At 61.4% G+C, this 230,686-nt stretch carries 195 protein-coding genes, 1 tRNA gene, 1 rRNA gene, 3 pseudogenes and 1 riboswitch (1 of these 201 cut by a window edge); of the genes and pseudogenes, 102 read left to right on the top strand and 98 right to left on the bottom strand.

Annotated elements, in window-relative coordinates:
- The 6 genes from ACYAS9_RS04010 to ACYAS9_RS03985 all read right to left on the bottom strand — a co-directional run.
- Window positions 1-859 carry the beginning of an RHS repeat-associated core domain-containing protein gene (locus tag ACYAS9_RS04010; protein ID WP_463567021.1) on the bottom strand. The gene continues 3,833 nt to the left of window position 1, outside the view, so the window shows 859 of its 4,692 coding nt (coding positions 1-859); the start codon lies at window positions 857-859; its stop codon lies off the left edge, out of view.
- A gap of 84 nt (window positions 860-943) precedes the next feature.
- The gene (locus tag ACYAS9_RS04005) at window positions 944-3,805 is read right to left on the bottom strand and encodes a hypothetical protein (RefSeq protein ID WP_463567020.1); all 2,862 of its coding nucleotides are present in this window, start codon (window positions 3,803-3,805) and stop codon (window positions 944-946) included.
- A gap of 33 nt (window positions 3,806-3,838) precedes the next feature.
- A complete protein-coding gene (locus ACYAS9_RS04000) occupies window positions 3,839-6,175 on the bottom strand; it encodes a hypothetical protein (RefSeq protein ID WP_463567019.1) in 2,337 nt (778 codons plus the stop codon).
- 61 nt (window positions 6,176-6,236) lie between these two features.
- Window positions 6,237-8,573 carry a hypothetical protein gene (locus ACYAS9_RS03995; RefSeq protein ID WP_463567018.1) on the bottom strand — a complete coding sequence of 779 codons (2,337 nt, stop codon included), beginning with the start codon at window positions 8,571-8,573 and terminating at the stop codon, window positions 6,237-6,239.
- Window positions 8,574-8,609: 36 nt separating this feature from the next.
- Window positions 8,610-10,973 carry a hypothetical protein gene (locus ACYAS9_RS03990; RefSeq protein ID WP_463567017.1) on the bottom strand — a complete coding sequence of 788 codons (2,364 nt, stop codon included), beginning with the start codon at window positions 10,971-10,973 and terminating at the stop codon, window positions 8,610-8,612.
- Window positions 10,974-11,005: 32 nt separating this feature from the next.
- Entirely contained in the window at window positions 11,006-12,385 is a 1,380-nt protein-coding gene (locus tag ACYAS9_RS03985) for a hypothetical protein (protein WP_463567015.1), read from the bottom strand.
- A 210-nt stretch (window positions 12,386-12,595) separates the two neighbouring features.
- Between ACYAS9_RS03985 and ACYAS9_RS03980 the strand changes: the two genes are divergently transcribed.
- The 7 genes from ACYAS9_RS03980 (at window position 12,596) to ACYAS9_RS03950 (ending at window position 24,278) form a co-directional block, all read left to right on the top strand.
- Complete coding sequence (locus ACYAS9_RS03980; protein WP_463567014.1) at window positions 12,596-13,141, top strand: hypothetical protein; 546 nt, start codon at window positions 12,596-12,598, stop codon at window positions 13,139-13,141.
- Window positions 13,138-13,689: a hypothetical protein gene (locus ACYAS9_RS03975; protein WP_463567013.1), complete on the top strand. Its 552-nt coding sequence runs from the start codon at window positions 13,138-13,140 to the stop codon at window positions 13,687-13,689. The genes ACYAS9_RS03980 and ACYAS9_RS03975 overlap by 4 nt, the downstream gene beginning before the upstream one ends.
- 34 nt (window positions 13,690-13,723) lie before the next feature.
- Complete coding sequence (locus ACYAS9_RS03970; protein ID WP_463567012.1) at window positions 13,724-18,706, top strand: RHS repeat domain-containing protein; 4,983 nt, start codon at window positions 13,724-13,726, stop codon at window positions 18,704-18,706.
- Window positions 18,707-19,197: 491 nt separating this feature from the next.
- Window positions 19,198-19,749: a fimbrial protein gene (locus ACYAS9_RS03965; protein ID WP_463567011.1), complete on the top strand. Its 552-nt coding sequence runs from the start codon at window positions 19,198-19,200 to the stop codon at window positions 19,747-19,749.
- A gap of 100 nt (window positions 19,750-19,849) precedes the next feature.
- A complete protein-coding gene (locus ACYAS9_RS03960) occupies window positions 19,850-20,605 on the top strand; it encodes a fimbrial biogenesis chaperone (protein ID WP_463567010.1) in 756 nt (251 codons plus the stop codon).
- Between the two features lie 33 nt (window positions 20,606-20,638).
- Window positions 20,639-23,146 carry a fimbria/pilus outer membrane usher protein gene (locus tag ACYAS9_RS03955; protein WP_463567009.1) on the top strand — a complete coding sequence of 836 codons (2,508 nt, stop codon included), beginning with the start codon at window positions 20,639-20,641 and terminating at the stop codon, window positions 23,144-23,146.
- A gap of 169 nt (window positions 23,147-23,315) precedes the next feature.
- Window positions 23,316-24,278, top strand: coding sequence for a fimbrial protein (locus tag ACYAS9_RS03950; protein ID WP_463567008.1), 963 nt, complete (start codon window positions 23,316-23,318; stop codon window positions 24,276-24,278).
- A gap of 1 nt (window position 24,279) precedes the next feature.
- Here ACYAS9_RS03950 and ACYAS9_RS03945 read toward each other — a convergent pair whose 3' ends face one another.
- The 3 genes from ACYAS9_RS03945 to ACYAS9_RS03935 all read right to left on the bottom strand — a co-directional run bounded on the left by ACYAS9_RS03945 (window position 24,280) and on the right by ACYAS9_RS03935 (window position 30,263).
- Window positions 24,280-25,734, bottom strand: a complete 1,455-nt coding sequence (locus ACYAS9_RS03945; protein WP_463567007.1) for a hypothetical protein — start codon at window positions 25,732-25,734, stop codon at window positions 24,280-24,282.
- 167 nt (window positions 25,735-25,901) lie between these two features.
- Window positions 25,902-28,082 carry an autotransporter outer membrane beta-barrel domain-containing protein gene (locus tag ACYAS9_RS03940; protein WP_463567006.1) on the bottom strand — a complete coding sequence of 727 codons (2,181 nt, stop codon included), beginning with the start codon at window positions 28,080-28,082 and terminating at the stop codon, window positions 25,902-25,904.
- A 189-nt stretch (window positions 28,083-28,271) separates the two neighbouring features.
- Entirely contained in the window at window positions 28,272-30,263 is a 1,992-nt protein-coding gene (locus ACYAS9_RS03935; RefSeq protein ID WP_463567005.1) for a hypothetical protein, read from the bottom strand.
- A 345-nt stretch (window positions 30,264-30,608) separates the two neighbouring features.
- Between ACYAS9_RS03935 and ACYAS9_RS03930 the strand changes: the two genes are divergently transcribed.
- From ACYAS9_RS03930 to xopAW, 3 genes are all read left to right on the top strand, one after another.
- A complete protein-coding gene (locus ACYAS9_RS03930; protein ID WP_463567004.1) occupies window positions 30,609-31,358 on the top strand; it encodes a response regulator in 750 nt (249 codons plus the stop codon).
- Window positions 31,355-32,386, top strand: coding sequence for a sensor histidine kinase (locus ACYAS9_RS03925; RefSeq protein ID WP_463567003.1), 1,032 nt, complete (start codon window positions 31,355-31,357; stop codon window positions 32,384-32,386). The genes ACYAS9_RS03930 and ACYAS9_RS03925 overlap by 4 nt, the downstream gene beginning before the upstream one ends.
- Window positions 32,387-32,503: 117 nt before the next feature.
- The gene (gene xopAW / locus ACYAS9_RS03920; RefSeq protein ID WP_463567002.1) at window positions 32,504-33,262 is read left to right on the top strand and encodes a XopAW family type III secretion system calcium-binding effector; all 759 of its coding nucleotides are present in this window, start codon (window positions 32,504-32,506) and stop codon (window positions 33,260-33,262) included.
- Window positions 33,263-33,299: 37 nt separating this feature from the next.
- Here the strand turns inward: xopAW and ACYAS9_RS03915 are convergent, their stop codons facing one another.
- The 8 genes from ACYAS9_RS03915 to ACYAS9_RS03880 form a co-directional block, all read right to left on the bottom strand.
- Window positions 33,300-34,370: an AI-2E family transporter gene (locus ACYAS9_RS03915; protein ID WP_463567001.1), complete on the bottom strand. Its 1,071-nt coding sequence runs from the start codon at window positions 34,368-34,370 to the stop codon at window positions 33,300-33,302.
- A gap of 85 nt (window positions 34,371-34,455) precedes the next feature.
- Window positions 34,456-35,271, bottom strand: coding sequence for a DUF4892 domain-containing protein (locus ACYAS9_RS03910; protein WP_463567000.1), 816 nt, complete (start codon window positions 35,269-35,271; stop codon window positions 34,456-34,458).
- Between the two features lie 49 nt (window positions 35,272-35,320).
- On the bottom strand, window positions 35,321-36,175 hold the full coding sequence (locus ACYAS9_RS03905; RefSeq protein ID WP_463566999.1) for an alpha/beta hydrolase: 855 nt from the start codon (window positions 36,173-36,175) through the stop codon (window positions 35,321-35,323).
- A complete protein-coding gene (locus ACYAS9_RS03900; RefSeq protein WP_463566998.1) occupies window positions 36,172-36,981 on the bottom strand; it encodes an alpha/beta fold hydrolase in 810 nt (269 codons plus the stop codon). Before ACYAS9_RS03900 ends, ACYAS9_RS03905 begins: the two co-directional genes overlap by 4 nt.
- Window positions 36,982-37,099: 118 nt before the next feature.
- Window positions 37,100-37,543 (bottom strand): hotdog fold thioesterase, encoded by a 444-nt coding sequence (locus tag ACYAS9_RS03895; RefSeq protein ID WP_463566997.1) that lies wholly within the window; start codon window positions 37,541-37,543, stop codon window positions 37,100-37,102.
- A 32-nt stretch (window positions 37,544-37,575) separates the two neighbouring features.
- Window positions 37,576-38,031: a phosphohistidine phosphatase SixA gene (gene sixA, locus ACYAS9_RS03890; protein WP_463566996.1), complete on the bottom strand. Its 456-nt coding sequence runs from the start codon at window positions 38,029-38,031 to the stop codon at window positions 37,576-37,578.
- Window positions 38,028-38,372, bottom strand: coding sequence for a DUF4389 domain-containing protein (locus tag ACYAS9_RS03885; protein ID WP_463566995.1), 345 nt, complete (start codon window positions 38,370-38,372; stop codon window positions 38,028-38,030). Before ACYAS9_RS03885 ends, sixA begins: the two co-directional genes overlap by 4 nt.
- A gap of 33 nt (window positions 38,373-38,405) precedes the next feature.
- Window positions 38,406-39,431, bottom strand: coding sequence for an NAD(P)H-dependent glycerol-3-phosphate dehydrogenase (locus tag ACYAS9_RS03880; RefSeq protein ID WP_463566994.1), 1,026 nt, complete (start codon window positions 39,429-39,431; stop codon window positions 38,406-38,408).
- A gap of 258 nt (window positions 39,432-39,689) precedes the next feature.
- Here ACYAS9_RS03880 and ACYAS9_RS03875 point away from each other — a divergent pair, with 258 nt between their 5' ends.
- The 3 genes from ACYAS9_RS03875 to fabB all read left to right on the top strand — a co-directional run bounded on the left by ACYAS9_RS03875 (window position 39,690) and on the right by fabB (window position 43,571).
- A complete protein-coding gene (locus ACYAS9_RS03875) occupies window positions 39,690-41,606 on the top strand; it encodes a response regulator (RefSeq protein WP_463566993.1) in 1,917 nt (638 codons plus the stop codon).
- Between the two features lie 218 nt (window positions 41,607-41,824).
- Entirely contained in the window at window positions 41,825-42,340 is a 516-nt protein-coding gene (gene fabA / locus ACYAS9_RS03870; RefSeq protein WP_463566992.1) for a 3-hydroxyacyl-[acyl-carrier-protein] dehydratase FabA, read from the top strand.
- Between the two features lie 10 nt (window positions 42,341-42,350).
- Window positions 42,351-43,571 carry a beta-ketoacyl-ACP synthase I gene (gene fabB, locus ACYAS9_RS03865; RefSeq protein WP_459744747.1) on the top strand — a complete coding sequence of 407 codons (1,221 nt, stop codon included), beginning with the start codon at window positions 42,351-42,353 and terminating at the stop codon, window positions 43,569-43,571.
- 67 nt (window positions 43,572-43,638) lie between these two features.
- On the opposite strand, the gene ACYAS9_RS03860 is transcribed toward fabB, so the two are convergent.
- Complete coding sequence (locus ACYAS9_RS03860; RefSeq protein WP_463566991.1) at window positions 43,639-44,703, bottom strand: GlxA family transcriptional regulator; 1,065 nt, start codon at window positions 44,701-44,703, stop codon at window positions 43,639-43,641.
- 276 nt (window positions 44,704-44,979) lie between these two features.
- On the opposite strand from ACYAS9_RS03860, the gene ACYAS9_RS03855 reads away from it, so the two are divergent.
- The 3 genes from ACYAS9_RS03855 to ACYAS9_RS03845 all read left to right on the top strand — a co-directional run bounded on the left by ACYAS9_RS03855 (window position 44,980) and on the right by ACYAS9_RS03845 (window position 48,734).
- Window positions 44,980-47,091: a TonB-dependent siderophore receptor gene (locus ACYAS9_RS03855; protein WP_463566990.1), complete on the top strand. Its 2,112-nt coding sequence runs from the start codon at window positions 44,980-44,982 to the stop codon at window positions 47,089-47,091.
- 23 nt (window positions 47,092-47,114) lie between these two features.
- Window positions 47,115-47,846: a DUF4198 domain-containing protein gene (locus tag ACYAS9_RS03850; protein WP_463566989.1), complete on the top strand. Its 732-nt coding sequence runs from the start codon at window positions 47,115-47,117 to the stop codon at window positions 47,844-47,846.
- 156 nt (window positions 47,847-48,002) lie between these two features.
- Window positions 48,003-48,734 (top strand): DUF4198 domain-containing protein, encoded by a 732-nt coding sequence (locus ACYAS9_RS03845; protein WP_463566988.1) that lies wholly within the window; start codon window positions 48,003-48,005, stop codon window positions 48,732-48,734.
- On the opposite strand, the gene ACYAS9_RS03840 is transcribed toward ACYAS9_RS03845, so the two are convergent.
- Genes ACYAS9_RS03840 through ACYAS9_RS03830 form a run of 3 tightly spaced genes read right to left on the bottom strand, consistent with a single transcriptional unit; the run spans window position 48,694 to window position 50,912 of the window.
- Window positions 48,694-49,179, bottom strand: a complete 486-nt coding sequence (locus ACYAS9_RS03840) for a thiol-disulfide oxidoreductase DCC family protein (RefSeq protein ID WP_463566987.1) — start codon at window positions 49,177-49,179, stop codon at window positions 48,694-48,696. The two genes, ACYAS9_RS03845 and ACYAS9_RS03840, sit on opposite strands and share 41 nt — an antisense overlap.
- A 33-nt stretch (window positions 49,180-49,212) precedes the next feature.
- Window positions 49,213-49,995 carry a hypothetical protein gene (locus ACYAS9_RS03835; protein ID WP_463566986.1) on the bottom strand — a complete coding sequence of 261 codons (783 nt, stop codon included), beginning with the start codon at window positions 49,993-49,995 and terminating at the stop codon, window positions 49,213-49,215.
- Between the two features lie 29 nt (window positions 49,996-50,024).
- A complete protein-coding gene (locus ACYAS9_RS03830) occupies window positions 50,025-50,912 on the bottom strand; it encodes a serine hydrolase domain-containing protein (protein ID WP_463566985.1) in 888 nt (295 codons plus the stop codon).
- A 78-nt stretch (window positions 50,913-50,990) separates the two neighbouring features.
- On the opposite strand from ACYAS9_RS03830, the gene ACYAS9_RS03825 reads away from it, so the two are divergent.
- On the top strand, window positions 50,991-51,545 hold the full coding sequence (locus ACYAS9_RS03825; RefSeq protein ID WP_463566984.1) for a hypothetical protein: 555 nt from the start codon (window positions 50,991-50,993) through the stop codon (window positions 51,543-51,545).
- Here ACYAS9_RS03825 and ACYAS9_RS03820 read toward each other — a convergent pair.
- The 8 genes from ACYAS9_RS03820 to ACYAS9_RS03785 all read right to left on the bottom strand — a co-directional run bounded on the left by ACYAS9_RS03820 (window position 51,501) and on the right by ACYAS9_RS03785 (window position 60,984).
- Window positions 51,501-51,785, bottom strand: coding sequence for a hypothetical protein (locus tag ACYAS9_RS03820; RefSeq protein WP_463566983.1), 285 nt, complete (start codon window positions 51,783-51,785; stop codon window positions 51,501-51,503). The genes ACYAS9_RS03825 and ACYAS9_RS03820 overlap by 45 nt on opposite strands.
- Window positions 51,786-51,822: 37 nt before the next feature.
- Window positions 51,823-54,882, bottom strand: a complete 3,060-nt coding sequence (locus ACYAS9_RS03815) for an efflux RND transporter permease subunit (RefSeq protein WP_463566982.1) — start codon at window positions 54,880-54,882, stop codon at window positions 51,823-51,825.
- On the bottom strand, window positions 54,879-55,979 hold the full coding sequence (locus ACYAS9_RS03810; RefSeq protein ID WP_463566981.1) for an efflux RND transporter periplasmic adaptor subunit: 1,101 nt from the start codon (window positions 55,977-55,979) through the stop codon (window positions 54,879-54,881). Before ACYAS9_RS03810 ends, ACYAS9_RS03815 begins: the two co-directional genes overlap by 4 nt.
- A gap of 81 nt (window positions 55,980-56,060) precedes the next feature.
- Entirely contained in the window at window positions 56,061-56,678 is a 618-nt protein-coding gene (locus tag ACYAS9_RS03805; protein ID WP_463566980.1) for a TetR/AcrR family transcriptional regulator, read from the bottom strand.
- 147 nt (window positions 56,679-56,825) lie between these two features.
- Complete coding sequence (locus ACYAS9_RS03800) at window positions 56,826-58,169, bottom strand: MFS transporter (protein WP_463566979.1); 1,344 nt, start codon at window positions 58,167-58,169, stop codon at window positions 56,826-56,828.
- Between the two features lie 80 nt (window positions 58,170-58,249).
- Window positions 58,250-59,098 carry an NAD(P)-dependent oxidoreductase gene (locus tag ACYAS9_RS03795; RefSeq protein WP_463566978.1) on the bottom strand — a complete coding sequence of 283 codons (849 nt, stop codon included), beginning with the start codon at window positions 59,096-59,098 and terminating at the stop codon, window positions 58,250-58,252.
- A 10-nt stretch (window positions 59,099-59,108) separates the two neighbouring features.
- Window positions 59,109-60,110 (bottom strand): transketolase family protein, encoded by a 1,002-nt coding sequence (locus ACYAS9_RS03790; RefSeq protein ID WP_463566977.1) that lies wholly within the window; start codon window positions 60,108-60,110, stop codon window positions 59,109-59,111.
- 1 nt (window position 60,111) lies between these two features.
- On the bottom strand, window positions 60,112-60,984 hold the full coding sequence (locus ACYAS9_RS03785; protein ID WP_463566976.1) for a transketolase: 873 nt from the start codon (window positions 60,982-60,984) through the stop codon (window positions 60,112-60,114).
- Window positions 60,985-61,117: 133 nt separating this feature from the next.
- Here ACYAS9_RS03785 and ACYAS9_RS03780 point away from each other — a divergent pair, with 133 nt between their 5' ends.
- From ACYAS9_RS03780 to ACYAS9_RS03770, 3 genes are all read left to right on the top strand, one after another.
- Window positions 61,118-62,023, top strand: coding sequence for a LysR substrate-binding domain-containing protein (locus tag ACYAS9_RS03780; RefSeq protein WP_463566975.1), 906 nt, complete (start codon window positions 61,118-61,120; stop codon window positions 62,021-62,023).
- Window positions 62,024-62,107: 84 nt separating this feature from the next.
- Window positions 62,108-62,905 carry a hypothetical protein gene (locus tag ACYAS9_RS03775; protein WP_463566974.1) on the top strand — a complete coding sequence of 266 codons (798 nt, stop codon included), beginning with the start codon at window positions 62,108-62,110 and terminating at the stop codon, window positions 62,903-62,905.
- 570 nt (window positions 62,906-63,475) lie between these two features.
- Window positions 63,476-64,702, top strand: a complete 1,227-nt coding sequence (locus tag ACYAS9_RS03770; protein ID WP_463566973.1) for an aminotransferase class V-fold PLP-dependent enzyme — start codon at window positions 63,476-63,478, stop codon at window positions 64,700-64,702.
- Window positions 64,703-64,728: 26 nt separating this feature from the next.
- On the opposite strand, the gene ACYAS9_RS03765 is transcribed toward ACYAS9_RS03770, so the two are convergent.
- Window positions 64,729-65,160 (bottom strand): Lrp/AsnC family transcriptional regulator, encoded by a 432-nt coding sequence (locus ACYAS9_RS03765; protein ID WP_463567033.1) that lies wholly within the window; start codon window positions 65,158-65,160, stop codon window positions 64,729-64,731.
- A 20-nt stretch (window positions 65,161-65,180) separates the two neighbouring features.
- Window positions 65,181-65,885, bottom strand: coding sequence for a CerR family C-terminal domain-containing protein (locus ACYAS9_RS03760; protein ID WP_463566972.1), 705 nt, complete (start codon window positions 65,883-65,885; stop codon window positions 65,181-65,183).
- 102 nt (window positions 65,886-65,987) lie between these two features.
- Here ACYAS9_RS03760 and ACYAS9_RS03755 point away from each other — a divergent pair, with 102 nt between their 5' ends.
- The 5 genes from ACYAS9_RS03755 (at window position 65,988) to ACYAS9_RS03735 (ending at window position 71,926) form a co-directional block, all read left to right on the top strand.
- Window positions 65,988-67,094, top strand: coding sequence for an HlyD family secretion protein (locus tag ACYAS9_RS03755; protein ID WP_463566971.1), 1,107 nt, complete (start codon window positions 65,988-65,990; stop codon window positions 67,092-67,094).
- Entirely contained in the window at window positions 67,087-68,643 is a 1,557-nt protein-coding gene (locus tag ACYAS9_RS03750; protein WP_463566970.1) for an MDR family MFS transporter, read from the top strand. The genes ACYAS9_RS03755 and ACYAS9_RS03750 overlap by 8 nt, the downstream gene beginning before the upstream one ends.
- Entirely contained in the window at window positions 68,640-70,076 is a 1,437-nt protein-coding gene (locus tag ACYAS9_RS03745) for an efflux transporter outer membrane subunit (RefSeq protein ID WP_463566969.1), read from the top strand. The genes ACYAS9_RS03750 and ACYAS9_RS03745 overlap by 4 nt, the downstream gene beginning before the upstream one ends.
- 135 nt (window positions 70,077-70,211) lie before the next feature.
- Window positions 70,212-70,640, top strand: coding sequence for a DUF2231 domain-containing protein (locus ACYAS9_RS03740; protein ID WP_463566968.1), 429 nt, complete (start codon window positions 70,212-70,214; stop codon window positions 70,638-70,640).
- Complete coding sequence (locus ACYAS9_RS03735) at window positions 70,637-71,926, top strand: PQQ-dependent sugar dehydrogenase (RefSeq protein WP_463566967.1); 1,290 nt, start codon at window positions 70,637-70,639, stop codon at window positions 71,924-71,926. The genes ACYAS9_RS03740 and ACYAS9_RS03735 overlap by 4 nt, the downstream gene beginning before the upstream one ends.
- A gap of 6 nt (window positions 71,927-71,932) precedes the next feature.
- Here the strand turns inward: ACYAS9_RS03735 and ACYAS9_RS03730 are convergent, their stop codons facing one another.
- The gene (locus ACYAS9_RS03730; RefSeq protein ID WP_463566966.1) at window positions 71,933-72,349 is read right to left on the bottom strand and encodes a hypothetical protein; all 417 of its coding nucleotides are present in this window, start codon (window positions 72,347-72,349) and stop codon (window positions 71,933-71,935) included.
- 221 nt (window positions 72,350-72,570) lie between these two features.
- Between ACYAS9_RS03730 and ACYAS9_RS03725 the strand changes: the two genes are divergently transcribed.
- Window positions 72,571-73,392 carry a hypothetical protein gene (locus ACYAS9_RS03725; protein WP_463566965.1) on the top strand — a complete coding sequence of 274 codons (822 nt, stop codon included), beginning with the start codon at window positions 72,571-72,573 and terminating at the stop codon, window positions 73,390-73,392.
- A gap of 46 nt (window positions 73,393-73,438) precedes the next feature.
- On the opposite strand, the gene ACYAS9_RS03720 is transcribed toward ACYAS9_RS03725, so the two are convergent.
- The 3 genes from ACYAS9_RS03720 to folE2 all read right to left on the bottom strand — a co-directional run bounded on the left by ACYAS9_RS03720 (window position 73,439) and on the right by folE2 (window position 76,494).
- The gene (locus tag ACYAS9_RS03720) at window positions 73,439-73,729 is read right to left on the bottom strand and encodes a hypothetical protein (RefSeq protein ID WP_463566964.1); all 291 of its coding nucleotides are present in this window, start codon (window positions 73,727-73,729) and stop codon (window positions 73,439-73,441) included.
- Window positions 73,730-74,376: 647 nt separating this feature from the next.
- Window positions 74,377-75,537, bottom strand: coding sequence for an acetyltransferase domain-containing protein (locus tag ACYAS9_RS03715; protein WP_463566963.1), 1,161 nt, complete (start codon window positions 75,535-75,537; stop codon window positions 74,377-74,379).
- A gap of 51 nt (window positions 75,538-75,588) precedes the next feature.
- A complete protein-coding gene (gene folE2 / locus ACYAS9_RS03710) occupies window positions 75,589-76,494 on the bottom strand; it encodes a GTP cyclohydrolase FolE2 (protein WP_463566962.1) in 906 nt (301 codons plus the stop codon).
- Between the two features lie 172 nt (window positions 76,495-76,666).
- On the opposite strand from folE2, the gene ACYAS9_RS03705 reads away from it, so the two are divergent.
- Window positions 76,667-77,566: an AEC family transporter gene (locus tag ACYAS9_RS03705; protein ID WP_463566961.1), complete on the top strand. Its 900-nt coding sequence runs from the start codon at window positions 76,667-76,669 to the stop codon at window positions 77,564-77,566.
- 14 nt (window positions 77,567-77,580) lie between these two features.
- Here ACYAS9_RS03705 and phnN read toward each other — a convergent pair whose 3' ends face one another.
- From phnN to ACYAS9_RS03685, 4 genes and pseudogenes are all read right to left on the bottom strand, one after another.
- The gene (phnN, locus tag ACYAS9_RS03700) at window positions 77,581-78,135 is read right to left on the bottom strand and encodes a phosphonate metabolism protein/1,5-bisphosphokinase (PRPP-forming) PhnN (RefSeq protein WP_463566960.1); all 555 of its coding nucleotides are present in this window, start codon (window positions 78,133-78,135) and stop codon (window positions 77,581-77,583) included.
- 42 nt (window positions 78,136-78,177) lie between these two features.
- Window positions 78,178-79,167 carry a phosphonate ABC transporter substrate-binding protein gene (phnD, locus tag ACYAS9_RS03695; protein WP_463566959.1) on the bottom strand — a complete coding sequence of 330 codons (990 nt, stop codon included), beginning with the start codon at window positions 79,165-79,167 and terminating at the stop codon, window positions 78,178-78,180.
- Between the two features lie 133 nt (window positions 79,168-79,300).
- Window positions 79,301-80,065, bottom strand: a complete 765-nt coding sequence (locus ACYAS9_RS03690; protein WP_463567032.1) for a methyl-accepting chemotaxis protein — start codon at window positions 80,063-80,065, stop codon at window positions 79,301-79,303.
- 93 nt (window positions 80,066-80,158) lie between these two features.
- Window positions 80,159-81,190, bottom strand: a pseudogene (locus ACYAS9_RS03685) (HAMP domain-containing protein); the annotation flags it as partial.
- 234 nt (window positions 81,191-81,424) lie between these two features.
- Here ACYAS9_RS03685 and ACYAS9_RS03680 point away from each other — a divergent pair.
- Genes ACYAS9_RS03680 through ACYAS9_RS03670 form a run of 3 tightly spaced genes read left to right on the top strand, consistent with a single transcriptional unit; the run spans window position 81,425 to window position 84,521 of the window.
- Window positions 81,425-82,249, top strand: coding sequence for an HDOD domain-containing protein (locus ACYAS9_RS03680; protein WP_463566958.1), 825 nt, complete (start codon window positions 81,425-81,427; stop codon window positions 82,247-82,249).
- Window positions 82,250-82,261: 12 nt separating this feature from the next.
- Window positions 82,262-83,194: an aldo/keto reductase gene (locus tag ACYAS9_RS03675; RefSeq protein WP_463566957.1), complete on the top strand. Its 933-nt coding sequence runs from the start codon at window positions 82,262-82,264 to the stop codon at window positions 83,192-83,194.
- A gap of 16 nt (window positions 83,195-83,210) precedes the next feature.
- Window positions 83,211-84,521 (top strand): NTP/NDP exchange transporter, encoded by a 1,311-nt coding sequence (locus ACYAS9_RS03670; protein WP_463566956.1) that lies wholly within the window; start codon window positions 83,211-83,213, stop codon window positions 84,519-84,521.
- On the opposite strand, the gene ACYAS9_RS03665 is transcribed toward ACYAS9_RS03670, so the two are convergent.
- The gene (locus ACYAS9_RS03665) at window positions 84,472-85,626 is read right to left on the bottom strand and encodes an HPP family protein (RefSeq protein ID WP_463566955.1); all 1,155 of its coding nucleotides are present in this window, start codon (window positions 85,624-85,626) and stop codon (window positions 84,472-84,474) included. The genes ACYAS9_RS03670 and ACYAS9_RS03665 overlap by 50 nt on opposite strands.
- A gap of 122 nt (window positions 85,627-85,748) precedes the next feature.
- Window positions 85,749-86,750: an alpha/beta fold hydrolase gene (locus tag ACYAS9_RS03660; RefSeq protein WP_463566954.1), complete on the bottom strand. Its 1,002-nt coding sequence runs from the start codon at window positions 86,748-86,750 to the stop codon at window positions 85,749-85,751.
- 161 nt (window positions 86,751-86,911) lie between these two features.
- On the opposite strand from ACYAS9_RS03660, the gene ACYAS9_RS03655 reads away from it, so the two are divergent.
- Complete coding sequence (locus tag ACYAS9_RS03655) at window positions 86,912-87,820, top strand: LysR substrate-binding domain-containing protein (protein ID WP_463566953.1); 909 nt, start codon at window positions 86,912-86,914, stop codon at window positions 87,818-87,820.
- Between the two features lie 143 nt (window positions 87,821-87,963).
- Here ACYAS9_RS03655 and pstB read toward each other — a convergent pair whose 3' ends face one another.
- From pstB to pstS, 4 genes are all read right to left on the bottom strand, one after another.
- Window positions 87,964-88,743, bottom strand: a complete 780-nt coding sequence (pstB, locus tag ACYAS9_RS03650) for a phosphate ABC transporter ATP-binding protein PstB (protein ID WP_459744835.1) — start codon at window positions 88,741-88,743, stop codon at window positions 87,964-87,966.
- Window positions 88,743-89,636 carry a phosphate ABC transporter permease PstA gene (pstA, locus tag ACYAS9_RS03645; protein WP_463566952.1) on the bottom strand — a complete coding sequence of 298 codons (894 nt, stop codon included), beginning with the start codon at window positions 89,634-89,636 and terminating at the stop codon, window positions 88,743-88,745. The genes pstB and pstA overlap by 1 nt, the downstream gene beginning before the upstream one ends.
- A complete protein-coding gene (pstC, locus tag ACYAS9_RS03640) occupies window positions 89,633-90,628 on the bottom strand; it encodes a phosphate ABC transporter permease subunit PstC (RefSeq protein WP_463566951.1) in 996 nt (331 codons plus the stop codon). The genes pstA and pstC overlap by 4 nt, the downstream gene beginning before the upstream one ends.
- Before the next feature lie 86 nt (window positions 90,629-90,714).
- A complete protein-coding gene (gene pstS / locus ACYAS9_RS03635) occupies window positions 90,715-91,734 on the bottom strand; it encodes a phosphate ABC transporter substrate-binding protein PstS (RefSeq protein ID WP_463566950.1) in 1,020 nt (339 codons plus the stop codon).
- Window positions 91,735-92,195: 461 nt separating this feature from the next.
- Between pstS and ACYAS9_RS03630 the strand changes: the two genes are divergently transcribed.
- Entirely contained in the window at window positions 92,196-92,507 is a 312-nt protein-coding gene (locus ACYAS9_RS03630) for a hypothetical protein (protein ID WP_463566948.1), read from the top strand.
- A 69-nt stretch (window positions 92,508-92,576) separates the two neighbouring features.
- Here ACYAS9_RS03630 and ACYAS9_RS03625 read toward each other — a convergent pair whose 3' ends face one another.
- Window positions 92,577-94,247 carry a VRR-NUC domain-containing protein gene (locus tag ACYAS9_RS03625; RefSeq protein WP_463566947.1) on the bottom strand — a complete coding sequence of 557 codons (1,671 nt, stop codon included), beginning with the start codon at window positions 94,245-94,247 and terminating at the stop codon, window positions 92,577-92,579.
- 144 nt (window positions 94,248-94,391) lie between these two features.
- On the opposite strand from ACYAS9_RS03625, the gene ACYAS9_RS03620 reads away from it, so the two are divergent.
- Window positions 94,392-94,904 (top strand): nucleoside 2-deoxyribosyltransferase, encoded by a 513-nt coding sequence (locus ACYAS9_RS03620; RefSeq protein WP_463566946.1) that lies wholly within the window; start codon window positions 94,392-94,394, stop codon window positions 94,902-94,904.
- A 5-nt stretch (window positions 94,905-94,909) separates the two neighbouring features.
- On the opposite strand, the gene ACYAS9_RS03615 is transcribed toward ACYAS9_RS03620, so the two are convergent.
- Window positions 94,910-95,140, bottom strand: a complete 231-nt coding sequence (locus ACYAS9_RS03615) for a hypothetical protein (RefSeq protein ID WP_463566945.1) — start codon at window positions 95,138-95,140, stop codon at window positions 94,910-94,912.
- A gap of 69 nt (window positions 95,141-95,209) precedes the next feature.
- Complete coding sequence (locus ACYAS9_RS03610) at window positions 95,210-96,112, bottom strand: LysR family transcriptional regulator (protein ID WP_463566944.1); 903 nt, start codon at window positions 96,110-96,112, stop codon at window positions 95,210-95,212.
- Between the two features lie 120 nt (window positions 96,113-96,232).
- On the opposite strand from ACYAS9_RS03610, the gene ACYAS9_RS03605 reads away from it, so the two are divergent.
- Entirely contained in the window at window positions 96,233-97,327 is a 1,095-nt protein-coding gene (locus ACYAS9_RS03605) for an AbrB family transcriptional regulator (RefSeq protein WP_463566943.1), read from the top strand.
- Here the strand turns inward: ACYAS9_RS03605 and ACYAS9_RS03600 are convergent.
- The 6 genes and pseudogenes from ACYAS9_RS03600 to ACYAS9_RS03575 form a co-directional block, all read right to left on the bottom strand.
- Complete coding sequence (locus ACYAS9_RS03600) at window positions 97,316-97,936, bottom strand: LbetaH domain-containing protein (RefSeq protein ID WP_463566942.1); 621 nt, start codon at window positions 97,934-97,936, stop codon at window positions 97,316-97,318. The two genes, ACYAS9_RS03605 and ACYAS9_RS03600, sit on opposite strands and share 12 nt — an antisense overlap.
- 165 nt (window positions 97,937-98,101) lie before the next feature.
- On the bottom strand, window positions 98,102-99,367 hold the full coding sequence (locus ACYAS9_RS03595) for a D-mannose isomerase (RefSeq protein ID WP_463566941.1): 1,266 nt from the start codon (window positions 99,365-99,367) through the stop codon (window positions 98,102-98,104).
- A 108-nt stretch (window positions 99,368-99,475) separates the two neighbouring features.
- On the bottom strand, window positions 99,476-100,315 hold the full coding sequence (locus ACYAS9_RS03590) for a methyl-accepting chemotaxis protein (protein WP_463567031.1): 840 nt from the start codon (window positions 100,313-100,315) through the stop codon (window positions 99,476-99,478).
- Between the two features lie 15 nt (window positions 100,316-100,330).
- Window positions 100,331-101,101 (bottom strand): annotated as a pseudogene (locus tag ACYAS9_RS03585) (MCP four helix bundle domain-containing protein); the annotation flags it as partial.
- Window positions 101,102-101,220: 119 nt separating this feature from the next.
- Entirely contained in the window at window positions 101,221-102,363 is a 1,143-nt protein-coding gene (locus ACYAS9_RS03580; protein ID WP_463566940.1) for a glycerate kinase, read from the bottom strand.
- 91 nt (window positions 102,364-102,454) lie between these two features.
- Window positions 102,455-103,576: a sugar diacid recognition domain-containing protein gene (locus tag ACYAS9_RS03575; protein ID WP_463566939.1), complete on the bottom strand. Its 1,122-nt coding sequence runs from the start codon at window positions 103,574-103,576 to the stop codon at window positions 102,455-102,457.
- Between the two features lie 138 nt (window positions 103,577-103,714).
- Here ACYAS9_RS03575 and ACYAS9_RS03570 point away from each other — a divergent pair, with 138 nt between their 5' ends.
- Window positions 103,715-104,860 carry an alpha/beta hydrolase gene (locus tag ACYAS9_RS03570; RefSeq protein ID WP_463567030.1) on the top strand — a complete coding sequence of 382 codons (1,146 nt, stop codon included), beginning with the start codon at window positions 103,715-103,717 and terminating at the stop codon, window positions 104,858-104,860.
- Here ACYAS9_RS03570 and ACYAS9_RS03565 read toward each other — a convergent pair whose 3' ends face one another.
- The gene (locus tag ACYAS9_RS03565; protein WP_463566938.1) at window positions 104,861-105,574 is read right to left on the bottom strand and encodes a FadR/GntR family transcriptional regulator; all 714 of its coding nucleotides are present in this window, start codon (window positions 105,572-105,574) and stop codon (window positions 104,861-104,863) included.
- A gap of 415 nt (window positions 105,575-105,989) precedes the next feature.
- Here ACYAS9_RS03565 and ACYAS9_RS03560 point away from each other — a divergent pair, with 415 nt between their 5' ends.
- The 4 genes from ACYAS9_RS03560 (at window position 105,990) to ACYAS9_RS03545 (ending at window position 111,126) form a co-directional block, all read left to right on the top strand.
- On the top strand, window positions 105,990-107,336 hold the full coding sequence (locus ACYAS9_RS03560; protein ID WP_463566937.1) for an MFS transporter: 1,347 nt from the start codon (window positions 105,990-105,992) through the stop codon (window positions 107,334-107,336).
- A 60-nt stretch (window positions 107,337-107,396) separates the two neighbouring features.
- Window positions 107,397-108,749 carry a glucarate dehydratase gene (gene gudD / locus ACYAS9_RS03555; protein ID WP_463566936.1) on the top strand — a complete coding sequence of 451 codons (1,353 nt, stop codon included), beginning with the start codon at window positions 107,397-107,399 and terminating at the stop codon, window positions 108,747-108,749.
- Window positions 108,750-108,884: 135 nt separating this feature from the next.
- Entirely contained in the window at window positions 108,885-110,561 is a 1,677-nt protein-coding gene (locus ACYAS9_RS03550; protein WP_463566935.1) for a hypothetical protein, read from the top strand.
- A 22-nt stretch (window positions 110,562-110,583) separates the two neighbouring features.
- The gene (locus tag ACYAS9_RS03545) at window positions 110,584-111,126 is read left to right on the top strand and encodes a hypothetical protein (RefSeq protein ID WP_463566934.1); all 543 of its coding nucleotides are present in this window, start codon (window positions 110,584-110,586) and stop codon (window positions 111,124-111,126) included.
- Between the two features lie 399 nt (window positions 111,127-111,525).
- Here ACYAS9_RS03545 and tenA read toward each other — a convergent pair whose 3' ends face one another.
- Both tenA and ACYAS9_RS03535 read right to left on the bottom strand, forming a co-directional pair.
- Complete coding sequence (gene tenA / locus ACYAS9_RS03540; protein ID WP_463566933.1) at window positions 111,526-112,185, bottom strand: thiaminase II; 660 nt, start codon at window positions 112,183-112,185, stop codon at window positions 111,526-111,528.
- A gap of 3 nt (window positions 112,186-112,188) precedes the next feature.
- Window positions 112,189-112,836, bottom strand: coding sequence for a TenA family protein (locus ACYAS9_RS03535; protein ID WP_463566932.1), 648 nt, complete (start codon window positions 112,834-112,836; stop codon window positions 112,189-112,191).
- A gap of 44 nt (window positions 112,837-112,880) precedes the next feature.
- Window positions 112,881-112,986: riboswitch (TPP riboswitch) on the bottom strand.
- Window positions 112,987-113,115: 129 nt separating this feature from the next.
- Here ACYAS9_RS03535 and ACYAS9_RS03530 point away from each other — a divergent pair.
- Window positions 113,116-113,967 carry an urea carboxylase-associated family protein gene (locus ACYAS9_RS03530; protein WP_463566931.1) on the top strand — a complete coding sequence of 284 codons (852 nt, stop codon included), beginning with the start codon at window positions 113,116-113,118 and terminating at the stop codon, window positions 113,965-113,967.
- Window positions 113,968-113,972: 5 nt separating this feature from the next.
- Here ACYAS9_RS03530 and ACYAS9_RS03525 read toward each other — a convergent pair whose 3' ends face one another.
- On the bottom strand, window positions 113,973-115,277 hold the full coding sequence (locus ACYAS9_RS03525; RefSeq protein WP_463566930.1) for a CitMHS family transporter: 1,305 nt from the start codon (window positions 115,275-115,277) through the stop codon (window positions 113,973-113,975).
- A 115-nt stretch (window positions 115,278-115,392) separates the two neighbouring features.
- On the opposite strand from ACYAS9_RS03525, the gene ACYAS9_RS03520 reads away from it, so the two are divergent.
- Both ACYAS9_RS03520 and ACYAS9_RS03515 read left to right on the top strand, forming a co-directional pair.
- Window positions 115,393-116,046, top strand: a complete 654-nt coding sequence (locus ACYAS9_RS03520) for a DUF1345 domain-containing protein (protein WP_463566929.1) — start codon at window positions 115,393-115,395, stop codon at window positions 116,044-116,046.
- 14 nt (window positions 116,047-116,060) lie between these two features.
- A complete protein-coding gene (locus ACYAS9_RS03515) occupies window positions 116,061-117,017 on the top strand; it encodes a D-2-hydroxyacid dehydrogenase family protein (protein ID WP_463566928.1) in 957 nt (318 codons plus the stop codon).
- 3 nt (window positions 117,018-117,020) lie between these two features.
- On the opposite strand, the gene ACYAS9_RS03510 is transcribed toward ACYAS9_RS03515, so the two are convergent.
- Complete coding sequence (locus ACYAS9_RS03510) at window positions 117,021-119,150, bottom strand: TonB-dependent siderophore receptor (protein WP_463566927.1); 2,130 nt, start codon at window positions 119,148-119,150, stop codon at window positions 117,021-117,023.
- A 200-nt stretch (window positions 119,151-119,350) separates the two neighbouring features.
- Between ACYAS9_RS03510 and pncA the strand changes: the two genes are divergently transcribed.
- The 6 genes from pncA (at window position 119,351) to ACYAS9_RS03480 (ending at window position 125,502) form a co-directional block, all read left to right on the top strand.
- Entirely contained in the window at window positions 119,351-119,992 is a 642-nt protein-coding gene (pncA, locus tag ACYAS9_RS03505; RefSeq protein ID WP_463566926.1) for a bifunctional nicotinamidase/pyrazinamidase, read from the top strand.
- A 115-nt stretch (window positions 119,993-120,107) separates the two neighbouring features.
- A complete protein-coding gene (locus ACYAS9_RS03500) occupies window positions 120,108-121,004 on the top strand; it encodes a formate/nitrite transporter family protein (RefSeq protein WP_463566925.1) in 897 nt (298 codons plus the stop codon).
- Between the two features lie 76 nt (window positions 121,005-121,080).
- A complete protein-coding gene (locus tag ACYAS9_RS03495) occupies window positions 121,081-121,926 on the top strand; it encodes an alpha/beta hydrolase (RefSeq protein ID WP_463566924.1) in 846 nt (281 codons plus the stop codon).
- 190 nt (window positions 121,927-122,116) lie between these two features.
- Window positions 122,117-122,800, top strand: coding sequence for a response regulator transcription factor (locus tag ACYAS9_RS03490; protein WP_463566923.1), 684 nt, complete (start codon window positions 122,117-122,119; stop codon window positions 122,798-122,800).
- Complete coding sequence (locus tag ACYAS9_RS03485; protein WP_463566922.1) at window positions 122,778-124,163, top strand: sensor histidine kinase; 1,386 nt, start codon at window positions 122,778-122,780, stop codon at window positions 124,161-124,163. The genes ACYAS9_RS03490 and ACYAS9_RS03485 overlap by 23 nt, the downstream gene beginning before the upstream one ends.
- Window positions 124,164-124,293: 130 nt before the next feature.
- Window positions 124,294-125,502 (top strand): MFS transporter, encoded by a 1,209-nt coding sequence (locus ACYAS9_RS03480; protein ID WP_463566921.1) that lies wholly within the window; start codon window positions 124,294-124,296, stop codon window positions 125,500-125,502.
- Window positions 125,503-125,512: 10 nt separating this feature from the next.
- Here ACYAS9_RS03480 and ACYAS9_RS03475 read toward each other — a convergent pair whose 3' ends face one another.
- Entirely contained in the window at window positions 125,513-126,205 is a 693-nt protein-coding gene (locus ACYAS9_RS03475; protein WP_463566920.1) for a glycine-rich domain-containing protein, read from the bottom strand.
- 291 nt (window positions 126,206-126,496) lie between these two features.
- Here ACYAS9_RS03475 and ACYAS9_RS03470 point away from each other — a divergent pair, with 291 nt between their 5' ends.
- Window positions 126,497-128,080 carry an aldehyde dehydrogenase (NADP(+)) gene (locus ACYAS9_RS03470; protein ID WP_463566919.1) on the top strand — a complete coding sequence of 528 codons (1,584 nt, stop codon included), beginning with the start codon at window positions 126,497-126,499 and terminating at the stop codon, window positions 128,078-128,080.
- 80 nt (window positions 128,081-128,160) lie between these two features.
- Here the strand turns inward: ACYAS9_RS03470 and ACYAS9_RS03465 are convergent, their stop codons facing one another.
- From ACYAS9_RS03465 to ACYAS9_RS03430, 8 genes are all read right to left on the bottom strand, one after another.
- On the bottom strand, window positions 128,161-128,469 hold the full coding sequence (locus ACYAS9_RS03465) for a DUF971 domain-containing protein (protein WP_463566918.1): 309 nt from the start codon (window positions 128,467-128,469) through the stop codon (window positions 128,161-128,163).
- Complete coding sequence (locus ACYAS9_RS03460; protein WP_463566917.1) at window positions 128,466-129,458, bottom strand: HEAT repeat domain-containing protein; 993 nt, start codon at window positions 129,456-129,458, stop codon at window positions 128,466-128,468. The genes ACYAS9_RS03465 and ACYAS9_RS03460 overlap by 4 nt, the downstream gene beginning before the upstream one ends.
- Window positions 129,455-130,303: an ABC transporter ATP-binding protein gene (locus tag ACYAS9_RS03455; protein WP_463566916.1), complete on the bottom strand. Its 849-nt coding sequence runs from the start codon at window positions 130,301-130,303 to the stop codon at window positions 129,455-129,457. Before ACYAS9_RS03455 ends, ACYAS9_RS03460 begins: the two co-directional genes overlap by 4 nt.
- Complete coding sequence (locus ACYAS9_RS03450) at window positions 130,300-131,085, bottom strand: ABC transporter permease (protein ID WP_463566915.1); 786 nt, start codon at window positions 131,083-131,085, stop codon at window positions 130,300-130,302. Before ACYAS9_RS03450 ends, ACYAS9_RS03455 begins: the two co-directional genes overlap by 4 nt.
- 18 nt (window positions 131,086-131,103) lie before the next feature.
- Window positions 131,104-132,510, bottom strand: a complete 1,407-nt coding sequence (locus ACYAS9_RS03445; RefSeq protein WP_463566914.1) for an ABC transporter substrate-binding protein — start codon at window positions 132,508-132,510, stop codon at window positions 131,104-131,106.
- A 114-nt stretch (window positions 132,511-132,624) separates the two neighbouring features.
- Window positions 132,625-132,870 (bottom strand): 4Fe-4S dicluster domain-containing protein, encoded by a 246-nt coding sequence (locus ACYAS9_RS03440; RefSeq protein WP_003180418.1) that lies wholly within the window; start codon window positions 132,868-132,870, stop codon window positions 132,625-132,627.
- Window positions 132,871-132,915: 45 nt separating this feature from the next.
- Window positions 132,916-134,640 (bottom strand): fumarate reductase/succinate dehydrogenase flavoprotein subunit, encoded by a 1,725-nt coding sequence (locus ACYAS9_RS03435; RefSeq protein WP_463566913.1) that lies wholly within the window; start codon window positions 134,638-134,640, stop codon window positions 132,916-132,918.
- Window positions 134,637-135,395, bottom strand: coding sequence for a GntR family transcriptional regulator (locus ACYAS9_RS03430; protein ID WP_463567029.1), 759 nt, complete (start codon window positions 135,393-135,395; stop codon window positions 134,637-134,639). Before ACYAS9_RS03430 ends, ACYAS9_RS03435 begins: the two co-directional genes overlap by 4 nt.
- 459 nt (window positions 135,396-135,854) lie before the next feature.
- Between ACYAS9_RS03430 and solA the strand changes: the two genes are divergently transcribed.
- Window positions 135,855-137,024, top strand: a complete 1,170-nt coding sequence (gene solA / locus ACYAS9_RS03425) for an N-methyl-L-tryptophan oxidase (protein WP_463566912.1) — start codon at window positions 135,855-135,857, stop codon at window positions 137,022-137,024.
- A gap of 62 nt (window positions 137,025-137,086) precedes the next feature.
- Here the strand turns inward: solA and ACYAS9_RS03420 are convergent, their stop codons facing one another.
- Entirely contained in the window at window positions 137,087-137,761 is a 675-nt protein-coding gene (locus ACYAS9_RS03420) for a Bax inhibitor-1/YccA family protein (RefSeq protein ID WP_463566911.1), read from the bottom strand.
- Between the two features lie 151 nt (window positions 137,762-137,912).
- Here ACYAS9_RS03420 and ACYAS9_RS03415 point away from each other — a divergent pair.
- The 6 genes from ACYAS9_RS03415 to ACYAS9_RS03390 all read left to right on the top strand — a co-directional run bounded on the left by ACYAS9_RS03415 (window position 137,913) and on the right by ACYAS9_RS03390 (window position 145,948).
- Window positions 137,913-138,000, top strand: a tRNA-Ser gene (locus ACYAS9_RS03415).
- Window positions 138,001-138,284: 284 nt separating this feature from the next.
- Complete coding sequence (locus ACYAS9_RS03410; protein ID WP_463566910.1) at window positions 138,285-140,684, top strand: tellurite resistance TerB family protein; 2,400 nt, start codon at window positions 138,285-138,287, stop codon at window positions 140,682-140,684.
- Entirely contained in the window at window positions 140,681-141,976 is a 1,296-nt protein-coding gene (locus ACYAS9_RS03405; RefSeq protein WP_463566909.1) for an ATP-binding protein, read from the top strand. The genes ACYAS9_RS03410 and ACYAS9_RS03405 overlap by 4 nt, the downstream gene beginning before the upstream one ends.
- A complete protein-coding gene (locus ACYAS9_RS03400; protein ID WP_463566908.1) occupies window positions 141,951-144,197 on the top strand; it encodes a DEAD/DEAH box helicase in 2,247 nt (748 codons plus the stop codon). The genes ACYAS9_RS03405 and ACYAS9_RS03400 overlap by 26 nt, the downstream gene beginning before the upstream one ends.
- A 153-nt stretch (window positions 144,198-144,350) precedes the next feature.
- On the top strand, window positions 144,351-144,683 hold the full coding sequence (locus ACYAS9_RS03395) for a helix-turn-helix transcriptional regulator (RefSeq protein ID WP_463566907.1): 333 nt from the start codon (window positions 144,351-144,353) through the stop codon (window positions 144,681-144,683).
- Window positions 144,683-145,948 carry a type II toxin-antitoxin system HipA family toxin gene (locus ACYAS9_RS03390; RefSeq protein ID WP_463566906.1) on the top strand — a complete coding sequence of 422 codons (1,266 nt, stop codon included), beginning with the start codon at window positions 144,683-144,685 and terminating at the stop codon, window positions 145,946-145,948. Before ACYAS9_RS03395 ends, ACYAS9_RS03390 begins: the two co-directional genes overlap by 1 nt.
- Before the next feature lie 45 nt (window positions 145,949-145,993).
- Here the strand turns inward: ACYAS9_RS03390 and ACYAS9_RS03385 are convergent, their stop codons facing one another.
- From ACYAS9_RS03385 to ACYAS9_RS03375, 3 genes are all read right to left on the bottom strand, one after another.
- On the bottom strand, window positions 145,994-147,349 hold the full coding sequence (locus ACYAS9_RS03385) for an MFS transporter (protein ID WP_463566905.1): 1,356 nt from the start codon (window positions 147,347-147,349) through the stop codon (window positions 145,994-145,996).
- An 80-nt stretch (window positions 147,350-147,429) separates the two neighbouring features.
- Entirely contained in the window at window positions 147,430-147,897 is a 468-nt protein-coding gene (locus ACYAS9_RS03380; protein ID WP_463566904.1) for an RraA family protein, read from the bottom strand.
- Window positions 147,894-149,855, bottom strand: coding sequence for an aconitase family protein (locus tag ACYAS9_RS03375; protein WP_463566903.1), 1,962 nt, complete (start codon window positions 149,853-149,855; stop codon window positions 147,894-147,896). The genes ACYAS9_RS03380 and ACYAS9_RS03375 overlap by 4 nt, the downstream gene beginning before the upstream one ends.
- A 103-nt stretch (window positions 149,856-149,958) precedes the next feature.
- On the opposite strand from ACYAS9_RS03375, the gene ACYAS9_RS03370 reads away from it, so the two are divergent.
- Complete coding sequence (locus tag ACYAS9_RS03370) at window positions 149,959-150,876, top strand: LysR substrate-binding domain-containing protein (protein WP_463566902.1); 918 nt, start codon at window positions 149,959-149,961, stop codon at window positions 150,874-150,876.
- Here ACYAS9_RS03370 and ACYAS9_RS03365 read toward each other — a convergent pair whose 3' ends face one another.
- From ACYAS9_RS03365 to ACYAS9_RS03340, 6 genes are all read right to left on the bottom strand, one after another.
- A complete protein-coding gene (locus ACYAS9_RS03365; protein ID WP_463566901.1) occupies window positions 150,877-151,791 on the bottom strand; it encodes a hydroxymethylglutaryl-CoA lyase in 915 nt (304 codons plus the stop codon).
- Window positions 151,788-153,692, bottom strand: coding sequence for an acetyl/propionyl/methylcrotonyl-CoA carboxylase subunit alpha (locus tag ACYAS9_RS03360; protein ID WP_463566900.1), 1,905 nt, complete (start codon window positions 153,690-153,692; stop codon window positions 151,788-151,790). The genes ACYAS9_RS03365 and ACYAS9_RS03360 overlap by 4 nt, the downstream gene beginning before the upstream one ends.
- A gap of 34 nt (window positions 153,693-153,726) precedes the next feature.
- Entirely contained in the window at window positions 153,727-154,515 is a 789-nt protein-coding gene (locus ACYAS9_RS03355; RefSeq protein ID WP_463566899.1) for a gamma-carboxygeranoyl-CoA hydratase, read from the bottom strand.
- 143 nt (window positions 154,516-154,658) lie between these two features.
- Entirely contained in the window at window positions 154,659-156,266 is a 1,608-nt protein-coding gene (locus ACYAS9_RS03350) for a carboxyl transferase domain-containing protein (RefSeq protein ID WP_463566898.1), read from the bottom strand.
- A 30-nt stretch (window positions 156,267-156,296) separates the two neighbouring features.
- Window positions 156,297-157,478, bottom strand: coding sequence for an isovaleryl-CoA dehydrogenase (locus ACYAS9_RS03345; RefSeq protein ID WP_463566897.1), 1,182 nt, complete (start codon window positions 157,476-157,478; stop codon window positions 156,297-156,299).
- Window positions 157,479-157,538: 60 nt separating this feature from the next.
- The gene (locus tag ACYAS9_RS03340; protein ID WP_463566896.1) at window positions 157,539-161,111 is read right to left on the bottom strand and encodes an indolepyruvate ferredoxin oxidoreductase family protein; all 3,573 of its coding nucleotides are present in this window, start codon (window positions 161,109-161,111) and stop codon (window positions 157,539-157,541) included.
- Window positions 161,112-161,223: 112 nt separating this feature from the next.
- Between ACYAS9_RS03340 and ACYAS9_RS03335 the strand changes: the two genes are divergently transcribed.
- Both ACYAS9_RS03335 and ACYAS9_RS03330 read left to right on the top strand, forming a co-directional pair.
- Window positions 161,224-162,129: a LysR family transcriptional regulator gene (locus ACYAS9_RS03335; protein WP_463566895.1), complete on the top strand. Its 906-nt coding sequence runs from the start codon at window positions 161,224-161,226 to the stop codon at window positions 162,127-162,129.
- A gap of 270 nt (window positions 162,130-162,399) precedes the next feature.
- Window positions 162,400-163,581 carry an acetyl-CoA C-acetyltransferase gene (locus ACYAS9_RS03330; protein WP_463566894.1) on the top strand — a complete coding sequence of 394 codons (1,182 nt, stop codon included), beginning with the start codon at window positions 162,400-162,402 and terminating at the stop codon, window positions 163,579-163,581.
- A gap of 89 nt (window positions 163,582-163,670) precedes the next feature.
- On the opposite strand, the gene ACYAS9_RS03325 is transcribed toward ACYAS9_RS03330, so the two are convergent.
- Window positions 163,671-164,780: an NADH:flavin oxidoreductase gene (locus ACYAS9_RS03325; RefSeq protein WP_463566893.1), complete on the bottom strand. Its 1,110-nt coding sequence runs from the start codon at window positions 164,778-164,780 to the stop codon at window positions 163,671-163,673.
- Window positions 164,781-164,921: 141 nt separating this feature from the next.
- On the opposite strand from ACYAS9_RS03325, the gene ACYAS9_RS03320 reads away from it, so the two are divergent.
- Complete coding sequence (locus ACYAS9_RS03320; RefSeq protein WP_463566892.1) at window positions 164,922-165,461, top strand: TetR/AcrR family transcriptional regulator; 540 nt, start codon at window positions 164,922-164,924, stop codon at window positions 165,459-165,461.
- A 212-nt stretch (window positions 165,462-165,673) separates the two neighbouring features.
- Complete coding sequence (locus ACYAS9_RS03315) at window positions 165,674-167,326, top strand: ABC transporter substrate-binding protein (protein WP_463566891.1); 1,653 nt, start codon at window positions 165,674-165,676, stop codon at window positions 167,324-167,326.
- Between the two features lie 16 nt (window positions 167,327-167,342).
- Here ACYAS9_RS03315 and ACYAS9_RS03310 read toward each other — a convergent pair whose 3' ends face one another.
- Entirely contained in the window at window positions 167,343-169,136 is a 1,794-nt protein-coding gene (locus ACYAS9_RS03310; RefSeq protein ID WP_463566890.1) for an NAD(P)/FAD-dependent oxidoreductase, read from the bottom strand.
- A gap of 247 nt (window positions 169,137-169,383) precedes the next feature.
- On the opposite strand from ACYAS9_RS03310, the gene ACYAS9_RS03305 reads away from it, so the two are divergent.
- The 7 genes from ACYAS9_RS03305 to ACYAS9_RS03275 all read left to right on the top strand — a co-directional run bounded on the left by ACYAS9_RS03305 (window position 169,384) and on the right by ACYAS9_RS03275 (window position 178,012).
- The gene (locus ACYAS9_RS03305; RefSeq protein ID WP_463566889.1) at window positions 169,384-171,276 is read left to right on the top strand and encodes a sigma-54-dependent Fis family transcriptional regulator; all 1,893 of its coding nucleotides are present in this window, start codon (window positions 169,384-169,386) and stop codon (window positions 171,274-171,276) included.
- A gap of 83 nt (window positions 171,277-171,359) precedes the next feature.
- Window positions 171,360-172,076 (top strand): response regulator transcription factor, encoded by a 717-nt coding sequence (locus ACYAS9_RS03300; RefSeq protein WP_463566888.1) that lies wholly within the window; start codon window positions 171,360-171,362, stop codon window positions 172,074-172,076.
- Window positions 172,073-173,410: a HAMP domain-containing sensor histidine kinase gene (locus tag ACYAS9_RS03295; protein ID WP_463566887.1), complete on the top strand. Its 1,338-nt coding sequence runs from the start codon at window positions 172,073-172,075 to the stop codon at window positions 173,408-173,410. The genes ACYAS9_RS03300 and ACYAS9_RS03295 overlap by 4 nt, the downstream gene beginning before the upstream one ends.
- Before the next feature lie 143 nt (window positions 173,411-173,553).
- On the top strand, window positions 173,554-175,779 hold the full coding sequence (locus tag ACYAS9_RS03290; RefSeq protein WP_463566886.1) for a TonB-dependent siderophore receptor: 2,226 nt from the start codon (window positions 173,554-173,556) through the stop codon (window positions 175,777-175,779).
- A gap of 73 nt (window positions 175,780-175,852) precedes the next feature.
- Window positions 175,853-176,140, top strand: a complete 288-nt coding sequence (locus tag ACYAS9_RS03285) for an iron transporter (RefSeq protein ID WP_463566885.1) — start codon at window positions 175,853-175,855, stop codon at window positions 176,138-176,140.
- Window positions 176,137-177,678, top strand: a complete 1,542-nt coding sequence (locus ACYAS9_RS03280) for a PepSY-associated TM helix domain-containing protein (protein ID WP_463566884.1) — start codon at window positions 176,137-176,139, stop codon at window positions 177,676-177,678. The genes ACYAS9_RS03285 and ACYAS9_RS03280 overlap by 4 nt, the downstream gene beginning before the upstream one ends.
- 1 nt (window position 177,679) lies before the next feature.
- On the top strand, window positions 177,680-178,012 hold the full coding sequence (locus tag ACYAS9_RS03275; protein WP_463566883.1) for a DUF3325 domain-containing protein: 333 nt from the start codon (window positions 177,680-177,682) through the stop codon (window positions 178,010-178,012).
- Here the strand turns inward: ACYAS9_RS03275 and ACYAS9_RS03270 are convergent.
- The gene (locus tag ACYAS9_RS03270) at window positions 177,940-179,181 is read right to left on the bottom strand and encodes an MFS transporter (protein ID WP_463566882.1); all 1,242 of its coding nucleotides are present in this window, start codon (window positions 179,179-179,181) and stop codon (window positions 177,940-177,942) included. The genes ACYAS9_RS03275 and ACYAS9_RS03270 overlap by 73 nt on opposite strands.
- 134 nt (window positions 179,182-179,315) lie before the next feature.
- Here ACYAS9_RS03270 and ACYAS9_RS03265 point away from each other — a divergent pair, with 134 nt between their 5' ends.
- From ACYAS9_RS03265 to ACYAS9_RS03235, 7 genes are all read left to right on the top strand, one after another.
- Entirely contained in the window at window positions 179,316-179,936 is a 621-nt protein-coding gene (locus tag ACYAS9_RS03265; RefSeq protein ID WP_463566881.1) for a TetR/AcrR family transcriptional regulator, read from the top strand.
- A 40-nt stretch (window positions 179,937-179,976) separates the two neighbouring features.
- The gene (tusD, locus tag ACYAS9_RS03260) at window positions 179,977-180,369 is read left to right on the top strand and encodes a sulfurtransferase complex subunit TusD (protein ID WP_463566880.1); all 393 of its coding nucleotides are present in this window, start codon (window positions 179,977-179,979) and stop codon (window positions 180,367-180,369) included.
- Between the two features lies 1 nt (window position 180,370).
- A complete protein-coding gene (gene tusC, locus ACYAS9_RS03255) occupies window positions 180,371-180,733 on the top strand; it encodes a sulfurtransferase complex subunit TusC (protein ID WP_463566879.1) in 363 nt (120 codons plus the stop codon).
- On the top strand, window positions 180,733-181,017 hold the full coding sequence (gene tusB / locus ACYAS9_RS03250; RefSeq protein WP_463566878.1) for a sulfurtransferase complex subunit TusB: 285 nt from the start codon (window positions 180,733-180,735) through the stop codon (window positions 181,015-181,017). The genes tusC and tusB overlap by 1 nt, the downstream gene beginning before the upstream one ends.
- Window positions 181,014-181,349, top strand: a complete 336-nt coding sequence (locus tag ACYAS9_RS03245; RefSeq protein ID WP_463566877.1) for a TusE/DsrC/DsvC family sulfur relay protein — start codon at window positions 181,014-181,016, stop codon at window positions 181,347-181,349. Before tusB ends, ACYAS9_RS03245 begins: the two co-directional genes overlap by 4 nt.
- A complete protein-coding gene (locus ACYAS9_RS03240) occupies window positions 181,346-182,347 on the top strand; it encodes a glycosyl transferase family protein (protein WP_463566876.1) in 1,002 nt (333 codons plus the stop codon). The genes ACYAS9_RS03245 and ACYAS9_RS03240 overlap by 4 nt, the downstream gene beginning before the upstream one ends.
- A 105-nt stretch (window positions 182,348-182,452) precedes the next feature.
- Complete coding sequence (locus tag ACYAS9_RS03235; protein WP_463566875.1) at window positions 182,453-183,454, top strand: glutathione S-transferase family protein; 1,002 nt, start codon at window positions 182,453-182,455, stop codon at window positions 183,452-183,454.
- Between the two features lie 157 nt (window positions 183,455-183,611).
- Here the strand turns inward: ACYAS9_RS03235 and cysG are convergent, their stop codons facing one another.
- From cysG to ACYAS9_RS03205, 6 genes are all read right to left on the bottom strand, one after another.
- Window positions 183,612-185,006 (bottom strand): siroheme synthase CysG, encoded by a 1,395-nt coding sequence (cysG, locus tag ACYAS9_RS03230; RefSeq protein WP_463566874.1) that lies wholly within the window; start codon window positions 185,004-185,006, stop codon window positions 183,612-183,614.
- Window positions 185,007-186,287 (bottom strand): serine--tRNA ligase, encoded by a 1,281-nt coding sequence (gene serS, locus ACYAS9_RS03225; protein ID WP_463566873.1) that lies wholly within the window; start codon window positions 186,285-186,287, stop codon window positions 185,007-185,009.
- Between the two features lie 16 nt (window positions 186,288-186,303).
- Window positions 186,304-186,678: a fluoride efflux transporter CrcB gene (crcB, locus tag ACYAS9_RS03220; RefSeq protein WP_459744914.1), complete on the bottom strand. Its 375-nt coding sequence runs from the start codon at window positions 186,676-186,678 to the stop codon at window positions 186,304-186,306.
- Complete coding sequence (locus tag ACYAS9_RS03215) at window positions 186,675-188,000, bottom strand: replication-associated recombination protein A (RefSeq protein ID WP_463566872.1); 1,326 nt, start codon at window positions 187,998-188,000, stop codon at window positions 186,675-186,677. Before ACYAS9_RS03215 ends, crcB begins: the two co-directional genes overlap by 4 nt.
- Window positions 188,001-188,019: 19 nt before the next feature.
- Window positions 188,020-188,643, bottom strand: a complete 624-nt coding sequence (gene lolA / locus ACYAS9_RS03210) for an outer membrane lipoprotein periplasmic chaperone LolA (protein ID WP_463566871.1) — start codon at window positions 188,641-188,643, stop codon at window positions 188,020-188,022.
- Window positions 188,644-188,717: 74 nt separating this feature from the next.
- Window positions 188,718-191,237 carry a DNA translocase FtsK gene (locus tag ACYAS9_RS03205; RefSeq protein ID WP_463566870.1) on the bottom strand — a complete coding sequence of 840 codons (2,520 nt, stop codon included), beginning with the start codon at window positions 191,235-191,237 and terminating at the stop codon, window positions 188,718-188,720.
- A 288-nt stretch (window positions 191,238-191,525) separates the two neighbouring features.
- Here ACYAS9_RS03205 and aat point away from each other — a divergent pair, with 288 nt between their 5' ends.
- The 3 genes from aat (at window position 191,526) to infA (ending at window position 193,290) form a co-directional block, all read left to right on the top strand.
- Entirely contained in the window at window positions 191,526-192,215 is a 690-nt protein-coding gene (gene aat, locus ACYAS9_RS03200) for a leucyl/phenylalanyl-tRNA--protein transferase (RefSeq protein WP_463566869.1), read from the top strand.
- A 47-nt stretch (window positions 192,216-192,262) separates the two neighbouring features.
- Window positions 192,263-192,970, top strand: coding sequence for an arginyltransferase (locus ACYAS9_RS03195; RefSeq protein ID WP_463566868.1), 708 nt, complete (start codon window positions 192,263-192,265; stop codon window positions 192,968-192,970).
- Window positions 192,971-193,071: 101 nt separating this feature from the next.
- A complete protein-coding gene (gene infA / locus ACYAS9_RS03190) occupies window positions 193,072-193,290 on the top strand; it encodes a translation initiation factor IF-1 (RefSeq protein WP_002553999.1) in 219 nt (72 codons plus the stop codon).
- Window positions 193,291-193,399: 109 nt separating this feature from the next.
- On the opposite strand, the gene clpA is transcribed toward infA, so the two are convergent.
- Together clpA and clpS are read right to left on the bottom strand one after the other, a co-directional pair.
- The gene (gene clpA, locus ACYAS9_RS03185; RefSeq protein ID WP_463566867.1) at window positions 193,400-195,673 is read right to left on the bottom strand and encodes an ATP-dependent Clp protease ATP-binding subunit ClpA; all 2,274 of its coding nucleotides are present in this window, start codon (window positions 195,671-195,673) and stop codon (window positions 193,400-193,402) included.
- Window positions 195,674-195,703: 30 nt separating this feature from the next.
- Complete coding sequence (gene clpS, locus ACYAS9_RS03180) at window positions 195,704-196,078, bottom strand: ATP-dependent Clp protease adapter ClpS (protein ID WP_463566866.1); 375 nt, start codon at window positions 196,076-196,078, stop codon at window positions 195,704-195,706.
- A 238-nt stretch (window positions 196,079-196,316) separates the two neighbouring features.
- On the opposite strand from clpS, the gene cspD reads away from it, so the two are divergent.
- On the top strand, window positions 196,317-196,586 hold the full coding sequence (cspD, locus tag ACYAS9_RS03175; protein ID WP_463566865.1) for a cold shock domain-containing protein CspD: 270 nt from the start codon (window positions 196,317-196,319) through the stop codon (window positions 196,584-196,586).
- 107 nt (window positions 196,587-196,693) lie between these two features.
- Here the strand turns inward: cspD and icd are convergent, their stop codons facing one another.
- The gene (icd, locus tag ACYAS9_RS03170) at window positions 196,694-197,950 is read right to left on the bottom strand and encodes an NADP-dependent isocitrate dehydrogenase (protein WP_463566864.1); all 1,257 of its coding nucleotides are present in this window, start codon (window positions 197,948-197,950) and stop codon (window positions 196,694-196,696) included.
- A gap of 461 nt (window positions 197,951-198,411) precedes the next feature.
- Between icd and ACYAS9_RS03165 the strand changes: the two genes are divergently transcribed.
- The 22 genes from ACYAS9_RS03165 to nuoN all read left to right on the top strand — a co-directional run bounded on the left by ACYAS9_RS03165 (window position 198,412) and on the right by nuoN (window position 224,281).
- Window positions 198,412-200,637, top strand: a complete 2,226-nt coding sequence (locus ACYAS9_RS03165; RefSeq protein ID WP_463566863.1) for an NADP-dependent isocitrate dehydrogenase — start codon at window positions 198,412-198,414, stop codon at window positions 200,635-200,637.
- Between the two features lie 92 nt (window positions 200,638-200,729).
- The gene (locus ACYAS9_RS03160) at window positions 200,730-201,176 is read left to right on the top strand and encodes an NUDIX hydrolase (RefSeq protein WP_463566862.1); all 447 of its coding nucleotides are present in this window, start codon (window positions 200,730-200,732) and stop codon (window positions 201,174-201,176) included.
- Between the two features lie 59 nt (window positions 201,177-201,235).
- Complete coding sequence (gene mnmA, locus ACYAS9_RS03155) at window positions 201,236-202,366, top strand: tRNA 2-thiouridine(34) synthase MnmA (RefSeq protein ID WP_463566861.1); 1,131 nt, start codon at window positions 201,236-201,238, stop codon at window positions 202,364-202,366.
- Window positions 202,366-202,986: a high frequency lysogenization protein HflD gene (gene hflD / locus ACYAS9_RS03150; protein ID WP_463566860.1), complete on the top strand. Its 621-nt coding sequence runs from the start codon at window positions 202,366-202,368 to the stop codon at window positions 202,984-202,986. The genes mnmA and hflD overlap by 1 nt, the downstream gene beginning before the upstream one ends.
- Before the next feature lie 127 nt (window positions 202,987-203,113).
- Window positions 203,114-204,484, top strand: a complete 1,371-nt coding sequence (gene purB, locus ACYAS9_RS03145) for an adenylosuccinate lyase (RefSeq protein WP_463566859.1) — start codon at window positions 203,114-203,116, stop codon at window positions 204,482-204,484.
- 61 nt (window positions 204,485-204,545) lie between these two features.
- Window positions 204,546-205,712: a ribosomal protein uL16 3-hydroxylase gene (locus ACYAS9_RS03140; protein WP_463566858.1), complete on the top strand. Its 1,167-nt coding sequence runs from the start codon at window positions 204,546-204,548 to the stop codon at window positions 205,710-205,712.
- Entirely contained in the window at window positions 205,705-206,136 is a 432-nt protein-coding gene (locus tag ACYAS9_RS03135) for a GNAT family N-acetyltransferase (RefSeq protein ID WP_463566857.1), read from the top strand. Before ACYAS9_RS03140 ends, ACYAS9_RS03135 begins: the two co-directional genes overlap by 8 nt.
- 125 nt (window positions 206,137-206,261) lie before the next feature.
- Window positions 206,262-207,002 carry a secretin N-terminal domain-containing protein gene (locus tag ACYAS9_RS03130; RefSeq protein WP_463566856.1) on the top strand — a complete coding sequence of 247 codons (741 nt, stop codon included), beginning with the start codon at window positions 206,262-206,264 and terminating at the stop codon, window positions 207,000-207,002.
- Window positions 207,003-207,528: 526 nt separating this feature from the next.
- Complete coding sequence (gene aceA / locus ACYAS9_RS03125) at window positions 207,529-208,854, top strand: isocitrate lyase (protein WP_463566855.1); 1,326 nt, start codon at window positions 207,529-207,531, stop codon at window positions 208,852-208,854.
- Between the two features lie 461 nt (window positions 208,855-209,315).
- Window positions 209,316-209,729, top strand: coding sequence for an NADH-quinone oxidoreductase subunit A (locus ACYAS9_RS03120; RefSeq protein WP_056837004.1), 414 nt, complete (start codon window positions 209,316-209,318; stop codon window positions 209,727-209,729).
- 10 nt (window positions 209,730-209,739) lie between these two features.
- On the top strand, window positions 209,740-210,414 hold the full coding sequence (locus ACYAS9_RS03115; RefSeq protein WP_056837002.1) for a NuoB/complex I 20 kDa subunit family protein: 675 nt from the start codon (window positions 209,740-209,742) through the stop codon (window positions 210,412-210,414).
- A gap of 72 nt (window positions 210,415-210,486) precedes the next feature.
- On the top strand, window positions 210,487-212,268 hold the full coding sequence (gene nuoC, locus ACYAS9_RS03110; protein ID WP_463566854.1) for an NADH-quinone oxidoreductase subunit C/D: 1,782 nt from the start codon (window positions 210,487-210,489) through the stop codon (window positions 212,266-212,268).
- Between the two features lie 2 nt (window positions 212,269-212,270).
- Window positions 212,271-212,768 carry an NADH-quinone oxidoreductase subunit NuoE gene (nuoE, locus tag ACYAS9_RS03105; RefSeq protein WP_463566853.1) on the top strand — a complete coding sequence of 166 codons (498 nt, stop codon included), beginning with the start codon at window positions 212,271-212,273 and terminating at the stop codon, window positions 212,766-212,768.
- Window positions 212,765-214,123, top strand: a complete 1,359-nt coding sequence (gene nuoF, locus ACYAS9_RS03100) for an NADH-quinone oxidoreductase subunit NuoF (protein ID WP_463566852.1) — start codon at window positions 212,765-212,767, stop codon at window positions 214,121-214,123. The genes nuoE and nuoF overlap by 4 nt, the downstream gene beginning before the upstream one ends.
- 140 nt (window positions 214,124-214,263) lie before the next feature.
- Window positions 214,264-216,990 carry an NADH-quinone oxidoreductase subunit NuoG gene (gene nuoG, locus ACYAS9_RS03095; protein WP_463566851.1) on the top strand — a complete coding sequence of 909 codons (2,727 nt, stop codon included), beginning with the start codon at window positions 214,264-214,266 and terminating at the stop codon, window positions 216,988-216,990.
- Window positions 216,987-217,994, top strand: coding sequence for an NADH-quinone oxidoreductase subunit NuoH (gene nuoH, locus ACYAS9_RS03090; protein ID WP_459744937.1), 1,008 nt, complete (start codon window positions 216,987-216,989; stop codon window positions 217,992-217,994). Before nuoG ends, nuoH begins: the two co-directional genes overlap by 4 nt.
- An 11-nt stretch (window positions 217,995-218,005) precedes the next feature.
- Window positions 218,006-218,554: an NADH-quinone oxidoreductase subunit NuoI gene (nuoI, locus tag ACYAS9_RS03085; protein WP_459744938.1), complete on the top strand. Its 549-nt coding sequence runs from the start codon at window positions 218,006-218,008 to the stop codon at window positions 218,552-218,554.
- Window positions 218,555-218,564: 10 nt separating this feature from the next.
- Window positions 218,565-219,080 carry an NADH-quinone oxidoreductase subunit J gene (gene nuoJ, locus ACYAS9_RS03080; protein ID WP_463566850.1) on the top strand — a complete coding sequence of 172 codons (516 nt, stop codon included), beginning with the start codon at window positions 218,565-218,567 and terminating at the stop codon, window positions 219,078-219,080.
- Entirely contained in the window at window positions 219,077-219,385 is a 309-nt protein-coding gene (gene nuoK / locus ACYAS9_RS03075; protein WP_003317980.1) for an NADH-quinone oxidoreductase subunit NuoK, read from the top strand. The genes nuoJ and nuoK overlap by 4 nt, the downstream gene beginning before the upstream one ends.
- Window positions 219,382-221,232, top strand: a complete 1,851-nt coding sequence (gene nuoL, locus ACYAS9_RS03070) for an NADH-quinone oxidoreductase subunit L (protein WP_463566849.1) — start codon at window positions 219,382-219,384, stop codon at window positions 221,230-221,232. The genes nuoK and nuoL overlap by 4 nt, the downstream gene beginning before the upstream one ends.
- A gap of 39 nt (window positions 221,233-221,271) precedes the next feature.
- Window positions 221,272-222,804, top strand: coding sequence for an NADH-quinone oxidoreductase subunit M (gene nuoM / locus ACYAS9_RS03065; protein ID WP_463566848.1), 1,533 nt, complete (start codon window positions 221,272-221,274; stop codon window positions 222,802-222,804).
- A 7-nt stretch (window positions 222,805-222,811) separates the two neighbouring features.
- Window positions 222,812-224,281, top strand: coding sequence for an NADH-quinone oxidoreductase subunit NuoN (gene nuoN / locus ACYAS9_RS03060; protein ID WP_463566847.1), 1,470 nt, complete (start codon window positions 222,812-222,814; stop codon window positions 224,279-224,281).
- A 63-nt stretch (window positions 224,282-224,344) separates the two neighbouring features.
- On the opposite strand, the gene ACYAS9_RS03055 is transcribed toward nuoN, so the two are convergent.
- From ACYAS9_RS03055 to ACYAS9_RS03025, 7 genes and pseudogenes are all read right to left on the bottom strand, one after another.
- Window positions 224,345-225,409 (bottom strand): AI-2E family transporter, encoded by a 1,065-nt coding sequence (locus tag ACYAS9_RS03055; protein ID WP_463566846.1) that lies wholly within the window; start codon window positions 225,407-225,409, stop codon window positions 224,345-224,347.
- A gap of 142 nt (window positions 225,410-225,551) precedes the next feature.
- A complete protein-coding gene (locus tag ACYAS9_RS03050; RefSeq protein WP_463567028.1) occupies window positions 225,552-226,307 on the bottom strand; it encodes a methyl-accepting chemotaxis protein in 756 nt (251 codons plus the stop codon).
- A gap of 102 nt (window positions 226,308-226,409) precedes the next feature.
- Window positions 226,410-227,231 (bottom strand): annotated as a pseudogene (locus ACYAS9_RS03045) (cache domain-containing protein); the annotation flags it as partial.
- Window positions 227,232-227,298: 67 nt separating this feature from the next.
- The gene (locus tag ACYAS9_RS03040; RefSeq protein WP_463566845.1) at window positions 227,299-228,621 is read right to left on the bottom strand and encodes a sensor histidine kinase; all 1,323 of its coding nucleotides are present in this window, start codon (window positions 228,619-228,621) and stop codon (window positions 227,299-227,301) included.
- Window positions 228,618-229,286, bottom strand: a complete 669-nt coding sequence (locus tag ACYAS9_RS03035; RefSeq protein ID WP_463566844.1) for a response regulator transcription factor — start codon at window positions 229,284-229,286, stop codon at window positions 228,618-228,620. The genes ACYAS9_RS03040 and ACYAS9_RS03035 overlap by 4 nt, the downstream gene beginning before the upstream one ends.
- A complete protein-coding gene (locus ACYAS9_RS03030) occupies window positions 229,286-229,594 on the bottom strand; it encodes a PepSY domain-containing protein (protein WP_463566843.1) in 309 nt (102 codons plus the stop codon). The genes ACYAS9_RS03035 and ACYAS9_RS03030 overlap by 1 nt, the downstream gene beginning before the upstream one ends.
- Window positions 229,594-229,899 (bottom strand): PepSY domain-containing protein, encoded by a 306-nt coding sequence (locus ACYAS9_RS03025; RefSeq protein WP_463566842.1) that lies wholly within the window; start codon window positions 229,897-229,899, stop codon window positions 229,594-229,596. Before ACYAS9_RS03025 ends, ACYAS9_RS03030 begins: the two co-directional genes overlap by 1 nt.
- A 186-nt stretch (window positions 229,900-230,085) precedes the next feature.
- Between ACYAS9_RS03025 and queD the strand changes: the two genes are divergently transcribed.
- Window positions 230,086-230,442 (top strand): 6-carboxytetrahydropterin synthase QueD, encoded by a 357-nt coding sequence (queD, locus tag ACYAS9_RS03020; protein WP_122468044.1) that lies wholly within the window; start codon window positions 230,086-230,088, stop codon window positions 230,440-230,442.
- Between the two features lie 138 nt (window positions 230,443-230,580).
- Here queD and rrf read toward each other — a convergent pair.
- Window positions 230,581-230,686: ribosomal RNA gene (gene rrf / locus ACYAS9_RS03015) — 5S ribosomal RNA — on the bottom strand; the annotation flags it as partial.

Genomic DNA, 230,686 nt, shown 5'->3' with positions numbered 1-230,686 from the left:
CATGGTAAGGCGCAGGGTCGGTGACATGCGCGGTGACCCGGCGCAGGTTAGGACGCTGGGCCGAAAGCGGAAAGGCATGGCCGGGGTCGTCGTAGAGAACTGTTTCGTGGGCGCCGGTGGGCGTCCAGACCTCGGTGATGCACAGCAGGCCGCCGAGTTGTTCGTAGTTGAGGCGCCAGCCGGCCTGTTCATCGGTGGGCAACGTGATGCGTGAAACCCGGTTGTCGGCACCGTCCAGGGTCATGACGAAAGGCGCCGCGACCTGGTCGGGATGCAGCACCACCTCGACGCTACTGGACGCCCGCACCAGAGTCAGCAGCCGGCGCTGGGCGTCGCGCACTTCGGTGAGCAGCGGATGGCCCAGGTAATAGTCGCCATAGGTCAGGGTGGCGGTTCGACCGTCGGCCGAATGGATTTCGACCGGCAGGGCCACGGCCTGATCGACGGCCCCTTGCAGCTCAAGAATTTCCACCAGCCCGGACTTGTGAACGATGCGGTAGCGGTCGTTGCCCAGGTCATGGGCGTGAAAGCTGTCGAGCTTTTTCTCCTTCATGAGCATCTGCCCGTCGGCAGCGGTTTCGGTGACCTTGAAGGTCTCGCCGGTGCTGAGCGACAGAATGCGCGAGTCGGGAGAATACTGGGTCAGTTGCAGGTTCCAGCCCAGGCCGTAGCCGGTGTCCTGGGTGTTGAGCGGGCTGAAAGCCAGGGCGAGTGCGACAACGGGACCGGCCAGGTCATCGGTCTTCAGTTCAGGCAAGGCGATCGACACGGTGTACAGGCCGGTGCGCGGGTCGACGCCGCCGTTGATGAAACTCATGAAATTGAAGGCGTTGGAGTGCAGGTGGGTGGAGGCAGCCATGGAGTGAACCTCAAAATAAACGCGCGCGTACGCGCAGAGGGTGCGGCCCGCACTGCCTGGGCCGCACCCTGCCGGAGAATGATTTCAGATAACGCTTAGCAGCAGAGTGTTGCGGCTATCGACAATGTCCATGGCCGGAAAGGTAATGGAAAGACGATGGGGGTTACCGTTCTTGTCCAGCAGGAAGATTTTCAAAGCCCTCTCCAATAGCCGGGCCGACTCCGCTGCGATGTATTTCACATTGTCGACACGCAACAGGCTGATCATCAGTTGCCCCTCACCGACACTTTCGCCGGTCACAATTTCAGGCTTGAGGCTGAGACCGGGCATGACACCGGGCAGGCGTGGGTCGTAGTGCATCACCGTCGGATCGTCTTTGGCGCCTTCTTCATTGAAGATATACCCGGTGTAACTGAACATCGTTTCATTGGCACGCCGGCTTTCCCACTGGATGACCGACTGATTGTCCTCGAACTCGCAGCGTACGAACCGTACGGTTTTACCGTCGGGCGGGGTGAACTCCAGGTGCCAGTAATCGGTGGTGTTCAGGAAGTAATCGTAATCCTCCTGCAACGGTGGATTGTTGCCTCCGCCGGCCACCCGCTTCGGCGCAAAGGTGTAATTACGCGCTTCAAATTGCGGCACTGTCACCGGTATCAACTCAAGGGTTTTGGGCGCCGCCTGACTCGTTTCGTTGGAGTTGTGTTCGGTATTGAAAGTGTCCCAGAAGCGTGCATGAAAAGTGGCCGGATCGCGCGCCAGGGTATGCAAGTACACGGTGGCCCGGGTAATGCTTCCTTCGACATCGGCGCGGGGCTGATACGGTTCATCGGGCGCACTGTCCGCAGGCGCGGCACTGCTCAGGCGGTTGAAGACATTTTCGCGATTTTGAACCGCCCAATTGAGGTTTTCGTCACCGGTGAGACCTTGCTGTGTCGCCGGCAAGTATTCCAGCGCCTGACCGCTGTCACGATCCACGATCACCAGGCTGCTGATCTCCTCCAGCGTAACGGGGCTAGGCTCACCGCCAACCGGATCGGTTTCTGTCAACACGTCCACGACAATCTGCTGGTAGCCGTTGCGCAGTGCCGCGTTTTGCGCGCTACGGGCCGTCAGCTGGAAGTTCTTCAGCTTGTTCCAGGCAAGCTCCTGAATAAAATCGCTGAGCTGGATAACGCTGTAACCGCTGGACACCACGATGTCCGAGAACACCAGTTCGCAGCTCACGACGCAGGTGCCGGAGTCCAGCTGCAACGGCGCAGTGAACAGGCCGGTGTTGCTCACCCGTCCTGTGCCACTGATGACGCTCCAGCGTAGATTCTCCGGCGGATAACCGTTGGTAATAGCCAGTTGCACCTCGCCCGAACGACCCAGGCCAGGCACATGGGCCGGGACGATGCTCAATCCTTGATTGACCGCCAGCAACAGCACCGAGGCCTCGGCCTTGAAACCGCTGCGTGAGTCCTGCACTTGAATACGCTGCACGGCCACCGCCTGATCTTCGGGCAATTGTGCCGGCGGGGTGTAAGTCGCCTGCGCACCGTTGCTCTCCAGACTGCCCAGTACCGGTGCCAGCGCTGTCCACAGCAGGTCCCCATCACCGAGGGTCACAGCGAACAACTCTACCGCTTGCGACGCACTGCCCACGTAATGGATGCTGGCCTGCGGTGCAACGGTGATCGCTTCAAAGGTGACGGCCAATAGAGCGCTGGCCCGGCGTTCATCGCCACTGGCCGAGTCGGTGTAGCGGGCGGTGACCAGATTGCGCACCGTCTGCTTGCCCAGTTGCTGCGCGCCGACGCTGGTATACAAGCCTGATGCTGAAATACTGCCAGCAGCCTTGCGGGAATTGAGGGTGCGTACACTCCATTGCACGACTTCTGCCTTCAGCGCCCTGCCCGCCTGGCGCACCGTGAACTGCAAGGTACTGCCGGCATGGATGACCTTGAACAGTGGGTCCAGCGTAATGCTGGTCAGGGTCGGGTCGATGTTGCCGAATACAATCAGGTCCTTGGGGATGTGCCGCGAGCTTTCGACAAAAATGTTCTCCCCGGGAAACAGCAGGCTGTTGAGCAGATCAAGCCGGTCCTGCTCCACGTGCTCGAGCATGTCATGCGACAGCACCAGCGCGGCCGAGTACAGCTCGCGGCCCTGGCTGTCCTGGTCGTCGGGAATCAAGTACGGAAAGCCACTGCCTTCGCCCGGCAGATAACCCGGCGAAGGCTTGCCGCGCAAGGCGATGAAAATCAGCACCCCGCCAGCACCATAATTGGCCGACCGGGCATCCTTCGCCTCCGGAGCGGCCTGGGTCAGAATGCGAAAGCTGGTCGGCGCCAGCGGGTTGTAACCCTTCAGTTCAAGGGTACCGAGTTCAAAGACCCGCTTGTGACGGGGCAAGCCTTTGAGAAAGCCCTCAAAGGCCTCGCCAATCTGGTTCTGGGCGTGCAGTTGCTCGGCCAGATTGCACTTGAAGCTCAGGCTGTTTTTCAGGTCCAGGGTGACCCGCCCACGAGCATCGACCTCGCCGACCACCATGCTCAGGTTGACCGTCATCACCAGCGTATAGCCTTGCTGTTCGGACACCTTGAAGCTGGACACCAGCGTGGCCGGTTTGCCCGGCGGTTTGGTGAATACCGTGACCGTGCCGGACATGATGCCCAGCGTCAGGGTCGCCTGAGAGTTATCCAGCGAGGCATTTTCGAACGACAGCAGCGGCGTGCTCAGAATCAGCGATTCCAGGCTTATCCATACAGTTTCATCGGGGGTGAGATAGATTTTTTCCATGCTGAACGCCGGCAGAAAACTCAGCTCGTCGAAACCTTCGACAAACTGCTGTTCAAGCAGACGGTTAAGCCGGGCACGGCCAAAGATCGAAATGGCGCCCCAGTCTTGCGTGATTGCACGCCCCTCCATGGAGGCCAGCAGTTGAACCTTTGAGTTACTCATCTTTTATTTCTCCGATCCTTGGAATAGAGCGTTTCAGACCGTCATGAAATTCAAGCCGGGGGTTGGGTTTGCCGGGTAATCGAACAGCGGCAAGGGCAGCAGCAGATAGCCCTGGAACATCAGATCAGGCAGCATTTCAGGATTAGGAGGCCAACTGGCCAGCAACAACACAAACCGCTCCTGCAGCGTGGCAGGCTGGGTATAAATGCCATTGACCACAGTCCCAACGCCGGCCAGCGTCTCCCATTTCACTTGATCCGCAGGGATTACTGACGTGCTCGCCTTGACGATGAGTTTGGTCTGACCGGCCGGTAACGTAACTGACTTATCGCGGATGATGCTGAGCGTCATATCGACCAGCGATGCCATGACCCAGGCCGATTTGGTCTTGTTGGTCAGTTGGTTTTTGATCACGATTTCTTCAAGTACAAAGGCCTTTTTGCCCAGTTCCAGCGGGGCGGTATAGACCCACTTGCCTTTTTCACTTTCGACCAGCTTGCCGCCATTGGCGGGTGTCTTCAGTGAGGCTGTCAGTGCGCCCGTACCTTTGGTGCCGGCCGATACCGTGCGGGTGTGGCCGCCATCGCAGAGCTGAATCAGCGGGCTGACGGTGATGTCGTTGACCACCACCGAGACCAGCGCCGAACTGCTGTAGCCACCGCCCGAGGCGGTGACCTTGACCCGCAAAAACGCACCTTTGATGCTATCCGGTGCCTTGTATAGCCCGGTGCCGGCATTGATGCTGCCGTAGTCGCCGGTGTTGCCCAGGATGTTTTCCGCCTTCCAGACCAGGCCCGTCTGACCGGCAGGCAGGGTCTTGAACTGCAGGGTCTGGCCGGTACCGATCAAGGGTTGCAGCGGGTCCAGAGTGAACCGGGTCAGGGACGGACCGACCCGACCGAACAGGGCCATGTCGCCAGGCAGGGCCATATCGTCGAGCACGACGTTATTGTTTTTGAATAACAAGGAATGTAATGCGAATGTATCGATCGGCGGGAGGTACATCAGCATGTTCTCAAAGCTTTCATGCAGCAAATGCAATTTTGTAGGGCTATATACTGAATCTGCATCAGCAAACCCTCGTAATGCAAACCAATGACTATCATAGCCTACTCCTGCGCCTGCCAAGAATGACAGATCGTCTATTATTATTTTACCAGGCCGTATTGTCTGAGAAACAGTATCGAGCGCATAGGGTCTCACCACATGGGCTGAAATATAGGAACAAAGACCTGCATAATGTTTTTCTGAACCTTCCTCCCAACACTCGGAAATATGGTTCCATTGGTCAGTCTGTCGAGAATAATTGACGTCCAGCGCATCATTTTTAATGGTGAAATGCACGTCATCCCCACCACCTTGACCCCAGGTGAAAGGCGAACTAATAACACCAAACCAACTATGATCCGGCCCAAATTTGAACGAAAATTCTTCATCAATCAGATGACCTACCGCCGGGTTCATCTCCCAGAAATTTGATGCCTGCTGCTTGGTCGTCCATGCCTCGAAATTAATAAAAGGACGCCCTAGTAGTTCATTCGCCAGAGTTTCCAACAGACACCTGTTACCGAGCAAAATAGTGGCGCTGTAATTCTTGCCACTGTCATTAGGTATCAGGTACTTGAAGTTCGAGTCTGGATTGCCACCATTGCTTTCACCCTCCATGGCCACAAAGACCACGACAGCGCCATCGCCGTAGTTATCGGTACTGCGCACTTTGGCACCGGGCGCGGCCTGGGTACGGATCTTGAGTTTGGCAGGTTTGATTGAACTGTCGGACTTTTTGATTTCACTGATCACCATAACCCGCTGGGCATCATCCAGTTCCTCAAACAATTGCTGGAAGAATTCGCCACCCAGCCGCCGTTCGCGTTCGAAGTCGGAATAACTCAGGCTGAAATCGCTGCTGCGGCTCAGGTCCATCACCACTTTGCCAGCGCTGGTAATAGTGGCCGGGGCATCGACCAGATGTACTTTCAAGGTCAGAGCCGGGCCATTCAAAGGGTCGACCACTTCGATGCGCGTCGCTTCGCGACCGCCGGGGATATCGGCAAAGGTCACTTGCGTACCGCCCACCACTTGCATGGTCAAGCGGGCATCGGGAATGTCATTTTCGACATCGGCTATTTCAAATGACAACCGGGGGTAATCCATCACGTAATCGCTGATGTATTGCCCGACGGTGCTGCTATCGCCGATATAACCCTGCACCGGCGGCAGGAAGTGGCCGGTACTGAAGCGGTCGATGTACTCTTGCAACAGCACGGTGTTGGTGTCGGTGCGGTTGAACGCCAGTATTGCGCCCCAGTTCAGGGTTCTGGGTTCCTGACGCATCCAGGTGATCAGTTCGTTTCTAGAAAAGCCAGCCATGGCTTTATCCTCATCATGAGTGTGGGTTGTACTGAATCGTTGGCAGGCGTTATTGCCTGCCTCAGACCGTAATGAAACTCAAGCCGGGAGTTGGATTTTCCGGGTAATCGAACAGCGGCAAGGGCAGAAGGATGGAGTCGTTGAATATCAGATCAGGCAGTACATCCGGATTGGGGCGCCAACTGGCCAGTAGCAACACAAAACGATGCTCCAGCGTGGGTGGCTGGGTATAAATGCTATTGACCACGTACCCGGAGCCGACCAGCGTATCCCAGCGCACTTGATCCCCGGGAATCACGTACGTGCCCGATTTGACAATGAGTTTTGTCTGACCGGCCGGTAACGTAACCGAGGTATCGCGAGTGATGCGGAGCGCCATATCGACCAGCTTCGCCAGAATCCAGGCCGATTGGGTCTTGTTGGTCAGTTGGTTCCTGATCACGATTTCTTCAAGTACAAAGGCCTTTTTGCCCAGTTCCAGCGGGGCGGTATAGACCCACTTGCCTTTTTCACTTTCGACCAGCTTGCCGTCATTGGCGGGTGTTTTCAGTGAGGCTGTCAGTGCGCCCGTACCTTTGGTGCCGGCCGATACCGTGCGGGTGTGGCCGCCATCGCAGAGCTGAATCAGCGGGCTGACGGTGATGTCGTTGACCACCACCGAGACCAGCGCCGAACTGCTGTAGCCACTGCCCGAGGCGGTGACCTTGACCCGCAAAAACGCGCCTTTGATGCTATCCGGTGCCTTGTAGAGCCCGGTGCTGGCATTGATGCTGCCGTAGTCGCCGGTATTACCCAGAATATTTTCCGCCTTCCATGTCAGGCCCGTCTGGCCGGCAGGCAAGGTATTGAACTGCAGGGTCTGGCCGGCACCTATCAAGGCTTGCAGCGGGTCCAGGGTGAACCGGGTCGAGGGCGGGCCGACCCGCCCGAAGATAGCCATGTCGCCGGGCAGGGCCATGTCGTCGAGCACGACGTTATTGTTCTTGAACAACAAGGAATGCAACACGAATGTATTGACCGGAGGAAGGAATGTCAGCAGGCGCGGAAACCCTCTGTACAACTCATCCAGTTTTGCAAGGTCATAAGCTTGCCTTTTCGAAGAATACCCTTGCAATGCAATAGCATTATTATCAAACCCCTGTCCGGGGACCGAAGTAAACATTGCCTCGTCCACTCTGGTCAGGCCAGGCTCTATGACTTGAGAAATGACATTGAGCGTATAGGGCCTTGCCACACGCGCTGAAATATAGGCGCCAAGACCCGCATCATACGGGCCGTTATTTCCATCCCAACATCGGATAATGTTGCACCATTGGCCATGATGCCGCACATAACTGACATCCACTGCATCATCCTTGATAGTGAAGTGCACGTACTCTCCACCTTGCCGATCCCAAGTGAAGGGCGACTCAATAAAACCTGTGTGCGTTTGATTCGGTCCGAAGATAACAAGGAAGCGATCGTTAAGCAGGTGGCCTCCCGCCGGGTTCATCTCCCAGAACTTTGACGCCATCTGCCGGGTTGTCCATGTATCAAAATTGACATAATCACGCCCCAGTAATTCATGCGCCAAGGTCTCCAGTAAAAACCTGTTACCTAGCAAAATAGTGGCGCTGTAGTCTTTGCCACTGTCATTGGGTATCAGGTACTTGAAGTCCGGTCCTGGATTACCGCCATTGCTTTCACCCTCCATGGCCACAAACAACACGACAGCACCATCGCCATAGTTATCGGCATTGCGTACCTTGGCACCGGGCGCGGCCTGGGTACGGATCTTGAGTTTGGCAGGCTTGATTGAACTGTCGGACTTTGTGATTTCACTGATCACCATAACCCGCTGGGCATCATCCAGTTCCTTGAACAATTGCTGGAAGAATTCGCCGCCCAGCCGCTGTTCGCGCTCGAAGTCCGAATAACTCAGGCTGAAATCGCTGCTGCGGCTCAGGTCCATCACCACTTTGCCGGCGCTGGTGACAGTGGCCGGGGCATCGATCAGATGTACTTTCAAGGTCAGAGCCGGGCCATTCAAGGGATCGACCACTTCAATGCGCGTCGCTTCGCGACCACCGGGGATATCGGCAAAGGTCACTTGCGTGCCACCCACCACTTGCATGGTCAAGCGGGCATCGGGAATGTCATTTTCGACATCGGCTATTTCAAACGACAACCTTGGGTAGTCCATCACGTAGTCGCTGATGTATTGCCCGACGGAGCTGCTGTCGCCGACATAGCCCTGCACCGGCGGCAGGAAGTGGCCGGTACTGAAGCGGTCGATGTACTCCTTCAACAACACGATGTTGGTGTCGGTGCGGTTGAACGCCATTACCGCGCCCCAGTTCAGGGTCCTGGGTTCCTGGCGCATCCAGGTGATCAGTTCGTCTCTAGAAAAGCCTGCCATGGCCGTATCCTCACCGTGCGTGTGGGTTGGGTTTGATCATTGACCGGCGCTTGCCGTATCAGAGGTCATGAAACTCAAGCCGGGAGTTGGATTTTCCGGGTAATCGAACAGCGGCAAGGGCAGCAGCAGATAGCCCTGGAATACCAGGTCCGGCAGCACTTCCGGACTGGGAGGCCAACTGGCCAGCAACAAGACAAAGCGCTCCACGAGCGTGGCTGGCTGGGTGTAGATGCCGTTGACCACAGTCCCTGCACCGGCCAGCGTCTCCCATCTCACTTGGTCTCCAGGGATCACTTCCGTGCTCGCCTTGACGATGAGTTTGGTCTGACCGGCCGGTAACGTAACTGACTTATCGCGGATGATGCTGAGCGTCATATCGACCAGCGATGCCATGACCCATGCCGATTTGGTCTTGGTGGTCAGTTCGTTCCTGATCACGATTTCTTCGAGTACGAAGGCCTTTTTGCCCAGTTCCAGCGGGGCGGTATAGACCCATTTGCCCTTTTCACTTTCGACCAGCTTGCCGCCATTGGCAGGTGTTTTCAGTGAGGCTGTCAGTGCGCCCGTACCTTTGGTGCCGGCCGACACTGTGCGGGTGTGGCCACCACCGCAGAGCTGAATCAGCGGGCTGACGGTGATGTCGTTGATCACCACCGAGAGCAGTGCCGAACTGCTGTAGCCACCGCCCGAGGCGGTGATCTTGACCCGCAAAAACGCGCCTTTGATGCTATCCGGCGCCTTGTATAGCCCGGTGCTGGCATTGATGCTGCCGTAGTCGCCGGTATTGCCCAGGATATTTTCCGCCTTCCAGGTCAGGCCCGTCTGTCCGGCAGGCAAGGTATTGAACTGCAGGGTCTGGCCGGCACCGATCAAGGGTTGCATCGGGTCCAGGATAAACCGGGTCAGGGCCGGCCCTACTCGACCGAAAAGGGCCATGTCGCCGGGCAGAGCCATATCGTCGAGCACGACGTTATTGTTCTTGAACAACAAGGAATGCAACACGAATGTATTGACCGGAGGAAGGAATGTTAGGAGTTCCGAAAAGTGTTCGTTCAACACCGCTCGCTTGGCGGTGTCATACCGTTGCCGAGTTGAAGAATAACCTTCCAGTGCGAAAGGGTCATTAATGACTCCCTCTCCAGGACCTGAGCTGAATGTCGCCCCCCCCACAACAGTATTGCCAGGCTCTATTACTTGAGAGGCAACATTGAGCACATAGCTTCTTGCCACATGGGCTGAAATCGTTGCATAAAGGCCTGCATTGTGAACAATGTAATCATGATCCACGCACACTACACGGTTGCACCACTGAGTACTGTTTCGCACATAACTGGCATCCACCGCATCATCCTTAATAGTGAAATGCATATACTCTGCGTTCGACTGCACATCCCATTTAAAGGGCGAATCGATAAACCCTGAGTATTCTGAATCACCCGGCCCAAAGATGAAATTATAGGAGCCGTTACTGAGAGTGCCTCCCGCCGGATTCATTTCCCAGAACTTTGATGCTTTTTGTACCGTCGACCATGCGCCCCAGCCAATATAATGGCGGCCCAGCAATTCATGCCCCAGGGTTTCAAGCAGAAATTTGTTACCGAGCAAAATAGTAGCGCTGTAGTCTTTGCCACTGTCATTGGGTATCAGGTATTTGAAGTCCGGGCCTGGATTACCCCCATTGCTTTCACCCGCCATGGCCACAAACACCACGACTGCGCCATCGCCATAGTTATCGGCACTGCGCACTTTGGCGCCGGGTGCGGCCTGGGTACGGATCTTGAGTTTGGCAGGCTTGATTGTAGTGTCGGGCTTCTTGATTTCGCTGATCACCATAACCCGCTGGGCATCATCCAGTTCATCGAACAGTTGCTGGAAAAATTCCCCGCCCAGCCGCCGCTCGCGCTCGAAGTCGGAATAACTCAGGCTGAAATCGCTGCTGCGGCTCAGGTCCATCACTACTTTGCCGGCGCTGGTGACAGTGGCCGGGGCATCGACAAGATGCACTTTCAAGGTGAGTGCCGGGCCATTCAAGGGGTCGACCACTTCAATGCGCGTCGCCTCGCGGCCACCGGGGATATCGACAAAGGTCACTTGCGTGCCACCCACCACTTGCATCGTCAAGCGGGCATCGGGAATGTCATTTTCGATGTCGGCTATTTCAAAGGACAGCCGGGGATAGTCCATCACGTAATCGCTGATGTATTGACCGACGATACTGCTGTCACCTACATAACCCTGCACCGGCGGCAGAAAGTGGCCGGTACTGAAGCGGTCGATGTACTCCTGCAACAATATGGTGTTGGTGTCGGTGCGGTTGAACGCCAGTATCGCGCCCCAGTTCAGGGTTCTGGGTTCCTGACGCATCCAGGTGATCAGTTCGTTTCTAGAAAAGCCAGCCATGGCCTTATCCTCATCGTGAGTAGGGGTGATAGTCAGGTCGCCATGAACAAGCGCAGGTCGGGGAATTGAATACGCGAGTGACCGTCATCGAAGCTGACCCACACGTTGAAGGTCAATCGGTCGCCCACAGCCAGACTCTGCAGATACGCTCGCTTTACGTAGGTGGTGAGCTGACGGGCCGTCACGTGCTGTGCCGTGACCGGAAAATCTTCAAGCACATTTTCGTCACTGGTGCTGTCGGCGGTGATAGTGACCCGTTGACCTGGCGCCATGAAGGTCCAGATTTTGAGGGTCAACAGGGCTCCGGCCGCCGGCACCAGGCTCAGCCGCAACTGATCACCATCCACATGGGCACACTGTACGGTCGTGAAGCTGGTGCGAGGCAGCGGCACCACACGCAGGTCGTAAGGCTTCGAGGTGGCCTGCGCCTCGCCGGGGCGGGTGATGGCGTAGAACACATCCAGGCGTTTGCCCATATTGGCCGGCACCGCCGCCGCAGGGATAGAAAACTGCTGCGGGTTACCCGGATCGGCTTGTTCAGCCATGTACTGGCCCGTGGTGCCGAATCCCTGCCAGTGCACCTGGACCTTATCGTTGGCGCCCAACTCGATCGGAATCTGCACCACGGCTCCGCCGCGAAGTGCCATTGCCGCGATGTAACCCTGGTTTGGCGCTGCACCCTCATCGTCCTCCGGCAATGCGCCGACGATGACCGGTGCGACCGGCCGCCAGGCCGCGAGGACTTGCAATGACAGGCTCAGCGAAGAGCCGGCCGCGCCGGGACGGGCGTATTGCCAGTCAAACGTGATGGTTTCATTGAGCTGACGTTGCAGCCATGCAGGCTCCAGGATGAACACCAGTTTGCCAGCGTCGAGCGCAGGCTGATCGACACGCAGGGCCTTGACCATGTTCTGGCCCGGCAGTGTGCTGGCGGCATACAACAGCACATCGTCGTCCAGTGCAATGCCGGGCCAGGCCGGGATTTCAAGCGCCAGCCCCTCAGGAAAGTCTTCCGGGTCGAGGCTGTCGCCGCTGTGATCGGCAACCCCGATCGCCGGCAACCGGGTGGCCGGCGGCGGCACGATGTCCAGACGCTGCACCGGGGACTCGACGCCGGCCACCCGATAGCTGACCTGGGCAAAGCCGCCGTCGATAAACCCGACATAGCCTGCGTCTAGCGCGTAGAGCAAGACCTGCCCCGAGGTTTGCACGGTCTGGACCGATTCCCAGGGGTCATCCGGTGCGTTTTCGTCGAACCAGCCTTGCCAGGTCAATGTGACCTGAGTGCCGATGGCAATGCCCGGATGCGGCGCAACGGCCAAGGTAAACGAGCCACCGGCCGGGTCTTGATTGGGGTCGAGTTTGAGCGCATGGGATTCTTTTGCCTGCACGACCGGTAATGAGCTGTCCATGCCTGTTAGGCCTCGTTGATCGCTAAGTGACATGCCAGACAATGATCGGCTATTGCCACTAATCATTTGCCGGGTTCGGCCTGAGTTATAACCCTGCGCGCCAGCTGCGCCTACCTCTCAGATCTACTAGGTTCACACAGCGCTTAAAAGGATTAGAGTTCAGCGAACGTATTAAGCCGACCACCGATACAGCGCGTGCGAGAAATCAACATGACAAATAAATCCAGAAAATCCCTGTCGACCATGATGTGTCTTTTATTATTCAGCGCCATTGCGGGCGCGCAACAGCCGGCGCCTCAACAAGCGCCGACAGGCGTGATAAGTCTTTACTTTGCGAATGGGACGCCACAGTGCACATTCCCGGTTGTGAGTGGTTATTTTCGTTTTACAGAGAAGTCTCAGTCTGGCGAAAGTCATTGCAAACCATTGGACGGAGGAGGTTACATCCAACTACGGGATGTCCCTTCTGCCACTATTGTGGCAGTGGTCAATGGCAGGCCCAAACGAGATCAATCACCCGTTACCCCGAAACTATGTGGGTTTAATGACACAGATGCTTTTAACTGGGCAAGGTTGAAAACCATAAAGCAACCCACCACTACACCTGAAAAACTTCGCATTCAGGACTTCGAAACACTTCAGGTTGGAGATGTTATTGTGCCCGGCGTGCGCTTGGACGAGCGCCAGAGATATGGTCATCTAAACCCAAGTGACCCTAATACAATTAACTGCCTGATTATCGAGGTTTCACCATGAGCAGGTATTTACCCACACACAATGCGCGCGAACGCCGAAAGTTTATCAAACCCTCAACCATGAAGAGTTTATTGTATGCACTGCCTTTGCTGATTGTGCTCATCATGCTATGCGCCGGTGAAGGCAGCCTGTTACAGGCACAGACCAATCCTCCCATGTTGACCCTTGAGGGTGCCAATGGCGCAAACCATTGCACGCTGAATTTCAAGACGGGCAAGTATGATTTCAAGGGTAATGATCATTGCGATAACGATGAAGCCGTCGGCATTGAACTGGAACATGTGCCTTCGGCGTCCAATATTCTGCTGTTCGACGACTACAGCTGCGACCGCAATGATGATGGCAATTACTTCTGGATCTATCTGCGTACCGTTAAAGAAGACGTAACAGTCCCGCCTATCGATCTGGAACAGATCATGACCATGCCCAAAGGCGCGGTCGTCGCTCCGGGTGTGCGGGTCATGGACTATTACCAGAAGTCTGGGGAAACCCCCAAAAAACGTACGTCCTGCGTGCAGATTGAAGTCGATGCCCCGCCGTTGAACTGAATGATTCCGTGACTCCATACCCGAGGTTCACCCCATGGCTGCCTCCACCCGTCTGCACTCCAACGCCTTCAACTTCATGAGTTTCATCAACGGCGGCGTCGACGCGCGCACCGGCTTGTACAACGTGTCGATCGCCTTGCCTGAACTGAAGACCGATGACCTGGCCGGTCCCGTTGTCGCACTCGCTCTGGCTTTCAGCCCGCTCAATACCCAGGACACCGGCTACGGCCTGGGCTGGAACCTGCAACTGACCCAGTACTCTCCCGACTCGCGCATTCTGTCGCTCAGCACCGGCGAGACCTTCAAGGTCACCGAAACCGCTGCCGACGGGCAGATGCTCATGAAGGAGAAAAAGCTCGACAGCTTTCACGCCCATGACCTGGGCAACGACCGCTACCGCATCGTTCACAAGTCCGGGCTGGTGGAAATCCTTGAGCTGCAAGGGGCCGTCGATCAGGCAGTGGCCCTGCCGGTCGAAATCCATTCGGCCGACGGTCGAACCGCTACCCTGACCTATGGCGACTATTACCTGGGCCATCCGCTGCTCACCGAAGTGCGCGACGCCCAGCGCCGGCTGCTGACCCTGGCGCGCACCAGCAGCCGCGTCGAGGTGGTGCTGCACCCTGACCAGGTCGCGGTGCCTTTCGTCATGACCCTGGACGGCGCCGACAACCGGGTCTCGCGTATCACCCTGCCCACCGACGAACAGGCCGGCTGGCGCCTCAACTACGAACAACTCGGCGGCCTGCTGTGCATCACCGAGGTCTGGACGCCCACCGGCGCCCACGAAACAGTTCTCTACGACGACCCCGGCCATGCCTTTCCGCTTTCGGCCCAGCGCCCCAACCTGCGCCGGGTTACCGAGCATGTCACCGACCCTGCGCCTTACCATGGCTTCAACCCGAATCCAGGCCCCGACCCCGAGCCACGCCAGCCGTCCATTGAAGTTCGCTACAGCTACGGCGCCACCGGCGTCAGCAACACCCACAACTTTCTCGGCCATGACGCCTCGGGGCTGATCTGGGAAGACGACGGCCTGGACAATCTGTACCGTATCGTCGGCAGCTACCTGTACGCCACCACCGAAATCCTGCACGTGGCCGGCCAGACAGTGCGCAGCACCGAACGCACCTTCAACCGCTTTCACCTGCTGACCGAGCAACGGGTCACCCAGCACGGTAACGTGAAGAAGACCGTCACCGTCTACCATGGCCCCGATGGCACGGACTTCGACGATCAACTGCCCAACTTCCAGTTGCCCGCTACCGTCACCGACACCTGGTACTCGCTGGATAACCCCAACCTGGTGCGCCACGAAACCGTACGCAGTGAATACGATCGCTGGGGCAACCTGACCGAACAGGTCCAGGCCAACGGCGTGGCCGAAACCAGCACCTGGTACCCGGCCGCCGGCGAACTCGACGGCGCCGTCGTTCTCTGCCCACCCGACCCGCACGGCTTTGTGCGGCAGATCAAGAGCCGCACCGTGACCCCGGTTGCACGCGAACCGCAAGACCCGCTGAACCCCGACGACCTCGCGCCGGTACTGCTGACCCGCTACCGATACCAGGCGCTGACGCCGGTGGGCGGCAGTGGCACGCCGTGGCTGGTACTCAACGACGAACGCCTGTTGCAACGCAATGGCGCGACTGAAACCCTGTTGCAACAGACCGCCCAGCACTACTTCATCGCCCCCCTCGACGCCCTGCGTCACGGCCGCCCGCGCCAGCAACAAGTGAGCCTTAACGGTCACGATACGCTGACCACCTACACCTACGAAAAAACCACAGGCCGTGCCGGTGAAACCGTGCTGGTCACCACCCAGACTCTTAGCAGCAGCCTGGACGCTGAAATAAAGGTCATTACGCTTGAGCACTCGCTGCTCACTGGCGAATCGTTGCTGACCCGCGACGACACCGATGTCGAGATCCGTTATGTATACGACGCGCTGGGCCGGGTGCTGAGCGAAACGGTGGCGCCGGGCACCGACTATGTCGCCACGCGCAATTACGCTTACCGGCTGGTGGCCAACAATGGCGAGCAGGCCTGGCAGGAAGCCACCGACGTCAAGGGCGTGACCGTGCGCAGCCATCTGGACGGATTGAGCCGGGTGGTCAGCGAACAGCGTCAGGACACCGAGGCCGCCGGCAAACCACTGCGTCACACCTACCGCGCGCAGTACGACGCGCGCGGCCAACTGACCAGCGAAACCGAGTACGACTGGCTTCCGGGCAAGCCCGATCTGGTGCTGACCCGCCACTTCGGCTATGACGACTGGGGTCAGCCGGTGAGCGAAACCGGACCTGACGGCGTGGTGACCTACACGGTAACCGACCCGTTCGGCTGGACCACCGGGCAAGGCTTGCGCATGCCGACGACAAGCAGTTGGCAGCAAATCCGGCATGGCGCCAGCGAGCCTCGTCACGGGCTGACGGTCACGCGCCTGAATACCTTGCAGAAACCCGATGAGGTCGAGCGTTTCACCCTGAGCGGGGAAAGCCTGGGTCGCCAGTTTTATCGCTACGACGGGCTGGGGCGCACCCTTGAAACCATTGACACACAAGGTAATGTCACCGTCTATCGCTATGACCCGTTCGACCGCCTGGTGCGCAGCATCTTGCCCAATGGCGATCAGGTGTTGCGCAGCTTCGCAGCGCACAGCAGCGCCGAATGGGTCAGCCAGTTGCAGGTGCAGCCGGCCGCCACGCCAACGGTCAAAATCAACGCCGGCGAGCAGGCATTCGATGGCATGGGCCGCCTGATCCAGCTCAAGGTCGGGCTACGGACAGAAAAGTACCTCTACGACCCAGGACAGATCAGGGCCCGGGAGCACATCACAGCCAGCGGCACGTCCATTCACTATCGTTATGCGCCTGGTCTGACCCAAGAGCCGATCAGCACCGAAACGCTCGGCGAGCAGGTCAGCTTCGACTACGACGTGAAAAGCGCGTACCTGAAGCGTTCGACCAACAACCTGGGGTCGCGCCACTACGAGTACGACACTGCCGGCCACCTCAAGAGCAGCACCTGGGACATGGATGGGGACACCTGGACCAGCACATGGTCCAGTTCGCTACAAGGACGCCCACTGCAGCGCAGCGCAGTCGGCAATGTCGCGGTGGTCTATACCCATGATGCTATCGGAAGAGTGAAACAGGTGACGCAAGGCAATCTGCAAGCCACCTTCACTTATGACGCGCTGGGCCGCACAGCGCAGACCCTGACCACTGACCTGGGTTCAGGCGCCAACCTGCAGACCTTGCTGCAATACGACGCGCATTCGCGAGAAATCCTGCGGACCCAGAACCTGAGTGGCCACGCACAACGCACCCTCAGCCAGGTGTGGAGAAACGACGATCAATTGCTCAGTCGGCATTTGCAGGAGGCCGGCACCAGCCTGTTGCTGGAAGAGTTTTCCTATGACAATCGCGGCCGGCTGCGGCAACACAAATGCAGTGGCACCGATTTGCCATGCGATGCCCAGGGCAAGCCGATTGTCGACCAGCAGTTTCGCTTCGATGCACTGGATAACGTCACCACAGCCCTGAGCCGGTTTGCCGACGGCACCAGCGACCTGGCCGTGTACACCTATGATCCAGCCGACCGCTGCCAACTGCTTGAGGTCAGCCATAACCATTCGGAGCCCGGCAGCATTGCCTTTACCTACGACGACAACGGCAATCAGTTGGTCGACGAGCGCACGCAACAGTTGCGCTATGACCCTCAGGGCCGGTTGCAGGGTGTATATGCCCAGACCGGCGCGGTGCTCAGCCAGTACGGCTATGACGGTCATGACCATCTGGTGTCGGTGACGCAAGGCAGCGACGCGCCCACCCTGCGGTTTCACGACGATGACCGGCTGGCGACGACGGTGCAAGGCCAGACCACTACGCACTACCTTTACAACGGCGACACCCCGCTGGGGCAGCAGCAAGTCGATGACCCTGCACAAACGCTGTTGCTGGCCAGCAATGCCAGTAACAGCGTGGTGGCTGAAATGCAGCAGGAGCAGTTGCGCACGACGGTTTACAGCGCCTATGGCGAACGCAGCAGCGTCAGTGGCGAGCCTTTGCTTAGCTTGCCGGGGTTCAACGGCGAAGTACGTGACCCGGTCAGCGGCTGGTACCTGCTGGGCCGTGGCTACCGCGCCTACAACCCTGCGCTGATGCGTTTTCACAGCCCTGATAACCTCAGCCCGTTCGGTGCTGGCGGCCTTAACCCGTATGCCTATTGTGTCGGTAACCCGATTGCCTTCCAGGACCCTACCGGGCACAGCGTGGGTGTACTTGAATACCGTAACTTCCAGGTCAACAAAACGGCCCTGGTGGTCAATCTGCTGATGACAGTGGGCTTTACAGCGCTCGCGGTGGGGACGCTGGGAAGCGCCAGCCCATTCATCATATCGCTGACGCTTGTCGGTGCCGGCAGTGGCGCGATTGGCACCGGTTATACGACGGCAGCCATGCTTGAACGTGATCCTGAAAAGGCTCAGAGACTGCTTGAAATCGGCAATACGTTTCGTCGAGCGGAGATGCTGGTCGGGATTGGCATGTTTGCCGGTGCGATGGGCAAATCGGCGTTGAAAGGTGTAGCAAAATCAGCGAGCAACGCTGCCCCTCCAGGTTACCCATCATTTGCAACCCGGCGCTATAGACATAATCAGTCATGGGACAATCGCAAATATAGAAACGATATGGCATGGGAAAACCGTGTGTATCGATTCAAGGATTCACCCGTCGATAATGCGTCCCCCTCTCCAGAATTGTCACGTGCCGCTACACCTACATCCATATCAAGCTTTGACAGCAACTGGACGGCTACCACACCAACGGAACTTCCAGTAGCCCCCGCACCCACCCGTCTCGCACCAAAGCTTGCAGAAAAACCGGTGATAAAAGCGGCTCAGTGGGCTCCCGTACAAACAAGTTCCGGTCTTAAGCGAGCGACTAGCATCCCGACACCTGGCAATGCCACTTGGCAATTTAATACAACAATTACCACCCGAACGATCCATTAACTCTAATGGCATATGCCAAAGGCACTCACTAACAACAGACAATTCTACTTTAGAACACTTCAAAAATAACCAGGCACTTTATCAGAAGGACGCTCCTGCCAAGGTACTTAAATCAGACACTGGATTTAAAACGTATTATTGACAGGAGCACACCTTCGGCGCTTCAACTATAGAGACAGGCGCATAGGGACTCAGAGAAAGCAGCCGTAATGCACACGTGACAGATTTGATATAAGAACGAAAAGAAAAATCCTACAAAACAGCCAGAAAACATCCTACCAGAACACAGACTCTTCCTATTTATATATTTACTACACGCCGCTAATCTTTGCGCCGCCTGTAGGAAATGACTTACAAACATTTAGCAACAAACCTACAGGCCACCCTGCGTCGTTTCAAGAAGGCGCAACCGGTATCCGGTCATTTGAATGCACTCAAGGCTAAATCCTTGAGCGTTTTTCTGCCGGAAATTTTCATTAAAGGAATATTGAATGAAACCTGCATTACTTGCCCTGCCCTTGAGCCTGCTGATCGGTATGACGGCAACTTCGGCCATGGCCAATACTGGCACTATCAACTTTACCGGTAATATCACTTCGACCACTTGCCAGATTGATGTCATTGACCCGATCACCGGCAACCCGGGCACTGGCCTGGTCAATATGGGCACCATCTCGGCCAAACGCTTCACGGCTGCCGATCAGGAAGTGGGCGGTCGTGAATTCGGCTTGCGCCTGACCCCTGGCACCGGTTGCGTCATCGCTCCCGGCACGGCTGCCAAAGTGACGTTCACGGGTACCCCGGACGCAACAGGCAATTACTTCCGCTTCAAACCACTGGGCGGCTCGGCAGGCAATGTCGTGGCAGCGCTGAAAGACGATATTGGTGGCCCCGTCAACAATGGCACGGCCTCCAAGGATTACACCCTGAATGAAACCACCCCGACCGACATGCTGTTCTATGTGACATACCGCTCTACCGCCGCCGCTGTGACGGCCGGTGCGACTGAAGCGGATGTGCGCTTCTCCGTCGACATTCCTTAACACCCGGACTGCTTGCGGCCCTGTTCATCTACGCATGAGCCGGGCCGCAAGCGCGCGATGAGAGACAGCGCTTATTCGTCCATCGGTCACAGGTAATTTCATGCCGCTCAAGATCACTCCGGGCCGTCCCGGCCTCCTTCGTTTCGTCTGCCTGAGCGCCCTGTTGTTGCTGGGTCCTGCTTCCCACAGTCAGGCCGCCCTGGTAATCAGCACCACCCGCGTGGTGTTCGACAGCGATAAACGCAGCGTGTCGCTGATTGTCTCCAACCCCAGCGACCGCACCTATGCCGTCCAGACCTGGGTCAATACCGCCGCCGATGACACCACCACCGCGGTGCCATTCATCCCTTCCCCGCCGCTGTTCCGACTGGCTCCGGGCAATGAACAACAGCTGAAAATAAACGGTTTGCCCAATGACTTGCCCGATGACCGGGAGTCGTTGTTCTACTTCAATGTGCAGGAAATTCCTCAGGTGCAGAACGATGGCCAGGGCAATGTGCTGAACATCGCCCTGCGCACCCGGCTCAAGCTGTTCTATCGCCCTGTACAACTGAAGGACAATCCGGTCGAACGCCTGAAAGACCTGCAATGGTCGATCCGCCAGGTTGATGGCAAAGCCGTGTTGCACGTCGATAACCCAACCCCCTTCCATGTGTCGTTCACCCGTATGGACATCGCCGGCAACGGCCAGCAGCTCAGGCTCAACAGCCCGAACATGGCCGGGCCACTGACCCGCCAGTCTTACCCGCTCGAGGGTATAAAAGCGGCCGCCGGACTGCGCGTAACCTTTGCCGCCCTCAATGACTACGGCGGTGTAACCCCGGACCTGAGCGCAGCCCTTGCGCTGACACCCTGATTTTTCTTCAGCCGCACTGCCAGGAATACTCCCATGCTTTTTCCTCTCGGACCGTTGAGTCTGAACGGCCGCCTGCGCCTGTCTGTTCTGTTGATTGCCACCGGTGGTGGTCTATCGATGCCGTTTTGCATGACCCAGGCCAGCGAGTTCCAGTCCGGCTTCATGCAGCATGCCGGTGCAGAAGGCGCCGCCGCAGCCGAACTGGCCCTGGCCCATCTGGGCAACGAGCACAGCCTGGGACCTGGCCGTTATCTGGTGTCCATTCTGGTCAACCGCAGCCGTTTCGATGAGCGCGAACTGGAATTTCATCTCGATACTGCCCGGCAAGCGCTAAGCGCCTGCCTGTCGCCGGACCTGCTGACAGAGGCCGGCGTACGCCTGGACAGCCTGGCCGAACCACTGGCGATCAACGCTGACTGTGTTGATTTACCGGGGTTGTTTGCAGGGGCAACAGTCGAGTTCGACAGCCGCCAGTTGATCCTGTCAGTGTCGGTGCCGCAGATTGCAATGCGCCGCGATATACAGGGCTACATCGATCCGGTGCGCTGGGACGCCGGCATCAATGCTGCGTTCATCAACTATCAGGCTTCCGCGCAACAAGGCACAAGTAGACACAATGGTCGCGAGAGCCATGACGATCTGTATCTCAACGGTGGATTCAATCTCGCCGGCTGGCGCTTTCGCAGCAGCCAGGCGCTGCGCCAGACGCCGCAAGGCGGGCGCGAATGGACGCGGGCTTATACCTATGTGCAGCACGACCTGCCCGGCACCCACGCCAACCTGACCCTGGGCGAAACATTCACCTCCGGTGAGGTGTTCAGAAGCCTGCCGATCAGAGGCCTGGTGATTGCCACCGACCTGGCAATGTTGCCGGACGCGCTGCAAGGGTACGCGCCGATTGTTCGCGGCGTGGCCAACAGCCGCGCCAAACTGGAAATTCTGCAAAACGGCTACCCGGTCTATTCGACCTATGTCAGCCCTGGCCCCTATCAGATTGATGACTTGAGCATCGCAGGCGGCAGCGGCGAGCTGGAGGTGGTGCTGACCGAGGATGACGGACAGGTCAGGCGCTTTACCCAGCCCTACGCCACCCTCGGCAATCTGATGCGCGAGGGTGTATGGCGCTACAGCGGCTCTGTGGGGCGGTATAACGCGGCCAGTAATCTGGGCACCCCGCTGCTGATGCAAGGCACCCTGGCACTCGGCACGGCCTGGGACTTCACTCTGTACGGCGGCCTGCAGGCCGGCAGTTTTTATCGTGCAGGCAATCTGGGCGTGGCGCGCAACCTGGGCGCGCTGGGCGCACTGGCTGTGGATGTGACCCGTTCCGATGCCGACCTTGATACATCCTCCATTGATCGGGCCAGCGGCATGAGTTACGCCATCAAGTACGGCAAGGCCTTCAACACCGACACTACCTTGCGCTTCGCCGGTTATCGCTACTCGACCGAAGGCTATCGGGATTTCGACGAAGCGGTGCGTGAGCGCAGCCGTGACCGGAGCTTTCGCGGCAGCCGGCGCAGCCGTCTGGAGGCTGCCGTGTTCCAGAATTTCAGCACTGCAAGTTCGCTCAGCCTGACGCTGTCGCAAGAAGACTTCTGGAACACCACCTATCAGCAACGCCAGTTTCAGTTCAACTTCACCCAGCAGCACCGCGGGGTGAGCTACAACCTGTTCGCCTCGCAATCATTGAGCGACGAGCGCAGCGACCACGACCGCCAGTTCGGTATCAGCATCTCGTTGCCGCTGGACCTGGGGCACTCCAACTCTGCCACCTTGAACTACCTCAACAGCGGCGGCCGGCTCAGCCAGAATGCGCGCCTGACCGGCAGCCTCGATCAGAACCGCCTCAGCTACAGCGCAGGGCTTAGCAACGATCAACAACGTCGTCAGGCGGCGACGTTATCGGCGGCTTACCAGGCACCCTTTGCCAGCCTGGGAGCGGGTATTTCCCAAGGCAGCGATTATCGCAGCGTGTCCTTGAACGCCAGTGGCGCGGTGCTGCTGCATGCCGGCGGCGTTGAACTGGGTTCTTACCTGAGCGAAACCTCGGCACTGATTCATGTGCCAGACATTGCAGGCGTAGGTCTGAGTAATGCCGCCGGCGCCAAAACCAACGCACGCGGCTATGCCCTGATGCCACACCTGAGGCCCTACCGGGTCAATCACATGGCGCTGAAAACCGATGATCTTGGCCCCGATGTCGAGATCGACAACGGCGCAGCCCAGGTCGTGCCCCGCCGCGGGGCTATCGTCAAGACCACGTTCGAAGCGCGCAAGGTCACCCGCATTGTGCTCAGCGTCACCACCGCACAGGGTCAGCCGGTGCCGTTTGGTGCCCAGGTCAGTGACGCTCAGGGCACGGTGCTTGGTATCGCAGGCCAGGGCGGGCAAATCCTGCTGGCCACCGAAGACAAGCCGCAGACGCTTGAAGTGCGCTGGGGCGAACAATCGGCCCAACGCTGCCAACTCGATCTGGACCCGGACAGCATGGAGCGCAAGCAGGGTTATCGCCTGCATTCGCTGACCTGCCGACCTTGACCTCTCCTTTCTGCACGCCGGGGCCAGCCTCGGCGCTCCACAGGACACTTGCATGAAACGTTTACTTCCCTTGTGCGGCCTCTGTGTTGCAGCAGCGAGCGCATTGCAGTCGCAGGCAGTTCTTGCTGCCGACCCCCATTGCTGGGTCAGGCCTGACAATGTTCCCACCATGACCTACCCGCTCAACCTCGGCACGGTCTATGTGCCCAGCGGCGCCAAGGCCGGCAGCGTGATCGGCATGTTTGACCAGCCGTTCAGCATGACCTCCAGCGAAGGTCGTTATGTGCAGTGTGAAAACAACGGCTCTTCAACCCTGGGTTTCAATGCCCTGGCCGTGGCGCCGATCTTTACCGGCACTCTCCCGCCCGTGCAGGGCGAAGACGTCACTGGCAAGGTGTTCCAGACCGGCATTGCCGGTGTGGGTGCAATCATCAAACTGGGCCACCCTTTCGATGGCCAGGCCGCCGACTCCTTCATCCCGCTGACCCCACCTGTAGTGCCCTTCAATGCACTGTTGCACGCCACCATTGCCCCCGTGCAGGCCAGGCCACTGCAAGGCCAGATTACGCTGGTCAAGACCGGCACCATTGCGCCTGGCCCGCAATCGATCGACACCGCTCTGTTTTACGGCAGGTTCACTCTGGTGCCACGGACCATGGACTTTCAGCTCAGGGCTACCGTGGTGCAGGCGCAATGCACTTCATCGACGGTCAGCAATGATCCGGTGGTGCTGGGTGACTGGCGTGCCGCAGATTTTGTTCGCCAGGGCTACGGCACAACACCGGTTGCCTTCACGATCAGCCTCGGCAACTGCGAGTCCGACCCGGACGATATCAATGTCGCCTGGGCCACCCTTCGACTCGATGGGGTCAGTGGCAGCACGCCGATTGCCGGGGTCGATGGCGCCTTTTCCCTGTCCACCGGCTCCACTGCTTCCGGCGTGGCCATACAGATCATGCGCGGCGACGGGCTGACGCCGGTCAAGCTGGGTCAGGAGGTCCCAATCGTCGAGATCTCGCCCGGTAATACGGTGATGGACCTGAGCGCACGCTACTACCAGACCGGCGTCACCAAGGATATTCGCCCTGGTCTGGCCAAGGGCTCACTGAACTTCACCGTCAGCTACCAGTAAGTCAGCTCGTGAGTGTCAGTGACAACGTCGGGAACGGCACGTGTGTTTTTCCGCCATCGAAACTGACCTTGACCGTGACTGGCATCCCGCCCAGAGGCAGTGATTCCAGCACGCTTTTGGGCACATCGACACTGACGCCTTTTACTACATCGATATCGGTCTGAGTCACCGGGTACTGGTTCAGCACTACCGTGGCCGAAGCACCGGAACCCAGCGTGACGGTAACGCGCTGGTCGATGGCGATGAAGGTCCACTGGATCAGGTAGAAGGTGGCATACGAGACAACGCTGGCAAGGCTCAGCTTGCCTAAATCAACACGCGGGCGCGCGCACTGGATCGTCGTCCAGCCGCTGGTCTTTTTCGGAACGGTCAGCGTATGGCGCTCCGACTCGGGCTGCGGGGTCATGTTGGCCACCCGGTAATACACCTCGATGTTTGTGCCCATATGCTGAGCGATGTATTGCGCTGGCACCGCATAGCGTTTGCCCGTGGCATCGGGCACAGTCGCCACATAGGCTCCGTAGCTGCCCGGCGTCGCCCATTGCACTTCCAGGACATCGCCGGGTTGCAGCTCGGCTTCAAGCGGAATCACCACAGTGGCGCCGCCACGGGCACTGTTCAAATCCAGGGTGCTGCTGGTGGCGCTACCGCTGGCCTCGGCCACCGTGGGGCTGGGCATTTCGCGCTCGACCGGCTGGACTTCTACCGCCAGCTCCACCGGTGCCGAATACGCCGAAGTATTGCCAGCCCGGTCCTTGAGCCGGTAACGGGCAAAGCGCTGGCCATCGAGCCGGTCACGAATCGTGTCGCCGGGGTACACCAGAGTAAGCGGCTGGCTTGTACCGCGTGGCAGGGTCAGGCTGCCGACTTCATCGGCAGCGACAGGATCCGTCGGCACGCTGCTCCAGTACCAGGTGATCACATCGCCGGGCTTGAACACCGTATAAGAAGGCACCTGGGCAAGGACCTGATCGCCGTTATCGACCAGGTATTGCTCATCAATAGTGTCGGTATCAAAGATCAGGCGGCCGCTGTTGGCGCCCAGAGACGGCGGGGTCAGATCGACGCTGACGATTGCCCGGTCTGAGTCATAGAGCATGCCAAACGTGTCGATCAGGTGATACCAGACTTCATGGATACCCTCAACAAGTCGAATGACAGGCACCTCGAATTGCCGCTGATCCAGGGGTAATTCACCCTCCGGATAATCGCTGCTGTCCCACTCGCGGTAGCCCACCTGATGAGTAGAGCCACCGGTGATCCAGTGCAACGTCAGGTAAGTTTTACGACCTGCTATCGAATAGCGCTGCCACGCCGGTACTTCAACGCTCAAGGTGGTGAGCGGGTTGCTTGCCCGCATCAACCCCGTCTCGTCCCATTGCGGGTCATCGGGCAACACATCGGCAACGGGCTGGGGCAACGTGTCTTGGGGTTGGGAATTCTTGCTGGTTGTCATCCTGGACGCTCCACAAGTAAAGGCTTTTGGCAAAAAGGCCGTAACGATTCGTGGGGACCATTTAACGCCTCTTGTGACTCTCGCAATACTGGTAGATCTGACAGGTTTTCAGGCGCCAAAAGGAAAAAGGCCCTGACGGCCTTTTCCCTGCTATTCACATGCTGCGCTTACCAGCTGTAACGAACCCCTACGTTAGCGCCCCAAGGCTGTTCGATGCGCTGACCATTGCTGTAGTCGAAGTCGGCATGCACCTGCCACTTTTCGGTCAGTGACATGGCCACACCGACGCCCAACTCGCCGCGCGAGCCCGACAGGTCGTTATTGAACACGTTGTCGTTGACCCGTACTTCGTTGTCGTCGGCGAACTCATGCACCAGCGCCGCCCTTACATAAGGCTGCACCACACGTCCGTCACCGACATCGAAGTTGCGTCCGGCGGTGGCGCCGAGTTTGGCCAGTACCGAATGAGTGGCGTCGCCTTCGGCGCGCATGCCGTTGGACAACTCGTAATCCTTGGCGTCGAAGACCATGCCGGCCAGTTGGCCAAACGGCTCGATAAAGTAGCCATCGCTCAGCGCGATGTGCCGGCCGAATTCAAGCGAGGCGCCCACGCCGTTGTTGTCATAACGGCCTTTGACCTCTTGCCCGTCGCTCATGGCGACGTCAGCCTTGTTACGCAGGTGGTTGAATTTCAATACGCCGTCGAAGTAGTAGCCGCTCTGCTCATCGAGCCAGGTGGTGTAGGCACCGGCGTAGTAACTGTCGACCTCCCCCGTAGTGCCGCGATTCAGGTCCAGGTCGGACTGGCTGTAACCGGCCATCAGGCCCACCAGCCATTGCCCGTCACCGACCGGCAGCGGTGCATCGGCACCTAGACTCAAGCCTTTCATCGACTGGCGGTAACCAATACCGGCACTTTGTTCAACGTCAAAGCGGCTGCCATAGGCGCGCATCCAGCCACCGGCATTGCCACGGTCCATACGCAACTCGCCCATGCGCGTACGCAAGGTGGTCAACTCGCCATACCAGACGGTGGGTGCGGTATTGAACAGCGCCAGCACTGAAGCCGTGCCGGGACTGATGGTTTTGGTCGAGGTGTCCAGGAACCAGTCATTACCCTGGCGCATCAGGTCGTAGGACCAGGTGCCGAGGTCAACCGGGCCACCGAGCAGGCTGAACTGCGCGTCGCCAGCGGCAATGTGCACCATGTGCAGGCTGGTGTCGGCCAACGGATCGGCACCGCTGGCAGTCACAGCCAGTTGATGACTGCCGCTGGCAGTGCCAGTCACTTCAAGAAAGTCGCGCTGGCCATCGGCAAAGCTGGCTTCCATGGCAAAGGTGCCATTGCCTGCCAGCGTGCCCAGCGACAGGGTCTGAAACTGGCCGGGCTGGCCAAAGCGCACCGTGCCGCCGTCCATCGCCAGGCTGGCAAGTTGGTTGTCGCCGGCCATGATCCATTGCGCATTGCTGTTGACGGCAAGGCTGGCGACGTTGTGCAAATTGCCGGTCAGCGTGGCGGCATTTTGCAGGATCAGATTGGCGGTGGAGCCTTGTTCGACCGTGACATCGCCGGTCAGGCGGCTGTTGTCCACAGTCATATTGGCGGTTGCGCCGGTGGTCACTTCAAGCAGCACGCCGTTGGCGCCTTGCAAGGTAGAGCCTTTGTTGACGTAAATCTCAGCCGCAGTGGAAGGCAGACCGAAATCGCCGACCAGAATGGCCGAGCCGGTGGTGCCCTGCACGGTTGCACCGTCAAGCACCAGTTTATTGGACTGCGACAGGTTGCTGCCTGGGTTGATGAACACACCATTGCCGCCGCTGATCGAGCCACCCTGAATCGTAACCTGACCGTTGGACAAATGCAGACCACGGAAAGTACCGCTGATCTGGGTATTGATCGCGGTGAGCGATCCCGGCGAGGTCACCGAGACACCGGTCAGGCCACCAGTGATGACACTGTCTTGCACCGTAGCACTAGCGCCGAGCGGATCATTGCCTTGCCGACCCAGTGATAGCCCGGTGCTTGCTCCATTGAGGGTACTGCCAACAATACGGGCGGTGGCGCTGTAGAGCTGCACCCCGTGAGAGGTACCGTTTACGTTTGCACCATTGAGCACCAGGGCCGAACCGGTTTCGACCTGGATGCCCAACGTACTGGCACCATTGGCGGTAAGGGTAGCGCCACTGATCACCCGGTAGTCGGTTGTCGGTGTGTTGGCGTTAATAGTTTTGTTGTCACGTACAAGCTCGGCACTGGCTTGCGGTCCAATCAGCAGCAGTGGCGCAAAGGCTAAACATTTCAAAGTCAAACACAGGGGCGAATACCCGCTGGGGGGATAAGAGCTCATCCAGGGCGTCTCCAGACTATAGATCGCGGGTTCGTCGGATGACGAACCCGCTACGAACGAAAGGGGCGCCATGGTAATCAGACGCTCCTCCACTATCTGTAAGATCAATCCCTGATTCGCGTAGGAATCCTCCTATAACTAATCAGTTGTATAAACGCCCTCTGGTCGACTTCCGATAGTCGGCAGCCCTTATGGGAACTCCGGAATACTGGTCAGGTTGCAAGAACTGCCCGTGCTGGTGTCATAGATACCGACAATCTCATGTTCAAACTTCGAGTCGATTTCTTTACCGCCAATTGTCAAGGTATAAATAACTTCTGCAAAGGCCATGTGACTGGGCTCGTTATACGCCAATTCAATATGGGGATCATAAGGCGTTATAAACCACTCCATTCCATTGACATCGGCATCGACTGGAATAGTCACTGCCAATGCCTCTAGCTCGGTGGTGGCAATCGCGGTAGTACCGTCGATCTTCCTGAGCACCCAGCGCAGATCAATGGTTTGTCCCGCCACAAGATGCCCGGAAGCAGGAATGCTTACCCGGTAACCAATATCGTTAGTGCCCCGGCGCTTGCGCAGTGAGTTGCAATTGAGAATAGGCACCGGACCTCCATTGTTGACCCTGTCAGGAAAAGTGACCTTTTCAAGCACAACAGGGATGGCATCGACCAGCACAGTGATGTCTTCGGAGTTCTGGTCGTTTTCGACCAATGGATTGTTCAGCGTGTAATAAACTGGCACATCGCCGGAGGGTCCGGCAGCAATTTCGAGCCAGGTGATGTCAATAGTGACTTCATCGTCCTCAACTTCAGTAGCCAAAGTCACAGTGTCGGCTATGGCCACATCGTTCCAGTACAGCGTGATGAGATCACCGGCTGTCGGCGATTTGACGATGATGGTGGCCGTCGCAGGCTCGCCATTGTCGGCCTCTGTCAGATGGTTATCGATATTGGAGGCGCCCCTGACGACGACATCACCCAGAGCCGGATTCACCGGGTCGGGTTCATTGGGGTTCTCAGGCCCTGTGTAGCTGAAGTTGACATCGACGTTAATAGCATCTGCCGGAGTCAGAGGAAAATCGGTGGTTCCGCGCACAACCTTGTAGCTGACGGGGGTGGCCTGGGTATCGGGATCGATGGTGTATTCAGCCTTGAGATGCGCCCAACTGATCGGTACCTCGACCGGGAAGGGATTCGCGCCAGCACCCACCCGCACGCTGGAAACCTCCTTGAGCCCCCATGCGACAACAACCTCGTCGGCATGATGATGGTTGTCAAAAACGGGAATCTCGACGAAAACGCCGGTATGGGCATCTTCCAGGTCGATCAGGGTGTCACCTGCCCCCGGAGCCAGTGGCACAAACGGCGGCAACAGATTGTCAGGCAAGTCCCCCAACGCCACCTTGATCGTCTGCACGCGCGCCGGCCGGCTGCGGTTACCAGCCTTGTCGAACAGCTCGTAGGACACGTAGTGGTCGCCGGATGGCAAGGCCTCGATGATGTCGCGATCGACTTTCACTTTGCGATCGGCCGGCAGGGTTATGACAAAGTCCGGGATGATCGGTCGATCGGCAGGGGGTGGAGTGAAAGCCCAGACAACCGCTATTTTCACAAACGCTTTCTTGTCTTCGACAAAGTCCGGGATGGTCAATATGACCCCATCATCGCGATTCAATACAACGTCATTGACAGGCCCCGGATTTTCGACAGCCGGCGGATCCTGTTGGTCGTAAATGGGCGTGCGGTCAATCGTGATCGGCTGATCCGTAGAGTAACCGACATCCTCTTCAGACCAGCTCTTGGCCCCGTATCTGAAGCTGAAACGACCTTCACGACCGGTGAAATATTGTGTTGGGATCTCTCGCGCAATTGGAAACGTTTCGCTGACTGGCGTGGTGAAATCATCCGTCGATAGCCGGGTATAGTCCTGCTCTGTCTCTAGCTTCCATTCAAGAACGAGCCTTTCAGGCCAACCAGGTAACGGTGTTGTGCCCCAGTCGGGAATCAAGAGTTTGATATTGCTACCCAAGACGCTAACAGGCAGTAATCCGTCCGCGTCACCCGGAATGACATCGACGACTTCAACTGGCCTCAAGGCCTCTTGCTCGAGCCTCTGCGCCCGTTGTTTCAGGTATTCATCACGCACTTGTTTCGCTTTGAGTTTCTGCTCTTTATCCATGATCAGCGCTTCCCTGGTTGCTTGAACCGGCAGTGGATACATCGCTTGAGAAAACAGTCCTGCCGGGAAAATCGATCAACTCTGCCGTCAGGTCTTTCAGTTAACCGCAGGCACTGGCAGCGCAGTACTCTCAGATCTACTAGTTTGACAAACACCCAAACGCTGCTTGCCGCTTCGGGCATTCAGTCGGTCATGGCAATATGTGTCAGCTCTGATACATTGGCGACATTCGCTCGACACCGCATCTCGGCATGCTTGCGCACCGCTTTGCCGGCCATAGGCTGGCAGGTAGCTCGTTCATTACTTGCGGCCAGTGATGGCGGCATCCTCAGGCAGCAAACGCATATGCAAGCACTCACTGACAGCCCCGCCGACGACTCGACTGCCGAACAACGCTGGACCACACGGGCGCTGATCGTCGATGACGATGTCGCGATCCGCGAACTGCTGTGCGACTACCTGGCGCGGTTCAATATCCAGGCCCGCGGCGTTACCGATGGCGTGCAGATGCGCCAGGCGCTGGCCGAGGACACCTTCGATGTGGTGGTGCTCGACCTGATGCTGCCCGGCGAAGACGGTCTGTCGCTGTGCCGCTGGTTGCGCAGCACCTCGGACATTCCGATTCTGATGCTCACCGCCCGCTGCGAACCCACCGACCGCATCATTGGTCTGGAACTGGGCGCCGACGATTACATGGCCAAGCCATTCGAGCCGCGCGAGCTGGTGGCGCGTATTCAGACTGTGTTGCGCCGGGTGCGCGATGAGCGTAACGACCAGCGCACCACCATCCGTTTCGATGCCTGGCGCCTGAACAGCGTGCTGCGCCAGCTCATCGCCCCCGATGGCCTGGTGGTGCCGTTGTCCAACGCCGAATTTCGCCTGCTGCGGGTGTTTCTCGAACGTCCGCACCGGGTACTGAGCCGTGAACAATTGCTTGATGCCGCGCGCGGGCGCTCTATCGAGGCGTTTGATCGCAGCATCGACCTGCTGGTCTCGCGCCTGCGTCAGAAGCTCGGTGAAGACCCCAAGAACCCGCAACTGATCAAGACCGTGCGCGGTGAAGGTTATCTGTTCGATGCACGGGAGCTGGCTTGATCCGCTCTGCCGATACCCTGTTTGCCCGGCTGTTCGGTGGCGCGCTGGCCGCGATTCTGCTCGCGCACCTGCTGGCGTTTGCCTGGTTCACCCACTACGGCCCGCCGCCACCGCCCAGGCCTGAACCGCCTGCGGCGCAGCAAGGTGCCGATGCTCAGCCACAGCGACCCAAGCCACCGCTGATTGGCGGGCCGATCGTGCCGCTGGTTTTTCAATTGATTACGTTGGTGATTGCGGCCTGGTATGGCGCCAAGGCCCTGAGTCGTCCGGTGCGAAACCTGAGCGAAGCCGCCGAGCGCTTGTCGGAAAACCTCGACAGCCCGCCGCTGGCCATCACCGGCCCGCGTGAAGCGCGCAAGGCCGCGCAGACCTTCAACCTGATGCAAGAGCGCATCCGCAAGCAGTTGCAGCAACGCGGGCGCATGCTCGCGGCGGTGTCGCATGACCTGCGCACACCGCTGTCGCGCCTGAAACTGCGCATCGAACAGATTGAAGACGAGCGCCTGCACGATCAGATGAGCCAGGATCTGAACGACATGATCGGCATGATCGACGCCACCCTCAGCTACTTCAATCAGAACCGCCAGAACGAAGCCGTGCAGCAGTTCGACATTCAGGCGCTGATCGAGTCGCTGGCCGAGAATGCCCAGGAAAATGGCGACGATGTGACCTATCAAGGTATTTGCAGGCCGCTGAAGACCCAGCCGATGGCCATGCGTTCGTGCCTGCACAACCTGATCGACAATGCCCTGCGCTATGCCGGCAGCGCGCATGTCGACATCCTCGACGAACCGGACCGGGTGCGCATCGCGGTCATCGATAACGGCCCGGGCATTGCGCCGGAGTTTCACGAGACGGTATTCGAGCCCTTCTACCGGCTGGAAGGCTCGCGCAATCGCAATTCCGGCGGCGTCGGCATGGGCATGACCATTGCCCGTGAAGCGGCGTGGCGAATGGGCGGCGACCTGAAACTGAGCGAAACCCCAGGCGGCGGCCTGACCGCCCTGCTCAGCCTGCCCCGGGCGTGATTGCACAGGTGTAACACCAGCGATACACAACCCACATCCCCAGGACAAATCGCCCCCTGAGGCTGCACAAGCCGATGCACCGTCATCGGCATCCAGCCAACCCAGGGAGTTCGTCCGATGATCAGTGGAATCGGCAGTAGCAGTTATTCGAGCTATACCAGCACCAGCAGCACCTCCAGTACCCAGAGCCAGCGCTTTCAGGAAGCCTTGCTGAGCAAACTGGATACTGATGAAGACGGCAGCATCAGCAAGGAGGAACTCGGTTCGGCCTTGAACAGCGACAGCAAGGACGGCATCACGGTCAGCCTCAGCCAGGCATTCAGTAGCCTGGACAGCGACGAAGACGACAGCCTCGATGCCGAGGAACTGGCCGCCCTCACGCCACCTCCACCGCCGCCGCAACCATCGGTCAACGACCTGGCCGATGAGTTGCTGTCGTCACTGGACAGCGACGGTGACGGCAGTATCAGCAGCGATGAACTGAGCGTGGGCCTGACCGGTGCCGGTAGCAGCGCCGACAGCAGCCAGGTGTTCAGTGCGCTGGACACCAACGAAGACGGCACCGTCAGCCTTGAAGAGCTGACCGCAAGCCTGCAACCGCAGCAACCGCCTGCCGGCCCGCCGCCTGCGCAAACCGCCAGCGTCAGCGAGACCGACAGCGCCGCCCTGTTCAGCGCGCTGGACACCGACAGTGACAGCAGCATCAGTGCCAGCGAGTTGTCGGCGGCGTTGAGCCAGAGCGACAGCAACAGCGAGCAGACCAACAGCAACCAGATCGCCGCCCAGGCGTTGAGCAAGATGATTGCAGCGCTGGGCGAGCGTTATGACACCGAAGGCAGCCGCCCGGTGGGCAGGCACCTCAATACCGCCGCATGACCTGACCCGCAGGATCGGCTTCAGCAGCGAAGGGCCTTTACACCGTATCCCGCCTTTCCCGACGAGGGTCGGTCCTACGGCCTTCCTGTACCCAATCGGTCAGCAGGCTGTAAGCCACTGCCAGCAGGGTCGGGCCAATGAACAGGCCGATGAAACCAAACGCCAGCAACCCGCCGAATACGCCCAGCAGCACGATCACCAGCGGCAGGTTGCCGCCGCGGCTGATCAGGTAGGGTTTGAGTACGTTGTCGACGCCACTGATGATAAAGGTGCCCCACACGCCGAGGAATATTGCCATGCCGTACTCGCCCTGCCAGACCAGCCAGGCCGTGGCGGGAATCCACACCAGTGGCGGGCCCATGGGGATCAGGCTGAACAGGAAGGTCAGAATGCCCAGCACCAGCGCACCGGGAATGCCGGCGATCATGAAACCGATCAGCGCCAGGATGGCCTGGGCGGCAGCGGTACCGATCACGCCATTGACCACCCGTTGCACGGTGCCCGCCACCAGGTCCAGGTAATACTGGGCACGATCGCCGATCAGCCGCTCCAGCAGGCTGAGCACAAAGGCCGCCAGACGCGGACCGTCGCGGTAGAAAAAGAACGCGAAGACGATGCTCAGGGTCAGTTCAAGGATGCCGCCGCCGATCTGCGCACTGCGCGCCAGCAGCCAGTTGCCGACCTGGCCCAGGTACGGCTTGATCGCCGCCATCATCGCAGCGCCTTGTTCGTCGATGGTGTTCCAGAACGCCACCAGCCGCTCGCCGACCACCGGGATGCCGGCCAGCCAGTCGGGCGGGTCCGGCAGGCCATCGACCTGTATATCCCGAATCAGATTGGTGGCATCGCGCACGTGATCGGCCAGGTTGAAGCCCAGCCATACCAGCGGTGCCGCGACCAGCAGCAGCCAGCACAAGCACATCACCGAGGCGGCAATGGTCTCGTGGCCCTTGAACAGATGCGTCAACAGGCGCATCAGCGGCCAGCTGGCAAAGGCCAGCACCGCGCCCCACACCAGCGCCGACCAGAACGGCGCCATGACCCAGAAACAGGCACCCAGCAGCGCCAGAAGCAGAATCTGCACGAGCATACGGTCGTTATTGAACATCGTTTCACTTACCAGAAAGGTTCAGACAAGGTGCAGCATAGCGGGCGGACAAGACAGTCCGCCTGCTGCTTCTACAGATAACGGTTCAGCGAATGACCTCAATGGCCAGGCCCGGCTTGTCTGAAGTGCCAGCCTCCAGGCGCGCTGCACGTACGCCTTTGGCGACCAGCGCGTCACGCCAGGCCTCAGCCTGCGCGCCGGAAACGGTGACCCGCAGGCTGCTGTCCAGATTCAGGCCACGCGCCAGCGCCGTGACCCAAAGGTCTTGCGGCTCGCCCTTGAGTCGGGCCAAAACCAGCTTGCCGCTGGTCTTGAGCTGGCGCAGCAAAGTGGCAGAGGTCGGCAGGATGTCGCCCAGCGGCGCAGAGGCGGCCAGTTGTTCGACATGCAGATAAGCGCGGCGGTTACCGCGGGTAATGCTGTACAACGCCACCAGCGTGTCCTGTTCTGGCTCGGCCAGGCGTAACAGCAGATACGCCTGGCGCTCGTCGGCGCCGTACAACCGCGCATTGCCGAATACCTGATTGGCCCACAGGCTGCTTTCGCCACAATCGCGGGCCTGGCACCAGAACAACAACTCGGCGCCTTTGCCCTGCAAGGCTTCGCGGGCGGCGGTGAAGGCGTCGTCGGCACTGTGGCCGAGCGGCAATTGATAGGTGACCGACTGCACCGGGCCACGCGCGGCCACTTGCCCGTCGTAGCGCAGCTGGCCGCTGATCTTGCGCAACGCGCCCAGCGGGTAGATGCGCTCCTGCTCGGCCTGGGGGCGATAGTCGACGATTTCGGTGTCGAGCGGACGCGGCAGGATCTCCAGGTCACGGCTGCCGGACACATCGTCGGCCCATGCACCGGCTGGCAATGCCAGACACAACGCTAGAAGTGGAATGTTGAATGAATGCATATTGACTCCTGTCTCAAGTCGCCCAGCCTCGGCAGTTGCCCGCTGCAAGTCAAGAAATGGCGAAGAAGCGATTGAAACAGTCTGCAACAGAGGTTGCACCCGCCTCGTCATCCAGGTGCAGATGATGCCCGCCGGGCAGGTTCTGCACCTGAATCGGCAGGCCGCTCAGCAGCTCTGTGCGCGGGGCCAGAAGACCGCTTTCAGCCACGATCAACAGGCCCGGACACGCCAGCCGGCGCACGAATGCCATGGCCTGTTGCGGGGTGAAGCGTACCGCCGTCGGCACTGTAAGGCGGCTGTCGCTGCGCCAGGTGTACCCGCCGGGCACCGGCATCAAGCCACGCTGGGCGAGCAGTTCTGCCGCCTCGCGGCTGACCGCCAGGCGACCGCTCATACGCGCCAGCACCGCCCGTTGCGGGTCGCTGTACACCGGCTTTTTCTTGTCGGCCAGGGTCAGTTGCGCACGCAGCGATTCGCCCAGCCGTTCAGGCGCGGCGTCAGCCTCGTCGGTGAGCGGCACCAGACCATCGATCAGCGCCAGCCGCTCGACCCGCTCCGGCACTGCACCGGCCAGCAGTACCGAGATGATCGCCCCCAATGAATGGCCCAGCAGCGAAAAACGCTGCCAGCCCATTTGCCCGGCCACTTGCAGCACGTCGTAAACGTAATCGGCCAGCGCATAACCGACACCCGGCGGGCGGTGACCGGAATGGCCGTGGCCGGCCAGGTCCAGCGCGACGATGCGCAAGCCGCGCAAGGCCGGCGCCAGGCGAGCGAAGCTGTTGGCGTTGTCCAGCCAGCCGTGCAAGGCAATCACCGGCTCACCGTCTTGCGGGCCGAACAGGTGCGCGGCCAGTTCGATATGGCCCAGGTTCAGGCGCACTTCTTCGATCAGCGCACTCACGGATGCACCTGGGCGTCGGCCGACAGGCTCCAGCGGGTAAACAGTGTCTTGAGCATTTGAGCGGTCTCGTCGGGGTGCTCCAGGGGGAACATGTGCCCGCCTGGCAGCGACAGGTATTCACCGCGTCTCAGGCGCCTGGCCTGCAGGCCGTGGCGCGGCATGACCACGCGGCTCTGCTGGCCACGAATCATCGCCAGCGGCACGTCCAGCGGCTGTGCCGGCCTGGGGCTGAGGTGCGGGATGCTGCGGTAAATGCTGATTTCCGTGGCCGGGTCGAATCGCAGGCGCAGTTGCTCGCCGTCGGCGCGCAGGCCGTGTTGCAGGTAGGCATCGAAACACTCGGGATCAAAGCGGCGAAACAGGCTTTTACTGGCGAAATAGGCGCGCGCGGCCTCAAGGCTGTCGAACGCCTCACGCCGCCCCAATGTCCGGCCGGCCGGGGTGATGCGGTCGATAAAGCCAAAACGCTTGGCCGCGCGAATCACCCATTGGTCGGTCAGGCCCAGCACCGGCGAGTCGAGCATCACCACGCCCCGGTACAGTTCGGGGCAGCGCAAGGCAGCGTGATAGTGCAGCAACCCGCCCAGTGAATGACCCACGCCCCAGACCGGAGCCGGTTGCTCGCGCAAATGATGCAGCAGCTCATCGACCAGATTCAGCCAGTTGTCATTGACCGGAAAACGCGGGTCATGGGCATGCTGCTCAAGGTGCATGACGCCATATTCTGGCGCCAGTGCCGCGAACAGCTTGCCGTAGGTGGCCGATGGAAAGCCATTGGCGTGAGCGAAAAATACCTGTTGCGACATGTGATCAGCCCCGTGGCCCGGCGAACAGCACTGATTGTGCGCAGCGGCGAAGCCTGGGGCAATGAACGAAAGCGCCATCGGCAGCGGCACTCTGGCCAGAACCTGTGTGATGCCTGATTCAACGCGCCGGCGGTTCCTGCCCGTGCGGCACGACGGCCACGGTCAGCCGCGAGATGCAGCTCAGCTTGCCTTCGTCGTTGCTCAGGCGGATGTCCCACACATGGGTGGTGCGGCCGATGTGCACCGGACGGACCACGCCGGTAACCCGGCCGCTGCGTACGCCGCGCACATGGTTGGCGTTGACTTCCAGGCCCACGCAGAAGAATTTGCTCTGGTCGACCACCAGATAACTGGCCATCGAGCCGAGCGATTCGGCCAGCACCACCGACGCCCCGCCGTGCAACAGGCCAAACGGCTGGTGGGTGCGTTTATCCACCGCCATGCTGGCGCTCAGCGAATCTTCGGTGAATGCCTCGAAGCGGATATCCAGCACCTCACCAATGGTGTTGGCCTGGGCGGCGTTGAGCCGGTCGAGCTGGGGAGTTTCACGCCATAGCGTCATATTCAATCCTTGATCTTGTGATTGTTGTGGCATCAGACATGCCGGATTGCGCGCAACTGCAGACCGCCGGCCAGCACAAACTCACCCTCCAGTTCGGCGAGGCTGGCGGTATTCATCGGTTGGGCCTGTTGCAGGTTACCGTGGGCCAGCAGGCCGATCAGGCTGCCGACCAGCGGCTGGTGGCTGACCAGCAGGACTTCGTCCAGACCCAGCGCGTCGAGCTGGCGCAGGGCTTCGAACGGGTCGCTGTCAGGGGTCAGCCAGTCGACGGTCAACTGGGTGATGTCGGCTTGCAGAACACCCTGCACCACCGCGGCAGTCTGTTGCGCCCGTACATACGGGCTGACAAGAAGGCGTTGCAGCGGCTGGCCGTGCAGGTGCGCAGCGCTGCTGCGTACTTCCTGACGACCGGTATCGGTCAGTTCACGCGCCGCATCGCTGGCGGCGCTTGACTGGGCCTGGCCGTGGCGCAAGACCCACAGTTTCATAGCTTCGGTTCCTCGTCGCGCACCGGGTGTGCGGCCGCAGGAATGGTGTGCGGCGCCTCGCCTTCAGGCGCGCGCGGGGTTGGCCAGTCGGCGAACGGCCAAGGCTTCTGCTCGCTGTGAAAGGTACCGAAACGGCCGATCTGTGCCAGGAACTGGCTGAGGCTGTCGCCAAAGCTCATCAGGCTGGCACTCGGCGCGCCATAGAACAACCGGTAGCCCAGTTGCAGCAACACCACACCGGCCAGGACGATCTCGGCCAATTGCCAGATCACCAGAAACACCAGCATCCATAGAATGCGCAGCACAATGGACTCACTGGATTTGAATTTCGAATCGTTCACGACCTTCTCCTTGATCAGCGATGGCTTCAGTTATCAGTTGAAACCCGTGGTTGAAATGAAATCGACGTCGGTTTTGGGTTCAGCGCGCATCAGCGCCTCGATGACCTGCGCCAGGGTGCGGCCCTCGAAAAGAATTGCGTGCAGGCCCGCCACCAACGGCATGTAGACCTTGAGTTCCTGAGCGCGTGCCTTGAGTACCTTGAGGGTATTGACGCCTTCGGCCACTTCGCCCAGGCGGTCCACTGCTTCGTCCAGGCTCAGGCCCTGGCCCAGGGCGAAACCGACCTGGTAGTTACGGCTCTTGGGCGACGAGCAGGTGACGATCAGGTCGCCGACGCCGGCCAGGCCCAGAAAGGTCATCGGGTTGGCGCCCTGACTGACCGCAAAGCGGGTCATTTCTGCCAGTGCGCGGGTAATCAGCATGCTTTTGGTGTTTTCACCCATGCCCAGCGCCACGGCCATGCCGGAGACAATGGCGTAGACGTTTTTCAAGGCACCGCCCAGTTCGACACCGAAACGGTCGGCACTGGCATAAACGCGGAACGTCGAACCGTGCAGGGCCGCCTGAACGGTCTGGCACAGCGCTTCGTCTTCGCTGGCGACCACCGTGGCGGTCAGCGCATGCTCGGCAATTTCACGGGCCAGGTTGGGGCCCGACAGCACACCGATGCGCGCCTTGGGCACGATTTCTTCAAGGATCTGACTCATCAGCTTGAAGGTCTGCGCCTCGATGCCCTTGGTCAGGCTCACCAGCATCTTGCCGGTCAGGCGTTCGACGTGCTCGGCCAGCACCGAGCGCAGCGCGCTGGAGGGCAAGGCGACGAAGATCAGCTCACAGGCATCGAGGGTGGCAGCCAGGTCGGTGACGGCTTCGACACCGGGCAGTACCTTGATGCCTTTCAGGTAGCGCGGGTTTTCACGGTTGACCCGAATCGCCTCGGCTTGCTCGGGATCGCGCATCCACTGACGAACCTGATGGCCGTTTTGCGCCAACAGGTTTGCGATGGCGGTGCCGAAGCTGCCGCCACCAAGAACCGCTACAGGTTGCAGTGTGCTCATATACCCATCCATCAAGGGCCATTGATCTGGCGATAGCGCATTATACGGAGCGTGGGCGCATCGGCCAGCGTCAAACGTGGCGATGCACAACTTCAATGAAAAACCACTGAATCTTGGTTAACATGCGCCCCCACGGCATGGCCGATGCGACAATCGGCCGTTGCAGAGTGTATGCAAGGGAGACTGCCGCGAGCACAGACACATGGACGTTTCAATCGACTTTCGGGGCCCTGACCCGTTGCCTCAGAGGTGCCGGCCATGACATTGCGGCCTTGGGACATCCACATCCGCACCCAGATCATCAGCCTGGGCCCGGCCCTGCTGCTGACCGTTTTGCTGACCGCCTTCTTTACCTTCGTGCGCCTGCAGGACCTGCGCGATGAGCTCAATCACACCGGGCAACTGATTGCCAACCAGCTGGCGCCCGCTGCCGAACGGGGTGTGCTCAACGGCGATGAAGAATCGCTCAAGGCGCTGATGCGCGCCACGCTGTCGATGCCCAGCGTGCAATATGTCGAGATTCAGGACAGCAGCAACAGCCTGCTGACGTATGTCGAGCAAACCCCGGAGAAGACCCAGCCCAAGCACCAGCTGGAAATTTTCCAGGCGCCGATCAACGCTTCCCATCCGGCCGCCAGCCCTCAGGCCAGCCCGCTGTTCGCCGCCAGCAGCGAAGGTTATCTGGGCCGTGTGCTGGTCGGCATGTCCAGTGATACCTTCAGCCAGCGCCAGCAGGAAATCCTGCTCAAGGCCGGATTACTGGCGTTTGGCGCGCTGCTGTTCACCTTTCTGCTGGCCCGCGGCCTGGCTTTAAGCCTGTCGCGACCGATCAGCGAAATGGGCGAAGCGCTCAAGGCCATTCAAAAGGGCGATTACCGCACGCCTCTGCCGGTCACCGATGATGCCGACCTGGGTGCCCTGGCCCGGCATATCAACAACCTGGCCGCCAACCTCGAACAAGCCAGCTTCGAGCAGCAGCATTCGATGGCGCAATTGATCCACACCCGCGAACAGGCTGAACAGGCCAACAAGGCCAAGTCAGACTTCCTGACGATGATGAGCCATGAGTTGCGCACGCCCATGAACGGCGTTCTGGGCATGCTGCAACTGATGGAAACCACGCCCATGACGGCCGAGCAGGCTGAGTATGCAGCGCTGGCCACCGAGTCCACCGAACACCTGCTCAAGGTGATCAACGACATCCTCGATTTCTCGCGCATCGAGCGCGATGCCCTGCAGATCGAAAGCATCGCCTTCAATCTGGCCGAGCTGGTGCAGGCCTCGACGCAGGCCTTCAACCCTACTGCCCAGCTACGTGGCCTGACCCTGTCGCTGCAATTGCAGGAAGGCATGGACAGTCTGGACGTCATCGGCGACCCGACGCGCATCCGGCAGATTCTGGTCAATCTGATCGGTAACGCGCTGAAGTTCACCGAAGTCGGCGGGGTCAGGATTGAAGCGGGCTGGGTCGCCCTAGAGGACGATTGCCTGCACCTGATCTGCACGGTGCACGACAGCGGCATCGGTATTCATGCCGACCGGCTCGAATCGATGTTCGATGCCTTCCAGCAGGCCGACAGCTCCATTTCACGCCGCTATGGGGGCACCGGGCTGGGCTTGCCGATCGCCCGGACCCTGGCCGAACGCATGGGCGGCACCCTGCATGCGCACAGTGAAGAAGGCGCAGGCTCGGTATTTACCCTCAACCTGCCGCTGCAACGCGCCGTCGAGGCCCCGGCCCCCGAAGATCCGGCCCTGAGCGATATCGATCATGAAGGCAATCAGCGTTGTGTACTGCTGGTCGAGGACAATCCGGTCAACCGCACCGTGGTCCAGGCCATGCTGCACAGCATGGGCTTGAGGGTCGAGGTGGCGGTGGACGGTGTCCAGGCGGTGGACAAGGCCCGCACCGGGCACTACGCACTGATTCTGATGGACTGCCGCCTGCCGGTCATCGACGGCTATGAAGCCACTCGTCGCATTCGTCAGCTCGAGGGCCTGGAACGGCTGCCGATCATCGCCCTGACCGCCAATGCGTTACAGGGCGACCGCGATGCGTGCCTGCAAGCCGGGATGAACGATTACCTGGCCAAGCCGTTCAAACATGCACAATTGCTGCAGGTTTTGCAGCGCTGGCTGGCCTTTAAGGCACCTGCGACTGGCGATAAATGCTAAATTGCGGCAGTCTTGTCAGCCTGCCCGACCGGTAAAGCTGGCTGAGCGACGTTTTTCAGTGAACAGGTGTACATTCGTTTTGCCTGCACTGTGACTTTCATGACAACGCAACAGTCTACGACTAGGCTGCCGGACATTGTCCTGGCGAATCAGTCTGCCAGGACTGGCGCAGGGACCTTCAGGTCCATCGCCGCAAGAGAATATTTTGAGGAGCTCGCATGACCAAACAACACGCCTTTACCCGGGAAGACCTGCTGCGCTGCAGTCGAGGCGAGCTGTTCGGCCCAGGAAATGCGCAACTGCCCGCCCCTAACATGCTGATGGTCGATCGCATTACTCACATCAGTGAAGAGGGCGGCAAGTACGGCAAGGGTGAATTGGTCGCCGAGCTGGATATCAACCCTGACCTGTGGTTTTTCGCCTGTCACTTCGAAGGCGATCCGGTAATGCCGGGCTGCCTGGGTCTGGATGCCATGTGGCAGCTGGTTGGCTTTTATCTGGGCTGGCAGGGTAACCCCGGCCGCGGCCGCGCACTGGGTTCGGGCGAAGTGAAGTTCTTCGGCCAGGTGCTGCCAACCGCGAAAAAGGTCACCTACAACATCCATATCAAACGCACCATGCGCGGCAAGCTGGTTCTGGCAATCGCCGACGGCACCGTCAGCGTCGATGGTCGCGAAATCTACAGCGCCGAAGGCCTTCGCGTCGGCCTGTTCACTTCTACTGACAACTTCTAAGGGTACCCGCATGCGCCGCGTCGTTATCACGGGTCTGGGCATCGTATCGTGCTTGGGCAATGACAAAGAGACCGTCTCCGCCAACCTGCGTGCTAGCCGCCCTGGCATCCGATTCAACCCGGAATATGCCGAAATGGGTCTGCGTAGCCAGGTTTCCGGCTCCATCGACCTCAACCTCGAAGAACTGATCGACCGCAAGGTGTTTCGTTTCGTCGGCCACGCCGCAGCCTATGCCTACCTGGCAATGGCCGATGCCATCAAGGACTCGGGCCTGACCGAAGAGCAGGTGTCCAACCCGCGTACCGGCCTGATCGCAGGCTCCGGCGGCGCCTCGACCCTGAACCAGATGGAAGCGCTGGACATCCTGCGCGAAAAAGGCGTCAAGCGTGTTGGCCCGTACCGTGTCACCCGCACCATGAGCAGCACGGTGTCGGCGTGTCTGGCCACTCCGTTCAAGATCAAGGGCCTGAACTACTCCATCGCGTCTGCCTGCGCCACCAGCGCGCATTGCATCGGCACCGCGCTGGAGCAGATCCAGATGGGCAAGCAGGACATCGTATTCGCCGGCGGCGGTGAAGAGGAGCACTGGAGCCAGTCGTTCCTGTTCGACGCCATGGGCGCCTTGTCCAGCAAGCGCAACGAGACCCCGGAAAAAGCTTCCCGCGCCTACGACAACGACCGTGATGGCTTCGTCATCGCCGGCGGTGGCGGCATGGTAGTGGTCGAGGAGCTGGAACACGCTCTGGCCCGTGGCGCCAAGATCTACGCCGAAATCGTGGGCTACGGTGCGACTTCCGACGGCTACGACATGGTCGCGCCAAGCGGCGAAGGTGCCATTCGCTGCATGCAGCAGGCGCTGTCCACCGTCGACACCCCGATCGACTACCTGAACACCCACGGCACCTCGACCCCGGTCGGCGATGTCGCGGAAATCAAGGGTGTGCGTGAAGTCTTCGGCGACAAGGCTCCGGCCATCAGCTCGACCAAGAGCCTGTCGGGTCACTCGCTGGGCGCTGCCGGCGTTCACGAAGCGATCTATTGCATCCTGATGATGGAAGGCAACTTCATCGCAGGTTCCGCCAACATCGACGAACTGGACCCGGCCGTGGCCGACCTGCCGATCCTGCGCGAAACCCGTGAGAACGCCAAGATCGACACCGTCATGAGCAACAGCTTCGGCTTCGGCGGCACCAACGCGACACTGGTACTCAAGCGCTGGCAGGGCAAGTAATTCATCCTGTTGATTGCTGAACAACAAAAAGGCCAGTCTGAGACTGGCCTTTTTGTTTTCGACGTTTTTACGACGGTACCCGCAAGCGCCCCGAGCGCAGGCCGCTGACGCAGCCGAAGCGTACCTCCCGTGAAGGCGGATAGCCGTAGAACGAGGTGTAGCACTTGCTGAAGTGGCTGGGTGAGACAAACCCGCAAGCCACCCCGACCTCGACGATCGGCAGGTCCGAATGCTGCAACAGGCGCCGGCTTTCGGTGATGCGCAGTTCCAGGTAGTAGCGCACCGGCGTGGTCCCGAGCTGATCCTTGAACAGGCGCTCGATCTGCCGCTTGGAGCGGCCGACATAGGCTGACAATTGGTCCTGGTTCAACGGTTCTTCGATATTGGCGCTCATCAGGTTGATGGCTTCGCGCAGCGGCTCGCTCATTTTCTCGTGCAGCGACGGGCGTGCGCGGCGATAGCGCGATTCTTCGAAGGCGAGGATATCGACCACGGCATCTACCAGGCTGCGCCCGTGCAGGGCATTGATCCACTCCAGCACCATGGTGAACGCGCCCGTGGGACTGGCGGCGGTCAGCCGGTCGCGGTCGACCATATAGCTTTCGCTGGTCACCTGGCTCTCGCGTGCGGTCTCGGCCAGGGCGGCGCGGTGTTCGGGGTGAACGGCACATTTGTAGCCATCGAGCAGCCCGGCCTGGCCGAGAAACCACGCACCGCTCCACAACCCGGCCAGGGCAATGCCCTTTTCGGCGGCCGCCTGTAGCCATTGGGTGAGTAGCGGTGAGGCGCGCAAGGGCGTGCGCAAACCGGCGCAGACCACCAGCAGGTCAAGGTCTTGAAGATCGCGTGATTGCAGCGCCGAATCGGGGCAGATCACCAGGCCCAGGTCACTGATGACCGACTCGCCATCCAGGCTGAACGTGTGCGTCGCAAACACGCCGGCGCGGATCAGGTTGGCGGTGATCAGGGTGTCGAGCGCCTGGGTGAAGGCCGGTAATGAAAAATGCTCCAGCAGCACAAAACCGACTCGCGCCTGACGGGGCGCGCCACCCTTCTCGCCCACGTAGCGCAGGTTCTGCCCTTGCATCCCACCGCTGAACTGTCTTCTCTCGACCACACAAGGCCTCTGCATTGCTTGTTGTTTTTCATTGCAAAGCCGGACCGGTAAAGAACGGCGTTCGTGCCTGCCACTCAGGTAGCGACGGCCAGCATGATACCGCGCCGTCTGCCCCGGCATCTGCTCACCCGGCCTGAGTGGCGCTGGCACGCCAGAAAAGGTCGCGCGCAAGACGATGCCGGTGCACAAGGCGGCCTGACCCCTTGATTGCGCGAAAGCCACGGCATACCCATAGCAACAATTCCTGACAGTGATGTTATATTGTAACAACAACTATCAGGAACCCCTCCCATGTCGTCCCGCACAATCGCATCCCTGGCCGGTTTCGCCCTGAGCGTCGTTGGCGCGCCCGTCTACGCCGCCGACGCCAGCAACCCCATCGAACTGGACACCGTGACCATCACCGCCGATCACGACTACGAAACCGCCAGCAGCCCGGTGCGAGGCTATCGCGCCACCCGCTCAGCCACTGCGACCAAGACCGACAGCGCCATCAAGGACATCCCGCAATCGATCAGCGTGGTGCCGGCCTCGGTGCTCAAGGACCTGGGCACCACCCAGGTCGAGCGGGCGCTGGATTACGCCGGTGGCGTGTCCAAACAAAATAATTTTGGCGGCCTGACCCTGTACGAATACAGCATTCGCGGCTTCACCACCTCGGAGTTCTATAAAGACGGCTTCAGCGCCAACCGTGGCTACCCCGCCACGCCAGATGCCGCCAATGTCGAGCGCATCGAAGTGCTCAAGGGCCCGGCCGCCAGTCTGTACGGCCGTGGCGATCCCGGCGGTACGGTGAATATCGTCACCAAACAGCCACAGCCAGAAGCCTTTACCACCTTGCAGACCAGTGCCGGCAGTTGGGACCGCTATCGCACCGCACTGGACGTCAACACCCCGCTGGACGCCGAAGGCAAGCTGTTGTCGCGGGTCAATCTGGCCGTGGAAGACAACCACAGCTTTCGCGATCACGTCGAAAGCCATCGGGTCTTCGTCGCGCCCTCGCTGCGCTGGGAACTGGCGCCTGACACCGCTTTGCTGGTGCAGACCGAGTTCGTGCGTCACGACTCGATCTTCGACCGCGGCATCGTCGCGCCCAATAACCGCTGGAGCGGCGTATCGCGCTCGACCTTTCTCGGCGAGCCGAACGACAAGATCGATAACGACAACAACCTGATCCAGGCCGCGCTGGACCACCGGTTCAATGACACCTGGTCGCTGCGCCTGGCCAGTCATTACAAGCAAGGCGAGCTGTCAGGCTTTGCCAGCGAGTCCCGTGCGCTGAATGCCGACGGCCATACCGTCAACCGCCGCTACCGCGAGCGCGACATGAACTGGCACGACAGCATTACCCAGCTGGAACTGCGCGGGTTCTTCGACACCGCAGGCGTGCAGCATGAAGTGTTGATCGGCACCGAGTACGAGAACTACCGCAAGAACGAACGGGTCACCACGATTGCCGGCAGCCCGTACGCCATCGACATCTACAACCCGGTGTACGGTCAGGCCAGACCCAATGGCGCACGCTCCGGCACCGACTTCTTCGAGCATGTCGAAAGCCGGGCGCTGAATCTGCAGGACCAGATTGTTTTCACCGATAAACTGCGCGGCATGATCGGCGCCCGCTACGAGCACTTCGACCAGCAGATCGATAACTACGCCGGCAACAGCCGCCAGACCCAGCGCCATGATGCCTTCACCCAGCGCGCCGGCCTGCTTTATCAGCTCACCGATCAGGTGGGCCTGTTTGCCAACGCCTCGACCTCGTTCAAGCCCAACAACGGCCTGGATGCGACCGGCAAAAGCTTCGACCCCGAAGAAGGCATCGGCTATGAAGCCGGGATCAAGGCCGAGCTGCTCGACGAGCGTCTGAGCGCCACCCTGGCGGCCTTCCATATCGAGAAGGAAAACGTCTTGGCGCTGGACCCAGGCACAGACACCAGCCGTGCCATCGGCGAAGCGCGCAGCCAGGGCCTGGACTTACAGGTAACCGGCCAGCTCAGCGACGCCGTGCGGGTTATTGGCGCGTTTGCCTACATCGACGCAGAAGTCACCAAGGGCGATCGCGCCATCCCCACCGGCAGCCGCATTCTGGGCGTTGCCAAGCGCAGCGGCAGCGTGCTGGGGGTGTACGAGTTTCAGGAAGGATTGCTGCGCGGCTCGGATGTCGGTGCAGCCTTCACCTATGTCGGTGACCGCTCCGGCGAGTCGGGCACCGGCTTTGAGCTGCCGGCCTATCACACCGTCGACTTGCTGGCCCATTACAAGGCCACCGACAACGTCACCGTGGGCCTGAACCTGAACAATATCCTTGACGAGAAATACTACGAGCGCTCTTACAGCAACTACTGGGTGGCCCCGGGCGAGCCGCGCAATTTCACCGTCAGCCTGACCCTCAACCTCTGATCAACAACAATAAAGGACTCACCATGCGCATGACCCCTACCCTGCTGGCCCTGAGCGTCGTCGGCGCGACGCTGTTCACCGGCATCGCCAGCGCCCACGGCCTGTGGACCGAGCAACGGCGCGGCCATATCGAAGTGGTTTACGGACACGGTGCCGAAGACGACGCCTTCAAGGCCCAGAAAGTCAGCGGCGCCTGGGCGTATGACCTGGCCGGCAAGCAAATCCCCGTGACCGTCGAACGCCTGAGCGACCATGCGCGGCTCAAGCCCATCAAGCCGGTGGCTGTGATGTCGGTGGCGCTGGATAACGGCATGTGGACGCTGAACAAAGACAAGAAATGGATCAACGAGGGCCGCAGCAAAGTGCCCGGCGGCACCGAGTCGATCCATACGTTCAAATACAGCCTGGCCATCTACCAGCACGGCGCGAAATTGCCGGTGCTGGATAAACTGAAAATGGTCATCGTGCCGCAAGTCGATCCACTTGAAGTCGGGCCAGGTAAACCGCTGCCCGTGCAGGTGCTGATCGACGGCAAACCGGCGGCCGGCATCAAGCTGTTCGGCGACTACCGCAGCGAGCCCGATCAAGTCAGCGCCGAAACCGATGCCGAGGGTCGCGCTACGGTCGTGGTCAGCAATAGTGGCCTGAACATCATCGCCGCCCAGACCACTGTGCCGGTCAAGGACAACGCCGACATCGAAGCACGCGGGCTGTTTACCTCCCTGACATTTATCGGTGCCGAACACCACGAGTGATCCCCAGGGCGCGGCGGGGTGCAATGCCTCGCCCGCTTTCGACTCAAACTGTTACAAACCCACAGCAAGATAGTGTTGTGCCAGCCACCGTTCATCAGGATAAATGCGACACATTATCAGTAACACCCTTCTCCTGATCGACAACAAGGATCACCCATGCGCATCAACCCTTCCTTTCTGGCCTTGAGCCTGCTGGCTACTGCCCTGTTCGCCAATCAAGCCAACGCCCACGGTCTGTGGACCGAACAGCGTCGTGGCAACATTGAAGTGGTGTTCGGCGAAGGCGCCGAAGACACCGCCTACAAGCCGGAACAAGTCACCGGCGGCTGGGCCTGGGATCAGGCCGGCAAGCCGGTGCAGGTCAGCATCGAACGCCTGGCCGACCACGCCCGCCTCAAACCCGCCAGCCCCGCCGCCGCCGTGGCCGCTGAACTGGACCTGGGCATCTGGACCCGCAACCCGGAAAACAAGTGGATCAACGAAGCGCGCAGCAAGGTCACCGGCGGCGGCGAGTCGATCCAGACGCGCAAATACAGCCTGGCCATCTACGAGCACGGCGTGAAGCTGCCGGCGCTGGACAGCCTGAAACTGGTCATCGTGCCGCAGGCCGATCCGCTGGAAGTCGGCGTCGGCAAGCCGTTGCCTGTGCAGGTATTGCTCGACGGCAAACCGGCCGCCGGCATCAAGTTGCTCGGCGACTACCGCAGTGCACCGGATGAAGTCAGCGCCGAAACCGACGCCAACGGTCGCGCCACCGTGGTGGTGCGCAACGAAGGCCTCAACGTCATCGCGGCCCAGACCAGCATTCCGGTCAAGGACAACGCCGATTACACCAAGCGCGGTCTGTTCACGTCACTGACGTTTGTGGGCGCTGAGCATCACGATTGATGGCTTTCAGAAAGCGTTTTTCATGGTCCGGCGTGGGCAGCAGACACTGATCGTACCGGCCGAAAATCCGGTAACGATTGAACGCCACCCGGTCATAGCACCAGTCGCGCACCACCCGTGGAAATACCCGCAGCAGGCCCAGCAAAGGCCACGCAGCGGGTAACTGGCGGACCACTTCGAAGAACGCATTCGAACGCACCCAATAGTGCCGGTCGCGAATCACCGCCATCGTATCGAATTGATCCAGCGGCAAACCGGCCCAGGCCAGCAGCGCCTGGCCTTCGGGCGACTGCACCGTGGCCAGCCGCACGCGCCGAGGGTGATCGAAGCGAATCAGAAAGCGTGCCCAGCCGTTGCACAACTTGCACACGCCATCGAACAGCACCACGGTTTCGCCCGGCGCCAGCAGCGGCGCGGGGCCTGGGCGTACGAGTGAGGTCGGCATAAGTCGGCTCCTGATAAGGCAATGGCCAAAAGGTTATTCCACGTAGCGCAGCCACAGATAACGCCGCCCCTCGATGGCTTTGGCGAAGGTTGTAGCGCGCAAGGGGCGTTGCTCATCGGGGGTGTTGTACAAGGCGCACAGATCATCTGCCAGCGCCTGGGCGACCGATGCGTCGGCAGGCTCTGCTCGCAGAAAACCCAGATAAGACGCGCCGACGCCGATCAGTTCATAACCATGACTGTCCGCAAAATGCTGCGCCACCGCATGATTCTGTTCAGGCCCCAGGTCGGGCTCGAAATAGCCATTTGGAAAAGCGGCCAGCGCCAACGCGGCGTGCTCGACCGGCACGACGATGGCCGAAAGCGGTTGTTCAAGCAGTGAGACAGGCTCTTGCTGGTAGCGAATCCACGCTTGCAGCCCTGCCTCATCAAGGGTCAGACCAAAATCACAGGCATCCTGAAATGACACCTTCGCCACCAGTGCCTTGAAGTTGCGCACGCAGATCGGGAACTCCGCCTTGGTGGTCATGTAGCCGATGTACTCACCGTTTTCGAAGCACTCGGCCGGTAATCCGGCGATATCGAGCGGCGTCACATCGTCCAGCCCCAGATTGTTGCGCGCATGCCCGGAGGTATAACGGGCCTGATGCACATCATCGAGCGAGAGCAACAGCCTGCAACCTGGATGCTCGTCAGTCAGCTTTCGGTGAGCCGCGATCAGCTCGTCGATGTGGAGGATATCGCTCAGGCGATACGCATCACAGATGCCCTCGGCCGGGTTATCCGGCGACAGGTTGCCGCAAAACTGAATGTCCATCGACTGTCCCTTCCTCCCTTGTTGCCACTTCAATCTTTATGACCGACAGCCGCCAAAAGCCGCGTCGACACCTGCGCTTCAACACGCCCTTCATCATCCGTTTCGCTGAACACGGCGCAGGTCGCCGTCGCATCGCCGTGCAAGGCGCTGAATACGGCAATGATGCCGCCCGGCCCGACACCGGTATGCCCACTCAGCGTCAGCCCGGTGTCCGCCGCGCCAATCATCAAACCCAGGCCATAACCGGGAGACATCCAGGGCCGCCCCGGCATTGGCCCGCCCAGAACGATGGCCGCCTGCATCTGTTGCAACAGGTGTGGCGGCAGCAGTGTGCCCGCCAGCAACCGGTCGAGCACATGCGCTGCCTCAACCAGCGGTCCGACCAGCAAACCGTGATAGACCCAGCCGGGATGATAAGTGCTGGCCGCGCCGAAACTGACACCCTGCAAATCGGCTGGTGTGCGTGCAAGACGAACCTGAGACACGCCCAAAGGCAGAAAAATCCGCTGCGCCAATGCCTGCTCGAGCGCACAACCGGTGAGCCGTTCGATCACCCGGCCCACGAACAGATACCCCACATTGGAATAGCGCCAGCCGGTTCCGGGTGCATAGCGCAACCGTGAAGCGTCCAGACGCTGGAGCATTTCGTCGGCAGGCCATGGCTGCGCGCCCTCGCTGACCGCCGCATGATAATCGGCCAGCTCGCTGTAGTCCGCCAGCCCCGCCTGATGCTGGAGCAATTGACGCAGCGTGAACGGGCCTTCGACCAGTGGCTCGTCAAGCCCGATCAAGCCGTCACGCACCAGTGTCAAGGCGGCGGCCGCCAGCACGGTCTTGGTGAGGCTCCACCAGGGCACGATCAGATCGGGCTGATCGGCTGTGAGTACGCTGCCGTTCAAGAGCGTGATATGCGGCATTGTCGATCCTGTGGTCCACATTCGAGCCAGTGTGATTAAATTCTGCAGTATTCCTGAACCCGTCTGGAGACACCTTCAATGCCTGGTCGTTGCGCCGCCTCTGCTACAAGGATGGTCCATGATCTCGATCATGCGCGAAGGCTGAAAGGTAAACATCTGCGCGCGTTAATGCATGACCAGTACTATTTCATGAATGAAAAGAGCCTTGAGGATACAGGCTCTCTGGAATGGCGTTGCAGTGAGCAGCCAACGGTCACGATGTACCTGCTGAGCGACGGTGAGAGTGTCGGCGCTGATTTATTCCCCCTCGAAATGCCCGCCTCCTTCGAGTTGGAGCCCGGTGTCAACTGCTCATGGCAGATGGAGAATCTGCTCGAAGACTTATCCGCCACCCACCTTGAAGGCCGGCTCATTACCGAAGTTGAGGGTCTTTTCGATACCGCACTAGACACAGCGGGCTGCCTGACAGGATTCAAAGTTACTTTTGAAACGGGCGATTACCTGATCTTTTTCAATCAAGGCGACGAGTCTGCCGTACTGATCAATCAGCCACTTGCGGATATTGATCTGAAAAGTCAGTGGGTGACTTCATGCAGATCGCCGATCGGCCAGATCATCAAATTGCTTCAGTAAGCAGGTTCCGGCAGGCACACCGAAAATCGTATCGATTGCAGCGATTTTCTTCCTGGCTTGATCGATATCGTAAGACGCCCCTTTGCACACACTTTCAGCTTCATTGTGCAGCGCATACGCCAGATGCGCGGCAATGCGCACCTCAATGGACACTTCGTTGGTACTGCCCAGATAACCGGCCAGCAATGTTCTGATTTCGACCAGCGTGAGGGCAAGCAACTGACTGTTTTGATCCGACATAACGCTCTCGCTCAATAAATCAAACACTCTTCCAGAGTCAAATGTTACGTCTGATCCTGAACCAGATTGAGTACATCGCCGGCAAGAACACCAGTGTCAGCACCGTGCCCGCCAGCGTGCCGCCGATCAGGGTATAGGCCAGCGTGCCCCAGAATACCGAATGTGTCAGCGGGATGAACGCCAGGATGGCGGCCAGTGCCGTCAGGATCACCGGCCGCGCACGCTGCACGGTGGCCTCGACCACGGCACTGAAGGCATCCAGCCCGGCCTGTTCGTTGTGATGGATCTGCCCGATCAGGATCAGCGTGTTGCGCATCAATATGCCCGACAGCGCGATCAGCCCGACCAGGGCGTTGATGCCGAAGGGCTGCTGGAACAGGATCAGGGTCGGCACCACGCCGATCAGCCCCAGTGGGCTGGTGAGAAACACCATGACCATCGCGGAGATCGAACGCACCTGCAAAATCAGGATGATCAGGGTCAACGCCAGCATGATCGGGAACAGCGGCAACATCGCCGCCATGGCCTTGCCGGACTCTTCGATGGAGCCGGCCTGCACAATGCGATAGCCGCTCGGCAGTTGCTCGATGATCGGTTGCAGTTCGCGGCTGATGGCCGTCGACACGTCAGGCGGCTGCAAGCCATCGGCGATGTCGCCGCGCACGGTAAGGGTCGGCACACGGTCGCGGCGGCGCATCACCGGTTCTTCCATGCGCACCTCGACCTCGCCGATCTGCGCCAGCGGGATACGCTGGCCATTGGCACCGGCCAGGGTGAAATCCATGATCCTGGCAGGGTCCAGACGCAGGTCGCCAGCCGAACGTGCCACTACCTGCACGGTCCGAATATCCTCGCGCACGGCGGTCACCGGCACCCCGCTCAACAGAAACTGCAATTGCTGCGCGACTGCACTGGAACTGAGCCCCACCGCCTGCAAGCGATCCTGCTGCAAGGTGAAATGCAGCGTCGGTACGCGCGTGCCCCAGTCGCTGTTGACGGTGCGCATCATCGGGCTGGCCTGCATGACCTGCTGCACCTTCGCGGCAATTTCACGCAATGTGTCCGGGTCGGGGCCGGTGACCCGATAAGCCACCGGAAAGGCCGAGTAAGGCCCGAACACCAATTGAGTCACCCGTACCCGCGCCTCGCTGGCCAGGCCTTGGGCAATCGCATCGCGCAGCCGGTGCTTCAAATCTTCGCGTTGTTCCTCGCTGTCGGTGCGTACCACGATCTTGGCGAACGAAGGATCGGGCAACTCCGGCCCCATCGCCATGTAAAACCGTGGCGCGCCCTGGCCAATGTAGGCCGTGACGATATGCGCCTCAGGCTGCCGGGCCAGCCAGGCCTCTATCTCGGCGGAAGCGGCGCTGGTCCGGGTGATCGAGGTGCCGTAGGGCATCTGCACTTCGACCAGCACTTCGGGGCGGTCTGAAACCGGGAAAAACTGTTTCTTGACCACGCCCATGCCGAGCACGGCCGCGACAAACAGGCCGACCACGGCGCCCGCGACCAGCCATTTGAAGGCAATGACCCGCGCCAGCAGGCGCCGAAAGCGGTTATAGCGCGGCGTGTTGTAAAGCGCCTCATGGCCGCCCTCGACCTGCTTGACCTCGGGCAGCAGCTTGACGCCGAAGTACGGTGTAAACAGCACCGCGACCAGCCACGAGGCGATCAGCGCAATGCCGACGATCCAGAACATGTTGCTGGTGTATTCACCCGCCGAAGACCGCGCAAAGCCATTGGGCATGAAGCCCACGGCAGTGACCAGCGTGCCCGACAGCATCGGTGCGGCGGTATGGCTCCAGGCATACGCCGAGGCTGCGATGCGGCTGTAGCCCTCCTCCATCTTCACCACCATCATCTCGATGGCGATGATTGCATCGTCGACCAGCAGGCCCAGCGCCAGAATCAGCGAGCCCAGCGTGATGCGGTCAAAGTTCTTGCCGGTCGCGGCCATCACCACAAACACGATCGCCAGGGTCAACGGCACCGCTGCCGCCACCACGATGCCCACCCGCCAGCCCATGCTGGCGAAACTGACCAGCATGACGACCAGCAGCGCGACGAAGAACTTGACCATGAACTCATCGACCGCCGAGCTGATATTGACCGACTGGTCGGTCACCTTGCTCAGGCTCATGCCCAGCGGCAAGCCGGCGTTGATGGCCCCGACCTCGCTGTCCAGGGCACGGCCCAGGTCCAGCCCGTTCCAGCCATCACGCATGACGATGCCCAGCAGCAAGGCCGGTTCACCGCCGTTGCGAATCATGAAGGTCGCCGGGTCTTCATAGCCGCGCGTGACAGTGGCGACATCCGACAGTTTCAGGGTACGGCCCTGCACCACGATGGGCGTGTCGCGGATTTTCTGTAACTGCTCGAAGGCACCGTCCAGGCGAATGAACACCTGCGGCCCGCGGGTTTCCACCGATCCGGCCGCGGTGAGGGCATTCTGGTCATTGAGCGCGGCAAACACCGCTTGCGGACCGATGCCCAGCGTTGCCAGCCGCTCATGAGAGAACTCGACATAGATGCGCTCGGGCTGCTCGCCGACGATATTGACCTTCTTCACTCCGGGAACATGCAGCAGTTGCTGGCGCAGCTTTTCGGCATCGCGCACCAGCAGACGCTGGGCCTCGCCCTTGGCCTTGAGGGCGAACAAGGCAAAGGTGACATCCGCATACTCGTCGTTGACCATCGGCCCGACCACGCCCGCCGGCAGGGTTTGCGCCTCGTCGCCGACCTTCTTGCGCGCCTGGTAAAACTCCTCCGGCACCTGCGCCGGCGGCGTGCTGTCGAGCAGGGTCAGGGTGGTGAAGGCCAGCCCGGGCCGCGTGTAGGTCTCGGAGCGGTCATACCAACGCAACTCTTGCAGGCGCTTTTCGATCTTCTCGGCGACCTGATCCTGCATCTCTTGCGCGGTCGCCCCCGGCCAGGCGGTGACGATGGTCATCACCTTGACCGTAAACGAAGGGTCTTCGGCGCGGCCCAGCTTGAAGAACGCAATCAGCCCGGCCAGCGAGATCAAACAGACAAAAAACAGCGTGATCGAGCGCTCGCGCACGGCCAGCGCCGACAGATTGAAACGGCTCTCACTCATGGCTGCGCACCTGCCACGCCGGCCTGCACGGCCAGCCGTACAGTCTCGCCCTCGTGCAACAGGTGCGCGCCCAGCGCGACGATGCGCTCGCCCGGCTTGAGCGCGCCGGCAATGTGCGCCGACTCATCGTCCAGTTGCCGGACCTGCACCGGCTGCCAGCGAACCTTCGCAGACTCGCCTTCGATCACCCATACGCCGGGGCCGGAACCTGCGTCATGCAGGGCGGCAATCGGCACCTGCAAGCCCGTCTCGGCAACCGCGCCCGGAATCTGCACCGTAATGGTGGTGCCCAGTGGCGCGCTGGCCAGCTCACCCTCCAGCACATAGCGCGCCTCGAAAGTGCGGGTCTGGCGGTCGGCGACATCGGAGAGCTGGCGCAGACGGGTCGCCACGCGGATGCCTGAGGCGCCAAACAAGGTTGCCTGCGCGCTGGAGCCCACCGGCGGGCGCAGGGTTTCCGGCAACTGGACCACCGCCTCGCGCGGTCCGGCATGTGCCACGCGCACCGCCACCTGCCCTGCACTGAGCACCTGACCAGGCTCAGCCAGGGTTTCCATGACCGTGCCGTCGGCATCGGCCAGTAACTCGGCGTAGCCGGTGGCGTTGAACGCCACTTGCGCCTGGGCCTGCGCGGCATTGAGGTCGGCTTTGGCAGAGTCGGCTGCGGCCCTGGACTGATCGTAGGTGGATGCCGACACCGCGCCGCTGGCGCGCAAGGTGCGGTAGCGGGCTTCATCCTGAGCGGTGACCGCCGCTCGCGCCCGCGCGGCGGTCACCGCTTCACGTTGCGCCCGGGCGGCCAGTTGCAGGTCGGCCGGGTCGATGCGCATCAGCACCTGACCGCGCTTGACCGTTTGCCCGGTGTCTACCCGCCGCTCCAGCACCTTGCCGGCGACGCGAAACCCCAGATCACTTTGTACCCGTGCCGCCACGGTCCCGGTAAACGCACGCGGCACCGAGGTCGCCGCCTGCACCACGGCAACCCGCACCAGCGGCGCTTCGGTGCGTGGATCAGTGGGGGTTTTATCGCTGCACGCGGCCAGCAACAACGGCAGCGTGCAGAGCAAGGCACATGAAATGAGGCGACGCCGAGGCATGAGAGTTTCCACCCAGAATGATCATGGCGCTCACTTTGGGTCTAGTGACCAATTTAGTCAATAGTCACAACTTCTGTATTTTCAGGGCGACAGGCTGCGCAATACCAGGCTCGATAACTGGCCCGGCGCCTCATCGACGTAATCGAAGCCATGCTGCAACAGCAACGGATTAACGTAAGGGCGGATCACCAGGTAGATCGCCTTGACCGTTTCATCCAGCGGCGTCTTGCGCTCGAAATCTCCGCTTTGCCGGCCCTCGAGCAAAATGTCCTTGAGCAGTTCGCGGATGCGCCCCTCATACGCCAACGCCGCCGGCCAGCGTTCGGTGGCCGCTGATGTGGCGATCTCGTACAGCTTGCGGTCCTGGGAAAACAGCCGCACGCTGGCCTCGACAATCGATTTGAACAGGCGCCGCAGCTTCTCCGGTGGCTGATCGACCTCATGCACCGCCGCCCTGACCTCGGCTTCAAGCTGGGCAAGGCAATTGGCACAGATCATCTCGCCGATGGCCTGTTTGGACTCGAAGAACTTGTAGATATAAGCCTTGGAAAAGGCGATGGATCTGGCGAGATCGGCCACGGTGGTCTTCTCGTAGCCATACAGACTGAAGTGCTCGGTCGCAGCGGCAACGATCTGATCACGCACCTCGTGGTCGGCCGGACCACGGGCAGAAACGGCGGGGGGGATTTTTTTGCTCATGCTGCGCAGCTTACCGACAGTGTTCTGAATGGACAACAAGTGACCATAATTGAATACAGTCACAATCTCTTGCCAGGCCCATTGCACCCTGCACACCTGTTTTTTCATTCAGAGGCTGTGCCGGGTGCAAATCGGCTAGGCAGAGTATCAGTTCAGCGCTTTTGCCATGCCTTTGTCCATATTCCTGACGTTGCGGTCCAGCCACTCCTCGCCCACCACCGCCGGCGCCGTTTCGGGCATGCGCAGTGCGCACAGCGTCGAGATCACGCCAAGTGAGCTGAACAGCAATGCCGGCCCGATCCAGCCCACCAGCGCGAACAGCCCGGTGGCCACGAAGGGCAAGGCACCGGCCACCAGCGAGGCGCCGTTGTAGCCCAGCGAGATCCCGGACGAACGTACGTTGGGCGGGAATTGCTCGGTGAACCAGCTGGCTTCCACGGCGAAGATCGGGTCATGGCTGAGCAGCAGCGACAGGGCCACGGCGACCACGATCAGCGCCACCACACCGGTATTGATCAGCAGGAACAGCGGAATGCCGAAGGCGATGGTGAACAGCGAGCCGATCAGGAAGACTTTCTTGCGCCCGATGCGGTCACTCAGCGCGCCAAAGTACAGGTGGCTGCCCAGACCAAGGGCCGAACCGATCATCGTGCCCCACAGCACATTTTCCTTGGTCGCGACACCGGCCAGTAGCACGTACGACAGCATGAAGCTGGTCGCCAGGTAATAGCCGCCGGTTTCGGCCAGGCGCAGGCCGACGATTTGCAGGATCTTGCGCCAGTCGTTGCGAATCACGGTCAGCGCCGGTTGTTTGATCAGGGTGTTCTCGGCCTTCATCTTCTCGAACTCGGGCGATTCGCTGACGCCCATGCGGATCCACATGCCGACGCCGACCATCACCACCGAGGCCAGGAACGGCGCACGCCAGATCCAGTCGCCTTCAAGAAACGCCGCCGACAGCAGGAATGCGCCGTTGGCCATCAACAACCCCAGCGGAATGCCGATCTGTGGCACCGCGCCGAAGAAGCCACGCCGGTGCGGCGGCGCATGTTCGCACGCCATCAATACCGCGCCGCCCCACTCCGCACCAAAGCCGATGCCCTGGATCATGCGCAGCAGAATGAGCAGCACCGGCGCAATCAGCCCGGCCTGCTCGTACGTGGGCAGCGCGCCGATCAGCACCGTGGCGCCGCCCATGAGCAGCAACGACCAGAGCAACACCGATTTGCGCCCGATGCGGTCGCCATAATGGCCGGCCAGATAACCGCCCAACGGGCGCATGAAGAAGCCCACCGCCATGGTCGCGAACGCCGCGAGGATGCCGACGATGGGCTCGGTGGTGTGAAAGAACACCGAACCGAACCAGCCGGCCGCCGCCGTGCCGTAGATAAAGAAGTCGTAGCTTTCCACCGCCGACCCGATCATCGAGGCGAAGGAGACTTTCGAGGCCTTGTCGTGCGGCCTGGCCGCCGCCGTTTCCGAGTGATTCATAACCAACCCTGCCTTTATTGTTTTTGTATGGGTGGGCAGACCGAGGCCTGCCCTGTTGCTTGATCTCTATAACCTGCTCTCTATGATGACCAGGTCTCGATCACCCGGCTGTCATCGCGCTTGCCCAAGCCTGACTGCGAGGCGCTGGAAAACCGCTGGTGGGCGATGTCCAGCAACGGCACCGCTGCGTTGCAGGCCTGTGCGGCTTCAGCCACCAGGCCGCTGTCCTTGACGAAGATGTCGACCATGCTGGTGACCTGCGCATCGGTGCCCTGCAACATGCGCGGCCCGCGGTCCGACAGCATCCACGAACCGCCCGCGCCGCGCTCGACCAGCGCCAGCACCTGTGCCGGGTCCAGGCCCAATGATTTCGCCAGGTTCAAGGCCTCGGCGGCCGCGACCAGGTGCACCGAGCACAGATGCTGGTTGACCACCTTGATCGCCTGGCCGTCACCGAGCGTGCTGCCGGTGACCTTGACCTCGCCCATGGCTGCGAGCACCGGCAATACCGCCTCGATATGATCCTGAGCGCCCGAGGCGAAGATCAGCAGGCTGCCGGTCTGCGCACGTGCCACGCCACCGGTGACCGGCGCGTCGATCACGTTAACCCCCTTGGCCGCCAGCCGGGCGCCTTGTTCGCGCACCGCTGCCGGGCCCACTGTGCTCATGATCACCCAGCTCTGGCCGTGGCGAAGGTCACTGAATTGCGTGACCAGCGCCTCAAGCTGCGTCGGCGTGGCGACCATGACCACCACCACGCTGGCGTCCTGCGCGGCGCGCCAGTCGGCGCTGGCCTCGATGTCTTCAGCAAGGGCACGGGCGCGGCCGGCGTCGCTCAATTCGATGCCGATGACCTGATGACCCGCCTTCTTGATCTGCAAGGCCATGGGCAAGCCGATCGCGCCCAGGCCGATAAATGCAACGTTCATGGTGATGTCCTCAGCCGAGCCACTGGCGAATGTTGGCGGCCATCACGGCCGTGGAAATACCGTAGCGATCGTGCAGCGTCGGCAATGCACCGGCATCCAGAAAGGCATCGGGCAGAGCAATCTGGCGGAACTCCGGTGCGACGCGCGCCTTGAGCAAGGCCAGCGCGACGCTTTCACCCAGCCCGCCCACGCTGCTGTGGTTTTCCGCGACGATCACCAGCCGGCCACTGCGCCGGCATTGCTCGATGAGGGTCGCCTCGTCCAGCGGCTTGATGGTCGGCACGTGCAACACCGCTACATCGGCGCTGCCATCGCCCAGCAACTGCGCCACTTCCAGGGCGCGCATGGTCATGATGCCGCTGGAGATGATCAGCACATCCTTGCCGTCGCGCAGCAATCTGGCTTTGCCGAGTTCGAATTTATAGTCGTACTCGTCGAGCACCATCGGCACCTTGCCGCGCAACAGGCGCATGTACACCGGGCCGTTGTAGTCAGCGATGGCCTGCACGGCCTGAGCCGTGTCCAGCGCATCGCAAGGGTCGATCACGGTCATCCCCGGAATGGCGCGCATCAGCGCCAGGTCGTCGGTGGCCTGGTGGCTGGGGCCGTAGCCGGTGGTCAGCCCCGGCAACGCCGCGCAGATCTTGACGTTGAGGTTCTCCTCGGCAATCACCTGATGAATAAAGTCATAGGCGCGCCGGGTGGCGAACACCGCGTAGGTGGTGGCAAACGGCACCAGGCCTTCCTTGGCCATACCGCCAGCAGCGGCCATCAGCAACTGTTCGGCCATGCCCATTTGCACATGCCGTTCGGGAAACTCACGGCCGAAGATGTGCAGGTCGGTGTACTTGGATAAATCGGCGCTCATGCCGACAATTCGCGAATCGCGCTGCGCGGCCGCCACCAGCGCGTGGCCAAAGGGAGCGGTCTCGGTGCGCTGGCCTTCGCTGGCGATGGAGGCAATCATCGCCGAGGTGGTCAGCCGTGGCTTTGGCAAGGTTTCGTTACCCATCTCAATGCACTCCCTTGTCGTAGTGGGCATCCAGCACGGCGAGTGCCGCCTGCCATTCGTTCGGCTCGACACGGATGAAATGGTTTTTCTCGCGCGTCTCAAGAAAGTCCACGCCCTTGCCCATCAAGGTGTCGAACAGAATCACCCGGGGCTTGGCTTCGGTGACCGCCATCGCGGTGTCGAACGCCGCCAGCACCGCCGCCAAGTCATTGCCGTCGATGCGCTGCACATGCCAGCCGAACGCCAGCCATTTATCGACAAGGGGCTCGAATTCGAGGATTTCGTGGGAGTTGCCATCGGCCTGTTGCTTGTTCAAGTCAACCAATGCGATCAGGTTGCCCAGCTTGTGGTGCGCCGCCGACATCGCGGCTTCCCAGGTGGCGCCTTCGTCCAGCTCGCCATCGGACATGGAATTGAACACCCAGGCCGGGTTGCCCTTCATGCGCAGGCCCAGCGCCATGCCGACGCCAATCGCCAGGCCCTGGCCCAGCGAGCCACCGGACATTTCCATGCCCGGTGTGTAGGTGGCCATGCCCGACATCGGCAGCCGGCTGTCGTCGGCGCCGTAGCTGTCGAGTTCGTCTTCGGCGATCACGCCGGCTTCCAGCAAGGCGGCATACAGCGCAATGGCGTAGTGACCGTGCGACAGCAGAAAGCGGTCGCGGCCTTCCCAGCTCGGGTTATCGGGGTCGATGTTCATGGCGTGGCAATAGGCGACGGCCAGCACATCGGCCCAGCCCAGCGCCTGACCGACATAGCCCTGGCCCTGGACTTCGCCCATGCGCAGGGCAAAGCGACGGATGCGCCAGGCGTGATGCGCCAGGCGCGCGAGCGGCTCGGGTGCCGCTGCGGCACGTGTAGGAATTATTGTCATTATGGTTTCCTGCTTGCGATAGAAATGGCCCCGTGCTGAACTGATGTCAAATATTCATCCAAATGATCAGCGCGAAACGTGAAGCCACGCTATCACTGGATATTCAGGGCTTACAAAGGGCATTTTTGCAGCAATGGATGAGAAAAATTCAGCAATAGCCCGCTTGCGCAAGGTCCCGTTGTCATCGCTGCGGGTCTTTGAAGCGGCCGGACGCAGCGGCTCGTTTGCCGTGGCCGCGCAGGAGCTTGGACTGTCGTCGAGTGCCGTCAGCCATTCGATTCGCAAGCTTGAAGAAGCCATTGACCTGGTGCTGTTCGAGCGCACCACCCGCGAGGTGAACCTCACCGTGCGCGGCCGGCTGCTGCTGGAGCATGTGCAACGCGGGCTCGACGAAATGCAGCGCGGCTTTGCCCTGGTCAACGCCGACGAACCCCCGCCGTTGCGCCTGCACACGGCGCCCAGTTTTGCCACGCAATGGCTGATGCCGCGCCTGGCGCGCTTTGTGGCGGCGCACCCGAACATCGACCTGCGCTTCTCGGCGAGCACCGAATACGCGCGCTTCGACAACGATGATTTCGATCTCGACATTGTCTACGGCGAGCCCAAGGGCAGCCTCAACGAAAAGGTCCCGCTCGCGGTTGAACACCTCACGCCGCTGTGCAGCCCGCAGATCGCCGCGACCATTCGCAGCCCGCAAGACCTGCACCACCACACACTGATCCAGTGCGAAGTGCAGATGCTGCAATGGAAAGGCTGGTTCGAAGCCAATCACCTGTTCGCCCCGCACCACTATGGATTGCGCTTCGACCGCAGCGCCATGGCCATTGCCGCTGCGGTAAACGGCATGGGCGTGGTGCTGGAATCCACCTTGCTGGCCGAAGGCGAACTGAAAAGCGGCGCACTGGTGGCGCCCTTGCGCAGCGTGACCCACGAGATTCAGTACATCGGCCATTACCTGGTTTATCCCCGACGCAGAACCCGGCACGAGGCCTCGGAGGTGTTCAAGAAATGGCTGCTGGACGAGATTGGGGTGAGATAGCAATACGATAGCTATACTGCTTACGATAGGGCCGGACCTGGCTCGCAGTAGCGGAGATTGACCGTGCGATCATGGATGAACAGCGTGTCGAGCAAGCCCGTGCTGCTCGTATTGACCGCCATCCTGCTGAGCGGCTGCGCCCGGCAACACAGCGAACCTCAAATTGTCGGTATCTGGGCCATGCAGCCGTTGCGCGACGGCACGGCCACCGTCGCCCACTACCGCGCCGACGGCACGTTGCTGCTACAACCCTTCAATTGCATCGACCCGCGCCCGCAGCCAGCGGATGTTTCCCGCTACAAGGTAGCCGGTGATGGTCAGTCGATTCATATCTCGTCGCCGCTGAACACCTTCGACTTCAAGGTCCTGGCCCTTTCCCCAGGCAATATGCAACTGGGCCGCGACGTGGCCGGCCGCCGGCTGACGTACGATTACACCCGGGTCGACACGGTTGTCCCGTTATGCGCGCTCTACCCTGGCCTGAAGACCGAACTGGACCGGCGCACGCCTTACAAACCAGGCGACTTCGTAGCCGACCCAAGCATCCCGGCGCACGCGGGCCTGGATCACTATGTCGGTAAATGGGCGACCGCCGAAAACCAGATGCTGCTTGAAATCGTTCGGGATGCACACGGCGGCTATTACATCTTCAATGCCGGCGACGAGAACTGGCACCACCTGTTCAATAACGTCCGCTGGGAAGGTGACGCACTGCACTTCAAAAGCTTTGCCTATTCAGACAATGAATGGCTGTTTCGCCATCCGTACCACAAGTCGCAGAACACCGTGATCCTCCAGCCAACGCCTGACGACAGGTTGCGCTATACGTTTTTTATCGATGGCGAGCGAGTCAGTGACGTGATGGTGCGGGTCAAGGATTGAGGGTTTGCATCACTGGGTATGGGGGTGGCACATCTGGAAAAATCGAAAACCGCTCTCAGACCCCGATGCCGATCAGTCAAGGGCAACACGGTCATTGTGGGAGGGGGCTTGCCCGCGATTGCTGCGGTACAGACACAGCAGATGTGCCGGCTTTACCGGCCTCATCGCCAGCAGAGCTGCCTCCCACGGATATGGGGTAATCCACACATTCGGGGACTGGCACATGACAGTGGGAGGCTGCTTTGCAGTGGGCGACACGCTGCATTTCCAGGTCTACACCTACTCCGACGATCAAGCGTCTTTTCGTTACCCAAAACACAAGTTACTCACCCCAACGACTCTCGTGTCTCTGCCCGATGGCAACCTGCGTGAAGACTTCACGGCAGGTGGCGCTCCCTATATGAGCCTGCTAATGCGCATCGAGTGAATGATTCAACTCATTCAAGCCCTCCCCAATACAGGATTCCTGCACAAAAACCGCCGCCCCGGCGGTTTTCGCAGAATTCCTGCGCGGCATGGCGATTAGCATGGAAAGCCTCAAATCCTTGCGCCCACGCCGGAGTTTCGACCATGCCTGCACTTGATCTGTCCTTTGTCCGCCGCCAGTTCCCGGCCTTCTCCGAAGCGTCTTTGCAAGACCAGGCTTTTTTCGATAATGCCGGTGGCTCGTACGTCTGCGAGCAAGTGATCGATCGCCTCGGGCGTTTCTACCGGCAGACCAAGATGCAGCCTTACGGTGCGCACCCTGCGTCGCGCCGCGGTGGTGAAGAGATGGACCATTCGCACGTCGAACTCGCCGCTTATCTGGGCGTATCGCCTGAAGAGGTGCATCTGGGGCCGTCGACCTCGCAGAATATCTATGTGCTGGCCGAGGCGTTTGCCAACCGCTTGCAAGCCGGTGACGAAATCATCGTCACCAACCAGGATCACGAAGCCAACAATGGCGTCTGGCGGCGCCTGGCCAAGCGCGGCATCGTCATCAAGGAATGGCAGATCAACGCCAGCACCGGCTCGCTGGAGATCGCCGCGCTGCAAGCCTTGCTCTCACCGCGCAGCAAAGTGGTGGCCTTCACCCATTGCTCGAACATTCTCGGTGAGATCAATCCAGTGCGGGAGATCTGCGAGGTGGTGCACGCCGCGGGCGCCGTCGCGGTGGTCGACGGTGTGTCCTACACCGGCCACGGCCTGCCGGATGTCGCTGAGCTGGGCGCCGATATCTATCTGTTCTCGCTGTACAAGACCTTTGGCCCTCATCTGGGGGCCATGGTGATCCGCCGTCCGTTGATGGATTTTCTCGGCAACCAGGCCCACTACTTCAACTCGGCGCACCTGGCGAAGTGGTTTGTGCCGGCCGGCCCCGATCATGCGCAGGTGGCGGCCGCCAGCGGCGTGACGGCTTATTTCGATGCCGTGCATGCGCATCACTTTCCGGATGCCGCCGCCACAGAACGGGCGCGCAATGTCCGCACACTGCTCAGGGACGCCGAGCTTGAGCGGCTGCCTGCGCTGCTGGCGTTTTGCGCCAACGACCCGCGTGTGCGCCTGCTGGGCCCCGCCGATGCGAAAAAACGAGCACCAACCGTCTCGCTGCAAACCTTGAATGCCAGCCCGCGCACGGTCGCCGAACGACTGGCCAGCAAGGGCATCATTGCCGGCGCCAGTCACTTCTACGCCGTGCGACTGCTGGAAGGCCTGGGCGTCAATCCGGATGAGGGTGTGCTGCGCCTGTCGTTCGTGCACTACACCTCGGCTGAAGAAGTGCAAAAGCTGATCGGCGCGCTGGATGCGTCGCTCTAGGTCAAAAACGCTACGGGGCTGATGGCTCAGCCCCGTACCAGATCATCCAGGCAGATAAACGATTGTGTGCTGCTGATATCGGCGTGGCCGTTGAGTTCGTCGACGAGAATCCGGGTGAAGTCCGCCATTCTTGGCGCCACCACGCGAATCATGAAATCCACATCGCCCGTCACCCCGGTCGCCACCCGTACCCACGGCCGGTTCTGCAACAGCACGGCGACCCGTTCTCTGGCGCCCGGCCGGGCAGCTTTATCGAGCGTTACCAGAATCCAGGCGCTGACATCGTTGCCCAGTTTGCTCTCGTCGATGATCGCCGCGTAGCCGCGAATAATCCCCTCATCCTCCAGGCGCTTCACCCGCCGCAGGCACTGGGACGGCGAAAGCCCGACCTGGGTCGAGAGCTGTTGATGGCTGATACGACCGTCTTTTCTGAGCACGGAAATGATCCGTGTATCCATTCTGTCGAGTACTGAGTCAGTCATTGCGCCTCTCGCTCCGCCACCAGTGCCTGCAACGTCAAGCGCGTCTGCCCGAGCAGCACCTCGCGCACCAGTTCCATCTGCGCCTTGTCGATGCGTTCCCAGCCCATGGCCCGCAGCACCTGGTGCCTCAGTACCCGAAACACCATGCCCTGGCTGTTCAGCGCCAGGGCGCGGATCAGCGTGCGCGGGTCGTCCGCCGCCGCCCCGGTCAGGCGGCCGATGATCGCGCAGGTAACCGCGCGAATATGCTGGTGCAGCCGCTCGTTCATCAGTTCCACCGTGTCTGCCGGCCCCAGCCCGGCCTGCACGCGGGCCATGAACAGGCGCCATTCGCTGGCGCGCGGGCTGTCGTGGATAAAGGCAATGAAAGCGCCCAGCACCTCAAGGTAGGCGTCGATCAGTTGCGCATCGGTGACGTGCTCAGCCTGAAAGATGCTTTCGGCGGCGTGCAGGGGCGTTTTCAGTTGCTCCCAGACACGCTCGATGATGTGTTCCACGCACGCCCGGTAAAGGCCTTCCTTGTTATCGAAGTAGTACTGCAACGCCGGCGCATTAAGGCCGGCCTCGGTGGCGATATCACGGGTGGAAGCGCCCTCGAAGCCGCGCTCGCCGAACAGCTTCAGGGCGCTTTCGATCAGCCGGGCGCGGGTGTCTTCACCGCGCTGGTAGCCGCCTTCGGCGGTGGGTTTGTGTCGAGCCATGAGCACGTCCTGAGTTGAAACATTTTGAAATTATATCAGTTGACATAAATTTGCCTGCGCCGCATTTTATTCCACCCGGAATAAATTTGGAGCCCGGCATTCATGTCCCTTGATGATTCGGCCGATCAGTCGTCTGCGCCACCGACCAGCGTCACCCATCGCCGTAAACCCAAGCGGGTGTTGTTGGGCCTGGTGGCGGTGGCGCTGGTCGCCGGGCTGCTCTGGGGCGGGCACTGGTATGTGCAAGGGCGCTTTATCGAAAGCACCGATGACGCCTATCTGCAAGCCGACAGCATGACCGTGTCACCGAAAATCGGTGGCTATGTGGCCGAGGTGCTGGTCGCCGATAACCAGCGTGTCGAGGCCGGTCAGCCGGTCGCGCGGCTTGATACCGACAACTACCGGGCTTCCAGCGAAAAGGCCGCCGCCACAGTAGCAGCGCGCGAGGCCGATGTGTCGCGCGCCGAGGCCGAGCTTGCGCAGCAGGACGCGACCATTGCCCAGAACCGTGCCGAAGTGGCCGGCGCCGAGGCCGACCTGAGCCACAGCAAGGCCCAGGTAAAACGCTATGCACCGCTGGCGCGTTCGGGCGCCGAAACCGAAGAGCGCCTGGCCGACCTGAACAACGAACAGGCCCGCGCCACAGCCACTCTGGCCGCGAAAAAAGCCGCGCTGCGTGCCAGTGAAGTGCGGGTCGCCACCCTAAAGGCGCAGTTGCAACAGACCCGCGCACAACTGGCAGAATCGCGCGCCAATGCCCGCCAGTCCGACATCGACCTGGGCGACACCCTGTTGCGCAGCCCGATTGCCGGCAGCGTGGCCGGGCGCAGCGTGCGTGTCGGCCAGTTTGCCCAGCCCGGCACGCGGCTGATGACCATCGTGCCGTTGCAGGCGATCTATCTGGTCGCCAACTTCAAGGAAACCCAGATTGGCACGATGCGCGCCGGGCAATCGGTCAAGGTGCACATCGACGCCCTGCCCGGCCACGAACTGAGCGGCCATATCGACAGCCTGTCACCCGGCACCGGCGCGCAGTTCGCGCTGCTGCCGCCGTCCAATGCCACCGGCAACTTCACCAAGATCGTGCAACGGGTGCCAGTGCGCATCGTCCTCGACCTGCCCGAGGAGTTGCGCCCGGTGGTGATGCCAGGGCTGTCGGCCACCGTCGACGTCGACACCCGCAGCAACGGCAACGATCAGCATGGCTGACAGCTCACGCCCGGCCAATGCCTCGCTGAGCGACTGGATCGCCGTGGCCGCCGGTTCCCTTGGTGCGTTGCTGGCGACCCTGGATATCTCCATCACCAACTCGGCACTGCCGCAGATTCAGGGCCAGATTGGCGCCACCGGCACCGAAGGCACCTGGATCGGCACCGGCTACCTGATGGCCGAAATCGTCATGATCCCGCTCACCGCCTGGCTGACCCGCGTGTTTGGCCTGCGGCGTTTCCTGATGAGCATGGCGGTGCTGTTCACGCTGTTCTCGATCTATTGCGGGCTGTCCGGCAGCCTGACGCAGATGATTGTCGGCCGTATCGGCCAGGGTCTGGCGGGCGGCGCAATGATTCCCACGGCGCAGACCATCGTGCGCACACGCCTGCCCGCGCACCAGTTGCCGATCGGCATGAGCGTGTTCGGCCTGACCGTGCTGCTGGGGCCGATTCTGGGGCCGGTGGTCGGCGGCTGGCTGACCGAAAACGCCAGCTGGCGCTGGTGCTTTTTTCTCAATCTGCCGGTCAGCGTGGCGCTGGTGACCTTGCTGTGGGTCGGCCTGCAAGCCGAAAAGGCGCACCTGGAGCGCTTCTTCAAGGCCGACTGGCTGGGCATCGTCGGGCTGTCGGTGGGCCTCAGTTCGCTGACCGTGGTGCTTGAAGAAGGCCAGCGCGAGCGTTGGTTCGAGTCGTCGATGATCCTGTGGCTGAGCGCCCTGACGCTGATCGGCCTGGTATTGGTGACGCTCAGCCAGCTCACCGCCCGCCAGCCGATTGTGCGCCTGAGCCTGCTGCGCAACCCGCGCTACGCCAGCGTGATTCTGATTGTCTCGGTGGTCGGCGCCGGCCTCTATGGGGTGTCGTACCTGCTGCCGCAATTTCTCGGCAATGTCTCCGGCTACAACGCGCAACAGGCCGGCTCGATCATGCTGCTGTCCGGCGTGCCGGCGTTTTTGCTGATCCCGTTCCTGCCCAGATTGCTGGCGCGCTACTCGGCACGCAGCATGGTGATTGCCGGGCTGCTGATGTTCAGCGTCAGTTGCCTGCTGGACGTGGCGCTGACGGCCGACAGCGTCGGCCATGACTTTTATGCCTCGCAGGTGCTGCGCGGTTTCGCCCAGATGCTGGCGATGATGCCGCTCAACCAGGCCGCGATGTCGGCGATCAGCGCCGAGGAAGCCGGTGATGCGGCGGGGCTCTACAACATGGCACGCAACCTCGGGGGCTCGATTGGCCTGGCGCTGATCGGGGTATTGATCGACCGCCGCGACCACCTGCACGACGACGCCCTGCGCGAGTCGGTCAGCGCCAACAGCACGCTGGTGCAGGAGCAGATGGCCGAACGCGCCGCCAGCTTTGCCGTCAGCACCGGCGACGTTGCCCATGCCCAGAATCAGGCCCTGCAACAACTGGCCGACACCATCGCCCGCCAGGCGCTGGTGATGACTTACGGCGACTGTTTTCTGGTGCTGGCCATTGCCTTGGCAGCCTGCGTGCCGCTGGCCCTGCTGCTCAAAACCCGCTCGCCATTGGGGGCTGCAAAATGATCCGCAACACCTGGCTGACCACGCTGATTCTCGCCGCGCCCTTGATCCTGCTCGGCGGCTGCACCGTCGGCCCCGATTATCAGGGTGCGCCGCCAGTGACCGGCAAACCGCTCGCCGACCACCTGGCCCACGATCGCCATAACCTGCCCACCACGCCCGCCGTTGCGCAATGGTGGCTGAGCCTGAGTGATCAGCCGCTCGATCGACTGATCAGCGAAGCCCTGGCCAACAGCCCGGATATCGCCCAGGCCCGCGCCCGCCTGCGTCAATCACGCGCTGGCTTGAGCAGCCAGCAGGCCGCCGCCCGGCCCAAGGTGTCGAGTAACGCCACGATGCTGCGCATGCGCTCGCCCGACCTGTCCCAGTTTAGTGAGGGAGAAGGCAGTGGCGGCGGCCGTGGCCCGCTGAGCCTGTACCTGGTCGACTTCGACGCCAGCTGGGAAGTCGACCTGTTCGGCGGCACCCGCCGCGCCATCGAAGCCGCCGGCGCCAGCAGCGAGGCCAGCGCCGCACAACTGGCCGATGTCCAGGTGCAACTGGTGGCCGAGGTGGTGCAAGCCTACGCCGACCTGCGCGACCGGCAGGCGCGCCTGGCGCTGGTGAATGCCTCGGTCGATATCGAGCAGCAAGTGCTTGAGCTGACCCGCCAGCGCCGCAGCCAGGGCGTGGCCAGCGAACTGCAACTGGAACAGGTCTTCACCCAGAGCGAAACCACCCGCGCGCAACGCCTGCCGTTGCAGGCGCAGATCATCGAGTCGCTCGACCAGATCGCCCTGCTCTGCGGCCTGCCGCCCGGTGAACTGGACACACGCCTGGCCAGCGCCCGGCCCTTGCCGCAGATTCCCGCGCAAGTGCCGGTCACCAACCCGGCGCAGTTACTCAAGGCACGCCCGGACATCCGTAACGCCGAACGCAACCTGGCCTCGGCCACGGCGCAAATTGGCGAGAAGACCGCCGACTGGTTTCCCAAACTGAGCCTGACCGGCGACCTGGGCTTCAGCGCCGGCGACCCCGGCCACCTGGCGCGCAAGAGTAACGCCACCTGGCTGGCCATGCCGCGCCTGACCTGGAACGGCCTGGATTTTGGCCGGGTCAAAGCCGGCATCGAAGAAGCCGAAGGCGGCCGCGACCTGGCGCTGGCGCAATACCGCGGCACCGTGCTGGGCGCCCTGCGCGACGCCGACACCGCCCTGGCCCGCTACGGCCATCAGCGCGAAAACGTGGTGATGCTCAGCGACATCCAGGCCAGCGCCGAACGCGCAGCCCTGCTCACCCGCCAACGCTACCGCGCCGGCACCGCCAGCACCCTGGACTGGCTCGACGCCGAACGTACCCGCTTTGAGGCGCAGCAGAACCGCGTGGCCGGGGATGCGCAATTGCTGAAGGATTTTGCGGGGTTGCACAAGTCGCTGGGGTTGGGATGGGAGGGTTGAAGAGGCAATACAGCCCATCAGAGTTACAAGATATGTCATACGCATCATCCCGCTGAACTAACGCTTCAAGCGCACGATCCATCTTCCTGCGCGGGCAGCCTATGCCCTGGACCGTGAACGATGAGGAGCGCCGCTGTGACCGTGAATGACCATCCCCCTTACCGAAGTGTGCCCGGCCCACTTCATGCCATCCTGCTGGGCGGAACTGTTGCGCTGTTTCTGGGCGCATTACTGAACGACATCGCCTACTACAGCACCTACCAGATTCAATGGAGCAACTTCGCCTCCTGGCTGATTGCCGGCGGGCTGTTGTTCTGTGGCCTGGCAGGATTGTTCGCCATCGCCAATCTGCTGCGTGCCGATCATAAGGCCGGGCGTCCGGTGGTGTATTTGCTGTTGTTGCTGGTCACTTGGGTGCTGGGCCTGATCAATGCGTTCGTCCACGCCAAGGACGCCTGGGCGGCCATGCCCACGGGCCTGGTGCTGTCGGTGATCGTGACGTTGCTGGCCGTTGTGGCGGCCTGGACAGGCTTTAGTAATCTGCGTTCCGGAGGTGCACGATGAGACACGCCAGCACACTGACGGTCTTGAGCATGGCCATTCTGCTGAGCGCCTGCGGCGGTGAGGCGGACAGCACTCAGGCACGTGGCCCCGAGCCAAAATTGCCAGAGCCGCAAAGCGGCCTGTTGCCGAGCATGAAGATTGCCGAACCGGCCGAATGGGGCGATCAGAAGCCCACGGTGCCGCAGGGTTACAGCATCACCGCGATTGCTACCGACCTGAAAATCCCGCGCCAGACGCTGGTCTTGCCCAACGGCGATATTCTGGTGTCCGAAGGCCGTGGCGGCAGCGCCGCCAAGCTCAAGCCAAAAGACGTGATCGCCGGCTACATCAAGGCGCAAGGCAATACCAAGGTCAAAGGCGGCAACCGCCTGACCCTGCTGCGCGATGCCGACGGCGATGGTGTCTACGAGCTGAAAACGGTGTTCGCCGACAACCTCAACGCGCCGTATGGCCTGGCCTTTGCCGACGGCAAGCTGTACGTGGCCAATCAGGATGCGCTGGTGCGCTTCGATTACCAGACCGGCCAGACCCAGGCCAGTGGCGCGCCGGTCAAGGTCACCGACCTGCCCTCGCAGGTGAACCACCACTGGACCAAAGCGCTGACCATCAGCCCCGACGGGCGCTTCCTGTATGTCGGCATCGGCTCGAACAGCAACATCACCGAGCGCGGCATGGAAGTGGAAGTCGACCGCGCCATGGTCTGGCAGATCGATGCCCAGACCGGCGCCCATAAACCCTACGCCACCGGCCTGCGCAACCCGACCGCCCTGGCCATTCAGCCCGGCACCGGACAATTGTGGACGGTGGTCAACGAACGCGACGAGCTGGGGCCGGACCTGGTGCCCGACTACCTGACATCGGTGCGCGAAGGCGCGTTTTACGGCTGGCCCTGGAGTTATTGGGGTCAGAATGTCGACAGCCGCGCACAACCGCAAAACCCTGAAAAAGTCGCAGCGGCGGTCAAACCGGACTACAGCCTCGGCTCGCACGTGGCAGCACTCGGCGTGGCCTTCTCCATCCAGGCGATCGGCGACAAATTTGCCAATGGCGTGTTCGTCGGCGAGCATGGCAGCTGGAACCGCGACAATCCGGTGGGTTACAAGGTGATCTTCGTACCGTTCGACAACGGCCGGCCGGCAGGTGAGCCGGTGGACTTCGCCACCGGCTTTCGCAGCGCCGAGGGCAAGACCCGTGGCCGACCTGTCGGCGTGACCGTGGACCCACGCGGCGCGGTGATCATTGCCGACGACCTGTCCAACACCGTGTGGCGCGTGACGCGCAATTAAGAGGCTTTAGCCTTCGGCGACGACACAACTCACCTCAACCTGCTGCGGGCCATGCGCCTGGCCCGCAGCCAACTCACCGACCAGCCCCTTCTTGCCCGCCGCCTTCACCTGTTGCTGGACCTTCTGCAGGCTGTGTTTTTCGATCACCGCCGTGTAGCTCGCCCCCAGCTCGCCATCCGGATCAATGAAGACCTCGACCCGTGTCACCGGCAGACCCAGTACGTTGAAAGCGCTGGGAGGTGTCAGCGTCCAACTGCCTGGCGAGTCAGGCGTGATGTCTTTGAGTTTGTCCACGGCCAACGGTTGACGACACTCCACCGCCGCCTTCACGGCAGGCTCGATGGCAGACCATTGTTGTGGCTCGAGTGCAAAGGCATTGGTCATGACGACAGGCAACGCCGCCAGCAGCAGTTTTTCCAGCATGTGCGTGATTCCTTATCAACGGGCACAGGGGTATGCAGGAGGGTTTGTTGCTGGATATGCACATTGGTTCATCGCACACATCGAGGATGAGAAGGCGCTCACAGTTGTGCTGTGGCGATGCACTCAGGGCACGTTCTCAAGCATCCACCCTGGCTGCCGTTAACCTGATATTCCAGCCCGCCCGCAAGGGAATGCACCCGCCACACTCAAGGATGAAACACATGATCAGTGCTCTTTCCAGTTTTACCGTGGCGGTCAATAACGCCGTGGCTACGACGCCAGCTGTAGGTTCTTCGCGCACATCGGACAGCGGCAGCGCAGACAACGTGGCGAATCGAAAAGCAGCCGCGGCCGCTATCGTATCTTCACTGGCCCGTCAGTTGAGCGAAGCGGCGGCACGTGCCGAACTTCGCGATAACACGCTGGATAAAGAAGAGTTGACGCAAAAAGCCAGGGAGTTGGTCAGCAAACTGCTCAGCGACAGCCGTAAAGTCGATGAAGCCTTGAACGATGCCCAGGTACCGGACAGCGATGACGCCGAGCGCCTGGCCCGCGCTCACCAGGCCAGCGCTTTTATCAACGGCAACGCCAGTAATCCGTTCAAGGACTTGTCACGCGATCAACTGGCCCTGATTACGTATGACGAGAGCGATGTGTTTACCGTCGATGAACGACGCGCCGCCTGGGAAGCGGCATCTGCCCAAGAGCAGGCCTGGCGGCAGATGATATCCAGACAGGGCACGGATGAGTACAACGCCACTGGCAAGATAACCGACACGCTTAAAGACACGCTTGAGCATTATCGGGCGCTGCCCGCCATCGAGCGTGCGCAATACCCAGCGAACTATCAGGGCGAGATGCTGGGCAAGATCGTCATGAGCCTGTACGACGCCCCTGAATGGCCGAAGGGTGTCTTGTTGAACCTGTGGGATACCGTTGAAGCGTTGTTCGACGAAGGCCGTTTCGCCAGTCCGGAATCGTCCAGTAAAACCCAGGCCGCCGAGCGATCGAATAGCGACTCGTTATTGCCGTCCGCGCCTTGACAGCCCAACGAGCCCCATGACACGTGGGGCTCTTTAATGGCTTGAATCAACGATTGCCGGGCGAAGGCTCGTCATCTTCATCCATGGGTGGCTCGACGGGCACATTGGGATCATCGACAGGATTGCCCGGCGGCAGCGCGTCGAACGGCTCATCATCCAGCGGCGGCCTGCCTTGGCCTGCTTGCGTCACCAACGTTTCGTTGACAAGCGGCAGCGGGTCGGTGCTGCCGGTCTCATGCCGGTCGGAAGCGCGGTGATCGAAGCCGGTTTCATTATCCGTGGATCGTGTAACCGGGCTCTGGGAAATATTGCCCGGCGCGTTTTCGTTTATTTCCATGACGACTCTCCAGCTCAGACGCAGAAAATCTGCGTACAGGATTGGGAAAAGTCCGGAGCCTGCAAGTGCAGTGGTTTAGACGAATGGTCGCTCATCAGCGCCACGACCATTTCTGACGCAGCTATAGCGAAAGGCTTACACGCCAGAGGGAACAATTGCTATTTGCCAACCCGCTGCACAGGCCTATATTTGGATCCAACCACTGGTGAACAGGAAGCTCGCCAGGATCAAGGACGATCGACCACGAAAGGATACTGCCGACAGGGAGTTGGAATGGTCTGGACAAAGAACCCGCTTCGGCGGGTTTTTTATTGCCTACGAAATGATGAGCTTCCAGTGTCGTCCGGAATTTTTTTTTCAGTGCCTCAAGGAAATCTTGAGTTTGGGCGTTTATCCCGATTTTTTTCTTGAGTACCTGTCTTGGCATCAGAATCATTTCTGACACAGCTATAGCAAAAGGCTTACACGCCGTCGGGCACAATCGCTATTTTCCACCCTGCCGCACAGGCCTATATTTGGATCCAACCACTGGTGAACAGGAAGCTCACCAGGATCAAGGACGATCGACCACGAAGGGATACTGCCGACAGGGAGTTGGAATGGTCTGGGACAAAGAACCCGCTTCGGCGGGTTTTTTATTGTCCGCGTTAAAGGTACTTCAACCAGGCAATGTCCCGGCGCCGGGCCTTGAACGCTGCGAACCACTTGACCGCCGGAAACAACACCACGGCAAGCACCGCCGAGCACAGCCACACCGCACCTACCCCATCGAAACCGAAGTATTTGCCCTGGTTCAGTCCCCACAGTGCCACCGCGATCAGGTACAAAAACTTCAGCACGTACAGGTGCAGCAGGTAGAAGAACATCGGCGCCGCACCAAAGACCACCAACGGTTTGAGCCAGGCGCGTTCCTGCCAGCGCTCCAGGGCGATGAGCAGCAACAGGCCCAGCCCCAAGGTCAGGCTGATGAACAGCAGCGACGGCGGGTATTTGGTGATGTTGAAAAAGCTCATCAGGGTCTGCACGCCGGTCTCACCGACACTCCAGGGCTTTTCGCCATAGCCGTTGAGCAGGCGCAACAGCACAAAACCGATCAGCAGGCCCAGGCCGGACAACCACAGCTTGCTGCGCCGGGCGGCCGCGCTGGCGGTACTGGCAAACCACGGGCCGGCGGCGTAGCCCAGCGCGATGACGCCGATCCACGGCAGCAGCGGATAAGAGGTGCGCAGGCGCAGGTTTTCCGAGAACTCGATCCAGCCACGATCGTGCAGGATCGCCCACGGAATGTGCATCGCTGACTCGACACCAAAATGCAGGCCGTCGAGCAGGTTGTGCCCGGCCACGATCAGCACGCCCAAGGCGGCCAGCGCCGGGCGCGGCAGGTACACCAGCACCGACAGCGCAATCATGCTCAGGCCGATGGCCCAGATCACTTGCAGGTAGATCACCGTCGGCGGGAACTGGAAGGTCCAGGCGAAGCTGACCAGGGTGAATTCCAGGAACACCAGAAACAGCCCGCGCTTGAACAGAAAGGCCGAGACATCGCGGCGACCGCTGTGCTTTTCGCCATACAGAAACGCTGACAGCCCGGTCAGAAACACAAACAGCGGCGCACACAAATGCGCCAGGGTGCGGCTGAAGAACAGCTCCGGCGCAGTGTTGGCGACATCCATCGGGTCACCGACCTGACGATGCAGCAGAAAGGTTTCACGCACGTGGTCCAGCAGCATGAAAAGGATGATCAGCCCGCGCAGGGCATCGATCGAGCGCAGCCGCGAGGCCGGCCTGGAAGTGACAGCGGTGGTCATGGAAAGAAAACGTCCGTTGCAGTTTTTTAATAATGGACCCGGTTGCACGGGTCAGGTCAGGTAATTGGAAGTTCGGGCCACGGCATCGTGAGGGTGCAGGCTCTCCAGGTGGCGCACGCTGACACTGGAAGCCGCAAATTGCCCTTCAAGCGCTTGCTGGACCTTGCGCGCCGCATCTTCGACGTACATCAGGTTTTGCCCGTTGAGGCGCGCGAAAGCCTGTTCGTCGGCGCGCTTGACGGCCGTTTGCACGGGAGTGCCCAGCGCCGCCTCGGTGGTGTCGATCAGCGCCATCAAGTGCAGGCTGCTGGCCTGTTCGGGGATGCGCACCTGCACCCGGGCGATGCTGCGCTGGCTGTGCGGCGTGGCGAACGAGGCGTTCTCGCGCAGCCATACCGCGACCTGCGCAGGCTCCAGAGTTTTTTGTCCGGCAAAGCGGGCGTTGAATGCCTGCTCGACCAGTTGCCGTGACAGCGCTGCCGAGCAGGGGCAGGTCGAGGAATAGGTGACGTCTACTGCCACATCCAGTTGCAGGCGAGCGTCTTGCCACACGGCTTCAATGATCACCGGATAGGACTTCCAGCCACTCAGGCCGGCGGTGACCAGGGCTGGGCGGCGGCACAGCAGGCTGAAGCTCAGTTGCAGGCGCGCACGCCGGGAGCTGCAATCGGCATGGCTGGCAACCATCGACTCAAGCAACGCCGCCAGAGTCTGTGGCGCGACTCGCTGCTGCCCGGCAAAAGCATCGAGCAGGCGGTACAGGCGCGACATGTGAATGCCCTTGACGCTCGGGTCGGCCAGGTCGACCTGCACATCGGCGCTGGCGTGCAAGGCAGATGCCTGGCCAGGCTCGTCGAGCAGCAGCGGCAGTTCGATGCCCTGCATGCCGACCCAGTCCAGGGGCATCAGGGCCGCAGAAGTTTCCGTAAGGGCAACATCGGGAAGCGGGCGGTTCATGGGGCAAGCTCGTAAAATTTGCAACACTATAACATCATACTTAAAGGCCACGTCACGCCGTTTTTTGCCGCGTGCGCGATGCGCTCTTCCCTCATGCAGGTGCACCGAATGCTCTGGCCCGGCATACTGCGCGCCCCGCCTTGAAAAACCCATCCAGAAAAGGACCCGCGCCGTGGCCGTCACTCAAGCCATCCTGCCTATCTTCCTGTTGATCGTGCTGGGTTATGTGCTGGGCCGGCGCAAGGTGATCGTCGGCGAAAACGCCAAGGCCTTGAGCACCCTGGCGTTCAAGCTGTTCCTGCCCATGGTGCTGTTCACCGGGATGATCAAGGCGCCGCTGCACGATGGCCTGGACCTGCGCGTGCTGGCCGCTTACTTCGTGCCAGCGCTGTTGATTTTTGTGCTGGTCAACCTGCTCACTCACCACTGGAACAAGCGCCCCACGCCCTATGGCCTGACTGCCAGCTTTTCCAATAACGTCCTGATCGGCATCCCGATGGTCGCCTCGATGTTCGGCCCGCCGGGGCTGGTGCTGTTGTTCACGGTGATCGCGGTGCACAGCCTGATGCTGTTCAGCTTCCAGAGCTTTTACGAAAGCCTGGCCGGCCAGGCGCCGTTCCGGATCAAGACGCTGGTGGGCAGCCTGGCCAACCCGATCATCATCGGCCTGCTGCTGGGCATGGCCGTCAACCTGACGGGCCTGCCGCTGCCCTTCTGGGCCGAGCAACTGTGTACCTGGCTGGCCCAGGCCGCCCTGCCCTGCGCGCTGATCGTGCTGGGCGCCAACCTGTCCGGCTACCGCCTAACGCCCAGTGCCGAAGCGCTGAGTGTCACGGCTGCCAAGCTGGTGTTGATGCCGCTGCTGGTGCTGCTGGCCTGCATGCAGCTGGACATTTCCGGCATGCCGCGCGCGGTGCTGGTGTTGATGGCGGCCGGGCCCAGCGGGGTCAATGTGCTGGGGTTTGCCAGCACATTGGTGGACAGCCAGAAGACCAGTTCGGCGATTGCGTTGAGCACACTGGTATCGGCGGCAACGCTGCCGTTGTGGATGTGGCTGGCGCAGGTGTTATGAGCGAGCGGCCAGAGTCAGTGCGAGTCCAGATACCCCACCAACTGCCGCACGCTGTCGTGTAGATCCCCGGAATTATCCAGCAGCCGCACAAACGGCGACTCGGCCAGCAGTTCGCTGGCAAAGCGGGCGTTGCGCGCCAGGCGGGCTTCGATCTCTGGCAGGCTTTCGCGGCCGCGGGCCAGCAGGCGCTGGCGCAGCACATCGTGTTCGACGGTCAGCAGAATCGCCAGCAAATCGGGATAACGCAGGCGTGCCGCGTGCAGGTGTCCACGCGAACCGTTGACCAGCACGTCGTGCCCGTCGGCCAGCCAGGTGTCGATCTCGACCGGGATGCCGTAGTGCAAGCCGTTGGCCTGCCAGCTCAGGGCGAAAGCGCCTTGCGCCTGAAGACCCTGGAACTGCTCGACGCTGACCGCTTCGGCGGCCTCGCCCACCGCCTCGGCGGAGCGCGTGATAACCCGGCGCACTTGCCGGCAGCCGCGCTCGGCGAGGGTTTGCCGGGCAGCGTCCAGCAAGCTGTCCTTGCCGGCGCCGGAAGGTCCGATGAGATAAATCAACCTGCCCGACATTCCCCTGCCCTTTCGCCTGTTCAAGGCGGCGAATGATAGTCGTTAAGGCGTGGTTTTCTCCAGCGCCTTGATACGGTCCTGCAAGCGCGCCAACGACTCGTCGATGTCTCTGAAGCGGCGTTTCTTTTCGTCGACACTCAAGGTGCTGGCCGCCACTTCCGTGCGCTGCTTGAACAGACGCAACTGGCGGATCGGCAGCAGTTGGTTGTCATTGGAGGCCGTGAAGCGGGTTTGTTGCAGGTTCTTGAGCACAGCCTTCTGCTCGTCGGTCGTGCCATAACCCAGGATGAACGTGCGAATCCTGGCTTTGGTGTCAGGCAACAGCGACCGGCGCCAGAGAATCGGGTCGGCCGGAATCAACGGCGATTTCCAGATGATTTTCAGCTTCGCCAGTTGCTGCGGATGCGTAACGCCCAGACGCTCCCAGTTCTCGGAGTTGAACGTCGCCGCATCCAGCTCGCCGTTGGCGACGCCCAGCGCGTTGGCCTCATGGCTCTGATTGAGGGTGCGCTTGAAGGCGGTGGCCGGGTCGACGTGCTGGCGGGCAAACACGTAATAGCCCGGCACCAGATAGCCGGAGGTGGAATGCGGGTCGCCATTACCGAAATTCAGGTTGCGGGCATGACGCAACAGGTCGTCAACGGTGTTGATCGGGCTGTCCTTGCGGGCAATCAACAGGCCTTGATAACCATTGGTGCCACCGATCAGCAAGGTCTGGGCGAAGACCTCGGCATCGGAACGATCCACGGCCTCGACAGCGGCCATGTTGCCCAGCCAGGCCACATCGACACGCTGATCGCGCAAGCGGTCGATCAGTTCGACGTAATCGCTGGCATACACCGGCTGCACATCGAAGCCGGTGGTGTGGGCCATGTCGGTGAGCAAGGGTTGCCAGATGCTTTCGAGGTTTTCCCGCGACTCGGTCGACAGAATGCCGAAATGAATGACCTGCGGCGCCGCCTGGGCGGTGCCCAGCAGGCAACCGGCGAGCATGACGACAGACGCCAGGCGGCGTCCGAGACGGTGAAACATGAAGGCACTCCCGCGGTGAGGTTCAGGCTGGGTGGATGACCGTGCGCCGGCTGGCCAGACACTGTGAGACCTGATTGTTGCAGGGCAGTGTACCGAGCATGACCGAACGATAACAATCGCCGCCCTGCCGCCATCAAATCCGGAACGAGCCCACCAGTTGCTGCAGGCGCCGGGTCTGTTGCTCCAGTGAGTTACAGGCTTGCAACGTCAGCCGCAGGTTATCGACGCCTTGCTGGTTAAGCAGGTTGATCTCGCTGATGTCCATGTTGATCGACTCCACCACGGCGGTCTGTTCTTCAGTGGCGGCGGCCACCGACTGGTTCATGTCGTTGATCTCGTCGATGCGCAGGGTCACGCTGCCCAGGCGTTCGCCGGCGCGGTTGGCAATCTCGACGCTGGTTTCGCTGTGGCGCTGGCTTTCGGTCATGGTCGACACCGCATCGCGGGCGCCGGTCTGCAGCTGCTCGATCATGCCCTGCACCTGCTGCGCCGAGTCCTGGGTGCGGTGCGCCAGGCTGCGCACCTCGTCGGCCACCACCGCAAAGCCGCGTCCGGCCTCACCGGCACGCGCCGCTTCAATCGCCGCATTGAGCGCCAGCAGGTTGGTCTGTTGCGAAATGCCGGTGATCACCTCAAGGATCTTGCCGATATTGACGGTCTTGTCGTTGAGCGCCTCGATATGCGTGCACGCGCCGCTGATCTTGCCCGACAGTTCGTTCATCGCCGTGATCGACTGTTGCACCACATGACGCCCGTCACCGGCCAACTGGCTGGCATCGCCGGATTTTTGCGAGGTCTGGGCCGCATTGCGGGCAATTTCCTGGGCGGCAGCGCCCAGCTCGTTGATCGCCGCCGCGACGCTTTCAGTGCGGTGCGCTTGCTGGTCGGAGTTGCTCATCGAGGAGTTCGATGCATGCACCACCTGGCTGGCCACTTCGCCCAACTGGCCGGCAGTCGAGGCCACTTCGCGGATCGAGGTGTGGATGCGTTCGACGAACTGATTGAACGAGCCCGCCAGCTCGCCGAACTCGTCCTGCGAGGTGACACTCAAACGCTTGGTCAGGTCGCCCTCGCCGGCCGCGATATCGCGCATGGCCCGGCCCATCTGGTGCAACGGCTGCATCAAGGCGCGAATCAGCAGGCCCAGGATCAGGATGACGGCCAGCACCACCACCAGCATGGCGGTGATCGCCGAGCTGCGGAATTCGCCCAGCATCGCGTAGGCCGCATCGTGTTCCAGCACCAGCGCGACATACCAGCGGCTGGAGGTCGGCCCTTCGACCGGCGTGAACGAAATGATCTCGGCCTTGCCGGCCGACTCGATCTCGCTGACCCCGGCGGCGACTTTAGGCGTGTTGTCCGGGTACGCCTCGCTGAGCGGCTTGAGCACCCGATTGCTGTCGGGGTGAATCAGAATCTTGCCCTCGGCACTGACGATAAACGCATAGCCGTGGCCGCCAAAATTCAGCGCATTGATGGTCTTGCTGAGGCTGTCCAGCGACATGTCGGCACCGGCCACACCGATCAGTTGCCCCTGGCGGTTGACCGGCGTGGCGATGGTCACCACCAGTTTGCCGGTGGAGCTGGCGATATAGGGTTCGGTGACCACGCTCTTGCCGGCGCTTTGCGCCGCCTTGTACCAGCCGCGCGCACGCGGGTCGTAATCGCTGGGGCGGTTGCCGGCCGGAACGGAAAACATCAGGCCATCGGCGCCGCCGAAATAGCTCAACTGAAAGTTGTCGGTATACGCCGGCAGGTTGATTGCCCGCTGCAACTGCGCAGGCTCCTGGCCGTCGACCGCGACCTGCTGGGCCAGCGATTGCAGCAACTGGGTGCGGCCTTCCAGCCAGGTCTGAATGTTCTGCGTGGTCAGGCTGCCCAATTGGGCCAGTTCAGCCTGGACATTGGCCTGCAAGGTCTGGCGCTGCCGGTAATCGTTGACCACGATAAACACGGTAAACGCCACACCGACCGTCAAGGCCGCTGCCAGAAGGATTTTTTTGCTGAAACCCAGACTCTTCATCGTAAAACCTGTTTCGGCTGATAGCCACTACTAATAAAGGCGCCTTGATATCACACGCTGGACGGCTTTTCATGACAAATCGCCCGCCGGTCTGTTACGCCACTTTTCACGGTACAGACTGTCGATTTTCCGCGCGGTATTGCGCGCTGTTTCTCAACCCGACGGGCAAAACGTGCAGGTGTAAAAATACTGACTATCGTTGCAAGCATCCCGACGTAATGAGGATGCGCCCACATGGATATTGAAAAGCTGTTTGCCGATTTGCAGAGTCTCCCCAGCATTCCCAAGGTTGCCCAGGACCTGATGCTGCAATTTGACAATCCGTCTTCGGACCTTGAAAGCATTGCCCGCAATATCGAAAAGGATCCGGTGATTGCCGCCAAGATCCTGCGCCTGGCCAACTCGGCGCGGTTTCGCGGCTCGCGCGAGTCATCGAGCATCGAAGACGCCGCCCTGCGCCTGGGCTTCAATACCCTGCGCACGCTGGTCATGGCCTCGGCGGCGACCGGGGCGTTCAAGGCGGTGCCCAATTTCGACCTCAAAGGGTTCTGGCTCAAGAGCTTCGAAGTCGCCGGGATTGCACGGCTGCTGGCCAAACAGAGTGGCGCGGACCCTGAAATCGCGTTTACCTGCGGGGTCATGCACAACATCGGTGAGCTGCTGATCCAGACCGGTGCGCCGGCGGTGGCCGAGCGCCTTAACAACGCTACCCGCGCAGGCGGCTCCGGACGGATCGCCAATGAAACCCTGCACCTGGGCTTCGGTTATCCGGAAGTCGGTGCTGAACTGGCGCGGCGCTGGCATCTGCCACAGGTGATCCAGCAAGCCATCGCCTACCAGGCGCGGCCGATGCAGGCCCCGCAAGAGGCGCCGCTGCCGCGCATTGTCGCCCAGGCGATCGTGATTGCCGAGGCACTGGATGAATACGGCGGCGCCACGCCCCAGGCCCAGGAAGCGGTCAACGGGCCTTTACTGGAAGGCATCGATCTTACCGCCCTGTTCGAAAAACTGCCGGCAGTGCTGGAGGCCGACAAGGCATTTGCGCAATTGCTGAGCTGACGGAGGTAACGGATGACCACACGCAGAACTGTCCTGGGCGCCATGGCAGCCATGACCGCCGGGCTGGCCCTGTCCAGCCGCTGGCCGGTCGCGCAGGCGGCCAGCACTCTGGCAAGCGGCACCGGCCCGCAATCGCGGCCGATCCCGGCCACTGGCGAACAACTGCCGGTCATCGGCATGGGCACTTCGGGCAGTTTCGATGTGGGCGCCAGCGCCGCCGAACGCGATCCCTTGCGCCAGGTATTGCAGACGTTTTTCAGCGGCGGCTCGACGCTGATCGACACCGCACCCGGTTATCGGCGTGCCGAGGCGGTGCTGGGCGAGTTGCTGGCCGAGCTGGGGCTGCGCGATAAAGCGTTTCTTGCCACCAAGATCGGCACCCGCGGCCGCGACGCCGGGCTGGCGCAGTTCCAGCGTTCGCTGCAAGCCTTGAAAACCGAGCGGGTCGAGCTGTTGCAGGTGCATACCCTGCAAGACTGGAAAACCCAACTGGCGTTGATCAATGAGCTCAAGGCACAGGGCAAGACCCGTTACAGCGGCCTGACCCATTACCTGGAAAGCGGCCATAACGACCTGGCCGAGGCTGTGCGTCTGGGCAAGCCGGATTTCCTACAGGTCAATTATTCAGTCTCGACCCGTGGCGCCGAACACAAGGTCTTTCCGATCGCGAAGGAGCTGGGCGTGGCGGTGCTGGTCAACCGCACTTTCGACGACGGCAAGCTGTTTGCCCGGGTCAAGGACAAGGCATTGCCCGGTTGGGCCACCGAAGTCGGCATCACCTCGTGGGCCCAGGCCTTTCTGCGTTTTGCCCTGAGCAACCCTGCGGTCACGGCGGTGATTCCGGCCACCGGCCGGCCGGAGCGTCAGCGTGATAACTTGTTGGCCGGCCTGGGTGAACCCTTGAGCCAGGCACAGCGTCAATCGCTGATCGAAATCATCGGCTGAACGCCCGGAGTCATTTATGCCGGCTGCACTCCCCGCCCGCTTGCGCCGGGTCTTCAATATTTTGCCCGGTGAAGAACGGGTGGTCGGCACCGGCCTGTTGATGTTCACGCTGTTGTTCACCGGCTATTTCATGTTGCGCCCGGTGCGCGAGGTCATGGGCCTGGCCGGCGGCATCGATAATCTGCAATGGCTGTTCACCGCCACCTTTGTCGCCACCCTTGTGGTGCTGCCGATCTTCGGCTGGCTGGCCTCACACCTGAGCCGGCAGAAACTGGTCAGCGGGGTATTTGGCTTTTTCGTCCTGAATCTACTGGGCTTTGCCCTGGCGTTGCGGCTCAACCCGGAAGACGTCTGGGTCGGGCGGCTGTTTTATGTCTGGTTGTCGGTGTTCAACCTGGTGAGCATTTCTCTGGCCTGGAGCGTGCTGGCCGATGTGTTCACCAACGATCAAGCCAAGCGCGTGTTCGCCCTGATGGCCGGTGGCGCCAGCTTTGGCGGGCTGCTGGGGCCGCTGCTCGGCACTCTGCTGGTCGCACCGCTGGGGCATGCCGGTCTGCTGGTGCTGTCGGCGGTGATGCTCGGCGCCAGCCTGCTGGCCGCCCTCACCTTGTTGCGCTGGCGCGAGCGTGAGCCGTTGTCGACTCAAGACACGGTGGAACGGCGCAAGCCGCTGGGCGGCAATCCCTGGTCCGGCGCCACGGCGGTATTGAAATCACCGTTTCTGCTGGGCATTGCGCTGTTTGTAATTTTGCTCGCCAGCGCCAACACCTTTTTGTACTTCGAGCAGGCCCGCATCGTCGCCGAGCACTTTCCTGACCGTACCCGGCAAACCCAGGTGTTTGGCTTGCTCGATACCGTGGTGCAGACCCTGGCGATCCTGACCCAGCTGTTTTTCACCGGGCGCATCGCGCAAAGGCTGGGCGTCACTGTGCTGCTGGTCGCGGTGCCGCTGGTGGTCGCGGCAGGCTTTGTCGCCCTGGCCTTTTCACCGGTGTTTGCCGTATTCGCCGTGGTCATGGTGGTGCGCCGCGCCGGGGAATACGCACTCGTGCGGCCGGGGCGAGAGATGCTGTACACGGTGATTTCAGCGGAGCAGAAGTACAAGGCCAAGAACTTTATCGACACCGTGGTCTATCGCGGCGGCGATGCCATCAGCGGCTGGCTCAAGCGCGGCCTGGACTTGCTGGGCGATCACCCGTCGCTGGCCATGTTCATCGGTGCCGGGCTGGCGCTGGTCTGGGCTTATACCGGCGTGCGCCTGGGCCGGGCGCACAGCGTCAACTGCGCACCGCACGGTACAACGCGCGAATCAGGTCAGACTGGGTGATGATGCCCACCAGCCGCTGGCGCTCATCGATGATCGGGATGTGCCGGTGACCGTTGTCGGAAAACACCGGCACCAGGTCGAGCAGCAAGCGGTCGCTGCTTGAAACACGCACGGTGCGGGTCATGATCTGGCCCACGCTGCGCACATCGTCGTTTTTTCTTGGCCGAACCAGCGAGCGCAAACGCCAGGCAATGCCGTCGTGTACATCCAGGTCGATCTGGCCCATGAAGTCAGCCACGGTGAGGATGCCCAGCAAGTGCTGCTGGCGGTCGGTCACCGGCAGCGCCTTGATCCGCCGCTCGCGCATCAAGGCCCAGGCCTCGCGCAAGGATGTCTCCTGGCGCACGGTCAGCGGGTCTTTGGTCATCACGTCGCTGCAACGCAGCTCGCCCACGGTGCGCTGAAAATTCAGCGCTTCGACCTGTTCGAGCAGCGACTCCAGGTCATCGCGGCTGACGTCGAGAATCTGGTTATAGCGCGTCAGCACCGCGTCCAGGTCGCTGCGATGCAGGCGGGTCTCGGCCTTGACCGGCAACGATACATGCGGCCAGCGCCGCCCGGTGAGGTTGTTGTAGATCAGCCCGGCACCGACCAGCAGCAGTGAGTCGATCAGCACCGGGCTGAAGGCGAAAGCAAAGTGATCGCAGCCGATCAGCACCATCAATAACGCCGAAGCCCCGCCCGGTGGATGCAGGCAACGCAGGGCCAGCATCAGCGCAATCGACAGGCCCACCGCCAGCGCGGCGGCCAGGGTGGCGTCGGGTACCCACTTGCAGCAAGCAATGCCGATCAACGCCGACAATGTGTTGCCGCCCACCACCGACCATGGCTGGGCCAACGGGCTGGACGGCACGGCAAACACCAGCACCGCGCTGGCGCCCAGCGGGGCTACCAGGGCGAACGCCAGCAGGCCATGTTCATGAGCGGCGTTGCCGTTGAGCCACAGGGCGGCGCAAAAAGCGACCAGCAGAATGCCCAGCGCCGCGCCCGTGCTGGCGCGCACGCGTTCAAGGTTATCGATGGCATGAGGTGCGGGCCAGAACGCCCGCAAAGTGGCGCTCAGGCGAGCCCGCAAAGAGGGCTCGGGAGATTGAGTATCGGGCATGGGCAGTCTTTAAAGTCGAGAAGCAGCCGCCCGCTGAACGGGCGGTCAATAGTCAAATAATGCCCGATGGTAACGCGGTTTTTCCGTGAGGTGGAATATGACCTTCGTGGCGAAAGCGCCTCCTACAGTTGCAATCCGCTCAGCAAGGTCTGGTGGAAACGCTCCGGTTCTTCCATTTGCGGTGCGTGCCCCAACCCTTTGAACTCCACCAGTTTGGCACCGGGAATCAGTTTGGCGACCTGCTTGCCCAGTTCCTGGTACTTGCCGATCTTCGCCTTGACCTCAGGCGGAGCGATGTCGCTGCCGATCGCGGTGGTGTCGCGGTCACCGATCATCAACACGGTGGGCACCTTGAGGTTGGGGAACTCGTGGTACACCGGCTGGGTGTAAATCATGTCGTAGATCAGCGCCGAGTTCCACGCCACGGCCTCGCGGCCCGGGCCCTTGAACAGGCCGGCGAGCATGTCGACCCACTTGTCGTACTCAGGCTTCCAGCGACCGTCGTAATAGGTTTTCTGCTCGTACTGGCGAATGCCTTCGGCGCTGGTTTTCAGCTCGCGCTCATACCACTGATCGACACTGCGGTACGGCACGCCCAGCGCTTTCCAGTCTTCCAGGCCAATGGGGTTGACCATCACTAGCTTCTCGGTCTGCTGCGGGTACATCAGCGCGAAGCGGGTGGCGAGCATGCCGCCGGTGGAGTGACCCACCAGCGAGACCTTGTCGATGCCCAACTGATCGAGCAAGGCGCGGGTGTTGAGCGCCAGTTGCTGGAAGGTGTACTGATAGTGCGCAGGCTTGGTGGAGGTGCAAAAGCCGATCTGGTCCGGCGCGATTACCCGGTAGCCGGCCTGGGTCAGTGACGTGATGGTCGCTTCCCAGGTCGCGCCGCAAAAATTCTTGCCGTGCAGCAATACGGCGGTGCGACCATTGGCCTTGGCGGTCGGTGCGACGTCCATGTAGCCCATCTCCAGTTTCTGGCCCTGCGACTGGAAGCCGAACTGCTTGAGCGGATGGGGATAGCTGAAGCCCTCTAGCCGTTCGCCATAGCTTGGGGTGTCGGCCAGCGCGACGGTGGGCACGGCCATGGCCATTACCAGAGCAGCAATCTTTGCAGCCTGCATCGAACAACTCCTTGGTCATAAAGACGAAAATGTACTGCACAGAGACCGCAAGTCCTCTATGAAATGCCTTGTCTTACAGGGAAATACATTGCAAAAAATGAGCGAGTGGCCGACAACCCAAGCATGTGCCGCACTCTGTCTGTCCGGTTTGAAGGAAAAATATGAATCGTAACGAGCTGCGCAAGGCGGATATCAACCTGATGGTGGTGTTCGAGACCCTGATGCAGGAGCGCAATGTGACCCGCGCCGCCGAAAAGCTGTTTCTCGGCCAGCCGACCATCAGTGCAGCGCTCAATCGCCTGCGCCACCTGCTCAACGATCCGTTGTTCGTGCGGGTCGGGCATCGCATGGAGCCCACGGCGCGCGCGCATGAAATCCTCAGGCACCTGACGCCGGCGCTGGATGCGATGTCCACGGCATTGAGCCTGACCCGCGACTTCGATCCGGCGGTCAGCACCCTGACCTTTCGCATAGGCCTGTCGGACGATGTCGAGTTCGGCCTGCTGCCGGCGCTATTGAGCGCCCTGCGCCAGGAAGCGCCGGGCATCGTGCTGGTGGTCAAGCATGCCGATTACTGGAATATCTCTGATTTGCTGATGTCCGGCGAGATCACCGTGGGCGTGTGCCTGACCCGCGATTTGCCGGCCAATGCCAAGCGCAAGCGCCTGCGCAACTGCCGGCCCCATGTGGTCCGCGCCGACAGCTCGAGCACGCCGATGACCCTGGACGAATACTGCTCGAGGCCGCATGTGGTGGTGTCGCATGTCGCCAGCGTCAGCAGCTTTGCCGATGAGTGGCTTGAAGCGATCGGGCGCAAGCGCCAGGTAGTGATCTCGGTGCCACGCTTCACCACCCTGCCCGCCTTGCTGGCCGGCACCGACATGATTGCCAACCTGTCGGACTTCGCCGCCACGGCCATGAGCGCACTGGGCTTGCTGCGTAATGAACCGCTGCCGTTCGAGACACCGGGGCTGGACCTGTCGATGACCTGGCTGAGCGTGATGGACAGCGACCCGGCCGAGCGCTGGCTGCGCGAACGGATCGAAGCATTCATGGGGGAAAGGGAGTAGGCGCTGCCGGGCGGCGATCCCGCAGGAGCGAGCGTAGAGCTCGCGAATGCTGAGAATGGGCTGAAGGTGCTGGCCCATTCGCGAGCTTGCGCTCGCTCCTACGGATTCGATGTGCAGCGATACGTCTGTATCAAGCCTTTGAATCAGCCGAAACGACCGGTGATGTAGTCTTCGGTCTGGGTCTTGGACGGCTTGGTGAAGATGGTGTCGGTGTCGCCGTGTTCGATCAGTTCGCCGAGGAACATGAACGCGGTGTAGTCCGAGCAACGTGCGGCCTGTTGCATGTTGTGGGTCACGATGATCACGGTGAACTGCTCTTTCAGCTCGGTGATCAACTGCTCGATACGGCCGGTCGAGATCGGGTCGAGTGCCGAGGTCGGCTCGTCCAGCAGCAGAACCTGCGGGCGCAGGGCGATGGTGCGGGCGATGCACAGACGCTGTTGCTGACCACCGGACAGGCCGGTGGCGCTTTGCTTGAGCTTGTCCTTGACCTCATCCCACAGCGCGGCACCGCGCAGGGCCTGCTCGACGCGGTCTTCCATTTCGCGGCGCGAGAGTTTCTCGTGGTGGCGGATGGCGTAGGCGATGTTGTCGAAGATCGACATCGGGAACGGCACCGGCTTCTGGAACACCATGCCTACGTGGCTGCGCAGGCGGTTCATCGAGTAGCTCGGGTCCAGGATGTTTTCACCGTTGAGCAAGACTTCGCCCTTGGCTTCCTGCTTGGGGTACATCGAGTAGATGCGGTTGAACACACGCAACAGGGTCGACTTGCCACAGCCGGACGGGCCGATGATGGACGTGATGCGCTTCTCGGGAATCATCATGTCGATGGACTTCAGCGACTTCTGATTGTTGTAGAAGAACTCCAGGCCACGTACCTGAATCTTGGTTTTTTCGTTCGCAAGAGAAAGAGTGTTCATCAGGACGCCTTATTGCGCAGAAGAATTAAGCGGGACAGCAGGCTCAGGATCAGTACGAACATGGTCATGACCAGGGCGCCGGCCCAGGCCAGAGCGTGCCAGTCATCGAACGGGCTCATGGCGTACTGGAAGACCACCACCGGAACGCTGGCGATCGGTTTGAGCAGGTCGCTGCTCCAGAACTGGTTGCCGAAAGCGGTGAACAGCAGCGGCGCGGTTTCGCCGGTGATGCGCGCCAAGGCCAGCAGGATACCGGTGACCACGCCCGCCTTGGCGGCGCGCAGGACGATCTGCATGGTCAGTTTCCACTGTGGCACGCCCAGGGCCAGCGCGGCTTCGCGCATGGTGGTCGGCTGCAGTTGCATCATTTCATCGGTGGTGCGCACGACAACCGGAATCACCAGCAAGGCCAGGGCGATGCCGCCGGCAAGTGCCGAGAAACCGATCTGGTGGCCGCTGAGCGAGTTGAGCGGCAGGATCACCACGGTGTAGACAAACAGACCCAACACAATCGACGGTGCCGACAGCAGAATGTCGTTGATGAAGCGCACGGTGTTGCCCAGCTTCGAATAGCGGGCGTATTCGGCCAGCCACACACCGGCCATCAGACCGATCGGGGTACCGATCAGCAGGCCCATCAGCGACATCAAGATGCTGCCGTAGAAGGCGTTGGCCAGACCGCCTTCGGTGCCAGGCGGTGGGGTCATGCCTGTGAACAGTTGCAGGTTCAGGGCGCTGAGGCCTTCGATGATGGTGGTCATCAGAATCCACACCAGCCACAACAGGCCGAACGCGGTGGCGCTGCAGCTGAGGACCATGGCCAGCTTGTTCTTGATATCGCGCTTGCGATACAGGCTCTCGTTGGACTTGGCCTTGACGATGTCTTGACTCATAACCCCTCCTTGCGCGACAGGCGAGACAGCATCAGACGTGCAAGCGCCAGCACGACGAAGGTCACGATGAACAACAGGAAGCCCAGGGCAATCAGTGCCGAGCGGTGCAAGTCGGTGTAGGACTCGTTGAACTCGTTGGCGATGACCGAGGCGATGGAGCTGCTTGGCATCATCAGCGAGCCGGAGAACTGGATGGCGTTGCCCAGAACGAAGGTCACCGCCATGGTCTCGCCCAGGGCGCGACCCAGGCCCAGGAACACACCGCCTACTACGGCCGAACGGGTGTAAGGCAGAACGATGTCCCAGACCACTTCCCAGGTCGTGCTGCCCAGTGCGTAGGCCGACTCTTTAAGGGTGGTCGGGACCGTGCGAAACACTTCCTGCATCACCGAGGTGATGAACGGGATGATCATGATCGCCAGCACGATACCGGCAGTCAGCATGCCGATGCCCAGTGGCGGGCCCTGAAACAGGCCACCGATCAGCGGCAACGCGCCGAGGTTCTCAGTGATCCAGGGCGAAATATGAGCGGCCATGAACGGACCGAATACAAACAGGCCCCACATGCCGTAGATGATCGAAGGAATGCCCGCCAGCAGCTCGATGGCCGAGGCGATGGGCATGCGCAGCCATGGCGGCGCGACTTCAGTCAGAAAAATGGCGATGCCGAAACTCACGGGGACCGCGATCAGCAAGGCCAGAAAAGAGGTGACCAGGGTGCCGTAGATCGGAACCAGGGCACCGAACTTGCCGGCGTTGACGTCCCACTCGGTGCTGGTCAGGAAACCAAAACCGAACGTCTCGAACGCCAGTGCGCCGCCCCACAAGGTCGACAAGGCAATACAGCCCAGCAGTACCAGCACGAGCATGGCCGAGCTTTGCAGCACTCGCCGAAACCACACATCGTGACGATGATCCCGCTTGGCGCGCTTCTCGCTCTCGGACATATCGGCGCTGAGCTCAGTGGACAGGTATTGGGTGTTTTCAGTCATGTTGAATCCACTCGCAAGGAAAATCCCCTGTCACCGGACCGTTGGCACGTCCGATGACAGGGGTGAGGTTCAGGCTTGAATCGCTATTACTTGAACTCAGCTTTCCAGTAGTCCTGCACACGCTTGACCAGTGGCTCTGGCAGCGCTACGTAGTCCAGGGAGGCAGCCTGGGACTGACCGTTTTCCAGGGACCACTTGAAGAAGTCAAAGGCAGCCTTGCTCTTCTCTTCGTTCTTGGCCTGCTTGTACATGATGATCCAGGTCGTCGCAGTGATCGGCCATGCGTTCTCGCCCGGGGCGTTGGTCATGATCAGGCCGAAGTCCTTGGCGTTTGCCCAGTCAGCGGTAGCGGCTGCGTCGGCAAAGGCTTTGGCGTCTGGCGTGATGAACTTGCCGGAGGCGTTTTTCAGCTGGGTGTAGGCCAGTTTGTTGCTGGTGGCGTAGGAGTGTTCCACGTAGCCGATCGAACCTTTGATCTGCTTGACGTAAGCCGACACACCTTCGTTACCCTTGCCGCCCACGCCCACTGGCCAGACAACGGTAGAGCCGAATTTCAGCTTCTCGTTGAACTCGGGGCTGACCTTGCTCAGGTAGTTGGTGAAGTTGTAAGTGGTGCCCGAGCCGTCGGAACGACGAACCACGGTGATGTCAGTGGCAGGCAGGGTAACGCCAGGGTTCAACGCGACCAGAGCAGGGTCGTTCCACTTCTTGATGTCGCCCAGGAAGATCTTGGCCAGGGTTTCGCCATCGAGCTTCAGCTTGCCGCTTTCGATGCCATCGATGTTGACGATTGGCACGATACCGCCGATCACGCTTGGGAATTGACCCAGGCCTGCGGCTTTCAGGTCTTCAGCCGACATCGGGGCGTCGGAGGCGCCGAAGTCAACGGTGGCCGCCTTGATTTGAGCGATACCGCCGCCCGAACCGATCGACTGGTAGTTGATGCGGTTTTCAGGCTTGGCCTTGGTGTAGTCCTGCGACCACTTGGAAATTACCGGAAAAACGAAACTCGAACCGGCGCCCGTTACGTCAACTGCGTGGGCCATGCCGCTCAGGCACAGCGAAGCGAGCAGAACAGACAAGCGTGTTTTAGTCAGCAGTGTCACGGGAATACCTCGATCCAGGAGAAATTGTGGGTGGTCACTAAGGAGGCCCGAGGCGGATTTAAAACCTGAAATGTTGCTGTTTAATGACAAACGTTCGATGAGCGCGGTTTTCGACAGGGATTTGTAGGCGATGGCTTACACAAACAACCCGTTTTGACGGTGCAGGAGCCAATGTTTATGGGGGTATGAAGGGTCTGGCGGAACTTAATGGCAAACGGCCAATACCTGCCAATATTAGATCGCCAGCACTGTAGTCAAACTGTCAAAAACCGGGCTTTTGCGTTCACCCCGGCCAGCCTGCCGATGACAGAAAGTTGCACAGTCGTAAGAGACACCCCGAGAATTTATGGGGTGGTATTAAGCGGGATGATCTCAATCTGATACCGTTCGTCGGCTTGCAGGGCACCTATACTCGCCGCTTCAAGACCAAGACATGTATGCCCATTCATGGAGTTTGAATCATGCGCACCAACCGACTGACTATCCTGGCTCTCACTGGCTTGCTCACTGCTCTGTCTGGCACCGCAATGGCCGGTTCGACCGGTCCGACCAACCCGGTCAACACCAATGCGACCAAGCTGCCCGGCACCGATGGCGCTCCAACCACGGACCGCAATACGTCCAATACCCAGGGCGCCAAGACCGGCACTCAGGAAAGCGGCACCGACACCCAGCACGGTAAAGACCACGGCAAGACCACCACACACGACGGCCATGGCACCACCCACGACAGCACCACCACTACCCCGTCGGGCAAACCGATCACTAACTAAGCCTCACGTTGCACGCCTCAGGCTGCAAGTAAGTGCCAATCGCGCACTGCCTTGACTTGCAGCTTGAAGCTAACAGCTTGCCGCTGCTTCTTGTTCCCATTGCACGTAACACACCTCGACCGGCATCTCGTGCTGCGCGCAGAAGTCCAGCCAGCGCAGCTGGTTGTCCTGCAAACGGTCGCCCGGCCCCTTGACCTCGATCATTCGGTAACGACGCTGCGCCGGGTAAAACTGGATCAGGTCGGGCATGCCGGTGCGGTTGGCCTTGATGTCCTGCAACAGGCGGGTAAACCAGTGGCGCAAATGGGCGGCCGGCAGGCATTGCATGGCCACGTCCAGCAGCTGCGGGCTGAGCACATTCCAGAATACGAACGGCGACTGCAAACCGTGCTTGCTGTGGTAATGCTCGCGGATCACCGTTTGCCAGGCATCCGACTCCAGCGTCGCCAGACAGGCGTCGAACAAGGCTGCGCGACGGGTATAGAAATCCGGGCTGTGCAGGTCGCTCGGGCCGCTGTGGAACGGGTGAAAGAACGCGCCCGGCAGCGGCGCAAAAATGGCCTGCCAGCACAACAGGCCAAACAGCGAATTGATCAGCGTGTTCTCGACGTAATGCACCTCGGCGCCCTCCTCGGCCAGATGCAGACCCACTCGATGCTCGACGCTGACGCCCACTTGCAGCGGCACGCTCAGATCGATGCGTTTCACCTCGCGTGCCTTTGCTCGACGTGCGGCGGCCAGGCCCAGCTTGCGCTGCAGGCGCGGCAGTACCCGTTGCAGGTGCTGGATTTCGGCATCGCTTTCAGGGGTGCTGCGGGCCTGCTCCAGCAAGGTCATGGCCTGGGCATATTCAGCGCTGCGTTCCAGCACCCGGATACGCCGCGAGCGGGCACCGGGATAGCCGCAGTCGGCATAGACCTGAAGCGCCAGCGGCCAGTCCTGCGCCCGCTCGGCCTGCTGGCCGATAAGAAACAGCAGCTTGGCGCGACGCATGCGCAGCCATTCGTTGCGGGTGTCGATGGCCAGCGCGCGCACTGCCAGCGGCGCCAGTTCGCCACCCTGCTCAGCCAGCAGCGCCAGCGCTTCGCGGCAGGCATGCAATTGCAGGCAAACATCGATATCGGCGCGCGCCGTAATGCCGCGCGAATCGGGCGAAAAACCGACCGTTTCAAACCGGTAGATGCCCAGATCGGCCAGCACGAACTGCGACCACTCCTGGTGCAGGTTGCCGAAGTACAACAGGCGCAGGCGGTCGCACAGCTCCATCACGCTCAGGCTGAGAACGGCATCGTCGAGTTGCGGGTGCCACGACGCCAGCGGCTGCGCGTCCGGGTAAAGCGGCAACAGGCGCTCGAACCACTGCGGCTTGCGCTCGGCGCCTTTGGTCGCGTGGGCTTTGAAACACTGGGCCAGTTCGTCCTTGCGCAACAGGTTGAACAACGCCGCCAGGTCCAGCGGCGGGCGGGCATCGACCCAGCCCAGCGCCAGTAACGGCTGCACCGCCTGCAAGGTGTCGCCCAGTTCGGCATAGCTGAGTTTGCTGGCACGAAACAGCGTGCCCTTGCGCATGACCATGCGCACCAGCAAGCCTTGGGAAGCGGTCGGCAAGTCAGCGAAGGTGCGGATGAAATGCCGCTCTTGTTCATCGAGCAGGTCATCGTAGCGCTGGGCAATCCAGGCCAGCACCTGCTGGAAATTGACCAGGTAATAAAGCGGATTGTCGAGAGGAGAGCTGTTCACGGGTCGATTCGGGCAAGTCAAAGACTCGCCAAGGATACTGGCTATGCGTACAGATTCCAGTGTGCAACCGTTCGTCCCGATCAGTGGCAGGCAGACATCAGGCCGACCCTTTAGAATCGCCCCACGCCACACAGGAGCGCCGTCATGCACACACCGTTGATTTACCTGGCCGGTTTCGATGTGTTCCGCCCCGATGCCATCGCGCACGGTCACTATCTCAAGGACCTGTGCGCCGCCCATGGCCTGCAGGGGTTGTATCCGTTCGACAACGAGGTCACGCCCGGCCTGACGCCACAGGAAACGGCGCGGCAGATCTACCAACAGAACATCGCGATGATCCAGCGCTGTCATGCGGTGCTGGCCAACCTCAATACGTTTCGTGGCCAGGAGCCTGACTCGGGCACCGCCTTTGAGGTCGGCATGGCGGTGGCACTGGGCAAACCGGTGTGGGCCTACCTGAAAACCACCGGCACCCTGCGTGAGCAAGTGCCGCATGACGCGCAAGGGCTGGATGCCCTTGGCCTGCTGGTGGAGGATTTCGGCCTGCCGCGCAACCTGATGCTGGCGTGTAGCTGGGTCGGGGCCAGCTCCAGCGTAGAGCTGGGCGCCGAGGCGCTGGCGCGTTATCTGGCGCGGACTGAAGCCAATGTCAGTTGATCGACTCAGTTGATCGATGAAGATCCAATGTCGCCGGTGTAGCTGGGGTCAAGCTTGTCGGCATCGGCAAAATCATCCAGGCCGAGCAGGTCCGGGTCCAGGTAAACCTCAACATCGTTGTCTTCATCGGCGTCGGCGTCATTGAGCGGCGACTGGTCGCCTCCCAGATGCAACGTGTCGATGTGCAGAAACGGGTTGCAGACCCGGCTGTGCGTCGTCAGTGAAAAGTTATCCATCGGGGTCGTACTCCTATAGGAAAAGTCTCAAGTGGTTGTTCTGCCACTATCTTCAGGCCTTGTCCGGGCTCACGTCCAGCTCAGAAAATCATTGCCGTGGTCGCGCAGCAAACCCAGCATGTCCTCGGCCGCCGGCGACCGGTAGGCGCCTTTACGTACCGTCACACCGACGGTGCGTTTCATGGTCGCCTCAGCCACCGGCACCTCGCGCAGGTGTTGCATGTTGCGGCCAAATTCCAGGCTTTCGCGGGCGATGTAACTGAGCAGATTGGTCTGCGCGATCAGCCCCGGCAGCAACGAGATGGAGTTGGCTTCGATCTGCACCACCGGCAACGGCAGGTCGTGCGCGGCAAAGGTTGCATCCAGCCATTTGCGCGATGACACGCCAATCGGCGGCAGCACCCAGCGGTAATCGCAGAGGTCGCGCATCTGCAGGCCCGAGTCGAAGATCGGGTGATGCTGGCTGGCGATCACCACCAGTTCGTCTTCGAAGACCGGAAAGGTCTCCAGCTGTTCATGCTCCGGGATCAACGTGCAGATGATCATGTCCAGTTGCCCGGCATTGAGCGCTTCGCGTTGCAGGTCATCCTGGCCGATGACCAGTTTGAAGGTCAGGTCCGGCGCGCGTTGCAGCAAGGCCGAGGTGAGCTTGGGCAACAAGTGTTCGGCCATGGTCGCGGCGCAACCCACGCGGATGTTACCCACCAGGCCGCTGGCAAAGTCGCGGACCTCGCGCTGGGTCTGGGCGATGCTTTGCTGAAGTTCCTTGCCTCGCGCCTTGAGCAACTCGCCGACCGGGGTCAGCTTGATTCGCCGGCCATCGCGCTGGAACAAGCGCGTGCCAAACGATTCTTCCAGCCGCTGAATGCTCTTGGTCAACGCCGGCTGGCTGCGATTGAGCTTCTGGGCCGCACGGCCCAGGTGCCCGAGTTCGGCGATGGTTTCGAAATAGGTCAGGTCGCGCAGGTCCATGATTCATCAACCAAAGTTATCAATTCATGATTATTAGAAAATAGACTTGATAAGTTCAAGCCCCGATACTGCTCGCACCCGACTCACACGGGTTGTTGATCCCTCTCGAGGAGCCACTCCTTGCCACGCACCGCCCGCTTCGCCCTGCCCACCCTGTCGCCGGCCAGTCAATGGCTGGCACTGATCCTGACCGCCGGCGTCGTCGGTCAATTGTTTGTCCTGCTGACCATCCCCGCCGCCTTGTTCCTCGGCCCCATGCTGGTGGCCATCGGTTTTGGCGTGTCCGGCGCCACCATTCGCATGCCGCGCGTCATGTTCCAGCTGGGCCAGGGCGCCGTCGGGGTGTTGATCGCCCACGCCATGAGCCTCGGCGTACTGCTGGTGGCCTTGCAGTCCTGGCACATCATGTTGCTGGCCACGGTATTTACCGTGCTGCTCAGCGCCGTGGTCAGCCTGGTGCTGGTGCGTTATGCCGGCATCCCCAGCCATACCGCCGCATGGGGCACCTCGCCCGGTGCGGCATCGGCCATGGTCGCGATGTCGGAAGACTACGGCGCCGACTCGCGGGTGGTCGCCACCATGCAATATGTGCGGGTGGTCTGTGTGGTGGTGATCGGTGCGCTGGTCAGTCACTGGCTGGCCGCCCCCGCTGACAGCGCCGGATTGACCGCCAGCGCGGCAACGGCGGTTCAGCCCCTGAACCCGATTGATCTACTGCTGAGCCTGGCGGTGATTCTGACCGCCATCTGGCCGGGCTCGCGCCTGCCGGCCGGCGCCCTGCTGGTGCCGTTACTGGTCGGCACCGCGCTGCAACTGAGTGGCGTACTGAATATCAACTTGCCGGGCTGGGTCATGGGCTTCGGCTACGGCGCCATCGGCTGCTACATCGGCCTGCGCTTCGACCGGGCGACCATTGACTATGTCTGGCGCCGCCTGCCGATGATGATCTTCGCCTCCTTGCTGCTGATCGTGCTCTGCGCGCTGTCGGCCTGGTTGATCGCCTGGCTGATGGACAAGGACTTTCTCTCGGTGTACCTGGCCACCAGCCCAGGCGGCCTGGATGCCATGGCAATCATCGCCATCGACACCCACGCCGATGTCGGTTTTGTCCTGGCCATGCAAACCCTGCGGTTGTTCGGGGTGATCCTGACCGGCAGCTTCCTGGCGCGGCAAATCATCCGCTTCAGCAACCGGAACCTGGTGTCACCCGGCTAGCTCGGCGTCGAACACCTGACCACGGCGCACGATAAAACCCGGTGCCAGCAAGGCACCGGGCGCCACCACCGCATTGGCGCCAAGGCGCACGCCATCGCCGATCAGGGCGCCAAACTTGTCGCAATCCGTGCCATGCAGGCGACCGTCGATACGCACCAGCACCTGCTTGTCGTCACGCTCGTTGCGGTAATTGCAGACAATGCTGCCGGCCTCGAGATTAACCCCCGCGCCCAGGATCGAATCACCGACAAAATTGAAATGCGCCAGCTTGCTGCCGGCAAACATGAACGAGGTTTTCAGCTCCGCGCCCGGACCGATCACGCAGTGCGCGTCCAGCCAGCAGCCACCACGCAGGTAGGCGCCAGCGGCAATGAAGCAACCTGGCCCGACGATCAACGGACCCTTGAGCACCGCGCCGGCTTCGACCACCGCCGAATGATGCACGGCCATCTGGTCACTGATCCGGTACTCATCGGCCGGCAGCCCGGCGATCAACCGCTCGACGATTTGGGCCGCTTGCCCCACCAGCGTCCAGGGCGACATCGCGCTCCAGCCGGCCAGCGCAGACGCTGACCAGCCCTGCACATAATCCGCAATGCTTACCTGCACACGCACCTCCTCCGGTGTTTGAAAAAGCGCCCCGGCATTTGCCAGGGTTGCGGCAAGGCTAGGGGCAAGCGTGCGCATCGGCAAGCACATGGCCTGACAGGCGTGATGTGCGTCCGCTTTGTCTTGCAATGAAACGGAAATGCCTTGTGGCTGGCGCTGCCGTCCCTACTTGTAGGAGCCCAGCGTCTGGAGCGCCAGGCCACTGGCCAGGCTTCGTGCCAGCGGCAACGTCGGCAACAACACCGCCTGATACGCATGATAGAGGTCAGGTTTGCCCGGCCAGATCCCGGCGCTGGGGCGGTTGTTCTGATCCAGCTCGTGGCGCCAGCTGCCATGTTCCAGGTCGATGAAGCGGGTTTCGTTGAATTCCCAGAAACGCCGATACCAGGCTTCATAGAACGGCTCACCACTGTGCTGCAACAGCGCCGCAGCCGCCGCAGCCGCCTCGCAATGGGTCCAGTGCAAACGCTGGCGGATCACCGGGCGGCGGGCGGCATCCAGCGTGTAGACGATGCCCGGCGCACCATCGACCTCCCAGCCATGCCGGCAGGCGCTGTCGAATAACTGATGAGACTGCTTGGCCAGCCAGCCCGGTGCGTTGCAACGGGTATCCAGCAATGCCGCTTCCAGGTGCAGCAACAAGCGCGACCACTCGAAACCGTGGCCGGGCGTGGTGCCATAGGGACGAAAGGGATGGGCGGGGTTATCGTTGTTGTAGTCCGGCAGTGGCTCCCAGGCCTGGCTGAAATGCTCAATCACCTGAAAATCGTTGGCCGCAGCGTGCTGGTGAATCAGCCGCTCGACGATGCGCAGTCCGCGCTCCAGCCACTGGCCGTCGCCGCTGACATCGGCCAGTGCCAGAAAGGCTTCAAGGCCGTGCATGTTGCTGTTGGCACCGCGATAGGCTTCTTCAACCTGCCAGTCGCGCGAGAACGACTCACGCCATGCGCCCTCTTCGTCACTCCAGAAATGCTCAAGGATGACGCCGGTCGCCTCATCGAGCAGCGCCTGCGCCGTCGGCCTGCCTGCCACCATCGCCGAGCTTGCTGCCAGTGCCACGAAGGCGTGCAGGTAAGCCTGTTTGTCGGTGTGCCCGCCTTCGTCCAGCGGCGAATCGAACCAGCCGCCGTGTTCGGCATCGCGCAGCGGGCCGTGCAAGGCGGCCAGGCCATGGTCGATCAGTTCGGCAAAGCCCGGAATGCCCTGGATGTGCGCCAGTGAGAAACAATGCACCAGCCGCGCGGTATTGAGGGTCCGCGCCTTGGCCCCCACTCGCAGCCGGCCATAGGTGTCCAGGTCGCCAAAGCCGTGTTCCAGTCTGGCCGCCTTGGCGAAGCCCAGCAGACGCATACCCTCCTGGCTCAGCCACTGACGATGGGCCGGCGCACGCAGCCAACTGCTGAATACCTGCGGGGTGAGATGCTTGTCCATGACGCGCTGCCCTCTTAGACCTGACCATGGCCGGGCACTTCAAAGGCGCCCTGACCGACCGTGGCGATGATGCGCGCCAAAGTCGGCCATCGGCAAGCGACAGATAGATCAGACCTTGAAGCGCGCCACCACCTGACTCAAATCGCCGGCCAGGCGCGACAGCTCGTTGCTGGAGGCGCTGATCTGGTTGGCGCCTTGCGTCGATTGCATCGACAGATCGCGGATATTGACGATGTTACGGTCCACTTCGCGCGCCACCTGGGCCTGCTCTTCGGCGGCGCTGGCGATGACCAGGTTGCGCTCGGAGATCTGATTGATGGAGCTGGTGATCTCGCTCAGCGACTCACCGGCACCACGGGCCATTTCCAGGGTGGAGCCGGCACGATCGCGGCTGGTTTGCATCGACTCCAGCGCCTGTGCCGAGCCGTTGCGCATGGCGTTGACCATAGTGTCGATTTCCAGGGTCGACTGCTGGGTGCGATGCGCCAGGGCGCGCACTTCGTCGGCCACCACGGCAAAACCGCGACCGGACTCACCGGCACGCGCCGCCTCGATGGCGGCGTTGAGGGCCAGCAGGTTGGTCTGTTCGGCTATCGAGCGAATCACATCCAGCACTTTGCCGATGTCCTGCGACTGGTTGGCCAGGTTTTGCACCAGTGTCGAGGTCGACTGCACGTTGTCGGTCAGGGTCTGGATCGACTGCACCGTGTCGAGCACCCGCTGCTGCCCGGCCTTGGCCGAGACGCTGGAGTGGCTGGAGGCATCGGAGGTCGACACCGCATTGCGCGCCACCTCTTCGACCGCCGAGGTCATTTCGTTGACCGCCGCGGCCGCCTGATCGATCTCGGCGTTTTGCTGGTGCAGGCCGCGGTAGCTGTCTTCGGTGACCGAATTCAGCTCGGTCGCAGCTGATGCCAGCTGCGTCGCCGAGCTGCCGATATGGCGCATGGCTTCGCGCAAATTATTCTGCATCTGCTGCAAGGCGCGTTGCAGGCGGGTGACTTCATCCTCGCCCTCGACATGAATGTCGTGGGTCAGGTCGCCGCCGGCCACATGCTCGGCGGCACGCACCGCGCTTTCCAGCGGGCGCACGATGCTGCGGGTCAGCCACCAGGCCAGGCCTATGGTCGCCAGCGCAGCGGCGATCACGAAGATGATGACCACCAGTCGCGATTGCATGTACTGCTCTTCGGCCGCCTTGCCTTCGGCATCGATCTTCTTGCCGTAGTAATCGCCCAGGTCGGCCAGTTGCTTGCCGGAACCGTCGACGATCTGCTTCATGTCGACCTGCAACAGCTTGATCAACCCGGCATTGTCCTTCTGTGCGGCAAGCACGAAAGAGCGATCCAGGCCGCTGCGATACTCGCTCAGGGTGACGCGAAATTGTTCGGCCAGCGCCTTTTCTTCGGGGGTATCGATGAATTTGTTGAGGATCTCGAGTTTGCCGTCGAGGTCTTTGAGGCGGGTGTCCATCTGACCTTTGTAGGTCGCCACGTTGGCCGGATCCGGGTCCAGCGCCATGCGCAGGGAAATGGTGCGGATGCGCAGCATGATCTCGCGGGTGTCGCTGACCACACGCATGCTCGGCACCCAGTTGGTTTCAACCGCGACCTCGCTTTCGCGAATGGTCTGCATCTGCACCAGTGCAAACCAGCCAAGCACAGCCACAAGCAGGGAAATCAAAGTAAAGCCCAGGCCCGCACGGCGGGCGATGGTCAGATTGCGTAGATTCATGGCTACGGCTCTTTTTTATAGGGTGGCTGGATCGATATGAGGGTTGTCGGACAACCTCACTCCACCCTATCGGCCCTGCCGGGTGCATCTTTAGGGCCTGCTGCCAGCATTTGTTACATTCAGCGCCCGCGCGCCGCCAGATCCCAAAGGCGCGCCAGATCCCGGGCGCGGTCGTGCAACAGTGGCGCGGCATGGCGGCAGGCGTCGTCCAAAGTCAGCGGGCCGTTGGCCAGGGCGAAAGCGGCATGAATGCCGTGTGCGTAGAGCTGCTCGTAACCTTCACCCAGCGTGCCGGCCAGTACGATGACCGGCACGTTTTGACGCGCGGCGAAACGCGCCACGCCCAGCGGGGTCTTGCCGCGCAGGGTCTGGGCGTCGAAACGGCCTTCGCCGGTGATCACCAGATCGGCGCCGGCCAGCGCCTGTTCAAGGCCGGTCAGTTCGGCAACGACCTCGACGCCGGGGCGGAAAGTGGCATTCAGAAACGCCTTGGCCGCAAAGCCCATGCCGCCGGCCGCGCCGCTGCCGGGGCTGCTGCGCAGGTCGAGGCCCAGGACTTCAGCGCAATGATCGGCCAGGTTCTCAAGCGCGGCGTCCAGCGCCAGCACCTGCTCGGGCGATGCGCCTTTTTGCGGGCCGAAGATATGCGACGCGCCATGTGGGCCGCACAGGGGATTGTCGACATCGGCAGCGATTTCGAAACGCACATCGGACAACCGCGCATCCAGACCACTCAGGTCGATGCGCGCCAGTTGTGCCAGCGCCAGACCGCCGGGCGCCAGCGGCTCGTCGTTTTGTCCCAGAAAACGTACACCCAGCGCAGCCATCATGCCGCTGCCGCCGTCGTTGGTCGCACTGCCGCCAATGGCCAGAATCACCCGTTGCGCACCAGCATCCAGCGCCTGGGCGATCAGTTCGCCGGTGCCGAAAGTGCTGGTGATCCGCGCATCGCGCTGTTCGCGGGTGAGCAACTGCAAGCCGCTGGCGGTGGCCATTTCGATGATTGCCGTGCGGCTCTCGGCCAGCCAGCCCCAGCCGGCCTCGACCGGCTCGCCCAACGGCCCTTGTACGTGCGCACTGCGCAACTGGCCATTGCAGGCCTGCAAGACTGACTCGATGGTGCCTTCGCCACCGTCGGCCATCGGGCAGATGCGCAGTTCAGCCGCCGGCCAGACCTCGGTCAGGCCGCTGGCGATGGCCTGGGCGACGGCCTGGGCGCTGAGGCTGTCCTTGAACGAGTCGGGGGCAATGACGATTTTCATGGGTGAAACTCCTCTTCTTGTACCCGCATGTTCGCATTCAGGCAGCCGCTTTACCGTGGGCCTGCGCACAATGGCCTGCGCGTGCTATCGGTCATTTGCACAACGCGCGATGGTCGGGCGTGACCTGCCTCCCCAGATACAAACGCAGCAAGTCATCGCTGTGATACGGATCGCAGCCGGTGAGTTCGGCGATTTTTTCCAGACGGTAGCGCAGGCTGTTGCGGTGAATGCCCAAGGCCTCGGCGCACACCTGGCTTTCGCCGCTGTGTTCGAACCAGCGGTCGAGGGTTTCCAGCAGTTGCGGGTGCTCTTGCAATTGCCGGATCGGTACGGCGATTTCCTGGGCCAGCCAGTCGTGACGATGACGCCAGAACAGCACGGGCAGACGCAGGTCCTGCAGGTGCAGCAAACGCTGGGCCGGGCGGATCTGGCTGGCGTAATCGAGCAGGTCCAGTGTCGCCGCGCAGGCCTGGCGCAAGGTCGGCAGGTTCGCCGAGGGCTCGGCAGTGGCCATGCGCAGAATCGGCCAGCCTTGGGCGGTGGCCTGCTCCAGCAAATGAGCATCGTCATGACTACGATCATGGCCGCGCTCGCGCTCGACCACCCGGCACCAGTACAGCAGCGTCGGTTCGCGCAGGATGCACCAGCTTTGCGGGTAGCGACTGCTGAGCCGGACGAACAGCGGATGGCCGATGTCCAGCGCTTCACTGAGGCGAATCAGCACCGCCTGGCGCGGCTGCTGCGGTTGCAGGCCCAGATGCCGGGCCTCGTCCACCAGGCTGTCAGGGCAATCGCCCCACAACAGCCGCGCCAGCAATTCTTCACCGCGCTGCCGGCGCCATTGCCGGTCGGCTTGCTGTCGGCGTTGCTCCATGAGCATTTCAGCGGTCATCTTTACCAGTTCGCCATACACCCGCACCTGCTCCGGGTCGCCGGTGATGCCCAGCACGCCGATCAACTGGTGATCGAGCATCAGCGGCAGATTGACCCCGGGCTTGACCCCACCCAGGCGGCTGGCGGCACGAGCGTCGATTTCCACCACCTGACTGGTCGCCAGCACTTCCTGCGCGCCTTCATGACGGGTGCTCAGGCGCTCGGCATCGCCGCTGCCGATGATGATGCCCAGGTAATCCATGACATTGACGTTATAGGGCAGGATCGCCATGGCACGGTCGACGATGTCCTGGGCCAGGGCGCGATCAAGGGCGAACATGGCAGTCTCCAGTGGCAGGATCGGCATGCCGATACATTTTGTTGAATTTATGAAGGCCGGAGTGTGCCTGAAAGTGAGGTGCGGCGCGAAGTGCATGGCACAGTGCCGGTCATTCTTGTCATTGCCAGGGTCTTGAACGTGATTCGCTACCGCCTGCTCGCCGTGTTGTGCGCCCTCCTGCCGCTGCAAGCCTGTGCCTTGAAGGCCGATGACACGCAAGCGCCGGCCGGTTTTTCCAGCTACCGGCAACAGACCCTGCAACTGTTGCAGAACCACCGCGCCTTTCAGACCGGTAACCGCGAGGCGGAGCTTGCCTGGAACGCCCCGCAGGAATGGCGCCCGACCGGCACGCCCAAGGCCGGCGTGCTGCTGGTGCATGGCCTGGGGGATTCGCCATGGTCGTTTCATGACATCGGCCGCACCCTCGCCGATCGGGGCTATATCGTGCGCACGGTGCTGTTGCCCGGCCATGGCACGCGCCCCGAGGACATGCTTGAAGTGACGCTGGAGCAGTGGCAACACGTGGTGCGCGAGCAGGCCGCGCAGCTGGCCCGCGAGGTGCCGAAGGTGTACCTGGGCGGGTTTTCGACCGGCGCCAATCTGGTGCTCGATTACGCCTACGAACACGAAGATATCGCCGGATTGCTGCTGTTTTCGCCGGCGTTTCGCTCCGACAGCACCTATGTGTGGCTGACGCCGTGGATCAGTTGGGCGCGGCCCTGGCTGGCCGAACCCAATGATGGCGTACGCCCGATGCAAACGCCGGTGCGCTATCTGAATGTGCCCACCAACGGCTTTGCCCAGTTTCATCTCAGCAGCGTGCTGGCGCGCAAGCGGCTGGTGGAAAAGCCGTACACCAAGCCGGTGTTCGTCGCCCTGACCGAGCATGACTCGGTGCTCGACACCGACTTTGTGCTGAGCAGCTTCAATGAACGTTTCACCCACCCGGCCAGCCGTCTGGTCTGGTACGGCAACACGCCGGCCACGCCAAACCCGCGGGTGCTGGTGCGTGGGGATTATCTGCCCGAGCAGCACATCAGCCAGTTTTCCCATATGGGCCTGCTGTTTTCACCGGACAACCCGCTGTACGGCCCGCAGGGCAGCCAGCGCATTTGCTGGAACGGCCAGGAACCGCCAGACATGGCCCGCTGCGTGGCCGGCGAACCGGTGTGGTATTCGGACTGGGGCTACCGCGCGGCGGGCAAGGTGCATGCACGGCTGACGTTCAATCCGTATTACCAGTGGCAATCGCAGGTGATGCTGGGCGTGATGGAAACCCCGTAATCACTCCAGCGGCACCAGCCGTTCGCGGCTGTTGCTCAAATGCGTCCACATTGCGGCACGGGCGGCGTCGGGATCCTTGCGGCGGATGGCGCTGAGCAGCGCTTCGTGTTCCAGGTTGGCCAGGTAGCCGTGCTTGGCCAGGTTGCTGCCGGCACGCTCGCTGTTGGCGATGCGCGTGCGCGGGATCACCGCACTGCCCAGGTGCTGCATGATTTCCAGAAAATACGGGTTGCCGGTGGCTTCGGCGATCAGCATGTGAAAGCGCTTGTCGGCTTCGACGCAACTGTCGCCGCTGGCCAGCAGATCCTGATAGTCATCCAGCGCCTGACGCATCAGCGCCAGGTGCTCGTCGGTGCGACGCAGGGCCGCCAGCGCCACGGCCTGGGTTTCCAGACCGATGCGCAGCTCGAGGATGTCGCGCACCCGTGAGGCGGTTTCGACTTTAAGGCGCAGGCCGGTCTGGTCCTGACGCTCCAGCACGAAGGTGCCTTTGCCCTGATGGGTGACCACCAGCCCGGAAGCCTGCAATTTGGAAATCGCTTCGCGCACCACGGTGCGGCTGACCCCGTGTTCGCGGACGATTTCGTTCTCGGAAGGCAGCTTGTGCCCCGGCGCGATCTTGCCCAGGAGAATGCGCTGGCTCAGCTCGGTGACCAGATCGGTGGCCAGGCTGTGTTGCCGCCGCTTGGGGGCGGCACCGGGGGTTTCTTGCATGACAATCATCCGAACGCAGGTTGTATTTTTTCACGCCTGACACGGCGGTCGAACTGGACAGTCTCAGGCTTTGTCAGGCGGCGAGACGGCGGATCATAGCATCTGGCTGCGGGCCGGCAACTTGTCAGACAGGCACTGCAACTTGTCTGACTTGTATTACAAGCAGAAAACGTCACTCTCCCCCCCCCACCACAAAACAGCAATTATTCAACCGCCTGGATAAGGCTATAAAAATCAATAAATACAGGTACATATGTAAATTAACAGCACAGCGAAAAGGTAGGCATCCGTAAAAAACCACCGATTACCCACACCCGCCCTCTTGCGACAAAAACAATAACTTGTATGATGACCGACAAAGCAGACGACGATCTGCTTGAACCCGCATAAAAACAACGAGTGGGAGAAAACCCAATTGAGCACATCCAATTCCGGTGTGAGCAGTGGCGCGGATCCGGTCCTGCAATCGGCCATTTCCAAAGTCAAACGCCATGTACTGCCGCTGTTCGTCATCATGTTCATCGTCAATTACATTGACCGGGTGAACATCGGTTTTGTGCGCTCGCACATGGAAACCGACCTGGGCATCGGCGCGGCCGCCTACGGCTTTGGTGCCGGCCTGTTCTTCATCGGTTACGCGCTGTTCGAAGTCCCCTCCAATATGCTGCTGCAAAAAGTCGGCGCCCGGATCTGGCTGACGCGGATCATGTTCACCTGGGGCATCGTCGCCACGTGCATGGCCTTCATCCAGAACGAAACCCACTTCTATATCCTGCGCTTTCTGCTGGGCGTGGCCGAAGCCGGCTTCTTTCCTGGCGTGATCTACTACTTCACCCGCTGGCTGCCAGGCGTCGAGCGCGGCAAGGCCATCGCCATCTTCCTGAGCGGCTCGGCCATCGCCTCGCTGATTTCCGGCCCGCTGTCCGGCCTGCTGTTGCAGATCACCGGCTTTGGCATGAAGGGCTGGCAGTGGATGTACTTCATCGAGGGCATGTTCTCGGTGTGCCTGTGCTTCTTTGTCTGGTTCTGGCTGGACTCAAAGCCGCATGACGCCAAGTGGCTGAGCCGCGCCGAACAGGACGCGCTGGTCAATGCCATCGACGCCGAACAGAAGGCCCGCGAAGAAGCCAGCCCGATCAAGATGTCGATGGTGCAACTGCTCAAGGACAGCCAGATCGTGCTGTTCTGCCTGATCTACTTCCTGATCCAGCTGACTATTTATGCCGCGACCTTCTGGCTGCCGAGCATCATCAAGAAGATGGGCAACCTGACCGATTTCGAAGTCGGCATGTTCAACTCGATTCCGTGGCTGCTGTCGATCGTCGGCATGTATGTGTTCGCCAGCCTGGCCGGCAAATGGAAACGCCAGCAAGCCTGGGTCGCCATGGCCCTGCTGATCGCTGCCGCCGGCATGTTCATGTCGACCACTGGCGGGCCGATCTTCGCCTTCATCGCCATCTGCTTCGCCGCACTGGGCTTCAAGTCGGCCTCCTCGCTGTTCTGGCCGATTCCGCAGGCGTATCTGGATGCCCGCATCGCCGCAGCGGTGATCGCACTGATCAACTCGGTGGGCAACCTGGGCGGCTTCGTGGCGCCGACCACGTTCGGTTTTCTGGAACAACACACCGGCTCCATCCAGGGCGGCCTGTATGGCCTGACCGCAACCTCGATCCTGGCTGCCGTGATTGTCTTTTATGCCCGCAACACGCCCAAGCCTGGCGCCACGCCGGTGGCCGATATCAAGGTCTCGACCAGCCACTGACTGCCCTGTTTCTCATCACCTGAGCCCAACAAGAAAGACTTGATTAAAAAGGACGCGACCATGACCCAACAGACCGCTCAAACCCACGGCAAGACGCCTGTCATCACCAGCCTGCAGGTCATTCCGGTGGCCGGCCACGATGACATGCTGCTCAACCTGAGCGGCGCCCATGGCCCTTACTTCACCCGCAATATCCTGATTCTCAAGGACAGCGCCGGCAACACCGGCGTCGGTGAAGTGCCGGGCGGCGAAGCGATCCGCCAGACCCTGGAGGACGCCCGCACGCTGGTGGTCGGCAACGGCATCGGCAGTTACCAGAAGATCCTCAACGAAGCGCGCAAGGCCTTCGCCGAACGCGACTCGGCCGGTCGCGGCCTGCAGACCTTCGACCTGCGCATCGCCATCCATGCCGTGACCGCGCTGGAAGCGGCGCTGCTCGACCTGCTCGGCCAGCACCTGGAAGTGCCGGTGGCGGCGCTGCTTGGTGAAGGCCAGCAACGCGATGCCGTGGAAATGCTCGGTTATCTGTTCTATGTCGGCGACCAGGACCAGACCAACCTGCCCTACCGCCGCGAACTGGACGCCGACAACGAGTGGTTCCGCATCCGCCACGAAAAGGCTCTGACCCCCGAGGCCATCGTGCGCCTGGCCGAGGCGACGCACAGCCGCTATGGCTTCAAGGACTTCAAGCTCAAGGGCGGCGTATTGCGCGGCGACGAAGAGATCGAAGCCGTTACTGCGCTGGCCGAACGCTTCCCCGATGCCCGCATCACGCTGGACCCCAACGGCGCCTGGTCGCTGAAAGAAGCCATTCGCCTGTGCCGTGACCAGCACCATGTGCTGGCCTACGCCGAGGACCCGTGCGGCGCTGAAAACGGCTATTCGGGCCGCGAAGTGATGGCCGAGTTCCGCCGCGCCACCGGCCTGCGCACCGCCACCAACATGATCGCCACCGACTGGCGGCAGATGGGCCACACGATTCAGCTGCAATCGGTGGACATCCCGCTGGCCGACCCGCACTTCTGGACCATGCAGGGTTCGGTGCGCGTGGCGCAGATGTGCAACGAGTGGGGCCTGACCTGGGGCTCGCATTCCAACAACCACTTCGACATCTCGCTGGCGATGTTCACCCATGTCGGCGCCGCCGCACCGGGCGAGATCACCGCACTGGACACCCACTGGATCTGGCAGGACGGCCAGCGCCTGACCAAAGAACCGTTCCCGATCGTCGACGGCAAGGTGCATGTGCCGAAAAAACCGGGCCTGGGCGTCGAGCTGGACATGGACCAGGTGCACAAGGCCCACGAACTGTACAAAGGCATGGGCCTGGGCGCCCGCGACGACGCCGCCGCCATGCAGTTTCTGATTCCGGACTGGACGTTCAACAACAAGCAGCCTTGCCTGGTGCGTTGATTGAACATTTGAATTCGTAAACCCTGGCCACATTGCTGGCACACGGCGCGCAACCCCCTTGCGCGCCGTTTTTTTTGCTGGATGATGCGTACTCCATCTCGCCGGGGCGGCCCTTTCGCCCGAGGAGCTACGCCCATGAGCAGTACCGCCGCCCAGTGCTTTGCCATACGCCCGCTGACCACACGCCTGCAGAGTTTTCACAACCCCGATGTGCAATTGCTCGACCCGCTCACGGGCTTGTTGCAAACACCCACGCCCAAGGACTTTGCGCAGGTCGACCCTGACGTCTGGCTGCGCCATGCCTTGGCCGACCTCGACAGGCTGGCACAGCTTGAAAGCCGGCAAGCCGGCCGCTTCCAGCAGGTCAGGCAGTCGCTGATCGAGGCACTGGTCAATCGTCTGGCGCCGATTCTGGTCGATCAGTCGGCTACGCCGGCAGCGACACCTGACGTACCGCGCGAGATGCTGCGCCAGCAGTTGGCGCAGCAGTTGCTAAAGGGCTATGACACCACGGCGATCATCGGGCGCACGTCAGCGGCAAGGCATACGCTGGACAGCGGCTGGGCATTCGTGGAGGCCTCGCCTGTCGGCCTGCAACGCAGCGTCGAGGTGCATGGCAAGGGGCGTGCGATTCTGCCATTGCGGGCTTACCCTGCCCCACCGCTGCCACTGGCTCAGGCCATGGGCAAAAGGGCTGAACCGCTCTCGGTCGAAGAGGCTTTGTATTGGGATTATCAGGTGACCGTGCAACACACCAGTGCGGCGCAGGATCAGTTGTCGCTGCACATCGCTTTCAATGAAAGCGCCTGCAACGACGCGCAGCCGGCCGCAGAAAACGGCCTCGGCGAACGGCTCAACGCACTGGCCCAATACATCGAGGTACAGGACACGCTGTGGCAGATCGTTGAAGAACCGCAAAATCCGCAACGACTCACCGCCCTGTCGACCGCCGCGTACCTGTTCGAACGCATCGCGCAAAGCTGGGCGGCATCCGAGCCGATGGCGCGCAACGAACATACTGCCACCGCAAACAGTACGCCCTCTGAAGCGCACCGCTTCCGTATCCGCTTCGACCCACAGCAATGGCAACAGCAAGCGGTGCATGGCGCCTTGATCCTGGAACGCCTGCCGGCTGCCGAACCCCTCGACTGGCCGGCGATCAGCGTGGTCAATGCGGACGGCACCCTGAGCCCGCTCACTGCCGAAACACCCGTGGCCGATACGCGCCTGTACCGCTTTGCAGACCCGTCGGCCGAGTCTGTTGCGGCACTGTCCGGCATGACCTTGCAACTGACTTTCCACGACCTGCCAATCATCCGTTACCAGCAAGCACGGCTTGCAATGAATATGGTGCGTAATGCGCAACTGCTCGACGCGCCAGAGGCGCAGACCCATGAGGCGTTCATTTACCGCACGCCCACCGCACGCTTTGCCACAGCGCTGGAGCCGTCGCTGCATGTCGAGACGTACCTGCCCATCGGCGCGTGGAGCTCACGTGCCGATGAGAATCCGCTGACGGCGGTGTTGGCGCAGTTGTTCAAAGACAATCAGATGGGCAACCTGCTGAGCATCAAGGCGCAATACGCCTGCCCGACAGAGGACTTGCCAGAGACTCGTCTGCCGGTGCTCATGAGGGTACCGGCGGCCTATGAGCCGGGCATTACCGTCAAGGCCATCATCGATGGCCTTGACCAATGGCTGGAACAGAATGCGCCGTCGGCCGTGGATGGCCGCTGGTTGTTCGACCTCACGCTGCATGGCAAGCACGACACGTTGCTGGCATTGCGGGTCGAATCGAACATTGTCGCTTGAGTGCCAACCCAAGGAGTTGCAGATGGCCAATCGCGTTTTTTTCATGAACCATAATCAGGCCGGGCCCGTCATCGGGGCTGAGCTGCAAGAGGCCTGCCTGTTGGCCGCCAGCTATCAACTGCCGATTTTATGGCTGGCCTTGTTCGATGCCGATGACCTGGTCAACGTCGCCGTACCTTGTGAGAACGAAGAAGGTGAAGCGATCAGCGAACAGGTGCTGACCTGCTTTGCGCCGCTCGAAAAAGCCCGGGCCACCTACGCTTCGCGCAGGCAACGACTGCATGAGGCGCTGGGGCCTGAGCATGCGCCCGCCGTTGCCGAATGGGATGAACTTGTAGCCTGCCTGAGCGGGTCCGCGGTGCAGATCGATCTGGTTGAACTGTGGATGCTGTATGGCGACACCGCGGCGCTGGATGAACAAATCAGAGAGTGGCTGGCGGGCCTTGATGACACCGCCAGCAGCCAATGGCTGTCGTTCTGCGACCAGGCCAATCTGGATGACGCGGACGTACGTCGCTACGGCGTTCGCGGCTATCCATGGAATGTAGAGATTGCCTGGCAGTAGTACGACACAAATGGCGTAGGAGCGAGCGCAGCTCGCGAAAGGGCCAGTGAAATCAACACATTTACGGTGACTGCACCTTCGCATTCGCGAGCTGGCGCTCGCTCCTACGGAGTTTGGGCAGGCCTTAATACGGAGTACGACACAAATTGCGTAGGAGCGAGCGCCAGCTCGCGAAAGGTCCAGTGAAATCAACACATTTCCACGGAGTTTGGGCTGGCCTTGATACTAAGCACGACACAAATTACGTAGGAGTGAGCGCAGCTCGCGAAAGGGCCAGTGAAGTCAGCACATTTGTGGTGACTGCACCTTCGCATTCGCGAGCTCTACGCTCGCTCCTACGGTCCGATATTTGCTGTGCGGCAGCGCAGCGGGTGATCTCCTGCAAGGTTGTGTTCGGCGTTATACCGCGTCCAGTCCCATCTGCCAGAAATCGGCCTCCAGCCGCGAAGCCTTGCCGAATACGCCGGCCAGTTCGTCGAAGCGCCGTTCGGTCATGCTGCGGGCGGCCAGGTCGTCCAAGTGCCGGCGGGCGTCGGCGGCGACCTGTTGATAGCCTTCGCTGGCGTATTCGGCGATCCAGTCGCGGTACGGATGATCGGCCAGCGCTTCGACGCCATTCGGCGCCAGGGCGCGGCCGATGACGGCATAGCCGATCACGCAGGGCGCCAGCGCCGCATGCAGTTCAAGCAGGTCACCGGCGGCGCCGCAGTCCAGCACATAGCGGGTGTAGGCCACGGTGGCCTGATGCTCGGGCGCGGCGTCCATGGCTTCGCGTTCGATGCCCCAGCGGGCACAGAGCCGCACGTGCAGTTCGGTCTCGTTGAGAATGGCCGCCAGCCCCGCCTGGGCGGCACGAATATCGTCCAGGGTGCGGCTTTTATAGGCCGCCAGTGCCCAGGCGCGGGCGAACTGGATCAGAAACAGATAATCCTGAATCAGGTACTCGCGAAACGCCGCGTGCGGCAAGGTGCCGGCGCCCAGTTGCTGGACGAAGTCGTGCTCGACATAACGCTTCCAGTCGACAGCGGTGGCGTTCGTCAGGCGGTCGAAAATATCCATGTCTCAGGCCTCGATGTCGTAGGCGGTATCGAAAAACTCGCGCTCAAGCTGCACGGCGCGCAAGAAGAAATCGCGGCTTACGGCCTCTTCGGCCGGTCCCACGCGATCCAGTTCGGAGCGCAGAAAATCGATGAAATCGCGGAAGAACGGGTTGTCGTGCAGGGTGATCCATTCGGCATGCACGAAGCTGGCCGGCAACGGCTGCGGCGCACGGCTCGCCCAGTCCAGGTACAGCCATTCGGCAACACTGAGCACCGCCAGCGCCGCGGCATACGAACGGGTGGCCGCCGCCTCGCGCATGATCGCCTTGAAACCTGCGGTGGCGGCCGCATCCGGCGCCTCCAGACGTTGCTGTTCGGTAATGCCCAGCGCGTCGAACGAGCGCAGGAAGTAGGTGTTTTCCTCGCCTGAAATCATCCCGGCAAAACGCCCCAGCCGCAGCCGCGCTTCAAAGCTGTCGGCCGTGGCAATCGCCGCGCCGAGCAAGGTCAGGAAGCTGTCGAGAAAGCGGTGATCCTGAATCAGGTAACGGCCCATGACCCGCTCGTCGACGCTGCCGGCAAACAGTTCATGGACAAAGCGGTGCTCGACGGCGGCCGACCAGGCAGGCTCGCTCTGACGGCGCAGGGTTTCGGTAAAACGTTCGCTCATGGCGCTAGGCTCTCTGTAGATGAAAACAGGAGACCGGCAAAAAGGCAGGTTCGAAATCCCATCCCTTCGCCGGCATTATCCGGATCAGGTTCGAAGGGTCATCGCTACAGCGATTTCTCAGCCCGCATACGGGCTCCCCTTGGTGCTGGCATCTATACAGACATTGAGAGTGATTGTCATCTTGTAAGCCTGAGCGTACGGTTTTAGTGGCGTGCCAACCGGCGACATGGCCCGACCTTTGCCTTACTACCTCATCGATCCAGAACCTGAGGACTCACCATGTACAAGGATTACCCTGCGGCCTATCAAGTCAGCAAAGGCAGCGCCCTGCAGGTCGACACGGCCTTTTATGAGCGCATTCGCGATCACAAGGAAGGCCGCACACTGGTGGAGCAATTCGAGGTGCCGATCCGCACCGGGCGCGCCTGGAAAGTGCCGGCCGGGCATGTGTTCCGGGTGACCACGCCGGTCGGCCCGCAGGTCGGCGACTTCAACGTGTGGAACGCCAACGACCCGCGCGAGCGCATGTGGGCGGCGCGCACCCGGCAGTTGCAGGGCGCGCATGTCAGCACCCATGACCGGCTATGGTCGAACCTGCCGTTTCTGCGGCCGATGGTCACCATCACCGACGACAGCCTGGCCGACTACGGCATCGACGAACACGGCGGGCGTTTGCACGACCTGCTGGGCACGCGCTGCGACCCGTATGTGAACCGCATGCTCACCGGCGAGGACTTCCATCACCATTGCCACTCCAACCTGACCCGCGCCGTGCTGCCGCATGGCCTGACCGAGTTCGATGTGCACGATGTGCTGAATATCTTCCAGTGCACCGGCCTGAACCACGACGACCTGTACTTCATGAAAGCCTGCCCGGCCAGGCAGGGTGACTACCTGGAGTTCTTCGCCGAGATCGACCTGCTCTGCGCACTGTCGACCTGCCCCGGCGGCGACCTGTCGTTGCCGATGTGGGGCCCGGACGCCGAAGACCCGCTGACGGTCTGCCGGCCCTTGGGTGTGGAAATCTACAGCCTGCCGCCTGAGCGGCTCGAAGGCTGGCAATCCCCGGCGCGGGCCGCCTATAACGGCAACCACGGCCTGCTGATTCCCAAGGCGCCGTGGGAGAAATAAATTTTTCAGACGAAAAAGGACAGCGCCCCGGTCAACAGCGCCAGCGCGGTGAGGACCAGCGAGGTCAGCACCGCCCACTTGACCGTGGCCTTCTGGAAATCGCCGATGTCGCGCCCCACCATGCTCACCAGCAGCAGGGTCGAGGCCACCAGCGGGCTCATCAAATGCACCGGCTGGCCGAGCACCGAGGCGCGGGCGATTTCAAGCGGCGTGATGCCGTAGGCCGCAGCGGCATTGGCCAGGATCGGCACCACACCGAAGTAATAGGCATCGTTGGACAGCACAAAGGTCAACGGCATGCTGGTGATCGCCACCACCAGCGGAAACCAGTGCCCCCAGGACGGTGGAATCCAGTCGACCAGGGTTTGCGCCAGCGCATCGACCATTTTGGTGCCGGAGAAAATCCCGGCGAAGACCCCGGCGGCGAACACCAGCAGCACCACGGTCATGGCATTGCCCGAATGCGCCAGAATGCGTTGTTTTTGCACGTCCAGTTGCGGGTAGTTGATCATCAGCGCAGCGACAAAGCCGATCATGAACAGGATGGCGGCGTGCATCACGCCCATCACCAGCGCGACCATCACCACCACGACCAGCAGCAGGTTGACGTACGCCAGCTGCGGGCGCTTGTGCGGGGTGTTTCCCAGAATCGCCTCGATGTAGCAACTGCCGCCACCCGATTGCAGGCTGATAATGCCGATGCGCTTGCGCTCGGCGCGGCCCAGCAAAAATGCGCTGAACACTACCCAGGCCGCGCCGCCGATCACGGTCGGCAACAGCGGGATGAAGTACTCGCTGGCGTCCAGGCCCAGGGCGGTAATCACGCGGGTGGCCGGGCCGCCCCAAGGGCTCAGGCCGCTCATGATGCTCAGCGACAGCATCGACACCGTGGCAAGGATCATCGGGTTCATGCCGATGCGCGTGTACAGCGGCAGCATCGCCGCGCAGGTGATCATGTAGGTGGTGGTGCCGTCGCCGTCCAGTGCCGCCAGCAGCGACAGCAATGCGGTGCCGACGGCGATCCTGACCGGGTCGCCCTTGACGTGCCTGAGGATCCTGCGGATCAGCGGGTCGAACAGACCGGCATCGATCATCAAGCCGAAAAACAGAATGGCGAACAGCAGCAAGGCGGCGGATGGCGCGACCAGTTTCAGGCCGTCGAGCATCATCTGGCCAAGGCCTGGCGCAAAGCCGCCTATCACGGCAAAGACCATGGGCACCACGGTCAGGGCGACGATGGGCGAGAGGCGTTTGCTCATGATCAGGCAGGTAAACACCACGACCATGGTCAGACCAAGTAGTGCAAGCATGGGGTTTTCTCTTGTTGTTTCTTGTTGTTATCGCCGCACGGCCAATGCGCGAGGCGGCATGCTACCAGTGCGACCTGCTAATGTGTGTCCACTTATGTTTCGGTGACCACCTGCCATGCCGCACATCGCCCGCACTCACCCTCGCCTGACCTGCTCGACCGTGCTCGGCCTGCTGGCCGGCATCGGCACCGCCTGGCTGGTGCCCTCGTCGAGCCTGATCCAGAACTGCCTGATTGGCTGGAATGTCACGGTGTGGCTGTTTCTGGCGTTGATCCTTGGCCGCACCTTCAAGAGCAGCGCGGCGGATGTCAAACGCATTGCGATGGTCGAGGACGAGCACGCCGGCGTGGTGCTGCTGACGGTGTGCGTCGCAGCACTGGCGAGCCTGGCGGCGATCATCGTCGAACTGGCCAGCAGCAAGGCCCTGCACGGTGACCATCAGGTGCTGAAACACAGCTTTACCGGCCTGACCATCGTCGGTTCCTGGCTGGTGACCGGGGTGATCTTCAGCCTGCATTACGCCCGGCTGTTCTACACCTCGACCGGCGCAAAACCTGCGCTGAATTTTCCCGATGGCGAAAAACACCCCGACTACTGGGACTTTCTGTACTTCTCTTTCACCCTGAGCGTGGCGGTGCAGACCTCCGATGTCGGTGTCATGACCCGCGACATGCGCAAAGTGGTGTTGGCGCAAAGCCTGATCGGCTTCATCTTCAATACGGCGATTCTGGGCCTGACCATCAATCTGGCGGCCGGATTGTTTAACTGACGGAGACTCAATAGATGACCCTGCTGAACATTGCGGTGCTCGACGACTGGCAGAACGTGGCCAGTGAGGTGGTGGACTGGTCGGTGCTTGAATCGATTGGCCAGGTGAGTTTTCTGCACGACTACCCCGCCGACACTGAAACCCTCGCCGAGCGCTTGAGTGCTTATCAGGTGATCTGCGTGATGCGCGAGCGCACCTTGTTCGACCGGGCGCTGCTGGAGCGCCTGCCGAACCTGAAACTGCTGGTCACCGGCGGCATGCGCAATGCGGCCCTCGACGTGAAGGCCGCACGGGCGCTGGGCATCGAGGTCTGCGGCACCGACAGTTACAAGCATGCCGCACCCGAGCTGACCTGGGCGCTGATCATGGGCATTACCCGCAATCTGGTCAGCGAGGCCAATTCATTGCGTGCCGGTGGCTGGCAGGTCGGCCTGGGCAGTGACCTGCATGGCAAAACCCTGGGGTTGTTGGGGCTGGGCAGCATCGGCAAGTGGATTGCCCGCTACGGCCAGGCCTTTGGCATGCGGGTGATTGCCTGGAGCGAGAACCTCACCGAAGAGGCCGCCAGCGAGGTGGGCGTAACCCGCGTCAGCAAGCAAGCACTGTTCGAGCAGGCCGACGTGTTGTCAGTGCACCTGGTGCTCAGCGACCGCAGTCGCGGGCTGGTGGATGCCCAGGCGCTGGGCTGGATGAAACCGGGCGCCTACCTGATCAACACCTCACGCGGGCCGATCATCGATGAAGCGGCGTTGATCGACACCCTGCGCCAACGGCGGATTGCCGGTGCGGCGCTGGATGTGTTCGATCAGGAGCCGCTGCCGGCCGAGCACCCGTTTCGCACGCTGGACAACGTGCTGGCCACACCCCATGTCGGGTATGTGACCGAGCACAATTACCGCACGTTTTTCGGCCAGATGATCGAGGATATCCAGGCCTGGCACGCGGGCGCGCCGATCAGGGTATTTGCCTGACGCTCAGAGCCTGTACGAAATCCCCACCTGGACCGTGCGCGGGGCGCCGGGGTAGGCGTAGATGTTGCCGAAGGCGCCTTCTTCATAGTCTTCATCGAAGACGTTTTTCACGTCCAGGTTCAGGCGCACGTTGTCGTTGACCTTGTAGTACGAGAGCAGGTCGACCACGGTGTAGCTGTCCATGCTGAAGTTCGGGGTATTGGCGGTCTGGCCGGCGCGCTCGTCGACATAGCGGGCGCCGCCGCCCAGGCCCAGGCCGCGCAGCGGGCCGTCCTGAATCTCGTACAGGCTCAGCAGGCTGACGCTCTGTTTGGGAATGTTCACCAGTCGGGTGCCATTGCGCAGGGTGTTGTCCTTGGTCACTTGCGCATCGACATAGGCGTAGCCGCCAATGACTTTCCAGGCCGGGGTGATATTGCCCACCACGTTGAGGTCGAAACCTCGGCTGCGCACTTCGCCGGCCGCGATGCTGAAGGTCGAATCCAGCGGGTCGGTGGTCAGTACGTTTTTCTTGTCGATCTGGTAGACCGCGGCTTCCACGCTCAGTTGTTTGTCCAGCACTTGCCATTTGGCGCCCAGCTCGTAGGCCTTGCCTTCTTCCGGATCGAAGCCGCCACCGAGGCGAGCCGCGCCGGTATTGGGCTTGAACGAGCGCGAGGCGCTGGCGTACAGCGCCAGGTCTTCGGTCAGGTCATAGGTCAGGCCCAGACGCGGAGTGACTGCGTTCTCGCTTTTTTCCCACGGCCTCACGCCAGTGACATACGACTCGTAGTCATGCTCGAAACGCTCGAAGCGCGCCCCGACCAGCAATTTGAGACGCTCGGTCAGGCTGACCTGATCCTGCACGAAGGCCGCCCAGGTCTTGAGGTTTTCCTTGTCATGAGTGGGCGTGCGGGTCAGCGCCGGGCGAGCCTGCCCATACACCGGATCATAGATATCGATGGCATAGGTCCCGGCAGCACCGCTGGAGCGCATGATGATCGACTTGTAGTCATAGTCTTCGTACTCGATACCGGTCAGCAACAGATGCTCCAGGCCGCCGGCAGTGAAGCGCCCGGTCAGGTTCAGTTGCACGTCGCGGTCGGTCCACTCCAGCTTGCGCCAGTTGAAGTTACGGCTCAGGGTGCGGCCGTCGGCGCCCAGGCTGTTGGCTTCGATGGCATTGCCTTGCAGGCTGCCGTCAAGCACCTGCACGCCACCGCCCAGGGTCCAGCTGTCGTTGAGGTCATGTTCGAAACGCAACTGCGCCATGTTGTTGTCGTTGTGCAACTTGCCGGCGTCTTTCTCGCCCCAGAACGTATCGCGCGAGGCGGTGCCGGTCTGCGCCGGGTAGCGGGTCAGGCCACGGTCCAGCGGGTGGTTGTTGCGCATGAAGTCACCTTCGAAGGTGATGCGCGTGGCGTCGTTGACCTGCCAGCTGAGCACCGGGGTCACGGCATAGCGTTCGGTCTCGACGTGGTCGCGGAAGGTCTCGCCGCCCTCGCCCAGCACGTTCAGGCGGTACGACACCCGGCCTTCTTCATCGAGTGGACCGGTGGCGTCCAGCGTGCCGCGGTACATGCCCTGGTCGTTGAGCTGGCTGCCCAGGGTGACCGAGCGCTCGTTCGACGGCTGCTTGGACACCACATTGAAGGTGCCGCCGGGATCGCCACGGCCATACAAGGTCGCGGCCGGGCCACGCAACACTTCCAGGCGCTCGATGGTGTTGGCGTCGGGCATGTTCGGGTAGCCACGGTTGATCGGGAAGCCGTTGCGGTAGAACTCGCCGGTGGTGAAGCCGCGTACGGTGATGGTGGTCAGGCCCTGGCCACCGAAGTTATTGGCGCGGCCCACGCCACCGGCGTAGTCCAGCGCGTCCTGCAAGCGCGTGGCGCCCAGGTCTTCGACCGCTTCGCGGGTGACGACGCTGATCGACTGCGGGGTTTCATGAATCGCGGTATCGGTGCGCGTGGCGCTGGCCGAGCGGGTCGCCTTGTAGCCCTGCACGGGGCCAGTGGCGCGCTCGGTGTCGGTCACCGCATTGACGTCGGTGGCCTGCAATTCGATAGAGGACTGGATAACCTGAGTCTGGTCAGCCAAGGCAGGTGTAGCAAGTGCCTGTAACGCACAGAATGAAACAACAATACGACGCATCGACAAGCGTGCTCCTGATGTCTTTTCTTTTTAGAGAGAATCGAGCCGTGTCCGGCCCTGATCGTTTTTTGTGACAAATGTTACAGAGATGTATTTGTTATTGATACGTATTACTAAATGCGAATCTGTGCACTTCTTCTCAATCAATGGGATTAACAGGCACACTTTCCTTCTTTCTTACCCACAACCGGAGCCCAACGATGCCCAGTCCCTCACCCAGCGACCGCCGCTGCGCCCTGTTGGTCATCGACATGCAGTACGACTTCATGCCCGGCGGCGCGCTGGCGGTCACTGACGGCGATGCGCTGGTGCCGCTGATCAACCGCCTCGGCCAGCAGTTTTCCCGCGTGATCATCACTCAGGACTGGCACCCGGCCGGGCACATCTCGTTCGCCCCCAGCCACCCGGGCCATGAGCCGTTCCAGACCATTACTTTGCCGTATGGCCCGCAAACCCTGTGGCCGGTGCATTGCGTGCAGGGCAGCCATGGCTCGCAACTGCATGCCGACCTCGACTTGCCACACGCGCAACTGATCGTGCGCAAGGGCTGCAACCCGGACATCGACAGTTACTCGGCGTTTCTGGAGGCCGACCGCACCACGCCCACCGGCCTGACCGGCTATTTGCGCGAGCACGGCATCGACACGCTGTACGTGGTCGGCCTGGCACTGGACTTCTGCGTGTCGTGGTCGGCGCAGGATGCCTTCAAGGCCGGTTTCAACACCTATGTGGTGGAGGACGCCTGCCGCGCCATCGACCTCAATGGCTCGCTGGCCAGCGCCTGGAAAGTCATGGGCGAGCTGGGCGTACAACGTCTGCAAAGCCAGGACCTGATCGGCTGATATCACTCGCACACGGGCGAACGACGCGAAGGGGCATCTGTCTGAGCTGATGGGCACTGTCTGACCTGATAGGCAGATGCTCCCCCCGTTAATTTCTCGCGTGCAGGAAGTGGTAATGGACGAACAAGCAGACGGCAAGACCCCCGGCCTGTCAGCCGAAGAAGAACGCGAGATCGATGAAAAGCTGCCGCCACGTGCGGCGGTGCTGCACGAAACCATTCGTATCCAGGGCGACCATGAACTGGAGCGCACGGTGGCCGCCTTGTGGTGGTCGGCGCTGGCCGCCGGCCTGACCATGGGCCTGTCGCTGATGGCCATGGGGCTGTTGCGCTCGCACCTGGGCGATAGCGACAGCAGCCATGTGATCGCCAGCTTTGGCTATGCCGCAGGCTTTCTGGCGGTGATTCTGGCGCGCCAGCAACTGTTTACCGAAAACACCCTGACCGCCGTGCTGCCGGTCATGAGCAAGCTGACCCTGAACAATATCGGGCGCTTGCTGCGCCTGTGGGGCGTGGTGCTGATCGGTAACCTGGCCGGCACCATCCTGGTCGCCTTCGTGATGCTGCGCCTGCCGATTTTCGACACCCAGACCGACACGGCCTTTCTGGAAATCGGCCGCAAGGTCATGGAAAACGATGTGGGCAAGATGTTCGCCAAGGGCATCGTCTCCGGCTGGATGATCGCTACCATGGTGTGGATGATCGCCTCGATGGAAAACGCCAAGATCGCGATCATCGTGATGATCACCTACCTGATGGCGCTGGGCGACTTCACCCATATCGTGGTCGGCTCGGCAGAAGTGTCGTACCTGGTGTTCGCCGGCGAAGCGAGCTGGTCCGACTTCTGGCTGGTGTTTGCAGGCCCCACGCTGGCCGGCAATATCATCGGCGGCAGTTTTATCTTCGGCCTGCTCAGCCATGCGCAGATCCGCAGCGAGAACGACGTGACCGCCAAGCGCGAGCGCGACAAGCGCAAGTTGCTCGAAGAGGTGCGCCGCAGCCGCCAGGAATAAAGCGCCACCCAGGTTGATAACGCCACGGTTCGCCATTAGTGTTGCGGGCTTTTCTGCCTGACGCCCAAGGTGTGCCATGTCGTTATCGAAAATGCTGAATGTATTCGCGGCGCTGCTGCTGGCAGGCCTGACAGCAGCAGCGCACGCGGAGCCGGTGAGCCTGGCCGGCACCGAGCAATGGACGATGACCAGCGCCGAGGGCCGCGACTACCGGATCATGATCAGCCTGCCGGAAGGCGATGTGCCGTTTACCGGCGGTTATCCGGTGATCTATCTGCTCGACGCCAATGCCTACTTTCCGGCCTTTCATGCCGCCAAGCGTGCGCAGAAGCGTCTCAAGGGCTCGATTGTGGTCGGCATCGGCTACCCGAGCGACACGCCACTGGACTTTGTCCGTCGCGCCTACGACCTGTCGCCGCCGGCGCCTGCGTCGCGCAACACCCCGCCGCAAGGTGGTCAGGATGAGTTCCTCAATTTCATCGAACAACGCCTGATGCCCAAAGTGAACGAGCGCTTCAAGGTCGATCAGGATCAACGCAGCCTGGTGGGCCACTCGTTCGGCGGCATGCTCGGGGTCTACACCTTGTTCACCCGCCCGACCCTGTTCCAGCACATCGTCGCCATCAGCCCGAGCCTGTGGTGGAGCGATCGCTACCTGTTGGTCCACGAGCGGGCGTTTACCCAGCAAGCCCACGCCGGAAAACTGGACCTGACCCACAGCAGCCTGAAGCTGTTGATCGGCGACCGTGAAATGCCCCAGGCCATTCAGGACACCCGCTCGCTGCAACGGCGGCTTGAGGATCTGTCGCAATACGGGCTGCGCAGCGATTTTCAGCTCGAAGCCGGCGAGGATCACTCCTCGGTGCCGTTTCGCGTGACCACGCAGGTGCTGGATGAGTTGATCAGCACCCGACGCTTTTAACGCCTGCATGCGGCCATAAGGCCAGCATCACGCTTTCTTCAAAGCGCCTCTAAAAACGTAGGCGAGGCAGTCAGCGCCTGTTTTTAACGCAGCGATGGCAACGCAGGTAATTTTTAGAGGTGTCTTTCAGGAAATTTTCAGGTTGTGACAGGCAAGATACGGCTTTGTCCGAATCTTTCAGGCGTACAGCATGACCCGAATCCTGGCAATCGAAGACGACGCTGTGACCGCAAAAGAAATCGTTGCTGAACTCAGCAGCCACGGGCTGGATGTCGACTGGGTCGACAACGGCCAGGACGGGCTGGCCAAGGCCGTCAGCGGCGATTACGACCTGATCACCCTGGACCGCATGTTGCCGCAGGTCGATGGCCTGACCATCGTGACCCGCCTGCGCGCCCAGGGCATCAGCACGCCGATCCTGATGATCAGCGCCCTGTCGGATGTCGACGAGCGCGTGCGCGGCCTGCGCGCCGGCGGCGATGACTACCTGTCCAAACCGTTCGCCTCCGACGAGATGGCCGCGCGGGTCGAGGTGCTGCTGCGCCGCAACAACCCGGCCAGCGAGCAAAAGAGCCAGTTGCAGGTCGCCGACCTGGAGCTGGACCTGCTCAGCCGCGAAGCCAGGCGCGGCGATCGGGCGCTGAGCCTGTTGCCGACCGAGTACAAACTGCTGGAATTTCTGATGCGCAACCACGGCCAGGTCGTGACCCGCATGATGATTTTCCAGGAAGTCTGGGGCTATCACTTCGACCCGGGCACTAACCTGATCGATGTGCATATCGGTCGTCTGCGCAAGAAAATCGACGCCCCCGGCAGTACGCCGCTGATTCGTACTGTGCGCGGGACCGGGTATGTCATTAGCGAATCTGCCTAAAGGCTGGCGCTCGTCCAGCAGCCGCCTGCTGGCGCTGTACAGCACGCTGTTCGTGGCCTGGAGCAGCATTCTGCTCGGCGTGTTGTACTGGGAAGTCAAAGGCTACCTGGACCAGATGGCGCGCCACTCGCTGATCCAGCGCCAGCAATTGTTCGCCCGCTTCGAAGGCCAGGATCTGGTCGAAGCGCTGGTGGCCAGCATGGCCTTCGACAAACCTGCCGTGGACGCCTTCGGCCTGTTCGATGCACGCCTGCGTCCGCTGTTCGGGCCGATCCGGCAGATTCCGGCCAACCTGCCGCTGGACGGACAGATTCACGAACTCGGCAGCTGCATCGCCTCCACCGACCCGAGCCTGCCGCGCAGCAGCTGTGCCGCGGTGGCGACCCGCACCCGCGCCGGTAACTGGCTGATTCTGGTGCGCGACAACGGCTCGCTGTTTGCGGTGTCGACCCTGATTCTGCATGCCCTGCTGTGGGGGCTGTCGCTGACGATACTGCCCGGCGTGGCCGGCTGGTACTTGCTGCGACGCCGGCCCTTGCGGCGTATTCATGCACTGCAGGCCAGCGCCGAGGCGATTGTCAGCGGCGACATGAGCAAGCGCCTGCCGGTCTCGGCCCGTCGCGACGAAGTCGACATGCTGGCGCTGATCGTCAACAACATGCTGGGGCAGATCGAACGGCTGATGAACGAGGTCAAGGGCGTGTGCGACAACATCGCCCATGACCTGCGCACCCCGCTGACGCGCCTGCGTGCGCGGCTGTACCGTATTCAGCAAGAAGCGCCGGATTCGCCACACAGCCCGGAAATCAGCCAGGTCATCGCCGAAGCCGACTCACTGATGGCGCGCTTTCGCGGCCTGCTGCGCATTTCGGAATTGCAGGACCAGCGCCGCCGCTCAGCCTTTGTGGCACTCGACCTTGGCGCGCTGCTGCGCGAGGTGCATGACTTCTACCTGCCGCTGGCCGAAGAAGACGACATCACCCTGCTGCTGAACCTGGACGAGCCGTTGCCGGTGGTGGTCGGTGATCGGGCGCTGCTGTTCGAGGCATTGACCAACCTGCTGGACAACGCCATCAAATTCACCCCGGCCGGCGGCACAGTCGCCTTGAGCGCCAACGCCTGGCAAGGCACGCCACGCATCGAGGTGCAGGATTCCGGGCCCGGTATTCCTGAGGCTGAACGGCAAGTGGTGTTCCAGCGCTTTCACCGCAGCGAACAGGACAACGAGCAAGGCTTTGGCCTGGGGCTATCGCTGGTGGCGGCGATTGTCGAACTGCATGGGTTCGGGTTGCGGATCGAGAGCAGCGAGTACGGTGGGGCGAATCTGATCCTGGTGTGCGGGCCGGGTACGCCGCTGGTGTGATGGCTGCACGGGCAGCCTGCATCATTGTCAGAAATATCCAGTATCAACTCGCCGACCCTTCTGGCCGGCGATAAATACCGTTAGCCTGCTTCCCATCCTGCTTTATGCGCCCCAGAGCCTTTGCCCGATCATGAGCCTGTCTTCCACATCTACCGCCACTCCCATGACCCGCGGCCTGGTGCTGCTGTTCGCATTCTGCTGCGGCGCCATTGTCGCCAATATCTACTATGCCCAACCGATCATTGCCCTGATCGCGCCGGACCTCGGGTTGTCGCCGACCCTGGCCGGGCTGATCGTGTCGTTGACCCAGATCGGCTATGCCGTGGGCCTGTTTTTTCTGGTGCCGCTGGGTGACCTGCTGGAAAACCGCCGGCTGATGATTGCCACCGCGCTGCTGGCGGTGCTGAGCCTGGCCGGCGCGGCCCTGGTCGAACAACCGAACCTGTTTCTGCTGCTGTCGCTGCTGGTGGGTTTCAGTTCGGTGTCGGTGCAGATCCTGATTCCACTGGCCGCGCACCTGGCGCCGGAAGAATCGCGCGGCCGTGTCGTCGGCGGGATCATGGGCGGCTTGCTGCTGGGCATTCTGCTGGCCCGGCCGCTTGCCAGCCTGGTGGCCGATCACTTTGGCTGGCGGGCCGTGTTTGCCATGGCCGCGCTGGTGATGATCGGCATCTGCATCGTGCTGGCGACCACCATGCCGCAACGCAAGCCGCAGCACAGCGCGACGTATCCACAATTGCTGGCATCCTTGTGGCACTTGTTGCGTGATCAACCGGTGCTGCGCCAGCGGGCGTTTTATCAGGCCTGCATGTTCGCCACCTTCAGCCTGTTCTGGACCGCCGTGCCGCTGGAACTGGCACGCAATCATGGCCTGTCGCAAAGCCAGATCGCCCTGTTTGCCCTGGCCGGCGCCATCGGCGCGGTGGCTGCGCCGATCAGCGGGCGGCTGGCCGACGCCGGTTACACCCGCCAGACCAGTCTTGCGGTCTTGCTGCTGGCCGCGCTGTGCTTCTTGCCGGCACTGAGTTCACTTGGCGCCAGTGTCATCGGCCTGGCGGTCACCGGCATCGTGCTGGACTTTTGCGTGCAGGTGAACATGGTGCTGGGCCAGCGGGCGGTCTACGCCCTGGACGCCAACAGCCGCAGCCGCCTGAATGCGCTGTACATGACCAGCATTTTCATTGGCGGCGCGGCGGGTTCGGCGATGGCCAGCGTGTTGTTCAATCACGGCGGCTGGGGCTGGATCATGATTGCCGGCACGGTCTTGCCGGCATTGGCGTTGCTGGCGTTTATCCGCAATTCACGGCGTACGCGGCAGGCTGGCACTACAGCCGCCTGATGCGCGGCGGTCAATCGCCGCCGCCACCACCGCCGCATCCGCCACCACCACAGCCGCTGCTGTCACTGCTGCCACCACTGTCTGAGCCGGAGTCGCTATCGTGGCCGCCACCACAACCGGAATCGCCCGAACCGGTGCCGGAACCACTGTCGCCAAACGAGCCGACCAGGTCACCGCCGCAATAAATCACCACGCCGTTGTTGCTGGTGTCGCTGCTGGCGCGGCGCATGCCCTGGCAGTCGAGCACGTATAAAAAGCCACTGGCGATCAGCAGTTTTGCGTCCAGGGCAAACAACAACGGCAGACGCAGCGCCGAGCGCGGGTTGAGGTTTTCATCGCGGCAGGCATGCCACCAGGTGCGGCGCAGGCCGGCGTTGCTTTGCTTGCCTGCCTCTATACCCAGCGCAGCGGCGGGCGTGTGATGGAGGAAGTGCCCGAATGCCTGTTTGCAGAACTCTTCGTACGAGCGGGTGTGCAGGATGAATTCGTGCCACAGGTCGTCTACCACCTGTGAAGGCATCGAGATATAGCGATAGCCGCTATGGTGATAGGCGAGGAAGAATTGGCGCAGACCCTGAGCGACCAGTTGGCAATCCTTGATGGTCAGGTGCGGATGCCGATGGCGCAGGGTTTCGAACAGTCCGGCGGGCAAAACGTAATGGCGAATCACCTGTTCGCGGCGCAAGCCTCTGGCTCGCCTCATGGAGCGGTTCAGCCTGATTAATCCATATACCGCCATGACCGCCGCAACAACCAGCCACACATAGATCATATCCATACTCCAGAGCAGATGACGGCCGCAGCTTAACACTGAGTGGCAGTTGCGCACCTGATACCGAGGTTGTACGATGACTGTCGACCTATCGATGCACCGGTTCTGGCTTGTGTGCAGCTTGCCAGCGCCATCCTCACTCCATCCGCGATTCGGCAACCCAAAGGGAACGCAGGTTCGTTGAAGATCCCGGCGCCCATGTCAAAACAACAGGAGATACCGATGTCCACCCTTCTCGGCCATAACTTCATCGGCGGCGCCCGCAGCGCCCTTGGTCAGACCCAGCATCAAAGCCTGGACGCGACCACCGGTGAAGCCCTGCCTTACACCTTTGCCCAGGCCACCGACGGCGAAATCGACGCCGCTGCCAAAGCCGCTCAAGCCGCTTTTCATGAATTCCGTCAACTGAGCCCTGCACGTCGCGCCGAGTTCCTTGATGCCATCGCCGATGAGCTGGACCAACTGGGCGACGATTTCGTTGCCGTTGTCTGCCAGGAAACAGCCCTGCCGCAAGCCCGTATCCAGGGCGAGCGCGGACGTACCAGTGGCCAGATGCGCCTGTTCGCACAAATCCTGCGCCGTGGCGACTACCTGGGTGCGCGCATCGACCTGCCGCTGCCGGACCGCAAGCCACTGCCGCGCGTCGACCTGCGTCAATACCGCATCGGTGTGGGCCCTGTGGCCGTGTTCGGCGCCAGCAACTTCCCGCTGGCCTTCTCCACTGCCGGCGGCGACACCGCAGCCGCGCTGGCTGCCGGCTGCCCGGTGGTGTTCAAGGCCCACAGCGGCCACATGGCCACTGCCGACCTGGTCGGCCAGGCGATCATCCGCGCCGCCGAGCGCACCGGCGTGCCGAAGGGCGTGTTCAACATGATCTTCGGTAACGGCGTGGGCGAAGGCTTGGTCAAGCACCCGGCCATTCAGGCCGTCGGCTTCACCGGCTCGCTGAACGGCGGTAACGCCCTGAGCAAAATGGCCGCCGAGCGCGCGCAACCGATCCCGGTGTTCGCCGAGATGTCGAGCATCAACCCGGTCATCGTGCTGCCTGAGGCGCTGAACGCCCGTGGCGAAACCGTTGCCAAGGAACTGGCCGCCTCCGTGGCCATGGGCGCCGGTCAGTTCTGCACCAACCCCGGCGTGGTCATCGGCCTGCGTTCGCCAGCCTTCACCGCATTCCTGGAGCAACTGGGCGAGCACATCGGTGCCCAGGGCGCACAGACCATGCTCAACGCCGGCGGCCTGCGCAGCTACAGCAAGGGCGTCGAGCACCTGCTGGCGCATCCGGGCGTGACTCACCTGGCTGGTAAGGTCCAGGAAGGCAAGCAAGCCCAGTCGCAGCTGTTCAAGGCTGACGTGAGCCTGCTGCTGAACGGCGACGAACTGCTGCAGGAAGAAGTCTTCGGCCCGACCACCATCGCCATCGAAGTGGCCGATGATGCCGAGCTGAAACAAGCCCTGCTGGCTCTGCGCGGCCAGTTGACCGCTACCCTGATCGGCGAGCCTGCGGACCTGTCTGGCTACCAGTGGCTGCTGCCGCTGCTGGAAGACAAGGTCGGTCGTATTCTGGTCAACGGCTACCCGACCGGTGTCGAAGTGTCCGACGCCATGGTCCACGGCGGCCCGTACCCGGCCACTTCCGACTCGCGCGGCACCTCGGTGGGCACCCTGGCCATCGACCGCTTCCTGCGTCCGGTCTGCTACCAGAACCACGCTGACAGCCTGCTGCCACCGGCGCTGCAAAACGCCAACCCGCTGGGCCTGCGTCGCCTGGTGAATGGTGAGTGGAGCGACCAGCCGATCGCTTGATTTGACGGCTGGTAATGCAAAAGGCGCGGCCCGATGAGGGTCGCGCCTTTTTTTGTGCGCATTTTGTAGTCGCGCAAGGGTTACGCCATTGCTGAGGGCAGCGCTGCAAGATAAGCCCACGGGTAAATGCCACGTTCGTGCCCGTCACTGAACACCAATTGCACACCATAGCCCTGCGGGTTGGCCTGCAGCAGACGGATCTGTGCCGAGACATGCAGCCGGCTGCCGCGCAGGCGCAAGGCGCGGCATTGCGAGCAGGGGCACTGACGGCGCAGTTCGGCGTAGTCGAGCACGTGCTCGCGGCCATCGGCCCAGGTCAGGCACAACTGCCTGCTGCTCTGACGAGCGTTGATCGACAACGGCGCCTGAGTCACAGGGACCTGGTTCATGCCAGTTGCGCCAGGGCAATGCGCACCGCCTTGCGCACTTCAGGGTCGCCGTCGTGTTCGGCGGCTTGCAAGGCGGCGATGGCGCTGCGGTCGGCGAGTTCACCCAGCGCCAGCGCCGCTTCCTTGCGCAGGTTGCTGATGCTGTGTTGCAGGGTCTCGATCAAACCGGGCAGTGCCGCGCCATAGCGCAGACGACCCAGGCTGCGGGTGGCGCGCAGGCGCACCTGCCAGTAATCGTCATGCAGGGCGGCCAGCAACGCAGGCCCGGCCTGCTCCTGGCTCAATAGCATTTGGCTCGACAGCGGCTGAGCCACCTTGCCCAACGTGGTGGCCGCCTCCTCACGGACTTGCCAGGCCGCGTCGTTCAACGCCAGGCACAGCGCCGGCAACACTCGGGACTCGCTGGCCATGCCCAGCGCGCCAGTCGCGGCACGCCGCACTTCAGTGTCCGGGTCGGCGCTTACCAACCGCGCCAGGTCGTCCAGCGCATCGGTGTTTTTCAGCCAGCCCAGCACCGCCACGGCCTCACGGCGTACGCCGGGGTCGCTGTCGTGCAAGGCCACGGTGGCGGCAGCCGCAGCAGGGGCATAACGCAGCTCGCGCAGGGCCCGCAAGGCCGCGCTGCGCACCCGCGCCTCAGCATGGCCGGTCCACGGCAGGATCAATGTGCCGACGGCCTGGTCCTTGAGCATGCTCAGGCTTTGTGCAGCGGCTTCGTGCACCGCCGCGTGCGAATCGGTCAAGGCCTGGCACAAGGCCTCGACCACCGCGGGTTCTTCCCAGGCTTCAAGCAAGCGTGCCGCTTCAGTGCGTACCTCCACGGCAGGATCATGGGCCAGGCGGTCGACCAGCCACGGCAAGCCGTCCGGGTCTTCAAGGTCGGCCAGTTCGATCAGGGCAATGCGCCGCACACCGGCATCGGCATCTTCCAGCCGTGGGCGCAGGACCAGAATGTCTGGGTTGTCGAGGTCTTGCAGGCTATAGGTCATAAGGCAAATCGCGGTCGGGAGTTTTCGAGGGGAAGGCCAAGCGGGTTCAGGCGCGGTAACGGTTGCCCTTCCTGATGGCTGAGCAGTTCCAGGCAATGGCGTTTGAGGCGAGTAAATTCAGGGCTGGTGACCAGACCTGTGTCACGTGGCCGGGCAAAATCCAGGCGCAGGTCTTCGATGAAACGCCCAGGGCGCGCACTCATGACCAGAATGCGGTCGGCCAGGAACAACGCTTCGTCGATGTCATGAGTGACAAACACCACGGTGGTGCGAATCTGCGTCCAGATGTCGAGCAACAGATGCTGCATCTTCAGCCGGGTCAGTGCATCGAGCGCACCGAAAGGCTCGTCCATCAATAACAGGCGCGGGCGGTTGATCAGTACCCGGGCGATTTCCACGCGCTGCTGCATGCCACCGGAAAGCTGATCTGGCCAACTGTCGGCGAAGTCCTGCAAGCCCACCAGCGCCAGCATGCGCTCGGCCTCGGCCAGCCGTTCGGCCTTGCCCTGCCCCTTCATTTTCAGGCCAAAAGCAACGTTGTCGCGCACCCTGCGCCAAGGCAACAGGGTGTGATGCTGAAACACCATGCCGCGCTGCGGTGAAGGACCGGCGACGGGCTGGCCGTCAACCGTCAACAGCCCGCTGTAACTGTGCAAGTGCCCGGCCAGCGCGCCGAGCAAGGTCGACTTGCCACAGCCGGACGGGCCGAGAATGCAGACAAACTCACCGGGCCCGATGTGGCCATCCAGCGCGTGAACCGCCTGGAATGCTTGCTGTTGCTCACCCAGGGTGATCGACAGGCCATGCATATCGATACGCCCGGCCTGGGTTACGTGATGGCTCATCGGGCGTTACCTCGTGAACGTTGCCAAGGGGTGCACAAACCGCCCAGGCGCTTGACCAGCAGACTGCTGCCCATGCCCAGCAGGCCGATCAGCAACATGCCGACAACGATGTCCGGGTAGTTCTGGATGGTGTAGGACTCCCAGGTGTAATAGCCGATGCCGAACTGACCGGAAATCATCTCGGCGGTCACCAGGCAAAACCATGAAGTGCCCATGCCGATGGCCAGCCCGGTGATGATGCTCGGCGCTGCACCGGGCAACACCACCTCCAGCAGGATTGCCCGGCGCCCGGCACCCAGGCTTCTGGCCGAGGCGATCAGGCGTCGATCGACGGCCTCGACGCCATGCACGGTGTTGAGCAGGATAGGAAACAGCGCGCCGGTGAAGGTGATGAACACCATCGACAGCTCCGAAGAGGGAAACATCAGAATCGCCAGCGGAATCCAGGCCACAGCCGGAATCGGCCGCAACACCTCGAGCGGCGGCAACAGCAGGTCCTCGGCCCAACGCGAGCGACCGATGGCCACGCCCAGCGCGATACCGAGCAGCACCGCCGCCAGGTAGCCGGCGAACACCCGGCCCAGGCTGGCGCTCAGGTGCTGGACCAGCTTGCCCGAATCGAGCAGGTCGAACGCCGCCTGTACCACCGCCAGCGGCGTGGGCACATGGGCAAAGGTCACCAGCAGCAGATTCCAGTGCTGGCTGGCGGCAACCTGCCAGAACAGCAGGCACAGCAACACTGAAACGGTACGCGCCACAGGGCGCCTCAAGGATGCGGGCATGACGGCAACTCCTGGTGCTTAGCGGCTGGCCACGGCTTGCTGGCTGGCAGCGGTAAAATCCAGCACCTTGCCGCCCTGGGCGGTGGCGAAAGTCCGGGCCTGGCCCTGCAGCAGGAAGGCCTTGAGCCGGCCTTGGCCGTCGGTGGCAAACCAGGCCTGGTCAGCCAGCAACTTGATGCCGCTGTCTTCAGCCTGGGCGTAGACCGCACGCACCTCCTTACCCTCTTTTTTCAACGCGGCCAGCGCCTTGAAGGCCGATTCTGCCGACTGGTAATGGCGCACCTTCGGCTCGCCCCTGACCCAGATCTGCGCCAGCGAACGGGTGTCGGTGATCGGCTGGCCACTCAGCGCATCGACCGCATTGAGCGGCTGCTGGGCGTAACTGGCCAACTGCGCGCTGTAGTCCAGCCCTGAAGCCTTATAGGCCGCTCGCAGGTACTGGTCATCGATGAAGGTATCGAGGTTCAGGCCACGGTCGGCTTTTTTCAGCAGCTTGAGGGTGTCGATGGCAGTGCCGACCGCTTGACGGTATTCAGGCTTCCAGCTCAGGTCGCGAGTCTGCAGGCCAAGCGGGCCGTAGAACAGGTAATTGACCTGGGCCTCGATGCCGGTGACTTTCTCGACCAGTTCGCTGTATTTCTCAGGGTCTGCCGACAGCAACTGATTGGCTTCCAGGCTGGCGCGCAGGTAGGCGACCACGATCTCGGGGTATTTCTTCGCGTATTCCTCATCCACCAGCGCGCCATGAAAAGTCGGCGCGGCAGCCTGCGAGCCGTCGTAGATCTTGCGTGCAAAGCCGCGACTGGGGAACAACTCGGCAAACGGTACAAAGTCGGCGTGGGCTTCAATCTTGTTTGCCTGCAAGGCAGAACCTGCCACTTCCGGCGCCTGGGCAATAATGTTGACGTCCTTGAGCGGATCCCAGCCTTGAGCCGCCACGGCGCGCAGCAACATGCCGTGGGCGGTCGAGGCAAACGGCACCGAAATGGTCTTGCCCTTGAGGTCTTTGAGGTCCTGCACCGTCGAGGCCGTCGGCACCACAATGCCGTTGCCGCTGCCCTGCACGCTACCCGACAACACGCTGATGAACTTGCTGTGCTTGCCCGCCGTCTCGAACGCCACACCATTGAAGGCGCCAGGGAAGTCAGCCATGGCGCCGAGGTCAAGCTTGCCGGCCACCATTTCATTGGTCAGCGGCGCGCCACTGGTGAAGTTTTTCCATTGCACGTCGTAAGTGACGTCCTTGTACTTGCCGTCACGCGGCAGGTATTTTTCCAGCAGGCCCAGTTCACGGATCAACAGGCCGCCAGCGGCGCAGTTGATGGTGGTGTCCTGGGTGCCGATGGCCACGCGCAGGGTTTCGGCCTGAACCGACAGGGTCAGAGATGCCAGCACAAAGCCGGCCAGTGCAGCACGCAATAGCATGGGTATATCCCCTCGAATCAGCAGTGGTTGTTCGTCTCCGCCACGCGAGTCGCGGTGGGAAACGAGGGGTGGGAAACTCAGGCGTCCGGGGCCACCGGATAGCTTTTGACTCGACTAACGCAGCAGGTAAGGAATCTCGACCTTCACCGCGCCCGTCGGGCAGTCTTTTTCGCAGGGCATGCAGTACCAGCATTCATCGAAGGCCATGTAGGCTTTCTGGGTTGCCGGGTTGATGGCCAGCAGGTCCATGGGGCAGACGTCGACGCACACGGTGCAGCCTTTGTGGGCGATGCACTTGTCTTCATCCACCGTGACCGGTGCGTTGGAGCGAAAGAAGATTTCCTGAGGCTGATAGGCCATTTCACGGTGTCCTTGGCGCCTGCGGCGCTCTGTTGTAATCCAAGGTCATGGAGCGCCGACCCGCAGCCGGTCGTAGGCTTGCAACTCTTCGGCATCGAGAGCGACGATGTAAGGCTCGACCGGCTTTTTAAAGCTGACCATGCGCCCCGCTTCGTCCTTTTTCAGGTGACAGTGGCAAAACCACTCGGCGTCATTGCGTTGCGGGTGGTCAACCCGATAGTGGTAAAGGCCCCATCGGCTTTCAGCGCGGTACAGTGAGGCGCGGGCGGCCATCTCGGCGCAGTCGCGAATTACACTGACCTCCATGGCGCGCATCAGCTCGTGAGCGTTATTGGCCTTGATCTGTTCGAGGTCCTGTTCGATGCCTGCAAAGCGCTGCAAGCCGATCTGCATCTTTTTCGTCACTTTCGGCGGTTGCAGGTAGTCGTTGACGAAGCGCCGCAGTTTGTACTCGACCTGTGCCGGCGGCAGGCCATGCTCGCGATCCAGCGGTGCATAAACCCGCGCCTGCTCATGCGCCACCTGGTCGGCATCCGGCGGCGAGTGCTCGCGCCCGGCCACATAATCGGCAGCGTTGACCCCAGCGAACCAACCATAGGTAAAGGCACCGAGCATGTAGTTGTGTGGCACAGCAGCCATGTCACCGGCCGAGTAAAGGCCCTTGACCGAGGTTTCGGCACGCTCGTTGATCCACACCCCGGAAGCAGAGTGGCCGCTGCAAAAGCCGATTTCCGAAATGTGCATCTCGACCATCTGGCTGCGGTAATCGGTGCCGCGATTGGCGTGAAACTGCCCGCGACTGGGACGCTCGTTGCTGTGCAGGATTTGCTCGATGTTCTGGATGGTTTCCTCGGCCAGGTGATCAAGCTTGAGAAACACCGGGCCGTTGCCGCTTTCCAGCTCCTGGTGAAACTCCCACATCATCTGCCCGCTCCAGTAGTCGCACTCGATGAAGCGCTCGCCCTTGTTGTTGGCGGTGTAGCCACCCAGAGGACCGGTCACGTAGGCACAGGCCGGGCCGTTGTAGTCCTTGATCAGCGGGTTGATCTGGAAGCATTCCAGGTTGGCAAGCTCCGCACCGGCGTGATAAGCCATGGCATAGCCGTCGCCGGCGTTGGTCGGGTTCTCATAGGTGCCCATCAGGTAGCCTGACGAGGGCAAGCCGAGACGCCCGGCCGCACCACAGCAAAGGATCACGGCCTTGGCCTTGATCACATGAAAGTCGGCGGTGCGGCAGTCAAAACCCATCACGCCGTTGACGGTGCCTTCGGCATCGGTCAGCAGCCGGGTGCAGACCAGCCGATTGGTGATCTCGACCCGTGCGCGCTTGAGCTGGCGGTACAGCACTTTCTTGATGTCATGGCCTTCAGGCATGGGCAACACATACGCGCCCATGTGATGAACCTTCTTGACCGCGTAGTCGCCGGTTTCATCTTTCTCGAATTTCACCCCCCAGCGGTCCAGTTGCTCGATGGTCGCAAAGCTATGGGTGGCATAGGCATGCACCGCGGCCTGGTTGACGATGCCATCGTTGGCGATGGTGATTTCCTTGGTGTATTGCCCGGGAGTGGAGTGCCCGGGAATCACCGCATTGTTCAGGCCGTCCATGCCCATGCTGATCGCGCCGCTGCGCTTGACGTTGGCCTTGTCGACCAGCAGCACGCGCAAGTTGCGGTTGTGCTCCTTGGCCTTGATCGCCGCCATGGGCCCGGCGGTGCCACCACCAATCACGACGATGTCGTATTCCTGCTCCCGCACTGCACGGCTCATGCCTGGCCCTCCCGGTGACGATCAATGCGCAGGCGATACTGGAACGCATCGCCACGGTAGTAGAGGTACTCAAAATCCACCGGCTGGCCGGCAGCGCTGTGAGTCAGACGTTCGATGCGCATGATCGGCGAGCCGGCCTCGACGTTCAGCGCCTGGGTCAGGTCGCTGTCGGCCAGCACCGCATCGATGGCCAGATCCGCATGCCCCAGCGGCAGGGCGCAGTCGTTTTCCAGAATCAGGAAGATGTCGCGGGTCACCAGATCGGCATTTTCCAGACGCTCGCCGATGGCTTTGGGCAGGTAGGTGATTTCCAGTGATACCGGCTCACGGTTGATCAGCCGCACACGCTTGATCTGCACCACCTCCTCGCCCTCGGGCACTTGCAGGCGCTCGGCCACCGCACGCGGGGCCGGCACATAGCGAAAGCTGCGCAGGCGGTTGACGACTTCGTAGCCGCGACCCGACATCGACTCGGCCAGGCCTTGCAGGGTGCTGACGTTTTGAAAGGCCTTGGGCCGGGCAACGAACGTGCCCTTGCCATGGATCTTGAAAATCAGCCCTTCTTTCTGCAGGTCACCCAATGCCTGGCGCACGGTAATGCGGCTGACTTTGAAAAGGCTGCCCAGTTCGCTTTCCGAGGGCATCTGGCTGCCAGGGGCATATTCGCCATCGAGAATGCGTGCACGCAGCAACTCACGCAGTTGCGAGTGCAGCGGCACACTGGAAAGCGGAAGCAAAGCGGTATTGTCGTCCATCATCGAGCCACTTGTTATAACGAGTCATGACGAGAGAAATTAAAGCGATTCTGGCTCTTCTGGAAATATTGTTTAGGCATAAGGTTAGATGCATCGTGAAGTCGATGGCTGAATGCCATTTATGGGCATAAGAATCCGTTTCTGTGCACCATTTCACAGACTTCTATGGCTTATTCACCTATCGCCATATGCCCGCCGAGCAGCGCTGATCAAAAATTAACCACACCCATAAAGCCCGCGCCACATAAGGCTTTGGCAAAGTTACCCACAGACATACCCACGATTTTCGTGGACAACTTTTGAAGCTTTTTCGAACCCTAAATGACAAATAAAAGCAAGCGACCGATGGTCACATCGAATATGGGAAAGCCCGAGACAAATCGGCCGCGTGCCTCGATAAAAGATTGATTTTTCGCCGTCCTGTCGCTGAAATGATTCATTTTTCAAGGCAGGCAGACCATGCAGCAGCACTATGAAGTGGCCGTGCTCGGCCTGGGCGCGATGGGGGCGGCGACGGTCTATCAACTGGCCAGAGCCGGGGTGAAGGTGGTGGGCGTAGACCGCTTTGCGCCGCCTCACACCCAGGGCTCCAGCCACGGCGACACACGGATCACCCGCCTGTCGAATGGCGAAGGCCCGCAATACCTGCCGCTGGTGCGCCGCTCGCAACAGCTGTGGCGCGAACTTGAGGCGCTGTCGGGTGAGTCGCTGTTCGAGCAGTGCGGGGTGCTGGTGATGACCTCCAGTGAGGTCTATGACCCGCTGGATGCCGAAGACTTTACCCACAGGACCATCGCCTTGGCGCAGGCCTATGGCATTGACCATGAAGTGCTGACGGCCGATGAGATTCGCCAGCGCTTTGCGCAGTTCTCACCGGTGCTGGACAGTGCCATTGGCTACTTCGAGCCCGATGGCGGTTACCTGCGCCCGGAGCGCTGCATTGCCGTGCAACTGCAACTGGCCGCGCAGCACGGCGCGACCTTGCGCCTCAACGAAACGGTCACAGCCCTTGAGAATGAAGGTTCCGGGGTAAAAATCAGCACGGACCAGGGCACGATCCTGGCCGACAAGGTGATTGTCAGCGCTGGCATGTGGTCGGCCGGCTTGCTGGGCGCACCGTTCGACTCGCTGCTGCGGGTCTGCCGCCAGGCGTTGTACTGGTTCGAGATTGAAGACCCGGCGGTGTTCGCGCCGAACTCGCCCAGCTTCATCCTTACCCACGGGCCGGGCTTTACCGACGTCAATTACGGCTTCCCGCCCCTGCCCCGCGAAGGCAGCATGAAGATCGCTACCGAGCAGTACCACTTGAACAGCGACCCCGAGACGCTGGATCGCACGATCGATGCCGAACAGGTCAAGGCCATGTACCGCACCCAGGTCGAGGGCAAGGTCGCAGGGTTGGGCGCCAATGTGCTCAAGTCTTCGGTGTGCGCCTACACCGTGACGCCGGATTATCACTTCATCATCGATGAGCACCCGCGCCTTGAAAATGTCACCGTGGTCTCGGCCTGCTCCGGACACGGCTTCAAGCATTCGGCCGCACTGGGCGAAGCGCTGGCGCAACGTTGTGTGCAAGGCTCCAGCGAGATCGACCTGTCGGCCTTTTCACTGCAACGCTTTGCCGTTTGAGCGCTTGGGCCAGACAGCAAAAAGCCCGCTTTCGCGGGCTTTTTGTGAGGCCTGGACTGTTATCAGTCGTCGCGGCTCATGATGCCGAAGATCTGCAACAGGCTGACGAACAGGTTGTAGATCGATACATACAGGCTGATAGTCGCCATGATGTAGTTACGCTCGCCACCCTGGATGATCGCGCTGGTCTGGAACAGGATGCACGCCGAGGAGAACAGCACGAAACCTGCGCTGATCGCCAGTTGCAGACCGCTGATCTCGAAGAACAGGCTGGCCAGCACGGCCGCCAGCAGCACGAAGAAGCCGGCAGTGATGAAGCCGCCCAGGAAGCTCATGTCCTTGCGGGTCATCAGCACGTAGGCCGACAGGCCACCGAACACCAGAGCGGTCATGGCGAATGCCGAGCCAACCACTTCAGCGCCGCCGCTCATGCCCAAGTAACGGTTGAGGATCGGGCCGAGGATGAAGCCCATGAAACCGGTCAGGGCGAAGGTCGAAACGATGCCCCACACCGAGTCACGCAGCTTGGCGGTGAGGAAGAACAGGCCATAAAAGCCGATCAGCACGACGAAGATGTTCGGGTAGCGCACGCCCATCTGCTGGGAAACGAACGCCATGACGCCGCTGAAGGCCAGGGTGATGGCCAGAAGGCCGTAAGTATTGCGCAGGACACGGCTGACCTCGAGCTGGTCGGCCTCCTGCGTACCGGTTTTGAGAACGTAATCCTGTTCGCGCATGGCGAGCTCCTTACTGTGGATAAGCTTTACTGTGGATAAGCTTGCTGTGAAATGACAAGTTGCAAAGATCATAACAGAGGCATCAACACTCACCACCTGGAGAGTTTGACAGCTTGTTACATTCGGGTATTATGGCGCCCGCAGCAATAGTGGAGGTATGGCCGAGTGGTTTAAGGCAGCAGTCTTGAAAACTGCCGACTGTAACAGGTCCTAGAGTTCGAATCTCTATGCCTCCGCCATATTTGATAGCACAAAGCCCTGATCGTTCAGGGCTTTGTCGTTTCTGGGGTTTGGGTTTTTTCCAGTATCCAGGCCCACCCTGCTTCCTGCGTCCGACAGAACAATCCCCTACGTTTAAAAGAAAAAGACTGCATACGCTGGCTGGCCCATCAGGCACAGTCGGTGCCATCACCTGTGCCTGACTATAAACCTGTGCGGCGACCATCAAGCGCCAGGACTTGGCCCATCCGGACAAATTATGGATACTGCCGTTTGGCCAGCCCTTTGCTCACGGAAGACTGAAATGGCGCGCACTGCCCAGCAGGATGAACGTTATAGCCGCCCGTCCTGCAATCTGGTTGGCGGCACGGTGCCTTACCCGGACGACTATCGGCACGCCTCGAAGCCTGCCGAAAGGGAAACGTCCGAATCACGAAGTGCTCGCTACAGCCATCCGTCCTCGAATCTGGTCGGCGGCACCGTACCTTGTCCAGATAACTATCGGCGCCCCTCCTCCAATCTGGTTGGCGGCACGGTGCCTTACCCGGATGATTACCGACACGCCACACAGCCTGCCCAGGGCAATACAGCACCAGACAATCAGCAATTCTTCACGGTGCGCCTGGAATCACCCGGCAGTGCAACATTCACCATTCCCCGCTCACCTGAACAACCGACTGACACCCGCTGGCTTGCGGCAGGCGAATCCATCACGGTGGGCGACATTCTGCTGCCGGGCGGCATGATTTATGTGGGCAAAAATGATTCGGCATTCAGGTTTGCCGAGCCTTCATTTATTGACAGCTCACTGAAAGTCCACAAATCGCCCATCGATCCCGAAAACAAACTGACGCCCAACTGGCCCAGCTACAGCAACCTGACCCCGGAGGCGCGCCGGGGTTATCTGCAGTGGCTGGCCGGTGGCCGATGCGCACCGAATGCGGATCCGGGCTACGTGTTCATGTTCTTTTATGGGCTGGAACGCCGGGTATTGGTGGACCTGGTTAAAGACAATGAGGCGTGCACAGAAAGGGCAAGCATTGCCGCCGAAGTGCAGCGCTTGCGAACGCTCTACAGCACGTACGCTTATTTCCAAAGTGATGCCGCCAGGTTGCTTGAACATCTGAACCTGACCAGCACTGGCCCGCACAGGTACCTGCAGCCGCCGCCAGACATCGCCGACGATGGCTATGAAATGCCGATACCCGTGCGCATTGCCCTGGGCCAGATGGCCGCTGATAAATACCCCATGAATGCCGGTTGGGCTTGCGCCTGGGCGCGCTCGGACCCGAATATCTCGCGCCGCACCCCTGTATACAGGTGCGCTGAGCTGTTTCAACGCCTGTTTCAGGATGAGTACGAAAAGCGCTTTCCTGCCGGGCTGATCCTGGCGGACAACAAGACGCGCCTGCGGATTGCGTACCGGCCCGCTTCACCGCGGCTCATGGCGCCTGAAATCGCCGTAGGGGATATTCCGGACGTCACGGCCGTCTCCGGCACACGCAAGAAGCTTCAGTTGCTGGTGGAAGAGTGCGCCACGCTGCTCGATCCTTTCAGTCGCTACCTGGGCCGCAACCCGCACAATGGCGATGCGCTGGAAGGGCTGCTGCACCTGCCCACGTGGCTATGGCCCGAAGACGCCATGCTTGCGCTCCAGGCCTTGCAATCACGGGTGGGCCACGAAGCGATCTCGATGACCCTCGACGAATTGGCCGGGCACTTCAAGACCGCTGCCGGTCTGACCCGCGATCAGGTCATCAGCCTGGCAAGAGCTCTGGAAAGTCTTGGCATCGGCATGGAGCCTGACGTGCTGTCCGGCAGCCGCACTCCCAAAGCCGAGGACCTGATCGCGCTGTTCGCCACCGAACCCGATGACGGCACATTGCGGACCACGGCGGCTTACCACGCCGCCCTCGTGACACTGGACCTGGCCAGCGCCGTGGCAGCGGCCGATGGCGATACCTGTCAGGCCGAAGTGGCTTTGGCAGGCCGGCACATCGACTCTTGGGATCACCTGTGCGTGGCCCACCGCAAACGCCTCAAGGCGCACCTGCACCTTCAGTTGCAACAACCGCCGACACTGGCCAGCCTGAAGAAAAAACTTGATCCGCTGAGCCCGACTGAAAAACGCACCATCGCCAGCTTTCTGGCTCACCTTGCGCAAGCGGACGGCATCGTCAGTCCCGAAGAAGTAAGGCTGCTGGAGCGGGTCTACAAGGTGCTGCAACTGGACCCGCAATCGCTGTACAGCGATCTGCATGGCGCACCAGACCCTGCAGCGCCCGCCCCGGCGACTCCTTCCAGGCCCGGCACGCCTGGCTCCGGCATCGTTCTGGACATGAACAAGATCGCGCAACTGCAACGCGAGACAGCCCAGGTCTCTGCCTTGCTGGCCAAGGTATTCCAGGATGAGCATGCCGATGAGCCGCTTATCGCCCCGGCCCCTGAACCCTGTCTGCCAGTGCCTGGCACCCGGCTTTACGGACTCGACGCCGAGCACAGCGCCTTTCTGCGTCTGCTGGTATCGCGCAATGAATGGAGCCGGCAGGCGCTGGAAGATGCCGCTTCAGATATGGAACTGATGCTTGACGGTGCCCTGGAGCAGATCAATGACATGGGCTTCGAGCTGTTCAACATGCCGATTTGCGAGGGCGACGACCCCATCGAAATCAACCCGGACATCCTGAGTGAGTTAACCCTATGAGTACGATACGAGCCAAGGATCGCGACGCGGTCATTCAGTCACTGCGCGCCGGTGTCGTTCCTCGCGTGGGACAGCACCTGATTCAGGTCGGCCGGGCTGGCGAGCTGGGCGCCCTGATCAAGGACGTCGAGCGCCTGGCCGAGGGCGGATCGGCATTTCGGGTGGTCATCGGTGAATACGGCGCGGGCAAGACCTTTTTCCTCAATCTGGTCCGCGGCATTGCCATGGAGCGCAAGCTGGTAACCATGCATGCCGACCTCAACCCGGACCGGCGCCTGCACGCCTCAGGTGGCCAGGCGCGCTCGCTGTACGCAGAACTGGCCAAGAATATGTCGACCCGTACCAAGCCCGATGGCGGTGCGCTGCAGGGGATCGTCGAGAAATTCATTGCCCAGGCCAGAACCGAAGCCAAAACCCGCGGCATCGACAGCGAAAGCGTGATCCGCCAATACCTGGCCGAACTCACCGAAATGGTCAATGGCTACGATTTTGCCGAAGTGATCGCGGCCTACTGCCGCGGCTTTGATGAAGGTAACGAACAGCTCAAGGCCGACGCCATTCGCTGGCTCAGGGGCGAGTTCACCACCAAGACCGATGCCCGCGCAGCCTTGGGAGTGCGTACCTGCATCGACGACGCCTCGGTGTACGACCAGCTCAAACTGCTCGCACGCTTCGTGCGGCTGGCAGGCTTCGGCGGTCTGATGGTTTGTCTGGATGAACTGGTCAACCTGTACAAGCTCGCCAACACCCAGGCCCGAAACGCCAACTACGAACAGATTCTGCGCATCCTCAACGACTCCCTGCAAGGCTCGACAGACGGGCTGGGCTTTGTACTGGGCGGCACGCCAGAGTTTCTGATGGACACCCGTCGCGGCCTGTACAGCTACCCGGCACTGCAATCGCGTCTGGTCGAAAACACCTTTGCCAGGACGGGCTATGTCGACCTTTCCGGCCCGGTGATTCGCCTCGGCAGCCTGACCCCTGAAGACTTCTATGTGCTGCTGCAAAACTTGCGCAATGTTTACGCCTACGGCGATCCGCAACGGTATTTGCTTCCCGACGAGGCGCTGCCGATCTTCATTGATCACTGTGGGCAACGACTCGGCGAGGCGTATTTCCGCACACCACGCACCACCATTACGGCGTTTATCAACTTGCTGGCAGTGCTGGAACAGAACCCGGACTCCGACTGGCGTCACTTGCTGGACGCCGTCGAAATTGCCAGCGACAACGGCGCACAAAAGGATTTCGATGTAGAGGCCGACGATGAACTCACCAGCTTCAGGCTCTGATTCGGCAGGCTTTGAGCGCCTGCACCCCGAGGTGCAACAGTGGGTCTGGTCGCAAGGCTGGACCTCGCTCAGGGATGCACAGGAATGGGCGATACCGGCGCTGATAGACGCTGACCGCGATGTGATCATTGCCGCCTCCACCGCAGCGGGCAAGACCGAGGCAGCGTTTCTGCCGATCCTTACCCACCTGCTCAACCACACGCAACCTGCGGGCGCAGTGCTTTATATCAGCCCGCTCAAGGCGTTGATCAATGACCAGTGGGACAGGCTGAGCCGCTTGTGCGAACGCTTGGAAATCCCCGTCGTGGGCTGGCACGGCGATGTGTCATCGAGCAAGAAACACCGCTTTCTCAAATCGCCCAACGGTATTTTGTTGATCACCCCGGAGTCGCTTGAAGCCTTGTTCGTGAACCGGGGTACAGCGCTGGCCGGCCTGTTTCAGAACCTGCGCTACATCGTGATCGACGAGCTGCATGCATTTATCGGCAGCGAGCGCGGCAAGCAGCTGCAATCGTTGATGCATCGCGTCGAGCGGGTCGCTGGCAGGCAACTGCCACGTGTAGGACTTTCAGCCACGTTAGGCGAGATGTCACTGGCGCAGGCGTTTCTACGTCCAGGGCAGGCGTCGCAGGTCCAGGTTGTCGAGTCAAAGTCCTCGGGACACGATCTTCAGGTGCAGGTGCGGGGGTATCTCACGCAACCCAACACTAACCAGGCCAACGCGCAACACGATGAAGATAAGAATAAGGACGAAGATCAAAACAACGACGGAACGCAGCAGGCCATCGCCGCTCACCTATACAAGGTCTTGCGTGGCAGCAATAACCTGATTTTTCCCAACCGTCGCAAGGATGTGGAATGGTACGCCGACCGACTGCGCCAGCTCTGCGAAAACGACGGCGTGCCCAACGAGTTCCTGCCTCACCATGGCAGCCTCTCCAAAGACCTGCGTGAAGACACAGAGCGTGCATTAAAAGCTGGTTCCCCGCCCGCCTCCGCCGTGTGCACCACCACCCTTGAGCTGGGCATCGACATTGGTAATATCAAGGCCGTCGCGCAGATCCAGTCACCGCCCTCCGTCGCCAGCCTGCGCCAACGGCTTGGCCGCTCGGGGCGCCGTGAAGGCGAACCGGCCACACTGCGCGCTTACTGTCAGGAACGCCCACTGACACCTGATTCCGACCTCTCCGACCAACTCAGGCAAGACTTGGTACAAACCATCGCCATGATCCGTCTGTTGATCAGAAGCTGGTTCGAGCCGCCCAGAGCCCACGGACTGCACGCCTCCACGCTGGTGCAACAGTGCTTGTCAGTGATCGCCCAGCAAGGTGGCGCCAACGCTTCGCAACTGTGGAACACGCTGGTGGCCAGCGGCACTTTTGCGGCCGTGACCCAGGCGGACTTTCTGGCCCTGCTGAAAGCCTTGGGCGACAAGAAACTCATCGTGCAGGACAGCTCAGGCTTGTTGCTGCCAGGTGAGATTGGCGAGCGCCTGATCAATCATTACGAGTTCTACAGCGCGTTCACCAGCGATGAAGAGTTCCGCCTGATCCGGGACGGCAAGCCGCTCGGCTCATTGCCTGTCAGCCGTCCATTAATCGTCGGCCAACGCATCATCTTTGGCGGGCGGCGCTGGCAAGTTCTGGATGTGGACCTTGAGAAGAAAGTCATCGTCGTCAATGCTGCACGCGGTGGTGCGCCACCGCAATTTGACGGCCTTGGCGCCATGATTCACGACGATGTCAGGCAGGAAATGCGGGCCGTGTTGATGGAGACGCAGCCCTGCCCATTCATTGATACCCAAGCACAAAGTCTTCTGTCGCAAGCACGGCAAACGTTTCAAGCGTTGGGCCTGGCTGAACGCTTCATTATTGGCTCGGACTCCAAAAGCTACCTGCTGACCTGGAAAGGCGACTACATCAATGACGCACTAAGCCTGATGCTCACTCGTGTTGGTATAACGAGTATCAGCTCAGGGCTGACACTCACCATCGACGCGTCCGAAAAAAGCCTTTTAGCCGCGCTGGGCGAAGTGGCACAGCTGGATCCCAGCGATATAGAGACTCTTTTACAAGACGTGAAAAACCCGAATCCGCAGAAATGGGACTGGGCGCTGCCTGAGTCGTTACAGATCAAGTCGTTTGCGTCCAGCCAACTGGATTTACCGGGAGCAATCAGGCTGGCAGGGACGTTGATGATGCGGGAAGTCGTGTCGGACTGATGAGTATCGCCTACAAAGAATGAAAGCTATATGGCTCACGAGCTCAATAAAGAATCATATTTGGCTCACAGTACAGAAATGCAATCTATATGACTCATTCAGCTTGACGCGAGCCATATAGATTACATAAGGTCGAGCAAAGAGGACCGAACCGTGAAAACCACTCTGCTCGATCAGATCCGCAAGCATCGTCTTTCGCTGGGTGTGAAAATACAGGAAATGCCACTGCTGGCAGGCCTGACCCGTCAGCAATACGGAAAGATCGAGGCCGGGGGTAACCCTCGGCTTAACACACTCGACCAGATCGCCGAAGGGCTTGATGCTGTATTGGTGCTGGTTCCCAAATCCAGACTCCAGGCTGTCGAGGAGGTACTCGCCGATGACACGCCGCTGAATGCAGCTCATCCGTTTAACAATACCCGCGCTGCACAGGGAAAGGCGGATTTCGTAAACGATGATGATGAGAGCCCCTGGAGAGACCTCTGATGGCCGCTGAAACGGTATCGGCCTTGAAGCTGACGCTCAAAGGCGAGCCGGTGGGTTATGTCGCAGGTTATTCGAGCGGAAAAAACGTATTCACTCTGGCGCCTGAGTACCTGCAAAACGAAGCCAGGCATCCATTGACCCTGTCGCATGCCAACCCTGCATCCCTGGCCTGGCAATTAGCCAGGAAGCATCCTTATATCAGAAGCCACAGATTACACCCCGTGCTCAGCAATCTTTTGCCTGAAGGCGCGCTACGCGATTTTCTGTCGCAGACCATGAAGATTCATCAAGACAATGAGTATCCACTGCTCGCCTGGCTCGGCCGGGACCTTCCGGGAGCCCTGATCGCTGAACCGATGCAAGCCTCGGACATTCCGGAACTGGCCTTGCAGCACCATGGGAAGATCGAGCCGTCGGTGATCGAAATACCCGACAACCGGGCCCACTTTTCCCTGGCCGGTGTACAGATGAAGTTTTCCATGCGTCATCAGGACGGTCGCTACATTACCGGCGATCCTGGCGCGCCTGGCGACTGGATCATCAAGACACCCTCAACCCTTCATCCGTTTGTTCCTCTCAATGAATACACGGCAATGACGCTGGCCGCGCTCGCAGGCGTCGAGATTCCTGAAATAAAACTGATTGCCATGGATGACATCGAGACGCTGCCAAGCATCAACTTGCCAGATGAAAAATTCGCCTACGGCATACGCCGCTATGATCGGCTACCAGGCAACGAGCGCGTTCACTCAGAGGACTTTGCCCAGATTCTCTTCGCTTATGCCCATCAGAAATACCGTGCCGCCAGCTATGAACAAATAGGCAAGCTGATTTACCAGAGTTCAATAAGAGGGCAACTGGACGCCGCGCAAATGGCGGTGCGATTGCTGGTGAACATTCTGCTGGCAAACGGCGATGCTCATCTTAAAAACTGGAGCATGATTTATCCTGATGGCCGAAACGCCCAGCTCTCGCCTGCCTACGATATTGTTGTAACCCGCGCCTATATCCTTGATGAAACCCAGTACGGATTGAACATGAACCAGAGCAAAAACTGGTACGGGGTTTCTTTCGAGCATTTCAAACGGTGGGCCGAGTACGGGGATATTCCATGGCGCCTGGTGTTCAACAATCTGAAAGCCGCGCTGGATAAAGCCCGTACCCTGTGGCCCGGGGCGCTTGATAGCAGCGTGATGACGGAAGGTCAGAAAGCTGTGCTGCGTGCCCACTGGAAGCAGTTGCACACTGACTTTCGAATCGGATAAGTGCAGCCCTTGCCATAGTGCAGACAAGGCACCGCCATCGAATGCCTACCCCACCCGCTGCCCCACCACCTCTTCGCGCACCTGCGGTTTCGGCGCGCCGCCGCGATCATCCGGCACGCCCCACAGAATCACGCCCACGCAGATAAAACAGAACGGCGCCAGCGCCAGCATGCCCATGAAGGTATTGCCGGTCAGGTCATTCAGGTAACCGACCAGAAACGGCGCCACCATGCCGCTCAGTTGCCCGACCGTGTTGATCGCAGCGATACCGCCGGCGATGGCCAGGCCGCTGAATGCCTTTTGCGGGATGGTCCAGAAGATCGGGATGGCGATGAACACGCCGGCCGTGGCCAGTACCAGAAAGCTGGTCAGCAGGATGTACGACTCGTTGAAATACAGCGCGGCAAAGTAGCCGATGCCGCCGACCAGCATGCATTGCCAGAGGTATTTTTTCCGCTCGCCGGAGGCATCGGAGGCGCGGGTGACCAGGACCATGCCGATGGCGGCGACCAGGTAAGGCAGCGCGGTCAGGAAACCCACGGCCAGTTGGCTTTTTACACCGGCCGAGCCGATCAGGTGCGGCATCCAGAAGTTGAGTCCGTAGCCGGTGAGTTTGATCATGAAATAGATCACCGACAGGATCGCGACCTCGCGCGTCAGGATCACTTTCAGCAGGCTGGTATGAATGGGCGCAGATTCTTTGCGATCGTTATCCAGGTTGCGTTGCAGCACTTCCTTTTCGGCGTTCGTCAGCCATTTGGCCGACTGGATATCGCGGTCGAGCTTGAACAGCACCACGACGCCCAGCGCGCAGCACGGCAGGCCCGACAGGACGAACAGCCAGTGCCAGCCGGCAAGCCCCAGAAAGCCGTTCATGTATTCCAGAATGAAGCCGGACACCGGCGCGCCCAATACCCCGGCCAGCGGAATCGACAGAAACCACAGGCCGTTCATGCTGGCGAGGTTTTTCTTGGGGAACCAGCAGGCCAGGTAGAACAGCAAGGCCGGCCCGAATCCGGCTTCCATGACGCCGATCAGAAAGCGCAGGAAGTACAGGGTGAATTCGTTATAGGCAAACACCAGGGCGGCGGTGGCCAGGCCCCAGGAGACCATGATCCGGCAGATCCAGCTTGGGGCGCCGTACTTTTTCAGGCCGAAGCTGCTGGGCACTTCGAACAACACATAGCCAAAGAAAAAGATGCTCGCGGCAAAGCCGTAGGCGGCGTCGCTCAGGCCCAGTTCGGCCTGCATCTGGGTCTTGGCGAAGCTGATGTTGATGCGGTCGAAGTACGAAAACAGAAAGCACACGATGGTCAGCGGCAGTATTCGCCAGGCGATGCGGCGATAGAGCAGCAGCTCGTTGATCGGACTTGCAGGTGCAGCACTGTCGGCGTTAGCCATCATGTTTCTCCATAATTATATTTGTCGGAGATGTGTTTTTACGGTCGGGCTTGACGGGGTATTTCTATTAACTGACGGTATTAAAGGCGATGCATCACTACGATGCCATCTTCGTCGGCGCAGACGCGCTGGCCCGGCTCGATACCCACCGTGTCGATCAGCAGCGGGACATCACGGCGTCCCCCTGCCCTGTTGTCGCTGCGCACCGGCCAGGCGCCCCGCGCGACGATGCCCAGCGGGATGTGTTTCAACGGGCCCACGTCACGCACGTTGCCATGGATGATCAAGCCGGCCCAGCCGTTGCGCCGGGCGAGCAAGGCCAGGTTTTCTCCGATGCAGGCGCCCGGCTCGCCACCGGCATCGATCAGTAACACACGGCCTGCGCCGGGCTCGGCCAGCGCCTGGCGAATCTCGTGATTGCAGCCGGCGGCCTGCACGGTCGAGAGCACGCCGTGCAGCGTGCGCTCAAGCCCGTACCACTGCCATGGGCCCGGCAAGACATTGGCGTGTTCCATCCGGTCGCACAGATCGGCGGTCGGCAGGTTCATACCAACGCCTCGCGGCGCTCGGTCCATTGTTGCAGCTGGCTGAAGCTGCAGAGTCGCCCGAGCAGCGCGCTGGCGGCCACGGTGTAGGGACTCGCCAGCCAGACCTGACCAGGCCCGGAGCGGCCGGGAAAATTGCGATTGATGGCGCTGACCGTGACCTGGCCGGCATGCGTGGACGAACCCGGCCCGCAGTTGGCGCAGGCGCCACAGCCCGGCATGATCAGTTCCACGCCAAGGCTCTTGAAGGTTTCCAGATAACCCATGGCGGCGCAGTAATCGCGCACCGCCAGGGTACCGAATTGCAGGAACAGGCGCGTGTCCTTGGGCAGGCTCAGGCCACGCTCCAGCCCCCACGCCAGCACCTCGTGGTAATAGTCGAAATCTTCGCGCTTGCCGGCAGTACACGAGCCGCCATAGGCAATGTCGATGTGTACAGGGCCTGCCAGTTCGTCGATGGCCAGGCCGTTGCCGGGATCACCGGGTGCGGCGACCATGGGCGTGAGTTGCGCGCAGTCGATCGAGATGACTTCTTTGTAGTCGGCGCCCTCATCGCTGACCATCCAGCGTTCCAGTTCGACCTCGACACCGCGCCGCGCGCGGATGAAATCGACGGTCTTGCGATCGGGCGCGACGATGCCGGTAAAGCCGCCCAGTTCGGCGACCATGTTGGTCAGGGTGGCCCGTTCATCGATCGACATCGCCGCCACGGCATCGCCGGTGTATTCGAACACCGCGCCGATGGCATGACCTTGTTTGATCGAAGGGCTGCGCAGCAACTCCAGCACCACGTCCTTGGCGGTCACGCCGGGGTTCAGCCGGCCATTGAGTTCGACACGAATCACTTCCGGCATCCGGCAACGAATGAAGCCGGTGGCCCAACTGTTGGCAATATCGGTGGCGCCGGCGCCAAAGGCCAGGCAGCCCAGCGCGCCGGAATGCGGGGTGTGCGAATCGGTGCCCACCACCACTTGCCCCGGCAAGGCATGCATTTCGGTCATCAAGGCGTGACAGATGCCCTCTGAGCCCGACTCGCCCTTCAACGCACCGTGGCTGCGCACCGGGTAACGCCGGACAAACTCATCGTGAGCGCTGGCCAGACCGCCCACGGCGGCCAGCAGGTTATCGCGCACATGGGGAAAACTTTGCCCGGCAAGAATCAAATGGTCCTGAAAGGCGATGATTTCTTCAGGCCGCGCCAGGCTCAGTGATTGGCCGAAGGCCTCATGCATCAAGTGCGCGCACATGCCGGTGAAGTAGTCGTGGCTGAAGCGCCAGTCGGCCGACAGGAACACACCGTCGCCCTTGCCGAGCCGGCCCTGGGGCGCAATGCGCCGGCGCTCGATGATTTTTTCGACCAGCGTCAACGGCCGCTCGGTTGGAATCGGGTTGAACACTTTATGCGCGACGCTGGGCAAGCTGGTCTTGCTGTAGGGCAGCAAGCCACCGGCGCTGATCACCGCCTGGGTCACGGCATCGCGGCCCTTGAGAAACTCTTCGAGTTCGATGGCTTCACCGGCCTGGATGCGTTCGATCAGACCGAAGTCGGTCGAGGTGTAGAGGCCGATGTTGTCGCAGTTCTGCCGATAGATGCGTTCGAAGCTCTCGGCAATGATCAGGCGAACGCCAGCCGACTTTTCCGCCAGCGGGCTGGACTCGCGAGAGGAGCCTTTGCCGTAGCGTTTGCCGGCCACGGTGATCTCGACACCTGCGTGGCGAACAGCGTCTTCGCCGATGGGCAGCACGCCTTCGGTCTTGAAGCCCACATAGGGATATTTTCCCAGCCGCTGGTCGTAGGTCATCATGATCACCACCGGGGTGATCTCGTCGGTGGAAATATCGTCGCGCAGCGGCAGCGCTTCGCTAAGCGTCAGGTCCTCGCCAGCCAGTTGGTGGCGCACGGCGGCCTCGCTGCATGCAAGGAACAGAAAGCGTCCGTCGAAGCGGATTTTTGTCGTCATAATGTCCGTCTCCTCATCCTGTCGAACATGCTAGGAACAGTTCGGCGATCCGGATAACGGTAAAAAGTGATGCTTAGCGTGAAGAATTTTCGTGGGAGCCTGTGTGAATAACCTTTGGCGTTTTGATCCGACCACGCTGCGGCTGTTTATCAGTGCCTGCGAAGAAGGCACGTTCGGGCGTGCGGCCGAAAAAGAAGGGCTTGTGCCCTCGGCGCTGAGCAAGCGCATTGCCGAGCTTGAAGACGCGGTCGGCACCGCGCTGTTGTACCGCCAGCAGAAAGGCATCGAGCCGACGCCCGCAGGCCTGTGCCTGTTGCAGCATGCCCGGCATGTGCTGGATGAGATGGCCGTGATGTCGGCGGCGCTGTCGCATTATGCCGAAGGTCATCAGGGCCATTTGCGCATCAGCGCCAACCGCTCCAGCATCGTCCAGTTTCTGCCGCAGGACATCCGCGCTTACCGTCAAATGCACGCGGGCATTCATCTGGAACTGCATGAGCGGACCAGCCTGGAAGTGATCGAGGACGTGAGTGGCAACCTCAGCGACCTGGGGATCGGCAACGAACTGACGGCGGCCGAAGACCGTGGCTTGCAAGTCACCGATTATTACTGCGACCAGCTTGTGGTGGTCATGGCGCCGTCGCACCCGCTGAGTGCTGCACGCACGTTGAAGTTCAGCGACACCCTGGCCTTCAACCATGTCGCGCTGCACAAGGACAGCCCGCTGTACAAACAGCTGGAGCACGCGGCCAGGCTTGCCCGGCAGACCATTCGCTATGAAGTCCACGTCAAAAGCTTCGACGCGGTGTGCCGCATGGTCGAGGCGGAACTGGGCCTGGGGATCATTCCACGCCAGGCGATCAGCCAGAGTGAAGACCATGCGCTGGTCGCGGTACCGCTTGAAGACAGCTGGGCGACGCGACGCTTTCAGATTGTCAGCAAGCCACCGGCGGCGCAGTCAAAGGTGTGTGCGGTGTTTCTGCAGTTCCTGAAGTCGCGCGCAGCCGCTGCTACGCAGTGATCACCCGCCCGCCGCATACGCTGCCGCAACCCTGGATGCATTCCGGCGCCCCAGCTGCTCGCAGATGTACTGCCCCGCGGCCACGACCTTGCCCAGATCGACACCGGTGTGAATCCCCAGCCCGTGCAGCAGATACAGCACGTCTTCAGTGGCCACATTGCCTGAGGCGCCTTTGGCGTACGGGCAGCCGCCCAACCCCGCGACCGAGCTGTCGAAGACGCTGATGCCCTCCAGCAGGCTGGCGTAGACATTGGCCACGGCCTGGCCGTAAGTGTCGTGAAAATGTCCGGCCAGATGCTCACGCGCCACCTCGCGGCCGACCACCTCGAACAACGTGCGTGTGGCCGAGGCGGCGCCGACACCAAGGGTGTCGCCCAGAGAAATCTCGTAGCAGCCCATGCTGTACAGCTCACGCGCCACGGCACGCACTTGCGCAGGTTCGACCTGTCCCTCATAAGGGCAACCCAGCACGCAGGACACATAACCGCGCACGCGCACACCGTGGCGTTGTGCGGTTTCCATGACGGGCACAAAACGGGCAAGGCTGTCGGCGATGGAGCAGTTGATGTTGCGTTGCGAGAAGGCCTCGGAGGCAGCGGCGAACACCGCGACTTCCTTGACGCCGGCTTGCAGCGCGGCTTCCAGACCTTGCAGGTTGGGGGTCAGCGCGGTGTAGGTCACGCCGGGTTGTTGGCGAATACCGGCAAACACCTCGGCGCTGCCGGCCATTTGCGGCACCCATTTGGGCGAGACAAAACTGCCGGCCTCGATGTAGCTCAGGCCGGTGGCCGACAAGGCATCGATCAGGCGAATTTTCTGTTCCAGCCCCAGCGGGTTCGGCTCGTTTTGCAGCCCGTCACGCGGCCCGACTTCGACCAGCCGTACATGCCCTGGAACATGGCTTGGCAGGCTCATGCGTGCACCTCCATTTCGACCAGTACCGTGCCTTCGCTGACCAGCTCGCCTTCGCGGCAGTAGATCGTCGCCACGTTGCCGGCTGTGGCGGCGCGAATGCTGTGTTCCATCTTCATCGCTTCCAGCACCACCAGGGCAGCGCCCGCCTCGACCGCTTGCCCGGCCTCGACCAGCACCCTGACGATGCTGCCATTCATCGGTGCGGTCAGTCCGCCTTGCGGGGCGTGGGCGGTCTGCGCGGCGGCGATCGGGTCGAAGCGCCGCACCGCGTGCCATTCCACACCCCAGCGCACATACAGCGTATCGCTGTGGCGAACGATGCCGCTGGCCCTGACCGCATCAGGTTGCGGCACGATCCTGTGGGTGATCTCGCCGCACACCAGCGTCACTGCCGGTGTAGCGGGCACGCCGCTGCGCCATGCATCGGTGGCTGCCCACGGTGAATACGGGTCATCGGCGCGCTGGCGCTTGAGGTCGGTGTGTAGAAAACCGTTGGCGGCGCGTTGCCAGAATGCTTGCGGCAGTTCGATGGGCGGCGGCAGCAGTTGTTCATGGTAACGTTCGATAAAACCGGTATCCAGTTCGGCCTCGGCAAACGCTGGATGGGCAAGGATGCGTTGCAAAAACGCCAGGTTGGTCTTGAAGCCGCCCACCACGGTTTCGCCGAGCATGGCCAGCAAGCGCTGCCGCGCCTCTTCGCGGTTCTCGCCCCAGGCGATGAGCTTGGCGACCATCGGGTCGTAGAACGGCGAGACTTCATCGCCCTGCTCGACGCCGCTATCAACCCGCCGGCCGGGCCCGCTGGCCGGTTCCCGGTACAGGTCCAGATGCCCGCTGGCCGGCAGAAAGCCGCCTTCGGGGTCTTCGGCATACAGCCGCACTTCGATGGCGTGGCCATTGAGCGGCACCTGCGCCTGAGTGATCGGCAGCGGCTCGCCACGCGCCACGCGAATCTGCCAGGCCACCAGATCAAGGCCGGTGATGGCTTCGGTCACCGGATGTTCGACCTGCAGGCGGGTGTTCATTTCCATGAAGAAGAACTCGCCACGCGCATCGAGCAAAAACTCCACGGTGCCGGCGCCGACATACCCGATCGCCTGGGCGGCCTGCACCGCCGCTTCGCCCATGGCCCGGCGCAGCTCGGGCGACAAGCCCGGCGCGGGCGCTTCTTCGACGACTTTCTGGTGCCGGCGCTGAATCGAGCAGTCGCGCTCGTTGAGGTACAGGCAATGGCCGTGCTGATCGGCGAAGACCTGGATTTCAACGTGGCGCGGTTTCAGTACGTACTTTTCGACCAGCATGCGCGCATCGCCAAACGACGATTGCGCCTCACGCTGGGCCGATGACAACGCCTCGCTGAGCTGGCTTTCGTGCTCGACCACTTTCATGCCTTTGCCGCCACCGCCCGCCGTGGCCTTGAGCAGCACCGGGTAACCGATGGTTTCGCAGGCGCGGCGAAAGGTGTCCAGGCTCTGGTCTTCACCGTGATAGCCGGGCACCAGCGGCACGCCGGCCGCCTCCATCAACGATTTGGCCGCCGACTTGCTGCCCATCGCCTCGATGGCGCTGGCCGGCGGGCCGAGAAAGACCAGGCCTGCCTCTTCCAGCTTGCGGGCAAAGGTCGAGTTTTCCGACAGAAAGCCATAGCCCGGATGCACCGCTTGCGCGCCAGTGGCCTGGGCGGCTTCGATGATGCGGTCCATCAACAGGTAGCTTTCGCCGGGTTTGGCGCCGCCCAGATTGACCGCGATATCGGCCTGGCGCACATGGCGGGCGTTGCGGTCGATCTCGCTGTGTACCGCCACGGTGGTCAGCCCCAGCGCGTTGGCGGTGCGCATGACCCGACAGGCGATTTCGCCGCGGTTGGCGATCAGGAGCGTGGTGATTGTTGTTGTTTTCATGGCATTGGCTCTTTCGGAAAGTGCGCCGAGGCGATCATGCCCACGCGGGGGGTCGTTTTTCGAGAAAGGCGTTCAGGCCTTCCTGGCCTTCTGCGCTGACCCGGATACCGGCAATGGTGCTTTCGGTGCGCTGGCGCAGCGCATCGCTCAACACGCCGCTGCCGACGTCATGCAGCAGCGCCTTGCCCACACGCATGGCTTGCGGGCTGTTGAGCAGCAAGGTGCTGATCCATTGCTCGACGGCGGCTTCCAGTTCATCTGCCGGGTACGCTTCGGCCAGCAGGCCCAGCTCCCGCGCCCGCTCGCCGGAAAACCGCTCGCCGCTCAAGGCATAGCGGCGGCTGACGCGTTCGCCGAGGGCTTGCACGACATACGGGCTGATCACCGCCGGCACCAGGCCGATACGGACTTCGGACAGACTGAACAGCGCATCCGCCGCGCCGATGGCGATATCGCAACAGGCAGCCAGGCCGACCGCGCCGCCAAAGGCTGCGCCTTGCACCACCGCCAGCGTCGGAAATGGCAGGTGGTACAGCAGGCTCATCAGCTCGCCCAGCTCGTGGGCGTCCTTGAGGTTGGCGGCGTAATCGAGCTTCGCGCTGGCCTGCATCCAGGCCAGATCGGCGCCAGCGCTGAAGTGCTTGCCACGCCCGCGCAGCAACAGAAAACGCACCTGCTCGTCATCGTTGAGCTGGCGCAGCACCTGCACCAGTTCGGCAATCATCAGGGCGTTGAAGGCATTGTTCTTGTCGGGCCGGTTCAGCCACAGCGTGACAATGCCGCGTGGGTCGCGTTGCAGTTCGATAGTGGTGAAATCATTCATATGTCATTCCCTGGTTTCACATGTAGGAGCGCGCTTGCCCGCGACCGGCTGCGTTAGCAGTCGTAAATTTGTAGCGTTTAATCAATTTTTGCGAGCGCTGACGCAGCCGGTCGCGGTGGTCCGGCATTCCGGCAAGCGCGCTCCTACATGCGGAACACGCCGAAGCGGGTGGCTTCGATGGGTGCGTTGAGGCTGGCCGAAAGCGCCAGCGCCAGGACTTCGCGGGTTTGCGCCGGGTCGATGACGCCGTCGTCCCACAGCCGGGCGCTGGAATAGTAGGCATGCGCCTGCTGCTCGTACTGATCGATGATCGGTTGCTTGAGGCGTTGCTCGTCTTCGGCGCTGAAGGCCTGGCCTGCGCGTTGCGCCTGTTCCTGTTTGACCTGCACCAGCACGCCGGCGGCCTGTTGCGCGCCCATCACGCCGATTTTGGCGTTGGGCCACATCCACAGAAAACGCGGGTCGTAGGCGCGGCCGCACATGCCGTAATTGCCGGCACCGAAGCTGCCACCGATGATCACGGTAAATTTCGGCACCCGCGCGCACGCCACGGCGGTCACCAGCTTGGCGCCGTGCTTGGCGATGCCGCCGGCTTCGTATTTTTGCCCGACCATGAAGCCGGTGATGTTCTGCAAGAACAGCAAGGGAATGCCGCGCTGGCAGGCCAGTTCGATAAAGTGGGCGCCCTTTTGCGCGGCCTCGGCAAACAGAATGCCGTTGTTGGCGAGGATCGCGATCGGGTAGCCATTGAGCCGTGCAAAGCCGCAGACCAGCGTGCTGCCGAACAGCGCCTTGAACTCGTCGAGTGCCGAGTCATCGACGATGCGCGCGATGATCTCGCGCACATCGAAGGGCTGCTTGGTGTCGCTGGGGATCACGCCGTATAGCTCGTCGGCGGCATAACGCGGGGCGATGGGCGCCAGCGCTTGCAACTGCCCGAGCTTGCGCCAGTTGAGGTTGGCCACGCAGCGCCGTGCCAGCGCCAGCGCATGGGCGTCGTTGTCGGCATAGTGATCGGCGACGCCGGAGGTCTTGCAATGCACATCGGCGCCGCCGAGTTCTTCGGCGGTGACCACTTCACCGGTCGCGGCCTTGACCAGCGGGGGACCGGCGAGAAAGATCGTTGCCTGCCGGGCGACCATGATGGTTTCATCGCTCATGGCCGGCACATAGGCGCCGCCTGCGGTGCACGAGCCCATGACCACGGCGATTTGCGGTATGCCCTGGGCGCTCATGTTGGCCTGGTTGAAAAAGATCCGGCCAAAGTGATCGCGGTCGGGAAACACCTCGTCCTGACGCGGCAGGTTGGCGCCGCCGGAGTCCACCAGGTACAGGCACGGCAAGCGGTTGTGCTGGGCAATTTCCTGCGCGCGCAGGTGCTTCTTGACCGTCAGCGGGTAATAACTGCCGCCCTTCACCGTGGCATCGTTGGCGATGATCATGCATTCGACGCCCTCCACCCGGCCGATGCCGGCGATCACGCCCGCTGCCGGCACGTCTTCGCCGTAGACCTGATAGGCGGCCAGTGCGCCGATTTCAAGAAACGGCGAGCCGGGGTCGAGCAACTGGCCGATGCGCTCGCGGGGCAGCAGTTTGCCGCGCCCCACATGCCGTTGCTGGGCCTTGGCGCCACCGCCTTCGTGAACCTGGGCCAGCAAGGCGCGCAGGTTGTCGACCTGCACCCGCATGGCTTCGCGGTTGGCCAGATAGTCGGCAGAACGGGTGTTGAGTTGGGTCTTGAGTGTGGTCATGGCTGCCTCTTCTTATTCTTGGCCGATACCTCAGAGCGTTTCGTTGAACAGCTCGCGGCCAATCAGCATGCGGCGGATTTCGCTGGTGCCGGCACCGATCTCGTAGAGCTTGGCGTCACGCCACAGCCGGCCGACCGGAAACTCGTTGATATAGCCATTGCCGCCCAGAATCTGGATCGCCTCGCCGGCCAGCCACGTGGCTTTTTCAGCGGTATACAAAATCACCCCGGCGCAGTCCTTGCGCACCTGACGCACATGGCCGCTGCCCAGCGCATCGAGGTGCTTGCCCACCGCATACAGGTAGGCGCGGCACGCTTGCTGGGTGGTGTACATGTCGGCCATCTTGGCCTGGATCAACTGGAACTGGCCGATACTCTGGCCGAACTGCTTGCGGTCATGGATATACGGCACCACCACGTCCATCGCCGCCTGCATCAGCCCCAGCGGACCACCGGACAATACGGCGCGTTCGTAATCGAGGCCGCTCATCAGCACCTTGACGCCCTCGCCCACGCCGCCCAGCACGTTTTCCTGCGGCACCTCGACATCCTGGAACACCAATTCTCCGGTGTGCGAGCCGCGCATGCCGAGCTTGTCGAGCTTTTGCGCGACCGAGAAGCCGCTCGAACCCTTCTCGACAATGAACGCGGTCATGCCCTTGGCGCCAGCGGCCAGGTCGGTCTTGGCGTAGACCACCAGCACATCGCAATCGGGGCCGTTGGTGATCCACATCTTGGTGCCGTTGAGCACATAACAGTCGCCACGCTTGTCGGCGCGCAGCTTCATCGATACCACGTCGGAGCCGGCATTGGGCTCGCTCATTGCCAGCGCGCCGATGTGCTCACCGCTGATCAGTTTCGGCAGGAAGCGGCGCTTCTGTTCATCCGTGCCATTGCGGTTGATCTGGTTGACGCACAGGTTGGAGTGCGCGCCATAAGACAGGCCGATGCCGCCGGCGGCGCGGGAGATTTCTTCCATGGCGATCATGTGCGCCAGATAGCCCATGCCCGAACCGCCGTATTCCTCGCTGACGGTCAGGCCCAGCAGGCCCATATCGCCGAACTTGCGCCACAGGTCCATGGGGAACTGGTCGGTGCGATCGGCCTCTTCAGCGCGAGGGGCAATTTCCTTGGCCGCAAAACCGGCCACGGCATCGCGCAGCATGTCGATTTCTTCGCCGAGGAAAAAATTCAGTCCCGGTAGATGGCTCATGTGCTTCTCCGTTGTTATCGATTCTTATAGGAATGAGGTTAGATCACTGCTGCGCGCGCGTTACAACTGCGCCGCCGGGATACGCACGGTCGGGCTGGTTGCATCATGAAACTGCGGCGGGTTGCGCCATTGCGCCAGCAGCGTGTCTTTGCGTTGCAAGGCGTGTTGCAGGTAGCGATCCTTGACTGCGCCGTAGCCGCGCACCGCATCCGGCAATGACGCCAGCTCAACGGCCAGGTCAAGGTTTTCTGCGGTCAGGCCATCGAGCAACTCATCGAGCACCGCCTCGTAATCGCGCTGCCAGGCCAGCTCTGCCTTGCGCTCGTGGGTACGGGCAAACGGGTCGAGCCAGGTGTTGCGCACCGATTTCAAGCGGCTCAGCACGCGCAGGGCCTTGAGCATCCACGGGCCGTAGCTGGACTTTTTCGCTTTCTCGCCGGCCGCCGCGTTGTTCATCAATGGCGGCGCCAGGTGAAAGCGCAGGCGGTAGTCGCCTTCGAACCCGGCCTCGATCTTTTTCAGAAACTCGCCATCGGTGTACAGCCGCGCCACTTCGTATTCATCCTTGATCGCCAGCACCTTGAACCAATGCCGTGCCACCGCTTCGCTCAGCGCGCCGGGGCTGCCGGTCAGGCGGGTTTCGGCGGCGATAAACGCCTCGACTTTTGTGCTGTAACGCCTGGCATAGGCGGCGTTCTGGTACTGGGTCAGGAACGTGATACGGCGGGCGATCTGTTCCTGCAGGGTCAGCGACAGCACCCGGTCAGCGCTTTTGACTTGGGCGGCATTGATCTTGGCCTCGACACGCGGCAGGTCATGGGCCGCCCGACGTCCCCAGACAAATGCGGCCTTGTTGAACGCGACCGCCGTGCCGTTCAGGTCGATGGCGTGCAGCAGCGATGCTTCGCTCACCGGCAGCCAGCCCTTCTGGCAGGCGAAGCCGAGCATGAAGGTGTTGGTCGCAATCGAGTCGCCCATCAAGGCGGTGGCGATGCGGCTGGCGTTGAGAAACTGCGCCTGTTTTTCACCGACCGCTTCGGTGATTTGCCGGGCCATGTCGGCGGTGCGGAATACCGGATCCGGGTGCGCCTGCACATCGCCGCTTTCGGCCTGGCGGGCGAAGGTGCGCACGAACGTGCCGGTGATGCTTTCTTCGCTGTTGATCACTGCAAAGGTCACGCCTTGGCGCATTTTCAGCATGGTTTCGGTGTTGGCACTCACCACCAGGTCGCAGCCCAGCAGCAGGTTGGCTTCGCCTTCGGCAATCCGCGGCGCATGCAGCTGGTGCTGATGCGCGGCAATGCGAATGTGCGACCAGACCGCGCCGCCTTTCTGCGCCATGCCGGCCATGTCCAGGCTCAGCGTGCCCTTGCCTTCGATAAAGGCCGCCATGCCCAGCAACGCGCCGATGGTCACCACGCCGGTGCCGCCCACGCCCGTGATGAGGATGCTGAACGGTTGCGCCAGCGAGGCCGTTTGCGCGGCTGGCAGTTCCCAATGCTCGGCATCGGCCAGGGCCTTGGGTTTGCGCAGCGCGCCGCCTTCGATGGTGACGAAGCTGGGGCAGAAGCCTTCCAGGCAGGTGAAGTCCTTGTTGCACGACGACTGGTCGATCTCGCGCTTGCTGCCGAATTCGGTTTCCACCGTGGTCACCGACATGCAGTTGGACTGGCTGCTGCAATCGCCACAGCCTTCGCACACCGCCTCGTTGATCATCACCCGGCGCGCCGGGTCGGCAAACTTGCCGCGTTTGCGCCGACGGCGTTTTTCGGCGGCGCAGGTCTGGTCGTAGATCAGCGCCGAGACGCCCTGATATTCGCGCAGTGATTTCTGCACCTCGTCCATGCGGTCGCGGCGCAGCACCGGCACGTCCGGCGCCAGATCGGTGATGGTGGTGTAGCGTTCGGTGTCGTCGGTGACCACCACGATGCGTTGCACGCCTTCGGCCGCCAGTTGCCGGGAAATCTGCGCCACGCTCAGTGAGCCATCGACCGGTTGGCCGCCGGTCATGGCCACCGCGTCGTTGTAGAGAATCTTGTAGGTGATATTGACCTTCGCGGCCACGGCCGCACGGATCGCCAGCAAGCCTGAGTGGAAATAGGTGCCGTCGCCCAGATTGACGAACACGTGCGGGGTGCGGGTGAACGGCGCCTGGCCGATCCAGGCCGCGCCCTCGCCGCCCATCTGGCTGAAGGTCTTGGTCTGCGGGTAGATCCAGGCGGCCATGTAGTGACAGCCGATGCCGGCCAGCGCGCGGCTGCCCTCGGGCACCTTGGTCGAGCTGTTGTGCGGGCAGCCCGAGCAGTAATGCGGCAGGCGGTCCATCAATGTATTGAAGCGCCGATTGGCCGCCAGCCCGGCTTCGAGCACCGCCAGCGACACCTGCAGTTCGCCGCTCTGGTGGTAACGCAGAATGCGCTTGGCCAGCGCGCGGGCGATTTGCGACGGGGTCAGGTCGCTGGTGGCTGGCAGCAGCCAGTCGGTGTGCGGCCGGGTCCATTCGCCCTTGTCATCGAACTTGCCGACGATGCGCGGGCGCACATCTTCACGCCAGTTGTAGAGTTCTTCCTTGAGCTGGTACTCGATCATCTGGCGCTTTTCTTCGACCACGATGATCTCTTCCAGGCCCTCGGCGAAGTGCCGCACGCCTTCGGCATCCAGCGGCCAGACCATGCCGACCTTGTACACGCGCAGGCCCAGTTGCGCGGCACGGGCTTCATCGATGCCGAGAATTTTCAGCGCCTGGCAGACATCGAGGTACGACTTGCCGGAGGTGACGATGCCGATCCGCGCCTTGGGCGCGTCCAGCACGATGCGGTCCAGGCCGTTGGCCCGCGCATAGGCGGCCACTGCATAGAGCTTGTGCTCCATGAGCCGTTGTTCCTGGGCCAGCGGCGGGTCTGGCCAGCGAATGTTCAGGCCACCGGCCGGCAGTTCGAAATCGGGAATGACCGGGTTGACCCGGTCCAGGCTGATATCGACCACCGCGCCGCTTTCAACAGTGTCGGCCACCGCCTTCATCGCCACCCAGCAGCCCGAATAGCGCGACATCGCAAAGCCGTGCAGGCCGTAGTCGAGGTATTCCTGCACGCCCGAGGGCGCCAGCACCGGGATCATCACCGCCTTGAAAATGTGCTCGGTCTGGTGCGGCAGTGAAGAAGAACGTGCGCCGTGGTCATCGCCGGCGATGGCCAACACGCCGCCAAATTGCGAGGTGCCGGCGGCGTTGGCGTGGCGCAAGACATCGCCGCAGCGGTCGACGCCCGGCCCCTTGCCGTACCACATGCCGAACACGCCGTCGTACTCGGCGCCCTCGAACAGGTTGACCTGCTGGGTGCCCCACAACGAGGTCGCCGCCAGGTCTTCGTTAAGGCCGGGGTGAAATTTGATGTGCTGGGTATCGAGGTGGTCGCGGGCTTTCCACAACGCCTGATCGAAGCCGCCCAAGGGCGAGCCGCGATAGCCGGAGATAAAGCCTGCGGTGGTGAGGCCGGAGGCCTGGTCGCGCTGGCGTTGCATCATCGGCAGCCTGACCAGGGCCTGGACGCCGGTCATCAGGACCGTGCCCGAGGCCTGCAGGTACTTGTCGTCGAGGGTCGGAGCCCTGTCGATAGTCGGAGCTTTGCTGCTCATGCGGCGGTTCCTCAGGCTGTTATTTTTATAATCGAGCGGTTTTCAATTACGTTATCCGGCGCTTGGGCTATCGTAAATTTCTAAAAACAGACATCAGGTATAAAAAAAACAGATGGCGCATCCCCGTGATATTTCCCTTCGCCAACTGCGCTACTTTCGCGCCGCCGCCGAAATGGGCCAGTTCTCGCTGGCGGCCGCCAGCGAGCATATTTCGCAATCGGCGATCACCGCCGCCATTGCGCAACTGGAGCAGACGCTCAATGTCAGCCTGTTCGAACGCCTGCCCTATGGCGTGCGGCTGACCCTGGAAGGCCACCGTTTTCTGGAGCGCACCCGCTCGATTCTGAATGCCGTGCAGGATGCGGTCAGCGAGCCGCTCAGCACCGGTGCGGCGATCAGCGGCACGGTGCGCATCGGCGCCAGCTACACGGTGCTGGGTTATTACCTGCCGACGGTGCTGATGCGCTTTCGGCGCAGCTACCCGAATGTCGAGTTCGATTTGCAGGACATGGACCGGGTGGCCATCGAGCAGGCCGTCTCCAATGGCTCGCTTGATCTGGGGTTGATCATCGTCTCCAACTCGGCGCCGGATCTTGCGCTGAGCAAGGCGGTGTTGATGCAGTCCAAGCGTGAAATCTGGCTGCCGGTGGACCATCCGTTGCTGCAGGCGCAAAAGATCAGCCTCAAGGACATCGAGCCGCTGCCCTACCTGATGTTTACCGTCGATGAAGGCGAAACCTCGACCAACCGCTATTGGCAACAATGCGGGCTCAGCCCGCGCGTCGCCTTCAGGACCAGCTCGATGGAAGCCCTGCGCGGGCTGGTGGCGAACGGCTTTGGCGTGACCGTGCTGTCGAAAATGGTTTTTCGCCATTGGTCGCTGGAGGGCCGGCGGCTGGAAACCCGCACGCTCAGTGATCCGGTGCCGGACATGGAACTGGGGCTGGTCTGGAACGAGAAAACCCTGGTCACCGCCGAGGCCAAGGCGGTGCAGCAGTTTTTATTGCATTCGGTGTGAGGATTGATTTGATTTACAAATCAATGGCACAAGAAAACAAACTTAACAAACGTCAGGAATGGGCAGAAGCTGGCTACTGACACTACTGCGGACTAATGCTGATCAGTTAAGAACAACACGGCCTCGTAGGACCGGCTTTAGCCGGGAACGGCTGCGCAGCAGTCGTAAAATTCAGCATTTGGACAATTTCTGCGAGCGCTACGCGCTCGATCGCAGCTAAAGCAGCTCCTACGAGAGTTCGCTCGGCACACAATAACAAGGAGCACTTTCATGCAAGACGTCGTCATCGTCGCCGCCACACGCACTGCCATCGGCAGTTTTCAGGGTTCACTGGCCAATACGCCCGCTGTCGAACTGGGCGCTGCCGTCATCCGCCGTTTGCTGGAGCAGACCGGGCTGGGCGCCGAGCAGGTCGATGAGGTGATTCTGGGCCATGTGCTGACCGCCGGTGCCGGGCAGAACACCGCACGCCAAGCGGCGATTCATGCAGGCTTGCCGCACACCGTGCCGGCGCTGACCCTCAACAAGGTTTGTGGCTCGGGCATGAAGGCGTTGCACCTGGCCGTGCAGAGCATCCGTTGCGGCGATGCCGAGGTGATCGTTGCCGGCGGCATGGAAAACATGAGCCTGGCGCCCTATGTGCTGCCCAAGGCGCGCACCGGTTTGCGCATGGGCCATGCGCAAATGCTCGACAGCATGATCAGCGACGGCCTGTGGGACAGTTTCAACGATTACCACATGGGCATCACCGCTGAGAATCTGGTGAGCAAATTCGATATCTCGCGCCAGGCGCAGGATGCATTCGCGGCACGCTCACAGGAAAAAGCCCTGCACGCCATCGAGTCCGGGCGCTTTAGCGATGAAATCACCCCGATTCTGATTCCGCAGCGTAAGGGCGATCCGGTGGCGTTTGCCAACGACGAACAACCGCGCGCCGGCACCACGGCAGAATCCTTGGCCAAGCTGAAACCGGCGTTCAAGAGCGACGGCAGCGTGACAGCCGGCAACGCCTCCAGCGTCAATGACGGTGCGGCGGCGGTGCTGCTGATGAGTGCGGCAAAAGCCGAGCAATTGGGCCTGCCGGTATTGGCGCGCATCAAGGCCTATGCCAGTTCCGGCGTGGACCCGGCGATCATGGGCATTGCGCCGGTGTCGGCGACCCGTGCAAGTCTTGCCAAGGCTGGCTGGACTCTGGACGAGCTGGAGCTGATCGAAGCCAACGAAGCGTTTGCCGCGCAAGCGTTGGCGGTGGGTCAGGAACTGCAATGGGACAGTGACAAGGTCAACGTCAACGGCGGCGCCATCGCTCTGGGCCACCCGATCGGCGCGTCAGGCTGCCGCGTGGTGGTGACGCTCGTGCACGAGATGCTCAAGCGCGATGCGAAGAAAGGTCTGGCCACGCTGTGCATCGGCGGTGGCCAGGGCGTTGCGTTGTTACTGGAACGCGGCTGAAACGGAGTCGACTGCGTAGGACCGGCTTTAGCCGGGAAGGCCGTTATGCGGTGCCTGCTTCCCGGCTCAGGCCAGTCCTGCGCCCAGGTTTACGCCAGTGTCGCCAGATCCTCGGCCTTGAACCCTTGCAACGACTCGGTCTGCCCGGTGCGGACCTTGTTGGCCCATTCGGCGTCCGAGATCAGTACACGGCCTACGGCGATCAGGTCGAACTCTTCACGCTCCAGCCGTGCATGCAGGTTGTCCAGCGCGGCGGCACCCGAGCCCTGGCCGCCGAAGGCGCCGAAGAAATCGCCATCCAGGCCCACCGAGCCGACGCTGATGGTCGCAGCCCCCGTGACTTTCTTCGCCCAGCCGGCAAAGTTGAGGCCTTCTTCGCCGTCGATTTTAGGAAATTCCGGCTCCCAGAAGCGCCGTTGCGAGCAGTGCAGAATATCCACGCCGGCCTCGACCAGCGGCGCCAGCCATTCGGTCAGGCCTTGTGGATCGGTGGCCAGGCGTGCGGCGTAGTCTTGCTGCTTCCACTGGCTGACCCGCAGGATCAGCGGAAAGTCCGGCCCCACGGCGGCGCGTACAGCCTTGACCGCCTCGGCGGCAAAGCGCGCGCGTTCGGCAATCGTCGCGCCACCAAAGGCGTCGGTGCGGGTGTTGGTGCCCGGCCAGAAGAACTGGTCGATCAGGTAACCGTGGGCACCGTGCAGTTCAACGGTATCGAAACCCAGGCGCTTGGCATCGGCGGCGGCACGGGCAAACGCGGCCACGGTGTCGGCGATGTCTTCAAGGGTCATTTCCACACCGCGCGGGTCATTGGGGCCGACCAGCCCGGACGGGCTTTCGACCGGGGCATCGGGTACCCATTCGCCACGGGCGCGGGTCGAGCCGGTGTGCCAGATCTGCGGACCGATTCGACCGCCTGCCGCGTGCACGGCCTCGGCGACACCGGCCCAGCCGTTCAGCGCAGGCTCGCCATGGAAAAACGGAATGCCCGGCATATTGCGCGAGGCCGGCCGGTCGATCACCGTGCCTTCGGTCAGGATCAGGCCTACGCCGCCCGCCGCGCGGCGACGGTAGTACTCGGCGTGCTGAGTGCCGGGAATGCCGTCCGGGGCCTGGCCACGGGTCATTGGCGCCATGACGATGCGGTTGGGCAGGTCGAGGCTTTTGAGCGTGAAAGGCGTAAACAGGATGTCGCTGGACATGGAACTCTCCGTGGGAAATCGAGAAAATCAGTCGGCGATTAAGATGACGATCGTCATCTTTGTTGTCAACCTGCTTTGATGACGCTCGACATCAATGTATGCTCAGCGCCTGATCAGTCGATGACAGCAGAGGGTTCAAACATGCGGGTCAGCAAAGCCCAGGTACAAGCCAATCGCGCGCACATCGTCGAGACCGCTTCGGCGCTGTTTCGTGAGCGTGGCTATGACGGCGTGAGTGTCGCGGACTTGATGGCGGCTGCCGGTTTCACCCATGGCGGGTTCTACAAGCATTTTGCTTCCAAGGCCGATCTGATCGCGGAAGCGGCGGCCTGCGGAATCTCCAAGGGCCTGGAAAACAGCGATAGCCTGGACACGGCCGAGCGCTTCAGGCGCTACCTGTCGCGCGAACACCGCGACTCGCCCGATCAGGGTTGCACCATGGCGGCGCTGGGCGCGGATGCGTCGCGTCAGTCAGACGACATCAAGGCGATTTTCGCCAATGGCATCGAAGGCATGCTGGCCAAACATGAGCCGCAGCGCCGCGCCAGAATGATCAGTCTGATTGCCCAGGCAATGGGGGCTGTGGTGATGTCCAGAGCCTGCCCGGACGATTCGCCGCTGGCAGACGAGATTCTCGACACCTGCCTTGCAGATATTCTGGCGCGGCTCGCCAAGTCCTGAAACGGCTGACAATTAAATACATCCAGGACATAAAAAATAACAACAAAATCAACAATTTTCATAATTAGCTTATAGCTAAAAAGCCTTTTACGGATGCTGGTTATATGACTACGGTCGCAACGTAACCACTAGCCGAGCGAGCCCACCACCACCTCATCGCTCTCACATGGCTTGCGCACACCGCGTCAGCCAGCTGAAATCGAGAGGACTTCATGCGCACCGCCTTGCTCCCGAAAAGCACCCTGCACCTCGCCACACGCCTGTTTGCTGCCTGCGCCCTGGCGCTGAGTGTGGCGGCCTGTTCGCCCACCGAAGGCGAAACCGGGTCGGGCAAAAACCTGCGCATCGCCTTTTTCAGTGACAACACCATGCTCGTCAGTGTCGACCCCTTCCAGGTCTACTGGCTGGAACACCGCGTGCTGTTGCGCAATGTGGTCGAGTCGCTGACCGACCAGGACCCGGACAGCGGTGCGATCATTCCCTGGCTGGCCAAAAGCTGGGAGATCAGTGACGACGCGCTGACCTACACCTTTCACTTGCGTCAGGACGTGACGTTCAGCAATGGCGAGCGCTTCGATGCCAAGGCGGTCAAGGCGTCGTTCGACAGCAACAAGGCGTTCGCCACGCAACTGCCGGCAACCTTTGGCGCGACCTACCTGGCCGGTTACGAGCATGCCGAAGTGGTCGATGATTTTACGATCAAGCTGGTGCTGTCACGCCCCAACGCCGGCTTCCTGCAAGCCACTTCAACCACCAACCTGGCAATTCTGGCGCCCGCCTCCTATGCGCTCAGCGCGCAAGAGCGCTCGCTGGGCAAGATCATCGGCACCGGGCCGTTTGTGCTTGAACATTACACCCCGGAAGTCGGCGCCCGTCTGCTCAAGCGCAGCGGCTACGCCTGGGCATCGAGCAATGTGAAGAACAAGGGCGATGCGCATGTCGATAGCGTGGACATCAGCTATGTGCCCGAAGAAAGCGTGCGCAACGGCCTGTTCGTGCAGGGCAAGCTCGACATCCTCTGGCCGCGCCTGCCCTTCTCCGAGGTCGACCAGAAACACTTCCAGTCCAAGGGCGCCACGATCCAGAGCCGCTCGCTGCCGGGGCCGGCGATCAACCTTTACCCCAATACCCGCGACGGCCGTTTGCTGGGCGACAAGCAACTGCGCCTGGCCTTGCAGAAATCCATCGACCGCGCCACCTATGCGCGCACCATCTATACCCCGGATTTTCCGGTGGTCAGCGGCGTGTATGACGTCACCACGCCGTTCTACAAGAAACAGAGCGACAAACTGGCCTACGACCCGCAAGGCGCCGAACGCCTGCTGGACGCGGCCGGCTGGGCCAGGGGCACCGACGGTTATCGCTACAAGGACGGCAAGCGCCTGAGCCTGGGCTTTAACCTGGCGGGCAGCGAGGCGCCGGGCGATGTGCTGATTCAGGACCAGTTGCGCAAGGTCGGGATCGAGCTGAAGCTCAATGTCGTGACCCGTGGCGAATGGTCCGAGGCCATGGCATCGGGTAAATACGACCTGACCTCCAGCTACATGACCCGCGCCGACCCGATCATCCTGCAAACCATTCTTGACCCGCGGGTGGCGTACAGCACCACGATGGCCACCAACACCTACGAGCCCGAAACGCTGGTCAAGGCGCAGGCGTTGTTCGATGCCGGGATGAATGCGACCCGCCCCGAACAGCGCGGCCAGGCCTATGGCGATTTGCAGGATTTGCTGATCGATGAAGCCTCGACCTTTCCGGTGGCCGAACGGCTGATCCAGGCGGCGACGGCAGCGCAGGTGGGCAATTTCCACTGGACGGCAGAGGGAATTGCCCTGTTTAACGACATTGAACTGGGCAAGCGCTAAAGCCCGCCCGGATTCTTTATCGGGCTTGATACACCGGCGTCTCCAGGCCCTCGAAGCGCGCCTTGAGTTGCAGCGCCAGGTACAGCGAATAATGCCGTGACTGGTGCAGGTTGCCGCCGTGAAACCAGAGGTTGGTTTGCGCGGTGGGCTTCCACATGTTGCGCAGTTCGCCCTCGAACGGACCGGGATCCTTGGTGGTGCCCGAGCCCAGCCCCCAGCACGGTCCGACCTTGTCCGCGACCTCCGGGGAAATCAGCCGGGCGGCCCAGCCGTTCATCGAGCCGTAGCCGGTGGCGTAGACGATCAGGTCGGCGGGCAGCCGGGTGCCGTCGTTGAGCACCACCGCATCGGTTTCGATGTGCTCGACGCCCAGCCCCGCGCCGCTCTTGAGTTTTATCGTGCCGTCGGCGATCAGTTGCGAGGCGCCGACATCGATGTAATACCCCGAACCCCGGCGCACGTACTTGAGAAACAAGCCGGAATCGTCGTCGCCGAAATCGAGCATGAAGCCGGCTTTTTCCAGGCCCGCATAAAAGTCCTGGTCACGCTCGCGAATCGCATCGAACACCGGACGATGGAAGTCGCCCATGATCTTGTAAGGGATCGAGGCGAACAGCATGTCGGCCTTGTCGGTGCTCAGGCCGCTGTCCAGCGCGTCCTCGGAATACAGCCCGGCAAACAGAAATTCCATCAGGCTTTCGGAGCGGACGATGTGCGTGCTGGAGCGCTGGACCATGGTCACTTCGGCACCGTTCTCGACCAGATCGGCACAGATGTCGTGGGCCGAGTTGTTCGCCCCGATCACCACCGCACGCTTGCCGCGCCAGGCATCGCCGCCCGGATGACGGCTGGAATGGTGCTGCTGGCCGGCAAAATTCTCGCTGCCCGGATACACCGGCACATTGGGAACGCCGGACATTCCGGTGGCCAGAATCAACTGGGTCGGGCGCAGGATGTGCGGCTCGCCATCGCGCAGCACCTCGACGTTCCATTGCCCGGTCTGCTCGTCGAAGCTGGCCTGTACGCACTCGGTGCGCGGCCAGTAATCGAGCTGCATGATGCGCGTGTACATTTCCAGCCAGTCGCCCATCTGGTCCTTGGGCGTGAACACCGGCCAGTGGTCGGGAAACGGCAGGTAAGGCATATGGTCGTACCAGACCGGGTCGTGCAGGCACAACGATTTATAGCGCCCGCGCCACTGGTCGCCGGGACGCTCGGCCTTGTCGATGATCAACGTCGGCACGTTGAGGCGCTTGAGCCGCGCGGCCAGGCCGAGACCGCCCTGCCCGCCGCCGACGATCAGGCAAAAGGGCTGGGTCATGATGCCGATAGCGGCCTGTTCGTCCTGGCGGCGCTCCAGCCAGTTGCGCTTGTCGGCATGCCCGTGGCCGTGTTGCGCACCTTGCGGGCGGCGGCGGCCGGCGGGCTCTTCGAACCCCTTGAGTTCACGCATGCTGGTCAGCAGCGTCCAGCACTTGCCGTCCTTGAGGCGCACATAGCCCTTGCCGCGCGCCGTATCGGTTTCCAGGCTGATCCAGCCTTCGATCACGCCGTCGCCCAGCGTGGCTTCACCTTCAAGCTGCCATTGCCCGGGACGGACGTGTTCAAGGCGCTCGTCGAGCATGTCAGCGATGGCGGGCTTGCCTTGCAGGGTGACCAGGTTCCAGCTGAACAGCACCAGGTCGCGCCAGTAGCATTCATCGTTGAACAGCCCCAGCGCCGCATCGATGTCGCGCCGGGCCAGGTGCTCGGCAAAGTGCTCGACCCAGGCGGCGAGTTGTTCGGTCGGGGTTTGGATAGCGATAGTCATTGCGGGCTTTCCTTTGTTGTTCTTGTTTGCCCCTGTGCTATCGCAAGGCTCGGGCCATATTTCTGAAAGCGGCGGCGCAGAGCGTTACCGTGCAGATCAATCGCGGTTTCGGTGCTTGCCGATGTGCCATCGCCGGGACAGTGCGCCGTGACAGAGTGTCACGGTGTGCCAGCGGGTGATTTTTCAAGGCCGGGCGTTTTCAACTAAGCTGCCGACAGACCCAGCTTGACTGCGGAGAACAACAATAATGACGTCGACCCTGATCAGCGCCCACGCGCAACAGGTTTTGCAGGCTGTACACGGTCTGCCTGCCACCGAGCACAGCGGTGCCGGCCTTGCCATCACCCGTTCCTGGCACCGTTGCCTGAACCAGCATCACCTCGACCCCGCCAGCCGGCAGGCGCCTTGCGTCGTCGAGCAACCACGGCTGCAGGATCATCGCGCGCCGCTGGAGCACATCATCGGCGTGGCGCGCTGGCAGATGAACAGCCTGCACCAGCAACTGGGCCGCAGCGGCCATGTGGTGCTGCTTACCGATGCGCAGGGCGTGGTGATCGACAGCGTGCTCGACGAAGCCGAGCGGGTGGAGTTTCAGCGCGCAGGCTTGTGGCTGGGCGCCATGTGGAGCGAGGATTGCGAGGGCACCAACGGCGTTGGCACCTGCCTGGTCGAGCGCCAACACGTGACGATTCGACGCGATGAGCATTTTCGCGGGCGCCATGCGGGCCTGACCTGTTCGGCCAGCCCGATTTTCGATCCGCACGGCCAGTTGCTGGCGGTGCTCAACGTGTCGTCGGCGCATGAAGAGCGCACCTTGCAGGAACGCTTCCAGGCCATGTCGCTGACCAGCCTGTCGGCGCGGCTGATCGAGAGCTGCTATTTCCTCCAGCACCAGCCACAGCACTTTTTGCTGCGCTTTCATCCGGAGCCGGGGTTTACCGGCCTGCTGGGTGAAGGCTTGCTCGGTTTTGATGAGCGCGGCGCGATCACCTCGGCCAACCAGATGGCCCTGGACCTGCTGGGCCTGACGCGCCCGCAACTGGCGCGACAGGCGCTGACGACGCTGGTCCAGCTGCCGCTTGAACAGATACTCGACCGCGCCAGCCCGCAACCGGGCCTCTGCTGGCCGTTGTGCCTGGCTGACGGGCGCGTGTTGCATGCGCAACTGCGGGCGCCGCAGCATAGGGCGCCGGTGATTGCGCCACCGTTGCCGGCGCTGCTCGATGAGCGCGTGTGCCTGCAAGACCCGGCGCTGCAGCGCAGTTTCCAGCGCGCCGCACGGGTGCTGGAGCGCGATGTGCCGGTGCTGCTGCGCGGTGAAACCGGCACCGGCAAAGAGGCGTTCGCCAGCGCCTTGCATCGCGCAGGCTCGCGTCGCAGCCGGCCATTCGTGGCGATCAATTGCGCGGCGATTCCCGAGACACTGATCGAGAGCGAGCTGTTCGGTTATCGCGGCGGCAGCTTCACCGGGGCGCGCCGCGACGGCATGGTCGGCAAGCTGGAACAGGCGCACGGCGGCATTCTGTTTCTCGATGAAATCGGTGACATGCCACTGGCCTTGCAAACCCGCTTGCTGCGGGTGCTGGAAGAGCGCGAAGTGGTGCCATTGGGCGGCGCGACGCCACGGCCGCTGGATGTGCAGGTCATCAGCGCCACGCACCAGGACCTGACGGCGCGGGTGGCGCAAGGACTTTTTCGCGAGGACCTGTTTTATCGCCTGGCGGGGTTCAGCGTGCAATTGCCGGCACTGCGCGAGCGCACGGACAAGGGCGCGCTGCTCGATGGGCTGCTGCGTGAAGAAGCCGGGCAACGGTCGGTCCGCCTTGAGTCGCAGGCACGCGAAGCATTGCTGGCGCATGCCTGGCCGGGCAATGTCCGTCAGTTGCGCACCGTGCTGCGCACGCTGCTGGCGTTGTCCGACGATGGACGGATTTGCCTGACGGATGTGCAGGAATTACTGCCGCACAGCACTCAGTCGCTGCTTCAGGCACAGGACCCATTGCGCGAGTCAGAGCGCCAGACGTTGCTGGCGCAGGTGCAGGCCGAGCAATGGAACATGAGCCGGGTGGCGGTGCGCCTGGGGATCAGCCGAAATACGCTGTATCGAAAATTGCGCCAGCACGGCATCAGCCGGGGCTGATTGATGCCATATCGATTGTAGGAATCTTTCTCAACATTCGTCAGAATGCGCGACAAAGAATCATTCTCAGATCAGGTATCAACATGCTTTCCCACCCTCCCCTGCGCTCGCCTGCGCGGATTCTGGCGATCGAGGATGACCCGTTGCTCGCCGCGCACCTGCACAGTCATCTTCAGCAGCGCGGCTTTGCGGTGACCTTGCGGCATACCGCGAAAGAGGTGCTGGCGCTGGTCAACAGCGAAGGCTTCGATCTGATTCTGATGGACATCATGCTGCCCGACGGCAGCGGCCTGGAGATTCTCGGCCAGTTGCGCGAGCACCAGCGCCTGCCGGTGATCCTGATGTCGGCGCTGGGCGCCGAGCAGGACCGCATTGTAGGTTTCAGCCAGGGCGCCGACGATTACCTGCCCAAGCCGTTCAGCATGCGCGAGATGGATGTGCGCATCGATGCGGTGCTGCGCCGGGTGGCCTACGAACATGAGGCGAAAAACACCCGCCACGAAGAGTTGCAACTGACGCTGGACACCGAGCGCTGCGATGTCAGCCATAACGGCGTCTGGGCCGACTTGAGCGGCACCGAATTTCGCATTCTTGAAGTGATGCTTGCACAGGTCGGCGAGGTCTTGAGCAAGGCGTTTCTGTATCAGCAGGCCATGCACCGGGCCTGGTCGCCCTACGATCGCAGCCTCGACATGCACGTCAGCCGTATCCGCCGCAAGCTGCAACTGATCGGCTACAACGGCCGCAATATCCAGACCGTGCGCGGCACCGGTTATGTGCTGAGCCCGCTGGTGCCATGAGCCTGCCCAATCGCCATTCGTTGCTATGGAAACTGATCGTGTTGCTGGCGCTGCTGTGCCTGTGGCTGGTCAGCCTACAAGTGGACCTGGGCAAGCGCATGTATGACGCCAGCGCCCTTCTGCCGGCGTCGACCAAGAAGGTCTTCACCGACTATGCCGCCCAGGCGGCCAGTGTCTGGCGCGAGCAGGGCCGTGCGGGGCTGGATGGATTTTTGCGCGATTTACGCCAGCGCGAAAAGGTCTGGGCGGTGGTGGTCGACGCCCGCGACGAGTCCTTGTCGTCACAGCCGGTGCTGGCCGACGAGCACGCACGGCTGAACTTTATCCGTGCCCTGGACAGCCCTGTCGGGCGGCCGGGCGGGCGGCCGAACTTCTACGCGCCATTGCCGGGGATCGATGCCCGGCTGGTGATGGAATTACCGTTGCACCTGGACCCGCGGCGGCACAACAACCTCTGGGAAATTGCCCTGCAACAAGTGCTGCCCAGCGCCCTCGCGCTGCTGTTGGGAGTACTTTTGTACCGGTGGCTGATCGCACCGATGGCCACCCTGCGCCGGCAGGCCAACGCGCTGAGTACCGGTGATCTGTCGGCACGGGTCGAGCCGAAAGTGGCCAGGCGCCGCGATGAACTGGGCGATCTGGCGCGCTCGTTCAATCAGATGGCCGGCCGCCTGGAAACCACCGTGGTATTCCAGCGCCGGCTGCTGCGCGCCTTGTCGCACGAACTGCGCACGCCGTTGAGCCGCCTGCGGGTGGCCGGCGAACGCGAGCTGGACATCGACGCCATGCGCCAGCGCCAGGAGCACGAGGTGCAGATCATGGAGCGACTGATCGATGACACCCTGGAGCTGGTGTGGCTGGACACCGAGCGTCCGCAATTGCCCGTAGAGCCGGTGGAAGTCGCGCAGTTGTGGGAGATGCTCTGCGAGGACAGCAGCTTCGAGACCGGCTGGCCCATCGAACGGCTGCCGTGCGAGTTGCCCGCCGATTGTCAGGTGCTGGGCAATCTCAATGGCTTGGCCCAGGCGCTGGAAAACATTCTGCGTAATGCCGTACGCCATTCCCCCGAGGGCGGCGTGGTGCGGCTCAACGGCGAGCGTGAGGAACGGCACTGGCACCTGTGGATCGAGGATCAGGGTCCGGGCGTGCCGCCCGACCAACTGGAGCAGATTTTTCAGCCGTTCATTCGCCTGAATGCCGAACGCCCCGGAGGCGACGGTTTTGGCCTGGGCCTGTCGATTGCGCAAAGTGTGGTGGTCTCGCAAAACGGCGAGATCTGGGCGGAGAATGCCGGGCCAGGGCTGCGCGTGCACCTGCGGCTGGCGAGTGTATAAAATGTAAAATATATTTAATCTTATTTGATAATGAGTAGCATCTGCACCCACTAAGGGAGTCGAGCGAGCCAACAGCGCCGCCTTCGGGGCAGAAATACAAACGCCCTCACTCCTGATTTTCATACGTCAACAGGAGTAGGCAGATGCATCCGCGATTCAGATTAAGTCACCTTTTCATGGCCCTGATGGCCGCCAGCCCGGCGCTGGCACTGGGCGAAACCGCTGACTCGGCGCAACCTGCGGATGCGCTGCACCTCACCGATACCCACGTGGTCGCCACCGCCGAAGAGGAACTCAAGCAAGCCTCCGGCGTGTCGCTGATCACCGCCGAAGACATCAAGAAGCGCCCGCCGGTCAATGACCTGTCGGAAATCGTGCGCAAGATGCCCGGCGTCAACCTGACCGGCAACAGCGCCAGCGGCACGCGCGGCAACAACCGCCAGATCGACCTGCGCGGCATGGGCCCGGAAAACACCCTGATCCTGATCGACGGCAAGCCGGTGACCTCGCGCAACTCGGTGCGCTACACCCGCTCCGGCGAACGTGACACCCGTGGCGACAGCAACTGGGTGCCGGCCGATCAGGTCGAGAGCATCGAAGTGCTGCGCGGCCCGGCGGCGGCCCGTTACGGCTCAGGTTCCATGGGCGGCGTGGTCAATATCATCACCAAGCGCCCGAGCGACCAGCTCACCGGCTCGATCACCGCGTTCACCAACCTGCCGGAAGACGACGCCGAGGGCATGACCAAGCGCACCTCGTTCAGCCTCGCCGGTCCCTTGACCGACGCGCTGACCTTCCGCGTCTACGGCAACCTGAACAAGACCGACGCCGACGACGCCGATATCAACCAGGCGCACACCGATACGGCTTCGGGTGCCTCTCTGGCGGCCGGCCGCGAAGGGGTGCGCAACAAGGACGTCAACGGCCTGTTGAGCTGGGCGCTGGACCCGCAACAGACCCTCGATTTCGAAGCCGGCTACAGCCGCCAGGGCAATATCTACACCGGCGACGTCGGCACCGGCGGCACCGACTCGCTGGTGCCCGGCAGCACCATCAACACCTGGCTGGGCCGCGAGACCAACACGATGTACCGGCAGAATTTCTCGGTCACTCATCGCGGCGACTGGGCGTTCGGTACCTCCAAACTGCTGGCGCAGTACGAGAAGACCCGCAATAACCGCCTGCCCGAAGGCCAGACCGGCTCGGTGGACGGCGATATCAACGGCAGCGACAAGAGCACCAGCACCTACGACAGCTATCTGGTCCAAGGCCAGCTGGATATCCCGCTGGAGCTGGTGTTCCAGCAGACGCTGACTGTCGGCGCCGAGTGGAACCGCCAGGAGCTCGACGACCCGAGCACCATGGACCGCGCCATCGGCACCACCTTGCCCAACTCGGCCGCCGGCGCTCGCGCCACCGACATGGACGCGACCATCATGGCGGTGTTTCTGGAAGACAACATCGAGCTGACGCCCAAGTGGTACCTGACGCCGGGCCTGCGCCTGGACCACCATGACCAGTTCGGCGCCAACTGGAGCCCGAGCCTGAACAGCTCGTACAAGATCACCGACGACATCACCCTCAAGGGCGGTATCGCCCGTGCGTTCAAGGCGCCGAACCTGTACCAGTCCAACCCCAACTACCTGTACCGCAGCAACGGTAACGGTTGCGCTGCCAGCCTGAGTTCCAACGGCTGCTATGTGCTGGGCAACGCGGACCTGGACCCGGAAATCAGCATCAACAAGGAACTGGGCATCAGCTTTGCCCGCGACGGATGGAGCGCCGGCCTGACCTACTTCCGCAACGATTACGACAACAAGATCGTGTCGTCCAACGACCTGGCCGGCCGCACCTCGGCCAACGAAGCCATTCTGCGCTGGGACAACGCCAGCGATGCGGTGGTCAAGGGCTGGGAAGGCTATGTCGGCGTGCCCTTGCTCGGCAATGCAGGCGATGTGCTGAGCTGGAACACCAACCTCACCTACATGGAATCCAACGAAGACAGCGACGGCAACCCGCTGTCGGTGGTGCCCAAGTACACGGTCAACAGCATGCTCGACTGGCAGGTGACGCCGGCGTTGTCGGTCAACCTGACCGGCACCTGGTACGGCAAGCAAGAGCCGCGCACCACCAACCCTTTGCAGGAAACCGCAGTGACCGCCAGCAACCAGTTGAAGACGCTGGACCCGTACCACCTGTGGAGCATCGGCAGCACGTATGAAGTGAACGACAACCTGTCGTTCGGCGCCGGCATCAGCAACCTGTTCGACAAGCGCGTGTACCGCGAAGGCGCGGGCACCAGCGCCGGTGCCAGCACCTACAACGAACCGGGCCGTGCGTTCTATGCGTCGGTAACCACGTCGTTCTGATTCAAACCCCTCGGCAAAAACCCGGTTGATTCCGGGTTTTTGCTTATCCCGTGTGTCTGATGAGCACCTTTGCATGAAGAGCGGACCTTCTCCCTGGCCCACCGTTTCCCGCCTGCTGGCCGCCGTGCCGGGCGGCTATCTGTTTACTTATGCCTTTACCGCGGCCCTGGCGCGCGTGCTGCCACTGAACAAGGCCGACGCGATGGTCAGCGCCACCCTGCTGTCGTTCGTGGTGTACACGCTGGTGATTCTCTGGGTGTTTACCTGCCATAACCACTGGCGCGCCTGGGCAGGCATCGCCACGGCCGTGCCGCTGGCCGGCATCGGCTTCTGGCCGCAACTGCTGGAGCGTGCCGCATGAAAGCCAAAACGATTACCCAGTCGCTGTCGTGGCTGCACACCTGGAGCGGGCTGATGTTCGGCTGGGTGCTGTTCAGCATTTTCCTGACCGGCACCCTGGCGGTGTTCGACAAGGAAATCGATAACTGGATGCGCCCGGAAATTCCGGCGCACAACCTCGATCAAGTGCAGGCCGCGCAGGTGGCGCTGGACTATCTGCAGGACAGGCACCCGGACGCCAGCGCCTGGAACATCGGCCTGCCCACCGAACGCTCGCCCAACCTGAGCGTCTCGGCCGGTGAACAGCGCCGTGGCGGCGGCACGCTGCTCGATCCCTACACCGGTGAAGCGCTGCAAGCACGCGAAACGGCGGGCGGCGGCTTTTTCTTTCGATTCCACTTCACCCTCAACCTGCCACGCAATATCGGCATCTGGGCGGTGGGCCTGGCAGCGATGGCGATGCTGGTGGCGCTGATCAGCGGCATCGTGATCCACAAGAAGTTCTTCAAGGAGTTCTTCACCTTCCGCCCGGCCAAGGGCCAACGCTCGTGGCTGGATGCGCACAACGCCACAGCGGTGCTGGTGTTGCCGTTTCACCTGATGATCACTTACACCGGGCTGGTGATTTTCTACCTGATCTATATGCCGGCGGCGATGGATGCGCTGTTCGATGGCGACCGCGAAAGCATGAGCCGGGCGCTGCGTGAAGGCCCGGTGGCCGAGCAGCGCGGACAGCGTGCGCCAGCAAAACCGCCCGTTCAGCCGGCTGACCTCACGGCGCTGGCGCCGGTGCTCAGTGAAGCCGAACGGCTGTTGGGGCCGGTGGCCAGCCTGAGCATCCACAACCCCGGACGCAGCGATGCCCGTATCGAGGTGCGCCCGGTGCTGGGTAATCGCATCGAGCTGACCAAGGGCATGAGCCTGCAGTTCGATGGCGTCAGCGGCCAGGTGCTGCGCCTGCCCAGCGACAGCCGGGCGACGGTGCTGACGCAAAAGGTCATGTCGGGGCTGCACTTTGCCCAGTTCGGCGGCTACTGGATGCGCTGGCTGTACTTCCTCTGCGGGCTGGCCAGTTGCGCGATGCTGGCCACCGGCGTGGTGCTGTTCACCGTCAAGCGCCGCCGTCGCCACGATGCCGAAGGTCGTGTGGCGGCCGTGCTCTATCACAGCGCCGAGCGCCTCAACGTGGCGGTCATTGCCGGTTTGAGCCTGGCCTGCGTGGCCTACCTGTGGGCCAACCGCCTGCTGCCGGTCGGCTTGCCAGGGCGCGGCGACTGGGAGGTGCACGTGTTCCTGCTGGTGTGGCTGGCCAGCCTGGGCCACGCCATCGTGCGCCCATGGCTGAGTGCCTGGCGCGAACAACTGGGGCTGACCGCCGCGCTGTGCATCGGCCTGCCGCTGCTGAACCTGGTCAGCGGCACCCGCGCCGACACGTTCTGGCTCGAAGCGGTGGTGGTGATCATCGGCGGGCTGCTGGCCTGGGCCCGCTGGAAGCTGGGGCAACCGGTCAAGGCCCGCGCCCCGCTTCATGCAACCGCGCAGGTTATGGAGGTCAACTGACATGAACCTGTGGATCATCGCCGGCGGGCTGCTGGCCTACAGCGGTTTCTTGAGTTTGTGCCTGGGCCTTGAGCGGCACTACAAACAGCTTTACCAACGCGCCCCCGGCACAGGCGTGCAACGCCTGCTGCGCGGAAGCGGCTGGACGTTGCTGGCCGCCAGCTTTGCCTGCTGCGTGCAGGCCTGGGGCTGGGCCATGGCGGCGCCCGGCTGGTTCGGGCTGCTGGCGCTGGCCGGGCTGGGGCTGGTGTTGCTGCTGCCTTATGCACCGCGCTGGTCAGTGTGGTTGCCGGGGGTCGGCTGGCCGGTGCTGGGCGTGGCGATGCTGTTGTGATTCGCCAGATGCCGGCTCCCCCAGGCACTCAATACCAGCACGGCCATTGAGGCTGTCAATGCCACCTTGAATCCGGCGCTAGCGCCGGCGACATCGACCATTTGCCCGGACAACACCGCGCCCAGCGCGACACCGGCGTTCAAACCTGCCAGCAGCCAGGTCATGCCTTCGGTGAGTTGTTGCTCGGGCACCTCGCGCTCGATCAGTGACATCGCCACGATCATGGTTGGCGCGAAGAACAGCCCTGCCACGAATACCGCCGCCGCCAGCATCCACAGGTCGGTCACCCACATCAACGGCAGTGTGGTGGCGGCGGTGGCCAGCCCGCCCAGCACCAGCAGCCGGTGCAGCGCTAAAGACTGTTGCCATGCACCAAACAGCAGCCCTGCCAGACATGCCCCCAGCGCATAGGCCGACAACACCAGCGAAGCGCCCGCCGGTTGCCGCAGTTGCTCGGCAAAGGCCACGCTGACGATGTCCACGGTGCCGACAATCATGCCCATGGCGATCATCAACAATGCCAGCAGCCGCACGCTGGCCAGATGCAAGACAGACCGTGTGCCAGCAATGGCCTCGATAATCGCCGGTTGTGTGGCGTGCTGACGGACCAGCCAGACGGTACCGATGGCCAGTAGCACAGCAGCGGCCAATGGGCCGGCCTGAGCAAACGTCATCACGCTCAGGCAGACCGCCAGCGGCGGCCCGACGATAAAGCTCAGTTCGTCGAGCACCGTTTCCAGCGAAAAGGCGGTGCGCAAACGCGGTTGCCCACGAAAAATCGCCGTCCAGCGGGCACGGACCATGGCCGGCAGGCTGGGCATGAAACCGGTCAGGCAGGCGCCCAGAAACAGCGTCCAGTCTGGCGCCGGCCACCAGGTTGCCAATAACAGGACCGACACGCCCACCACGCTGATCAGGGTCGCGACCGGCAACACCCGGTCTTGCCCCAGCCGGTCCACCTGCCGTGAAATCTGTGGCGACAGCAGCGCATAGGTCAGCACAAAGGTGCCCGATACCGCTCCTGCCAGCGCATAACTGCCGCGCAACTGGGCGAGCATGGTGATGATGCCGATGCCCATCATCGGTAAAGCCAGCCGGGCAATCAGACCCGCAAGCACAAAAGCTGCGGCGCCAGGGACCTCGAACAGTGCGCGGTAAGGATTGGTCATGGTGCTCTCCAGAACATGCCCGCTTGCCAGAATGGCGTGGGGCGCGAACAATACATACATCTCGTATGTATAAACGCTACATACATACGGTCCGTATGTAAATATTCATACGCAACGTATGTAAGGAGAACGCAATGGTTCGCCGCACCCGCGCTGACATGGAACAGACCCGCATCACCTTGCTGGACACCGCCCGCAACGTGTTCAGCGAACGTGGCTACGCCGACACCTCGATGGACGACCTGACCGCACAGGCAGGCCTGACCCGAGGTGCGCTTTATCACCATTTCACCGATAAGAAAGGCTTGTTGGCGGCGGTCGTCGAGCAGATCGATGCCGAAATGGACGCACGCCTGCAGGCTATTTCCGACAACCATGAAAATACCTGGCAAGGCCTGCACGAGCGCTGCCGCAGCTACCTGCACATGGCTCTGGAACCTGAGATTCAGCGCATCGTGCTGCGTGATGCTCGCGCCGTATTCGGTGCCGCATCACCGCAAGCGCAGCGCCAGTGCGTTCGCTCGTTGCAGGATTTGATCGGGCGCTTGATCGAGCAAGGGGTTATCACCCAGGCCGACCCGCAAGCCTTGGCGCTGCTGATTTACGGGAGCATGACCGAGGCTGCGTTCTGGATCGCCGAGAGTGATGAGGGCCCGACACGGCTTAAACACGCCCTGACGGCGCTGGATTTGCTGTTGCGCGGGTTGTTGGCCGGCACGGACGAACGCAGCGTCAATTCACACCCTGGCCCCTGAATTCTTTATCATTGCGCCAGTTCCGCTGATTGAGCCGATCATGAAATTCGCTATTTGCCTGTTTAGCGCACCCCATGCGCCCTCTTCCCGTCGCGCCTTGCAATTTGCCCAGGCCGTGCTGGCCGGCGGGCATGAAATCGTGCGCCTGTTCTTTTATCAGGAGGGCGTGCACAGCGCCTCAAGCACGGTGGTCACCCCGCAAGACGAGCAGGACCTGCCGCGGCAGTGGAGCGCGTTCATTACCGCGCACGGCCTCGATGGCGTGGTGTGCATTGCCGCCGCCTTGCGCCGGGGCGTGTTGAATGCCGAGGAAGCGACGCGTTATCAGCGCGATGCGGCCAATCTGCAAGCGCCGTGGGAGTTGTCGGGCCTGGGCCAGTTGCACGATGCGGCGCAGACAGCGGATCGGGTGATCTGCTTTGGAGGGCCCTGACATGAGCAAATCGATGTTGATCGTCAGCCGTCAGGCGCCCTGGTCGGGGCCGGGCGCGCGTGAGGCGCTGGATATCGTGCTGGCCGGTGGCGCGTTCGACCTGCCGGTGGGCCTGCTGTTTCTCGACGATGGCGTGTTCCAGTTGCAGGCAGGCCAACACGCGGCGGCCGTGCAGCAAAAGGATGTCACCGCCAACCTCAAGGCGCTGCCGATGTTCGGCGTCGATGAGCTGTACGCCTGCGGCCATAGCCTGCAACAGCGCGGCATCGAGGCCAGCGAGCTGGATGACGATATTCGCACGCTGGCCAGCGGCGCCGACATTGCTGCCCTTTTCGACCGTTACGACCAGGTGATCACGATCTGATGGCGACCTTGCACGTTGTTTCCCATTCCCCGTTCACCGATACCCGCCTGGACAGTTGCCTGCGGGTGCTGGGCGAGCGCGATGCCGTGCTGCTGTGCGGCGATGGCACCTACGCCTTGCGCCGTGATGACCCGGCGCTGGCAGCACTCGGCGAGCGCTTGTTCGTGTTGCAGGAAGACCTGCAGGCCCGGGGCCTGACACTGCCGGCCGATGCAAGCGCGGTGGATTATCCGGGCTTTGTCGATTTGTCCATCCGCTTCGACAAGGTCAATACCTGGCTATGACCCATCTCACTGTTGCAGACCGCGCGATTGCGCTGGATCAGGATGGCTTTCTTGAAAACCTGTCCGACTGGTCGCTGGAGGTCGCCCAGGCGCTGGCCGCCGAGGAAGGCATCGACTTCAGCGCCGAGCATGAAGAAGTGCTGCTGGTGTTGCGCCAGTTCTATGCCGAATTCCAGTTGTCGCCGGCCACCCGTCCGCTGATCAAGTACACGGCACTCAAGCTGGGCCCGGACAAGGGCAACAGCATGCACCTCAATCGCCTGTTCAACGGCCGGCCCGCCAAACTGGCGGCCCGGCTGGCGGGCCTGCCCAAACCGACGAACTGCATATGACCGACTACAGCCCTCTTGTCACCGAAACACCCGTCGAACACCCGTTCGCCCAATTTGTGCGCATCCTCGGCAAAGGCAAGCGCGGCGCCCGTGGCCTGAGCCGCGAAGAGGCCCGCGAAGCGATGGGCATGTTGCTCGACGAAAAAGTCGAGGACACGCAACTGGGTGCATTCCTGATGCTGCTGCGCCACAAGGAAGAGAGCCCGGAGGAACTGGCAGGCTTTACCGAAGCCCTGCGCGAGCGCCTGAACGCACCGGCCATCAAGGTCGACATCGACTGGCCCAGCTATGCCGGCAAGAAGCGCCACCTGCCGTGGTTTCTGCTGGCCGCCAAGTGCCTGGCCAATAACGGCGTGCGCGTGCTGCTGCATGGCGGCGGCGCACACACCGCTGGCCGGCTGTACACCGAGCAGTTGCTCGGCCTGCTGAACATCCCGCTGTGCCGCGACTGGAACGCCGTGGATAACGCCATGCAGCAGCGCCATCTGGCGTTTATTCCGTTGGCCGACTGGGCGCCGCAGTTGCAGCGCATGATCGATTTGCGCAACACCCTGGGCCTGCGTTCGCCGATCCACTCGCTGGCCCGCGTGCTCAACCCGCTGAAGGCGCGTTGCGGTTTGCAGAGCATTTTTCACCCTGGCTATCAGAGCGTGCACCGCGAAGCCAGCCGCCTGTTGGGCGACCATGCCATCGTGGTCAAGGGCGACGGTGGTGAAATCGAGGTCAATCCCGACAACATCAGCCACCTGTACGGCACCACTGCCGGCCAGGAATGGGATGAGGAATGGCCGGCGTTGTCCGAGCGGCGCCACGTCAAGCCCGCCACCCTGGAGCCTGAGCATCTGCTGGCGTTCTGGCGCGGCGAGGTCGAAGACAGTTACGGCGAACTGGCGTTGCTGTCGACCATGGCGCTGGCCCTGCGCGGGCTGGGCGTGGAGCGCGAAGCCGCCTTTGGGCAAGCCCGGCAATTCTGGGAGAACCGCGACCGTTCTCTCTGATACATCGCCTTATTCGATCGATAGAGGCGGTTATTTGCGCTTTTAGTTCGAACCCTGGCCGATAGACTGGGCTCCAACGTTTACTCATAAAGTTTGGAGTCCAGCATGGGCCTGCTCATCGACGGACACTGGCACGACCAGTGGTATCAAAGCAGCAAGGAAGGCGCGTTCCAGCGCGAGAACGCCCAGCGGCGTAACTGGGTGACGGCGGACGGCGCACCCGGTCCCAGCGGTGAAGGTGGCTTCAAGGCCGAAGCCGGTCGTTATCACTTGTATGTTTCGCTGGCGTGCCCGTGGGCGCATCGCACCTTGATCGTGCGTCAGCTCAAGGGCCTGGAAAAGCTCATCGATGTGTCGGTCGTCAGCTGGCTGATGCTGGAAAACGGCTGGACCTTCGATAAGAGCACCGGCTCCAGCGGCGATGCGCTGGATGATCTTGAATTCATGCACCAGCGTTATACCGAAGATGACCCCGAATACACTGGGCGCGTCACCGTGCCGGTGTTGTGGGACAAACAGCTCAAGCGGATTGTCAGCAATGAATCGGCGGAGATCATCCGCATGTTCAACTCGGCGTTCAATGACCTGACCGGCAATCACCTGGACCTGTACCCCGAAAGCTTGCGCGGCGAAATCGACGCGCTCAACGAGCAGATTTACCCGGCCGTCAACAATGGCGTGTACCTGGCCGGCTTTGCGACGTCACAAGGCGCTTATGAAAAAGCCTTCGATGCGGTGTTTGCCAAGCTCGATGAGCTGGAAGTGCTGCTGGGCGAGAAGCGCTACTTGGCCGGCGAGCACCTGACCGAGTCCGATGTGCGTTTGTTCACGACCCTGGTGCGCTTCGATGCGGTGTACCACGGGCACTTCAAGTGCAACCTGCGGCGCCTGAACGAGTACCCGAACCTGAGCAACTGGTTGCGCGAGCTGTACCAATGGCCGGGTGTGGCGCAGACCGTGGATTTCGAGCACATCAAACACCACTACTACGCCAGCCACCGCACGATCAACCCGACCGGCATCGTCCCCAAAGGGCCGAAGCAGGATTTCACTGTCGGGCATGACCGGGCGCGGTTGACGGGTAACGGCATCTGGCAGATTGATTAACGATTATGAGCTTGCACAAAACCCCGTAGGAGCGCGCTCTGCCGAAATGCCGGATCACCGCGACCGGCTGCGTCAGCAGTCGTAACCGTTCAGCGTTTCACACATTTCTGTGAGCGCTTCGCGCTCAGTCGCGGGCAAGCGTGCACCTACACGGGGTTCAGAGCGAACCCTGTGCCCCTTCGAACCAGGCCAGTTTTTCACGTAGTACGACCACTTCGCCGACGATGACCAGTGTCGGTGCATGCACTTCGTGCTCGGCGACCAGTGTCGGCAGGTCGGCCAGCGTGCCGGTGAAGACCCGCTGGTTGACCGTGGTGCCCTGCTGGACCAGTGCCGCCGGGGTGTCGGCAGCACGGCCATGAGCGATCAGTTGCTCGCAAATGGTCGGCAGCCCCACCAAACCCATGTAGAACACCAGAGTCTGCGCCGGCGCGACCAGGTCTTGCCAGGGCAGATCGGTGGTGCCGTCCTTGAGGTGCCCGGTGATGAAACGCACCGATTGCGCGTAGTCACGATGGGTCAGCGGAATCCCGGCGTAGGCCGCGCAGCCGCTGGCGGCGGTGATGCCGGGTACGACCTGGAACGGGATGCCGTGGGCCGCCAGTTCTTCGATCTCTTCGCCACCGCGACCAAAGATAAACGGGTCGCCGCCTTTAAGGCGCACGACTCGCTTGCCTTGTTTGGCCAGGTCCACCAGTTGCTTGTTGATCTGCTCTTGCGGCAGTGCATGCTCGCTGCGGCGCTTGCCGACGTAGATGCGCTCGGCATCTCGCCGGCACAGCTCGAGGATCGCCGGGGCGACCAGGCGGTCGTAAAGCACCACGTCGGCCTGCTGCATCAGGCGCAGGGCGCGAAAGGTCAGCAGGTCCGGATCACCGGGACCGGCGCCGACCAGATACACCTCACCGGGCGCATGCGGCGGTGCGCCGTCAACCTTGGCGCGCAGCAGGCGCTCGGCTTCGGCGCCCTGCCCGGCCAGTTGCCGGTCGGCAATCGGGCCTTGAAACACCTCTTCCCAGAACGCCCGGCGTTGCTGGACATCCGGGTAGAGCTGTTTGACCTGATGGCGAAAACGCGCGGCCAGGCCCGCCAGTTGCCCGTAAGTCGAAGGAATCCAGGTTTCCAGCTTGGCGCGGATCAGCCGCGCCAGCACCGGCGCATCGCCGCCGCTGGACACGGCAATCACCAGCGGCGAGCGATCGACGATGGCCGGGAAGATCACGCTGCACAGCGCGGGCGCGTCGACCACGTTGACCGGCATGCCGCGCTGGCGGGCGTCCCTGGAGACTTGCGCGTTGAGTGGTTCGTCGTCGGTGGCGGCGATGACCAGCACGCAGCCGTCCAGATCGCCCGGCTCATAGCCGCGCAGGCGAATATCGGCACCACTGCGCTCGGCCAGCTCGCGCAACTGGGGCTCGATCTCAGGCGTAACCACCCGCAACAGCGCACCGGCGTCGGCCAGCAGGCGCGATTTGCGCAAGGCAATCTCACCGCCGCCGACCACCAGCACCCAGCCGCCACGCAGGTTGTGAAACAGTGGCAGAAATTCCATTTAGCCGATGACCTCAAGGCCGCCCATGTACGGCTTCAGGACTTCAGGTACACGGATCGAACCGTCAGCCTGCTGGTAGTTTTCCAGCACGGCAACCAGGGTACGACCGACGGCCAGACCCGAACCGTTCAGGGTGTGCACCAGTTCAGGCTTGCCGGTTTCCGGGTTGCGCCAGCGGGCCTGCATGCGGCGCGCCTGGAAATCACCGCAGTTGGAGCACGAGGAGATTTCACGGTATTTGTCCTGGCTCGGCACCCAGACTTCAAGGTCATAGGTCTTGACCGCGCTGAAGCCCATGTCGCCGGTGCACAGCGCCAGAACACGGTACGGCAGTTCGAGCAATTGCAGAACGCGCTCGGCGTTGGCGGTCAGCGATTCGAGTTCTTCCATCGATTGCTCGGGTGCAACGACCTTGACCATCTCGACCTTGTCGAACTGGTGCTGGCGGATCATGCCGCGGGTGTCACGACCCGAAGCACCGGCTTCGCTGCGGAAGCACGGCGTGTGGGCGACGAACTTGAGCGGCAGCTGTCTGGCATCGAGGATCTGGCCGGAAACGATGTTGGTCAGCGACACTTCGGCGGTCGGGATCAGGTACAGGTCGGCTTCGCCGTCGCGGCTGATCTTGAACAGGTCTTCTTCGAACTTCGGCAGCTGGCCGGTGCCTTGCAAGGCAGGCGCCTGCACCAGGTACGGGGTGTAGGTTTCCTCGTAGCCGTGCTCGTTGATGTGCAGGTTGATCATGAACTGCGCCAGCGCGCGGTGCAGACGGGCAATCGGCCCGCGCAGCAGGGCGAAACGGGCACCGGACAGCTTGGCGGCGGTTTCGAAGTCCAGCCAGCCGAACTTCTCGCCCAGCGCCACATGGTCCTGAACCGGGAACTCAAAGGCGGTTGGCGTGCCCCAGCGGCGCACTTCAACGTTGCCGTCTTCGTCTTCGCCGACCGGCACCGAAGCGTCCGGCAGGTTGGGGATGGTCAGCAGCAAGCTGTCCAGCTCGGCCTGGATATTGTCCAGTTCGACCTTGCCGTCGCTCAGCTCGGTGCCCATGCGCTCGACATCGGCCATCAGCGGTGCGATGTCTTCGCCACGTTGCTTGGCCTGACCGATTGATTTGGAACGGGCATTACGCTCGGCCTGCAGCTGTTCGGTCTGGGTCTGGACAACCTTGCGCTTGGCTTCAAGCGCTTCAATACGGGCTACATCCAGGGTGAAACCACGGGACGCCAGGCGATCCGCTACGTCCTGAAGGTGGGTACGCAGCAGTTTGGAATCGAGCATATCGTTCTCTCGTCTATCAAAGTCGGGTCAAAGTCAGGCCCACCCAGGTTGCGAGCAGGCCGCCAAACACGCTGATACCGGCATAGCCGAAGGCTAGCGGTACCTGCCCGCTTTCAAGCAGGCGCAGCGTATCCAGTGAAAAGGATGAAAAGGTCGTCAGACCCCCTACAAAACCGACGATCAGGCCGGCGCGAATCTCGATCGGCACTTCCGGACGAATCAGAAACAGGCCATACAGCACGCCGATGATCAGGCAGCCGACCAGATTGACCGCCAGAGTGGCTGTATAAAAGTGCCGCGGCCAGTGGGCGCTGACCCAGTTGCCGGTTGCGAAGCGCAATAATGTACCAGCGATGCCGGCAATCGACACCGCAAGAATGGTCTGAATCACGACTTTCTCCGCTGCCGGGGGCTGGCAGCGTCCAGTGCGTGCAGATGACGCAGCTTTTCGCCGATTTTCAGTTCCAGGCCGCGAGGCACCGGCTCGTAGTACTGGCGCGGCTCAAGTTCATCGGGAAAGTAGTCTTCGCCAGCCGCATAGGCGTCAGGTTCGTCGTGGGCGTAGCGGTATTCTTCACCGTAACCCAGTTGTTTCATCAGCTTGGTGGGCGCGTTGCGCAGGTGCAGCGGCACTTCCATCGAGCCGTTTTCGGCCACATCGCGCATCGCCGCCTTGAAGGCCATGTACACCGCGTTGCTTTTCGGCGCGCAGGCCAGATAAACGATGGCCTGGGCCACGGCCAGTTCGCCTTCCGGGCTGCCCAGCCGCTCCTGGACATCCCAGGCCGACATGCACAGCGGCAAGGCGCGCGGGTCGGCGTTACCGATGTCTTCGCTGGCCATGCGCACCACGCGGCGCGCCAGGTACAACGGGTCGCAACCACCGTCGATCATGCGTGCAAACCAGTACAGCGCGGCATCGGGGTTGGAGCCCCGAATTGATTTGTGCAGCGCCGAGATCTGGTCGTAGAACGCCTCGCCGCCCTTGTCGAAACGCCGCCGGCTGTCGCCCAGCAGGCTTTGCAGCAGTTCGTTGTCGATCTCGCTACCGTCTTCGGCGAGGTCCGAGGCATTTTCCAGCAGGTTGAGCATGCGCCGGCCATCGCCATCGGCAGCCGCCATCAGGGTGACAAAACCTTCATCGCTCAGGCGCAGATGACGCTGGCCCAGGCCACGGTCTTCGCTGAGCGCACGTTGCACCAGCTTGCGCAGCGCAGCTTCGTCGAGGCTTTTCAGCACATAGACGCGCGCCCTGGAGAGCAAGGCGTTGTTGAGTTCGAACGAGGGGTTTTCGGTGGTCGCGCCGATAAAAATCAGCGTGCCGTCCTCGACATAGGGCAGAAAGGCATCTTGCTGGGACTTGTTGAAGCGGTGCACTTCGTCGACGAACAGGATGGTGCGCCGGCCGTATTGCGCCGCTTGCTGCTTGGCGATCTCGACGGCCTGACGGATTTCCTTGACGCCGGCCAGCACTGCCGAGACGGTTTCGAAGTGCGCATCGGACACCTTGGCCAGCAGCCGGGCCAGGGTGGTCTTGCCCACTCCCGGCGGGCCCCAGAAGATCATCGAGTGCAGCGCGCCCTGTTCCAGTGCTTCGCGCAGGGGCTTGCCGTGGGCCAGCACATGCTCCTGGCCGACGTACTCGTCCAGATTGGTCGCCCGCAAGCGGGCGGCCAGGGGCTGAGCGATGGGTTCACGACTGAACAGGTCCATGGTCCTGGGTAAAAGCCTCTTATTCCTGAATGACGTCCGCGCCCTTAGGCACCTGGAACTGGAACTTGCCGGCCGGGACCGGCTCGTTGGCCTTGACCCCGGTAAACAGGATATTGGTGCGCTGGCCGACGTTATCAACCAGTTGCATGTCGTTGATCAGGCCATTGCGAAACGACAGGCGCAGGTTGTCGAACAGCGTGTCCTTGCTCTTGGGCTTGAGGGTGAAGTCAAGCACGCCGCCGGCTTCCTTGGCGGTGATGTCAAAGCTTTCACTGATCTTCGACACATCGCCCGACAGCAGCAGCGCCGGGGTCTGGGTCAGGCGCTGATCCAGGGTCTTGATCGTGACTTGTTGCAGGTCCGGGTCCCACAGCGAGACTTTCTTGCCGTCGGAGACCATCAGTTGTTCCTGCGGCGCATCGGTGTGCCAGTTGAACAGGCCAGGACGCTGCAAGGTCATTTCACCGGTGGTTTCCTGCAACTGGGTGCCGCTGCCGTCCAGGGTCATCTGCGAGAAGCGCCCGGTCAGGGTCTGGGATTTTTCCAGCAATTGGGTCAGGCGTGCCACGTCCTTGCTGTCGGCATGCGCCGCCACGGTGGAGAAGGTCAGAGCAGTGGCCAGTAACATGCGGATAAGACGCATGGGATTCCTCATTGGATTCGCTGAAATAGCGACAGCGTGACCAGCACGCTGTCGGTGTTGTAAACATTCAATCATCAATCGCGCATCGGAGCCGGCGCGATGACCTCACGTGAACCATTGGTGTTCATCGGGGTGACGACGCCTGCGTTTTCCATCGACTCGATCATTCGGGCAGCGCGGTTGTAGCCGATCTTGAGCTTGCGCTGTACCGCAGAAATCGATGCACGGCGGCTTTCGAGCACGAACCTGACCGCCTCGTCGTACAACGCATCGCTTTCGCTGTCGTCGCCGCCCTCACCGCCACCGCCGTTCTCGAAGCCGCTGCCGGCCTCTTCGACGCCGGCCAGAATATCGTCGTTGTAGTCTGGACTGCCACGCATTTTCCAGGCTTCGACGACCCGGTGCACTTCTTCGTCGGACACGAAGGCGCCGTGTACCCGAATCGGCAGGCTGGTGCCTGGCGGCATGTAGAGCATGTCGCCGTGGCCGAGCAATTGCTCGGCGCCGCCCTGGTCGATGATGGTCCGCGAGTCGATCTTGCTCGACACCTGGAAGGCCATGCGGGTTGGAATGTTGGCCTTGATCAGGCCGGTGATCACATCCACCGACGGACGCTGGGTGGCGAGGATCAAGTGAATACCGGCGGCCCGGGCTTTCTGGGCGATCCGGGCAATCAGCTCTTCGACCTTCTTGCCGACGATCATCATCATGTCGGCGAATTCATCCACCACCACCACGATGGTCGGCAGGGTCTTGAGCAGCGGCGCTTCGTCATGAATGCTTTCACGGCGATACAGCGGGTCGCCCAGCGGTGTGCCCGCCTCCTCGGCGTCCTTGACCTTGCGGTTGAAGCCGGCCAGGTTACGCACGCCCATGGCCGCCATCAGCTTGTAGCGCCGTTCCATCTCGGCGACGCTCCAGCGCAAGGCGTTGGCGGCGTCCTTCATGTCGGTCACTACCGGGCACAGCAGGTGTGGAATGCCTTCGTAGATCGACAGTTCGAGCATTTTCGGGTCGATCATGATCAGGCGCGCGTCTTCCGGGCCTGACTTGAACAGGATCGACAGGATCATGGCGTTGACGCCCACCGACTTACCGGAACCGGTGGTACCGGCGACCAGCAAGTGCGGCATCTTGGCAAGATCGGTGATGACCGGACGCCCGCCGATGTCATGCCCCAGCGCCAGCGGCACCGGTGACTTGGCCGCTTCGAATTCGGGCGAGGACAGCACTTCGGAGAAGCGCACCATTTGCCGGTCATCGTTGGGAATCTCGATACCCACCGTGGTCTTGCCGGGAATCACCTCGACCACCCGCACGCTGGTCACCGCCAGCGAACGGGCAACGTCCTTGGCCAGGTTGGCGATGCGGCTGACCTTGACGCCGGCGGCCGGCTGGATTTCGTAACGGGTGATCACCGGGCCCGGATGGATGGAATCCACCGAGACCTCGACGCCGAATTCCTTGAGCTTGATTTCCAGCAGCTTGCCGACCGCGTCCAGCGATTCCGGCGAGTAGTTGAGCGGCTTCTTTTCGACCGGGTCGAGAATCGACAGCGGCGGCAGCGTGCCCGCCACCGCACTGTCGATGAACGACGGCGCAGGCGCCGGACGCGGTGCCGGCTCCAGCGGCTTGGGCGGTGCCGGCGGGATGATTGCCGGCGCAGGCTTGGCGCGCTCGACGGGCAGCTCTTGCGCAGCCGGCGCAGGCTTGGCCAGTGACGGGGCAGCCACAGCAGCAATGCCAGGCGCAATGACCGCAGCAGGCACCGGTGGCGCCGCCGCAGGCATCGACACCGGAGGCACGGGACGGCTGACCGGCTGCTCGCGCTCAAAGACCTTGTCGCGCGGCTTGACTTGCGGCTCACGGCGCTCGGCGACCACCGGCGCACGCACGGCCTCGCGCAGGTCGGCTTCGCGCAGCTTGGCGACCATTTGCTTGCGCTCGACGCGCGCGGCCCACCAGCGGCTGACCGCACCTTGCAGCAACTCGAACAGGTCCAGCGTGATCTTGCCGGTCATGTCCATGACCTTGAACCACGACAGGTCGGTAAACACGGTCAGGCCAAACAGAAACAGGGCAATGAACAACAGGGTGCTGCCCTGGATGTTCAGTGCCCGCTTGGCCAGGTCGCCCAGCACTTCGCCCAGTACGCCACCGGCGGAACCCGGAAAGCCTGCGGCAAAATGAAAATGCAGGTGCGCCAGCGCAGCGCCCGCCAGCACCAGAAACACAAGACCGATGGTGCGCCAGGAAAACAGCCAGCCACTCCACTGCCACGGCTCGTGCCGCTGGCGGAAGACCTGCCAGGCCTTGATGGCCAGCAGCAAGGGGAAGATGTAGGCGAAATAGCCCAGGACCATGAACAGGATGTCGGCACTGAAGGCGCCCGCGCGGCCCGCCGCGTTCTGCACCTCGGTGGCATTGCTGCTGGTATGGCTCCAGCCGGGATCGCTCTGGTCGTAGGTCAGCAACGACATCATCAGATACAGGCACAGGAAACCGAAGGCGATCAATGCCCCTTCCTTGAGCCGATAATGCAACTGCTGCCGCCAGAGGGGTACAGCTGCGGGTGCTGGTGTGGATTTCTTCAAAACGCTTTATTTCCTGCGCAAGCGCGCGAACAACTCTAATGAACGACCACGAACGGCGACTTGAATGATAACGCGCAAAGTGGGCATTGTACGGCTTTGCCTGCCTGCGAGTCTGTCAGGCATCTTCAAGTACCGCCGAGAAGGCCTAATTTGAGCATGCATTCTCTTTCGTGACAAAGGCTTATGACGTACAACCCATCCAGAATGGCCTGCTTGTGACCGTCTTTGCGGTATAGAGTTGCACAGGCGGCACTGCCCTCCCCTTCCCTTGCGAGGAACCCTGACGCCATGTTGACCTGGTTACAACGCAACAGCCTGGATTTTCCGCCCCTGAACAAGGCCCTGCGCGAGCCCGACGGGCTGCTGGCCGCCGGCGGCGATCTGTCGGCAGAACGCCTGGTACGGGCTTATCGGCATGGCTGCTTTCCATGGTTTCAGGATGGGCAGCCCATTCTGTGGTGGTCGCCCGACCCGCGCACCGTGCTGTTTCCTGAAGAACTGCATGTGTCGCGCAGCCTGGGCAAGCTATTGCGCCAGCAGCGTTACCGGGTGACGTTCGATCAGGATTTTGCCGCCGTCATCCAGGCCTGCGCCGAGCCACGCAGCTATGCGCAGGAAACCTGGATCACCCGGCAAATGCAGGACGCTTATCGGCGACTGCATGAGCAAGGCCACGCCCACAGCGTGGAGGTCTGGGACGGCGATGCGCTGGTCGGCGGCCTGTATGGCCTGGCCATGGGGCAGCTGTTTTTCGGCGAATCGATGTTCAGCCGCGCCGACAATGCCTCCAAGGTCGGCTTTGCGACTCTGGTGGAGCGCCTCAAGGCCTGGGGCTTTGTGCTGATCGATTGCCAGATGCCGACCCAGCACCTGCAAAGCCTGGGAGCACGTTCGATTGCCCGCCAGGACTTTGCCGAGTACCTGCGCAGGCACCTCGATGTCAAAAATAACGCCGACTGGTTGCCTAGGCGAGTTTGACAGGCTGGCTTACACTCTTGGTAACGGTTTATATAACGGGGGCAACCATGACCGAGCTGGCACGGCTAAAGTTTTATGCCACTCAACCCCACGCCTGCAGCTACTTGCCCGATGAACAAGCCACCACCTTGTTCCTGGATCCCAGTCAGCCTATGGATGTGCAGGTGTATGCCGACCTGTCGGACATGGGGTTTCGCCGCAGTGGCGATCATTTGTATCGGCCGCACTGCCAGAATTGCAGCGCCTGCATTGCGGCGCGCATCCCGGTAGACCTGTTTGTGCCAGACCGGCAGCAGAAGCGCATCATCAAGCGCAATGCAGACTTGCAGGTGCGCAGCGTCAAGCCGACGTTCACCCAGGAATATTTCGACCTGTACCAGCGCTATATCGAGCAGCGCCACGCCGACGGCGACATGTTTCCGCCCAGTCGCGACCAGTTCATTACTTTTCTGGTGCGTGACCTGCCGTTTTCACGCTTTTACGAGTTTCGTGCCGAAGGCCGCCTGCTGGCCATCGCCGCCACCGACATGCTGCCCAACGGTCTTTCGGCGGTGTACACCTTCTACGAACCCAACGAAGAACGCCGCAGCCTGGGTCGCTATGCCATCCTCTGGCAAATCGCCGAGACCGCCCGCTTGAATCTGCATGCGGTGTACCTGGGTTACTGGATAAAAAACTGCAAAAAGATGAATTACAAGACCCAATATCGCCCCATTGAGCTGCTCACCAATCAAAGATGGGTCACTCTGTATTGAAGTCCTTGGCGTAACAGGCATTTTTCGGGCACAATGCACGCCGCTTTTGCCTGGCGCCACTTGCACCGGGCCACTCATTTGAAACCCGAGGGCTTTACTGCATGTCGAAAGAAGACAGCTTCGAAATGGAAGGCACTGTCGTCGACACCCTGCCCAACACCATGTTTCGCGTGGAGTTGGAAAATGGGCACGTCGTAACTGCGCACATCTCCGGCAAGATGCGCAAAAACTACATCCGTATTTTGACCGGCGACAAGGTGCGCGTTGAACTGACGCCTTACGACCTGAGCAAAGGGCGCATCACCTACCGCGCTCGTTAAGTACGCACGCTTTAGACAACAAAGCCCGGCATTGCCGGGCTTTGTCGTTTCTGCAGATTGCCTTTGCAAGCGCCTGCGACCCGCCCCTTGCGAGGCGGGCCATACAGCATCAGGCCATTTCTGCGGTGGTCTCGTAGTCGAAGGTGATCTCGCCATCCTTGATGTCGATATGCACCACGCCACCATGCTCTGACAGCTCGCCGAACAGAATCTCTTCTGCCAGCGGGCGCTTGATGCGGTCCTGGATCAGGCGCGCCATCGGCCTGGCTCCCATCGCCGCGTCGTAGCCACCCTGCGCCAGCCAGCTGCGCGCCGCATCGGAGACTTCGAGCAGAACGCGCTTGTCCTCCAGTTGCGCCTGCAGCTCGGTGAGGAACTTGTCCACCACACTCTTGATGACTTCGTGACTGAGGCGGCCGAACTGGATAATGGTGTCCAGACGGTTACGGAACTCAGGCGTGAAGCTTTTCTTGATCACTTCCATGGCATCGGAGGAGTGATCCTGGTGAGTAAAGCCAATCGAAGCCCGCGAAGCGGTTTCGGCACCAGCGTTGGTGGTCATGATCAGGATCACGTTGCGGAAGTCCGCCTTGCGACCATTGTTGTCGGTCAGCGTACCGTGGTCCATGACCTGCAGCAGCAGGTTGAAGACCTCGGGATGCGCCTTCTCGATCTCGTCGAGCAGCAACACGCAATGCGGCTGCTTGGTGATGGCCTCAGTCAGCAGACCACCCTGATCGAAGCCGACATAGCCCGGAGGCGCACCGATCAGCCGCGATACAGTGTGACGCTCCATGTACTCGGACATGTCGAAACGCACCAGCTCGACACCCAGCGCCTTGGCCAGCTGGCGAGCCGCTTCGGTCTTGCCGACGCCGGTCGGGCCTGCAAACAGGAACGAACCGACAGGCTTGTCGGGCGACTTGAGCCCGGCACGCGACAGCTTGATGGCCGTGGACAGCGAGTCAATGGCTGCATCCTGACCAAAGACGGTGAGCTTGAGGTCGCGCTCCAGGTTACGCAGCAGTTCCTTGTCGGAGCTGTTGACGTGTTTAGGCGGAATACGCGCGATCTTGGCCACGATGTCTTCGACATGCAGCACTTCGATGCGTTTGACACGCTTCTCGACCGGCTGCAGACGCTGGTAGGCGCCCGCCTCGTCGATCACATCGATGGCCTTGTCGGGCATGTGACGGTCATTGATATAGCGCGAGGCCAGCTCGGCCGCCGCACGCAACGCCTCGTCGCTGTACTCGATGTTGTGGTGCTGTTCGAAACGACCCTTGAGCCCTCTCAGGATGCCAATGGTGTCTTCCACCGACGGCTCGGAGACATCGACCTTCTGGAAGCGACGCGCCAGGGCACGGTCTTTCTCGAAGATGCCGCGAAATTCCTGGAAGGTGGTCGAGCCAATGCAACGGATATCACCCGACGACAGCAGCGGCTTGAGCAGGTTGGAGGCGTCCATGACGCCACCGGACGCAGCACCGGCACCGATGATGGTATGGATCTCGTCGATGAACAGGATGGCATGGGGACGTTTGCGCAGTTCATTGAGCAGCGCCTTGAAGCGCTTCTCGAAATCGCCACGGTACTTGGTGCCCGCCAGCAATGCGCCCAGGTCCAGCGAGTAGACGACGCTGCTGGCCAGCAGATCCGGCACCTGGTTGTCGACGATACGCTTGGCCAGGCCTTCGGCGATGGCGGTCTTGCCGACACCGGCCTCACCGACCAGCAGAGGGTTGTTCTTGCGACGACGAGCAAGGATCTGCGCGACGCGCTCAACCTCGGACTCGCGGCCCACCAGGGGGTCGATACGCCCCTGACGCGCCTGCTCGTTCAGGTTGCTGGCATAGGCATCCAGAGGATTGCCTGAGGAAGAAGCCTCACCGCCCTCGTCGTCCTGCATATCTTGCTCACCTTCGGAAGAGTGTTCGCCGTGCCCTGGAACCTTGGAGATTCCGTGGGCAATGTAGTTGACGACATCGATCCGGGCCACGCTCTGCTGCTTGAGCAGAAATACGGCCTGGCTTTCCTGTTCGCTGAAGATTGCTACCAGCACGTTGGCACCGGTGACTTCGCGCTTGCCGGAGCTTTGCACATGGAATACGGCGCGTTGCAGCACGCGCTGGAACCCGAGCGTTGGCTGGGTTTCACGATCCTCGTCATGAACCGGGATCAGTGGAGTGGTGGAGTCGATGAACTCCTGCAGATCACGCTTGAGCTTATCGAGGTTTGCGCCGCAGGCACGCAAGACAGTGGCTGCAGCCTCGTTGTCCAATAAAGCCAGCAGAAGGTGTTCGACGGTCATGAATTCATGACGCTTCGAGCGCGCTTCCTTGAAGGCCAGATTGAGGGTGACTTCGAGCTCACGGTTTAACATAGCTTCACCTCATACCCAAGTGGTCGGCGTTTAACCGTCCTTCTCGATCTCACAGAGTAGCGGATGCTGGCTCTCCCTGGCGTATTGGTTGACCTGCGTGGCCTTGGTCTCGGCGATGTCGCGGGTAAACAATCCGCAGACTGCCCGTCCCTCTGTATGGACGGCCAGCATGATCTTGGTGGCCAGCTCACGATTCAGGTTGAAAAACACCTCCAGTACTTCGACAACGAAATCCATCGGAGTGTAATCATCGTTAAACAAAACCACCTTATACATCGGTGGCGCCTGCAGAGTCGGTTTTGCGTCCTGTAACGCTACGCCCGACGCGTCATCCTCGTGCGCATCCTCGTTTGACCGAGGACCATCCTGACTGAAGGTTAGTCGAATCTTGCTGGTTGCATGCATGGGAAAAGAACGTTCATTTCGAGAAGGTCGGATTGAACTGATAGCTATTGGCCGCCGCCCAACCTGTTTTCATCACATGGACTGCCGCATGACCTTGACTATCAGCTAAACGGTGTTACAAACAATAGAGCCCACATTGGGTAAAAAGGGTCCGCGCAGTCAACCAAAATTTTTTCTCGGTCAGGCGGATTGAGGTGGATGATACTCCAGACGGAGTCCTTTGCAGAGGGATATGGCTATGCTCAGTGGTAAAGTCAAGTGGTTCAATAATGCAAAAGGCTATGGATTTATCCTTGCCGACGGTCGGGATGAAGATCTGTTCGCCCATTATTCAGCCATCAACATGGAAGGTTACAAAACACTCAAGGCTGGTCAGCCGGTGAATTTTGAGATTATTCAGGGGCCCAAGGGCCTGCACGCAGTCAGCATTTCGCCCGCTACCGTCAGTGCCGTCAAACCGGTTGAAACGTCGAGCGCAGTCCAGAAAACCTCTAATGTGCCAGCCTGAATGAGGCGAACCACCACCAACACCCGTCACACCAGATAGCCAGAGGGCCGGTTCAGCTGACTGAACCGGCCCTCTGGCCTCGGGGCATCTGCAAAAATTGCCAGGCGCTACATATGGGCAATCACCGCTTCACCGAAGCCCGAACATGACACCCGCGTCGCCCCTTTCATCAAGCGCTCGAAATCATAGGTCACTGTCCTGGCCGCAATCGCGCCCTGAATGCCGTTGATGAGCAATCCTGCCGCCTCGTCCCACCCCATGTGCCGCAGCATCATTTCTGCCGACAGAATCAATGACCCCGGATTGACCTGATCCTTGCCCGCATAACGCGGCGCCGTGCCATGGGTTGCCTCGAACATGGCCACTTCATCGGCCAGATTGGCGCCTGGCGCGATACCGATACCGCCCACTTGCGCCGCCAGGGCATCGGAAAGGTAATCGCCATTGAGATTCAGGGTAGCGATCACATCGTATTCGGCAGGCCGCAACAGGATCTGTTGCAGCATCGCATCGGCGATCACATCCTTGACGATGATCTCTCGACCGGTCTTCGGACTGGTAAAACGCATCCACGGCCCGGCATCGAGCAACGTGGCGCCGAACTCCGCAGACGCGACCTCATAAGCCCACTCCTTGAAGGCACCTTCGGTGTATTTCATGATGTTGCCCTTGTGCACGATGGTCACCGACTGACGATCGTGATCCACCGCATACTGCAAGGCCTTGCGCACCAGGCGTGTCGTGCCTTCGCGCGACACCGGCTTGATGCCGATTCCGCAGTCCTGCTCGAAACGCAGCCGGCTCACGCCCATTTCTTCCTTTAAAAAGCGGATCAACCTGTCGGCCTCGGGCGAACCTGCCTGCCATTCGATGCCGGCATAAATATCCTCGGAGTTTTCCCGAAAGATGACCATGTCGACTTCATCGGGGCGAATGACCGGACTGGGCACTCCGGCAAACCAGCGCACCGGGCGCAGGCACACGTACAGATCCAGTTGCTGGCGCAAGGCAACATTCAGAGAACGAATACCGCCACCGACCGGCGTGGTCAGCGGCCCCTTGATCGAGACGACATAGCGCCTGACCGCTTCCAGGGTTTCATCGGGTAACCAAGTATCCGGGCCGTAGACCTGAGTGGCCTTTTCGCCGACATAGACTTCCATCCAGGCGATTCTTCGCGCGCCGCCGTAAGCTTTTTCGACAGCGGCATCCACTACCTTGAGCATGACGGGGGTAATATCCACGCCGATGCCATCGCCCTCCATATAAGGAATGATCGGCTGGTCGGGGACATTCAGGGAGTGATCGGGGTTGAGGGTGATCCGCTCGCCAGTGGCAGGGATCGTGATGTGCTTATATTGCATGCTGAGCTCCAATACACGTTTGATTGGACAGCCTGACCGCTATCAAGCCTAGTCACGCCCACCCATGCCCGCAAACCCGGCCTTTGGACAGCACGGCGCGAAGACTTTTGAAAATCGTCGAAAGCATTGATCCAGAGCGCTTGCGTTCGACCAATGACGTATTGGCATGCGCCAAATAGCCGCATAGCATTAATGCTTGGGATTCAGGGTTTGATATACTCCCCGGCGTGACTGCCGAGTCATGGAACTCGAATCACTGGCGCGGGGCCGTCCGGATACATGACACCCGCTCCGATCTGCGTTGGGACACAGGGTGCCCAACTGCTTGACGCTCGACTGATGCACCCACCATCACCGCGAAGCAATCCCGACCCGGGCTCATGACGCAAGCATGAGCAGAGCGTCCATCCGGCGCGCATCGGGATTTTGTGCATGCTCAGCAAAACAGAGAGTTAATACGAATGTCCAACCGCTCGAAGATCATCTACACCTTCACCGACGAAGCCCCGGCCCTGGCCACCTACTCGCTGCTGCCCATCATCGAAGCGTTCACCGCGTCTTCCGACATCGACGTCGAGACCCGTGACATTTCGCTGGCAGGCCGGGTACTGGCCAGCTTCCCCGAAGCCCTTCGCGCCGACCAGCAAATCGCGGATCATCTTGCCGAGTTGGGCAAACTGGCGACCACGCCAGAAGCCAACATCATCAAACTGCCTAACATCAGCGCTTCGGTTCCGCAGTTGAAGGCGACCGTCAAAGAGCTCCAGGAACAGGGCTACGCCATTCCTGACTACCCTGAAAACCCTTCGACCGACGCGGAAAAAGACGCCCGCGCCCGCTACGACAAGGTCAAGGGCAGCGCCGTGAACCCGGTGCTGCGCGAAGGCAACTCCGACCGCCGCGCCCCGCTGTCGGTCAAGAACTATGCACGCAAGCACCCGCACAAGATGGGCGCCTGGAGCAGCGACTCCAAGGCTCACGTAGCACACATGAGCAACGGCGACTTCTACGGCAGCGAAAAAGGCGCTCTGATCGCAGCCGATGACAGCCTGAAGATCGAACTGATCGCTCAAGACGGCACTGCCACCGTCCTGAAAGAAAAAACCGCCGTCAAGGCCGGTGAAATCATCGACAGCGCCGTGCTGAGCAAAAAAGCCCTGCGCAGCTTCGTGGCCGCCGAAATCGAAGACGCCAAGAAGCAAGGCGTACTGTTCTCGGTGCACCTGAAAGCCACCATGATGAAAATCTCCGATCCGATCATGTTCGGCCAGATCGTTGAAGAGTTTTATCAGGACGCGCTGACCAAGCACGCCGATGTACTCAAGGAAATCGGCTTCAACCTGAACAACGGTATCGGTGACCTGTACGAGCGTATCGGCAACCTGCCAGCGGACAAGCAGGCTGAAATCAAGGCTGACATCCAGGCGGTCTACGCTGTTCGCCCACAACTGGCGATGGTCAACTCCGACAAGGGCATCACCAACCTGCACGTACCGAGCGACGTCATCGTCGACGCCTCGATGCCGGCGATGATCCGTGACTCGGGCAAGATGTGGGGCACCGATGGCCAGCTGCACGACGCCAAGGCTGTGATCCCGGACCGCAGCTACGCCACCATCTACCAGGCCGTTATCGAAGACTGCAAGAAAAACGGCGCCTTCGATCCGACCACCATGGGCAGCGTGCCGAACGTCGGCCTGATGGCTCAGAAAGCCGAAGAATACGGCTCGCACGACAAGACATTCCAGCTCAAGAGCGCAGGCGTGGTTCGCGTGACCGACAGCAAGGGCACCGTCCTGCTGGAGCAGAACGTTGAAGCCGGCGACATCTTCCGCATGTGCCAGACCAAAGACGCGCCGATCCAGGACTGGGTCAAACTGGCCGTCAACCGTGCCCGCGCCAGCAACACTCCGGCGCTGTTCTGGCTGGACCCGGCTCGCGGCCACGACGCGCTGATGATCGAGAAGGTCAAGACCTACCTGCGCGACCACGACACCTCGGGCCTGGACATCCAGATCCTGACGCCGGTCGAAGCCATGAAGCAGACCCTGGAGCGCACCCGCGCAGGCAAAGACACCATTTCGGCCACCGGTAACGTGCTGCGTGACTACCTGACCGACCTGTTCCCGATCATGGAACTGGGCACCAGCGCCAAGATGCTGTCGATCGTGCCGCTGATGAACGGTGGCGGCCTGTTCGAAACCGGCGCCGGCGGTTCGGCACCGAAACACGTACAGCAGTTCGTCGAAGAGAACTTCCTGCGCTGGGATTCGCTGGGTGAATTCCTGGCTCTGGCCGCCTCTCTGGAGCACCTGGGCCACGCCTACAACAATCCAAAGGCGCTGGTACTGGCCAAGACCCTCGACCAGGCCACTGGCGAGTTCCTGGACCGTAACAAGTCGCCTTCGCGCAAAGTCGGCAGCATCGACAACCGCGGCAGCCACTTCTACCTGACCCTGTTCTGGGCTCAGGCACTGGCCGCCCAGAATGACGACGCCGCCCTCAAGGCGCAGTTTGCCCCGCTGGCTAAGACCCTGACCGACAACGAAGAAAAAATCGTTGCCGAGCTCAATGCTGTACAAGGCAAGCCGGTCGAAATCGGCGGTTACTACTTCGCCAAGCCGGAACTGGCCAGCAAGGCCATGCGCCCTAGCGAGACCCTCAACGCGGCCATCGCTGCGCTGTAAGCCTCACTGATGCTGCAATGCTGATACACAACAACCCCGGCCCACACGCCGGGGTTGTTGTTTATGCACCTTATCGAAAGGGATAAACACCTATGAACTGGCAAGCCCACGTCACCGTCGCCACGATCGTCGAAGATCAGGGTCGTTTTCTGTTTGTCGAAGAACTGCAACAAGGCCAGCCGGTGCTCAACCAGCCCGCCGGCCATCTGGACCCGAATGAAAGCCTGCAACACGCCGCCGTACGCGAAACACTTGAGGAAACCGGCTGGGATGTCGAGCTGACCGGCGTGGTGGGCATCTATCTGTACACCGCGCCCAGCAATGGCGTGACGTACCAGCGCATCTGCTTCGCCGCCAAAGCGCTGCGCCATCATCCCGACTACACGCTGGACGACGGCATCATCGGCCCGGTATGGCTGAGCCGCGAACAGCTTGTGCAGCAACAGGCGCGCTGGCGCAGCGAGCTGGTGTTGCGCTGCGTGGACGATTACCTGAACGGTGAACGCTTCAGTCTTGCCCTGCTGCGTGACAAGGCGTGAGACGCGACAGTTGCAGCCTGATAGAATCGCGTCCTTTTCACCACAGCTGTTGAACGCCCATGTCTGATCCAGCCCTTTCGAACACTGAAAAACCACGCGTGATCGTCGGCATGTCCGGCGGCGTGGACTCTTCCGTTTCCGCCGTTCTGCTGTTGCAGCAGGGCTATCAGGTGGAAGGCCTGTTCATGAAGAACTGGGAAGAAGACGACGGCACGGAATACTGCACCGCCCGCGAAGACCTCGCCGACGCCCAGGCCGTATGCGACAGGATTGGCATCAAGCTGCACACCGCCAACTTCGCCGCCGAGTACTGGGACCATGTCTTCGAGCACTTTCTGGAAGAATACAAGGCCGGCCGCACGCCTAACCCGGACATCCTGTGTAACCGGGAAATCAAGTTCAAGGCCTTCCTTGACTATGCCCTGAGCCTGGGCGCCGACCTGATCGCCACCGGCCACTATGTGCGCCGCCGCGACATCGACGGGCGCACCGAACTGCTCAAGGGCCTGGACCCCAACAAGGACCAGAGCTACTTCCTGCATGCCGTGGGCGGCGAGCAGATCGCCCGCACGCTGTTTCCGGTCGGCGAACTGGAAAAGCCCGAAGTGCGCGCAATCGCCGAACAACACGGCCTGGCCACCGCGCGCAAGAAGGACTCCACCGGTATCTGCTTTATCGGCGAGCGGCGCTTCACTGATTTCCTGCGTCAGTACCTGCCTGCCCAGCCCGGCGAGATCAAGACCACCGAAGGTGAAGTCATCGGCCGTCACAGTGGCCTGATGTACCACACCATCGGCCAGCGCCAGGGCCTGGGCATCGGCGGCCTGAAAGATGCCGGCGACGAGCCATGGTATGTCCTGGAGAAAGACCTTGAGACCAACGAGCTGATCGTCGGCCAGGGCAACGATCACCCGTGGCTGTTCTCCCGCGCCCTGCTGGCCTCGCAGATCTACTGGGTCAACCCGGTCGACCTCGACAGCCCGCGCCGCCTGACCGCCAAGGTGCGCTACCGCCAGGGCGATCAGGGCTGCACGCTGGAGAAGACCGCCAGCGGTTACCGCGCGCTCTTCGACGAGCCTCAACGCGCCGTAACCCCTGGGCAATCGGTGGTGTTCTATGATGGCGAAATCTGCCTGGGCGGCGGCGTGATCGAAACGGCCGAACCCTGGAACAGCAAGGACAAGCCTTGATGACCAAGATTCAGGAACAACTGATCGCCCTGGGCGGCGTCTTCCAGGTCGCTATTCTGGTCGATCGCCTGGCCAAGACCGGCCAGGTCAGCGAGGCTGATCTGGGCAGCATGCTCGGCAGCCTGCTGGTGCTCAATCCCAAGGACACCCTTGATGTGTATGGCGGCAACGACCAGTGCCTGCGCGAAGGCTATCGCGCCCTGGCCAGCGCCCTGGAGCGCGACCCCGGCACCTTGCAGCGCGAGCCGCTGCGCTATGCCCTGTCGATGCTGGGCCTTGAGCGTCAACTGGCCAAGCGCGACGACATGCTCGGCGTGATCGGCAAACGCCTGCCGCAGATCCAGTCTCAGGTCGAGCATTTCGGCATCGCCCATGAAAACGTGATTGCCGCCGCCGGCGCGCTGTATCAGGACACCCTGAGCACGCTGCGCCAGCGCATTCAGGTGCATGGCGACATGCGCAATCTGCAGCAGCCCAGCAATGCATCGCGCATTCGTGCCCTGCTGCTGGCAGGCATTCGCTCGGCGCGGCTGTGGCGACAAGTTGGCGGCCACCGCTGGCAACTGGTGTTCAGCCGCCGCAAGTTATTGAAAGAACTCTATACGTTGATGCACGGCTGAAACGCTGCGCCTCAACCCCTTAACCTTCAGGCTCGTCGCTATCTACGCCGGTCGGCTGACCCCAGCCGGCCGGCAATTTCATGTATGATATGCGCCCTTTTCAAAGCCGACTGTCCGAGAGCATCCCATGCAGCTTTCTTCGCTCACCGCGGTTTCCCCTGTTGACGGCCGCTATGCCGGCAAGACTCAGGCCTTGCGCCCTATTTTCAGCGAATACGGCCTGGTCCGCTTCCGCGTTCTGGTAGAAGTACGCTGGTTGCAGCGCCTCGCAGCTCACCCGCAAATCACCGAAGTGCCGGCCTTCTCGGCCGAAGCCAACGCCATTCTCGACACCCTGGCGGACAACTTTGCGATCGAGCACGCCGAGCGCGTAAAAGAGATCGAGCGCACCACCAACCACGACGTCAAGGCCGTGGAATACCTGCTCAAGGAACAGGCCGCAAAGCTGCCTGAACTGAACGCGGTCAGCGAATTCATTCACTTCGCCTGCACCAGCGAGGACATCAACAACCTGTCCCACGCCCTGATGCTGCGCGAAGGCCGCGACACGGTCGTGCTGCCGCTGATGCGCCAGATCGCCGGTGCCATCCGCGAACTGGCACAACGCTTCGCCGATGTGCCGATGCTGTCGCGCACCCATGGCCAGCCAGCGTCGCCAACGACTCTGGGCAAGGAACTGGCCAACGTCGTCTATCGCCTGGAGCGCCAGATCGCTCAGGTGGCCGCGGTGCCACTGCTGGGCAAGATCAACGGTGCGGTCGGCAACTACAACGCCCACCTGTCGGCCTACCCGGACATCGACTGGGAAGCCAATGCCCGCGCCTTCATCGAAGACGAGCTGGGCCTGGTGTTCAACCCGTACACCACGCAGATCGAGCCGCACGACTACATCGCCGAGCTGTTCGACGCCATTGCGCGCTTCAACACCATCCTGATCGACTTCGACCGCGACATCTGGGGCTACATCTCGCTGGGCTACTTCAAGCAGAAGACGGTGGCCGGCGAAATCGGTTCTTCGACCATGCCGCACAAGGTCAACCCGATCGACTTCGAGAACTCCGAAGGCAACCTGGGTATCGCCAACGCGCTGTTCCAGCACCTGGCCAGCAAGTTGCCGATCTCGCGCTGGCAGCGTGACCTGACCGACTCCACCGTGCTGCGTAACCTGGGCGTAGGCTTTGCGCACAGCGTGATCGCCTATGAGGCCAGCCTCAAGGGCATCAGCAAGCTGGAACTGAACGAGCAACGCATTGCTGCCGACCTGGACGCCTGCTGGGAAGTTCTGGCCGAGCCTATCCAGACTGTCATGCGCCGCTACAACATCGAGAACCCCTACGAGAAGCTCAAAGAGCTGACCCGTGGCAAAGGCATCAGCCCTGAAGCGCTGCTGACCTTTATCGATGGCCTGGACATGCCAGCCGAAGCGAAGACCGAATTGAAAAAGCTGACCCCGGCCAACTACATCGGTAACGCTGCAGCACAAGCCAAACGCATCTAAAGAGTTACAACTTCTGCACACGCCCGGCTGTGCCGGGCGTTTTCATTTCAAGGGCTTACAAATGAATCCTGATACTCCTCTTCAACTTCTGGGCGGCATGAGCGCGCGTGTTTTTCTGCGTGATTACTGGCAGAAAAAGCCCCTGCTGATCCGCCAGGCACTGCCGGACTTCCAAAGCCCGATCGACCCTGACGAACTGGCGGGCCTGGCCCTGGAAGAAGAGGTCGAATCGCGTCTGGTCATCGAACAGGGCGAACGCCCTTGGGAAATGCGCCGCGGCCCGTTTGCCGAAGACGCCTTCAGCGAGCTGCCCGAGCGCGAATGGACCTTGCTGGTGCAGGCGGTCGATCAATTCGTGCCGGAAGTCGGCGAACTGCTGGAAAACTTCCGCTTCCTGCCGAGCTGGCGCATCGATGACGTAATGGTCAGCTACGCAGCCCCGGGCGGCAGCGTTGGTCCGCATTTCGACAACTACGATGTGTTCCTGCTGCAAGGCCACGGCCAGCGCAACTGGAAAATCGGCCAGATGTGCGACTCCGACAGCCCGCTGATCAAGCACGCCGACCTGCGCATTCTTGCCGATTTCGAAGGCACCGATGAATGGACGCTGGAGCCGGGCGACATGCTTTATCTGCCACCGCGCCTGGCCCACTGGGGCGTTGCCGTGGACGAATGCCTGACTTACTCGGTAGGTTTCCGCGCACCGAGCGCCGCCGAAGTGCTGACCCACTTCACCGACTTTCTCAGCCAGTTCATTCCTGACGAAGAGCGCTACACCGACGCCGACGCCCAGCCTGTCAGCGATCCGCACCAGATCCAGCACGACGCACTGGCGCGCCTCAAGACCCTGCTGGCCGAGCACATGAGCGACGAGCGCCTGCTGCTGACCTGGTTCGGCCAGTTCATGACCGAGCCGCGCTACCCTGAGCTGGTCAGTGGTGAAGAGCTGGAAGAAACCGACCTGCTCGACAGCCTGGAACAGGGCGCGATCATCATTCGCAACCCGAGCGCGCGCATGGCCTGGTCGAATGTCGATGACGATCTGTTACTGTTCGCCAGTGGCCAGAGCCGCTTGCTGCCAGCTAAGCTGCGCGACCTGCTGAAGCTGGTCTGTGCGGCCGACGCCCTGCACATCGAGAACCTCGGCCCGTGGCTGGCGGACGATGACGCACGGACACTGCTTTGCGAACTGCTCAAACAAGGAAGCCTGGGATTTGCCGATGAATAAAATCAGCGTATCGGTTGCAGACTGGCACAAGGACAACGCCGCCATCCGGCGCATTCGCGAAAGCGTATTCATCGCCGAACAGGCGGTGCCGCCGGAACTGGAATGGGATGCTGAAGACGCAGGTGCTGCACATTTTCTCGCTTATGAAGACGATTATCCGATCGGTACGGCACGGCTGCTGCCCGACGGCGAAGTCGGCCGCCTGTCGGTACTCAGGGACTGGCGCGGCCTGAAAGTCGGCGAAGCCCTGCTCGGCGCCGTGCTGCTGGAGGCCGAAAAACGCGGCCTCATGCAGCAGAAACTCAGCGCCCAGGTGCAGGCTGTAGCGTTCTACGAGCGCGCAGGCTTTCACGTGATCAGCGAGGAGTTTCTGGAAGCGGGCCTGCCGCATGTCGACATGCTGCGCGAAACCACAGCCGTGTAGGTCACTCGAAACAGACACTACATAAGCAACGCCCCGACGCCCTGTGAATGGACGCCGGGGCGTTTTGCTATCGGCCGACAAAGTGGCACACTCAGGGCTTGAGTACGCTCTCGCGGAGAAAGGACATGTTCGTACGCACCTTGCTGGCCTCATTGTTACTGCTGTCGAGCACCTGGACATTGGCAGCCACTGAAATCGTGCCACTCAATTACCGCACCAGCGACGAACTGTTGCCGGTGGCGCGTAACTTTCTGGGTGAGGACGGCTCGGTCAATGCCTATGGCAACCAACTGATCGTCAATGCCGAATCGCGCAAGATCGACGAACTTCGCGCCCTCCTCGCCCAACTCGACGTTGCTCCCAAACGCCTGCTGATCAGCGTCGACACCAGTGACAACGCGGCACAAACCCATGACAGCGCAGGCGGCGGCCGGGTCATCAGCTATGGCACCGACAGCCGCGAAGGTGCCTTGCAGCAGATCCAGACCACCGAAGGCAGCCCTGCGCTGATCCAGACCGGTCAAAGCATCCCGCTGACCACCTCGCGCACCGACAGCTACGGCTACTCGCAAAGCGAGACCCAATACCGCAACGTGACCCAGGGTTTCTATGTGACGGCCAGCGTCACCGGCGACATCGTGCACCTGACCATCAGCACCAACCGCGACCGCCTGAGCCAGGAACGACCCGATGCCATCAAGGTGCAAAGCACCGACAGCACGGTCAGTGGTCGCCTGGGCGAATGGATCACGCTGGCCGGCAGCCAGAACCAGTCGGTTGCCGATCGTCAGAACAATGCCCGGTACTACTCGACCCAGGGTCGTGATGACATGGCGCTGCGGGTAAAAGTGCAAGCCCTCGAGTAACCGGGCATGCGGCCCCGGACCAGAACCGACGGGCCTTGCAGTGACCTGCCGGTCATATTAGACCAAAGATGTAGTGACACTAAAAAAGCACTACAAAACGTTTGACGGGTCAAAAACACCACGGCATGATGGCCTCGCTCCCGCTGATCAGAGGCTGAGAAAAGCCTTCGCAGCGCGCCCATACTCACCGTAGGGCCGCCGTGTGTCTCTACCGCCCACAAGGCAGTTTGACGAGGTTGCGACTGGAACGAAGTTGTCCTCAGGGACGGTAGCGCTGTTCGGCACACAGGAACGCCATCCTGAATGCCTGCTCATCACCCTTGAGCCATTCGTTCACCTGTCGCAACACGCTACAAACGCGGTATCACGCTTTTCGATCAGTGAGCAGCCATACACCGTGCCTTCGATAAACGAGGCGTTTTGGCGGAGCAGGACCTACCACCCGCATCAGGCGGCCTGAAACATAGCGAGCAATTGGCGCGATCTTTCGTACGCCTGAAAAACCCAGGAAATGAGGTTTATCAACATGGCACTGACACGCGAACAACAAGTAGCGGCTCTGGAAAAAGACTGGGCTGAAAATCCGCGCTGGAAAAACGTGACCCGAACCTATTCTGCTGCTGATGTCGTCCGCCTGCGTGGCTCGGTTCAACCGGAACACACGTTTGCAAAACTGGGCGCCGAAAAGCTCTGGAACCTGATCACCCAGGGCGCCAGGCCGTCTTTCCGTCCGGACAAGGATTTCGTCAACTGCATGGGCGCCCTGACCGGCGGCCAGGCAGTGCAACAGGTCAAGGCCGGCATCCAGGCCATTTACCTCTCTGGCTGGCAGGTAGCTGCCGACAACAACTCGGCCGAATCGATGTACCCCGACCAGTCGCTGTACCCGGTCGACTCGGTGCCGACCGTCGTGCGCCGGATCAATAACTCGTTCAGCCGTGCCGACCAGATTCAGTGGAAAGCCGGCAAGAATCCGGGCGACGAAGGCTATATCGACTACTTTGCGCCGATCGTTGCCGACGCCGAAGCAGGTTTTGGCGGTGTGCTCAATGCCTATGAGCTGATGAAGAACATGATCGAAGCCGGTGCCGCCGGCGTTCACTTCGAGGACCAGCTGGCCTCGGTGAAAAAATGCGGCCACATGGGCGGCAAGGTCCTGGTGCCGACCCAGGAAGCGGTACAAAAGCTGGTTGCCGCACGTCTGGCCGCCGATGTCGCCGGTGTGCCGACGATCATCCTGGCCCGTACCGACGCCAACGCTGCCGACTTGCTGACCTCTGACTGCGACCCGTATGACCAGCCGTTCGTCACCGGCGCCCGCACCCCGGAAGGCTTCTATAAAGTGCGCGCCGGCCTCGATCAGGCGATTGCCCGCGGCCTGGCCTACGCCCCTTATGCGGACCTGGTGTGGTGCGAAACCGCCAAGCCAGACCTGGATGAAGCCCGGCGCTTTGCCGAAGCCATCAAGAAGGAATACCCGGACCAGCTGCTGTCGTACAACTGCTCGCCGTCCTTCAACTGGAAGAAGAACCTGGACGATGCCACCATCGCCAAATTCCAGCGCGAGCTCTCGGCGATGGGCTACAAGCATCAGTTCATCACCCTGGCCGGCATCCACAACATGTGGCACGGCATGTTCAGCCTGGCGCACGATTACGCCCGCAACGACATGACCGCCTATGTGAAGCTGCAAGAGCAGGAATTCGCCGATGCCGCCAAGGGCTACACATTCGTGGCTCACCAGCAGGAAGTGGGCACTGGTTATTTCGATGATATGACCACGGTGATTCAGGGCGGCGCCTCGTCGGTGACTGCGCTGACCGGCTCTACCGAGCAGGACCAGTTCCACTGATTCATACCCTTCGCCCTGCGTGTTACCGCAAGCCGTCCGTCAGGGCGGCTTGTGCGTTTCTGCAGTTACCGTGCGTGACATTGACGCATGACAATGCTCGACATAAGTCGCGGTGTTACTTATTAATGTCATTAATCGCATCACATAATGCAGTTCTTGTGCAGTAATGAAACAGTTTATCAAATGATATCAATTATCATTCTGTTTTGCTTTTCTGGATTTCCGTAATAACAAAACATACTTGACTAAAACCATTGGAATACACGGCCTGCGTGGCCTGCAGCCCTGTACAAGAGGATGCGGTGATTAATTCAATGAATAAATTTGATATAGAAAATTTACTTGCACTGTATTTGCACATAAAATCAGCGCATTGATCTCGCTGCGACATTTCGTCACTGCCTCTCTACTCATTTCTCAAGCACTCAGAGACACCTGCTCTCTGACTAAGGATTGCCAGCATGTCCGAATCGACAGGTCTGATTGCCCACAACTGGGGCTTCGCCATTTTCCTTTTGGGTGTCGTTGGCCTCTGTGCATTTATGCTCGGCCTGTCCAGTCTGCTCGGCAGCCGCGCCTGGGGCCGCAGCAAGAACGAACCGTTCGAATCCGGCATGCTGCCCACCGGCAGTGCCCGCCTGCGTCTTTCCGCAAAATTCTATCTGGTCGCGATGCTCTTCGTGATCTTCGATATCGAAGCCCTTTTTCTCTTTGCATGGTCTGTGTCGGTACGCGAAAGCGGCTGGGCCGGATTCGTCGAAGCGCTCGTTTTCATAGCAATTCTGTTGGCAGGTCTTGTTTACCTATGGCGAGTGGGGGCGCTCGATTGGGCACCCGAAGGTCGTCGTAAGCGGCAGGCGAAGCTAAAACAATGAGGCTTTGGCAATGCAATACAATCTCACCAGGATCAACCCGGATGCGCCTAACGAGCAGTATCCAATCGGTGAACGGGAAACCGTTTCCGACCCGCTAGAAGACCAGGTCCACAAGAACATCTTCATGGGCAAGCTTGAAGATGTGCTGAGCAATGCCGTCAACTGGGGTCGCAAGAACTCCCTGTGGCCGTATAACTTCGGCCTTTCGTGCTGCTACGTGGAAATGACCACCGCCTTCACGGCGCCCCATGACATCGCGCGCTTCGGCGCCGAGGTGATCAGGGCATCGCCGCGTCAGGCGGATTTCATGGTTATTGCCGGGACCTGCTTCATCAAGATGGCTCCGATCATCCAGCGTCTCTACGAGCAAATGCTCGAACCCAAATGGGTCATTTCCATGGGCTCGTGCGCCAACTCCGGCGGCATGTATGACATCTACTCGGTGGTTCAGGGCGTGGACAAGTTCCTGCCCGTGGATGTCTATGTGCCCGGCTGCCCGCCCCGTCCAGAGGCATTTCTGCAAGGCTTGATGCTGCTGCAGGAATCGATCGGGAAAGAGCGGCGTCCGCTGTCCTGGGTCGTTGGCGACCAAGGCGTTTATCGCGCCGAGATGCCCTCGACGAAGGTTCAGCGCCGCGAAGAGCGTATTCAGGTCACCAACCTGCGCAGCCCCGACGAAGTCTGATACCCCTCGTTCTTACATAACAACACAAGAACGCGGGTCGACTCTGTACGTTGACCGAAGTGATTGAGACCTATGACTGCAGACACCGCTCTGTACATCCCGCCGTACAAGGCCGACGACCAAGATGTCGTCAATGAACTGAATTCCCGCTTTGGCGCCGAGGCTTTCACCGCCCAGCCGACCCGTACCGGCATGCCGGTGCTGTGGGTCCAGCGTGCCCGGCTGATCGAAGTGCTGACCTTCCTGCGCCAGGTCGCCAAGCCCTACTCCATGCTCTATGACCTGCATGGCGTGGACGAGCGCCTGCGCACGCATCGCCGTGGCTTGCCGGGCGCCGACTTCACTGTGTTCTATCACCTGCTGTCGGTAGAACGTAACAGTGACGTCATGATCAAGGTCGCCCTGTCCGAGAGCGACCTCAGCGTGCCGACCGTGACCGGTATCTGGCCCAACGCCAACTGGTACGAGCGCGAAGTGTGGGATATGTTCGGGATCGATTTCCCGGGCCACCCGCACCTGACCCGCATCATGATGCCGCCGACCTGGGAAGGTCACCCGCTGCGCAAGGACTTCCCGGCGCGCGCCACCGAGTTCGACCCTTACAGCCTCAACGTCGCCAAGCAGCAGCTTGAAGAAGAAGCCGCACGCTTCCGGCCTGAAGACTGGGGCATGAAGCGCTCCGCCGAGAACGAGGACTACATGTTCCTCAACCTCGGCCCCAACCACCCTTCGGCTCACGGTGCGTTCCGTATCGTGCTGCAACTGGATGGCGAAGAGATCGTCGACTGCGTCCCGGACATCGGCTACCACCACCGTGGCGCCGAGAAGATGGGCGAGCGTCAGTCGTGGCACAGCTACATTCCGTACACCGACCGCATCGACTACCTCGGCGGGGTGATGAACAACCTGCCGTACGTACTGGCGGTCGAGAAGCTGGCCGGCATCAAGGTACCGCAGAAGGTCGACACCATCCGCATCATGATGGCCGAGTTCTTCCGCATCACCAGCCACCTGCTGTTCCTGGGGACTTATATCCAGGACGTCGGCGCCATGACCCCGGTGTTCTTCACTTTCACCGACCGCCAGCGTGCCTACACGGTGATCGAAGCCATCACCGGTTTCCGCCTGCACCCGGCCTGGTACCGCATCGGTGGCGTTGCCCACGACCTGCCGCGCGGCTGGGAAAAACTGGTCAAGGACTTCGTCGACTGGCTGCCGAAACGCCTGGACGAATACACCAAGGCCGCCCTGCAGAACAGCATTCTCAAGGGCCGGACCATCGGTGTTGCCGCCTATAACACCAAAGAGGCCCTGGAATGGGGCGTCACCGGTGCCGGGCTGCGTTCCACCGGCTGTGATTTCGACCTGCGCAAAGCGCGTCCGTATTCGGGCTACGAGAACTTCGAGTTCGAAGTGCCGCTGGCCGCCAATGGCGATGCCTATGACCGCTGCATGGTCCGTGTCGAAGAGATGCGCCAGAGCATCAGGATCATCGACCAGTGCATGCGCAACATGCCGGAAGGCCCGTACAAGGCGGATCACCCGCTGACCACGCCGCCGCCCAAAGAGCGCACCTTGCAGCACATCGAAACCTTGATCACCCACTTCCTGCAGGTTTCGTGGGGCCCGGTCATGCCGGCCAACGAATCCTTCCAGATGATCGAAGCGACCAAGGGTATCAACAGTTATTACCTGACGAGCGACGGCGGCACCATGAGCTACCGTACCCGGATCCGCACCCCGAGTTACCCGCACCTGCAACAGATCCCTTCGGTGATCAAAGGCAGCATGGTCGCGGACTTGATTGCGTACCTGGGTAGTATCGACTTCGTTATGGCCGACGTGGACCGCTAAGCATGAACAGCCCACTGATTCAGACAGACCGTTTCGTTCTCAGCGAAACCGAGCGCTCGGCCATCGAGCACGAGATGCATCACTACGAGGACCCGCGCGCGGCGTCCATCGAAGCCCTGAAGATCGTCCAGAAGCAACGCGGCTGGGTGCCGGACGGCGCGATCTACGCGATCAGCGAGATCATTGGCATCCCGGCCAGCGATGTAGAAGGCGTGGCGACGTTCTACAGCCAGATCTTCCGCCAGCCGGTTGGCCGCCACATCATCCGCGTGTGCAACAGCATGGTGTGCTTCATCGCCGGTCACGAGTCGATCGTCGAAGAAATCAAGAGCTCGCTGGGCATCAGCCCGGGCCAGACCACTGCCGACGGCCGCTTCACGCTGCTGCCGGTGTGCTGCCTGGGCAACTGCGACAAGGCGCCGGCGGTGATGGTCGATGACGACACCTTCGGCAATCTGCAGCCCGGCGGCGTCGCCCAGATGCTGGAGGCTTACCCATGACCCTGACTTCCTTCGGCCCGGCCAACCGCATTGCGCGCACGGCCGAAACCCACCCGCTGACCTGGCGCCTGCGTGACGACGGCGAGCCGGTATGGCTCGACGAGTACCAGACCAAGGACGGCTACGCGGCGGCGCGCAAGGCGCTGACCCAGCAGTCGCCCGACGAGATCGTGCAGTCGGTCAAGGACTCCGGCCTCAAGGGTCGCGGCGGTGCGGGCTTTCCGACCGGCGTGAAATGGGGCCTGATGCCCAAAGACGAATCCATGAACATCCGTTACCTGCTGTGTAACGCCGATGAAATGGAGCCCAACACCTGGAAAGACCGCATGCTGATGGAGCAACTGCCCCATCTGCTGATCGAAGGCATGCTGATCAGCGCCCGTGCGCTGAAGGCCTACCGCGGTTACATCTTCCTGCGGGGCGAATACGTTACCGCCGCCAAGCACCTGAACCGTGCGGTGGAAGAAGCCAAGGCCGCCGGCCTGCTGGGCAAGAACATCCTGGGCAGCGGTTTTGATTTCGAGCTGTTCGTGCACACCGGCGCCGGGCGTTACATCTGCGGTGAAGAAACCGCGCTGATCAACTCCCTCGAAGGCCGCCGCGCCAACCCGCGCTCCAAGCCGCCCTTCCCTGCCGCCGTCGGCGTGTGGGGCAAGCCGACGTGCGTGAACAACGTCGAGACCCTGTGCAACGTGCCGGCCATCGTCAATAACGGCAACGACTGGTACAAGTCGCTGGCCCGTGAAGGCAGCGAAGACCATGGCACCAAGCTGATGGGCTTCTCCGGCAAGGTCAAGAATCCCGGACTGTGGGAGCTGCCATTCGGCGTGCCGGCCCGCGAGCTGTTCGAAGACTACGCCGGCGGCATGCGCGATGGCTTCAAGCTCAAGTGCTGGCAGCCAGGCGGCGCCGGTACCGGCTTTTTGCTGCCCGAGCACCTGGACGCGCAAATGTACGCAGGCGGCATTGCCAAGGTCGGCACCCGTATGGGTACGGGCCTGGCCATGGCAGTCGACGACAAGGTCAACATGGTCTCGTTGCTGCGCAACATGGAAGAGTTCTTCGCCCAGGAATCCTGTGGCTTCTGCACCCCGTGCCGCGACGGCCTGCCCTGGAGCGTGAAGATGCTGCGCGCCCTGGAAAAAGGTCAGGGCCGTGCCGAAGACATCGAGACCCTGTTGGGCCTGGTCAACTTCCTCGGCCCTGGCCGTACCTTCTGTGCTCACGCACCGGGTGCCGTGGAGCCATTGGGCAGCGCGATCAAATACTTCAGGTCGGAATTCGAAGCAGGCGTTGCACCCGCAACCGCAGGCCTTCCAGTGCCCGGCAAGATCCCGACCGTGGTCGGGGCATAACAAGACACAAGGCCGGCGGCCCCAGGCCGCCGGTTTCGTACCGGCCGACGCCCTTGTGACTCAGGGCTGACCGAGGCGGGTACCACCGAGATTCCATTAGCCACGCCCGCTGACAACGGGCCAACGAAGAACTTTGAACCATGGCCACTATCCACGTAGACGGCAAAGCGCTCGAAGTCGACGGTGCGGACAACCTGCTACAGGCTTGTCTGTCACTGGGCCTCGACATTCCGTATTTCTGCTGGCACCCCGCGCTTGGTAGCGTCGGTGCCTGTCGCCAGTGTGCGGTCAAGCAGTACAACGACGAGAACGACACCCGCGGTCGTATCGTCATGTCCTGCATGACGCCCGCCACCGACAACACCTGGATCTCCATCGACGATGATGAATCCAAGGCGTTCCGCGCCAGTGTCGTCGAATGGCTGATGACCAACCACCCGCACGACTGCCCGGTCTGCGAAGAAGGCGGTCACTGCCACCTGCAAGACATGACGGTGATGACCGGCCACAACGAGCGCCGTTATCGCTTCACCAAGCGCACCCACCAGAATCAGCAACTGGGGCCGTTCATTTCTCACGAGATGAACCGCTGCATCGCCTGCTACCGCTGCGTGCGCTACTACAAGGACTACGCCGGCGGCACCGACCTGGGTGTCTATGGCGCCCACGACAATGTGTACTTCGGTCGCGTTGAAGACGGCGTGCTGGAAAGCGAGTTCTCCGGCAACCTCACCGAGGTCTGCCCGACCGGTGTGTTCACCGACAAGACTCACTCCGAGCGCTACAACCGCAAGTGGGACATGCAGTTCTCGCCAAGCATCTGCCACGGTTGCTCCAGCGGCTGCAACATCAGCCCCGGTGAGCGTTATGGCGAACTGCGCCGTATCGAAAACCGCTTCAACGGCTCGGTCAACCAGTACTTCCTGTGCGACCGTGGCCGCTTCGGCTATGGCTACGTCAACCGCAAGGATCGCCCGCGCCAGCCGCTGCTGACCCGTGGTAACGAGCAGGTCAAGCTGAGCCTGGACGAGGCGCTGGACACTGCCGCCGACCTGCTGCGCGGCCGCAACATCGTCGGTATAGGCTCGCCACGCGCCAGCCTGGAAGGCAACTACGCGCTGCGCGAACTGGTCGGTGCCGAACACTTCTACAGCGGTATGGAAGCCGGTGAGCTGGAGCGCGTGCGCCTGATCGTGCAGATTCTGAACGACAGCCCGCTGCCAATCCCGAACCTGCGCGAGATCGAAGAACACGACGCCGTGTTCGTGCTCGGTGAAGACCTGACCCAGACCGCCGCCCGCGTGGCACTGGCCCTGCGCCAGGCGGTCAAGGGCAAGGCCCGCGACATGGCCGCCGCGATGAAAGTACAGCCGTGGCTCGATGCTGCGGTGCGTAACATCGCCCAGCACGAACTGAACCCGCTGTTTATTGCCAGCCTGGCCGAAACCCGCCTGGACGATGTCGCCGCCGAGTGCGTGCACGCCGCTCCCGACGACCTGGCACGCCTGGGCTTCGCCGTGGCCCACGCCATCGACGCCAGCGCGCCGGCCGTCGAAGGTCTGGAGCCTGAAGCCCGCGATCTGGTACAGCGCATCGCCGATGCCCTGCTGGCCGCCGAGCGTCCGCTGATCATCTCTGGCGGTTCGCTGGGCTCCAAGGCTTTGATCGAAGCGGCCGCGAACATCGCCAAGGCGCTGAAGCTGCGCGACAAGCAAGGCTCGATCAGCCTGGTGGTGCCGGAAGCCAACAGCATGGGCCTGGCCCTGCTCGGTGGTGATTCGGTCGACGCCGCTCTGCAACAAGTGATCTCCGGCAAGGCCGACGCCATCGTCGTGCTGGAAAACGATCTGTACACCCGTGTGGATGCCGCACTGGTCGACGCCGCCTTGAGCGCCGCCAAAGTGGTGATCGTCGCCGATCACCAGAAGACCGCCACCGCAGACCGCGCCCATCTGGTGCTGCCGGCAGCCAGCTTCGCTGAAGGCGACGGTACGCTGGTCAGCCTGGAAGGCCGCGCCCAGCGCTTCTTCCAGGTCTTCGACCCGACTTATCTGGATGCCAGCATTCTGGTACACGAAGGCTGGCGCTGGCTGCACGCGCTACGCTCGACGCTGCTCAACCAGCCGGTGGACTGGACGCAACTGGACCAGGTCACCGAAGCCTGCGCCGCCAGCACCCCGCGCCTTGCCGCCATCGTCAACGCAGCGCCGTCGGCTTCGTTCCGCATCAAGGGCTTGAAGCTGGCACGCGAGCCGCTGCGTTACAGCGGTCGTACCGCGATGCGCGCCAACATCAGCGTGCACGAGCCGCGCACTTCGCAAGACAAGGACACCGCGTTCTCGTTCTCGATGGAAGGCTACTCGGGTTCGGCCGAACCACGCCAACAAGTGCCGTTCGCCTGGTCGCCGGGCTGGAACTCGCCGCAGGCCTGGAACAAGTTCCAGGACGAAGTCGGTGGTCATCTGCGTGCCGGTGACCCGGGCACACGCTTGATCGAAAGCAGTGGCGATGATCGTCTGAGCTGGTTCGCCAGCGCGCCACGTGCCTTCTCGCCGGCACAGGGCACCTGGCAAGCCGTGCCGTTCTACCACCTGTTCGGCAGCGAAGAAAACAGCGCAAAAGCTGCACCTGTGCAAGAGCGTATCCCTGAGGCCTACGTGGCCCTGGCCAAGGCCGAAGCCGACCGCCTGGGTGTCAACGAAGGTGCCTTGCTGTCGTTGAACGTCGCCGGCAAGACCTTGCGTCTGCCGCTGCGTATCAATGAAGAGCTGGGCACGGGCCTGGTCGGCTTGCCGGTCGGTCTGGCCGGTATTCCGCCAGCGTTCAGCGGCAAACCCGTGGACGGTCTGCAGGAGGCAGCGCAATGAGCTGGTTCACCCCTGATGTGATCGATGCAATCATCGCGGTCCTCAAGGCCATCGTGATCCTGCTGGCCGTGGTGGTCAGCGGCGCATTGCTCAGCTTCGTCGAGCGCCGTTTGCTGGGCTGGTGGCAGGACCGTTACGGCCCGAACCGCGTAGGCCCGTTCGGCATGTTCCAGATCGCTGCCGACATGTTGAAGATGTTCTTCAAGGAAGACTGGATGCCGCCGTTTGCCGACAAGGTGATTTTCACCCTGGCACCGGTGGTCGCCATGAGCGCCTTGCTGATCGCCTTCGTGGTCATCCCGATCACTCCGACCTGGGGTGTGGCGGATCTGAACATCGGCCTGCTGTTCTTCTTCGCCATGGCCGGTCTTTCGGTGTATGCGGTGCTGTTCGCCGGCTGGTCGAGCAACAATAAGTACGCCCTGCTCGGCAGCCTGCGGGCCTCGGCACAGACCGTTTCGTATGAAGTGTTCATGGGCCTGGCGCTGATGGGCATCGTGGTGCAGGTCGGCTCGTTCAACATGCGCGACATCGTTGATTACCAGGCGCAGAACCTGTGGTTCATCATTCCGCAGTTCTTCGGCTTCTGTACGTTCTTCATCGCTGGCGTCGCCGTGACTCACCGTCACCCGTTCGACCAGCCAGAAGCCGAACAGGAACTGGCCGACGGTTACCACATCGAGTATGCCGGCATGAAATGGGGCATGTTCTTCGTCGGCGAGTACATCGGCATCGTGCTGATCTCGGCGCTGCTGGTGACCCTGTTCTTCGGCGGCTGGCATGGCCCGTTCGGCCTGCTGCCGCAGATCCCCTTCGTCTGGTTTGCCTTGAAGACCGCGTTCTTCATCATGCTGTTCATCCTGCTGCGCGCCTCTATTCCGCGCCCGCGTTATGACCAGGTGATGGATTTCAGCTGGAAATTCTGCCTGCCGCTGACCCTGATCAATCTGCTGGTGACTGCCGCGGTCGTGTTGTTAAACACGCCGGCAGGCTCGGTTCAGTGAGGTACTGATCCATGTTCAAATATATTGGCGACATCGTTAAGGGTACCGGTACCCAACTGCGCAGCCTGGTCATGGTCTTCGGCCATGGTTTTCGCAAGCGCGACACCCTGCAATACCCGGAAGAGGCGGTTTACCTGCCACCGCGTTATCGCGGCCGTATCGTCCTGACGCGCGACCCCGACGGCGAAGAGCGCTGCGTGGCCTGCAACCTGTGCGCCGTGGCCTGCCCGGTCGGCTGCATCTCGTTGCAGAAAACCGAAGATGAAGACGGTCGCTGGTACCCGGAGTTCTTCCGTATCAACTTCTCGCGCTGCATTTTCTGCGGCCTGTGCGAAGAAGCCTGCCCGACCACCGCGATCCAGCTCACGCCGGATTTCGAAATGGCCGACTTCAAGCGTCAGGACCTGGTGTACGAGAAGGAAGACCTGCTGATTTCCGGCCCCGGCAAGAACCCCGACTATAACTTCTATCGCGTTGCAGGCATGGCCATTGCCGGCAAGCCCAAGGGCTCCGCGCAGAATGAAGCCGAACCGATCAACGTCAAGAGCTTGCTGCCATAAGGAAGTACAGATGGAATTCGCTTTCTATTTCGCATCCGGCATTGCTGTGGTGTCGACCCTGCGGGTCATCACCAATACCAATCCGGTGCATGCCCTGCTCTACCTGATCATTTCGCTGATCGCCGTGGCCATGACGTTTTTCGCCCTCGGCGCACCGTTTGCCGGTGTTCTGGAAATCATCGCCTACGCCGGCGCCATCATGGTGCTGTTCGTGTTCGTGGTCATGATGCTCAACCTGGGGCCCGCTTCGGTGCAGCAGGAACGCGCCTGGCTCAAGCCCGGCATCTGGGGCGGCCCGGTGTTCCTTGGCGCGCTGCTGCTGGGTGAGCTGCTGTATGTGCTGTTCAGCAACCCGAGCGGTGCGGGCCTGGGCCACACCACTGTGGACGCCAAGGCCGTCGGCATCAGCCTGTTCGGCCCTTACCTGCTGGTCGTGGAGCTGGCGTCGATGCTGCTGCTGGCCGCTGCCGTGACTGCATTCCACCTGGGTCGCAATGAACCCAGGGAAGAAGGAGCCAAGCCATGAATGCTATTCCTCTCGAACATGGCCTGGCGGTTGCCGGCGTCCTGTTCTGCCTGGGCCTGGTCGGCCTGATGGTGCGCCGCAACATCCTTTTCGTGCTCATGAGCCTGGAAATCATGATGAACGCGGCGGCCCTGGCATTCGTGGTGGCGGGTAGCCGTTGGGGTCAGCCGGATGGACAGGTCATGTTCATTCTGGTCATCAGCCTTGCGGCGGCCGAGGCCAGTATTGGCCTGGCGATCCTGATGCAGCTGTATCGCCGCTTCCACACTCTCGATATCGATGCTGCCAGCGAGATGCGCGGATGAACCTTCTTTTCCTGACTTTCGTATTTCCCCTGATCGGTTTTCTGCTGCTGTCGTTCTCGCGTGGACGCTTCTCGGAAAATCTCTCGGCGCTGATCGGCGTCGGCTCGGTCGGCCTGTCGGCCATCGTCACGGCCTGGATCATCTGGCAATTCAACGTCGCACCGCCCGAAGGTGGTCATTACACCCAGGTGCTGTGGCAGTGGATGGACGTCGATGGCTTCAGCCCGAACCTGGCGCTGTATCTGGACGGCCTGTCGGTGACCATGCTCGGCGTGGTGGTCGGCGTAGGCTTCCTGATCCACCTGTTTGCGTCCTGGTACATGCGCGGTGAAGAGGGCTACTCGCGCTTCTTCTCCTACACCAACCTGTTCATTGCCAGCATGTTGTTCCTGATCCTGGGCGACAACCTGCTGTTCATCTACTTCGGTTGGGAAGGCGTGGGCCTGTGCAGCTACTTGCTGATCGGCTTCTACTACAGCCACCGCAAGAACGGCGACGCGGCACTCAAAGCGTTTATCGTGACCCGTATCGGCGACGTGTTCATGGCCATCGGCCTGTTCATCCTGTTCCAGCAACTGGGCACCCTGAACATTCAGGAATTGCTGGTGCGGGCACCGGAACACTTCAAGGCCGGTGACTTCTGGATCGTTCTGGCGACCCTGATGCTGCTGGGCGGCGCGGTGGGCAAATCGGCGCAGCTGCCGCTGCAAACCTGGCTGGCCGATGCGATGGCTGGCCCGACGCCGGTTTCGGCGTTGATCCACGCCGCGACCATGGTGACGGCAGGCGTTTACCTGATCGCCCGGACCCACGGCCTGTTCGTGCTGGCACCGGATGTTCTGCATCTGGTCGGCATCGTCGGTGGCGTCACGCTGGTCCTGGCCGGCTTTGCCGCTCTGGTACAGACCGATATCAAGCGGATTCTTGCCTACTCGACCATGAGCCAGATCGGCTACATGTTCCTGGCCCTGGGCGTGGGTGCCTGGGAAGGCGCGATCTTCCACCTGATGACCCACGCTTTCTTCAAGGCCCTGCTGTTCCTGGCCTCCGGTGCGGTGATCGTTGCCTGCCACCACGAGCAGAACATCTTCAAGATGGGCGGCCTGTGGAAGAAACTGCCGCTGGCCTACGCCAGCTTCATCGTCGGTGGTGCCGCCCTGGCTGCCCTGCCGCTGCTGACGGCAGGCTTCTACTCCAAGGACGAGATTCTCTGGGAAGCGTTCGCCAGCGGTCACAACGGCTTGCTGTACGCCGGCTTGCTCGGCGCGTTCATGACCTCGATCTACACCTTCCGCCTGATCTTCATCGCCTTCCATGGCGAAGCCAAGACCGAAGCACATGCCGGCCACGGGATTTCCCACTGGCTGCCACTGTCGGTGCTGATCGTGCTGTCGACCTTCGTCGGCGCCCTGATCACTCCGCCACTGGCCGGTGTACTGCCGCAAAGCGTCGGCCATGCCGGCGGCGAAGCCAAGCACAGCCTGGAAATCGCCTCGGGCGCCATCGCCATCGCCGGTATCCTGCTGGCCGCGGTGCTGTTCCTGGGCAAGCGCACGCTGGTCACCGCGATCGCCAACAGCGGTATCGGTCGCCTGCTCTCGGCCTGGTGGTTTGCCGCGTGGGGCTTTGACTGGATCTACGACAAACTGTTCGTCAAGCCTTATCTGGCGATCAGCCACTTGCTGCGCAGCGACCCGTTCGACCGCGTCATTGGTCTGATCCCGCGTCTGGTCAAAGGCGGTCATGTGTCCATGAGCCGTACCGAAACCGGCCAGCTTCGTTGGTATGCAGCCTCGATCGCCGTGGGAGCCGTTCTGGTCCTGGGCGCCGTTCTGGTTGCGGTCTGACATGAACCTTGCGAATTTGCGAAAGGAATTGAGCCCGTCATGATTCTGCCTTGGCTAATCCTGATCCCCTTTATCGGCGGCCTGCTCTGCTGGTTGTTTGAGCGCGTCAGCGCCACACTGCCACGCTGGATCGCGCTGGCGACCATGTCCCTGCTGCTCGGCCTCGGCCTGTGGCTGTGGGCGACCGGCAACTACAGCCTGGCGCCGGCTCCTGCCGCCGGCCCCCAGTGGACCCTGGAATTCCAGGCCGACTGGATCACCCGCTTCGGTATCAGCCTGCACCTGGCCCTGGACGGCCTGTCGCTGCTGATGATCCTGCTCACCGGTCTGCTCGGCGTTCTGTCGGTGCTGTGCTCGTGGAAGGAAATCCAGCGCAAGGTCGGCTTCTTCCACCTGAACCTGATGTGGATCCTGGGCGGTGTGGTTGGCGTGTTCCTGGCCATCGACCTGTTCCTGTTCTTCTTCTTCTGGGAAATGATGCTGGTGCCGATGTATTTCCTCATCGCGCTCTGGGGTCACAGCTCCTCGGATGGCAAGAAGACCCGGATCTACGCGGCGACCAAGTTCTTCATCTTCACTCAGGCCAGCGGCCTGATCATGCTGGTGGCGATCCTGGGTCTGGTGCTGGTGCATTACAACCAGACCGGCATCCTGACCTTCGCCTATGCCGAACTGCTGAAGACGCAACTGGCACCCGGCACCGAGTACATCCTGATGCTGGGCTTCTTCATCGCCTTCGCGGTGAAGCTGCCGGTGGTGCCGCTGCACTCCTGGCTGCCGGACGCTCACGCCCAGGCGCCAACCGCAGGTTCTGTGGACCTGGCCGGTATCCTGCTGAAAACAGCGGCCTATGGCCTGCTGCGCTTTGCCTTGCCGCTGTTCCCTAACGCCTCGGCCGAGTTTGCGCCGATCGCCATGACGCTGGGCCTGATCGGTATCTTCTACGGTGCCTTCCTGGCCTTCGCACAGAGCGATATCAAGCGTCTGATCGCGTTCTCCAGCGTCTCGCACATGGGTTTCGTGCTGATCGGGATCTACTCCGGCAGCCAGCAAGCCCTGCAAGGCGTGGTCATCCAGATGATCGCCCACGGTGTTTCGGCGGCGGCGCTGTTTATTCTCAGCGGTCAGTTGTACGAGCGCCTGCACACCCGTGACATGCGCCAGATGGGCGGCCTGTGGTCGCGCATTCCTTATCTGCCGGCGATCAGCCTGTTCTTTGCCGCCGCGTCGCTGGGCTTGCCGGGCACCGGTAACTTCGTCGGTGAGTTCCTGATCCTGCTGGGCAGCTTCGTGCACTCGCCATGGGTCACGGCGATTGCCACCTCCGGCCTGGTGTTCGGTTCGGTCTATTCGTTGATCATGATCCACCGCGCGTACTTCGGTCCTTCCAGTTCCGACCAGGTCTACAAAGGCATGGATGCGCGCGAAATGCTCATGGTGCTGGGGCTTGCCGTTCTGTTGATCGTGCTCGGGGTTTACCCGCAGCCGTTCCTGGACACATCGGCGGCGACCATGCACGGCGTGCAGCAATGGCTAGGCACTGCCTTCACTCAACTCGCTTCGGCCCGGTAAGAGCGCTATGGACCTGACGATTCAACACTTTATTGCGCTTGGCCCCCTGCTGATCACCAGCCTCACCGTTGTGGTGGTGATGCTGGCAATCGCATGGCGGCGCAATCACTCGCAAACCTTCCTGCTCAGCGTGGCCGGCCTGAACCTGGCGCTGCTGTCGGTTTACCCGGCACTCAAAGTCGCGCCGCTGGTGGTGACACCGCTTCTGCACATCGATGCGTTCGCGTGCTTCTACATGGCGTTGATCCTGGCATCGACCCTGGCCTGCGTAACCATGGCCCATGCTTATCTGGGCGATGACAAGGTCGGCTACCCGGGCAATCGCGAAGAACTGTACCTGCTGATTCTGCTGGCTGCCGCCGGTGGTCTGGTGCTGGTCAGCGCGCAACACCTGGCGGGCCTGTTCATTGGTCTGGAGCTGCTGTCGGTGCCGGTCTATGGCCTGGTGGCCTACGCTTTCTTCAACAAGCGTTCGCTGGAAGGCGGCATCAAGTACATGGTGCTGTCGGCCGCCGGTTCCGCGTTCCTGCTGTTCGGTATGGCGTTGCTGTATGCCGAAGCCGGCAGCCTGAGCTTCGACGGTATCGGCAAGGCGCTGGCAGCCACTGGCCTGCCAAGCCCGATTGCCAGTATCGGCCTGGGCATGATGGTGGTGGGGCTGGCGTTCAAGCTGTCGCTGGTGCCTTTCCACCTGTGGACCCCGGACGTTTACGAAGGCGCCCCGGCGCCGGTCGCCGCCTTCCTGGCCACCGCCAGCAAGGTCGCAGTGTTTGCGGTGCTGGTGCGTCTGTTCCAGATCTCTCCGGCGGCCAGCGGCGGCGTGCTGCAGGATGTGCTGGCGGTGATTGCAGTCGCATCGATTGTGGTCGGTAACCTGCTGGCACTGGTGCAGAACAACCTCAAGCGTCTGCTGGGTTATTCGTCGATTGCCCACTTCGGTTACCTGATGATCGCCCTGGTGGCGAGCAAGGGCATGGCCGTTGAAGCCATTGGCGTGTACCTGACCACTTATGTGCTGACCTCGCTGGGCAGCTTCGGCGTGATCACCATGATGTCGTCGCCGTACAGCGGTCGCGACGCCGATGCGATGTTCGAGTACCGCGGCCTGTTCTGGCGTCGTCCGTACCTGACTGCGGTCATGACCCTGATGATGCTCTCGCTGGCCGGCATTCCGCTGACCGCAGGCTTCATCGGCAAGTTCTACATCATTGCCAGCGGTGTCGAGTCGCAACTGTGGTGGCTGGTCGGCGCACTGGTACTGGGCAGCGCCATCGGCGTGTTCTACTACCTGCGCGTGATGGTCACCATGTACCTGGTGGACAACAAGATGCCGCGTCACGATGCTGCCTTCAACTGGGCACAGCGCACCGGTGGCGTGATGCTGCTGGCCGTGGCGATCCTGACCTTCGCGCTGGGTGTCTACCCGCAGCCGTTGCTGGATCTGGTGATCAACTCCGGGCTGCATCTGCCGGGCTGATTGCTTGCGGTATAAAAAAACCCTGCTCTGGAAGCAGGGTTTTTTTTCGCCTGTACTGCCCGCTTAGCCAGGCAGTTGTACACGCTTCTTGGTTTCGGAAAACAGTGCCCAGCAAGAGATGAACAGCGCAGCAATCAAGGGCCCGATGACAAAGCCATTGAGGCCAAAGACCGACATGCCGCCCAGCGTGCTGATCAGGATCAGGTAGTCCGGCATGCGGGTGTCCTTGCCGACCAGTACCGGACGCAGCACGTTATCCACCAGACCAATGACCAGCACGCCAAACAAGGCCAGCACCACGCCTTGCCAGATCATGCCGCTGAGCAGGAAGTACACCGCCACCGGCGCCCAGACAATCCCGGCACCCACCGCTGGCAACAGCGACAGGAAGGCCATGATCACCGCCCAGAGCAAGGCGCTTGGGATGTCCAGAACCCAGAAAATAAAGCCACCCAGCGCGCCTTGGGTTACGGCGACCACCACGTTGCCTTTGACCGTGGCACGCACGACGCGGTTGAACTTCAGTTGCAGGCGACGTTTGTGTGGATCGGCCAGTGGCACGGCGTTACGGATCTTGCGCACCAGTTCCTGGCCATCGCGCAGAAAGAAGAACAACAGGTAGAGCATGATGAAAAAGCTCACCACGAAGTCGAACGTGCCCTGACCAAAGCTGAACGCCTGGGTCGCCAGGTACTGGCTGCCTTGCATGGCGCCTTTGGCGATCTTGTCACGCAGGCCATTGAAATCACCCATGCCCATGCGGTCGAGCAGGTTTTGCCCCGATGCCGGCAACAAGGTCTTGAATTCGTTGAGGTAGCTGGCAATGTCCAGCTGGCCGCTTTCGACATTCTTGTAGAGCAGCGTGCCTTCCTGAACCAGCATGGCGCTGATCACGATCACCGGCAAAATGGCAATGATCAGGCATATCGTCAGGGTGATGAGGCTGGTCTGGTTGCGTGAGCGGCCAAAACGCAGTTGCAGACGGCGTTGCAAGGGCGAAAAAAGGATGCCGAGGATCACCGCCCAGAATACGGCGCCGTAGAACGGCAGCAAGATCCAGATGAAGGCAATGGTGACCAGTGCCACTAACAGCAGCAGGGTCTTGTTTTGCAGGTTGGTTTCGTTCATGTCTTATCCATGTCGTCAGGGCGGGCTCTATGCCCGCTCTAGAGGCTTAGTCCGCCCCGACGCGCACGAGTGCCGTACGTACTGGCAAATTGCTGGATATCGACAGGAACGGCGGGAGCCGAGGCTCCCGCGGAGGTTTTCTTCAGACCCTGAATTGGGTGGCCAGTGCACCCAGGCGCTGGCCCAGCTCGGCAAGACTGCGTGAAGTCTGGGCACCCTGACGGGTTTCGTCGGCCACGCTGTCCACTGCCACGGCGATTTGATGGACGCTGCGATTGATCTCTTCGGCTACAGCGGTCTGTTCTTCGGCAGCGCTGGCGATCTGTGCGTTCATGGCATTGATGGTGGCGATCAGTTCGCCAATGGTCACCAGTGAACGTCCGGCTTCGTTGGCCTGTACCGAGGTGCCATCACCGGCCTCACTGGAGCGGCGCATGGCACCGACCGCATCGGATGTACCCTGCTGCAGACGGGTAATCATCGACTGGATCTCTTGCGTGCTTTGCTGGGTGCGGCTGGCAAGCGCCCGGACTTCGTCGGCCACCACCGCAAATCCGCGCCCGGCCTCCCCTGCCCTGGCCGCTTCAATGGCGGCATTGAGGGCCAGCAGGTTGGTTTGCTCGGCAATGGAACGGATCACGCCCAGCACGCTGACGATCGAGGAGACATCCTGCTGCAGGCTGTCGAGCGAGACGCCGCTCTTGCGGATGTCGTCCACCAGCGAGTGAATCTGCGCAATGCTGCCATCGACCACGCGCTTGGCGGCGCGGCCCTGCTCGTCGGTCTGCTGGGCGGCCGTCGAGGCATTCTGGGCGCTTTTGGCGACTTCCTGGGCGGCCGCAGACATCTGGTTGATTGCCGTGGCCACCTGATCGGTTTCGTAACGCTGGCGATCCATGGCTTGTTCGGAGCGCTGGGCCTGCGAGGAAACTTCGGCGACCAGCCCGGTCAATTGGGTCGTCACTTCGGTCATCTGCCGCACCAGGCCATGAATCTTGTCGACAAAGCGGTTGAAGGAGCCGGCCAGTTCGCCCAGCTCATCCTGACTGGTGATTTGCAAACGCTTGGTCAGGTCCCCGTCACCGGCGGCGATATCATCAAGGTTGGCTTTCATCAGGCGCAACGGACGCAATAGAGTGCCAGTCACCAGCACACCGACCACGCTGATCACCAGTAGCAGCAACACGGTGATGCCGACAATGCTGTAGAGCATTTCCTGCAAGCGCGCCTCGACGCTTTGCCGGACCTGCTCGACCTGCGCCTCGATACCATCGAGATTGACCGCGCTGCCGACCACCAGGTCCCATTTCGGCAAGTATTCGGTATAGCCCACCTTGGGAACCGGCTCGGTCTTGCCCGGCAAGGCGGAGGCGTAGCGCACGTAATGCGTGCCGTTCTTGGCCACAGCGACCAATTCACGGTTCAGATAGATACCATTGGGGTCGCGGACATCCTTGAAGCTTTTGCCCAGACCATCGGAACTGTTGCTTCTGAAAATACGGATGATCTCGGAGTCATAACCGAACAGATAGCCGTCCTTGCCATAGCTGACGGCCGAGAACAGTTTTATGGCATTGGCTTTTGCGCTTTCATCGCCAGGCGCCGCAGCGTCGTACATGGGCTTGATGGCGCTGAGGGCAATCGATACATGGTCCTTGAGATTGGTCTTGGCTTCGTCAAGCAAACGCTCGCGTGTTTCGCTGACTTCCAGCTCAGCCTGCTGCTGGAGAATATAAACGGTGGCGGCACTGATGATCAGCGCAAACAGAAGCACAGGCACGACGGCCAGTAACAGCACTTTGGCTTTGAGATTTGGACGCATAGGAAATGCCTTGTGGTTATTGTTGTTGTAAAACCCGGCTCTTGAACGGTTATCGGCTCCTGTGCCCTTAGATTGAGGTGCGCTCCGGCAAATCGATACGAACCTGCAAGCCGCCTGCCGGGCTTGCCAGCAGTTGCAGTGTGCCTCCCCAGGCCTCGACGATGTCGCGCACGATCCCCAGCCCAAGGCCGTGCCCGGTGGTCTGTTCATCCAGACGTGTGCCCCGGCTGAAGACTGCTTCGCGGCGCGACTCGGGAATCCCCGGCCCATCGTCGTCAACCTGCAAACAGATTCCCTGAAGGCTCTGGCCCAGGCTCAAACGCACTTCACTGTCGGCCCATTTACAGGCGTTGTCCAGCAGGTTACCCAACAGTTCTAGCAGATCTTCGCGGTCCCACGGCAGGAACAGGCCGGGCGGAATATCGTTGATCAATTGCAAGTGTTCGCCATGGATCATCTGCAGAGTGGAAAACAGCCCCGGCAGCTCTACGTCGCAGTCGAAACGGGCACCTGGCAAGGCATCTCCGGACAACCGCGCGCGGTTGAGCTCACGCTCCAGACGCTGCTGGATCTGCTCAAGCTGCTCCTGCAGGGTCTTGCGCAAGGCGGGATGGGCATCGAGTTGCTGATTGGAGGCCAGGCTGAGCATGACTGCCAGAGGTGTCTTCAAGGCGTGTCCAAGATTGCCCAGTGCATTACGCGAACGTTTGAGGCTGTCTTCGGTATGGGCCAGCAAATGGTTGATCTGATCGACCAGAGGCTCAAGCTCACGCGGCACCTGATTGTCCAGTTGTGAGCGCTGTCCTTGCTGCAACTGGGAGATCTGTTCACGCACGGTATTGAGCGGGCGCAATGCGCGGCGCACGGTCACACGTTGCAGGATCAGCACCAGGATCAAGGCCGCCAGGCCCAGCCCCATGCCAACCTGCTGCATGCGCTGAAAGCTCTTGCGTACCGGCGTGTAGTCCTGAGCGACGGTGATGGAGATCTTCTGGCCGAACTTGCGGTAGTCCGCGGTCAATAGCAACAGCGACTGGCCGGTGTTACCCAGCTCAAGGTTGGCATGCAGGCCATTGCTTTGCGGCTGCGGCAGCTCAAAGTCCCACAGCGAGCGGGAGCGCCAGTGGCCATCGGCAAAATCGACACGAAAGTAATGACCCGAGAAAGGCCGATGGTAAGCGCCCGACAAACGCTGCTCATCGAGTTGCAAACCCGCCGGACCTCGCACCAGGGCGACCAGCAGGTTTTCACTTTCATTACGCAGGCCGGACTCCAGATAACGCTGCAAGCCCATCTCGAACAGCCACAGGCTGGTCTGCGCCATGATCAGGCCGATGACCAGCATGATCGCGATCAGCCCCAGGCTCAGGCGTCGCTGAATCGACTTCAATCGCCTGCCCCACCGAGCAGATAGCCTTGGCCCCGACGGGTTTCAATGACTGCACGGCCCAGCTTGCGGCGCAGGTGATTGACGTGAACTTCGATCACGTTGGAGTCGCGCTCGTTTTCGCCGTCGTAAAGGTGCTCGGACAAATGGCTTTTCGAAAGAATCTGCCCTGGATGCAGCATGAAGTAACGCAACAGGCGAAACTCGGCGGACGTCAGTTGAACGTCGACACCGTCGCGGGACACCGACTGGCTGCCCTCATCCAGATGCAACCCGGCAGACTCCAGTTTCGGCTGGTTGGCCAGGCCACGCGCACGACGTAACAGGCCCTGGATGCGCAGTTGCAGTTCTTCGGGGTGAAAAGGCTTGGTCAGGTAGTCATCGGCACCGGCTTTAAGCCCTTCGATACGTTCCGACCAGGAACCGCGCGCCGTCAGTACCAGCACCGGAGTGGCCAGGCCATTGCTGCGCCAGTGCGCCAGGACCTCGAGTCCCGGTACACCGGGAAGTCCCAGGTCGAGCACGATCAGATCATACGGCTCGCTGAGGCCTTGATACTGAGCGTCACGGCCATCGGCAAGCCAATCGACGGCATAACCCTGCCGACTCAGCGTCGACAACAGCTCATCGGCGAGCGGAACATGATCTTCAACCAGAAGCAGGCGCATCAGTCATCTTCCTCATCTTTGAGCAGTCGGCTGTCGCGGGCATCGAACTTGAGCTCGCGGACAACGCCTTCGGTGGTCAGCAACTCGAATTCGTAGACGTACACACCGTGTTTTTCTTCAAGCTCGGCTTCCAGCAGCCTGGAGCCTGGGTGACGCGCCAATGCCTGCTCGATGAACTGCTCAAGCGGCAGGATAATACCGCGCTGGCGCAATTGCAGGGCCTCATCCTGATCCAGATCCCTGGCCTGGGTGCAGGTGCACAGTGCAATCAGCCCGAGCAGGGCCATACGACGCTTGTTGACACTCATTAGTCGTCCTGATGGTTCTTATGGATCTTGCCTGTTACAGCGTCGAGCTGCAGATCCCAGTCGACCCCTTTGCTGTCCCGCAGGTCGATCTGGTAGACATATTTGCCGTATTCGTTTTCAAGCTCGGTATCGGTGATGGTTGCTCCAGGATGGGCCGCCAGTGCCACGGCATTCAGCTTTTCGAAGGACTGAATGACACCGGTGTCTCTAAGCCTCAGCGCTTCATCCGGTCCGACTTCGTGTGCCAAGGCAAATGTGCCAATCACAAGGGTGGACGAGGCCAGAAGGGTTACAAAAGCGTTCATAGGGGCTCCATGATTGAAATGACTATTCATGAGCACCACGATACCGCTGCCAACTTAACTCAAACTGAATACATCTGGCCACCTGCCATCAGCTTTGCACTGGGTCATAACTTTGGCTGTTATCGACGCGTTTCATGCCTTTGCTGTTACAATCTGCGCCTGCATCTCGTTTATAGAGTCAAGATTTTGGAAATATTCAAAGAGTTTACCTTTGAGTCCGCTCATCGCCTTCCCCATGTACCTGAAGGTCATAAATGCGGCCGCCTGCATGGTCATTCGTTTCGTGTCGGCATTCATTTGTCAGGCCCGGTAGATCCTCACACTGGCTGGATACGGGATTTCTCAGAGATAAAAGCGATCTTCAAGCCTCTTTATGAGCGTCTGGATCACAACTATCTCAATGACATTCCAGGCCTTGAAAACCCTACCAGTGAAAACCTGGCGAAATGGATCTGGATTGAGCTGAAGCCACTTCTGCCAGAACTGAGTGCAATCAGGATTCATGAAACCTGCACGAGTGGCTGCGAATATCGCGGCGATTGAAGAGCAGGATCGTGTACAAGACCGCCTTATGAGGCGGTCTTTTTTTGTCCTGAAAAACGTTTTTATATGCCTGCCGGCTTTTCTTCCGCGCAAAGCAAAACCCCCGATCGCAGTGCGATCAGGGGTTCTGGGATTGAATCTTGACGATGACCTACTCTCACATGGAGAAGCTCCACACTACCATCGGCGATGCATCGTTTCACTGCTGAGTTCGGGATGGGATCAGGTGGTTCCAATGCTCTAT

Source organism: Pseudomonas sp. HP_08 (assembly GCF_055284095.1).
This window is presented reverse-complemented; position numbering and strand designations above follow the sequence as displayed.

Excerpts from the sequence above, each read along its gene's own strand:
- ACYAS9_RS03790 (WP_463566977.1), bottom strand. The coding sequence starts at position 60,110 with ATGGGTAACGAAACCTTGCCAAAGCCACGGCTGACCACCTCGGCGATG.
- ACYAS9_RS03435 (WP_463566913.1), bottom strand. The coding sequence starts at position 134,640 with ATGAGCCGTGCAGTGCGGGAGCAGGAATACGACATCGTCGTGATTGGT.
- ACYAS9_RS03665 (WP_463566955.1), bottom strand. The coding sequence starts at position 85,626 with ATGCCCGATACTCAATCTCCCGAGCCCTCTTTGCGGGCTCGCCTGAGC.
- ACYAS9_RS03850 (WP_463566989.1), top strand. The coding sequence starts at position 47,115 with ATGCGCATGACCCCTACCCTGCTGGCCCTGAGCGTCGTCGGCGCGACG.
- ACYAS9_RS03475 (WP_463566920.1), bottom strand. The coding sequence starts at position 126,205 with ATGAGGCGAGCCAGAGGCTTGCGCCGCGAACAGGTGATTCGCCATTAC.
- ACYAS9_RS03805 (WP_463566980.1), bottom strand. The coding sequence starts at position 56,678 with ATGAGCAAAAAAATCCCCCCCGCCGTTTCTGCCCGTGGTCCGGCCGAC.
- ACYAS9_RS03995 (WP_463567018.1), bottom strand. The coding sequence starts at position 8,573 with ATGGCAGGCTTTTCTAGAGACGAACTGATCACCTGGATGCGCCAGGAA.
- ACYAS9_RS03900 (WP_463566998.1), bottom strand. The coding sequence starts at position 36,981 with ATGTCGCAACAGGTATTTTTCGCTCACGCCAATGGCTTTCCATCGGCC.
- nuoG (WP_463566851.1), top strand. The coding sequence starts at position 214,264 with ATGGCCACTATCCACGTAGACGGCAAAGCGCTCGAAGTCGACGGTGCG.
- ACYAS9_RS03875 (WP_463566993.1), top strand. The coding sequence starts at position 39,690 with ATGACATTGCGGCCTTGGGACATCCACATCCGCACCCAGATCATCAGC.
- ACYAS9_RS03245 (WP_463566877.1), top strand. The coding sequence starts at position 181,014 with ATGACCCATCTCACTGTTGCAGACCGCGCGATTGCGCTGGATCAGGAT.
- ACYAS9_RS03530 (WP_463566931.1), top strand. The coding sequence starts at position 113,116 with ATGTACAAGGATTACCCTGCGGCCTATCAAGTCAGCAAAGGCAGCGCC.
- ACYAS9_RS03745 (WP_463566969.1), top strand. The coding sequence starts at position 68,640 with ATGATCCGCAACACCTGGCTGACCACGCTGATTCTCGCCGCGCCCTTG.
- nuoJ (WP_463566850.1), top strand. The coding sequence starts at position 218,565 with ATGGAATTCGCTTTCTATTTCGCATCCGGCATTGCTGTGGTGTCGACC.
- ACYAS9_RS03135 (WP_463566857.1), top strand. The coding sequence starts at position 205,705 with ATGAATAAAATCAGCGTATCGGTTGCAGACTGGCACAAGGACAACGCC.
- ACYAS9_RS03520 (WP_463566929.1), top strand. The coding sequence starts at position 115,393 with ATGCCGCACATCGCCCGCACTCACCCTCGCCTGACCTGCTCGACCGTG.
- pncA (WP_463566926.1), top strand. The coding sequence starts at position 119,351 with ATGCCCAGTCCCTCACCCAGCGACCGCCGCTGCGCCCTGTTGGTCATC.
- ACYAS9_RS03770 (WP_463566973.1), top strand. The coding sequence starts at position 63,476 with ATGCCTGCACTTGATCTGTCCTTTGTCCGCCGCCAGTTCCCGGCCTTC.
- ACYAS9_RS03240 (WP_463566876.1), top strand. The coding sequence starts at position 181,346 with ATGACCGACTACAGCCCTCTTGTCACCGAAACACCCGTCGAACACCCG.
- nuoK (WP_003317980.1), top strand. The coding sequence starts at position 219,077 with ATGAATGCTATTCCTCTCGAACATGGCCTGGCGGTTGCCGGCGTCCTG.
- infA (WP_002553999.1), top strand. The coding sequence starts at position 193,072 with ATGTCGAAAGAAGACAGCTTCGAAATGGAAGGCACTGTCGTCGACACC.
- phnD (WP_463566959.1), bottom strand. The coding sequence starts at position 79,167 with ATGTTTCACCGTCTCGGACGCCGCCTGGCGTCTGTCGTCATGCTCGCC.
- ACYAS9_RS03215 (WP_463566872.1), bottom strand. The coding sequence starts at position 188,000 with ATGGACCTGTTCAGTCGTGAACCCATCGCTCAGCCCCTGGCCGCCCGC.
- aceA (WP_463566855.1), top strand. The coding sequence starts at position 207,529 with ATGGCACTGACACGCGAACAACAAGTAGCGGCTCTGGAAAAAGACTGG.
- ACYAS9_RS03820 (WP_463566983.1), bottom strand. The coding sequence starts at position 51,785 with ATGTCGGATCAAAACAGTCAGTTGCTTGCCCTCACGCTGGTCGAAATC.
- ACYAS9_RS03130 (WP_463566856.1), top strand. The coding sequence starts at position 206,262 with ATGTTCGTACGCACCTTGCTGGCCTCATTGTTACTGCTGTCGAGCACC.
- tusD (WP_463566880.1), top strand. The coding sequence starts at position 179,977 with ATGAAATTCGCTATTTGCCTGTTTAGCGCACCCCATGCGCCCTCTTCC.
- ACYAS9_RS03025 (WP_463566842.1), bottom strand. The coding sequence starts at position 229,899 with ATGAACGCTTTTGTAACCCTTCTGGCCTCGTCCACCCTTGTGATTGGC.
- ACYAS9_RS03515 (WP_463566928.1), top strand. The coding sequence starts at position 116,061 with ATGACCCTGCTGAACATTGCGGTGCTCGACGACTGGCAGAACGTGGCC.
- ACYAS9_RS03235 (WP_463566875.1), top strand. The coding sequence starts at position 182,453 with ATGGGCCTGCTCATCGACGGACACTGGCACGACCAGTGGTATCAAAGC.
- ACYAS9_RS03440 (WP_003180418.1), bottom strand. The coding sequence starts at position 132,870 with ATGGCCTATCAGCCTCAGGAAATCTTCTTTCGCTCCAACGCACCGGTC.
- ACYAS9_RS03855 (WP_463566990.1), top strand. The coding sequence starts at position 44,980 with ATGTCGTCCCGCACAATCGCATCCCTGGCCGGTTTCGCCCTGAGCGTC.
- ACYAS9_RS03755 (WP_463566971.1), top strand. The coding sequence starts at position 65,988 with ATGTCCCTTGATGATTCGGCCGATCAGTCGTCTGCGCCACCGACCAGC.
- ACYAS9_RS03365 (WP_463566901.1), bottom strand. The coding sequence starts at position 151,791 with ATGAGCCTGCCAAGCCATGTTCCAGGGCATGTACGGCTGGTCGAAGTC.
- ACYAS9_RS03270 (WP_463566882.1), bottom strand. The coding sequence starts at position 179,181 with ATGACCAATCCTTACCGCGCACTGTTCGAGGTCCCTGGCGCCGCAGCT.
- ACYAS9_RS03445 (WP_463566914.1), bottom strand. The coding sequence starts at position 132,510 with ATGCTATTGCGTGCTGCACTGGCCGGCTTTGTGCTGGCATCTCTGACC.
- ACYAS9_RS03055 (WP_463566846.1), bottom strand. The coding sequence starts at position 225,409 with ATGAACGAAACCAACCTGCAAAACAAGACCCTGCTGCTGTTAGTGGCA.
- ACYAS9_RS03375 (WP_463566903.1), bottom strand. The coding sequence starts at position 149,855 with ATGACGACAAAAATCCGCTTCGACGGACGCTTTCTGTTCCTTGCATGC.
- ACYAS9_RS03660 (WP_463566954.1), bottom strand. The coding sequence starts at position 86,750 with ATGCAGGCTGCAAAGATTGCTGCTCTGGTAATGGCCATGGCCGTGCCC.
- tenA (WP_463566933.1), bottom strand. The coding sequence starts at position 112,185 with ATGGATATTTTCGACCGCCTGACGAACGCCACCGCTGTCGACTGGAAG.
- ACYAS9_RS03955 (WP_463567009.1), top strand. The coding sequence starts at position 20,639 with ATGCTTTTTCCTCTCGGACCGTTGAGTCTGAACGGCCGCCTGCGCCTG.
- ACYAS9_RS03975 (WP_463567013.1), top strand. The coding sequence starts at position 13,138 with ATGAGCAGGTATTTACCCACACACAATGCGCGCGAACGCCGAAAGTTT.
- ACYAS9_RS03915 (WP_463567001.1), bottom strand. The coding sequence starts at position 34,370 with ATGTTCAATAACGACCGTATGCTCGTGCAGATTCTGCTTCTGGCGCTG.
- ACYAS9_RS03310 (WP_463566890.1), bottom strand. The coding sequence starts at position 169,136 with ATGACTATCGCTATCCAAACCCCGACCGAACAACTCGCCGCCTGGGTC.
- nuoM (WP_463566848.1), top strand. The coding sequence starts at position 221,272 with ATGATTCTGCCTTGGCTAATCCTGATCCCCTTTATCGGCGGCCTGCTC.
- cspD (WP_463566865.1), top strand. The coding sequence starts at position 196,317 with ATGCTCAGTGGTAAAGTCAAGTGGTTCAATAATGCAAAAGGCTATGGA.
- nuoI (WP_459744938.1), top strand. The coding sequence starts at position 218,006 with ATGTTCAAATATATTGGCGACATCGTTAAGGGTACCGGTACCCAACTG.
- purB (WP_463566859.1), top strand. The coding sequence starts at position 203,114 with ATGCAGCTTTCTTCGCTCACCGCGGTTTCCCCTGTTGACGGCCGCTAT.
- ACYAS9_RS03490 (WP_463566923.1), top strand. The coding sequence starts at position 122,117 with ATGACCCGAATCCTGGCAATCGAAGACGACGCTGTGACCGCAAAAGAA.
- ACYAS9_RS03965 (WP_463567011.1), top strand. The coding sequence starts at position 19,198 with ATGAAACCTGCATTACTTGCCCTGCCCTTGAGCCTGCTGATCGGTATG.
- ACYAS9_RS03760 (WP_463566972.1), bottom strand. The coding sequence starts at position 65,885 with ATGGCTCGACACAAACCCACCGCCGAAGGCGGCTACCAGCGCGGTGAA.
- ACYAS9_RS03455 (WP_463566916.1), bottom strand. The coding sequence starts at position 130,303 with ATGAGCCATCACGTAACCCAGGCCGGGCGTATCGATATGCATGGCCTG.
- ACYAS9_RS03495 (WP_463566924.1), top strand. The coding sequence starts at position 121,081 with ATGTCGTTATCGAAAATGCTGAATGTATTCGCGGCGCTGCTGCTGGCA.
- ACYAS9_RS03165 (WP_463566863.1), top strand. The coding sequence starts at position 198,412 with ATGTCCAACCGCTCGAAGATCATCTACACCTTCACCGACGAAGCCCCG.
- nuoC (WP_463566854.1), top strand. The coding sequence starts at position 210,487 with ATGACTGCAGACACCGCTCTGTACATCCCGCCGTACAAGGCCGACGAC.
- tusC (WP_463566879.1), top strand. The coding sequence starts at position 180,371 with ATGAGCAAATCGATGTTGATCGTCAGCCGTCAGGCGCCCTGGTCGGGG.
- xopAW (WP_463567002.1), top strand. The coding sequence starts at position 32,504 with ATGATCAGTGGAATCGGCAGTAGCAGTTATTCGAGCTATACCAGCACC.
- ACYAS9_RS03285 (WP_463566885.1), top strand. The coding sequence starts at position 175,853 with ATGAAGAGCGGACCTTCTCCCTGGCCCACCGTTTCCCGCCTGCTGGCC.
- ACYAS9_RS03985 (WP_463567015.1), bottom strand. The coding sequence starts at position 12,385 with ATGGACAGCTCATTACCGGTCGTGCAGGCAAAAGAATCCCATGCGCTC.
- ACYAS9_RS03290 (WP_463566886.1), top strand. The coding sequence starts at position 173,554 with ATGCATCCGCGATTCAGATTAAGTCACCTTTTCATGGCCCTGATGGCC.
- ACYAS9_RS03390 (WP_463566906.1), top strand. The coding sequence starts at position 144,683 with ATGGCCGCTGAAACGGTATCGGCCTTGAAGCTGACGCTCAAAGGCGAG.
- pstC (WP_463566951.1), bottom strand. The coding sequence starts at position 90,628 with ATGACTGAAAACACCCAATACCTGTCCACTGAGCTCAGCGCCGATATG.
- ACYAS9_RS03300 (WP_463566888.1), top strand. The coding sequence starts at position 171,360 with ATGCTTTCCCACCCTCCCCTGCGCTCGCCTGCGCGGATTCTGGCGATC.
- ACYAS9_RS03335 (WP_463566895.1), top strand. The coding sequence starts at position 161,224 with ATGGCGCATCCCCGTGATATTTCCCTTCGCCAACTGCGCTACTTTCGC.
- ACYAS9_RS03050 (WP_463567028.1), bottom strand. The coding sequence starts at position 226,307 with ATGGATCGCCAGCGTTACGAAACCGATCAGGTGGCCACGGCAATCAAC.
- ACYAS9_RS03950 (WP_463567008.1), top strand. The coding sequence starts at position 23,316 with ATGACCTACCCGCTCAACCTCGGCACGGTCTATGTGCCCAGCGGCGCC.
- ACYAS9_RS03480 (WP_463566921.1), top strand. The coding sequence starts at position 124,294 with ATGAGCCTGTCTTCCACATCTACCGCCACTCCCATGACCCGCGGCCTG.
- cysG (WP_463566874.1), bottom strand. The coding sequence starts at position 185,006 with ATGGAATTTCTGCCACTGTTTCACAACCTGCGTGGCGGCTGGGTGCTG.
- nuoN (WP_463566847.1), top strand. The coding sequence starts at position 222,812 with ATGGACCTGACGATTCAACACTTTATTGCGCTTGGCCCCCTGCTGATC.
- ACYAS9_RS03385 (WP_463566905.1), bottom strand. The coding sequence starts at position 147,349 with ATGGCTAACGCCGACAGTGCTGCACCTGCAAGTCCGATCAACGAGCTG.
- ACYAS9_RS03720 (WP_463566964.1), bottom strand. The coding sequence starts at position 73,729 with ATGGAAATAAACGAAAACGCGCCGGGCAATATTTCCCAGAGCCCGGTT.
- ACYAS9_RS03590 (WP_463567031.1), bottom strand. The coding sequence starts at position 100,315 with ATGCGCCATATCGGCAGCTCGGCGACGCAGCTGGCATCAGCTGCGACC.
- ACYAS9_RS03825 (WP_463566984.1), top strand. The coding sequence starts at position 50,991 with ATGCCTGGTCGTTGCGCCGCCTCTGCTACAAGGATGGTCCATGATCTC.
- ACYAS9_RS03630 (WP_463566948.1), top strand. The coding sequence starts at position 92,196 with ATGCGCACCAACCGACTGACTATCCTGGCTCTCACTGGCTTGCTCACT.
- ACYAS9_RS03780 (WP_463566975.1), top strand. The coding sequence starts at position 61,118 with ATGGATGAGAAAAATTCAGCAATAGCCCGCTTGCGCAAGGTCCCGTTG.
- ACYAS9_RS03295 (WP_463566887.1), top strand. The coding sequence starts at position 172,073 with ATGAGCCTGCCCAATCGCCATTCGTTGCTATGGAAACTGATCGTGTTG.
- ACYAS9_RS03120 (WP_056837004.1), top strand. The coding sequence starts at position 209,316 with ATGTCCGAATCGACAGGTCTGATTGCCCACAACTGGGGCTTCGCCATT.
- ACYAS9_RS03330 (WP_463566894.1), top strand. The coding sequence starts at position 162,400 with ATGCAAGACGTCGTCATCGTCGCCGCCACACGCACTGCCATCGGCAGT.
- ACYAS9_RS03195 (WP_463566868.1), top strand. The coding sequence starts at position 192,263 with ATGACCGAGCTGGCACGGCTAAAGTTTTATGCCACTCAACCCCACGCC.
- nuoE (WP_463566853.1), top strand. The coding sequence starts at position 212,271 with ATGAACAGCCCACTGATTCAGACAGACCGTTTCGTTCTCAGCGAAACC.
- ACYAS9_RS03115 (WP_056837002.1), top strand. The coding sequence starts at position 209,740 with ATGCAATACAATCTCACCAGGATCAACCCGGATGCGCCTAACGAGCAG.
- ACYAS9_RS03465 (WP_463566918.1), bottom strand. The coding sequence starts at position 128,469 with ATGAACCAGGTCCCTGTGACTCAGGCGCCGTTGTCGATCAACGCTCGT.
- ACYAS9_RS03765 (WP_463567033.1), bottom strand. The coding sequence starts at position 65,160 with ATGGATACACGGATCATTTCCGTGCTCAGAAAAGACGGTCGTATCAGC.
- ACYAS9_RS03305 (WP_463566889.1), top strand. The coding sequence starts at position 169,384 with ATGACGTCGACCCTGATCAGCGCCCACGCGCAACAGGTTTTGCAGGCT.
- ACYAS9_RS03350 (WP_463566898.1), bottom strand. The coding sequence starts at position 156,266 with ATGACCACACTCAAGACCCAACTCAACACCCGTTCTGCCGACTATCTG.
- ACYAS9_RS03830 (WP_463566985.1), bottom strand. The coding sequence starts at position 50,912 with ATGCCGCATATCACGCTCTTGAACGGCAGCGTACTCACAGCCGATCAG.
- ACYAS9_RS03730 (WP_463566966.1), bottom strand. The coding sequence starts at position 72,349 with ATGCTGGAAAAACTGCTGCTGGCGGCGTTGCCTGTCGTCATGACCAAT.
- ACYAS9_RS03970 (WP_463567012.1), top strand. The coding sequence starts at position 13,724 with ATGGCTGCCTCCACCCGTCTGCACTCCAACGCCTTCAACTTCATGAGT.
- ACYAS9_RS03800 (WP_463566979.1), bottom strand. The coding sequence starts at position 58,169 with ATGAATCACTCGGAAACGGCGGCGGCCAGGCCGCACGACAAGGCCTCG.
- ACYAS9_RS03990 (WP_463567017.1), bottom strand. The coding sequence starts at position 10,973 with ATGGCTGGCTTTTCTAGAAACGAACTGATCACCTGGATGCGTCAGGAA.
- ACYAS9_RS03860 (WP_463566991.1), bottom strand. The coding sequence starts at position 44,703 with ATGCAGAGGCCTTGTGTGGTCGAGAGAAGACAGTTCAGCGGTGGGATG.
- ACYAS9_RS03500 (WP_463566925.1), top strand. The coding sequence starts at position 120,108 with ATGGACGAACAAGCAGACGGCAAGACCCCCGGCCTGTCAGCCGAAGAA.
- ACYAS9_RS03620 (WP_463566946.1), top strand. The coding sequence starts at position 94,392 with ATGCACACACCGTTGATTTACCTGGCCGGTTTCGATGTGTTCCGCCCC.
- ACYAS9_RS03980 (WP_463567014.1), top strand. The coding sequence starts at position 12,596 with ATGACAAATAAATCCAGAAAATCCCTGTCGACCATGATGTGTCTTTTA.
- ACYAS9_RS03355 (WP_463566899.1), bottom strand. The coding sequence starts at position 154,515 with ATGAATGATTTCACCACTATCGAACTGCAACGCGACCCACGCGGCATT.
- ACYAS9_RS03840 (WP_463566987.1), bottom strand. The coding sequence starts at position 49,179 with ATGCCGACCTCACTCGTACGCCCAGGCCCCGCGCCGCTGCTGGCGCCG.
- icd (WP_463566864.1), bottom strand. The coding sequence starts at position 197,950 with ATGCAATATAAGCACATCACGATCCCTGCCACTGGCGAGCGGATCACC.
- gudD (WP_463566936.1), top strand. The coding sequence starts at position 107,397 with ATGACCCAACAGACCGCTCAAACCCACGGCAAGACGCCTGTCATCACC.
- ACYAS9_RS03545 (WP_463566934.1), top strand. The coding sequence starts at position 110,584 with ATGGCCAATCGCGTTTTTTTCATGAACCATAATCAGGCCGGGCCCGTC.
- ACYAS9_RS03030 (WP_463566843.1), bottom strand. The coding sequence starts at position 229,594 with ATGAGTGTCAACAAGCGTCGTATGGCCCTGCTCGGGCTGATTGCACTG.
- fabB (WP_459744747.1), top strand. The coding sequence starts at position 42,351 with ATGCGCCGCGTCGTTATCACGGGTCTGGGCATCGTATCGTGCTTGGGC.
- ACYAS9_RS03160 (WP_463566862.1), top strand. The coding sequence starts at position 200,730 with ATGAACTGGCAAGCCCACGTCACCGTCGCCACGATCGTCGAAGATCAG.
- ACYAS9_RS03315 (WP_463566891.1), top strand. The coding sequence starts at position 165,674 with ATGCGCACCGCCTTGCTCCCGAAAAGCACCCTGCACCTCGCCACACGC.
- ACYAS9_RS03470 (WP_463566919.1), top strand. The coding sequence starts at position 126,497 with ATGTCCACCCTTCTCGGCCATAACTTCATCGGCGGCGCCCGCAGCGCC.
- ACYAS9_RS03675 (WP_463566957.1), top strand. The coding sequence starts at position 82,262 with ATGACCACACGCAGAACTGTCCTGGGCGCCATGGCAGCCATGACCGCC.
- ACYAS9_RS03690 (WP_463567032.1), bottom strand. The coding sequence starts at position 80,065 with ATGAGCAACTCCGACCAGCAAGCGCACCGCACTGAAAGCGTCGCGGCG.
- clpS (WP_463566866.1), bottom strand. The coding sequence starts at position 196,078 with ATGCATGCAACCAGCAAGATTCGACTAACCTTCAGTCAGGATGGTCCT.
- ACYAS9_RS03450 (WP_463566915.1), bottom strand. The coding sequence starts at position 131,085 with ATGCCCGCATCCTTGAGGCGCCCTGTGGCGCGTACCGTTTCAGTGTTG.
- ACYAS9_RS03580 (WP_463566940.1), bottom strand. The coding sequence starts at position 102,363 with ATGAAAATCGTCATTGCCCCCGACTCGTTCAAGGACAGCCTCAGCGCC.
- ACYAS9_RS03960 (WP_463567010.1), top strand. The coding sequence starts at position 19,850 with ATGCCGCTCAAGATCACTCCGGGCCGTCCCGGCCTCCTTCGTTTCGTC.
- ACYAS9_RS03575 (WP_463566939.1), bottom strand. The coding sequence starts at position 103,576 with ATGTTCGCCCTTGATCGCGCCCTGGCCCAGGACATCGTCGACCGTGCC.
- ACYAS9_RS03835 (WP_463566986.1), bottom strand. The coding sequence starts at position 49,995 with ATGGACATTCAGTTTTGCGGCAACCTGTCGCCGGATAACCCGGCCGAG.
- clpA (WP_463566867.1), bottom strand. The coding sequence starts at position 195,673 with ATGTTAAACCGTGAGCTCGAAGTCACCCTCAATCTGGCCTTCAAGGAA.
- nuoH (WP_459744937.1), top strand. The coding sequence starts at position 216,987 with ATGAGCTGGTTCACCCCTGATGTGATCGATGCAATCATCGCGGTCCTC.
- ACYAS9_RS03680 (WP_463566958.1), top strand. The coding sequence starts at position 81,425 with ATGGATATTGAAAAGCTGTTTGCCGATTTGCAGAGTCTCCCCAGCATT.
- fabA (WP_463566992.1), top strand. The coding sequence starts at position 41,825 with ATGACCAAACAACACGCCTTTACCCGGGAAGACCTGCTGCGCTGCAGT.
- pstB (WP_459744835.1), bottom strand. The coding sequence starts at position 88,743 with ATGAACACTCTTTCTCTTGCGAACGAAAAAACCAAGATTCAGGTACGT.
- ACYAS9_RS03525 (WP_463566930.1), bottom strand. The coding sequence starts at position 115,277 with ATGCTTGCACTACTTGGTCTGACCATGGTCGTGGTGTTTACCTGCCTG.
- ACYAS9_RS03895 (WP_463566997.1), bottom strand. The coding sequence starts at position 37,543 with ATGACGCTATGGCGTGAAACTCCCCAGCTCGACCGGCTCAACGCCGCC.
- ACYAS9_RS03940 (WP_463567006.1), bottom strand. The coding sequence starts at position 28,082 with ATGAGCTCTTATCCCCCCAGCGGGTATTCGCCCCTGTGTTTGACTTTG.
- ACYAS9_RS03565 (WP_463566938.1), bottom strand. The coding sequence starts at position 105,574 with ATGCAAGAAACCCCCGGTGCCGCCCCCAAGCGGCGGCAACACAGCCTG.
- ACYAS9_RS03510 (WP_463566927.1), bottom strand. The coding sequence starts at position 119,150 with ATGCGTCGTATTGTTGTTTCATTCTGTGCGTTACAGGCACTTGCTACA.
- phnN (WP_463566960.1), bottom strand. The coding sequence starts at position 78,135 with ATGTCGGGCAGGTTGATTTATCTCATCGGACCTTCCGGCGCCGGCAAG.
- ACYAS9_RS03930 (WP_463567004.1), top strand. The coding sequence starts at position 30,609 with ATGCAAGCACTCACTGACAGCCCCGCCGACGACTCGACTGCCGAACAA.
- ACYAS9_RS04000 (WP_463567019.1), bottom strand. The coding sequence starts at position 6,175 with ATGGCTGGCTTTTCTAGAAACGAACTGATCACCTGGATGCGTCAGGAA.
- ACYAS9_RS03910 (WP_463567000.1), bottom strand. The coding sequence starts at position 35,271 with ATGCATTCATTCAACATTCCACTTCTAGCGTTGTGTCTGGCATTGCCA.
- ACYAS9_RS03935 (WP_463567005.1), bottom strand. The coding sequence starts at position 30,263 with ATGGATAAAGAGCAGAAACTCAAAGCGAAACAAGTGCGTGATGAATAC.
- ACYAS9_RS03735 (WP_463566967.1), top strand. The coding sequence starts at position 70,637 with ATGAGACACGCCAGCACACTGACGGTCTTGAGCATGGCCATTCTGCTG.
- nuoF (WP_463566852.1), top strand. The coding sequence starts at position 212,765 with ATGACCCTGACTTCCTTCGGCCCGGCCAACCGCATTGCGCGCACGGCC.
- ACYAS9_RS03725 (WP_463566965.1), top strand. The coding sequence starts at position 72,571 with ATGATCAGTGCTCTTTCCAGTTTTACCGTGGCGGTCAATAACGCCGTG.
- ACYAS9_RS03320 (WP_463566892.1), top strand. The coding sequence starts at position 164,922 with ATGCGGGTCAGCAAAGCCCAGGTACAAGCCAATCGCGCGCACATCGTC.
- ACYAS9_RS03750 (WP_463566970.1), top strand. The coding sequence starts at position 67,087 with ATGGCTGACAGCTCACGCCCGGCCAATGCCTCGCTGAGCGACTGGATC.
- ACYAS9_RS03670 (WP_463566956.1), top strand. The coding sequence starts at position 83,211 with ATGCCGGCTGCACTCCCCGCCCGCTTGCGCCGGGTCTTCAATATTTTG.
- ACYAS9_RS03405 (WP_463566909.1), top strand. The coding sequence starts at position 140,681 with ATGAGTACGATACGAGCCAAGGATCGCGACGCGGTCATTCAGTCACTG.
- ACYAS9_RS03795 (WP_463566978.1), bottom strand. The coding sequence starts at position 59,098 with ATGAACGTTGCATTTATCGGCCTGGGCGCGATCGGCTTGCCCATGGCC.
- ACYAS9_RS03535 (WP_463566932.1), bottom strand. The coding sequence starts at position 112,836 with ATGAGCGAACGTTTTACCGAAACCCTGCGCCGTCAGAGCGAGCCTGCC.
- sixA (WP_463566996.1), bottom strand. The coding sequence starts at position 38,031 with ATGAAACTGTGGGTCTTGCGCCACGGCCAGGCCCAGTCAAGCGCCGCC.
- ACYAS9_RS03655 (WP_463566953.1), top strand. The coding sequence starts at position 86,912 with ATGAATCGTAACGAGCTGCGCAAGGCGGATATCAACCTGATGGTGGTG.
- aat (WP_463566869.1), top strand. The coding sequence starts at position 191,526 with ATGTTGACCTGGTTACAACGCAACAGCCTGGATTTTCCGCCCCTGAAC.
- ACYAS9_RS03265 (WP_463566881.1), top strand. The coding sequence starts at position 179,316 with ATGGTTCGCCGCACCCGCGCTGACATGGAACAGACCCGCATCACCTTG.
- ACYAS9_RS03845 (WP_463566988.1), top strand. The coding sequence starts at position 48,003 with ATGCGCATCAACCCTTCCTTTCTGGCCTTGAGCCTGCTGGCTACTGCC.
- mnmA (WP_463566861.1), top strand. The coding sequence starts at position 201,236 with ATGTCTGATCCAGCCCTTTCGAACACTGAAAAACCACGCGTGATCGTC.
- lolA (WP_463566871.1), bottom strand. The coding sequence starts at position 188,643 with ATGCGTCTTATCCGCATGTTACTGGCCACTGCTCTGACCTTCTCCACC.
- pstA (WP_463566952.1), bottom strand. The coding sequence starts at position 89,636 with ATGAGTCAAGACATCGTCAAGGCCAAGTCCAACGAGAGCCTGTATCGC.
- ACYAS9_RS03615 (WP_463566945.1), bottom strand. The coding sequence starts at position 95,140 with ATGGATAACTTTTCACTGACGACGCACAGCCGGGTCTGCAACCCGTTT.
- ACYAS9_RS04005 (WP_463567020.1), bottom strand. The coding sequence starts at position 3,805 with ATGAGTAACTCAAAGGTTCAACTGCTGGCCTCCATGGAGGGGCGTGCA.
- ACYAS9_RS03815 (WP_463566982.1), bottom strand. The coding sequence starts at position 54,882 with ATGAGTGAGAGCCGTTTCAATCTGTCGGCGCTGGCCGTGCGCGAGCGC.
- ACYAS9_RS03345 (WP_463566897.1), bottom strand. The coding sequence starts at position 157,478 with ATGAGCCATCTACCGGGACTGAATTTTTTCCTCGGCGAAGAAATCGAC.
- ACYAS9_RS03430 (WP_463567029.1), bottom strand. The coding sequence starts at position 135,395 with ATGGACGACAATACCGCTTTGCTTCCGCTTTCCAGTGTGCCGCTGCAC.
- solA (WP_463566912.1), top strand. The coding sequence starts at position 135,855 with ATGCAGCAGCACTATGAAGTGGCCGTGCTCGGCCTGGGCGCGATGGGG.
- folE2 (WP_463566962.1), bottom strand. The coding sequence starts at position 76,494 with ATGAACCGCCCGCTTCCCGATGTTGCCCTTACGGAAACTTCTGCGGCC.
- ACYAS9_RS03785 (WP_463566976.1), bottom strand. The coding sequence starts at position 60,984 with ATGACAATAATTCCTACACGTGCCGCAGCGGCACCCGAGCCGCTCGCG.
- ACYAS9_RS03945 (WP_463567007.1), bottom strand. The coding sequence starts at position 25,734 with ATGACAACCAGCAAGAATTCCCAACCCCAAGACACGTTGCCCCAGCCC.
- hflD (WP_463566860.1), top strand. The coding sequence starts at position 202,366 with ATGACCAAGATTCAGGAACAACTGATCGCCCTGGGCGGCGTCTTCCAG.
- ACYAS9_RS03595 (WP_463566941.1), bottom strand. The coding sequence starts at position 99,367 with ATGGACAAGCATCTCACCCCGCAGGTATTCAGCAGTTGGCTGCGTGCG.
- ACYAS9_RS03715 (WP_463566963.1), bottom strand. The coding sequence starts at position 75,537 with ATGACCACCGCTGTCACTTCCAGGCCGGCCTCGCGGCTGCGCTCGATC.
- ACYAS9_RS03880 (WP_463566994.1), bottom strand. The coding sequence starts at position 39,431 with ATGAGCACACTGCAACCTGTAGCGGTTCTTGGTGGCGGCAGCTTCGGC.
- ACYAS9_RS03380 (WP_463566904.1), bottom strand. The coding sequence starts at position 147,897 with ATGAACCTGCCGACCGCCGATCTGTGCGACCGGATGGAACACGCCAAT.
- ACYAS9_RS03140 (WP_463566858.1), top strand. The coding sequence starts at position 204,546 with ATGAATCCTGATACTCCTCTTCAACTTCTGGGCGGCATGAGCGCGCGT.
- ACYAS9_RS03550 (WP_463566935.1), top strand. The coding sequence starts at position 108,885 with ATGAGCAGTACCGCCGCCCAGTGCTTTGCCATACGCCCGCTGACCACA.
- nuoL (WP_463566849.1), top strand. The coding sequence starts at position 219,382 with ATGAACCTTCTTTTCCTGACTTTCGTATTTCCCCTGATCGGTTTTCTG.
- ACYAS9_RS03460 (WP_463566917.1), bottom strand. The coding sequence starts at position 129,458 with ATGACCTATAGCCTGCAAGACCTCGACAACCCAGACATTCTGGTCCTG.
- ACYAS9_RS03280 (WP_463566884.1), top strand. The coding sequence starts at position 176,137 with ATGAAAGCCAAAACGATTACCCAGTCGCTGTCGTGGCTGCACACCTGG.
- ACYAS9_RS03610 (WP_463566944.1), bottom strand. The coding sequence starts at position 96,112 with ATGGACCTGCGCGACCTGACCTATTTCGAAACCATCGCCGAACTCGGG.
- ACYAS9_RS03275 (WP_463566883.1), top strand. The coding sequence starts at position 177,680 with ATGAACCTGTGGATCATCGCCGGCGGGCTGCTGGCCTACAGCGGTTTC.
- ACYAS9_RS03325 (WP_463566893.1), bottom strand. The coding sequence starts at position 164,780 with ATGTCCAGCGACATCCTGTTTACGCCTTTCACGCTCAAAAGCCTCGAC.
- ACYAS9_RS03420 (WP_463566911.1), bottom strand. The coding sequence starts at position 137,761 with ATGCGCGAACAGGATTACGTTCTCAAAACCGGTACGCAGGAGGCCGAC.
- ACYAS9_RS03410 (WP_463566910.1), top strand. The coding sequence starts at position 138,285 with ATGGCGCGCACTGCCCAGCAGGATGAACGTTATAGCCGCCCGTCCTGC.
- ACYAS9_RS03810 (WP_463566981.1), bottom strand. The coding sequence starts at position 55,979 with ATGCCTCGGCGTCGCCTCATTTCATGTGCCTTGCTCTGCACGCTGCCG.
- serS (WP_463566873.1), bottom strand. The coding sequence starts at position 186,287 with ATGCTCGATTCCAAACTGCTGCGTACCCACCTTCAGGACGTAGCGGAT.
- ACYAS9_RS03400 (WP_463566908.1), top strand. The coding sequence starts at position 141,951 with ATGAACTCACCAGCTTCAGGCTCTGATTCGGCAGGCTTTGAGCGCCTG.
- ACYAS9_RS03360 (WP_463566900.1), bottom strand. The coding sequence starts at position 153,692 with ATGAAAACAACAACAATCACCACGCTCCTGATCGCCAACCGCGGCGAA.
- ACYAS9_RS03485 (WP_463566922.1), top strand. The coding sequence starts at position 122,778 with ATGTCATTAGCGAATCTGCCTAAAGGCTGGCGCTCGTCCAGCAGCCGC.
- tusB (WP_463566878.1), top strand. The coding sequence starts at position 180,733 with ATGGCGACCTTGCACGTTGTTTCCCATTCCCCGTTCACCGATACCCGC.
- ACYAS9_RS03340 (WP_463566896.1), bottom strand. The coding sequence starts at position 161,111 with ATGAGCAGCAAAGCTCCGACTATCGACAGGGCTCCGACCCTCGACGAC.
- ACYAS9_RS03035 (WP_463566844.1), bottom strand. The coding sequence starts at position 229,286 with ATGCGCCTGCTTCTGGTTGAAGATCATGTTCCGCTCGCCGATGAGCTG.